Source organism: Bacillus velezensis (genome assembly GCF_001461825.1).
Lineage (GTDB): Bacteria > Bacillota > Bacilli > Bacillales > Bacillaceae > Bacillus > Bacillus velezensis.
Map to the genome: position 1 here is coordinate 286,802 of NZ_LLZC01000020.1, position 230,686 is coordinate 517,487.

Annotated in this window: 220 protein-coding genes, 7 pseudogenes, 4 riboswitches and 1 other annotated feature (2 of these 232 cut by a window edge); of the genes and pseudogenes, 80 read left to right on the plus strand and 147 right to left on the minus strand. The window is 46.2% G+C overall.

The window, feature by feature from the left end; genetic code table 11:
* The 4 genes in view from AR442_RS16515 to AR442_RS16530 are tightly spaced (at most 22 nt apart) and all read right to left on the minus strand, a layout consistent with a single transcriptional unit that may run on beyond the window.
* A protein-coding gene (locus AR442_RS16515) for a GNAT family N-acetyltransferase (protein WP_053285332.1) crosses the window boundary here: on the minus strand, positions 1-61 show its start. Its footprint begins 803 nt before the window's first position; only the first 61 of its 864 coding nucleotides appear in the window; the start codon lies at positions 59-61; its stop codon lies off the left edge, out of view.
* Positions 62-1,231 (minus strand): DegT/DnrJ/EryC1/StrS family aminotransferase, encoded by a 1,170-nt coding sequence (locus AR442_RS16520; protein ID WP_053285331.1) that lies wholly within the window; start codon positions 1,229-1,231, stop codon positions 62-64.
* Between the two features lie 22 nt (positions 1,232-1,253).
* Positions 1,254-2,678, minus strand: a complete 1,425-nt coding sequence (locus tag AR442_RS16525; protein WP_053285330.1) for a capsular polysaccharide export protein, LipB/KpsS family — start codon at positions 2,676-2,678, stop codon at positions 1,254-1,256.
* 4 nt (positions 2,679-2,682) lie between these two features.
* Positions 2,683-3,453, minus strand: coding sequence for a glycosyltransferase family 2 protein (locus AR442_RS16530; protein WP_003150972.1), 771 nt, complete (start codon positions 3,451-3,453; stop codon positions 2,683-2,685).
* 280 nt (positions 3,454-3,733) lie between these two features.
* Here AR442_RS16530 and gerQ point away from each other — a divergent pair, with 280 nt between their 5' ends.
* Complete coding sequence (gerQ, locus tag AR442_RS16535; protein WP_014419171.1) at positions 3,734-4,330, plus strand: spore coat protein GerQ; 597 nt, start codon at positions 3,734-3,736, stop codon at positions 4,328-4,330.
* 46 nt (positions 4,331-4,376) lie between these two features.
* Here gerQ and AR442_RS16540 read toward each other — a convergent pair whose 3' ends face one another.
* The 8 genes from AR442_RS16540 to AR442_RS16575 form a co-directional block, all read right to left on the minus strand.
* Positions 4,377-4,748, minus strand: coding sequence for a DUF423 domain-containing protein (locus AR442_RS16540; protein ID WP_053285329.1), 372 nt, complete (start codon positions 4,746-4,748; stop codon positions 4,377-4,379).
* A gap of 63 nt (positions 4,749-4,811) precedes the next feature.
* Complete coding sequence (locus AR442_RS16545) at positions 4,812-6,131, minus strand: purine/pyrimidine permease (RefSeq protein WP_053285328.1); 1,320 nt, start codon at positions 6,129-6,131, stop codon at positions 4,812-4,814.
* A gap of 18 nt (positions 6,132-6,149) precedes the next feature.
* Positions 6,150-6,476 (minus strand): YwdI family protein, encoded by a 327-nt coding sequence (locus tag AR442_RS16550; protein WP_228285649.1) that lies wholly within the window; start codon positions 6,474-6,476, stop codon positions 6,150-6,152.
* A 156-nt stretch (positions 6,477-6,632) separates the two neighbouring features.
* Positions 6,633-7,316 (minus strand): uracil-DNA glycosylase, encoded by a 684-nt coding sequence (locus AR442_RS16555; protein WP_012118732.1) that lies wholly within the window; start codon positions 7,314-7,316, stop codon positions 6,633-6,635.
* 14 nt (positions 7,317-7,330) lie between these two features.
* On the minus strand, positions 7,331-8,137 hold the full coding sequence (locus AR442_RS16560; protein ID WP_007407698.1) for a glycosyltransferase family 2 protein: 807 nt from the start codon (positions 8,135-8,137) through the stop codon (positions 7,331-7,333).
* Positions 8,138-8,222: 85 nt separating this feature from the next.
* Positions 8,223-8,750, minus strand: a complete 528-nt coding sequence (locus tag AR442_RS16565) for a hypothetical protein (protein ID WP_017418661.1) — start codon at positions 8,748-8,750, stop codon at positions 8,223-8,225.
* A gap of 44 nt (positions 8,751-8,794) precedes the next feature.
* Positions 8,795-9,430, minus strand: a complete 636-nt coding sequence (locus AR442_RS16570) for a permease prefix domain 1-containing protein (protein WP_021494753.1) — start codon at positions 9,428-9,430, stop codon at positions 8,795-8,797.
* On the minus strand, positions 9,423-9,761 hold the full coding sequence (locus AR442_RS16575; protein ID WP_003150960.1) for a PadR family transcriptional regulator: 339 nt from the start codon (positions 9,759-9,761) through the stop codon (positions 9,423-9,425). Before AR442_RS16575 ends, AR442_RS16570 begins: the two co-directional genes overlap by 8 nt.
* 149 nt (positions 9,762-9,910) lie before the next feature.
* Between AR442_RS16575 and AR442_RS16580 the strand changes: the two genes are divergently transcribed.
* On the plus strand, positions 9,911-10,723 hold the full coding sequence (locus AR442_RS16580; protein ID WP_044802428.1) for a bifunctional hydroxymethylpyrimidine kinase/phosphomethylpyrimidine kinase: 813 nt from the start codon (positions 9,911-9,913) through the stop codon (positions 10,721-10,723).
* 30 nt (positions 10,724-10,753) lie between these two features.
* On the opposite strand, the gene AR442_RS16585 is transcribed toward AR442_RS16580, so the two are convergent.
* The 5 genes from AR442_RS16585 to AR442_RS16605 form a co-directional block, all read right to left on the minus strand.
* Positions 10,754-11,029, minus strand: a complete 276-nt coding sequence (locus tag AR442_RS16585) for a hypothetical protein (protein ID WP_042635591.1) — start codon at positions 11,027-11,029, stop codon at positions 10,754-10,756.
* A gap of 63 nt (positions 11,030-11,092) precedes the next feature.
* On the minus strand, positions 11,093-12,532 hold the full coding sequence (locus AR442_RS16590) for a sucrose-6-phosphate hydrolase (RefSeq protein WP_053285327.1): 1,440 nt from the start codon (positions 12,530-12,532) through the stop codon (positions 11,093-11,095).
* Entirely contained in the window at positions 12,529-13,911 is a 1,383-nt protein-coding gene (locus AR442_RS16595) for a sucrose-specific PTS transporter subunit IIBC (protein WP_014419178.1), read from the minus strand. The genes AR442_RS16590 and AR442_RS16595 overlap by 4 nt, the downstream gene beginning before the upstream one ends.
* Before the next feature lie 219 nt (positions 13,912-14,130).
* The gene (locus AR442_RS16600) at positions 14,131-14,961 is read right to left on the minus strand and encodes a PRD domain-containing protein (protein WP_003150954.1); all 831 of its coding nucleotides are present in this window, start codon (positions 14,959-14,961) and stop codon (positions 14,131-14,133) included.
* 23 nt (positions 14,962-14,984) lie between these two features.
* Complete coding sequence (locus tag AR442_RS16605) at positions 14,985-15,299, minus strand: hypothetical protein (protein WP_003150952.1); 315 nt, start codon at positions 15,297-15,299, stop codon at positions 14,985-14,987.
* Between the two features lie 525 nt (positions 15,300-15,824).
* Between AR442_RS16605 and AR442_RS16610 the strand changes: the two genes are divergently transcribed.
* Complete coding sequence (locus AR442_RS16610; RefSeq protein ID WP_053285326.1) at positions 15,825-18,236, plus strand: S8 family peptidase; 2,412 nt, start codon at positions 15,825-15,827, stop codon at positions 18,234-18,236.
* A 41-nt stretch (positions 18,237-18,277) separates the two neighbouring features.
* On the opposite strand, the gene AR442_RS16615 is transcribed toward AR442_RS16610, so the two are convergent.
* The 4 genes from AR442_RS16615 to AR442_RS16630 all read right to left on the minus strand — a co-directional run bounded on the left by AR442_RS16615 (position 18,278) and on the right by AR442_RS16630 (position 22,142).
* A complete protein-coding gene (locus AR442_RS16615) occupies positions 18,278-19,279 on the minus strand; it encodes an LLM class flavin-dependent oxidoreductase (protein ID WP_014419181.1) in 1,002 nt (333 codons plus the stop codon).
* A gap of 163 nt (positions 19,280-19,442) precedes the next feature.
* Entirely contained in the window at positions 19,443-20,192 is a 750-nt protein-coding gene (nfsA, locus tag AR442_RS16620) for an oxygen-insensitive NADPH nitroreductase (protein ID WP_007407708.1), read from the minus strand.
* Positions 20,193-20,294: 102 nt separating this feature from the next.
* Positions 20,295-21,482 (minus strand): FtsW/RodA/SpoVE family cell cycle protein, encoded by a 1,188-nt coding sequence (locus tag AR442_RS16625; RefSeq protein ID WP_014419183.1) that lies wholly within the window; start codon positions 21,480-21,482, stop codon positions 20,295-20,297.
* Positions 21,483-21,683: 201 nt separating this feature from the next.
* On the minus strand, positions 21,684-22,142 hold the full coding sequence (locus AR442_RS16630) for a GNAT family N-acetyltransferase (RefSeq protein WP_029972914.1): 459 nt from the start codon (positions 22,140-22,142) through the stop codon (positions 21,684-21,686).
* A gap of 291 nt (positions 22,143-22,433) precedes the next feature.
* Between AR442_RS16630 and ywcE the strand changes: the two genes are divergently transcribed.
* Positions 22,434-22,694: a spore morphogenesis/germination protein YwcE gene (gene ywcE, locus AR442_RS16635; protein WP_007614574.1), complete on the plus strand. Its 261-nt coding sequence runs from the start codon at positions 22,434-22,436 to the stop codon at positions 22,692-22,694.
* Positions 22,695-22,737: 43 nt separating this feature from the next.
* On the opposite strand, the gene qoxD is transcribed toward ywcE, so the two are convergent.
* From qoxD to qoxA, 4 genes are read right to left on the minus strand one after another with little or no spacing between them, the layout of a single operon-like run.
* The gene (qoxD, locus tag AR442_RS16640; protein WP_014419185.1) at positions 22,738-23,106 is read right to left on the minus strand and encodes a cytochrome aa3 quinol oxidase subunit IV; all 369 of its coding nucleotides are present in this window, start codon (positions 23,104-23,106) and stop codon (positions 22,738-22,740) included.
* 1 nt (position 23,107) lies between these two features.
* Entirely contained in the window at positions 23,108-23,722 is a 615-nt protein-coding gene (gene qoxC, locus AR442_RS16645) for a cytochrome aa3 quinol oxidase subunit III (protein ID WP_003150930.1), read from the minus strand.
* A 14-nt stretch (positions 23,723-23,736) separates the two neighbouring features.
* Positions 23,737-25,686, minus strand: coding sequence for a cytochrome aa3 quinol oxidase subunit I (gene qoxB / locus AR442_RS16650; protein WP_014419186.1), 1,950 nt, complete (start codon positions 25,684-25,686; stop codon positions 23,737-23,739).
* A gap of 27 nt (positions 25,687-25,713) precedes the next feature.
* Positions 25,714-26,679, minus strand: coding sequence for a cytochrome aa3 quinol oxidase subunit II (gene qoxA / locus AR442_RS16655; RefSeq protein WP_012118744.1), 966 nt, complete (start codon positions 26,677-26,679; stop codon positions 25,714-25,716).
* 503 nt (positions 26,680-27,182) lie between these two features.
* Between qoxA and AR442_RS16660 the strand changes: the two genes are divergently transcribed.
* Complete coding sequence (locus AR442_RS16660) at positions 27,183-27,428, plus strand: GlsB/YeaQ/YmgE family stress response membrane protein (protein ID WP_014419187.1); 246 nt, start codon at positions 27,183-27,185, stop codon at positions 27,426-27,428.
* 16 nt (positions 27,429-27,444) lie between these two features.
* Here AR442_RS16660 and galT read toward each other — a convergent pair whose 3' ends face one another.
* From galT to AR442_RS16680, 4 genes are all read right to left on the minus strand, one after another.
* The gene (gene galT / locus AR442_RS16665; protein WP_053285325.1) at positions 27,445-28,986 is read right to left on the minus strand and encodes a UDP-glucose--hexose-1-phosphate uridylyltransferase; all 1,542 of its coding nucleotides are present in this window, start codon (positions 28,984-28,986) and stop codon (positions 27,445-27,447) included.
* Entirely contained in the window at positions 28,976-30,160 is a 1,185-nt protein-coding gene (locus tag AR442_RS16670; protein WP_053285324.1) for a galactokinase, read from the minus strand. Before AR442_RS16670 ends, galT begins: the two co-directional genes overlap by 11 nt.
* 51 nt (positions 30,161-30,211) lie before the next feature.
* Complete coding sequence (locus AR442_RS16675; protein ID WP_032863872.1) at positions 30,212-30,598, minus strand: GtrA family protein; 387 nt, start codon at positions 30,596-30,598, stop codon at positions 30,212-30,214.
* Positions 30,599-30,677: 79 nt separating this feature from the next.
* Complete coding sequence (locus AR442_RS16680) at positions 30,678-31,301, minus strand: TetR/AcrR family transcriptional regulator (protein WP_007614590.1); 624 nt, start codon at positions 31,299-31,301, stop codon at positions 30,678-30,680.
* A 335-nt stretch (positions 31,302-31,636) separates the two neighbouring features.
* Here AR442_RS16680 and AR442_RS16685 point away from each other — a divergent pair, with 335 nt between their 5' ends.
* The 3 genes from AR442_RS16685 to AR442_RS16695 all read left to right on the plus strand — a co-directional run bounded on the left by AR442_RS16685 (position 31,637) and on the right by AR442_RS16695 (position 33,370).
* Positions 31,637-31,798 carry an anti-repressor SinI family protein gene (locus AR442_RS16685; protein WP_003150917.1) on the plus strand — a complete coding sequence of 54 codons (162 nt, stop codon included), beginning with the start codon at positions 31,637-31,639 and terminating at the stop codon, positions 31,796-31,798.
* 217 nt (positions 31,799-32,015) lie between these two features.
* On the plus strand, positions 32,016-32,696 hold the full coding sequence (locus AR442_RS16690; protein WP_053285323.1) for a class I SAM-dependent methyltransferase: 681 nt from the start codon (positions 32,016-32,018) through the stop codon (positions 32,694-32,696).
* Complete coding sequence (locus AR442_RS16695; protein WP_053285322.1) at positions 32,696-33,370, plus strand: glycosyltransferase family protein; 675 nt, start codon at positions 32,696-32,698, stop codon at positions 33,368-33,370. Before AR442_RS16690 ends, AR442_RS16695 begins: the two co-directional genes overlap by 1 nt.
* Before the next feature lie 20 nt (positions 33,371-33,390).
* Here AR442_RS16695 and AR442_RS16700 read toward each other — a convergent pair whose 3' ends face one another.
* The 6 genes and pseudogenes from AR442_RS16700 to cidR all read right to left on the minus strand — a co-directional run bounded on the left by AR442_RS16700 (position 33,391) and on the right by cidR (position 38,148).
* Entirely contained in the window at positions 33,391-33,993 is a 603-nt protein-coding gene (locus AR442_RS16700) for a DsbA family oxidoreductase (RefSeq protein WP_053285321.1), read from the minus strand.
* A gap of 84 nt (positions 33,994-34,077) precedes the next feature.
* Entirely contained in the window at positions 34,078-35,334 is a 1,257-nt protein-coding gene (gene efeB / locus AR442_RS16705; RefSeq protein ID WP_014419195.1) for an iron uptake transporter deferrochelatase/peroxidase subunit, read from the minus strand.
* 18 nt (positions 35,335-35,352) lie between these two features.
* Positions 35,353-35,672, minus strand: a pseudogene (locus AR442_RS21040) (Efem/EfeO family lipoprotein); the annotation flags it as partial.
* A gap of 75 nt (positions 35,673-35,747) precedes the next feature.
* On the minus strand, positions 35,748-36,422 hold the full coding sequence (gene thiE, locus AR442_RS16715) for a thiamine phosphate synthase (protein WP_014419197.1): 675 nt from the start codon (positions 36,420-36,422) through the stop codon (positions 35,748-35,750).
* Positions 36,419-37,237, minus strand: coding sequence for a hydroxyethylthiazole kinase (gene thiM, locus AR442_RS16720; RefSeq protein WP_014419198.1), 819 nt, complete (start codon positions 37,235-37,237; stop codon positions 36,419-36,421). Before thiM ends, thiE begins: the two co-directional genes overlap by 4 nt.
* A 2-nt stretch (positions 37,238-37,239) precedes the next feature.
* Entirely contained in the window at positions 37,240-38,148 is a 909-nt protein-coding gene (cidR, locus tag AR442_RS16725; protein ID WP_003150908.1) for a cidABC operon transcriptional activator CidR, read from the minus strand.
* A gap of 106 nt (positions 38,149-38,254) precedes the next feature.
* Between cidR and AR442_RS16730 the strand changes: the two genes are divergently transcribed.
* The 5 genes and pseudogenes from AR442_RS16730 (at position 38,255) to AR442_RS16750 (ending at position 41,432) form a co-directional block, all read left to right on the plus strand.
* The gene (locus AR442_RS16730; RefSeq protein ID WP_007407725.1) at positions 38,255-38,641 is read left to right on the plus strand and encodes a CidA/LrgA family holin-like protein; all 387 of its coding nucleotides are present in this window, start codon (positions 38,255-38,257) and stop codon (positions 38,639-38,641) included.
* The gene (locus AR442_RS16735; RefSeq protein WP_012118753.1) at positions 38,623-39,303 is read left to right on the plus strand and encodes a CidB/LrgB family autolysis modulator; all 681 of its coding nucleotides are present in this window, start codon (positions 38,623-38,625) and stop codon (positions 39,301-39,303) included. Before AR442_RS16730 ends, AR442_RS16735 begins: the two co-directional genes overlap by 19 nt.
* A gap of 129 nt (positions 39,304-39,432) precedes the next feature.
* Entirely contained in the window at positions 39,433-39,627 is a 195-nt protein-coding gene (locus tag AR442_RS16740) for a YwbE family protein (protein WP_003150901.1), read from the plus strand.
* 155 nt (positions 39,628-39,782) lie between these two features.
* Positions 39,783-40,544, plus strand: coding sequence for a MerR family transcriptional regulator (locus AR442_RS16745; protein WP_053285370.1), 762 nt, complete (start codon positions 39,783-39,785; stop codon positions 40,542-40,544).
* A pseudogene (locus AR442_RS16750) lies at positions 40,540-41,432 on the plus strand (DUF2268 domain-containing putative Zn-dependent protease). Before AR442_RS16745 ends, AR442_RS16750 begins: the two are co-directional and overlap by 5 nt.
* An 81-nt stretch (positions 41,433-41,513) precedes the next feature.
* On the opposite strand, the gene AR442_RS16755 reads toward AR442_RS16750, so the two are convergent.
* Positions 41,514-42,701 (minus strand): class I SAM-dependent rRNA methyltransferase, encoded by a 1,188-nt coding sequence (locus AR442_RS16755; RefSeq protein ID WP_032863850.1) that lies wholly within the window; start codon positions 42,699-42,701, stop codon positions 41,514-41,516.
* Positions 42,702-42,795: 94 nt separating this feature from the next.
* On the opposite strand from AR442_RS16755, the gene AR442_RS16760 reads away from it, so the two are divergent.
* On the plus strand, positions 42,796-43,179 hold the full coding sequence (locus AR442_RS16760) for a glyoxalase GlxA (RefSeq protein ID WP_014419203.1): 384 nt from the start codon (positions 42,796-42,798) through the stop codon (positions 43,177-43,179).
* 27 nt (positions 43,180-43,206) lie between these two features.
* On the opposite strand, the gene celB (AR442_RS16765) is transcribed toward AR442_RS16760, so the two are convergent.
* Positions 43,207-44,541: a PTS cellobiose transporter subunit IIC gene (gene celB, locus AR442_RS16765; protein WP_014419204.1), complete on the minus strand. Its 1,335-nt coding sequence runs from the start codon at positions 44,539-44,541 to the stop codon at positions 43,207-43,209.
* Between the two features lie 162 nt (positions 44,542-44,703).
* Here celB (AR442_RS16765) and AR442_RS16770 point away from each other — a divergent pair, with 162 nt between their 5' ends.
* On the plus strand, positions 44,704-46,449 hold the full coding sequence (locus AR442_RS16770; RefSeq protein ID WP_014419205.1) for a S8 family peptidase: 1,746 nt from the start codon (positions 44,704-44,706) through the stop codon (positions 46,447-46,449).
* A gap of 57 nt (positions 46,450-46,506) precedes the next feature.
* Here AR442_RS16770 and AR442_RS16775 read toward each other — a convergent pair whose 3' ends face one another.
* Positions 46,507-47,367 carry a glycosyltransferase family 8 protein gene (locus tag AR442_RS16775; RefSeq protein ID WP_007407730.1) on the minus strand — a complete coding sequence of 287 codons (861 nt, stop codon included), beginning with the start codon at positions 47,365-47,367 and terminating at the stop codon, positions 46,507-46,509.
* A gap of 178 nt (positions 47,368-47,545) precedes the next feature.
* Between AR442_RS16775 and AR442_RS16780 the strand changes: the two genes are divergently transcribed.
* Positions 47,546-48,043: a MarR family winged helix-turn-helix transcriptional regulator gene (locus AR442_RS16780; protein ID WP_014419207.1), complete on the plus strand. Its 498-nt coding sequence runs from the start codon at positions 47,546-47,548 to the stop codon at positions 48,041-48,043.
* Positions 48,040-48,251: a binding site (T-box leader), on the plus strand. It overlaps the preceding gene by 4 nt.
* A gap of 45 nt (positions 48,252-48,296) precedes the next feature.
* On the plus strand, positions 48,297-49,541 hold the full coding sequence (tyrS, locus tag AR442_RS16785; protein ID WP_014419208.1) for a tyrosine--tRNA ligase: 1,245 nt from the start codon (positions 48,297-48,299) through the stop codon (positions 49,539-49,541).
* Between the two features lie 56 nt (positions 49,542-49,597).
* Here the strand turns inward: tyrS and ywaC are convergent, their stop codons facing one another.
* Both ywaC and AR442_RS16795 read right to left on the minus strand, forming a co-directional pair.
* Positions 49,598-50,230 carry a GTP pyrophosphokinase YwaC gene (gene ywaC / locus AR442_RS16790; protein ID WP_007407732.1) on the minus strand — a complete coding sequence of 211 codons (633 nt, stop codon included), beginning with the start codon at positions 50,228-50,230 and terminating at the stop codon, positions 49,598-49,600.
* A gap of 131 nt (positions 50,231-50,361) precedes the next feature.
* Positions 50,362-51,297, minus strand: coding sequence for a 1,4-dihydroxy-2-naphthoate polyprenyltransferase (locus AR442_RS16795; protein ID WP_014419209.1), 936 nt, complete (start codon positions 51,295-51,297; stop codon positions 50,362-50,364).
* Positions 51,298-51,740: 443 nt separating this feature from the next.
* Here AR442_RS16795 and AR442_RS16800 point away from each other — a divergent pair, with 443 nt between their 5' ends.
* The 6 genes from AR442_RS16800 (at position 51,741) to AR442_RS16825 (ending at position 57,301) form a co-directional block, all read left to right on the plus strand.
* A complete protein-coding gene (locus tag AR442_RS16800; protein WP_003150882.1) occupies positions 51,741-51,890 on the plus strand; it encodes a teichoic acid D-Ala incorporation-associated protein DltX in 150 nt (49 codons plus the stop codon).
* A 15-nt stretch (positions 51,891-51,905) separates the two neighbouring features.
* Positions 51,906-53,417: a D-alanine--poly(phosphoribitol) ligase subunit DltA gene (dltA, locus tag AR442_RS16805; protein ID WP_053285320.1), complete on the plus strand. Its 1,512-nt coding sequence runs from the start codon at positions 51,906-51,908 to the stop codon at positions 53,415-53,417.
* Positions 53,414-54,595, plus strand: coding sequence for a D-alanyl-lipoteichoic acid biosynthesis protein DltB (gene dltB / locus AR442_RS16810; RefSeq protein WP_012118762.1), 1,182 nt, complete (start codon positions 53,414-53,416; stop codon positions 54,593-54,595). Before dltA ends, dltB begins: the two co-directional genes overlap by 4 nt.
* A 15-nt stretch (positions 54,596-54,610) precedes the next feature.
* The gene (dltC, locus tag AR442_RS16815) at positions 54,611-54,847 is read left to right on the plus strand and encodes a D-alanine--poly(phosphoribitol) ligase subunit 2 (RefSeq protein ID WP_003150875.1); all 237 of its coding nucleotides are present in this window, start codon (positions 54,611-54,613) and stop codon (positions 54,845-54,847) included.
* A complete protein-coding gene (gene dltD / locus AR442_RS16820; RefSeq protein ID WP_007407736.1) occupies positions 54,848-56,026 on the plus strand; it encodes a D-alanyl-lipoteichoic acid biosynthesis protein DltD in 1,179 nt (392 codons plus the stop codon).
* Positions 56,027-56,209: 183 nt separating this feature from the next.
* The gene (locus AR442_RS16825) at positions 56,210-57,301 is read left to right on the plus strand and encodes a branched-chain amino acid aminotransferase (protein ID WP_025650062.1); all 1,092 of its coding nucleotides are present in this window, start codon (positions 56,210-56,212) and stop codon (positions 57,299-57,301) included.
* A 41-nt stretch (positions 57,302-57,342) separates the two neighbouring features.
* On the opposite strand, the gene licH is transcribed toward AR442_RS16825, so the two are convergent.
* The 7 genes from licH to AR442_RS16855 all read right to left on the minus strand — a co-directional run bounded on the left by licH (position 57,343) and on the right by AR442_RS16855 (position 63,678).
* Positions 57,343-58,671, minus strand: coding sequence for a 6-phospho-beta-glucosidase LicH (licH, locus tag AR442_RS16830; RefSeq protein ID WP_014419213.1), 1,329 nt, complete (start codon positions 58,669-58,671; stop codon positions 57,343-57,345).
* A complete protein-coding gene (gene licA, locus AR442_RS16835; RefSeq protein ID WP_003150867.1) occupies positions 58,668-59,000 on the minus strand; it encodes a PTS lichenan transporter subunit IIA in 333 nt (110 codons plus the stop codon). The genes licH and licA overlap by 4 nt, the downstream gene beginning before the upstream one ends.
* An 18-nt stretch (positions 59,001-59,018) precedes the next feature.
* Entirely contained in the window at positions 59,019-60,377 is a 1,359-nt protein-coding gene (gene celB / locus AR442_RS16840; RefSeq protein ID WP_007407740.1) for a PTS cellobiose transporter subunit IIC, read from the minus strand.
* A gap of 15 nt (positions 60,378-60,392) precedes the next feature.
* Complete coding sequence (gene licB / locus AR442_RS16845; RefSeq protein ID WP_003150863.1) at positions 60,393-60,701, minus strand: PTS lichenan transporter subunit IIB; 309 nt, start codon at positions 60,699-60,701, stop codon at positions 60,393-60,395.
* A gap of 98 nt (positions 60,702-60,799) precedes the next feature.
* Positions 60,800-62,755 (minus strand): transcriptional regulator LicR, encoded by a 1,956-nt coding sequence (gene licR, locus AR442_RS16850; protein ID WP_053285319.1) that lies wholly within the window; start codon positions 62,753-62,755, stop codon positions 60,800-60,802.
* Positions 62,756-62,901: 146 nt separating this feature from the next.
* On the minus strand, positions 62,902-63,036 hold the full coding sequence (locus tag AR442_RS20895; protein ID WP_369719122.1) for a hypothetical protein: 135 nt from the start codon (positions 63,034-63,036) through the stop codon (positions 62,902-62,904).
* A gap of 51 nt (positions 63,037-63,087) precedes the next feature.
* Positions 63,088-63,678: a DNA-3-methyladenine glycosylase gene (locus AR442_RS16855; RefSeq protein WP_014419216.1), complete on the minus strand. Its 591-nt coding sequence runs from the start codon at positions 63,676-63,678 to the stop codon at positions 63,088-63,090.
* A gap of 242 nt (positions 63,679-63,920) precedes the next feature.
* Here AR442_RS16855 and AR442_RS16860 point away from each other — a divergent pair, with 242 nt between their 5' ends.
* From AR442_RS16860 to katX, 13 genes are all read left to right on the plus strand, one after another.
* Positions 63,921-64,919, plus strand: coding sequence for a FecCD family ABC transporter permease (locus AR442_RS16860; protein WP_042635747.1), 999 nt, complete (start codon positions 63,921-63,923; stop codon positions 64,917-64,919).
* A complete protein-coding gene (locus AR442_RS16865; RefSeq protein WP_021494727.1) occupies positions 64,920-65,933 on the plus strand; it encodes a FecCD family ABC transporter permease in 1,014 nt (337 codons plus the stop codon).
* A 16-nt stretch (positions 65,934-65,949) separates the two neighbouring features.
* Positions 65,950-66,846, plus strand: a complete 897-nt coding sequence (locus AR442_RS16870) for an ABC transporter substrate-binding protein (protein ID WP_014419218.1) — start codon at positions 65,950-65,952, stop codon at positions 66,844-66,846.
* Between the two features lie 102 nt (positions 66,847-66,948).
* On the plus strand, positions 66,949-67,299 hold the full coding sequence (locus AR442_RS16875) for an ArsR/SmtB family transcription factor (protein ID WP_014419219.1): 351 nt from the start codon (positions 66,949-66,951) through the stop codon (positions 67,297-67,299).
* 13 nt (positions 67,300-67,312) lie between these two features.
* Positions 67,313-68,611, plus strand: a complete 1,299-nt coding sequence (locus AR442_RS16880; protein WP_053285318.1) for an arsenical efflux pump membrane protein ArsB — start codon at positions 67,313-67,315, stop codon at positions 68,609-68,611.
* A gap of 152 nt (positions 68,612-68,763) precedes the next feature.
* Positions 68,764-69,075, plus strand: a complete 312-nt coding sequence (locus AR442_RS16885; protein WP_007614670.1) for a PTS sugar transporter subunit IIB — start codon at positions 68,764-68,766, stop codon at positions 69,073-69,075.
* A 14-nt stretch (positions 69,076-69,089) separates the two neighbouring features.
* Entirely contained in the window at positions 69,090-69,407 is a 318-nt protein-coding gene (locus AR442_RS16890) for a PTS lactose/cellobiose transporter subunit IIA (RefSeq protein WP_003150849.1), read from the plus strand.
* A gap of 18 nt (positions 69,408-69,425) precedes the next feature.
* Positions 69,426-70,745 (plus strand): PTS cellobiose transporter subunit IIC, encoded by a 1,320-nt coding sequence (gene celB / locus AR442_RS16895; RefSeq protein ID WP_046560145.1) that lies wholly within the window; start codon positions 69,426-69,428, stop codon positions 70,743-70,745.
* Positions 70,746-70,774: 29 nt separating this feature from the next.
* Entirely contained in the window at positions 70,775-72,175 is a 1,401-nt protein-coding gene (locus tag AR442_RS16900) for a glycoside hydrolase family 1 protein (RefSeq protein ID WP_053285317.1), read from the plus strand.
* A 19-nt stretch (positions 72,176-72,194) separates the two neighbouring features.
* The gene (locus AR442_RS16905; protein ID WP_053285316.1) at positions 72,195-73,076 is read left to right on the plus strand and encodes an ROK family protein; all 882 of its coding nucleotides are present in this window, start codon (positions 72,195-72,197) and stop codon (positions 73,074-73,076) included.
* Entirely contained in the window at positions 73,073-74,017 is a 945-nt protein-coding gene (gene manA, locus AR442_RS16910; RefSeq protein WP_053285315.1) for a mannose-6-phosphate isomerase, class I, read from the plus strand. Before AR442_RS16905 ends, manA begins: the two co-directional genes overlap by 4 nt.
* Positions 74,018-74,036: 19 nt before the next feature.
* Positions 74,037-75,119 (plus strand): glycosyl hydrolase, encoded by a 1,083-nt coding sequence (locus AR442_RS16915; RefSeq protein WP_053285314.1) that lies wholly within the window; start codon positions 74,037-74,039, stop codon positions 75,117-75,119.
* A 77-nt stretch (positions 75,120-75,196) separates the two neighbouring features.
* Positions 75,197-76,810: a catalase KatX gene (gene katX / locus AR442_RS16920; RefSeq protein ID WP_014419227.1), complete on the plus strand. Its 1,614-nt coding sequence runs from the start codon at positions 75,197-75,199 to the stop codon at positions 76,808-76,810.
* Positions 76,811-76,850: 40 nt separating this feature from the next.
* On the opposite strand, the gene AR442_RS16925 is transcribed toward katX, so the two are convergent.
* On the minus strand, positions 76,851-77,837 hold the full coding sequence (locus AR442_RS16925; RefSeq protein WP_014419228.1) for a choloylglycine hydrolase family protein: 987 nt from the start codon (positions 77,835-77,837) through the stop codon (positions 76,851-76,853).
* 316 nt (positions 77,838-78,153) lie between these two features.
* On the opposite strand from AR442_RS16925, the gene AR442_RS16930 reads away from it, so the two are divergent.
* A complete protein-coding gene (locus AR442_RS16930; protein ID WP_014419229.1) occupies positions 78,154-79,512 on the plus strand; it encodes a purine-cytosine permease family protein in 1,359 nt (452 codons plus the stop codon).
* Between the two features lie 13 nt (positions 79,513-79,525).
* Here the strand turns inward: AR442_RS16930 and AR442_RS16935 are convergent, their stop codons facing one another.
* The 5 genes from AR442_RS16935 to AR442_RS16955 form a co-directional block, all read right to left on the minus strand.
* Positions 79,526-80,356, minus strand: coding sequence for an NAD(P)H-hydrate dehydratase (locus tag AR442_RS16935; RefSeq protein WP_053285313.1), 831 nt, complete (start codon positions 80,354-80,356; stop codon positions 79,526-79,528).
* A gap of 91 nt (positions 80,357-80,447) precedes the next feature.
* Entirely contained in the window at positions 80,448-82,178 is a 1,731-nt protein-coding gene (gene cydC, locus AR442_RS16940) for a thiol reductant ABC exporter subunit CydC (protein ID WP_053285312.1), read from the minus strand.
* Positions 82,175-83,878, minus strand: a complete 1,704-nt coding sequence (cydD, locus tag AR442_RS16945) for a thiol reductant ABC exporter subunit CydD (protein ID WP_053285311.1) — start codon at positions 83,876-83,878, stop codon at positions 82,175-82,177. The genes cydC and cydD overlap by 4 nt, the downstream gene beginning before the upstream one ends.
* Positions 83,878-84,894 carry a cytochrome d ubiquinol oxidase subunit II gene (gene cydB / locus AR442_RS16950; protein WP_014722010.1) on the minus strand — a complete coding sequence of 339 codons (1,017 nt, stop codon included), beginning with the start codon at positions 84,892-84,894 and terminating at the stop codon, positions 83,878-83,880. The genes cydD and cydB overlap by 1 nt, the downstream gene beginning before the upstream one ends.
* Positions 84,878-86,284, minus strand: coding sequence for a cytochrome ubiquinol oxidase subunit I (locus AR442_RS16955; protein WP_007614697.1), 1,407 nt, complete (start codon positions 86,282-86,284; stop codon positions 84,878-84,880). The genes cydB and AR442_RS16955 overlap by 17 nt, the downstream gene beginning before the upstream one ends.
* Positions 86,285-86,786: 502 nt before the next feature.
* Between AR442_RS16955 and cimH the strand changes: the two genes are divergently transcribed.
* On the plus strand, positions 86,787-88,130 hold the full coding sequence (gene cimH / locus AR442_RS16960) for a citrate/malate transporter CimH (protein ID WP_053285310.1): 1,344 nt from the start codon (positions 86,787-86,789) through the stop codon (positions 88,128-88,130).
* A 35-nt stretch (positions 88,131-88,165) separates the two neighbouring features.
* Here cimH and AR442_RS16965 read toward each other — a convergent pair whose 3' ends face one another.
* The 4 genes from AR442_RS16965 to AR442_RS16980 all read right to left on the minus strand — a co-directional run bounded on the left by AR442_RS16965 (position 88,166) and on the right by AR442_RS16980 (position 92,221).
* The gene (locus tag AR442_RS16965) at positions 88,166-89,008 is read right to left on the minus strand and encodes a polysaccharide deacetylase family protein (protein WP_053285309.1); all 843 of its coding nucleotides are present in this window, start codon (positions 89,006-89,008) and stop codon (positions 88,166-88,168) included.
* A gap of 99 nt (positions 89,009-89,107) precedes the next feature.
* Positions 89,108-90,208: an ABC transporter ATP-binding protein gene (locus AR442_RS16970; RefSeq protein WP_014419235.1), complete on the minus strand. Its 1,101-nt coding sequence runs from the start codon at positions 90,206-90,208 to the stop codon at positions 89,108-89,110.
* A 117-nt stretch (positions 90,209-90,325) separates the two neighbouring features.
* A complete protein-coding gene (locus AR442_RS16975) occupies positions 90,326-91,219 on the minus strand; it encodes a PucR family transcriptional regulator (RefSeq protein ID WP_014419236.1) in 894 nt (297 codons plus the stop codon).
* 165 nt (positions 91,220-91,384) lie between these two features.
* A complete protein-coding gene (locus AR442_RS16980) occupies positions 91,385-92,221 on the minus strand; it encodes a YitT family protein (protein WP_003150818.1) in 837 nt (278 codons plus the stop codon).
* Between the two features lie 65 nt (positions 92,222-92,286).
* A riboswitch (guanidine-I (ykkC/yxkD leader) is annotated at positions 92,287-92,388 on the minus strand.
* A 345-nt stretch (positions 92,389-92,733) separates the two neighbouring features.
* Between AR442_RS16980 and AR442_RS16985 the strand changes: the two genes are divergently transcribed.
* Entirely contained in the window at positions 92,734-93,273 is a 540-nt protein-coding gene (locus tag AR442_RS16985) for a DUF4352 domain-containing protein (protein ID WP_119834765.1), read from the plus strand.
* Positions 93,274-93,319: 46 nt separating this feature from the next.
* On the opposite strand, the gene galE is transcribed toward AR442_RS16985, so the two are convergent.
* Positions 93,320-94,336, minus strand: a complete 1,017-nt coding sequence (galE, locus tag AR442_RS16990; RefSeq protein WP_014419237.1) for a UDP-glucose 4-epimerase GalE — start codon at positions 94,334-94,336, stop codon at positions 93,320-93,322.
* Between the two features lie 210 nt (positions 94,337-94,546).
* On the opposite strand from galE, the gene pepT reads away from it, so the two are divergent.
* The 4 genes from pepT (at position 94,547) to AR442_RS17005 (ending at position 98,487) form a co-directional block, all read left to right on the plus strand.
* A complete protein-coding gene (gene pepT, locus AR442_RS16995) occupies positions 94,547-95,779 on the plus strand; it encodes a peptidase T (protein WP_053285308.1) in 1,233 nt (410 codons plus the stop codon).
* A 576-nt stretch (positions 95,780-96,355) separates the two neighbouring features.
* Positions 96,356-96,523: a hypothetical protein gene (locus tag AR442_RS20680; RefSeq protein WP_003150808.1), complete on the plus strand. Its 168-nt coding sequence runs from the start codon at positions 96,356-96,358 to the stop codon at positions 96,521-96,523.
* 103 nt (positions 96,524-96,626) lie between these two features.
* Positions 96,627-97,103, plus strand: a complete 477-nt coding sequence (locus AR442_RS17000; protein ID WP_014419239.1) for an LURP-one-related/scramblase family protein — start codon at positions 96,627-96,629, stop codon at positions 97,101-97,103.
* Positions 97,104-97,186: 83 nt separating this feature from the next.
* Positions 97,187-97,273: riboswitch (SAM riboswitch) on the plus strand.
* 77 nt (positions 97,274-97,350) lie between these two features.
* On the plus strand, positions 97,351-98,487 hold the full coding sequence (locus AR442_RS17005; RefSeq protein ID WP_014419240.1) for a 5-methyltetrahydropteroyltriglutamate--homocysteine S-methyltransferase: 1,137 nt from the start codon (positions 97,351-97,353) through the stop codon (positions 98,485-98,487).
* Between the two features lie 33 nt (positions 98,488-98,520).
* Here AR442_RS17005 and AR442_RS17010 read toward each other — a convergent pair whose 3' ends face one another.
* Positions 98,521-99,402, minus strand: coding sequence for a methyltransferase domain-containing protein (locus tag AR442_RS17010; protein ID WP_014419241.1), 882 nt, complete (start codon positions 99,400-99,402; stop codon positions 98,521-98,523).
* A 363-nt stretch (positions 99,403-99,765) separates the two neighbouring features.
* Positions 99,766-99,866: riboswitch (purine riboswitch) on the plus strand.
* Positions 99,867-100,001: 135 nt separating this feature from the next.
* On the opposite strand from AR442_RS17010, the gene AR442_RS17015 reads away from it, so the two are divergent.
* Positions 100,002-101,195, plus strand: coding sequence for a NupC/NupG family nucleoside CNT transporter (locus AR442_RS17015; RefSeq protein WP_014419242.1), 1,194 nt, complete (start codon positions 100,002-100,004; stop codon positions 101,193-101,195).
* Between the two features lie 46 nt (positions 101,196-101,241).
* On the opposite strand, the gene AR442_RS17020 is transcribed toward AR442_RS17015, so the two are convergent.
* The 4 genes from AR442_RS17020 to AR442_RS17035 form a co-directional block, all read right to left on the minus strand.
* Positions 101,242-101,916, minus strand: a complete 675-nt coding sequence (locus AR442_RS17020) for a DUF3298 and DUF4163 domain-containing protein (RefSeq protein ID WP_014419243.1) — start codon at positions 101,914-101,916, stop codon at positions 101,242-101,244.
* 140 nt (positions 101,917-102,056) lie between these two features.
* Positions 102,057-102,305, minus strand: a complete 249-nt coding sequence (locus AR442_RS17025) for a hypothetical protein (RefSeq protein ID WP_046341506.1) — start codon at positions 102,303-102,305, stop codon at positions 102,057-102,059.
* A 74-nt stretch (positions 102,306-102,379) separates the two neighbouring features.
* Positions 102,380-103,063, minus strand: coding sequence for a hypothetical protein (locus AR442_RS17030; RefSeq protein WP_014419244.1), 684 nt, complete (start codon positions 103,061-103,063; stop codon positions 102,380-102,382).
* A gap of 185 nt (positions 103,064-103,248) precedes the next feature.
* Positions 103,249-105,300, minus strand: coding sequence for a catalase (locus AR442_RS17035; protein ID WP_014419245.1), 2,052 nt, complete (start codon positions 105,298-105,300; stop codon positions 103,249-103,251).
* 200 nt (positions 105,301-105,500) lie between these two features.
* Here AR442_RS17035 and citH point away from each other — a divergent pair, with 200 nt between their 5' ends.
* Entirely contained in the window at positions 105,501-106,781 is a 1,281-nt protein-coding gene (gene citH / locus AR442_RS17040) for a citrate transporter CitH (protein WP_014419246.1), read from the plus strand.
* Between the two features lie 41 nt (positions 106,782-106,822).
* Here citH and bglS read toward each other — a convergent pair whose 3' ends face one another.
* The gene (gene bglS, locus AR442_RS17045; protein WP_014419247.1) at positions 106,823-107,554 is read right to left on the minus strand and encodes a beta-glucanase; all 732 of its coding nucleotides are present in this window, start codon (positions 107,552-107,554) and stop codon (positions 106,823-106,825) included.
* Positions 107,555-107,785: 231 nt separating this feature from the next.
* Entirely contained in the window at positions 107,786-108,613 is an 828-nt protein-coding gene (gene licT / locus AR442_RS17050) for a BglG family transcription antiterminator LicT (protein ID WP_014419248.1), read from the minus strand.
* Positions 108,614-108,784: 171 nt separating this feature from the next.
* Here licT and AR442_RS17055 point away from each other — a divergent pair, with 171 nt between their 5' ends.
* Positions 108,785-110,035: an MFS transporter gene (locus AR442_RS17055; RefSeq protein ID WP_101287936.1), complete on the plus strand. Its 1,251-nt coding sequence runs from the start codon at positions 108,785-108,787 to the stop codon at positions 110,033-110,035.
* Between the two features lie 30 nt (positions 110,036-110,065).
* Here AR442_RS17055 and AR442_RS17060 read toward each other — a convergent pair whose 3' ends face one another.
* The 17 genes and pseudogenes from AR442_RS17060 to AR442_RS17130 all read right to left on the minus strand — a co-directional run bounded on the left by AR442_RS17060 (position 110,066) and on the right by AR442_RS17130 (position 126,263).
* The gene (locus tag AR442_RS17060) at positions 110,066-111,505 is read right to left on the minus strand and encodes a DEAD/DEAH box helicase (RefSeq protein ID WP_014419250.1); all 1,440 of its coding nucleotides are present in this window, start codon (positions 111,503-111,505) and stop codon (positions 110,066-110,068) included.
* A 54-nt stretch (positions 111,506-111,559) separates the two neighbouring features.
* On the minus strand, positions 111,560-111,934 hold the full coding sequence (locus tag AR442_RS17065; protein WP_014419251.1) for a hypothetical protein: 375 nt from the start codon (positions 111,932-111,934) through the stop codon (positions 111,560-111,562).
* A 101-nt stretch (positions 111,935-112,035) separates the two neighbouring features.
* Positions 112,036-112,251: a hypothetical protein gene (locus AR442_RS17070; RefSeq protein ID WP_014722030.1), complete on the minus strand. Its 216-nt coding sequence runs from the start codon at positions 112,249-112,251 to the stop codon at positions 112,036-112,038.
* A 16-nt stretch (positions 112,252-112,267) separates the two neighbouring features.
* On the minus strand, positions 112,268-112,633 hold the full coding sequence (locus AR442_RS17075) for a YxiJ family protein (protein ID WP_014722031.1): 366 nt from the start codon (positions 112,631-112,633) through the stop codon (positions 112,268-112,270).
* A 1-nt stretch (position 112,634) separates the two neighbouring features.
* Entirely contained in the window at positions 112,635-113,480 is an 846-nt protein-coding gene (locus AR442_RS17080; RefSeq protein ID WP_014419254.1) for a hypothetical protein, read from the minus strand.
* Between the two features lies 1 nt (position 113,481).
* A pseudogene (locus tag AR442_RS17085) lies at positions 113,482-114,087 on the minus strand (hypothetical protein).
* Entirely contained in the window at positions 114,069-114,326 is a 258-nt protein-coding gene (locus AR442_RS21125; protein WP_014722035.1) for a YxiF family protein, read from the minus strand. The pseudogene AR442_RS17085 and the gene AR442_RS21125 overlap by 19 nt, the downstream one beginning before the upstream one ends.
* Before the next feature lie 83 nt (positions 114,327-114,409).
* Positions 114,410-114,701 (minus strand): annotated as a pseudogene (locus tag AR442_RS17095) (YxiG family protein).
* The gene (locus AR442_RS17100) at positions 114,685-115,113 is read right to left on the minus strand and encodes a WapI family immunity protein (RefSeq protein ID WP_014419257.1); all 429 of its coding nucleotides are present in this window, start codon (positions 115,111-115,113) and stop codon (positions 114,685-114,687) included. Before AR442_RS17100 ends, AR442_RS17095 begins: the two are co-directional and overlap by 17 nt.
* A gap of 185 nt (positions 115,114-115,298) precedes the next feature.
* Entirely contained in the window at positions 115,299-115,745 is a 447-nt protein-coding gene (locus AR442_RS17105) for a hypothetical protein (RefSeq protein WP_014419258.1), read from the minus strand.
* A 14-nt stretch (positions 115,746-115,759) separates the two neighbouring features.
* Entirely contained in the window at positions 115,760-122,719 is a 6,960-nt protein-coding gene (locus AR442_RS17110) for a DNRLRE domain-containing protein (protein ID WP_053285307.1), read from the minus strand.
* A 161-nt stretch (positions 122,720-122,880) separates the two neighbouring features.
* Positions 122,881-123,945, minus strand: coding sequence for a polysaccharide lyase family 1 protein (locus AR442_RS17115; RefSeq protein ID WP_014419260.1), 1,065 nt, complete (start codon positions 123,943-123,945; stop codon positions 122,881-122,883).
* 141 nt (positions 123,946-124,086) lie between these two features.
* A complete protein-coding gene (locus AR442_RS17120) occupies positions 124,087-124,998 on the minus strand; it encodes a DMT family transporter (RefSeq protein WP_021494691.1) in 912 nt (303 codons plus the stop codon).
* A gap of 147 nt (positions 124,999-125,145) precedes the next feature.
* Positions 125,146-125,592 (minus strand): universal stress protein, encoded by a 447-nt coding sequence (locus AR442_RS17125; protein ID WP_017418568.1) that lies wholly within the window; start codon positions 125,590-125,592, stop codon positions 125,146-125,148.
* Between the two features lie 81 nt (positions 125,593-125,673).
* Positions 125,674-125,802: pseudogene (locus AR442_RS20490) on the minus strand (family 1 glycosylhydrolase); the annotation flags it as partial.
* Positions 125,803-125,895: 93 nt separating this feature from the next.
* Positions 125,896-126,042, minus strand: a complete 147-nt coding sequence (locus AR442_RS20685) for a hypothetical protein (RefSeq protein ID WP_162838275.1) — start codon at positions 126,040-126,042, stop codon at positions 125,896-125,898.
* A gap of 41 nt (positions 126,043-126,083) precedes the next feature.
* Positions 126,084-126,263: a hypothetical protein gene (locus AR442_RS17130; protein ID WP_042635622.1), complete on the minus strand. Its 180-nt coding sequence runs from the start codon at positions 126,261-126,263 to the stop codon at positions 126,084-126,086.
* A 293-nt stretch (positions 126,264-126,556) separates the two neighbouring features.
* Here AR442_RS17130 and AR442_RS17135 point away from each other — a divergent pair, with 293 nt between their 5' ends.
* A complete protein-coding gene (locus AR442_RS17135; protein WP_053285306.1) occupies positions 126,557-127,012 on the plus strand; it encodes a MerR family transcriptional regulator in 456 nt (151 codons plus the stop codon).
* Between the two features lie 199 nt (positions 127,013-127,211).
* On the opposite strand, the gene AR442_RS20495 is transcribed toward AR442_RS17135, so the two are convergent.
* Positions 127,212-127,388 (minus strand): hypothetical protein, encoded by a 177-nt coding sequence (locus AR442_RS20495; protein ID WP_024085988.1) that lies wholly within the window; start codon positions 127,386-127,388, stop codon positions 127,212-127,214.
* A 133-nt stretch (positions 127,389-127,521) separates the two neighbouring features.
* Here AR442_RS20495 and AR442_RS17140 point away from each other — a divergent pair, with 133 nt between their 5' ends.
* Positions 127,522-128,145 carry a hypothetical protein gene (locus tag AR442_RS17140; protein WP_032875613.1) on the plus strand — a complete coding sequence of 208 codons (624 nt, stop codon included), beginning with the start codon at positions 127,522-127,524 and terminating at the stop codon, positions 128,143-128,145.
* Between the two features lie 44 nt (positions 128,146-128,189).
* Here AR442_RS17140 and AR442_RS17145 read toward each other — a convergent pair.
* The 3 genes and pseudogenes from AR442_RS17145 to AR442_RS17155 form a co-directional block, all read right to left on the minus strand.
* A pseudogene (locus AR442_RS17145) lies at positions 128,190-128,920 on the minus strand (protein rep); the annotation flags it as partial.
* Between the two features lie 81 nt (positions 128,921-129,001).
* Positions 129,002-129,250 (minus strand): annotated as a pseudogene (locus AR442_RS21175) (YwqH-like family protein); the annotation flags it as partial.
* Positions 129,251-129,479: 229 nt separating this feature from the next.
* Positions 129,480-129,890 carry a very short patch repair endonuclease gene (locus AR442_RS17155; protein WP_032875610.1) on the minus strand — a complete coding sequence of 137 codons (411 nt, stop codon included), beginning with the start codon at positions 129,888-129,890 and terminating at the stop codon, positions 129,480-129,482.
* Between the two features lie 169 nt (positions 129,891-130,059).
* Between AR442_RS17155 and AR442_RS17160 the strand changes: the two genes are divergently transcribed.
* Positions 130,060-131,166, plus strand: coding sequence for a DNA cytosine methyltransferase (locus AR442_RS17160; RefSeq protein ID WP_053285305.1), 1,107 nt, complete (start codon positions 130,060-130,062; stop codon positions 131,164-131,166).
* Positions 131,167-131,297: 131 nt separating this feature from the next.
* On the opposite strand, the gene AR442_RS17165 is transcribed toward AR442_RS17160, so the two are convergent.
* The 3 genes from AR442_RS17165 to abnB all read right to left on the minus strand — a co-directional run bounded on the left by AR442_RS17165 (position 131,298) and on the right by abnB (position 135,803).
* Entirely contained in the window at positions 131,298-133,304 is a 2,007-nt protein-coding gene (locus AR442_RS17165; RefSeq protein ID WP_053285304.1) for a Z1 domain-containing protein, read from the minus strand.
* Between the two features lie 12 nt (positions 133,305-133,316).
* A complete protein-coding gene (locus tag AR442_RS17170) occupies positions 133,317-134,240 on the minus strand; it encodes a restriction endonuclease PLD domain-containing protein (protein WP_053285303.1) in 924 nt (307 codons plus the stop codon).
* A gap of 156 nt (positions 134,241-134,396) precedes the next feature.
* Entirely contained in the window at positions 134,397-135,803 is a 1,407-nt protein-coding gene (gene abnB, locus AR442_RS17175) for an arabinan endo-1,5-alpha-L-arabinosidase AbnB (protein ID WP_053285302.1), read from the minus strand.
* A gap of 241 nt (positions 135,804-136,044) precedes the next feature.
* On the opposite strand from abnB, the gene hutP reads away from it, so the two are divergent.
* From hutP to AR442_RS17205, 6 genes are all read left to right on the plus strand, one after another.
* Positions 136,045-136,491, plus strand: a complete 447-nt coding sequence (gene hutP, locus AR442_RS17180; RefSeq protein ID WP_004393292.1) for a histidine utilization transcription antiterminator HutP — start codon at positions 136,045-136,047, stop codon at positions 136,489-136,491.
* Positions 136,492-136,603: 112 nt separating this feature from the next.
* Positions 136,604-138,142 carry a histidine ammonia-lyase gene (hutH, locus tag AR442_RS17185; protein WP_025285521.1) on the plus strand — a complete coding sequence of 513 codons (1,539 nt, stop codon included), beginning with the start codon at positions 136,604-136,606 and terminating at the stop codon, positions 138,140-138,142.
* The gene (gene hutU, locus AR442_RS17190; protein ID WP_053285301.1) at positions 138,139-139,803 is read left to right on the plus strand and encodes a urocanate hydratase; all 1,665 of its coding nucleotides are present in this window, start codon (positions 138,139-138,141) and stop codon (positions 139,801-139,803) included. Before hutH ends, hutU begins: the two co-directional genes overlap by 4 nt.
* A 1-nt stretch (position 139,804) precedes the next feature.
* Complete coding sequence (gene hutI / locus AR442_RS17195) at positions 139,805-141,070, plus strand: imidazolonepropionase (protein ID WP_053285300.1); 1,266 nt, start codon at positions 139,805-139,807, stop codon at positions 141,068-141,070.
* Positions 141,063-142,013, plus strand: coding sequence for a formimidoylglutamase (gene hutG, locus AR442_RS17200; RefSeq protein ID WP_053285299.1), 951 nt, complete (start codon positions 141,063-141,065; stop codon positions 142,011-142,013). Before hutI ends, hutG begins: the two co-directional genes overlap by 8 nt.
* A 70-nt stretch (positions 142,014-142,083) precedes the next feature.
* Positions 142,084-143,502 carry an amino acid permease gene (locus AR442_RS17205; protein WP_021494683.1) on the plus strand — a complete coding sequence of 473 codons (1,419 nt, stop codon included), beginning with the start codon at positions 142,084-142,086 and terminating at the stop codon, positions 143,500-143,502.
* Between the two features lie 39 nt (positions 143,503-143,541).
* On the opposite strand, the gene AR442_RS17210 is transcribed toward AR442_RS17205, so the two are convergent.
* The 7 genes from AR442_RS17210 to AR442_RS17240 all read right to left on the minus strand — a co-directional run bounded on the left by AR442_RS17210 (position 143,542) and on the right by AR442_RS17240 (position 149,730).
* On the minus strand, positions 143,542-144,843 hold the full coding sequence (locus tag AR442_RS17210) for a pyrimidine-nucleoside phosphorylase (protein ID WP_007407816.1): 1,302 nt from the start codon (positions 144,841-144,843) through the stop codon (positions 143,542-143,544).
* A 27-nt stretch (positions 144,844-144,870) separates the two neighbouring features.
* Complete coding sequence (locus tag AR442_RS17215) at positions 144,871-146,052, minus strand: NupC/NupG family nucleoside CNT transporter (RefSeq protein ID WP_004393280.1); 1,182 nt, start codon at positions 146,050-146,052, stop codon at positions 144,871-144,873.
* A 92-nt stretch (positions 146,053-146,144) separates the two neighbouring features.
* Positions 146,145-146,813 carry a deoxyribose-phosphate aldolase gene (gene deoC, locus AR442_RS17220; protein ID WP_004393277.1) on the minus strand — a complete coding sequence of 223 codons (669 nt, stop codon included), beginning with the start codon at positions 146,811-146,813 and terminating at the stop codon, positions 146,145-146,147.
* 90 nt (positions 146,814-146,903) lie between these two features.
* On the minus strand, positions 146,904-147,845 hold the full coding sequence (locus AR442_RS17225; protein WP_014419273.1) for a DNA-binding transcriptional repressor DeoR: 942 nt from the start codon (positions 147,843-147,845) through the stop codon (positions 146,904-146,906).
* 70 nt (positions 147,846-147,915) lie between these two features.
* Positions 147,916-148,728: a sugar-phosphatase gene (gene yidA, locus AR442_RS17230; protein WP_014419274.1), complete on the minus strand. Its 813-nt coding sequence runs from the start codon at positions 148,726-148,728 to the stop codon at positions 147,916-147,918.
* Between the two features lie 68 nt (positions 148,729-148,796).
* The gene (locus AR442_RS17235) at positions 148,797-149,321 is read right to left on the minus strand and encodes a hypothetical protein (RefSeq protein ID WP_015240896.1); all 525 of its coding nucleotides are present in this window, start codon (positions 149,319-149,321) and stop codon (positions 148,797-148,799) included.
* The gene (locus AR442_RS17240; protein WP_007407821.1) at positions 149,311-149,730 is read right to left on the minus strand and encodes a lipocalin family protein; all 420 of its coding nucleotides are present in this window, start codon (positions 149,728-149,730) and stop codon (positions 149,311-149,313) included. Before AR442_RS17240 ends, AR442_RS17235 begins: the two co-directional genes overlap by 11 nt.
* A gap of 110 nt (positions 149,731-149,840) precedes the next feature.
* Between AR442_RS17240 and AR442_RS17245 the strand changes: the two genes are divergently transcribed.
* Positions 149,841-150,227, plus strand: coding sequence for a hypothetical protein (locus tag AR442_RS17245; RefSeq protein ID WP_014419276.1), 387 nt, complete (start codon positions 149,841-149,843; stop codon positions 150,225-150,227).
* 160 nt (positions 150,228-150,387) lie between these two features.
* The gene (locus tag AR442_RS17250) at positions 150,388-150,750 is read left to right on the plus strand and encodes a hypothetical protein (RefSeq protein WP_007407823.1); all 363 of its coding nucleotides are present in this window, start codon (positions 150,388-150,390) and stop codon (positions 150,748-150,750) included.
* Between the two features lie 50 nt (positions 150,751-150,800).
* Here the strand turns inward: AR442_RS17250 and AR442_RS17255 are convergent, their stop codons facing one another.
* Entirely contained in the window at positions 150,801-151,193 is a 393-nt protein-coding gene (locus AR442_RS17255; protein WP_007407824.1) for a hypothetical protein, read from the minus strand.
* A gap of 129 nt (positions 151,194-151,322) precedes the next feature.
* Between AR442_RS17255 and AR442_RS17260 the strand changes: the two genes are divergently transcribed.
* Positions 151,323-152,285 (plus strand): iron-hydroxamate ABC transporter substrate-binding protein, encoded by a 963-nt coding sequence (locus AR442_RS17260; protein ID WP_014419277.1) that lies wholly within the window; start codon positions 151,323-151,325, stop codon positions 152,283-152,285.
* Between the two features lie 40 nt (positions 152,286-152,325).
* On the opposite strand, the gene AR442_RS17265 is transcribed toward AR442_RS17260, so the two are convergent.
* From AR442_RS17265 to AR442_RS17295, 7 genes are all read right to left on the minus strand, one after another.
* Positions 152,326-152,673, minus strand: a complete 348-nt coding sequence (locus AR442_RS17265; RefSeq protein ID WP_004393256.1) for a YxeA family protein — start codon at positions 152,671-152,673, stop codon at positions 152,326-152,328.
* Between the two features lie 13 nt (positions 152,674-152,686).
* The gene (gene yxdM / locus AR442_RS17270; protein ID WP_014419278.1) at positions 152,687-154,555 is read right to left on the minus strand and encodes an ABC transporter permease YxdM; all 1,869 of its coding nucleotides are present in this window, start codon (positions 154,553-154,555) and stop codon (positions 152,687-152,689) included.
* Positions 154,530-155,303, minus strand: a complete 774-nt coding sequence (gene yxdL, locus AR442_RS17275) for an ABC transporter ATP-binding protein YxdL (RefSeq protein WP_053285298.1) — start codon at positions 155,301-155,303, stop codon at positions 154,530-154,532. Before yxdL ends, yxdM begins: the two co-directional genes overlap by 26 nt.
* Positions 155,304-155,446: 143 nt before the next feature.
* A complete protein-coding gene (gene yxdK, locus AR442_RS17280) occupies positions 155,447-156,424 on the minus strand; it encodes a two-component system sensor histidine kinase YxdK (RefSeq protein WP_021494678.1) in 978 nt (325 codons plus the stop codon).
* A complete protein-coding gene (gene yxdJ / locus AR442_RS17285; RefSeq protein WP_053285297.1) occupies positions 156,421-157,110 on the minus strand; it encodes a two-component system response regulator YxdJ in 690 nt (229 codons plus the stop codon). Before yxdJ ends, yxdK begins: the two co-directional genes overlap by 4 nt.
* Positions 157,111-157,259: 149 nt before the next feature.
* Positions 157,260-158,699 (minus strand): sensor histidine kinase, encoded by a 1,440-nt coding sequence (locus AR442_RS17290; protein ID WP_014419281.1) that lies wholly within the window; start codon positions 158,697-158,699, stop codon positions 157,260-157,262.
* Positions 158,696-159,418, minus strand: a complete 723-nt coding sequence (locus AR442_RS17295) for a response regulator transcription factor (protein WP_014419282.1) — start codon at positions 159,416-159,418, stop codon at positions 158,696-158,698. Before AR442_RS17295 ends, AR442_RS17290 begins: the two co-directional genes overlap by 4 nt.
* A gap of 242 nt (positions 159,419-159,660) precedes the next feature.
* Here AR442_RS17295 and AR442_RS17300 point away from each other — a divergent pair, with 242 nt between their 5' ends.
* The 5 genes from AR442_RS17300 to AR442_RS17320 all read left to right on the plus strand — a co-directional run bounded on the left by AR442_RS17300 (position 159,661) and on the right by AR442_RS17320 (position 163,306).
* On the plus strand, positions 159,661-160,572 hold the full coding sequence (locus AR442_RS17300) for an ABC transporter ATP-binding protein (RefSeq protein WP_014419283.1): 912 nt from the start codon (positions 159,661-159,663) through the stop codon (positions 160,570-160,572).
* A complete protein-coding gene (locus AR442_RS17305) occupies positions 160,569-161,327 on the plus strand; it encodes an ABC transporter permease (RefSeq protein WP_007614844.1) in 759 nt (252 codons plus the stop codon). Before AR442_RS17300 ends, AR442_RS17305 begins: the two co-directional genes overlap by 4 nt.
* Before the next feature lie 16 nt (positions 161,328-161,343).
* On the plus strand, positions 161,344-162,078 hold the full coding sequence (locus AR442_RS17310) for an ABC transporter permease (RefSeq protein ID WP_014419284.1): 735 nt from the start codon (positions 161,344-161,346) through the stop codon (positions 162,076-162,078).
* Positions 162,079-162,362: 284 nt separating this feature from the next.
* A complete protein-coding gene (locus AR442_RS17315; protein WP_029325769.1) occupies positions 162,363-162,569 on the plus strand; it encodes a plantaricin C family lantibiotic in 207 nt (68 codons plus the stop codon).
* Between the two features lie 95 nt (positions 162,570-162,664).
* Positions 162,665-163,306 carry a response regulator transcription factor gene (locus AR442_RS17320; RefSeq protein ID WP_007614849.1) on the plus strand — a complete coding sequence of 214 codons (642 nt, stop codon included), beginning with the start codon at positions 162,665-162,667 and terminating at the stop codon, positions 163,304-163,306.
* 48 nt (positions 163,307-163,354) lie between these two features.
* Here the strand turns inward: AR442_RS17320 and AR442_RS17325 are convergent, their stop codons facing one another.
* Positions 163,355-163,939 (minus strand): flavoprotein, encoded by a 585-nt coding sequence (locus tag AR442_RS17325; RefSeq protein ID WP_032863857.1) that lies wholly within the window; start codon positions 163,937-163,939, stop codon positions 163,355-163,357.
* Between the two features lie 211 nt (positions 163,940-164,150).
* Here AR442_RS17325 and AR442_RS17330 point away from each other — a divergent pair, with 211 nt between their 5' ends.
* Together AR442_RS17330 and AR442_RS17335 are read left to right on the plus strand one after the other, a co-directional pair.
* Positions 164,151-167,339 (plus strand): type 2 lanthipeptide synthetase LanM family protein, encoded by a 3,189-nt coding sequence (locus tag AR442_RS17330; RefSeq protein WP_014419285.1) that lies wholly within the window; start codon positions 164,151-164,153, stop codon positions 167,337-167,339.
* Positions 167,340-167,390: 51 nt separating this feature from the next.
* The gene (locus tag AR442_RS17335; RefSeq protein ID WP_053285296.1) at positions 167,391-169,583 is read left to right on the plus strand and encodes a peptidase domain-containing ABC transporter; all 2,193 of its coding nucleotides are present in this window, start codon (positions 167,391-167,393) and stop codon (positions 169,581-169,583) included.
* A gap of 291 nt (positions 169,584-169,874) precedes the next feature.
* Here the strand turns inward: AR442_RS17335 and iolJ are convergent, their stop codons facing one another.
* The 10 genes from iolJ to iolA form a co-directional block, all read right to left on the minus strand.
* Positions 169,875-170,747, minus strand: a complete 873-nt coding sequence (iolJ, locus tag AR442_RS17340) for a 6-phospho-5-dehydro-2-deoxy-D-gluconate aldolase (RefSeq protein WP_053285295.1) — start codon at positions 170,745-170,747, stop codon at positions 169,875-169,877.
* A gap of 2 nt (positions 170,748-170,749) precedes the next feature.
* A complete protein-coding gene (gene iolI / locus AR442_RS17345) occupies positions 170,750-171,592 on the minus strand; it encodes a 2-keto-myo-inositol isomerase (protein WP_007407832.1) in 843 nt (280 codons plus the stop codon).
* Positions 171,593-171,679: 87 nt separating this feature from the next.
* A complete protein-coding gene (locus AR442_RS17350) occupies positions 171,680-172,549 on the minus strand; it encodes a sugar phosphate isomerase/epimerase family protein (protein ID WP_007407833.1) in 870 nt (289 codons plus the stop codon).
* Between the two features lie 19 nt (positions 172,550-172,568).
* Positions 172,569-173,603 carry a bifunctional inositol 2-dehydrogenase/D-chiro-inositol 1-dehydrogenase gene (gene iolG / locus AR442_RS17355; protein ID WP_014419289.1) on the minus strand — a complete coding sequence of 345 codons (1,035 nt, stop codon included), beginning with the start codon at positions 173,601-173,603 and terminating at the stop codon, positions 172,569-172,571.
* 22 nt (positions 173,604-173,625) lie between these two features.
* Entirely contained in the window at positions 173,626-174,921 is a 1,296-nt protein-coding gene (locus AR442_RS17360; RefSeq protein WP_053285294.1) for an MFS transporter, read from the minus strand.
* A 12-nt stretch (positions 174,922-174,933) separates the two neighbouring features.
* Positions 174,934-175,830, minus strand: coding sequence for a myo-inosose-2 dehydratase (gene iolE, locus AR442_RS17365; protein WP_032875530.1), 897 nt, complete (start codon positions 175,828-175,830; stop codon positions 174,934-174,936).
* Between the two features lie 15 nt (positions 175,831-175,845).
* The gene (gene iolD / locus AR442_RS17370) at positions 175,846-177,759 is read right to left on the minus strand and encodes a 3D-(3,5/4)-trihydroxycyclohexane-1,2-dione acylhydrolase (decyclizing) (protein WP_014419292.1); all 1,914 of its coding nucleotides are present in this window, start codon (positions 177,757-177,759) and stop codon (positions 175,846-175,848) included.
* Positions 177,760-177,783: 24 nt separating this feature from the next.
* Positions 177,784-178,776, minus strand: coding sequence for a 5-dehydro-2-deoxygluconokinase (iolC, locus tag AR442_RS17375; protein ID WP_014419293.1), 993 nt, complete (start codon positions 178,774-178,776; stop codon positions 177,784-177,786).
* A gap of 23 nt (positions 178,777-178,799) precedes the next feature.
* Positions 178,800-179,615: a 5-deoxy-glucuronate isomerase gene (gene iolB / locus AR442_RS17380; RefSeq protein WP_014419294.1), complete on the minus strand. Its 816-nt coding sequence runs from the start codon at positions 179,613-179,615 to the stop codon at positions 178,800-178,802.
* Positions 179,616-179,688: 73 nt separating this feature from the next.
* Complete coding sequence (gene iolA, locus AR442_RS17385; protein ID WP_014419295.1) at positions 179,689-181,152, minus strand: methylmalonate-semialdehyde dehydrogenase; 1,464 nt, start codon at positions 181,150-181,152, stop codon at positions 179,689-179,691.
* Between the two features lie 444 nt (positions 181,153-181,596).
* Here iolA and AR442_RS17390 point away from each other — a divergent pair, with 444 nt between their 5' ends.
* From AR442_RS17390 to AR442_RS17400, 3 genes are all read left to right on the plus strand, one after another.
* A complete protein-coding gene (locus AR442_RS17390; RefSeq protein WP_014419296.1) occupies positions 181,597-182,352 on the plus strand; it encodes a DeoR/GlpR family DNA-binding transcription regulator in 756 nt (251 codons plus the stop codon).
* A gap of 77 nt (positions 182,353-182,429) precedes the next feature.
* Positions 182,430-183,362 carry an aldo/keto reductase gene (locus tag AR442_RS17395; protein ID WP_014419297.1) on the plus strand — a complete coding sequence of 311 codons (933 nt, stop codon included), beginning with the start codon at positions 182,430-182,432 and terminating at the stop codon, positions 183,360-183,362.
* 121 nt (positions 183,363-183,483) lie between these two features.
* A complete protein-coding gene (locus AR442_RS17400; RefSeq protein ID WP_014419298.1) occupies positions 183,484-184,872 on the plus strand; it encodes a sugar porter family MFS transporter in 1,389 nt (462 codons plus the stop codon).
* Positions 184,873-184,914: 42 nt separating this feature from the next.
* Here the strand turns inward: AR442_RS17400 and htpG are convergent, their stop codons facing one another.
* Both htpG and AR442_RS20905 read right to left on the minus strand, forming a co-directional pair.
* A complete protein-coding gene (htpG, locus tag AR442_RS17405; protein ID WP_014419299.1) occupies positions 184,915-186,795 on the minus strand; it encodes a molecular chaperone HtpG in 1,881 nt (626 codons plus the stop codon).
* Between the two features lie 171 nt (positions 186,796-186,966).
* A complete protein-coding gene (locus tag AR442_RS20905) occupies positions 186,967-187,215 on the minus strand; it encodes a hypothetical protein (protein WP_014306134.1) in 249 nt (82 codons plus the stop codon).
* Positions 187,216-187,342: 127 nt separating this feature from the next.
* On the opposite strand from AR442_RS20905, the gene AR442_RS17415 reads away from it, so the two are divergent.
* The gene (locus AR442_RS17415) at positions 187,343-188,164 is read left to right on the plus strand and encodes an SDR family oxidoreductase (protein WP_014419300.1); all 822 of its coding nucleotides are present in this window, start codon (positions 187,343-187,345) and stop codon (positions 188,162-188,164) included.
* A gap of 56 nt (positions 188,165-188,220) precedes the next feature.
* On the opposite strand, the gene AR442_RS17420 is transcribed toward AR442_RS17415, so the two are convergent.
* The 4 genes from AR442_RS17420 to AR442_RS17435 form a co-directional block, all read right to left on the minus strand.
* Positions 188,221-188,820 (minus strand): response regulator transcription factor, encoded by a 600-nt coding sequence (locus AR442_RS17420; protein WP_014419301.1) that lies wholly within the window; start codon positions 188,818-188,820, stop codon positions 188,221-188,223.
* On the minus strand, positions 188,817-189,953 hold the full coding sequence (locus AR442_RS17425; RefSeq protein WP_014419302.1) for a sensor histidine kinase: 1,137 nt from the start codon (positions 189,951-189,953) through the stop codon (positions 188,817-188,819). Before AR442_RS17425 ends, AR442_RS17420 begins: the two co-directional genes overlap by 4 nt.
* Before the next feature lie 118 nt (positions 189,954-190,071).
* Positions 190,072-191,121, minus strand: coding sequence for a Delta(5) desaturase DesA (gene desA / locus AR442_RS17430; protein ID WP_014419303.1), 1,050 nt, complete (start codon positions 191,119-191,121; stop codon positions 190,072-190,074).
* Between the two features lie 244 nt (positions 191,122-191,365).
* Positions 191,366-192,523 carry a TetR/AcrR family transcriptional regulator gene (locus AR442_RS17435; protein ID WP_014419304.1) on the minus strand — a complete coding sequence of 386 codons (1,158 nt, stop codon included), beginning with the start codon at positions 192,521-192,523 and terminating at the stop codon, positions 191,366-191,368.
* A gap of 141 nt (positions 192,524-192,664) precedes the next feature.
* On the opposite strand from AR442_RS17435, the gene AR442_RS17440 reads away from it, so the two are divergent.
* Positions 192,665-194,002 (plus strand): aldehyde dehydrogenase family protein, encoded by a 1,338-nt coding sequence (locus tag AR442_RS17440; protein ID WP_014419305.1) that lies wholly within the window; start codon positions 192,665-192,667, stop codon positions 194,000-194,002.
* Between the two features lie 37 nt (positions 194,003-194,039).
* Here AR442_RS17440 and AR442_RS17445 read toward each other — a convergent pair whose 3' ends face one another.
* Both AR442_RS17445 and AR442_RS17450 read right to left on the minus strand, forming a co-directional pair.
* Positions 194,040-195,260 carry an outer membrane protein assembly factor BamB family protein gene (locus AR442_RS17445; protein ID WP_089072494.1) on the minus strand — a complete coding sequence of 407 codons (1,221 nt, stop codon included), beginning with the start codon at positions 195,258-195,260 and terminating at the stop codon, positions 194,040-194,042.
* Positions 195,261-195,390: 130 nt separating this feature from the next.
* Positions 195,391-195,810 carry a DUF5391 family protein gene (locus tag AR442_RS17450; RefSeq protein WP_053285293.1) on the minus strand — a complete coding sequence of 140 codons (420 nt, stop codon included), beginning with the start codon at positions 195,808-195,810 and terminating at the stop codon, positions 195,391-195,393.
* Positions 195,811-195,952: 142 nt separating this feature from the next.
* On the opposite strand from AR442_RS17450, the gene AR442_RS17455 reads away from it, so the two are divergent.
* The 3 genes from AR442_RS17455 to AR442_RS17465 all read left to right on the plus strand — a co-directional run bounded on the left by AR442_RS17455 (position 195,953) and on the right by AR442_RS17465 (position 198,033).
* A complete protein-coding gene (locus AR442_RS17455) occupies positions 195,953-196,264 on the plus strand; it encodes an ArsR/SmtB family transcription factor (RefSeq protein ID WP_007407855.1) in 312 nt (103 codons plus the stop codon).
* A gap of 77 nt (positions 196,265-196,341) precedes the next feature.
* Entirely contained in the window at positions 196,342-197,508 is a 1,167-nt protein-coding gene (locus AR442_RS17460; RefSeq protein WP_029972996.1) for an MFS transporter, read from the plus strand.
* A gap of 69 nt (positions 197,509-197,577) precedes the next feature.
* Entirely contained in the window at positions 197,578-198,033 is a 456-nt protein-coding gene (locus AR442_RS17465; protein WP_014419310.1) for an RDD family protein, read from the plus strand.
* A gap of 36 nt (positions 198,034-198,069) precedes the next feature.
* Here the strand turns inward: AR442_RS17465 and AR442_RS17470 are convergent, their stop codons facing one another.
* Positions 198,070-198,756 (minus strand): VOC family protein, encoded by a 687-nt coding sequence (locus AR442_RS17470; RefSeq protein WP_014419311.1) that lies wholly within the window; start codon positions 198,754-198,756, stop codon positions 198,070-198,072.
* 298 nt (positions 198,757-199,054) lie between these two features.
* On the opposite strand from AR442_RS17470, the gene ahpC reads away from it, so the two are divergent.
* Together ahpC and ahpF are read left to right on the plus strand one after the other, a co-directional pair.
* Positions 199,055-199,618 (plus strand): alkyl hydroperoxide reductase subunit C, encoded by a 564-nt coding sequence (gene ahpC / locus AR442_RS17475; protein WP_004393188.1) that lies wholly within the window; start codon positions 199,055-199,057, stop codon positions 199,616-199,618.
* A 13-nt stretch (positions 199,619-199,631) separates the two neighbouring features.
* The gene (gene ahpF, locus AR442_RS17480) at positions 199,632-201,161 is read left to right on the plus strand and encodes an alkyl hydroperoxide reductase subunit F (protein ID WP_007614902.1); all 1,530 of its coding nucleotides are present in this window, start codon (positions 199,632-199,634) and stop codon (positions 201,159-201,161) included.
* A 42-nt stretch (positions 201,162-201,203) separates the two neighbouring features.
* On the opposite strand, the gene AR442_RS17485 is transcribed toward ahpF, so the two are convergent.
* Both AR442_RS17485 and AR442_RS17490 read right to left on the minus strand, forming a co-directional pair.
* Positions 201,204-202,436, minus strand: a complete 1,233-nt coding sequence (locus AR442_RS17485) for a Fic family protein (protein WP_053285291.1) — start codon at positions 202,434-202,436, stop codon at positions 201,204-201,206.
* 140 nt (positions 202,437-202,576) lie between these two features.
* Positions 202,577-203,923: an amino acid permease gene (locus AR442_RS17490; RefSeq protein WP_053285290.1), complete on the minus strand. Its 1,347-nt coding sequence runs from the start codon at positions 203,921-203,923 to the stop codon at positions 202,577-202,579.
* Positions 203,924-204,068: 145 nt separating this feature from the next.
* Positions 204,069-204,149, minus strand: a riboswitch (glycine riboswitch).
* 298 nt (positions 204,150-204,447) lie between these two features.
* On the opposite strand from AR442_RS17490, the gene fbp reads away from it, so the two are divergent.
* Positions 204,448-206,373 (plus strand): fructose-1,6-bisphosphatase, encoded by a 1,926-nt coding sequence (gene fbp, locus AR442_RS17495; protein ID WP_014419314.1) that lies wholly within the window; start codon positions 204,448-204,450, stop codon positions 206,371-206,373.
* Positions 206,374-206,426: 53 nt separating this feature from the next.
* Here fbp and AR442_RS17500 read toward each other — a convergent pair whose 3' ends face one another.
* The 6 genes from AR442_RS17500 to AR442_RS17525 form a co-directional block, all read right to left on the minus strand.
* A complete protein-coding gene (locus tag AR442_RS17500; protein WP_015240928.1) occupies positions 206,427-206,891 on the minus strand; it encodes a (2Fe-2S)-binding protein in 465 nt (154 codons plus the stop codon).
* Entirely contained in the window at positions 206,884-207,726 is an 843-nt protein-coding gene (locus AR442_RS17505; RefSeq protein ID WP_053285289.1) for an FAD binding domain-containing protein, read from the minus strand. The genes AR442_RS17500 and AR442_RS17505 overlap by 8 nt, the downstream gene beginning before the upstream one ends.
* Positions 207,713-210,043 carry a xanthine dehydrogenase family protein molybdopterin-binding subunit gene (locus tag AR442_RS17510; protein WP_053285288.1) on the minus strand — a complete coding sequence of 777 codons (2,331 nt, stop codon included), beginning with the start codon at positions 210,041-210,043 and terminating at the stop codon, positions 207,713-207,715. The genes AR442_RS17505 and AR442_RS17510 overlap by 14 nt, the downstream gene beginning before the upstream one ends.
* Before the next feature lie 5 nt (positions 210,044-210,048).
* The gene (locus AR442_RS17515) at positions 210,049-210,669 is read right to left on the minus strand and encodes an NTP transferase domain-containing protein (RefSeq protein WP_053285287.1); all 621 of its coding nucleotides are present in this window, start codon (positions 210,667-210,669) and stop codon (positions 210,049-210,051) included.
* Positions 210,666-211,682 (minus strand): XdhC family protein, encoded by a 1,017-nt coding sequence (locus tag AR442_RS17520; RefSeq protein ID WP_029973002.1) that lies wholly within the window; start codon positions 211,680-211,682, stop codon positions 210,666-210,668. Before AR442_RS17520 ends, AR442_RS17515 begins: the two co-directional genes overlap by 4 nt.
* Before the next feature lie 69 nt (positions 211,683-211,751).
* Complete coding sequence (locus AR442_RS17525) at positions 211,752-212,768, minus strand: FUSC family protein (protein ID WP_014419320.1); 1,017 nt, start codon at positions 212,766-212,768, stop codon at positions 211,752-211,754.
* A 317-nt stretch (positions 212,769-213,085) separates the two neighbouring features.
* Between AR442_RS17525 and AR442_RS17535 the strand changes: the two genes are divergently transcribed.
* Positions 213,086-213,640, plus strand: a complete 555-nt coding sequence (locus AR442_RS17535; RefSeq protein WP_014419321.1) for a hypothetical protein — start codon at positions 213,086-213,088, stop codon at positions 213,638-213,640.
* Positions 213,641-213,698: 58 nt separating this feature from the next.
* Complete coding sequence (locus tag AR442_RS20385) at positions 213,699-213,860, plus strand: hypothetical protein (RefSeq protein ID WP_004393168.1); 162 nt, start codon at positions 213,699-213,701, stop codon at positions 213,858-213,860.
* 419 nt (positions 213,861-214,279) lie between these two features.
* Here AR442_RS20385 and AR442_RS20910 read toward each other — a convergent pair whose 3' ends face one another.
* The 6 genes from AR442_RS20910 to AR442_RS17565 form a co-directional block, all read right to left on the minus strand.
* On the minus strand, positions 214,280-217,372 hold the full coding sequence (locus AR442_RS20910) for an AAA domain-containing protein (protein WP_021494649.1): 3,093 nt from the start codon (positions 217,370-217,372) through the stop codon (positions 214,280-214,282).
* Between the two features lie 310 nt (positions 217,373-217,682).
* Complete coding sequence (gene rlmH / locus AR442_RS17550) at positions 217,683-218,162, minus strand: 23S rRNA (pseudouridine(1915)-N(3))-methyltransferase RlmH (protein WP_007407874.1); 480 nt, start codon at positions 218,160-218,162, stop codon at positions 217,683-217,685.
* An 80-nt stretch (positions 218,163-218,242) separates the two neighbouring features.
* Positions 218,243-218,413, minus strand: coding sequence for a CxxH/CxxC protein (locus tag AR442_RS20155; protein ID WP_004393147.1), 171 nt, complete (start codon positions 218,411-218,413; stop codon positions 218,243-218,245).
* Positions 218,414-218,566: 153 nt separating this feature from the next.
* Positions 218,567-218,737: a hypothetical protein gene (locus AR442_RS20690; RefSeq protein WP_162838274.1), complete on the minus strand. Its 171-nt coding sequence runs from the start codon at positions 218,735-218,737 to the stop codon at positions 218,567-218,569.
* A 289-nt stretch (positions 218,738-219,026) separates the two neighbouring features.
* Entirely contained in the window at positions 219,027-220,190 is a 1,164-nt protein-coding gene (locus AR442_RS17560) for a hypothetical protein (RefSeq protein ID WP_053285286.1), read from the minus strand.
* A gap of 10 nt (positions 220,191-220,200) precedes the next feature.
* Positions 220,201-220,950 (minus strand): YiiX/YebB-like N1pC/P60 family cysteine hydrolase, encoded by a 750-nt coding sequence (locus tag AR442_RS17565; protein ID WP_053285369.1) that lies wholly within the window; start codon positions 220,948-220,950, stop codon positions 220,201-220,203.
* A gap of 183 nt (positions 220,951-221,133) precedes the next feature.
* Between AR442_RS17565 and AR442_RS17570 the strand changes: the two genes are divergently transcribed.
* On the plus strand, positions 221,134-222,114 hold the full coding sequence (locus AR442_RS17570; protein WP_053285285.1) for an aldo/keto reductase: 981 nt from the start codon (positions 221,134-221,136) through the stop codon (positions 222,112-222,114).
* Positions 222,115-222,143: 29 nt separating this feature from the next.
* Here the strand turns inward: AR442_RS17570 and AR442_RS17575 are convergent, their stop codons facing one another.
* The 8 genes from AR442_RS17575 to AR442_RS17605 form a co-directional block, all read right to left on the minus strand.
* Complete coding sequence (locus AR442_RS17575; RefSeq protein ID WP_053285284.1) at positions 222,144-222,617, minus strand: GNAT family N-acetyltransferase; 474 nt, start codon at positions 222,615-222,617, stop codon at positions 222,144-222,146.
* 47 nt (positions 222,618-222,664) lie between these two features.
* Entirely contained in the window at positions 222,665-222,799 is a 135-nt protein-coding gene (locus AR442_RS21010) for a hypothetical protein (protein WP_004393139.1), read from the minus strand.
* The gene (locus AR442_RS17580; protein WP_053285283.1) at positions 222,786-223,901 is read right to left on the minus strand and encodes a response regulator aspartate phosphatase; all 1,116 of its coding nucleotides are present in this window, start codon (positions 223,899-223,901) and stop codon (positions 222,786-222,788) included. Before AR442_RS17580 ends, AR442_RS21010 begins: the two co-directional genes overlap by 14 nt.
* A gap of 130 nt (positions 223,902-224,031) precedes the next feature.
* A complete protein-coding gene (gene rocF / locus AR442_RS17585) occupies positions 224,032-224,922 on the minus strand; it encodes an arginase (protein ID WP_007407883.1) in 891 nt (296 codons plus the stop codon).
* A gap of 73 nt (positions 224,923-224,995) precedes the next feature.
* Complete coding sequence (locus AR442_RS17590; protein ID WP_021494640.1) at positions 224,996-226,396, minus strand: amino acid permease; 1,401 nt, start codon at positions 226,394-226,396, stop codon at positions 224,996-224,998.
* A gap of 223 nt (positions 226,397-226,619) precedes the next feature.
* Entirely contained in the window at positions 226,620-227,825 is a 1,206-nt protein-coding gene (locus AR442_RS17595; RefSeq protein WP_004393130.1) for an ornithine--oxo-acid transaminase, read from the minus strand.
* Positions 227,826-228,054: 229 nt separating this feature from the next.
* Entirely contained in the window at positions 228,055-228,690 is a 636-nt protein-coding gene (locus AR442_RS17600) for an SdpI family protein (RefSeq protein WP_053285282.1), read from the minus strand.
* Complete coding sequence (locus AR442_RS17605; protein WP_015240946.1) at positions 228,687-228,974, minus strand: autorepressor SdpR family transcription factor; 288 nt, start codon at positions 228,972-228,974, stop codon at positions 228,687-228,689. The genes AR442_RS17600 and AR442_RS17605 overlap by 4 nt, the downstream gene beginning before the upstream one ends.
* 174 nt (positions 228,975-229,148) lie before the next feature.
* Between AR442_RS17605 and AR442_RS17610 the strand changes: the two genes are divergently transcribed.
* Positions 229,149-230,564 carry a sigma-54 interaction domain-containing protein gene (locus AR442_RS17610; RefSeq protein ID WP_053285281.1) on the plus strand — a complete coding sequence of 472 codons (1,416 nt, stop codon included), beginning with the start codon at positions 229,149-229,151 and terminating at the stop codon, positions 230,562-230,564.
* 45 nt (positions 230,565-230,609) lie between these two features.
* Here AR442_RS17610 and AR442_RS17615 read toward each other — a convergent pair whose 3' ends face one another.
* A protein-coding gene (locus AR442_RS17615) for a cupin-like domain-containing protein (RefSeq protein ID WP_007407887.1) crosses the window boundary here: on the minus strand, positions 230,610-230,686 show its end. 643 nt of this gene lie beyond the right edge of the window; the window shows 77 of its 720 coding nt (coding positions 644-720); its start codon lies beyond the right edge, outside the window; the stop codon is at positions 230,610-230,612.

Consider the following 230,686-nt stretch of genomic DNA (forward strand, 5'->3'; position numbering starts at 1 on the left):
CCTTCTGATGCAGGAAGGCATGAATCATGTCCTGAGCAAGATTTTCCCTCAGTCTGTACACCTAATCAGCCCCTTTGACGATATCCGTAACGGCTGCAATGACGTATTCAACGTCGTCATCTGTCATTGACGGATAAAGAGGGAGTGACACGGTGCGGTGATAATACGCTGCCGCGGCCGGAAAGTCAGTTTCCTTATATCCGTACGTTTTTTGATAATACGGATGGAACGGAACCGGAATAAAATGAACACTTGTGCCGATATGATATTGGTCTTTTAAAGCGGAAATCAGATCGTTCCGGCTGACCCCGGCCTCCTGCTCCTCTATTTGAAGAACATACAGATGCCATGCATGCCGTCCGTCATCACTGACATGCGGGATGGTCAGCCCTTTCATGTGTCTGAAGGCGTCTTGGTAGCGGCTCGCAATGTCGGCTCTTCTTTGCTGCATGCTGTCAATCCGTTTCAGCTGATGAAGCCCAAGCGCTGCCTGAAGATCAAACATATTCATTTTATAGCCGGGCGTTTCGACCTCGTAGTACCAGCTTCCGTTTGAAGAATAGCGGTTCCACGCGCCTTTGCTCATGCCGTGAAGGCTGAGCACCCTGATCTGATCGGCAAGCCCGTCATCGTCCGTCGTCAGCATGCCGCCTTCACCGGTTGCCAGGTTTTTTGTCGCGTAGAAGCTGAATGCCGTCGCATCACCGATTGATCCGATCATTTTCTGTTTATAAGTGGTATACACGGCATGTGCGGCATCCTCTAAGACAAATAACTGATGCTTTTCGGCAATGGCCAGAATCTCATCCATATCACACGACTGGCCGGCGAAATGAACGGGTACAATCGCCTTTGTCCGCGGGGTGACGGCCGCCTCAATTTTTTTAGGGTCCGCATTCAGCGTAAGCGGATCGATGTCAACAAACACCGGAACGGCGCCTGTGTGCACGATTGTATTGGCTGTAGAACTGAACGTCACGGCAGACGTGATGACCTCGTCGCCGGGACCGATCCCTTTCGCTTTCAGGGTCAAAAACAAAGCGGCGGTACATGAGTTCAGCGCGATCGCGTGCTTTGCCCCCGTCCATGCGGCAAAGGCTTTTTCAAACGCCTCTACTTTCGGTCCCTTTGAAAGCCAGCCCGATTCAAGCGTATCAATAACCTCCTGAATTTCGTCCTTCCCGATCATGGGCAATGAATAAGGAAGAAAAGCTGATCTTTTTTGCACCATTTTCTTTGCGCTCCTATCTTTTTTATGAAGGGTCAACCCGTCTGAAGCTGACTCCGGTTTTTTCCTGAAGCACTTGGCATAAAGCGGCAAGCGAATCCTGAACCGGGTAGTTCGCGGCGACAAAAGCACGGCGCGCCTGTTCCGCTTTTTGATATTCCGCGGGGCTTTCGCATATCCGGATTAATTCCTGAGCGAGTGCCTGCGGGTCCTCAAAAACAAATTCTCCAAGTGAATGATAATAAGGGTATCGGCGGGTTCCCGCTGATTTTCCGATCAGCACGGGCTTTTGAAACAGCATCGCTTCAAGACCGACCGTTGATGTCTGTGTCACCGCAGTGTCAACATACGGGAGAATATCATACAGCTCCATCTCTTTTTTGATGATTTTTCCTGCTTTATATTTCCGCAGCACCTGATTGTAAGCATCCAGCTTGTTTTTGCCGATTTCCCACGGATGCGGTTTAATAATGAGCTGCATGTTCTTTTGGCCGGCAAGCTTTTCAAGCACGCCCGTATAAAATTCATCAGAAAACGGCTGCGTGGCGATCAGCACCGTCCGCTGTGACGGGAGAAAAGAAAGTTTGCGGTAAAACGTGTCTTGATCTATCGGCTCTCTTGAGAAAATCTCGTCGAAACGGGGATGCCCCGTGATGATGATTTGTTCATCCCTGCAGCCTTTTGCTTTATACCACTCCGCTTCATAAGCCCCGAATACAGCCTGATAGTCCGTAAATACGGGCAGAAACGCTTCATCTCCCATGAGCGCTCCGTGCTGCAGACAGATGCTGACGGCGTTTTTTTTCGCTGACATCAGCGCCAGCACACGGCTGTAAATATCCTCCGCCGTGCCGACTACAACGGCGGAAATCTTCTCGGCCGTAAACAAAATATCAACGGCGTCAATCGCTTCAATAAATAATGGAATGTCTTTATACAAACGTTCCTGAAATTCTCTGTTTCCGAAAGCGGGATGGCTGTGAAGCTCTTTCAAAATGGAATGGGCTTTTTCAATATAAGGGACGGGGTTCCCTTTTTGCCCCATTCCCGTCAGCTCCAATTTGCAGATAACGGGCAGCCCGTAATGGTCAGGCAGACTCCATCTGGCCAGTACCGCTGTTTTTGCCGGATCAAACTGCCGGTAGTTTCCCTCGGTGAACCGAAGATGATCGAAATGCAGAATGACTTTTCCGTTTACCGGTTTCTCATCTGTTTTCTTAATGTTTTGCCTTTTTTGATCATAATATGGCTGTATACCGGCTTCAGGAATATGCTGATCAGCCGGACCGAAAAGCTCTGGGTTCTGCTCCATGCTCTCCCGAAGCGCCGGACTGATATATTGATAAAAATTACTGATCAATGCGAGCGGGATGTCTTTGTAGCGAAGTGACTGAAAAAGGTCAATATACTGCCGGTACAGCACCCAATAATTCGCTAAGTATGCCGACAAGCCCTCACCCCTTTCCAAGCTTTTTTAATGATTCTCTCAGCTCCCGGCACGTGGTCTGCTGCGGAAGGCTGTTCACAAACTCGTTTTTCTCCGCCGCGAAAAGCTGATAATGGATGGATTGATCGGTAATATAATTGATATCAAGCTCCTCAGAAATCGGGTAAAACGGATAAAAATGATTCACTCTCCAGAAGAAACGGGCGTCACCGATCCGGTAAAACGCGGGGCTTTCATCCCAATAGGAACCGAATGCCGATTTGACCTGTTCCAGCACGGAAAACCGGTGCATGACCGAACAATGGTCAATGGCGCACGGCGCGTTCCACACGATCCGTTCGGCGGGCCTGGCCGTCTCCTTCACCGTCTCTTTCCGCTGATTCAGATGATAGGTTTTGGAACTTGAATACACGACGGCTTTTTCCGGGTCTTCATCAAGCTCTTTCACCATTTTCTCAAGCCGTTCCGGCACATACGTGTTGTCGTCGGTCGCATACGTCACGTACTCGCCCTCCGCCATTTCTATTGCCTGATTAATCAAGGCGGCGTAGCGTGTTTTTTCCGTTCTTTCTTTGACGCCCGATACATCGCTTTGATAAAACCGGACGCGGTCATCCGTGAGAAAAGGACGTATTTCCGCCAATGTCGCTTCATTTGAGTTGTCATCCATAATGAACAGCTCAAAGTCCGTAAACGTCTGAGACAGAATACTTTTAATAGAGCGGGCCACATAGTCACTTTTGTTATAGCTCGTCATGATCACTGACACTTTAGGCAACTCGTCACCCCCTTTTCGCACCTGAAACTACCGCTATCATATGTTCATTATGCGGAAGATGCGATAGGAATACAGACTATTATGTGAAAAGTCAGCATTGCGCGCACAAAAAAAGCCGGCTCTGATGTCCGGACTCATTGGAGCGTATTTTCTTTTTTCGCATAAATCTTTCTGCGGGCTCATATGGTGGAATAGATAAAAACAGCAGCTTCTCTGTCGGCTGTCTGATACTTGTCAGGAGGTTTCAGCATGAAGAGGTTTTCATCAAAGGAGGAACAATATGAAACCGAAAAAGAATCAATATCAGCAAATGCAAGGGATGGGGATGGGAATGGATATGCAAGGATACCAGCCGCAGCTCGGGCCTAATCCTTATCCGCAGCCTCAGGGCGGCCAAGGATCGCAAATGATGCCGATGCAGCAGCAAATGACAATGCCGATGCAGCAAGGCCAGCAGGGCTTCGGCGGGGGGTTTCCCGGCCAGCCGCAGCAGCAGGGCCAGCAGGGCTTCGGCGGGGGGTTCCCCGGCCAGCCGCAGCAGCAGGGCGGCGGCAGCTTTCAGATTCCGTCAGGTCCATCATCGTCACAAAACGTTCCCGGCATGCTGCCGATTGAAGAGTCATACATTGAAAATATTCTGCGGTTGAACCGGGGCAAAACGGCGACGATTTATATGACATTTGAAAACAGCAAAGAATGGAATTCAAAGATTTTCCGCGGTGTGATTCAGGCGGCGGGACGTGACCATATCATCATCAGCGATCCGAAAACGGGCACCCGCTATCTGCTTCTGACCATTTACCTTGATTACATCACGTTTGATGAGGAAATCGCTTATACTTATCCGTACTCCATGTCTTCTTATTCTCCGAGATAAATCAAAAAGCCAATCGCTCACTTGACAGAGGATTGGCTTTTTTTCTTTATAAATATTTGACGGCCGCGACGATAATCATAATCCAAGAGATGATAAACGCCACGCCGCCGAGCGGTGTAATCGCGCCGAGAATGGAAATCTGCGTCACGCTCAATACGTACAAGCTTCCTGAAAACAGAACGATGCCCGCAAACATCAGCCAGCCCGCAACAGAAACGCTTGCTGCGCCAGAGAGCTTTTCGGCCAAAAACGCGACAGCCAGAAGACCGAGCGCGTGATACATATGATATTGCACGCCTGTGTGCCACACCTGCAAATATTTATCGGGGATTTTCCCTTCAAGCCCATGCGCGCCGAAAGCGCCCAGCGCCACGGCCAATAAAGCGTTAATCGCACCAAGAATAATAAACACTTTCATCTATTTTTCTCCCGCCTTTTCGTTAAAGTTTCCAATTCAATCATAACCCAACATCGGCAAAATTCAACGTCCGTCATCCGATGACACGAGATTGTCGGATTTTTTCTTTTTGATAAGCTGGATTCGGTCAATCGCTATCGCCAGCAGCGTCCCGAGCACAAGGCCGTTGCTTAAGAGCGAAATCAGGATCGGGTGCATCCCTGATAACGCGCTCTCCGGCACAAACATTACGCCGACCCCCGTCAGGAGCGCCAGACCGATAATGGAGCGGATTCGTTTTTGCTCCGCTTTCTCATAAGAGTCAAACTCCGTAAAGGCAAGACCCGCCATCGTGGAGAAAACGACGAAGTTTACCGCAAAGCCGACCGGTGAGGGCAGACTCGCAAACGCATTCATAAATAGCGGGATCATACTGATGATCATGACAAATACACTTCCCAAAAGAAACGGCTTTTTCGAAGGAAGCTTCGTCGTCTCAATAAAACCGGCCGCCCCTGAAATCGGTACAGGCGCAATGCCCCCTGACAGTCCGCTCAAGAGGTGGCTGATCGAAGCCGCAAACCCAGCCGGACGCTCACGCCGCTTCCCAACGGTGCCGCCGAATTTTTTCACCGCCGCTTCTACAACCCGGATGCTCGCGAGCATGTTGACAATCAAAAGCACGGTAATGAAGAGTGACGTAATGATCAGGCCGCTGTCAAACACGGGTTTTCCAAACGGAAAAAGAGCCGGCAGCTGAATCACGCGGTCCGGTATTTGAATCGGTTTGGCAGCGCCGAAGACGGCGAATAAGATCCATCCGCCGGCAAGCGAAAGGAGAATCGCATACTGTCTTAAGAACGTAACATTCGATCGGGACATGATGAACATCGCCGCCGTCACAACCATGGCGAGCCCGAATACAAGGCCGTCGACGCTGTTTTTTAAATAGCCGATGCCTAAAAGGCCTTTCACAATCGGCTGACTCAGCTGCATGACCAACAGCAGCAGATACACACCGGTCACAACCGGCGTAAACAGCACGGCCAGCCGTTCAATCACTTTAAAAAGGCTGAACAAAAAGAAAAAGACAGCGCTTAATAACAGCGCCCCCTGCAGCGCCCGCAGCGTCTCGCCGAATGTCGCAAACACCGTGCCCGTCAGTCCGCCGTAAATCGTATATACGCCCCACCATAAGCCTGCCGGGCTTTCATTAATCGGCAGACGATGTCCCTGGAGACATTGGATGACCGCGGCGACGCCAAGCACAAAAAATGTGCTCTGAATCAATGCGGCAGAATCGGCATGGTTCAAGTGAAATGATTGTGCGATGGCGACAGGAACTACAATCGCAGCCGCAATCATAAATGCCGTCCATTGCAAACCCCCGAGTATCAGTTTCAAGTCAATCAACCTCTCCTGTTAAAAATCGAAAATGGAATCCCCGTTTCCGTCTTCCTCATGTTCGTCTTTCGCTTTTTTCTGATATTGGTTCAGCCCGGCGCTGCCCATCATTTTTTCAAGCAGCAGCGGGTCTGTCGAAGGAGACGCGGAAGGTTTCGGCGCCGCTTTCGGAATCGGATTCTGCACAGGCTCCGGAGCGGTGTGCGTCTGAGTGCCGAGCACGACATCACACAGAGAGCGGATGGCGGCCGCGTGCATTTTGACTTCCTCGGTGCGGGTCGCTGTTTTCGCCTGCCTCAGTTCTTCTTCCATCTTCTGAATCAAAGCAGAGATATGTATGTTCATGAGTAAATCCTCCAGCAGTAATTTGTCTTCTTCCTGCATTTTATCAAATTTCTGAGTGAATCGCAGAATTGAGTTTGTTATTTTTTCTGACGGCATACCGCCCGGAACGTCCAAAAAGACGCTTCCGCCGGGCGGAAGCGCCTCAAAAAAAAACGTTTATTGCGGCAGGTCGGGGATGCACCAATCGATCGGCTGCTCCCCCATTTTTTCAAGGGCGGCGTTTGTACGGGAAAACGGTCTGCTCCCGAAAAAACCGTTCCTTGCCGAAAACGGGCTCGGATGAGTCGATTCAATAATAATGTGTTTCGATGTGTCTATGCGCTCTTTTTTCATCTGCGCGTGACGCCCCCACAGGATAAAGACAATCGGCTTCTCTCTTTCATTCACCACATCAATGATGCGGTCGGTGAGCCGCTCCCACCCCTTGCCTTTGTGGGAATTGGCCTGACCGCGGCGAACCGTAAGCACTGTGTTTAACAAAAGCACTCCCTGCTTCGCCCAGCTGACGAGTGATCCGTGGTTCGGTACGGAGCAGCCGATATCGTCCTGAAGCTCTATGAAAATATTTTTCAAAGACGGCGGCTGTCTGACCCCGGGCTGAACGGAAAAACTAAGCCCGTGCGCCTGTCCTGGCCCGTGATACGGGTCCTGTCCGAGAATGACCGCTTTTACATCCTCATAGGGCGTATAATGCAAGGCGTTAAAAATATCATGGCTGTCAGGATAAATCGTTTGGCTGCTGTATTCTTGTTTCAGCATTTCTCTCAGCTCTTGATAATACGGTTTGTCAAATTCATCTTTCAGCTGATTCCACCAGCTGTCCTTTAAAAGCTGTTTCAAACTGTCCGTCCCCCTTATGAACTGTGCAGTCTTGAATGGACGGGCTTTCCGTCCCACACAATGTCAGTCGGCGCCTCCCGCCTCTTCATGTCCGGCTCTTCAAGAAGAACCGCGAAGTTTTTCGTCGGGAGCTCCCCAAGCCCGTGCTTTTCACTTAACCGGTCTAAGTACCGCTTCCGTTTGCCGCCGAGATCCGCGGACTGATTGCCGCCTCCCTCAAAAAACGCATATATGACGCTCGCGCAAGGAACACGCTTCACACGGTGCTGTTTCGCGGCGCGCAAATAAAAGTCCCAGTCCCAATAATTATGGACATCCGGATCAAAATACCCTAACGTGTCATGCAGAGAACGCCTGTACATGCTGCCTGACGGAACGTACGTGGAAAACACCCGCATATCCGCATAATCCGCCGTATAGGCGAACGGCTTTCGTGACACCGGGTATCTCGTGCCGCCCCGTTCTTCAAATGACACAATTTCCGCGTCAGAATGGACAAAATCCGCATCAGCAAGTGCAGCCGCCATTCTTTCCAAATGGCCCGGCGTAATGAAATCATCATCATCGCACAGCATGATACAATCACCCGACGCTTTTTTCACACCTGCGTTCCGCGCTTCCACATGTCCGGCATTCTGTTCTAAATCAATAATCTGAATCGGCAGATCGCTGTACAGCTGCTTCGCTTGTTCGACCGATTCCCCGGCATCATTTACGATGATCACTTCATAAGGCTTTATGGTCTGCATGGAAATCGACTCCAGCAGCTCACACAAAGCCGGAATCCGGTTATACGTGACTATGACAATTGATATATTCATGACCCGCTCCTTCTGCTTTTTTCTCATGTTCTATTAAAACATAAAGCGGCGGAGAGATCAGGGGGGATTTTTGATTTCGGCCCATTCAGAAACAAATCCAGGTCATGCCCGCCAGCAAAACGAGAATGATCAGAAGGTCTCCCCAAACAGTGCATACCGCCTTGGCATTAAGTCTGCCCGCCTCCATGGCGTTCCAAAGTTTTGATTGATAAACAGGCACCAACACCATCGCATAGCATGTGCACAAGCAGACAAAAGCCGGCGGGACAAGCGCACATCCATCCTCATGCCAATCATGAATCAGTTCCGGTATACTCACCCCGCTGTCAATGTACAAGTATAATATACCCGCCAGCGGAATGAGCGAACTGATCTGCAGCTCGAAAAGTTTCACCTTCCACTCACGCGCAAACGAAACGGCCCAAATCCATCCCAGCGCATAAAACAATAGAAGAAGCAAAATACTGAAAACAACAAAAATAGCGTCTTGCATCCCATTCAAAACCATAATAAAAAGACTCACAACGGGCAATGCAAGAACCAAGCCGCAGACGGTAAATACGGTAACGGTTATTTGGGCGCACGCGCCGTACATCCACGAACCTAATCTCATTTTAACACCCCTATATAGATTCCCTATGTATATAGTGAAAAAGATCAGGCAAGTCTCTGCCTGCCTGCGTAAAAACCTATTTTGCCGCAAAACGGAAAACATACCGTCACAACGGCGCATACTGCCGCAAAACTCGGTGTGACCGCCGAAGGAAACAGCCCAGCCGGAACCAGATTGAACAAAAAGACAAACATAAAACATAGATTCGGCACCATTGAAGCCCATACCGTCCGCTCAGCAAGCTTTTTGCCGCCAGCCCCGAACTCCTTGCCAGCTTGATAGCCGATTTGGAACCAATACAGCACATAACCGATCATAATCAGCCATACTGACACGGAAATTCCTTTCCACAGCGCGTCAACAGCGGGATGAATCCTCCACGCGTGCATCATCGTAATCATCGCCCCCATCACAAAAAGACCGCAGTTGCAGAACAGATAAAAGAACATAAAAGTCCGCGCGGGCACCGCCGAAGCTTTTTGAAAAGCAGAGATAATCTCAGACGGAGTCCCCACTTCCCGCAGAATAAGCGCCATCGCTTCGCTTTCGGTTTTGCCTTTTTCCAGATGATCACATATGGCATGATGAATATGGCTTTCGATTTCTTTTAATAATTCACGGCTTCCGGCCTTGCCTTCCAGCCCTTTTCTGATTTCCTGCACATAAAGGTCTTTATCCATTCTGCCCGCCCCGCTTCAGCATCCGGTCCATCAGAGCAGAGAACAGATTCCATTCCTTCGTCCGTTCGGCTAGAATGTTTTTTCCTTCATCGGTGATCCGGTAATATTTTCGGTCCGGCCCTTTGGTCTGCTTTTCCCAGTAAGAAGAAATATAGCTTTGGCGTTCAAGCTTATGAAGCGATGGGTACAGCGTGCCTTCCTTCATTTGCAGTTCATTCCCGCTTCTTTTCTCCATTTCTTTCACTAGTTCATACCCGTACATGGGCCGTTCATTCAGCAGCGTCAGCACCAGAATGACCGTGCTTCCCTTTACAAGCTCCCTGTTGAGCATTTATTTTCTCACCCTTACCTAGTATTCTTATGTAGGTATTGTACGCACATCCCCTGCGGCTGTCAAATCATTCCTCCAAGCCTTCCGTATTGTGATCGGGAGAAAATCTAACTATAATGAGATATAAAACACTGATGGAGGCCATTGATATGTCAATGCACAAAGCACTTACTATTGCCGGTTCTGATTCCAGCGGCGGCGCGGGAATTCAGGCCGATTTAAAAACATTTCAAGAAAAAAACGTATACGGAATGACGGCTTTGACCGTGATCGTAGCGATGGACCCGGAGAACAGCTGGGATCATCAAGTATTTCCGATCGATGCCGATACGATTCGCGCACAGCTGGCGACGATTGTTGACGGAATCGGCGTAGACGCCATGAAAACGGGAATGCTCCCTACCGTGGAGATCATAGAGCTTGCGGCGAAAACGATTAAAGAAAAACAGCTGAAGAATGTCGTTATCGATCCTGTCATGGTCTGCAAAGGAGCGAACGAAGTGCTGTATCCGGAGCATGCCGAAGCGCTTCGCACCCAATTGGCGCCGCTGGCAACCGTCATCACGCCAAACCTGTTTGAAGCAAGCCAGCTGAGCGGTATGGATGAATTAAAAACAGTGGAAGACATGAAAGAAGCGGCCAAGAAAATTCACGAACTCGGCGCGAAATATGTATTGATTACAGGCGGAGGCAAATTGAAACATGAAAAAGCGATCGACGTGCTGTATGACGGAGAAACCGCGGAAGTATTAGAAAGCGAAATGATTGATACACCTTACACACACGGAGCCGGATGCACATTCTCCGCCGCCGTGACGGCAGAACTGGCCAAAGGCGCTGAAGTGAAGGAAGCCATCTATTCGGCAAAAGAATTTATCACCGCGGCAATCAAAGAATCCTTCCCGCTGAACCAATACATCGGACCGACTAAACATTCGGCGATGCGTCTTAGCGGAAAATAAAATAAATATCCCCCTCATGATCGAGGGGGATTATTTCATTTTTTTCGCGGATGACCGTAAAAACATCTCAATCGATTGCACAAACAGCGCATATTCCTTCATCTGTTCATATGTATGCATCAGCCGATCACTCCATTCATTGTGCGGCTCAGCCCTCTTGAGCATGCGATTCAGCTGAAGCAATACTTCTTTATATTCTTCCCGCTTATCTTCCACTTGCTCTGCGGCTTTGACAAGTAAACATTTCGGCGTCATCTTCTGATTTTTCAAAACTGAGAAAACAACTCCTTTTATTCCTGGAATCATAGTCTTTCGTTTGAAGAATAGCACAGATGGCATAGGTTTCACATAAGAAAAAAGAACGATTTTCTACAAAAGTGTCCAAATTGAGCCATTTATTTCCGTTTTTCCTACCGAAGTGACGGTTACGTCATCATTTCCCGGGAAAGGAAAATATCTGGCGCTGAAAACCTCTTCTCCATCATTCAAAAACAATTCGATCGAGGATGCATCCAGAAAGAGCTGCACGGAATCCACCTCGCTGATGGCGCAGCTTCTCTTTTCTTTTTCTTCTCCGCTGAAAGCGGTGCGCTCCAGCACAGCCAGCCCCTCTTCCTGATGAAATATAAACCGGGCCGCGCCCCGAATTGAGATTTCAAAACCGGATTCGCAAGTGATGTCTTCCAGCAGCACTTCAGCCCGGGACGCATCTTTCACCGGCAGGCTTACAGACGAGCACTCCAATTGAAGACGGCGCTTTTGCTCATCCGTGCGGCGTAATTTCATTTCCGGAAGCGGACGCTGTATGATTCTGCCGTTGGACAGTGACAGCTGTCTCGGCATCGTTAAGCAGTGAATCCAGTGATACGCATGTGTCGGATGTTTGTCCTCCTGCTGATCCGGAACGCCCATCCACGCGAACAGAATTCTCCGTCCCTTATCATCTTCCAGCGTCTGCGCCGCGTAAAAATCAAATCCTCTGTCAAGCTCCGTAAATTCACCGTGCTTAAATTCTGGCGGCTCTGTATGCAGCCTGCCGAGGAAATAGCCCGCCTGGTGACTGTTATGATATTTTATCCCGTCGGCTTCAAGCCCCTGCGGACATACGAGCAGCACGTCGGTTCCGTCAAGGGAAAACAGGTCGGGACATTCCCACATATAGCCGAATGACCCGAGACCGCCGGAGTCCGCCCCCGCAATCGCACCGAGAAACGTCCAATCCGTCAAATTCTCCGATATGAACAATACAGCGCTTCCGGTGAGCTTTTCCGTCTGCGCGCCGAGCACCATGTAATACGCTCCGTCTTTCTTCCATACCTTCGGATCACGGAAATGAGCGGTATAGCCTTCCGGGAGACGCGCGACGACTCCTTTTTTTTCAAATACGATCCCGTCTTCGGATACGGCGAGGCATTGGTACGTTTCCCGATTGCCTTCTCCGTCACGGACATTGCCTGTGTACATTAGGCAGAGGCGCCCGTCTTTTTCGATGGCGCTTCCGGAATAACAGCCGTTTTTGTCATACCACTCACCCGGCGCAAGCGCGATTTCTTCCTCTTTCCAATTAACGAAATCCTTCGTCGTCACATGCGCCCAAAATTTCGCGCCGTGCCCCGTATGAAATGGCTGCCATTGAAAAAACAAGTGATATACGCCGTTCCATTGGATCACGCCGTTCGGATCATTTAAAAGCCCGACCGGCGGCATAATATGATAGTTCTGGCGGTATGGATCTGACGCGGCTGTTTCTTGCCGCTTCTTTTTCGCTTCCTCAGCCTGCAGGCGCAGCTCTTGATCCGGTGTCCTCATTTGACGGCCTCCTTTTCTTTAGCTCCCATAATGTAAGCGGCAATAAACGCCGAGACAGAGGCGATGCCCATTCCGATCAGATAGTTTATTAGATTTCCTAAACCGAGCGGAGCCGTGATGGCAATCATCGGAATTCCGGTCAGACCGTAGGCATTGGCGGCGACACCGGTCACCACGACATAGGCTCCGCCCAGCGCTCCGCCGATCATTCCCGCGATAAACGGCTTGCGGTATCTTAGGTTCACACCGAAAATGACTGGTTCGGTTACGCCGAGAAAAGCGGAAAATGCGGCAGGCAAAGCGATTTCTTTCATTTTCGCTTTTTTCGTCAGGAAAAATACAGCCAGTCCCGCCGCGCCCTGAGCGACATTCGCCATCGACCAGATAGGAAGGATATAGTTTCTGCCCAAATCAGCGATGAGGCCGGCCTCAATCGCATGAAAGCTGTGATGCACACCGGTAAGCACAATAAGCGGATAAAGACCTCCGAAAAGCAGTCCGGCAACAATGCCCGCATGATCATACACATACGTCAGCGAGACGGTAATGCCTGATCCGATCGCCCTGCCAAGCGGACCGATTGCGATAAAGGTGATAAATCCCGTGACAATCACCGTGACAAACGGCGTGACCAATAAATCGAATGCGTGAGGCACAATTTTTCGCGTGCCCTTTTCCACTTTGCTCATAATGTAAACGGCTAACAGTACGGGGATGACCGTCCCTTGGTAGCCGAGCAGCGCAATGTCGAAGCCGAAAAGCTGCATAAAATCAGGCGGTACATCCGCAAGCCCCCACGGATTCAAAAGCGCCGGATGGATCATAATTCCCCCGAGCACGGCACCGAGAAAGGCATTACCGCCAAATTCCTTCGCCGCGCTGAACCCGATGAATACGGGCAGGAAGATAAACGCCGCGCTTGAAAACATGTCTAGAAGCTTAAACAGCGATGATTGTTCAGACACCCAGTGAAAAGCCTTCATCATGCCGAGCAGCCCCATTAAAAGTCCGCTTGCCACGATAGCCGGAATGATGGGAACGAATATGTTAGACAGTGTTTTCGCAAATCTTGCGGCCGGATTCAGCTTTTTTTTCGCTGCGTCCTGATGTGTCTCACGATCCTCCCGCTCCAAATCGGCTTCTTTTGAAAAAGCGTCATACACTTTATTCACGAGGCCGGTGCCGAATATAATCTGATATTGCCCCGAGCTGCTGAAAGCCCCTTTTACTCCTTCTGTCTCTTCAATGCCGGCCTGGCTGATCTTCTGTTCATCTTGAATGACGAGCCTGAGCCGTGTGGCGCAATGTGTCGCGCTGATGATATTTGATTTCCCTCCGATGTGTTTGATAAGCTGTTTTGCCGTTTCTTGATAATTCATTATGTATCCCCCTTTCTAAAATCAAAAAAGACCTAAAATTCGCCAACGAAAAAGGTCAGCATGATCCCTTTTTCATGTACGCAAATTTTAGGTCTTGCCTGCATTACCAGTCACAATCCCGCCGGATTCAGTTTTTTTAATGCGCTTTCATTCTATTCCATGATAGCGCTTTCGTCAATATGTTTTCAAAAAAAAAGTCTGTTTCTCGAAACAGACGCGTTATTCCGGGTTTTTTTGCAGACGCTGGACATGCAGCGTGATATAGCCGGCCTCGGATTCCGGCAGTTCCAAATCATATTCATTTTTTAAAAACGCCGCCAGTTCAAGCGCACACCGATAAGCAAACGGATACTTTTTTTGGATGAAATAAAGCATCTCCTCGTCCATGGAATGGAGTGCTTCATTTGAGTCCAACCGGCTGACCGCATACCGCAAGTGCGTGACGAGGCGCTGATAGGAAATACTGTCTTCATCCACCTTCTGTTCGAAAAAGGATTCGATCTTTTCGATCATTTCTTTGATCATGGTTGTATGCTTCATCGCCGAATACATGCTTTTGGCATCCGCCTTGGCAGTGTGGATATGAAGCGCGATATACCCCGCCTCATCATCAGGCAATGATATACCGAGGGTTTGTTTCACGTGCTCAACCGCCCAGCGGCCGATCTCATATTCTTTTTTATAAAGCGCCTTAATTTCATGAAGCAATCGGTTATGCACCTGAAGGCCGTTTTGAATCCTTTCGATCGCAAAGGATAAATGGTCCGCCAGCGCAATGTGGATGTGATCGTTCAAAGGTGCCGCAAGCTCTCCCTCCGCATGGCTGATGATATCTTCAGCCGCCTCTATATGCTCTTCGGGAAGCGTTTCTAACACTTGTTTGAACTTTTCATTTTCGTCGTGCACGACAAATATTTTTTCAATTTTATGCTTTTGAATCACATCATTTTTTCTCTTTTGAAAAGCGATTCCGGGACCCATTACGATCTTTTCCCGTCCGTCTTCTTTTATTAACGCCGCATTGTTGTTTAATACTTTGTCTATTCTCAAGAGGTTCGCTCCCGTTCATATGTTTAGTGGGATTGTACCCTCTTTTTCATATGATGTAAAGGTGCCGGACCCGCGCGCTCCCGTTTCGGCAATTCTTTGCGGACAGGCATCCATCGGTTTTTATCCAGCCTGCCGCGGGCCGATTTCGTTTCATCGGTCAAATCCGCCGATCGGACACGGCTCACAAACGAAAAAGCCCCAGCCGTCCGCTTCGCTTTCTTATGATAAGCCGCTTGGTTTCCGTACACGGCGGCTAATGGATATCTTCCGTTACCCGGCGCCATCCAGTTCATCAGAAAGACCATCCACACCCGTAAAGATACTAGCAAACGTTTCATTGCAAATCATCCCTCCGCTTCTTTTTGACAGACAGCTTGTTCGCAGGCCTGTTTTTCTCTCCGCTTTAACGGAAAAGGCGGCCGATCCTTCTCCGCTAAAAACTAGCGGGTCTAGCAACCCTATGACTCTATGATAGACGCGGCCGGGCGAATTGTTTGTCACAATATGAGTGAAAAAACAAACTAGTTTTCAGAAGTTTTGTTGAAAGCTGATGGAAATGACCTGAAAAATGGAAAAGCCGATAAAAAAAGTTATACACACTTTATCCCTTGGTTAAGCACAGCTTAAACACAGTGTATATCCACATATCCACAAACTCGGTCTATATTTTGTATAGGAACATTCGTTCCCAACAATATATATACACAAATTTATTCAGTTATACACAGGATTCTGTGTATAACTCCCTCCTTATTCACAGACCAATTTCCATAAATGAGTCATATGTCACAAGGATTATTTTGAATTTTCAAGAAATATATACTAGATTTCTAATTTAGATAAAGAAAAAGGGGGAAACACGATTGAAAAAAGGAATCATCCGTTATCTGCTTCCGGCTTTTGTCTTATCCTTTACCTTATCCACAAGTTCACAGGCTGCGCCGGCTTCAAAACCGCAAACTCCTGATCTTGAGAAGGCTGAGGTGTTCGGTGACATTGATATGACCACCGGCAAACAAACGACAGTCATCGTGGAGCTGAAGGAAAAGTCACTGGCGGAAGCAAAGGAACTCGGCAAAGCACAGACAAAAAGCAAGCTGAAAAGCGAACGCTCAAAAGTGAAAAAGAAAGCGCTCAAAACCATTAAACACGGAAAAATCAACAGGGAATATGAGCAAGTGTTTTCCGGCTTCTCCATGAAACTCCCGGCAAATGAAATCCCCAAACTGCTGAGTGATCAGGATGTCAAAGCGGTTTATCCGAATGTCACCTATCATACCGATCAGCTCAAAGATAAAGACATCACCCTATCTAAGGATGCCGTGTCTCCGCAGATGGATGACAGCGCGCCTTATATAGGGGCAAATGACGCGTGGAAGCTCGGCTATACGGGGAAAGGCGTCAAGGTTGCCATTATTGACACCGGTGTCGAATATAAACACCCTGACTTAAAGAAAAATTTCGGACAATATAAAGGATACGATTTTGTGGATAACGATTACGATCCTGAAGAAACGCCGTCCGGTGATCCGAGAGGCGCGTCGACTGACCACGGAACCCATGTCGCGGGCACGGTAGCGGCAAACGGAACGATTAAAGGCGTCGCGCCGGATGCTACACTCCTTGCCTACCGTGTGCTCGGTCCGGGCGGAAGCGGAACAACAGAGAACGTCATCGCCGGCATCGAACGCGCCGTACAGGACGGAGCGGATGTCATGAATCTTTCTCTCGGCAATTCTGTGAATAACCCAGACTGGGCGACAAGCACGGCGCTTGACTGGGCGATGTCAGAAGGCGTCACGGCCGTTACATCAAACGGAAACAGCGGGCCGAACAATTGGACCGTCGGCTCTCCGGGAACGTCCAGAGAAGCCATCTCCGTCGGAGCGACCCAGCTGCCGCTGAACGAGTACGCCGTCTCCTTCGGTTCCTATTCCTCAGCTAAAGTAATGGGCTACAACAAAGAAGATGACATAAAAGCACTGAATAAAAAAGAAATAGAGCTCATAGAGGCGGGTATTGGCGAGCAAAAGGATTTTGAAGGCAAAGATCTGAAAGGAAAAGTCGCTGTCGTCAAACGGGGCAGCATCGCCTTTGTGGATAAAGCCGACAACGCCAAAAAAGCGGGCGCGATCGGTATGGTTGTGTATAACAATGCCCCGGGAGAAATTGAAGCCAACGTACCGGGCATGTCAGTGCCGACGATTAAGCTTTCATCAGAAGACGGCGAAAAACTCGTCAGCCAATTAAAAGCGGGCGGCACAAAAGCGACATTCAATTTATCCGTGGCTAAATCGCTCACTGAACAAATGGCAGACTTTTCGTCACGCGGTCCGGTTATGGACACGTGGATGATTAAACCTGACGTCTCCGCTCCCGGCGTAAACATCGTCAGCACCATTCCGACCCATGATCCGGCCGACCCGTACGGCTACGGATCGAAGCAGGGAACGAGCATGGCTTCCCCGCATGTAGCCGGCGCAGCTGCCGTCATCAAGCAGGCCAAACCGAAATGGAGCCCGGAACAAATAAAAGCCGCTCTCATGAACACGGCGGAAACCTTAACGGACGCGGACGGTGACGTATACCCGCATAATGCGCAAGGCGCCGGAAGCATCAGAATCATGAAGGCGATCAAAGCAGACTCCCTTGTCGCCCCGGGAAGTTATTCTTACGGAACGTTTATGAAAGACAAAGGCAATGAAACGAAAAAAGAAACCTTTACGATTGAAAACCAATCGTCCATCAGAAAATCATATCAGCTCGAGTACTCTTTCGACGGCACGGGCATTACCGTTTCGGGCACAGACCGGGTCGTGATCCCCGCTCATCAAACCGGAAAGGTCAAGGCGAAAGTAAAGGTCAATGCCAAAAAAGTAAAGGCAGGCACCTATGAGGGAACCGTCACAGTGCGTGAAGGCGGAAAAACAGTCGCAAAAGTGCCGACACTGCTGATTGTAAAAGAGCCGGATTATCCGCGCGTGACGTCAATCGACGTGCAGGACGGCACAACGCAGGGAACCTACCAAATTGAAACCTATCTTCCGGCGGGAGCCGAAGAGCTTGCCTTCCTTGTATATGACAGCAATCTTGACTTTGTCGGCCAAGCCGGCATCTACAAAAAGCAGGATAAAGGCTATCAATATTTCGACTGGAACGGCAAAGTCAATGGTGACACCGCACTGCCGGCAGGAGAATATTATATGCTGGCCTATGCCGCGAACAAAGGGAAATCAAGCCAGGTGCTGACTGAAAAACCTTTTATCATCGAATAACCGAACAACCCTGCTGGAGCATCAGCAGGGTTTCTTTCTGATCATTCGGCAAAAGCTTCTCGAAGCAGGCGGTATGACTGAAGTTTATCTTCAAAATGATGAGTAATGGTTACAGCCATCACTTCTTCTGTTCCGTATGCTTTACTGAGAGCCAGAATCTGTTCTTTCACTTGCAGCTTCGTTCCGATGATCATTCGATTCCGATTATCGGCAATTCGTCTTTGTTCATACGGTGTATACGTATTGCCGCGGACGATTTCGTAAGACGGTACGCCGTGAAGCGGAATCCCCTGTTCACCCGCAAGCAGCGTATAATCCATGACAGCCGCGAGTTCCTCCGCTTTCTCCTCCGTGTCGGCGCACAGCACAAACACAGCCACGGCCGTTTTTGGTTCTTTTCCTAATGCGGAAGGTTTAAATCTGCGCTTATATTGTGCTGTCGTGCTTTCTCCGCCTTCTCCATTAATAAAGTGAGCAAACATATAGCCTGCTCCCGTTTCTGCGCTCAGAAGCGCGCTTTCCCCCGATGAACCGAGAAGCCAGACTTCCGGCGCCGTCTTAATAAGGGGTGATGCGGTCAGATTCGGAAAACGGTGATTGTCATCAGCTGCATCATGCAAATACATCGCCAGCTCACGAATCTGCTGCGGATATTGATCAGCATTCCGCTTCCCGCCGTCATTCAGCGCCCATGATGCGATCGGCATTCCGCCCGGCGCTCTCCCTAATCCGAGATCGATTCTGCCCGGCGTCAAACCTTCAAGCACGCGGAAATTCTCCGCCACCTTATATGCGCTGTAATGCGGAAGCATGACACCGCCTGATCCTACACGAATCTCATTCGTTTTCGCCGCAATATGGCTGATCAGCACTTCAGGGCTTGAACCCGCCAACCGCTCTGAAAAATGATGCTCTGACACCCAAAACCTCTTATATCCGAGCTTTTCCGCCTCCTGCGCCAGTCTTACTGTATTCCGCAGCGCGCTTTCCGCGGAACTCCCTTCTGATACAGGAGATTGATCTAATATGCTTAATGAAATCATCACTGTCACCTCCTCAACATCGTACCACTGCTAAGCCGTTTTTTCTTTCTGTATGCTTATAAGCATCCCTGATGATAAACATTTATATACCTTGTTCCATTTTGTCGAAATATGTTACACGTGAAACATAAAAAAACCTCTCCCGGTCGGGAGAGGTTTTTTCTTAATTCTTTTGAAAACCTTTATCTTTTACATATTGATTTAAATAGGTTCTCGGTTTTTGTTTCATGAACTGCAGGATTTGATCAGACCACGTTTCAACCCGCTTGCCGTTTGTCCGTTTATCATAATAAGCGGAAATGGTTTCATCATATTCCTTCATATAACTGCGGAAGTGTTCTTCATTCGTATCGTACGTGTTTTCATGATATACGGCTTGTTTCGGCAGGCGCGGCTTTTGACCGGACGGATGAGCGGGATGACCGACTACCAAGCCGAACAGCGGCAGCACATGGTCAGGTGTTCCAAGCACTTCTGTCACCTGATCAAGTTCATTTCGAATGCCTCCGATATAACAAATGCCAAGTCCCATTGATTCCGCGGCAACACTTACGTTTTGTGCGGCAAGTGCGGCATCAATGACGCTGACCATAAACATTTCCGTATTCTCAAGAAGCTCGGTAATGTTTTCACCTTTTTCCTCAGCAAGTTTTTTATGACGGTACAAATCAGCGCAAAACACAAACAAGTGCCCGTTATTTTCGACGTAAGGCTGGTTTCCGGCCAGTGCCGCCAGCTTCCGCTTTTTCTCTTTATCGGTTACACCGATGATGGAGTAAGCCTGCACGTAACTGGACGTTGACGCCGCCTGGGCGCTTTTCACTAATGTATCTATCTCTTCTGCTGTCAGAAGCTCGTCAGTAAATGATCGGATCGACCGATGATTAAGTATGGTTTCGATGGTATTGTTCATATAAAAGCCTCCTTCTTTATATATCATATCCGAAAGGGAATCATGTCAAAAGCGAAATGCTCTAAACAAAAAAAGACAGCCCGAAAAACGAGCCGTCTCACATTAAGAATTGAACAAGTAGCTTTTATATTTCGTCAGCTGCACACTTGCGTTATATACGATCCCGAAGCTGATTAATGTAGAAAGCACCGAGCTCCCCCCATAACTGACAAACAGCAGCGGAATACCGGTAACCGGCATAATGCCGATATTCATCCCGATATTCTGGAAGGTGTGAATCACGATAAGTGCAGTAAATCCTACGCAAAAAAACGCTCCAAATCGGTTAAACGCATGCAAGCGGTCAATCAGCACCACAAGTCTGTAAATTAAAAAGAAAAACATGACAACCGCAATGGCGCAGCCTAAAAATCCAAAACTTTCACCCAAAATCGCAAAGATAAAGTCGGTCTGTCCCTCAGGTACGTACACCTTCAGATTATGAACGCCGTTTCCGGTAATGCCGCCCGATCCGATCGCCATAACGGCCTGATCCACCTGCCAGCTTTTATCGCTCTCTGCCTGAGTCGTTGCCGCACTGGAGTCAGACATCCACGATGTAATCCGGTTAATTTGATAATCCGCGATGCCGATTGAATTCGCCACATGGGGAAATTCAATCACGAGAACTAAGAAAAGGCCAAGCACAAGCGCGGCCGAACCGCCGATGATGGTGATCAGCTTCCAGTTTACACCCGACATAAACACCATCACCATAACGATAAACAGACAGATCGCACCCGTTCCGGCATCCTGCAAAACGATCAGCCCGAGCGGAATGACCGTCCATGCCGCAATTTTCAAGAGCAGATTCACATCTTCCCGAAGTGATCTTTGATCCTTCGGGCCCGCCTTCGATATAATGGACGCGACCATCATCATAATTCCTATTTTCGTAAACTCAGAGGGCTGGAGGGTAAAGTTTCCGATTTGAAACCAGCTCTTCGCTCCGTTTTTAATCGGCGCGATGGATTCCGGCGCCACACGCAAAAGGAGCAGTGACAGCACGCCGGCAATCAATACGTACAGACTCAGTTTCTCAAGCTGCTCTAAATCAAAGTACAGCAATAATCCGATGAATCCCGCACCTATAACATAGAAGACAATCTGTTTCATCCAGGCACTGCCTCCGTACTGCCCGAACTGTCCGGCCGCATAAATCGCCGCAACACTAATTATTAAAAACACACCAAATATAAAAATCAAATCCCCCTGATAATAGGGATTTTGCTGTTTCTTATATCGACTCATTCTATCCCGCCTTACATTTTCATCGGAAGTCACTATTGTTTATTATACATGAACACAGTTCAAGAAAACATGATGAGGTTGCTTCCTTTTTATTTTTTACGGTTTGGGGACTACACGACATATGACGTGTCAGAAAAGGAAATGTTTCGGTCATGATGAAACTTTTCCGATAAAAAACCCCTTCTCATCAGAAAAGGGGTTTCAGCTTATGTTTAACGTCATAAACAAGCTGTTCGGGTTCTCTTTATAATGTGCAAACGGATCACAATATTGAAACCCGGCTTTTTCATACAGGCGTCTGGCGGGGAGAAAAGCCTCCATAGAACCGGTTTCTAAGCTGATCCGCTGATAGCCCCGCCGCCTTGCTTCTTCAAGCATATGGCGGAGGATCCGGTTGGCTGCGCCTTTTCTGACATGATGCGGAGAGGTTTTCATTGATTTGATCTCACCGTGCCGGCTGTTTAGCTCCTTTAAGGCACCGCAGCCGAGCAGGATGCCGTTTTCCCTCGCACTCCAAAACGTAACGTCAGGCTGACGCAGCCGGTCCGCATTGAGCGCATGTATACTTTCCGGAGGAGAATGCATGGTCATGCTCTTCAGATGATCCTGCAAAAGCGCAATGACATCCGGTGCTGTGACATCTTCTTTCCTTACGTCCACTTCAAACCACCCTTGCTGTGCATGTTTCTTTGACCATAGCAAAGGTTCACAGCCTGCGCCATTCCATTGTCCGGAAATGTGACAGGGTATTTGGCCTTTCCGGTTTCTTGTACCTATCCAAAAATGAGGCAATAGTTGCAATACATTTCTCGAAAAAGCGGTATCAAAAATTGGAAAACATGGTATAATAATTGTAACAAAATGTTCAAAAAACGACCACAAAACAGACACATTTTATTCTCTGTATTTCATTTTGGAAACGCTCCCATAAAATGAAAGGAGACATGTAAGATGGACATGTTTTTTGCTTATTTACTGGTCGCAAGCGCAACACCCCTCTTTATCTGGCTGGATAACAAAAAAGTCGCTCTTTCGGCCATACCGCCAATTATTCTCATGTGGGTTTTCTTCTACTTTTACGCAACCAGCAGCCTATCCCCTCTCGGCCACACACTCATGATCATCCTGTTTGCCGCCAACGTCATCGTTGCCCATATCGCCGCCTTTATCATTTACGGCCTTCCGCGCCTGCGCCGGAGAAGAAGCCAATAAAGGCACAAAAAACCCTCTTCGCATAGACGAAGAGGGTTTCTTTTTATTCCTGATGTTCGGAATGTTGCTTCGCACCGCCAGGAGGGTTTCCATCCATATGGTCACCGTGATGGTAGTGCGCCGCAAAGATCCAGATGGAACCAAGGATGATAACAATCGCTCCGAAAAATCCGAAGAGCGTGTTTCCGACTTGAATTCCGCCGTTTTCGCTTTCTGTCATGTGCATGAACATGAGAAGCTGAAGACCGGCTTGGATAAATGCGAATCCGAAAATGATCCAGAGTTTTGCTGATGGGCTTAATTCCGTATATACCGCAACCCAAAGGGCCAGCAGGGTCAGAATAATAGACAACGCAAAACCTACGATATGCTTCCACGGAAAGTGGCTGTGTTCAGCAGATTTGTTTGCCATATTATAGTCCCCCCAATCCGATGAGATAGACGCCTGTAAAGATGAAGATCCAAACAACGTCTAAGAAGTGCCAGTATAAACTTGAGATAAAGATTTTTGAAGACGTCTGCGGCGTTAATCCGCGTTTCTTCAATTGCAGTAAGATGCCGGCAATCCAGAAGATACCGATCGTTACGTGCGTTCCGTGCGTTCCCAGAAGGACGAAGAATCCAGACCAGAAAGCACTTGTACCGAGAGATGCTCCTTCATGTACATAGTGGATGAACTCGTTAAGCTCACATCCGACAAAGCCCGCGCCGAGAAGAAGCGTAATGATCGTCCAAATGACGACGCCTTTTAAACTTCCGCGACGCATTTCATGAACAGCGATCCCGCAGGTGAAACTGCTGATCAGAAGCAGGAATGTCATGATCATGACAAGCTTCACTTCAAATAATTCAGCCGGTAAGACTCCTCCTGCTGTTCTTCTTTGAAGAACGAAGAAGGTTGCAAATAGTGTTGAGAACAACACAATCTCTGCCCCTAAAAAGATCCAAAACCCGAGAATATTGAGTCTGCCGGTTTCAGATTGATATTCCATAGGCGCGTTAGAATTGCCGTGTTCTGCATGTTCCATAAATCACGCCTCCTTTATTCGGAAATCTTTCTTTCCGTCTCTTTTATTTCTTCAACAGGTATATAGTAGCCATTGTCATATTCAAATGAACGAAGCACCATGCAAAGCAGAATGCCGATCAAGCCGACAATGCCCATCCAGAACCATTCAAATACAAGTCCGAAGCCTGCAATACCGAACGCCACTGACATAATAAGCGGTCTTCCGGAGTTGTGCGGCATATGGATTTTCTTGAACTTGCTTTCCGGATGAATATCCGTTTTGTCTTCTTTCAATTGCAGGTACGCATCTTGAGATTTCACTTCAGGAAGCACCGCAAAGTTGTAATGCGGCGGAATCGCAGATGAAGTCGCCCACTCAAGCGTACGTCCCACGCCCCATGAATCTCCGCTGATCTCGCGAGTAGAGTAGCGGAAGCTGTAGTAGATGTTGTAGCAAAGGATTAAGAATCCGACACCCATCATGAAGGCTCCGACAGTTGAAATAAAGTTCAATGCAGTCCATCCGTCATTCGGTCCGTAAGTGTAAATACGGCGAGGCATACCTTGCAGCCCCAAGAAGTATTGAGGGAAGAAACATACATTAAATCCGATCATAAAGATCCAGAAGAACCATTTTCCGATTCTTTCGTTCAGCTTGTGGCCGAACATTTTCGGATACCAGAAAATAAAACCTGCGAAACATGCAAATACCGTACCCGCGATCAGCACATAGTGGAAGTGAGATACGAGGAAGTACGTATTATGGTATTGATAATCCGCTGCAGCCATCGCAAGCATAACCCCTGTTACCCCGCCGATAACGAAGTTCGGGATGAACGCAAGCGCCCACAGCATCGGTGTTGTAAAACTGATTCGGCCTTTATACATCGTAAAGAGCCAGTTAAAGATTTTAACCCCGGTCGGAACCGAAATCGCCATCGTTGTAATCGAGAAGAAAGAGTTAACAGACGCACTGTTCCCCATTGTGAAGAAGTGGTGAGTCCATACAAGGAAACTCAGGACGGAAATGGCGATAATTGAGCCGACCATCGCTTTGTAACCGAATAACTGCTTTCTTGCAAACGCTGAAATAATTTCAGAGAAAATACCGAATGCCGGTAAGATAACGATATATACTTCAGGGTGTCCCCAAATCCAGAACAAGTTAGCCCAAAGCATCGGCATACCGCCGGCTTCCAGCGTGAAAAAGTGAGCGCCGAACAAACGGTCAAATGATAACAGCGCCAATGCCACTGTCAAAACAGGGAAGGCGAATACGATAATAACCATTGTAATCAGCGTCGTCCATGTGAACATCGGCATACGCATCAGCGTCATGCCTTTCGTACGCATTTTCAGGATCGTCACCATAAAGTTGATACCCGTCATCAGCGTACCGATACCGGCAATCTGAAGACCGAGCAGGTAGAAGTTCTCACCAGGCCCGGGACTCATGTCGTTGCTTGCCAGCGGCATGTAACTCGTCCAGCCTGCGTTCGGAGAACCTCCGATAACGAAAGAAATATTGAAAAGCATCGCACCTACGAAGAACGTCCAGAAACTCAGGTTGTTCAAGTAAGGGAATGCTACGTCGCGCGCACCGATCTGCAAAGGTACGACAACGTTGATCAGACCGATTAAAAACGGCATCGCCATGAAGATAATCATGATCGTACCGTGAGTCGTAAAGATCTCATTATAGTGGTTTGAGTCTAAAAAACTGTTATTAGGAAGCGCTAACTGGGCGCGCATCATCAAGCCGTCGACCCCGCCGCGGAACAGCATGATAACAGCAGAGATAATGTACATGATTCCAAGTTTCTTATGGTCTACAGACGTAAGCCATTCAGACCAGAGCCATTTCCACTTTTTGAAGTATGTGAGTACAACGATGATAGCAATAGTGGAAAGCGCAATGGAAACTTGTGCGCCCAGAATTAATGGGTCACCTGTTACAAAAAATTCATCCCATCTCAATTTCATTCGGGCTTCCTCCTTTCTTGTTCAATTTCAATCTTGTTTATCGTCGGATACTTTAAATTCGTTTTTCTTTACATTTTCCCACGGATCTGTTTTAGAGTGCGGTGATACGGCTTTGTAGCCAAGGCGTTTGCGCGCCTCCATCGCATATTCGGCATCTTGGCCGTGGTCAACGTATTTTAAGTGTGTAGAAGAGAACGTTAATTTTCCGACATTCTCCGGAAGCATCAGTTCGTCATACTTCTCTTTCGTCAGCTTTGGAGAATCGCTTTGGGCTTTTTTCACCCAGCTGTTAAAGTCTTTTTGCGTAACAGCTTTTACGTTGAATTTCTGGTCGGCAAAGTGTTCGCCGGTGAAGTTCGCGTTGCGGCCTTCATATGTTCCCACTTTGTCAGCCTGTAAGTATTGATCCATCAGCATTCCCGCCATCGCGTATTTTTGTCCCCCAAGCTGAGGAATCCATAGCGATGCCATTGAATCGGCTGAAGAAATTTTAAATAAAACCGGACGGTCTACAGGAATGTTCAGGTAGTTAACCGTCTCAATATCCTGCTCTGGGTAGCTGAATACCCATTTCCAGTCTACCGAAGTAGCATAAACAACAAGAGGCTCTTTATCCTTTGTCGCTTCAGGCGCTTTTTCTAACGAATATATCGTCTGTACGGTAGGCACAGAAAGTGCAATAACAATTAAAATTGGGATCACTGTCCAGACTACTTCTAAGAACGTGTTGCCGTGCATCTCGGGCTTGTAATTTCCGCTGTCTTTGCCTTTGCGGTCGCGGTATTTCACTAAAATGATTGTAAATAGTACGAATACGACGCCGACAATGAACAGCATAAATCCGATTGACAAGAGAATCAGATCTTTCTGCTGGTCTGCTACAGGTCCTTTCGGATCTAAAACGGAAATGTCGCTGCATCCGCCCAGTACGAAAACAACAGCCAACATCGCTAATAAAAGTAACGGTTTAAATGCTCTGAACAAGAAGATCACCATCCTTCCTATTGATGTAGTGAATCTGAAATGTACTTTCTCAAAATCTTTTCTCTATCTACCTTGTTATGCTATCAAAATCTGCCCTTATTAGCTTTATTTTTTTCTAAAGTTCATCTTTTTTTCGACCTAATGTCACAAAATCGTCAAAAAATGCATGAACTTTTTCCACTTGCGCAAATCAAACATAAAAAGTTTTAGATCATTTAGCATATATAGAGAAAAAAGATAGTGAGAACGAATAATACCAAATAAAGGTTTACCATAATAAAAATCGCTGGTCAACAAAAAGTTTCATTTTGTTAAACATTCTACAAAAGAAATATTTTTTCCTTTGCTCACACCTTTTCACACGGTTTCCATTTTAACGCAACGCATTGTGAAAAAAAAGACCGGAACGCGCCTTGAGTATGTTCATTATAAAAAACGCATTCATATGTTTAATATGGACAAAACGAAGGAAACATATAGGCATAAATAATAAAAAATAGGAAGTGATATTTATGAGTTTTATCGTATCTCTGATTGTCGCTATTATTATCGGCTGGATCGGAAGTTTATTTGTAAAAGGCAGTATGCCCGGGGGAATCATCGGGTCAATGATCGCCGGTCTGATCGGCGCATGGATCGGGCACGGACTGCTCGGCACATGGGGTCCTCACCTTGCCGGCTTTGCCATCATTCCGGCAATCATCGGAGCTGCGATCGTGGTATTCTTATTCAGCCTGATCGCCAGAAGCAGAGGATAAAAAAAAGCCTCGTCCCTTATGGGATGAGGCTTTTTTCCGGTAGAGCGCCCAAATGGCGGATAAACCGCCGGAAAGCCGCTCTGCCTTCTTCTGTCTGTTTAAAGACACCGGCATGCTCCAGTATCCGCGCAAAGGCATGGCCGATTTCCTCTTTCAGAATCTGTTCCGCGTTTTCTTTCGTTACCTTCCGCTTATGCAGCACACTGAGCGCCCAATCTTTATGCTTTGCCGCAGAAGGGTCTGCCGTTAAGACCGCTTCCGGGTCCGGTGAGCACAGCGCTTCAGCCGTGTATTTCATTTCTTGTTCAAGGCGGCCCGGCAGAATCGCAAGCCCCATTACCTCAATCAGTCCGATATTTTCTTTTTTCAGGTGATGAACTTCCTGATGGGGATGAAAAATTCCCAGGGGATGCTCATCAGAGGTGCGGTTATTTCTGAGGACGAGATCTAATTCGAATAAACCGTTTCTCCGCCGGGCAATCGGCGTAATTGTATTGTGCGGTGTTTCTCCTGAAAAGGCGAGGAGATCAGCCGCCTCATCGGAATAACCGCGCCACGCCCGCAGGATGGCATCCGCCGCGCCGGAAAGCTCAGACGCGCTCCCGCTTTGCAGGCGGATGACCGACATCGGCCACTTCACAATTCCCAACACCGTTTTCGGATAGTCAGGCAGCCTGTACCGGCTTTCTGTCTCCGCCCGCGCCATCGGGAATTCATAATTGCCCCCCTGAAAATGGTCGTGGCTTAAAATACTGCCGCCGACAATCGGCAGGTCAGCATTGGAACCGAGAAAATAATGAGGATACTGGCTGACGAATGACAGCAGCCGGTCAAACGTTTTTTTGCTGATCTTCATCGGTTCGTGCCGGTCTTTCAAAACGATGCAATGCTCCCGGTAATACACATACGGAGAAAATTGCAGAAACCACTGCTCATCGCCGAGAATTACCGGAATGACACGAAGGTTTTGACGCGCCGGGTGATCCGGTCTCCCCTCGTACCCGACATTTTCTTTACAAAGAACACATCTCGGATAATCGGATTGAGGCTGCTCTTTGGCAGCGGCAATTGCTTTCGGATCTTTTTCCGGTTTTGAAAGGTTGATCGTGATGTCCAGCTTTCCGTAAGCCGTCTCAGCCGTCCACCCGACATTCCGCTGTATTCTGTCCGAACGGATATAATACATATCCTCTGAAAATCGGTAAAACGCCTTTGTCGCCTGCTCCGGCCCGTGCACCGCCTTTGTTTCTTCAAAACGACGGACAATCTCGGACGGCTGCGGGGCAAAGCAGCCCATGATCTTCGCGCTCAGCAGGTCGCGATAGGTGTCTGTACCGGCTGCAATCCGGCCCGTTTCTGCCGCCCATTCATAAATCGGGGCCAATATGTCCGGCAATGATGCCGCCGATTCATTTTCTTTCTGTTCTGAAACCTCCGGATGGGTGATATGCAAAGCTTCATATAAACGGTTTCTTGTATATTCAATATCAAGATAGGAAATCAGCTCTTTTTGCAATCCGTACCGGATTAAACGTTCCACGTGCCGCTCAATTGCCATCGTCATCCCCCTTTAGTTCTCTCGCTCCGGCTCCGACATCCGCCGTGTAAAAGTCAGCTTTTCTCCCTGTCTTCTCCTCATAGCGGGCCCCTGCCGTTTCAATAAAATCCGAAACCGCATCGTCCTTGACGATACTGACTGTACAGCCGCCGAAACCGGCTCCCGTCATCCTTGATCCGATCACCCCGCCGTGGCGCCAGGCCGCTTCAGCCAGTGTATCCAGCTCATGACTCGTCACCTCGTAATCATCGCGTAAAGAGAGATGCGAATCCCTCATTAATTCACCGATATGATGAAGCTGATTGTTACTGAACATGTCGGCGGCCTCTATTGTGCGGTGATTTTCATAGACGGCGTGTTTCGCCCGGCGTCTGTTCACTTCATTCTGAATCAGCTCCGCATGGGCGTCAAAAGCGGAAGGGGTCAGCTCTCCCAGTGATTGAACGGAAAGATGCTTCTGAAGATCACAAAGCGCTTCCCCGCACTCCTTGAGCCTCGTATTATAGCCTGAGTCTGCAAGCGTTCGTTTTTTATTGGTATTTGCAATAACGATCGACAGCCCCGACAGCCCGAGTTTTGTATATTCAAAGCTGAGCGTCCCGCAATTCAGCAGAATCGCATGATGTTTCTTTCCCATTCCGATGGCGAATTGATCCATCATTCCGCAGCTGACGCCGATAAAGGAATTTTCCGCCGTCTGAGCGAGCTTCACCAAGTCGAGCATATCCGCCTCAAGCTCATGGCATTCCTTGAGAATGACCGCCGTAACAAGTTCAATGGAAGCCGAAGATGACAGCCCCGCGCCGTTCGGGATGTTTCCCCAGAACACAATATCGAAGCCGTGCGGAAGGGAAAAACCGCTGCTGAGACATTCCGCCATGACCCCTTTCGGATAGTTGGCCCACCCGTCCTCTTTTTGATAGCGGATATCATCGAGACTGCATTCCTTTATGCCCGCTTCTTTAAAATTATGAGAGTACATTCTGACGAGCCTGTCCCCTCTCTCCCGGACAGCTGCATATGTACCGATCGTCAGCGCGCACGGAAAGACGTGGCCCCCGTTATAATCCGTATGCTCTCCGATGAGATTCACTCTGCCGGGCGCAAAGAAAATGCGCAGGTCCTCCGATTCCCCGAATACATCAGCAAACGCTTTCTTTATTTTGTGCTTCATACGCATCCCCTTTCACCATTACACTTTCCCCCGGGGCGCGGAAAGAAACCGTTATGACACGCCCTCTTCTTTTGCTTTTCTGAAGACAATCCACTTGCTGGCCGCATAGTTGACGACTACGATAATGACGTTATCGGCGATTTTCGCCAACGTTTCGTTCATATAAAATTGACTGACCAGAAGAATCATCATGGCGAGATCGATGGCGAGAGACAATACCCGCACGCTGAAAAAGGCCGTCAATTCTTTCATCAGACTCCGCATCCCCGCGGTCTTTTGCTGAAATACATACAGTTTATTCGTGACATATGCAAATAGAACGGACAGAACCCAAGCAGCGACAGTCGCCGCCTTGTAATCCATCTCAAATGCCGACGTCAGAATGTAAAAACTGACGATATTCACGATGGTCGTGAATATCCCCATAATGATATACATCATAATTTCTCTGTAGCGCATGGCAGTTCCTCGCTTTCTGAAAGACTTTTCTAAACCTTTTGTCAAATCAAGAAGAACGTTACCCTGATTTTCTGCCGCTGACAAAAACATAAAGCGCGTCAAACATGCTGCGGAAAGTAACCGGCCTTCCCAGCACATTGGATTGCTTAATCATCCCGTCGATGAGCGCGCACATCATGTTAGCGGTATGCTCGGTATCTATATGGTCTTCTATTAAATTTCTCGATTTGAGCCAATTTATGTACATAGTGCTTTCTTCTATCCATAACTTATAAAGACGGATATAAGCTTCATATTCACTGACGACTTTGTAAGTAGGCATATGAACGGCAAAAGACACAACATTCCAGGCAGGCTTGCTGTTTACAAACCGCATCAACAGGCTGGCCGCGCTTGCCGCAGCTTCACAAAGCGTCAACGGCCGCGCGGTTTGCTTTTCTAATTCGTCGAGATAGCCGGTGATGATCCTTTTTTTAATCTGACGCCTGTCTAATAAATGCTTCAGAAAATCTTCCTTGCTTTCAAAATGAACGTAAAACGCGCCTTTGCTGAAACCCGCCGCTTTACTGATGTCATCGATTGAGACTGAATCGTAAGCTCTTTCAATCAGGAGATGAAGGCCTGCGTCAATAAAACTTTCAAATGTTTCTTCTCTCTTAATTTGAAATTTGTTTTTTTTCATTTTTTACCCCAGCTGTTTGATCATTCACTTTATCTTACACCGAATCATTCTTTTGCGGTATTTTTTATGCAAAAAGAATATGCTAGTCGACGCTTTGAGGGTAAATGTTAATAGGTCATATGATTTATTTTTATTTGCATACTATCCAGTCAGTATTTATTTGTTTATTATTATATGTAAGAATTCTTGAAGGATTTTGGTTATTTCAGTCATTTTCTTAGGGAATAGGTAGGTGAATTCATCTTCAATTTGGGATTACCGGCCAACTATGTGTGATATTTGTTATACATTGGCTGCTGTAGCTGGGCAAATCAATTTTTCAATTGGAGGTTCTTATGAAAACTCATGTAATGAAAGATATAGATCAAGATTGGCAATTGTTAATTCAAGAGGCTAGAATCATGGGTTTGCACATTGACGATGTGAGGCGCTTCTTAAATACTGAAAAAGCGGTGAAGAAAAAAACACCAATGAAAAACACCATCCGCCAGCGGTAAGATTTACAGGCGGATCCTTTTACTATATGACCTGCCACAGTCCGCCCGCACCCGAGTTTTCAAAGGAACACCCGCAATAAGAGGGGAATCAGAGAACAAACCGTATACCGGACAATCATTCCCGTCCGTATTCCGCAATTGAACAGCCAAACATGGTGATATGAGATCCCCCCGCTGCATATCTTGTGTATATGCCCATTTATGAGGTGATACACAGATGGATACGAATCCCTATTATGATGAAAAACAACAGAACTACTATGAAGGCCTGAATCCTTATTTATTGAACAAAATAGACAAAAACTGGCGGACAGTGCTTGATGTCGGCTGCGGCACAGGCAATTTAGGAGCGGCGATCGAAGACCGCGGAATAACGGTTTACGGCATTGAAACGTATCCCGAAGCCGCAAAAAAGGCCGAAAGCAAATTGAGCCACGTGCTTTGCGGCGACATTGAATCCGCCATTCTTCCGTACGATTCAGAGCAATTCGACTGCATGCTGTTCGGAGACGTTCTTGAGCATCTTATCGACCCGTGGTCCGTGCTGAAAAAGCTTCGTCCTTATGTAAAAAAAGACGGCACGGTGCTTGCATGCATACCGAATGTCGGCCACATCTCAGTGGTGCTGGAGCTTTTAGCCGGCAAATGGACTTACAGTGACGCCGGATTAATGGATCAGACCCACCTGCGTTTTTTTACCCGTGAAGAGATGCTTTCATTATTTAAAGCCGCCGGCTATGAGGTGAAACGCATTGAGGCGATCCGCGTTGATCACCCCTCTTACCACAAAGCCATCGCATCATTGCACGAAGTATGCGTACAGCTTGGCATAAGGCATGACTTTATGACAGAAGCATCGGCCTATCAATATGTGATTGAGGCCGAGAGGAGCATGTAATGGATTTACATTCATTTCTGTTTGTCGTCTGTGTGAATGACGAGTCGCTGTACTCCCGGTGCAAAAGCCATATCATGCAGCTTGCCGTCCCCCCTTCATACTCCGTTGATATCATGCCGATATACGATTCAGCAAGCATGGCCTCGTCCTACAACAAAGCGCTGAAACACCCCTCCAAATATAAAATTTATCTGCATCAGGATACCTTTATCATTCATCAGCATTTCCTTCATGACATGCTTCATATCTTTCAATCTCATCAGGAGCTCGGCCTTCTCGGTGTCGCCGGCTGCAAAACCCTGCCGCCGAACGGCATTTGGTGGGAAAGCGGAGAGCGGGTGGGAAAAGTGATTGAATACCGGGGGAATGCTTATCACCCCTTGGACTTTGAGCACGGTGATGAAGACGGCCTGTTTACGCCCGCTGACGCCATTGACGGCTTGTTAATGGCGGCTCAATATGACGTGGAGTGGCGGGAGGATTTGTTTCGCGGCTTTCATTTTTATGACACATCACAGTCGCTTGAATTTCAAAAACACGGCTATCAAGTCGGCGTCGCCTGCCAGAAAGACCCTTGGTGCCTTCATTTTTGCGGCGACTCATTTGACGCCGCGGCATATGAAGCGGACAGACAAACATTTGTCAAGCACTATATGGCAAAGCCCTCTCGCTGATCGAGAGGGCTTTTTACGGGTTAACGTTTATTCAGTTCCCGCTCAATGATTTGTTCAAAGGTTTCCTTTCCCGCCGCGCCAGGGATTCTCTCATCGCCGATGATAAACGTCGGCACTGCCGTAATGCCGGCTTCCTCATAAGCATGGCGGAGCGCTTCCCGCTGTACGTGTCTGTACGCTCTTGTCTCAATCGCCTCTTTGAAGGCAGCGCCGTCAAGTCCGGCTTCTTCCGCAAGCTTTGTCAGCACGCCAACGTCACCGATATTTTGTTCTTCCTGAAAGAACGCCTGAAAAACGCGTGTATGGTATTCGCTTCCTTTCCCATGTTCCTTTGCGAAATGCAAGCCTTCAAATGCCAAATCCGTGTAAGGATGCGGTGACACGCGGGGGAACGTGATGTCAACGCCTAACGACTGCGCCATCGGCTCAATGGAGTTTTTCCACATCTGCCGCTTGGCGGGATCATTCACCGGATCAAGTTTCGGCGAGGGGCTCGGACGCAATTCAAACGGCATCCATTCCACCTGTACGTCCTTGTCCTTGATTGCTTCTTCAAACGCCGCTTTGCCGACAAAGCAAAACGGACATACATAATCAGAATATACTTTAATCTGCAGTGTCATTGTAAATCTCCTTTCCTTTTCATTTTAAGCTGTAACACATATAGTTACAAGTGTTTTTTTAAAACACCCTCCATATGGAAGGTGTCACGATTCCAGCAGCCTTTGGGCGATATATTCTCCTTTTTTACAGCCGCCGGGACAGGCGAATAAGGAAGAGCCGATCGTTTGTGTGTATTCATTCAGCGCATCCTTTGCCGCCAAAGCCTTCAGCATCGGGACAAATTGGCGGTCCGGGTCTTTTTGAAAGCAGATAAACAGCAGGCCTGCGTCAACATAGCCCGTCTTCGGATCAATTCCGTCCGTATAGGAAAATGCCCGGCGCAGAATCTGTCTGCCGGTTGATTTTGCCACGCTGACATGCGAGTCGGCGGGAATTTGATTCAGCTTCACGGGATCGGTTTCCTTTTTTTGTCCGAAAGGCGCGCCCGAGCTTTTCACCCGCCCGAACGTGTCCTCTTGTTCCTTCAAGGATGAACGGTCCCATATATCTAAAAACATCTTAATTTTCCTAAACGCCATGTACGTGCCGCCCGTCATCCAGTCCGGCTCCCCTGATTGAACCCAAACGATCGAATTCATCAGGTTTTCATCCTTCGTGCTTTGGTTGCCGGTGCCGTCTTTGAATCCGAAGAGGTTGCGCGGTGTTTCTCCGTTTTTCCCGCCGCTTAAGAAACCTTTATTGAGAAAGCGGACTTCGCACACCCCCGATGCCTGTTTCATCAGGTTGCGCACCGCGTGAAACGCCGTTTGTTCATTATCCGCGCAGACCTGTATGACGATATCACCGCCGCCTTGTTTCTTATCGAGCTTGTCGTTAGGCATCGGCGGAATATCGGCGAGGTGCTTCGGTTTTTTATCCTTCAGTCCGAAGCGGTCTTTCCCGTCTTTCTCGAAAAACCCGGGGCCGAAGCCGAAGGTAACGGTCAAATTCGCCGGTGCCAGATCCTGCGACTCCCCGGTATCCTGCGGAGGCATATCTTTATTTTTCTGTTCGCCTGACGGGACGGCGCCTGAAGTCAGCAGCTGCGTCAGGCTTGTCCAATGTTTGAAAAGGGAGATGACATCGGCTTTGTCGCTTGACATGACATCAAGCGCCGCAAAATACACATACGTCTGATGCGCCGTTGTGATTCCTGCTTGGTGCTTTCCGTAAAAAGGAACGATTTGATCACGATCCCTTTTTTCATCATTCTTCTTTGAAGTGGTGGCCGCCGGTTTGAAGAGCGGCGCGAGTCCTCCGAGGCCGCTCGCTCCGACAGCAACGGCGGCGCCCGCGACGGCGCCCCACTTCAGGACATCCCGTCTGTGGATCTGTTTTTCCTTGTTATGTTCATCGCTCATGCTGTGTCTTAACTCCTTTTAAAGCACATCGGCAATCTTCGACATGGTTTCAGAAAGGGCCGTCAGCTTTGTGCTTATCTCTCTGATTTGATCTGTACTTAATGTATCACAGGACGTATACGATTGATCGCACGTTTTGTATTTCGACATCAAAACTTCAAATTCGCTGAATTCCGCATTAAGTTTTTCCGTGACCTCGAAACGATCTCTCACTGCGCGCTTTTCACTGTTTTATAGAGGGCTTTCGAGCCTTCGGCGCCGGTGGTGATTGGTTCAGGCGTCACTTTAAGAGAAGCGATAGAGCCGTCAAACGCTTCGGTCGATATTGCAAGCTGATTGCCCTGTTCTTGACATACGGCTTATATTCTCCAAGTCCGTCACTGCCTTTTTGCGCACACAGAAAAAGGGCCGCCCTATCGGGACAGCCCTGCTTTGGAGTGCCGAATTTCCTCTGAAAACTTGCGCGCCGCCGCTTTTGGATCTTCGGCTTGGCTGATGGCGCTGATCATGCTGACGCCGTCTGCACCCGCTTCAATGACGGGCGCCGCGTTGTCAGCCGTAATGCCGCCGATTCCTACAATCGGAATGGTGATGCCCTGACGCCGCACCTCTTCAATCAATGTAACGCCCTGCACAGCTTCAGCATCTTTTTTTGTTTCGGTCGGATAGACCGGGCCCATTCCGACGTAATCGGCTCCGGCTTCTTCCGCCCGCTTCACCTCGGAGACGTTATGTGCTGACACACCGAGAATCATATCGCCGATTGCCTCTCTCGTTTCTTCGGCGTCTGCGTCATCCTGTCCGATATGCACTCCGTCCGCCTCAAGGCGCAAGGCCAATTCGACATCATCATTAATGATGAAAGGAATCCCGGCCTGCCTGCAGACATCCTGCACCTGCTTCGCGAACAGGACACGTTCATCCCCTGTTAAAGAACCGCTCCCCTTTTCCCGAAATTGAAAAAGCGTAGCGCCGCCCTCAATGGCTTTTTTCACCACGGAAACGGGGTCTGCGCTTGTATTGTTTGATCCCATAATAAAATAAACCGATAACATATCCTTCATCATTTCCCGAGAAATACGCGTCATTTTTCTGTCACCCTTTCAATTGCAGCAAGCTCGGCCGCTTCTTGTTCTGAGATGCTTGCCAGCTTGTTTAAAAGCTCAATCTGGAAGCTGCCCGGCCCCTTATGGGAGGTGTCCAGAGCGGCAAGCTGAGCGGCGCTTCCGTATACAGAAACGGCTGAAACGGCCGCTTGCAGAACGTCCTTCTCCGCTGCGCAGAAGGCTCCGATTACAGACGTCAGCAGGCATCCCGCCCCCGTCACCTTCGTCAGCAGTTTATCACCGTTATGTACGGCGTATGTGTCGGTGCCGTCCGAGATGACGTCGGTTTTTCCGGTAATCGCAATGACCGTCTTCATCCTGCTTGCAGCCGTCTTAGCGAGCTGAACCACATCTCCTCCGGCTTCCCCCGCATCCACGCCTTTTATCTTCCAATCAGGGGCGCCGGCAATATTGGCGATTTCCGCGGCATTTCCGCGAATGACGGACAAGCGGACCTCCTGTATGATCTTGCTGGCTGATGCCGTCCGAAACGGCGTGGCGCCGGCGCCTACCGGATCAAAAATGACCGGAACACCGTTTTCATTGGCCGATTTTCCGGCTGCGATCATAGCTTCAACCGACGCCGAACTGAGGGTGCCTATATTCAGGACGAGCGCTCCTGCGATTTTCGCCATGTCGGCGGCCTCCTCAATTGCATAAGCCATAACGGGCGATGCGCCGAGCGCGAGCAGTCCGTTAGCGGTGAAGTTCGTGACGACATTATTGGTGATACTGTGAACGAGCGGGTTTTGATCCCGCACTTTACTCAAGTGTTGAGCTGCGGTTTGTGCGTCCATGCTTAATCATCCTTTTTTCTCTTTTTCGGATTCCATAAATACGATTTCGTATGCTCCAGCCAGGCTCTGGCGGCAAAGGACATATAGCGGTCTTTCCGCCAAATGATGGCTAAATGCCACGGAATGACCGGATGAACGAGCGGAATGGTTCTGACTTTGTCAGGATCAAGACCGCGGCAGATTCTTTCCGGCAAGAGGCCGATACCGAGATTGGCCGATACCATTTCGCTGATAAAGTCCCACTGTGACGTTTCATAAATGACGTGCGGCCTGAATCCGGCTTTCACGCATTCCGTCATAATTCGATTATGAAGGACAAAATCCTCCCTGAAAAATATGAACGGCTCTTCTTTCAATTCGTGAAGACTGCATTCTTTCTCGTCAGCGAGCCGATGTGACGGATGGACGACGAGCATAAGGGTTTCCTTGACGATTGTGAACGTATGAAAAATTTCTTCATTCGCGGGAAGCACGACGACCCCGATATCAAGCGAGCCGTCCTCCACCCCTTGCTGCACTTTAATAGAGCCGTCCTCAACAAGCTGAAACGTCACATCGGGATATGTGACGCGGAAGTCACCGAGCACTCTCGGGAAAAAGCCGGACCCGATCATCGGCGGAAGACCGATGCGGACGTGCCCTTTCTTCACTTCCATAATATCGTTCAGCTCTGACGTCAGGTTTTGGAATGACTTTGTGATTTCCTGCGCCTGCACATACATGCTCTGCCCGGCGTCAGTCAGTTCAACTTGCCGGCCATTGCGGTAAAACAGCTTAATGCCGAGCTCCGTCTCCAGGTTTTTAATCATTTTTGAGATTGTCGGCTGTGAAACATACAGCGACTGTGAAGCCTTCGTAAAGCTTTTCAAACGGGCCACTTCCAAGAAATACGTTAAGTGCCGGATATCCATTACATTTCATCCTTTCTATAGACAAAAGGAATACACATTATTCTTTATATGTATTTTACCTATAGGAAAACCTTCTGTACAATATAAATATAAGGGAGGCATCATTATGAAAAAATTGCTGCTTACCGTTATTCAAATCGCTCTGCTGTTTATATTTGCGCGTCTGATCAATTGGGTCACGGCGGCTCTTCATATAAATATTCCCGGCAGTATAATCGGGATTGTGATTCTTTTCACATTATTGCATTTCAAGATTATCAAACTTGAATGGATTGAGCTTGGCGCAGCATGGCTCCTCGGTGAGCTGCTGCTGTTTTTCATCCCGTCTGCCGTCGGAGTGATTGAATACGGAGATATTATGTCTAAATTCGGCGTAAGCATTTTACTTGTCGTCGTCATCAGCACATTTGTCGTGATGGTTTCAACAGGTACGCTTACACAGCTGATAGCAAAAAGAAAGGAGAAAAAACAAACGTGTTCATCGGAATCATAAGTTTATTCTTAACTGTCTTAGTATATTTGGGCGCGAAAAAACTCTACATTCGTTTTCCGCGGGTGTATACGTCGCCGCTTCTGATTACGCCCGCTGTTTTGGTCGTTCTGCTGCTTCTTGTCAATGTCCCGTATCAGACATACAATCTCGGCGGCGGACTGCTGACCGATATGCTTCAGCCGGCAACAGTGGCGTTCGCCATCCCGCTTTATAAATATTTCCCGATTTTAAAGAAATACGCCGTGGAAATTATTTTGAACGTAGCGGTCGGTTCATGTATCGCCATTCTGTCAACGGCCTTTATCGCCAAATGGTTCCATCTCGGCAGCAGCTTAGTCGACAGTCTCGTGCCGCGATCCGTGACGACGCCGATTGCCATGAACGTTTCAGAAATGATCGGCGGGATGCCGGCCGTTACAGCGGTTTTCGTCATTTTAACGGCTTTATTGGGAACGATCATCGGGCCGATGGTCATCCGCTATTTCCGCATTGATAACGAAATTGCCCGGGGCGTGCTGCTCGGAACCAGCGCGCACGGAGCGGGAACATCTAAAGCATTTGAGCTCAGCTCCGTATCAGGAACGATCTCAAGCGTGTCCATGATTCTCGCCGCGATTATGACACTGTGCGCGGCCCCGATTTTGCTTTCGTTTATGTCATAAAAGACTGCTCCTTACAGAGCGGTCTTTTTTTATTTGCTATGAAGGATTGATTTGTCTGTCCTTCATAAAAAGACGAAAACACGATATGATAAGATATGAAGTGAAAAGACTGAAGAACGGATGTGTCATATGAACGGCCAGCAGCGAAGCAGCATAAGAAAAGGACTTGAAGTCGATATCGTCCTGAAAGCCGATCAGCGTTCAGGAAAGCTGACAAGAGGAATCGTGAAGGATATTTTGACGAACTCAAGCTTCCACCCGCGCGGCATTAAGGTCCGCCTTGAAGACGGGCGAATCGGCCGGGTCCAGCACATTATTGAATAGAAAAAAGCCGGAGCTTCACGCCCGGCTTTTTTTCTTTAATTTCAGCAATGAAATCCTCATATGTTCTCCCTTTATATACAAAAAATCTTTATCCAACTATTGACTCTTACCCTGCGTAATACTTTAGAGTAGCTATTAAGGAGGCGGCAAACGTGATGGGTATGAAAGTAAAAGAAGTAGCTGAACTGATTGGAGTAAGCATACGTACTCTCCATCATTACGATCAAATTGGATTATTGACTCCTCAGGAAACGACCGATTCCGGTTATCGGCTTTATTCTGAAGAGAATCTTGAACAGCTGCAGCAGATACTATTTTTCAAGGAGCTCGATTTCTCCTTAAAAGAGATTAAAGAAATCATTAATAGTCCTTCATTTAACCGGAGGGAGGCATTAATTTTACAAAAGAAAATGTTGATTGAGAAACGGAATAGAGTCGATAAGATGATTGAAACCATCGATAAATCAATCAAACATATGATGGGAGAGATTTGCATGACGAACAAAGAGCGGTTTGAGGGAATGAACTTCAATCATAATCTTTATGAACAAGAAGCTCGCAAACGGTGGGGTGATCAACCTGTCGATAAGGTAAATATTAGATTGAAAAACATGACTGATGGTGAGCAAAAAGATTTATCTGATAAGTGGACTGCAATGTTCAATAAATTTGCACTCCTTATTAACCAATCTCCCAAGTCCCCAGACGTACAAACAGCTATCAAAGAGTGGTTTGATTTTCTCAATGAAAATTTTGGTGAATATTCTTTTGATGCCTTTTACAGATTAGGTCAACTCTATATTGAAGATAAACGCTTCACTAAGAACATCGACCGGTATGGTGAAGGGTTGGCGAAGCTCATGAGTGATGCCATTACAATTTATATAGATAACCAAAAAAAGGGTGGTACCCATTAAAATCATTATCGAGGATACAATTGGGCAATACGAAACGTTATTTTCAATGATTGAAAATAGAGAAGATTATTATCGGTATTCAATGATGAAACCTTTTGAAGATATGTGGAAAAAGATGAATGTTCCCTTAAAGGCAAAGCAGCCTAACGGATATGATGTAATCATGGCTGCAAATATGCTGGGCTATCTGAGCATATTTGATACGGAAACCGGAAGAAAAGCATTAGAGAATCTAAAAGAAATTCAAGCTCTTCAAATTGCATATGGCACTTTAACTCATTGTGTAGAATTTATCAAACAAAACCGCTTAAAAATAAATGCTGATGAAATAAGGTTTGGGATGTATCTGGCTAATCAAAAAAAGCTTGAGTTACATAGAGGGTATTGTGGATTCGGAGGAATTCCGGGATTTATTCAAGTTTCAATATTCCCCAATTCATATAACATACCGAGACTGCCTGCTGTAATCGCACATGAATTTCATCATAATATTCGTTTTTCGTATTTCAATTGGGATTATGGAACGTAACGGTTGGGGATTACTTAATTATAGAGGGGCTGGCAGAATCGTTTGCCAAAGAACTTTACGGAGAAGCTCTATTAGGTCCCTGGGTTACTTCTTTTGAAAAAGAGGAATTAGAATACTCAAAAGAAATCATCAAAGACTCATTAAATGTGAAAGGGTTTGCTGAGGTCAGCAGTTACATGTTTGGTGACACCTTTGCAGCCGAACAAGGTTATCAGCCTGTCGGCTTATCACCGTTTGCCGGTTATGCGGTTGGCTACCAAGCGGTGCAATCCTTCATGAAAGCCAACAATGTGGGCATTAGTGAGGCCACTTTACTTGGCACAGATGAGATACTAAGAAATAGCGGGTTGTTTCTTTAAGAATGAAGATTATTTTATCCCGTATTAAAGCGATGGAAGAGGGTTTTCTTTTCCCCTCTTTCCACGCTATAAATGATCATCCTATTTTTTCCGCAAGAAAACAACCTTCAAATAATTCCCTTCTTTAAATGCGGGAATCGTTTTGAAATCTTCCGGAAGCGTATATTCTTCCAAAATGTCGTAACGCTCATTTGTTTCTTTAAAGGCGGTCTCTATAAAGCCTTTAAATTTCTTCATATTGAAGGCGCTGCTGTTTGTCGAAGCGATGATGATGCCGTTTTTTGCAGTGATGGCGATCGTTTCCTTCAGCAGGTTTTTATAATCTTTCGCCGCGCTGAACGTCCGTTTTTTTGTGCGGGCGAAAGAAGGCGGATCAAGGATGATGAGGTCAAACTCCAGCCCTTTTTTTGCCGCATAGCCGAAGTATTTGAAAACATCCATGACCTTAATGTCATGCGCCTCATAATCAATTCCGTTGGCGCTGAACTGTTCAATCGTTTTTGCGAGACTGCGGTTGGCGACATCGACGCTGGTCGTTTTCTCAGCTCTGCCAAGCGCCGCCGCAACGGAAAATGCCCCCGTATAAGAGAACGTATTCAGCACCCGTCTGCCGTTTGCATACTTATCCCGAATCGCTTTGCGCACATGACGCTGGTCTAAGAAAATGCCCGTCATCGCCCCATCGTTTAAATCCACCGCGTACCGTATGCCGTTTTCTTGAACAATGACCGGAAAATCTCCTCTTTCGCCTTTGACAAAATCGTCGTCTTCCACGTATTGCCCGGCCGTATCGAATCGTTTCTTTTCATAGATCGCTTTATAAGAAAGCTCCAGTCCGTCAATCGCCTCAATCATGCTGTCCTTATAAGCGTAAATGCCTTTACTGTACCATTGAATCAGCAGATAACCGTCATAAAAGTCAATCGTGACGCCGCCGATGCCGTCGCCCTCACCGTTGAAAAGCCGGAACGCCGTCGTATCGGGCGCCTTAAACAGATGGGCTCTTGCTTCAGCCGCTTTTTTCAGCTTGTCCAGAAAGAAACGTCCGTCGATCCGTTCATCTCTCGCGCGGGACAGCACCCAGCCGACTCCTTTATTCTGCAAACCGTAATAGCCTTTTCCGATAAACTCACCCTTCTCGGATGTCACATCAAAAAGATCGCCCTCTGTTAAATGAGCCGAGCTTCCGGACAGAGCGTCTTTTTCAATCAGGGGGAATCCTTTTTTCAGCTTTCCGGCAAATGTATCTTTCACTGTAAGTAGCTTCATTGTGCATTCCTCTTTCGTTTTGCTTTCTCTTATCGTACCATAAAACATGATCAACACCGCATTGTCCCGAAAAATTCAAAACAGGGGGAAAACCATGACAGCCAAAAGAATCGACCATACAGGCATTATGGTCAAAGATATTGAAACATCCATCGCCTTTTACCAAGACGTTCTCGGTATGACGTTAAAGGATCGTATCACTCATACGAACGGCATTATTGAACTTGCCTTTCTCGGCTTTCAAGAAGGGCCGGAGACGGAAATTGAGCTGATCCAGGGCTACAGCAGCGAGCTTCCCGCAGAAGGAAAAGTTCACCATGTCGCTTTATTAACTGAAGATATTGCGGCGGAGTTCACACATGCAAAGCGTCAGGGCGCCGTATTCATTGATGAAGAAATCACGACGCTTCCGAACGGATATCGCTACTTTTACATTGAAGGACCTGACGGCGAATGGATCGAATTTTTCCAGCGTTAAAAAAAACGGGCGAAAGCGCCCGTTTTTTTATGTTTCTTCTGCGACGTTTTGTTCCGCCGCCCGTTCCTCTCTCCATTTTTGAAGATCCCAAATTCGGAAAAACGGATAATAGATGATAAATGTAATCAGGAGATTGATCAGCTGCATGACTGAACCGGAGATTTTCCCGCCCGTCGCCAAATAACCGGAAATCAGCGGCGGCATCGTCCACGGCACGGCGATTCCCGCCGGTTTTGCCACCATCCCCGTGCTCATCCCGATGTACGTCGCCGTAATGGTCAAGAGCGGCGCAACGATAAAAGGCACAATTAACAGCGGATTCATGACGAGCGGCATCCCGAAAATAATCGGTTCGTTAATGTTAAAAATCGCGGGCCCGATGCCGAGACGGCCGAGCTGTTTCATCTGTTTGCTTCTGGAGCGCACAAGCATGGTCAGCACAAGGGCAAGCGTCGCTCCGCTTCCGCCGACATTAATCCATATTTGAAAGAACTGTGTCGTAAAAATGCTCGGCAGCGCTTCTCCCGCCTGAAAAGCCAAACGGTTGGCGTCCATCGCCCCGTACCAGATCGGCGACATGACGCCGCCGATAATGGACGCGCCGTGTATGCCGCACGACCAAAGCAGCATTTGCACGAATTCGGCGATAAGACTTCCGCCGAGACTCCCGCCCAAAATAGACAGCGGGGTGCCCAGCAGATCGCCTACGACATTGTGGAGGCTTTTAAAAGGAGTTATTTCAATAAACAGACGGGCCAGCCATACAAGCGTAATAATAATGAAACCGGGGATGAGCGCAACGAACGATTTGCTGACCGCAGGCGGCACTCCGTCAGGCATCTTAATAACGATATTTCTTTGTATGATAAACCGGTACACTTCCGTAGACAGCATTGCAATGATCATCGCGACAAACAGACCTTTGCTTCCGAGCAGCGAAATCGGAATACCGCCTCCCACCATAATCTCTGTTGCCGAGCCGTCAGGAATAAACGGAATCTGATACGGCGTCGCCAATAAAAAGGCGGCAAGGGCAATGGCTCCCGACGACAGGGCATCCACCTCATAGCTTTCCGCAAGCCGGTAAGCAATCCCAAAGGCGGCGACAAGCGCCATAATGTCAAAGGACGCATTCACGGGATACCCGAGCTTTTCAACCCAATTTTCACCGAAAAGACCAGCCATAAAGTCGGCATAACCGGGAATCGGAAGACTCGTCAGAATCAGAAAAACCGATCCGATGATGATAAGCGGCATTGTCAAAATAATGCCGTCCCGTAAAGCTCTTAAGTGCCTTTGACCGGCGACTTTTCCGGCGACAGGCATGATTTTTTCTTCCATGACCCGATTGAACGTACTCATTTATTCAAAAACCCCCTTTTTGAGTTCATTGCGCAGATGTCTTAAAGCATTTTCTCCATCATATTTTGGAAACGCTTACATTTGCATACAGAAATTTTCCTTATCCCTTAGGAAAAAAAGAATTCCGCACTGCCGATATATAAAGAAAAAGGGGGAATTGCAATGTATCACACCCTGAAACCGATAATGGCCGCGGCCTTGTGTGTCGGCCTGTTCTCCGCCGCGGCGCCCGCGCACGCCGAGACGCACGACCGGGACGTTATCGTGGTGTACAAAAATCAAAACGGCAAGGAATCCGCCATAGACAGCGGAGCGGATGTGGAACAGACTTATCAGCATCTCCCGGCAGTCGCCGTGTCAGCCGATTCACAAACGGTGAAAGACCTGAAACAGGACCCTGACATCTTATATGTAGAAGACAATGTATCCTTTCAGGCAGCAGGCGGTTCTGATATCCGCCCGTTATCAGCGTCCCAAAGCAGCAGTTACGCGCTGCCGCAATGGGATATAGAACCGACTCAGGTCAAGCAGGCGTGGAAAGAAGGCTTGACGGGAAAAAAAGTGAAAGTGGCTGTCATTGACAGCGGCATTTACCCTCATGATGACCTTTCCATTGCCGGAGGCTATTCCGCAGTCAGCTATACTTCCTCATACAAGGATGACAACGGACACGGGACGCATGTCGCCGGAATCATTGCGGCCAAACATGACGGATACGGCATTGACGGCATCGCGCCGGATGTCCGGTTATATGCGGTTAAAGCATTAGACAGAAAGGGTGCAGGGGATCTTAAAAGCCTTCTTAAAGCGATCGACTGGTCGATCGCCAACAAAATGGACATCATCAATATGAGCCTCGGAACTAACGCAGACAGCAAAATTCTTCACGACGCCGTAGACAAAGCATACAAAAAAGGAATCGTGATCGTAGCCGCCGCAGGAAACAACGGCAACAAAAAACCCGTCAATTATCCGGGCGCCTACAGCAGCGTAACGGCAGTCTCAGCGTCAACTGAAAAAAACGGGCTCGCGGCTTTTTCCACGACCGGAAAACAAATTGAATTTGCCGCACCCGGCACCAATATTACGAGCACGTATCTGAATCAAATGTACGCCGCGGCTGACGGCACATCTCAAGCCGCGCCGCACGTCACCGGCATGTTCGCGCTGCTCAGGCAGAAATATCCCGAGGAAACAAATACACAGCTCCGGCAGCAGATGCAGCAAAACATCAAAGATCTGGGCGCTCCCGGACGTGACAGCCGATTCGGGTACGGCCTGGTGCAATATCACGTAAAGCAAAAGAGTTTCGCCGAACGGGCCGTAATAAAAGCGGAAAAGACGAAAAAACAGGCAGATATCAATCAAGCAAAAACGGCAGTCAGCAAGCTGTCCAAGTCAAAGGGAAAAACCGCTCTCGAGGCGCGGATCAATAAAGTTCAGACGGCAAGAAATGTGACGGACGCAAGAGACAAAGTCCGGACTGCCGAAAAACAAAAGAAAAAAACCGCCGTCAATGCCGCACAAAGCGCCATCCGCAAATTACCGGCCGGTTCAGAGAAAAAAGGGCTGCAAAAGCGGCTTAACGCTGTCAACTCAAGCCTTTTGAAAACAGCTGAGGCCAGCGTCAAGCAGGCGGAAAAAAAGACCTCTGAGGCCAGCACCGCAAAAGCCCAAAAAGCAGTCAGCGAAATCCAGCCGGGAAAAGAAAAAACCGCTCTGGAAAAACGGCTTGACCGGATAAAAGATAAACTCAACCGGCAGCAGGCTAGAGACAAAGTAAAAGCGGCTGAAAAAACCAAGACGAAAAAAGCAAAATCAGCGGCGCAAACGGCAGTCAGCCGGTTGAAGCCGTCTGCCGAAAAGACCAGTCTGCAAAAACGCGTGCGTGCGATTCGGGTGAAATAATAAAAAAAACGCTTGAGAGCCGGATAGCGGCTTCACAAGCGTTTTCATCACACCTGCCTATTGGTTCATGGCCGGGCGGTCAATCGTGTTCCATTTCGTAAAGGACATATATCGGAAATAATGATCACGATACGGGTGCGAGGTGCCTGTATTCCAAGGCTTGTCGCTGCCGCAGAAATGGACGATGGCCGGTTCGGCACGTGTTTCTCTGTAACGGATACGGTCGATCAGTTCAGGAGGCGTTTTCTCATTCATGATAATATGCGTCTGCGCGTTCCAGCGCGGATGCAGTTCATGCCATTGATCATATAAGATCGCGTTAAGCGCGTCCTGATCATGAAACACGAGAAAATCCTCCGAGCTGTTTTCGTTGATAAAATCAATCACCTTTTCGGAAATATTTTGTTTTCTCCAAGGTTCGAAATCTATAATCATAATGCCGGAATTAAAATACTTGGCAGTGTCGCTGATATTCATTTTTTTCAGTCTTTCATGCTGTCCGGCGTCTTCTACCGCCGCAACTATTGCCGGGGAAATATCCAAGTCCCATAAAACCGAAATATCTTCCATCACAATTGCATCGCAATCAATGTAAATCATCCGCTTTACGGACTCATCCTTAATTAAATCAGGGATGGAAATGCGGTAATAAGCCGCTTTTGTAATGTGGCTGCTTTCGACTGCATGCTTGTATTGATCAGCGTCTACTTCTAAAAATTCAAGCGGCGTCCCGAATGACATCGCGGTCTGTTCAAGCTTGTCCTTGTTTTCGGCAGTAATTCCGCCGTCGATCACATATAATTTCGCATCCCTTGTTTTATCCATATTCATCAATAAAGAAGCGAACATCCCACCCAAATGACGAGCATAATGATCATCGGCACATGATACGATATGCATTGTTTCATTCTTTCCCACTGATATTCATCTCCCTTTTTGTTGTACAAATGTCTTTCCCTTTTTTTAAAAAGTAAACCTCGATCTTACACATTTTTTCTGCGGGAATGTGCTGTTTGCGATTTGATATCTTTTGCATTCTCTGTTAAAATTCATTTCATAGCTAATGATTCTGACAATAATAAGGAGCATGACGCCATTGACGAATCGCAACGATGCCGGATCAGACAATAAGAAGCCGAACAGGCCTTTTTCCGATCTATCCGGCCGAAACAAAGAGGCGGCCTATATTGCCGCTGCACTCTATCGGTCCGCCCAGCAGCTCCGTGTAAAAATGGAGAAAGAGGTGCTGTCGGCACACAAATTATCATGGACGGCGTTTTCCATCCTGTATGACCTTTGTGAATGGGAAACGCTTGATACAAGAAGGATAGCCGCTCTATCCGGAATTACCGCGGCGACGGCGAGCAATGTCCTGAACACTTTGGAGAAGAAAGGCTTATGCAGCAGACAAACGAACAAAAGAGACCGCAGGCTTGTATTCGTCAGTATTACCGATGAGGGCAGAAAGGTTATTGAAGACCTTTACCCCGACTTTCATCAGGGGGAAATTGAACTGACGGCCTGTCTGGATAAACAGGAACAAAAAACGCTGTCCGCCCTGCTGCAAAAAATCGCTGACAATTTCATAACATAGCAGCTATGACGGGAATCAGTAACGGATTGTCTCCCTGTTTCAGAGAGCCGGCGGATGGTGCAAGCCGGCACAAAGACAAACGTGAATTACCTCCCTGAGCTTTCTTTGTGAACTTCAGTAGCAAAGAACGGGAAACCGTTATTCGAATGAGCGGAAGACGTCGTCTTCAATCAGGGTGGTACCGCGTGCATACAGCCACGTCCCTTTTGGGATGCGGCTTTTTTGTTTGGCTAAAAAAAGGAGGATGTAAAAGATGGAATCAATCACTTTAACGAATGATCAGGAGAAAGAAGTGCAAAGGCAGCTGGATTTGTACATGACCGGCGCCGCGGACGTCATACCGCCTGAAGAATTGAGAAATAAAATCGCCAAATCAGTGACATCCGGCAAGCCGCTGAACATTAAACTCGGCCTTGATCCGTCCGCACCCGACGTCCACTTGGGCCATACCGTCGTGTTAAACAAATTGCGCCAATTTCAAGAAAACGGCCATATCATACAGCTTGTTATCGGGGACTTTACCGGAAAAATCGGTGATCCGACGGGGAAGTCGCAAGCCAGAAAACAGCTGACTGATGAAGAAGTCCAGCACAATGCCAAAACCTACTTTGAACAGTTTGGCAAGGTGCTGGATCAAGACAAAGTTGAACTTCACTGCAACTCAAAATGGCTGAAGACATTGAATCTGGAAGATGTGATTGAATTAGCGGGGAAAATTACTGTCGCCCGTCTGATGGAGCGCGACGACTTTGAGGAGCGCATCGCCATGCAAAAACCGATCTCACTTCACGAATTCTTTTACCCGCTGATGCAGGGCTACGATTCTGTCGTTCTCGAAAGCGATATCGAACTCGGCGGTACGGACCAGCATTTTAACGTGCTGATGGGCCGCCATTTCCAAGAACGCTACAAAAAAGAAAAGCAGGTCGTCATCCTCATGCCGCTTTTGGAGGGTCTTGACGGCGTTGAAAAAATGTCTAAATCAAAAAACAACTACATCGGTATTGACGAGCATCCGAACGACATGTACGGCAAAACGATGTCATTGCCGGACAGCCTGATGAAAACATATATTCATTTAGCGACAGACTTAGAGCCTGCGGAGAAAAAACAGATGGAGAAGGATTTGGAATCAGGAAAGCTTCATCCGAGAGATGCCAAAATGATCTTAGCGGGTACAATCGTCAGAATGTACCACGGCAGGAAAGCGGCGGATGCGGCAGAACAGCATTTCAAACGTGTCTTCCAGCAAAACAGCCTGCCTGAAGATATGAAAACCGTCATATGGGACGGAGAAAAGCCCGTGCCCCTTATTGAGCTGCTCGTCACGATTGGACTCTTTTCTTCAAAAAGCGAAGCACGCCGTATGATTCAAAACGGCGGAGTCAAAGTGAACGGGGAGAAAACGGATGCCCTTCATACCGTCATTACCGCAGAAGACGGCATGACGATTCAGGTGGGCAAGCGAAAATTTGTACAGCTGCGCGTAAACGGATAAATAAACAGCCGGACTGCACATAAAAGCGGTCCGGCTGTTTGTGATGCGTCAATCGTTTAATCGACTTCTTTCTTAATCCCAAGCATCTTTTCGTCTAAATAATGGGCGATGTCCGCTGCTTCCTTCAGCTCGTCGGTCAGATGCTTTGGGACTTCGTTATTTAATTTGTAATAAATTTTATGTTCAAGACTCGCCCAAAAATCCATGGCGATGGTGCGGATTTGAATTTCCGCCTTCACATATTCCACACGATTCGTCAAATAAACGGGAATTTCAATAATCAAATGCAGGCTGCGGTAGCCGTTCGGCTTCGGATGTTTGATATAATCCTTCACCTTTACGATCTTCAGGTCCTTATGCTGCTTCAAAACCTCAGCGACATTATAAATATCGGAAATAAAGGAACAGATAATCCTGACACCCGCAATATCATGAATATGCTCTTTCATTTCCTGCGTCGTCACATCGCAGCCTTTGCGCATCAGTTTATTGACGATACTCTCGAAACTTTTTACGCGTGATTTTGTATGCTCGATCGGGTTATGCCCGTGAATCAAATTATATTCCTGGCTGATGATCGAAAACTTCGTATCCAGCTCATCTAAAGCGAATTTATAAACTAATAATTCATTTTTCCAATCTTCCATGACCGTTTTCAAATCATCCATATGGGCTGTTGACAAGTCCATTTTTTTCATCTCCTTGCTTTGCTGTCCGTATATAAGACGGGTCAGTCCTCAGTCAGGTTCTTTACAAAATCATGAAGATTATTTCATAAAAAAAAGCAAATGCCGGTTATGGCATTTGCCTTTTCATTTGATCAGCGGAAATAACTGATCAGGAGTCCGATTGAAAGCAGGAATCCGAAGAATGTATTGGTTTGCGCCGTTGATTTCATCGCAATAATCATGTTCATCGGCATTTCGTTTTTCACAAAGCCTTTCACGGCCTGAACGGGTTTCGGCACGCTCAGGAAGACCAGGAACAGCCACGGGCTTGTGTAACCCATGATGACAAGACCGACGATCCAGATGTAAGCGATGGCAAAAGATGCGGCCAGTATCATGACGGCTCCTCTATGCCCCATCAAAATGGCCAGCGTTTTACGTCCGCCCTTTTTATCTTCCTCAATATCACGGATATTGTTGGACAGGTTAATCGCTCCGACCAAGATGGCAATCGGGATGGAAATCAAAATGCTCTGTTCATTAATTCTGCCTGTCTGAATGAAGAAAGAAATAAGGACAAATACAGAGCCCATGCAAATGCCGGAGAACAGTTCCCCGAACGGTGTATACGCAATCGGCAGCGGGCCGCCCGTATACAGATAGCCGATCAGCATGCCGGCAAGGCCGATAACCGCAAGCCACCAGCTGCTGCTTATGCAGATATAAACACCGAGCACGAGGGCAATCGCATAAGAGCCGAGCGCCAGCTGCAGAATTGTTTTCGGCTTCATGCCGTGGCGGACGATCGCTCCGCCGATACCGACGGAATCCTCCGTATCTAAACCGCGTTTAAAATCGTAATATTCATTGAATAAGTTCGTGGCGATCTGAATCCAAAGGCAGGAAAACAGCATGGCCAAAAACAGCAGGAAATCAACCTTTACGTAAAACATCGCCAATACGGTGCCGAGAAGTACGGGCACAAACGATGCCGTCAATGTATGAGGGCGGGTTAGCTGCCACAAAATGCGGCCCATGCTTTCTTTCTCGGGCGTCTTTTGGCTGCCCCCCATATTGTTTTGATTCATTTTCCTCTTCCTTTCTATTAAAAGGCTTTCACAGTCAGCCGATAACAGTAGTGTTGAATTGGGGTTTTCACGTTTTCTGCTACCTTATCTATCATAATAATTTCTTCCTCATTTCACAAGATGCGGCGCTTTATCGGCTATCCTGCCGGAAACGGCTTTTCGCCCTTCTCCATTGGGGTTCGGCACAAGCCTGCGTAAGAAAAAGCCGCCAAAATTTTTTTACCTCGTTTATATTTACGATAAGTTAAAAATCCCGCCTGAACAGCGCCTTTTTAGTATGATCATTTGCCAATTTATACATGCGTGTTTTCCATCCTTTTGTTTCTCATTCATTTTTAAGGAAATTTTAAGCTTAGGATATTAGACATATTTTGAAACTTTTTGTTAATCTAATCGTCATATACTGGTGTAATTATTGAATACGCGGGGAAGGAATTTTGAATATGATGCAAAAATTAAAACGTGCTTATGAAAATACATTGATCAAATGGACGTTTCATACGGGCTTTTATTTTCTGATATTAGTATTGCTCTTTTGGATGTATGGATTTCATACAGCGAATACCGGCACTTATATTTACAACGATTTCTAATCGGGGAGGATAACTATGAAACTACTTGATGCTATAAAAACATACGCAGACGCCAAGCCGCAGGCCGAAGCGTTTCGTTCCTTAGATCATTCCCTCACTTACGGGGAATTATGGGATTTGTCGGAGCGGGTTGCGTCCGGCATTCAAAAACATACAGCTGACGGTTCGAAAGCGCCTGTCCTGGTTTACGGACATATGGAGCCGAATATGATCGTTTCTTTCTTAGGAAGCGTCAAAGCGGGCCGCCCTTACATCCCTGTCGATGTTTCCATTCCGGCGGAGCGGATCGTCAAAATCATTGAAAGCTCAGGCGCAGAGCTGCTTATCAGCGTATCGGGCGATGCAGTCGATACGGGAAGCAATCTGATTAAAACCGTTACGCCCGAAGAGCTTGCAGCTGACGGAGATGCAGACCTCAGCCGTGAGAACTGGGTAAAAGAGCTGGACACATTTTACATTATTTACACGTCCGGCAGCACGGGAAATCCGAAGGGCGTGCAGATATCGGCTGATAACCTGCAAAGCTTCACTGACTGGATCTGCAGGGATTTTCCTGTGGGCGAGGGTAAGACATTCTTAAACCAAGCTCCGTTTTCTTTTGATTTATCTGTCATGGACATTTTCCCGTCGCTTCAAACGGGAGGTACGCTGCACTGCGTAACGAAAGACAAAATCAATAAACCGAAAGTACTATTTGAAGAGCTGGAGAAATCCAAACTGAACGTCTGGACATCGACGCCGTCTTTCGTCCAAATGTGTCTGATGGACCCCGGCTTTACGCAGGAGCTCCTGCCTCAGGCAGAAGTATTTATGTTTTGCGGAGAAGCGCTTCCGGCTGCCGTGGCACAGGAACTGTTAAACCGTTTTCCGAAGGCCCGCGTATTCAATACATACGGCCCGACTGAAACAACGGTTGCCGTCACCTCCGTTGAAATCACGCAGCAGATCATCGATGAACATGAATCTCTGCCCGTCGGTTTTGCAAAACCCGATATGAACATCTTCATCATGGATGAAAACGGGAATAAGCTTCCGGACGGAGAAAAAGGGGAAATCATCATCGCCGGCCCGAGCGTGAGCAAAGGCTACCTCGGAGAGCCTTCTCTGACGGAAAAAGCGTTTTTCCCGATCGACGGCCAGTGGGCATATCACACGGGTGATGCCGGTTATGTTCAGGATGGTCAGATTTTCTGCCAAGGACGCCTTGATTTCCAGATTAAGCTTCACGGCTACCGCATGGAGCTGGAGGAAATCGAAGTACATGTAAGGCAGTCTCAATATGTGCGCACGGCGGTTGTCATCCCGTATCAGCCTAACGGACCTGTCGAATATTTAATTGCCGCCATCGTGCCTGAAAAACATGATTTTGAAAAAGAATTCCAGCTGACAAGCGCCATTAAGAAAGAACTGGCCGCTTCGCTTCCGGCCTACATGATTCCGAGAAAATTCATTTATCAGGATCACATCCAAATGACTGCGAACGGAAAAATCGACCGTAAACGCATTGGCGAAGAGGTTCTTGTATGACGCCTTACAGCTCGTTTTTCTTCTTTATCTTACTTGGAATCCTTCTTTTGCCGACGATTATTTTAGGGCTGAACGGCAAGAGATTCCAAGGATACAACATGTTTATATCCATCATCGTATTGGCTTTGATTTTCGCGCATGATCTGCACGGCGTGATCGCACTATGTATCTTTACGCTGTGGCAGGTGCTTTTAATCAGGGGTTATCTCGCTTACAGACTGAAAGCCAACAGCGGCTTTGTCTTCAGTATGGCCGTGATCGCGTCCATTTTACCCCTGTTTTTATCTAAATTATGGCCGTTTTTCTTCCCGCCGGCGCCTCATCACCCGGTTCATAACCTGATCAGTTTCTTAGGAATTTCTTATTTGACATTTAAAGGCGTCCAGCTGATCATGGAAACGAGAGACGGGCTGATTAAAGAAAAAATGCCGCTTCACCGCCTTTTGTACTTTATTATGTTTTTCCCGACCATTTCTTCCGGTCCGATCGACAGATACCGCAGATTTGCCAAGGACGAACAGAAAGTATGGACAAAGGGAGAATACGCTGATTTACTGTATACCGGCATTCATAAAATTTTTATCGGTTTCTTATACAAATTCATTATCGGATATGCGATTAACACGTATTTCATTATGAATCTGTCCCATATCACCCACAGCAAACTGTGGGGTAATGTGCTGTACATGTACGGATACAGCTTGTACCTGTTTTTTGATTTTGCGGGTTACACGATGTTTGCCGTCGGTGTAAGCTATATCATGGGTATCAAATCTCCGGAAAACTTTAATAAGCCGTTTATCAGCAAAAACATTAAAGACTTCTGGAACCGCTGGCACATGTCCTTATCCTTCTGGTTCAGAGACTACGTATTTATGCGCTTTGTTTTCTGGATGACAAAGAAAAAATGGATAAAGAACCGGATGGCCGTCTCGAACATCGGGTATTTCCTGCTGTTCATGCTGATGGGCGTCTGGCACGGACTCGCCCTGCAATATATTGTATACGGCCTGTACCACGCCGTATTAATGACCGGGTATAACTTTTTTGAGAAATGGAATAAGAAATACAAGTGGCTGCCCGCCAATCGTTTTACGGCCTTTTTAGCCATCGTCATCACATTCCATTTCGTATGTTTCGGATTTTATATTTTCTCAGGAAAACCATTTCATCACTAAAGGAGATTAAAACACATGGAATTTAAACAGGAAGTATTAGACGTATTAGCTGAAGTTTGTCAGGAGGACGCTGTGAAAGAAAATCCTGATATTGAAATCTTTGAAGAAGGACTGCTTGATTCTTTCGGAACTGTAGAGCTGCTTGTCGCCATCGAAAACCGCTTCGGCATTACAGTGCCGATCACTGAATTTGACCGTGACGAGTGGAATACGCCAAACAACATTGTAAACAAACTGACTGAGTTGAAGTAAATGAAAAAGCGTTTCTTTGGACCAATTATTTTAGCGTTCGTCCTGTTTGTCGGAGCTATCGCAGTTCCGGCTTCATGGCTTACGCGCTTCATTCCTGAAAAACGTGTCGAAGAGTCGGCGGCAGCCTTAAATCCGAATATGTTCCAGGGGCTCTATCTGCAAAATAAAATGTTCGAAGACTCGAAGTATCTGCCGATTTTCGGTTCTTCCGAGCTTTCAAGACTGGATGAGTTTCATCCGTCCAACTATTTCCAAGTGAACAACCAAGGCTTTACGCCTTATCTTGTCGGAAAAGGCGGGGACCAATCCTTGATACACGCCGTGAACTTTGCGGCTCATTATCAGCAGCTGAAGGGCAAAAAGCTGGTATTCATTGTTTCTCCGCAATGGTTTATCAAAAAAGGTTCTGATGAACAGCACTTTGCGCCGAATTTTTCATCACTTCAGGCATTGGATTTAGCATTTAATAACCAGATTGATCCCGCGGTCAAAAAGAACATGATGAAGCGCATGCTCCGTTTTAAAGTCGTTCAGCATGATGCCGTCCTTTCTGAATTGTACAAGGGAATGGTCAACGGACAATCATGGAAAGTGAAAGCGGTCATGCCGGCTGCCAAAGCTTATTATTCTCTGCTTGAGAAAAAAGATCTTTATTATTCAATGGGAGAAACCAAGGGCCCTGAACGGACGATCTCTGAAAACCTGAAAGGGAAATCGTGGTCAGAGTTAAAAACAGCCGCCGCTCAATTAGGAGAACGGAGCTCCAAGTCCAATCCTTTCTATATCGATGACGCTTCTTATAAAAAGATTAAGAAGAAAGTAAAGAGAGTGAAAGGAATCAACAAAGGAAGAACATACGCCAAATCAGTCGAATATCACGACTTTGAGGATATGCTGGACATTCTGAAAGATGCCGGCGCTGAACCGATGTTCGTGGTTATTCCGGTCAACGGAAAATGGTATGACTACACCGGCTTCCCGAAAAAAGGCCGGACTGATTACTACAAAAAAGTCACTAAGCAAATTAAAGCGAAGGGCTTTCAGGTTGCCGACTTATCCGGGCACGAATATGATCCGTACTTTATGAAAGACACCATCCATATCGCCTGGAAGGGCTGGGTGTACGTCGATAAAGCAATGGAGCAGTTTTACAAAACCGGCAAGGTGACGGTTCACTGAGCACGGTGATGACAGAATACGTAAAAACGAACACGCAGGGGGCATTCTCTCCCCTGCTTTTTATGTGATTTGATTTTTTCACAAATTTGAGGAAAACTATTGCGAATATTTGTTGAAGGTATACAATAGAATATAAATTATTTTCAAATAAGTTTGACAATAACACCAATAGGGAGACAGAACATTATGAAACAAGACATTCGTGTTGAATTGACTTCAGCCAAAAAACCGAAACCGGACCCCCATGACCTTGCGTTCGGCAGAATTTTCACCGACCATATGTTTGTTATGGATTACGATGCCGATCAAGGCTGGTACGATCCGAGAATTATCCCTTATCAGTCCATCTCAATGGATCCTGCGGCCATGGTTTATCATTACGGCCAAACCGTTTTTGAAGGGCTTAAAGCGTATGTAACGAAGGATCAGGAAGTGCTTCTGTTCAGACCGGAGAAAAATATGGAGCGCCTGAACCAGTCAAATGACCGCCTTTGCATCCCGCTCATTGATGAAGAGCTTGTTCTTGAAGGTCTGAAACAGCTCGTAGCCATCGACAAAGACTGGATTCCGAAAGCGGAAGGCACTTCCCTTTATATCCGTCCGTTTATCATTGCGACTGAGCCTTTCCTCGGTGTAGCGGCATCCCATACGTACAAGCTGTTTATCATTCTTTCCCCGGTCGGCTCTTATTACAAAGAAGGCATTAAACCGGTAAAAATCGCCGTGGAAAACGAATTCGTGCGCGCCGTCAAAGGCGGCACCGGAAACGCGAAAACCGCCGGCAACTACGCATCAAGCCTGAAAGCGCAGCAGGTTGCGGAAGAGAAGGGATTTTCCCAGGTTTTATGGCTTGACGGCATTGAGAAAAAATACATCGAAGAAGTCGGCAGCATGAACATCTTTTTCAAAATCAGCGGCGAAATCGTGACGCCGGAGCTGAACGGAAGCATTCTTGAAGGAATTACGAGAAATTCCGTCATCACCCTTCTCAAACATTGGGGACTGACTGTGTCTGAGCGGAAGATTTCGATCGATGAAATCATCCAGGCGCATCGTGACGGCCGATTGGAAGAAACATTCGGAACCGGTACGGCGGCGGTCATTTCTCCGGTCGGCGAACTGATCTGGAATGATGAAAGTCTTGTCATCGGCAGCGGTGAAACCGGAGAGATCTCGAAGAAATTGTATGATACCATTACAGGCATTCAAAAAGGCGCGGAAGCCGACGTGTTCGGCTGGACGACGGAAGTCGCCTCACTAAGCGAATCAAAATAAGCAAAAAACCCGGAAGCGAATCCGGGTTTTTTTTACTGCTCTTATGCTTCAATCGACTTAAAGAAATGAGGCAGATGTTCTTTGTGGGCCTCAAGCATTTCATCCAGAATGGCCTTTGCCACGGAGTCTGACGGGACGAGAGGGTTGATCGTCATCGCAAGTAGCGCCGTTTGATAATCTCCCGTGACGGCTGCTTCAGCGGCGACGCGCTCAAATGATTTGATTTGCTGGACGAGTCCGCGGACAGACACCGGCAGATCACCGACGGCGATCGGTTTCGGACCGTCTTTCGTCATGACACAGTTCACTTCGACCGCTGAGTCATTCGGAATGCTGGCGATCGCGCCGTTGTTTATCGTATTGACGGGCTGGATATCATGTTTGTCGTTATAGATGGAGCTGATCAGGTTGCAGGCCGCGTCACTGTAGTACGCTCCGCCCCGTTTTTCAAGCTGCGGCGGTTTGATGGCGAGATTCGGATCTTTGTACAGTTCGAACAGTTCTTTCTCAACCTTCTGCACGACCTCGGCGCGTGTGCCCTCCGTCTGTGACGCTTCTATTTCATGCTCGAGCATTTCTTTCGTTTTGAAATAATAGCGGTGGTAGCCGCAAGGAATCAGATCGAGCGCCTTCAGGAATTCAGGCTCCCATTCCGCTCCTGAAATATTTTTCATCGTCATGGCGTTTTTCGGGTCTCCCATGGCTTCAATGACTTGATCTTTCACGCTGACGCCGTCTAAGAAAACATCTAATCCGAAGACCATGTGATTCAGCCCGGCAAATTGCACTTCGATCCGGCTGACATCCACATCCAATGCTTTTGCGACGCCCATTTTAATGCCGATCGGCACATTGCAGAGGCCGACGACTTTTGTGAGATTCGAGTAGCGGAGCAAGGCCTCGGTAACCATGCCGGCAGGGTTTGTGAAATTCACGAGCCATGCATTCGGACAAAGCTCTTCGATGTCTTTCGCGATTTCCAGAATAACCGGGATGGTGCGCAGCCCTTTGAATAAACCGCCCGGACCGTTTGTCTCCTGGCCGATTACGCCGTATTTTAACGGAATCCGTTCGTCTTTGGCGCGGGCCTCAAGAAGGCCGACGCGGAATTGAGTCGTTACGAAATCCGCATCCTTCAAGGCTTCTCTCCGGTCAAGCGTCAGGTGAATCTCTATCGGAACACCCGCTTTTTCGACCATGCGTTTTGCAAGCGTGCCGACGATATTGAGTTTTTTCTCGCCTTCAGGAATGTCGACGAGCCATAATTCTCTGACAGGCAGTTCCTCATAGCGCTTAATGATGCCTTCCACAAGCTCCGGTGTATAGCTTGAACCTCCGCCGATCGTTACAATTTTAATTCCTTTTGTCATATTTTTGCTCCCCCTTGCAGACTCACTTTTTCGTAAATCTCGACTAACTCAGCGGCCAAGTCTTTCACGGTCATGGCATTCATTAAATGATCTTGCGCATGCACCATCAAAAGCGTCATGTCTGTTTTTTCTCCGCCGGCTTCATTTTGGATCAATTCTGTCTGGTAATGATGAGCTTCGGTCAGTTCCCTTGCGGCTTCCTGAAGCTTTTCCTCCGCCATGGCTCTGTCCCCCCGCTTTGCGGCGGCAATGGCTTCCATTGATGCACTTCTGCCGTTGCCGCCATGCAGGATGATCTGAAAAATGGTCTGTTCCATTTTTTCATTCATGTGTTTCACTCCCTTTCTCTACAGCACGGCTTTTTCGTCTCCCTGTACGGCTGGCGCCTGCGATTGTTCAAGTTCGTTTTCTTCTTTCAGCTTTTGCGAATCCCACATTCTGAAGAACGGATAGTACACGATAAAGGCTGTGATGATGTTAATCGCCTGCATGACAGCCCCTGATATTTTTCCGCCCGTGGCAAGATAGCCGGAGAAAATCGGCGGCATCGTCCATGGGACGGCAATGCCGGCAGGTTTGGCGACGAGGCCGGTGCTCATGCCGATATAGGTAAGGACCAGTGTGACAAGCGGTGTGATAATGAACGGAATGAGAAGCATCGGGTTCATGACGATCGGCATTCCGAAAATAATCGGCTCATTAATATTAAAGACGGCCGGCCCGATGGCGAGTTTCCCAAGCTGCTTCATCTGCTTGCTTCGCGAACGGAGAAACATGGTGACCACGAGCGCCAGTGTCGCGCCGCTTCCGCCGATGTTGATCCAGATTTCAAAAAACTGCTGGGTGAAAATATTCGGAAGCGCATCGCCCGCCTGAAACGCAATCCGGTTGGCATCCATCGCTCCGAACCAGATCGGCGCCATGACGCCGCCGACTATGTTCGCCCCGTGTAATCCGCACGCCCACAAGAGCATTTGAACCGCTTCGGCTATCAGGCTTCCGCCGAGACTTCCCCCAAGAATCGAGAGCGGCGTCCCCAGTACAACGCTTACAATGTTATGAAGGCTTTCAAACGGCGTCGCTTCGACAATTAAACGCGCACCCCAGATCAGAAAGATGACGGCAAAGCCGGGAATTAAGGCGACAAACGATTTGCTGACCGCCGGAGGCACGCCGTCCGGCATTTTGAAGACGAAATTCCGCTGGATGATCAAGCGGTAAATTTCCGTCGACAGCATGGCGATGATCATCGCGACAAACAGCCCTTTGCTTCCCATGAGAGACAGCGGGATGCCGCCGCCCACCATGATTTCCTCTTTGGCGCCGGAAGGCAGAAACGGAACTTTGTACGGCGTTGCCAAGAGAAACGCCGCCAAAGATATCGCACCGGCCGATAAAGCGTCCACCCCGTATTTTTCGGCCAGACGGTAGGCGATTCCGAAAGCGGCGACAAGACCCATGATTTCAAAGGTCGCATCAACCGGATATTGCAGTTTTTGAGACCAGGCGCTTCCGAACGTCTTTGCCATGAAATCCGCATATCCCGGAATCGGCAGGTTGCCGATGATCAGAAAAAACGAACCGATGATGATAAGCGGCATGGTGAGGATGATCCCGTCACGCAATGCTTGCAGATGCCGCTGGGAGGCAATTTTTCCGGCAATGGGCATGACTTTCTCTTCTAAAAACTGGTTCACCTTATTCACACGGCCCGCCCCTTTCTACGATGCGTTTCCGAGCTGTTCCGCTGATTTCAGAACCTCCGCTCCGTTGCAAGTGCCGTAATGGACGGTATTGATGACTTCAACCGGCACTCCTTTTGATTCACCCAATTTTTTCAGCTGCGGAAGCAAATAACGGACTTGAGGCCCAAGCAGCAATACGTCCGCTTTATCAATATGCTGGTTGACTGAATCGCCTGACACCGCCCAGATTTTATATTCTTTTCCTTGTTCCTGCGCGCTTTTTTCCATCTTGGTGACGAGTAAGCTTGTAGACATCCCTGCTGCACAAACGAGTAATATATTCATGTAAAAGACCTCCTGAAAGTTTGATATTTTGTATGTCTCGATGTTAGTACCATCATATTATGAAATCGCTTTCATAACTACTCAGGCTTTTTCCGCTGCTAACGGAAAAAAGGTATATCCCGGTCTTTCTCTGATCGTTTGTCTCTGAATACTCGTAAAACCTCCTGATAGGTTGTGCATTTTAAGAGACGGCTTACCGCGGCCGGATCATCTAACATGCCGCCGAGCCATTTGTACATATGCTGGAGGTCGGCTTTGCTTTCTTTCTCGACGCAGAGCAGGCAGACAAATTGGACACGCTTATCCGCCCAGTCAATCGGTTTCTTCAGCGTGCATACCGCCCAAAACGTCGTGTCTGTCTGCGGAACGAGCGGGTGCGGAATCGCCGTAAGATTGCCGAAACTCGTAGGAGAAATCGCTTCCCTTTCAAAAATAGAATCGGTCAGAGAATCAGAAGCGAGGCCGGCTTCTGCAACCTGCTGTCCGAGAAAACGGATGACGTCCTCCTTCGTCTCCAGATCCTGCTGCAAAAATACCAGCTCCGGTTTCAGAAAGTTCAATTGTTCCCGCTTTTCTTCCAGCATGGCGTCGATTTTTGTAAAATCCCCGCCGCCCAACAGCGTATGAACCTTCAATACGGGAACGGGCAGGTCTTTTTTGATCGGCACTGTGCTGACCACAAAATCAATCGACTCAAAGGAAAGCTGGTCAAGGCTGCAGTAATCAGCCGTTCCGACGATTTCAAGACGCTTTGCGAACCGGGAACGGAGCTTTTCTCTTAAAAGCTGCGCGCTGCCGGCGCCGGACGCACAAACAATCAAGCAGCGTTTAGGCGGCCGTTCCGTCTTTCTCCTTTCAATGGCGGCTCCGAAATGAAGCGCCAAATATCCGATCTCATTTTCATGAATATCAATGCCGGTTTGCTCCTTGATCACGATTCCCGCAATCACTCCCGCTTCAAATGCGAGCGGATAATTTTCCTTTATGGCGGAGAGCATCGGGTTTCTCAGGTTCATTCCGTACCGGTTTCGGTTAATCGCCGGCTTGATGTGGAGCGCAAGACCCGCTTTCAGCTCATTGTCGTCCGTGATTCCGAGCTTCAGCTCCCGCTCAATGGCTTCAATCATGGCCTCCGTCAAACGGCTGGTTTCCCCGTCTATCAGCCTTGTAAGCTCTTTTCCTTCCAGTTGTGACTGGGTCATGCGCTTTGTCCCGAGCAGGTGAATGGCAATATAGGCGGTTTCCTGTTCGGGAAAGGTGACCGAAAGCGCAGATTCAAGCTCTTTTACGATGGCTTCCGCTGACTGATATTCTGTTTCAAGCTTAATATCATGAAGATCTTCCGGGATGAGAGATACATAGTTTTCTGTCCGGATTCGTTTGCAGGCAATGGCGATATGGATGATGAGATTGTTCAGGCCGAAGAAAGAAAGCGGGATCTTATGGTTTCGAACCTGCTTCATAATGGCTGTGCGGATCACGTGAATGTCGTCTTTCGGCAGAATACCGGCCTTTTCACTCAGGAGATCAGGCTCTGGCTCGCGGTCGTCCACTAAGTATTCCGCCATACAATAACGGAGGCGGAGCTCTTCGCCGCGCAGCTTAAAGCCGTAGTTCGGCCTTGTTTCCAAAATGATGTCATAGGGGCGGAGCCGTTTTTTGACTTCTTTTAAATCAGATTGAAGTGTGGATTTACTGATGAACAGTTCTTCCGCCAAGTCATCCAGCTTGAGGTAGCCGTCGGTCAGAAGCATTCTTTTCATAAGGTAATCTAACCGTTCACCGGGAAAAATCGGCACGGTGCTGTTCTGCTGGAAATTGTCCTGAAGCCAGTTTTTAAACGGCTGCTCATTCCGGATCAGCAGCTTATAGCCGCTCCCTCTGACAGATTGAATGGATGCGCCGTGTTTTTCTACAATGGTTTGCAGTTCCTTTATGTCATTGCGGACCGTCCGCGTCGTTACCTTTACATTTGCAGCGATGACTGAGCTTGTAACCGGTGTTTCAGCAGCTAAAAGCAAGCGCAGAAGTTCACGAAGCCGCCCATGAAGCATGAGAAAAACCTCCTTTCAGATCAGATGCAGACGTGAAAAATGGGCAAAAAGAATGAGGAAGGGGTAAATGTATGTAAATTCTATAATGGGGAGGATTTCAAGTCAATGCGGCAATCCGATGCCAGGCCCGTAAAAAAACAGCCGGATCAGCCGGCTGTTCGGGATGCGGACATGCGGTTCCGCTTAGATGCCTTCCGTTCTTTTATGATTTTTCTGATGATCGGATAGATGACGGGCGCCCATTTGATAATCGTTTTGAAAAATTTTTTCAATGTCTGAATCCCCTTTCTTTTACCTTGTCTTTCCCCTCTTATCAGCGTTTATAAACATGGTCAGCGTGAGACATACCGGTTCCCCGTCACCCAATAGCGCCACGGATAATCCCGGGCTTCTCCGCTGTTGTCAATCCCGATTCTCGGGCCTGTTGATATATGCTCAGGCGTAAAGCCCTCCGTAATATACAGCGGCGGTTCCGTGATCATGCCGCCGTAGTCGTTCATTGAAATGCCCATCGCCTTCGTCAGTTTTCCCGGGCCGTTTGTCCGCTCTCTCGGGGGTCTGCCCGGTCTCCTGCTCTCCATCAGGAACTGTCCTTCATGAGGCTCCGCCGCCCTGATTAACACGGCCTGCGGAATGCCGATGTCCGCGGCGACGACGTTCATTAATGTATGAGTGTGCATGACGTATGTATAAATGCGGCCCGCCTCATGGAACATAATTTCCGTCCGTTTCGTGCGCCGGTTGCCGAAGCTGTGCGCCGCCCGGTCATCCGCTCCCATATAAGCTTCCGTTTCCACGATAAAACCTGAAGCCGTTCCCTCGTCCGTCTCCTTCACCAAGAGACAGCCGAGCAATAAAGGGGCAAGCTCCACTGACGGTCTCTGGTAAAATTCAATCGGCAAAGGCTTTCGTTCTCCCGCCATTTGCCTCCCTCCTTTCTGAATATAGCGATTTCCTCTTTCACGTTTTTCACTTCTTTTTTACAATATAAACATGAGAGAAAAAAAGGACATCATTGTTAAACGCTCTATTGCGTTTTGAAAATCAGCTCGGTATAATATGATGGTTCAAATGAAAATGATTCTCATATTCAATAAATACCGGACAATGATCATAAAAGTAGGTGAATTGATTTTTGAGCGATTCTGTCACGTCCGCAAACCGTCTGATCAGCATCTTAAAAAACGGGGTTTTCTTCCTGATCGCGGTGATCGGGCTGCTTGTATCTATTTTTTTCGCTGTCTCATTCGGCGCGAAAGACATTACTTTACATACGGTTTGGTCGGCTGTTGCTGATTATAATCCGAACATAACGGGCCAGCAGATCATTCATGAATTGCGTCTTCCGAGGGTGCTCGGGGCGGCCGTTACAGGAGCCGCTTTTGCTGCAGCCGGCGCCCTCATGCAGGGTGTCACGAGAAACCCGCTTGCCGATTCGGGTGTCTTAGGCGTAAACGCGGGCGCCATGTTTGTTGTTGCGCTCAGCTTTGCTTTTTTCCCTCATTTGTCATACGCCCTGCTGATGGTGATGTCATTTTTGGGAGCACTGGCAAGCACCGGCTTGATTTTCTTTATCAGTGCGGCGGGAAAAGGCAGCATGACACCTTTAAAGGTGACGCTTGCCGGGGCGGTCGTGGCCGCTCTTTTACATTCACTCAGTACCGGTGTGGCGATTTATTACGATTTAAGCCAGGATTTGGCCTTCTGGTACGCCGGCGGGGTGTCAGGGATCAAGTGGGCTCATTTACAAGTCCTTGTTCCCGTGATTGCGGTCTTCATCATTCTCGCGACATTCATGGGCCGGTCCGTCACCCTTCTCTCAATGGGAAATGACGTGGCGGCGAATTTAGGGGTGAACACGGCTCTGACGCGTGCCGCCGGATTAATGATCGCCGTCGTTCTTGCCGGTGTGTCTGTTTCCGCTGCGGGCGCGATCGGCTTCGTCGGGCTGGTCATTCCCCATATCGCGCGAAAGATCGTCGGCGTTACGTACAGGCTGATTATTCCGATGTCCGCGTTACTCGGCGCGATTCTATTGATTTTGGCCGACCTGGCCTCGCGCACGGTCAGTCCCCCGAGGGAATTGGCGATAGGCATTATGGTCGCACTTGTCGGTGTCCCTTTCTTTCTTTATATTGCCCGCAAGGAAGGGAGAGACTTATAAATGAAAGTACAGAAAGAAACAAAAAAAGCGGCGGCGGCAGGACTCATTCTGCTGGTCATCGCCGTTTGCATGATTCTGATCGGGCTGCATACGGGCTCATTCCGGCTTTCTCCTCTCACCGTGGGAAAAACGCTGTTCGGATACGGCACGTTTCAAAGCACAACCGTTTTATTCGATTACCGGCTTCCCCGGATTCTGGTGACGATGCTGGCCGGCATCGGTTTAGGAGTGTCGGGCGCTATTTTGCAGGGTGTATCCCGAAATCCGCTTGCCGATCCGGGCATTCTCGGACTGCATGCCGGCGCGTCCTTCGGTTTGATGATGTATATCACATTCTTTCATTCCCTGGAGGCGCAGGCGTCGATGTTCATCCCGCTGTTTACGTTTGCGGGCGGAACACTCGCCGCCCTGCTGATTGTAGTGCTTACGTACGACAGGCTGAACGGTTTTTTAACGATCCGTATGCTGTTAGTCGGGATCGCCGTTTCCGCGGGCTTCAGCGCCGTTACATTGTTTATGTCGCTGCGCCTGAATGAAGAAACTTATACATTCGCTTCCCGCTGGCTGGTGGGAAACGTCTGGGGCAGGGATTGGATTCACGTGTGGTCGCTATTGCCCTGGATCGGCATTCTCGCACCGCTTGCATGGCTGAACGCCCGCTCTTTGAATATTTTAATGCTCGGTGACCAGGCAGCCGCGGGGCTTGGCGCACACGTGCAGAGAAAAAGGATCATGCTGATCGCCATAGCGGTCGGCTTGTCCTGCGCGAGTGTGGCGATGGCCGGCGGAATCGGCTTTATCGGCTTTGCCGCCCCTCACTTGGCAAGACGGCTCGTCGGCACCATGCATCAGCATATTATTCCGATTGCGGGATTAATCGGACTTGTCATTCTTGTCGCGGCAGACACCATCGGCCGGTCTTTGTTTCAGCCGAACGCCATTCCGGCCGGCGTGGTTGCGGCAGCCATCGGCGCGCCGTATTTTCTCTATCTCGTCATGAAAATCAAATCATAAAACAAGGAGTATTCCCATGAAAAAAATAATTGCGCTCGTCAGTTTCATGTGTATTTTCTTACTGGCTGCCTGCCAATCCGATTCAACACAGCCGGAGTCAAAAAAGAAATCCGGCGATCATAAAATCGCTTCGATGTCCATTCACCTGACAAATGATCTGCTGGCTCTCGGCGTTACACCTGCCGGTTCCGTCGTGGGCGGAGAATTAAAAGATTTTCTCCCTCATGTGAAAAATCAGCTGAAAGACACGAAAAAACTCGGCCCTGCCTCAGATCCGGATATGGAAGCTTTACTTGAGCTGAACCCTGACAACATTTATCTTGATAAAGAATTTGCGGGAAAAGATGTGTCAAAATACAAGAAAATCGGAAACACACACGTTTTCGACCTTGATAAAGGCACATGGCGCGATCATTTAAAAGACATCGGAAAAATCGTCAAGCGTGAAAAAGAAGCGAAAACGTTTATTCAAGATTACGAAGATGAAACAAAACAAGTCAAATCCATGATAAATAAGGAATTAGGGAAAAACGCCAAAGTCATGGCGATCCGCGTGAATGCAAAAGAGCTTCGCGTCTTCAGCACACGCCGCCCGATGGGACCGATTCTGTTTGACGATCTGAAGCTGAAACCGGCTGACGGCATTAAAGAAATGAACACCTCCCGCCCTTATGAAGTCATTTCTCAAGAAGTGCTGCCTGATTACAACGCAGATGCGATTTTCGTCGTCGTTAACAGAGACGACAAGTCACAGCAAGCCTATAAAGAATTGCAAAAAAGCGCTGTATGGAAAGGGCTGAAGGCCGTGAAAGCAAACCACGTCTATAAAATTGCCGATCAGCCTTGGCTTGATTATTCAGCACTGGGAAATAAATTAGCAATGGATGAAGCGAAAAAAATGTTCCAAAAATAAACATGAGCCGGTTTTGCAAAAAGTGCAAGGCCGGCTTTTTTATATTGTCGTTTACTTATATAAACAACCGCTTATATAATAGTGTGAAAAAGGAGTGAGCGCATGGAACGGCGGCATCATGCTTTAAGTTCCGGAGGGATCAGCCAGTGCCTCAAGCTTCTAAGCGACCCGACGAGGCTTTTGATGCTGAAGCTTCTGGAGGATAAGGAATATTGTGTCTGCGAGCTGACGGCTATTTTTGATATAAGTCAGCCCGGCATCAGCCAGCACTTGCGGAAATTAAAGAACGCCGGCCTTGTGCGGGAAAGACGCGAGGGCCAGTGGCGGTACTATGCCATTCATCCGTCCGGTCCGGAATACGCGCTGGTTTGCTCGATTTTGCAGCAGATAGATGAAAAGGACGAAGTTTTACAGACATTGCGGCAAAAAGAAGTCACTGTTACATGCCGGTAAGGGGGATATATTCTTGGGAGTTGCGGTTTTATCAGCGCTGATTTTTGTGCTGACACTTGTGTTTGTCATATGGCAGCCGAAACATGTATCAATCGGCTGGTCTGCCTGCGGCGGAGCGGTCCTCGCTTTGATCGCCGGAGCAGTCAGCCTGCACGATATCGCGGAAGTGACGGGAATCGTCTGGAATGCGACACTTGCCTTTATCGCCATTATTATCATTTCATTGATTCTTGACAGCATCGGTTTTTTTGAGTGGGCCGCGCTGCATATGGCCATGGCGGCCAAAGGCAGCGGGCTGCGGATGTTTCTCTATGTGTCGGTCTTAGGGGCTGTTGTCTCCGCCCTGTTTGCCAATGACGGAGCGGCGCTCATTTTGACGCCGATCGTACTGGCGATGGTGCGGGCTTTGAATTTACCTGAAAAGCTGGTTTTTCCGTTTATTATCGCCGGAGGATTCATCGCCGACACCACCTCTCTTCCGCTCGTTGTAAGCAATTTGGTCAATATTGTATCCGCGGATTACTTTCATATCGGGTACATTGAATATGCATCACGCATGCTGGTGCCCAACCTTTTTTCTCTGGCAGCAAGCATTTTGGTGCTGTATCTCTATTTCAGAAAAAACATTCCGAAACGGTATGACACCGGTCTTGTGAAACATCCGGCATCCGCGATTAAGGATGAACGCCTTTTCCGGTTATCGTGGGCTGTGCTGGCCGTTTTATTGATCGGATATTTCGTCAGCGAACTGCTGTCGATACCCGTTTCCTTCGTTGCCGGCTCCATCGCGGTCATTTTTCTCATTCTGGCGCAGCGAAGCCCCGCCGTCCCTGCGAAACAAGTCATCAAGGACGCCCCGTGGGCCATCGTGTTTTTTTCTGTCGGCATGTATGTTGTCGTGTACGGCTTGCGAAATGCCGGACTGACGGATCTTCTTTCTCAGCTTATTCAGAGAGCGGCGGATCACGGATTGTTTGCGGGCACACTCGGGATGGGGTTTATCGCTGCGATCCTGTCCTCCGTTATGAATAACCTGCCGACGGTGATGATTGACGCCATAGCCATCAGCGGAACGGACACTCACGGGCTGATGAGAGAAGCATTGATTTACGCGAATGTTATCGGTTCGGACCTTGGGCCGAAAATCACGCCGATCGGATCGCTGGCGACATTGTTATGGCTCCACGTGCTGAGCCGGAAAAACGTGAAAATTTCCTGGGGAATGTATTTCAAGACAGGTCTGATATTAACCATTCCGACGTTATTCATCACCCTGATCGGACTTTATTTATGGCTGTTATGGCTCGCTTGAGATGAAAAACCTTTTAAGTTGAATCTTAAAAGGTTTTTTTGTGTCAAAAATCCGAAAAGTAAAACTTTTATATTTTAAAAGTATAGACATTTAAATTCAAAAGATTATAATATTCATGAAAACGTTTTAACTTTATGAAAGAAGGGATTCTCATGAAAAGAATTTTATTAGCCTGCAGCTCAGGCATGTCCACCAGCCTTCTTGTTACGAAAATGCAGAATTACGCCCGCTCCATCGGTGAGGAAGCCGAGATTTGGGCAGTCGGACAGGATAAAGCAAAAGAAGCGATGAAAGATGCAGACGTCGTACTGATCGGCCCGCAGATGAGTTTTTTAAAAGGTGAGCTTCAGAAAGAGGCGGACCCGCTTCACATCACCGTTGATGTGATTGACATGATGGCTTACGGCATGGGAGACGGCAAAAAAGCATACGAACAGGCCGTTGCCTTGATTGAGAACAAATAAAGGAGGCGATAAGCATGGAAACGTACACGGATGAACAGATCAGTTTTCAGCTGATTCTTCACAGCGGTAATGCCCGCAGCTGTATTATTCAATCGATACGCGCTTATAAAGACGGCCGGCCAGATGAGTCAGACACCTTTCTGACAAAGGCTGAAGAAGAACTGGGGAAAGCGCACGACATCCATTTTCAGATGATTCAAAAAGAAGCCGGCGGCGCCAAGACGGATGTCTCCCTGCTTTTTATGCATGCTGAAGACCACTTAATGTCAGCGCTCTCAATGAAAGAGCTGGTTAAAGAAATGCTCGACTTATTTCAATCAAAGAATTTATAAAAAGCCGGGGGTGAAGACGTGTTTGAGAAAATCAGCCAATTCCTTGTTCCGATCGCGGGCAAATTAAACAATAACCGCTACTTGCAAGTCTTACGGGATGCTTTTATGCTGGCGTTTCCGCTGACCATTTTCGGTTCGGTGTTCGTCGTGCTGACGAACCTGCCGTTTTTAAACAAAATCATGAGCAGCTCCGCACTGTCTGTCTTTCAATCCGGATTTGGCGGCGCTTCGACGGCGACGATGGGGATTATGTCCATTTTTGTCGTCTTCGGGATCGGCTATTACCTTTCCAAAAGCTACGAAGTGGAGGCCGTATTCGGCGGAGCGATCGCATTGGTTTCTTTTCTGCTGCTCACCCCGTTCGTCTTAGAGCCGGAAACGGGCAAAGCGGTCGCAGGCGTCATTCCGGTTGACCGGCTTGGAGCAAAAGGAATGTTTCTCGGCATGATAACCGCGTTTTTGTCAGGTGAAATCTACAGAAGAATCGTCCAGAGAAACTTAACGATTAAGATGCCTGCCGGTGTTCCTCCGGCTGTTGCTAAATCGTTCGCCGCATTGATTCCGGCTTTTATCACGCTTACCGTCTTCCTCTTGATCAATGCGGCTGTCACCCAGATCTTTCACACCAATCTGCATGATGTCATTTATCATACGGTTCAAGCCCCGCTTGTCGGACTTGGAAGCGGCATCATTCCTACATTAATCGCTGTTTTCTTTATTCAGATTTTATGGTTTTTCGGACTTCACGGACAAATCATTATCAATTCCGTGATGGACCCGATTTGGAATACATTACAGGTCGAAAATTTGGCTGCGTATACAGCGGGAAAAGAGATTCCCCATATTATTTCTAAGCCGTTTATGGAGATTTACACCGTCGGAATGGGCGGAACCGGAATGACATTGGCCATAGTGATCGCCATCTTGCTTTTTATGAAAAGCAAACAGATGAAACAGATATCCAAACTCGGTCTCGCGCCGGGCATTTTCAACGTCAATGAGCCGGTTATTTTCGGTTTGCCGATTGTGATGAACCCGATCATTATCATTCCGTGGGTCATCGCACCGATGGTTGTCACACTTGTCACCTACCTGGCCATGTCGGCGGGGATCGTGCCCCCTCCTACCGGCGTGACCGTGCCTTGGACCGTCCCCCTATTCATTAACGGGATTATGGCGACCAATTCCGTCATGGGCGGCATTATGCAGCTGGTCAACCTCTGTATTGTGTTTGTCATCTGGTTCCCGTTTCTTAAAGCGCTGGACAAATTAAACATGGCAAAGGAAAAAGAAGCTGAGACCGAGCAGCATGCCCGGGATGACAGCATGAGTATGTAATCAAAATCGCAGTAAGGGAGAGAAATCAATTGACTGAATCAAATATTCAATATCGTTTTCCGGAAGGATTCTGGTGGGGGTCTTCCGCCTCCGCCACCCAAACAGAAGGCGCCGCTGACAGAGACGGAAAAAGCCAAAACATATGGGATTACTGGTATGAAAAAGAGCCGAGCCGTTTTTTTAACGGCGTCGGCCCCGGCGACACGTCACGTTTTTACGATCAATATAAGGAGGATATCCGGCTGATGAAAGAAATCGGCCACAACTCCTTCCGGCTGTCTATTTCCTGGTCAAGATTGATTCCGGACGGAACTGGCGAGGTCAATCAGAAAGCGGTCGCGTTTTATCAGGACGTCATCGATGAAATGCTTGCCCATCACATTGAGCCGTTTGTCAATTTGTTTCACTTTGACATGCCGCTCGCCCTTCAGCGTAAGGGGGGCTGGGTCAGCCGGAACACCGTTGACGCGTTTGAACATTACACCAAAACATGCTTTTCGCTATTCGGTGACAAGGTGAAAAAATGGTTCACTCACAACGAGCCGATTGTGCCGATTGAAGGCGGCTACTTATACGACTTTCACTACCCGAATCACGTTAATTTTCAAGAAGCGGTGCAGGCCGGCTTCCATACCCTGCTGTCGAATGCAAGGGCTGTCAAAGCCTACAGAGAATTGAAACAGGACGGACAAATCGGAATCATTCTGAATCTGACGCCTTCTTATCCGAGAAGCTCACATCCTGAAGATCTGAAAGCGTCCCGGATTGCCGACGCCTTTTTCAACCGCTCATTTTTAGATCCCGCCGTAAAGGGCGAATTTCCTGAGGAGCTTGTCGAGATTCTCAAGGCGGAAGGCTTTCTGCCGCATTATGAGAAAGAAGATCTCCGCCTCATTCAGGAGCATACGGTTGACCTCTTAGGCGTGAACTACTACCAGCCGAGGCGCGTCAAGGCAAAAGAACATGTTCCGAATCCGCATGCCCCTTTCCTGCCCGAGCGTTTCTTCGATCCGTATGTCATGCCCGGCCGGAAAATGAACCCTCACCGCGGGTGGGAAATTTACGAAAAAGGAATCTACGACATTCTCACAAATCTCAGAGAACATTACGGAAATATCGAGTGTTTTATTTCTGAGAACGGCATGGGAGTAGAAGGCGAGGAACGCTTCCGCGATGAAAACGGCATCATTCAGGATGATTACAGGATTGAATTTATCCAGGAACATCTGAAATGGGTGCATCGGGCCATCGGAGAAGGTTCAAATGTAAAAGGCTATCACCTGTGGACTTTCATGGACAACTGGTCTTGGACAAACGCTTATAAAAACCGCTACGGCTTTGTATCTGTCAATCTGGAAAACGGGGGCGAACGGACTGTCAAAAAAAGCGGCCGCTGGTTCAAATCCGTTTCCGATCAAAACGGATTTTAACAGATGAGGAGGGACGGCCATGCTTGGAGGTATTGAAGCCGGCGGCACGAAATTTGTCTGTGCCGCCGGACAAAGAGACGGCACCATTCTGGACAGAGCAGAGTTTCCGACGGGAGAACCGGATGACACACTCAGACAGGTGATCCGTTACTTTAAAGATTTCCCGATAGAAGCCATCGGCATCGGGTCGTTCGGACCGATTGATATCCGTCCCGACAGTCAAACATACGGGTGCATCACCGCGACGCCGAAGACAGCCTGGCGGAAATGCCCTATTCTTCAAACGATCAAAAGCGCTCTTGATATTCCCGCAGGCTTCACCACCAACGTTAATGCGGCGGCGCTCGGAGAAGCTTCTTTCGGCGCGGCCAAAAACGCGGACAGCTGCCTCTATTTGACAGTCGGCACAGGCATCGGCGCGGGCGCCATTATGAACGGAAGATTTGTTCAAGGGCTGTCTCATCCTGAAATGGGTCACATTTACGTCAGAAGACATCCGGACGACGGCTACAAAGGCAATTGCCCTTACCATACAGATTGCCTGGAAGGCCTCGCGGCAGGCCCCGCCATTGAGAAACGCTGGGGGAAAAAAGCAGTTCTGCTCACGGATCAGCAGGAAGTGTGGGAGCTTGAGGGCTATTATATTGCCGAAGCGCTTGTGCAGTATATTCTCATACTTTCGCCGGAAAAGATCATCCTCGGCGGGGGCGTCATGAAGCAGCATCAGCTGTTCTCTTCTATCCGTCAGCACGTGAAAAAACGGCTGAATCAATATATTGATCTGCCCGACATTGAAAACCGCATCGTCCCCCCTCAATTAGGCATTCACTCCGGCGCGGCCGGTTCGCTCGTATTGGCGGAGCGCGCATTAAAGGCGGCAAACCGGGAGGCGGAAAAATGACGAAACTCTTATTTTTGGAACCGGTTTTTAAAGAAAGATTATGGGGCGGGACGAAGCTGCGCGATACATTCGGGTATGAGTTTCCTTCTGAGCGGACGGGAGAGTGCTGGGCGATTTCAGCTCATCCGCACGGCACATCCATCGTGCGGAACGGGCCTTTTTCCGGAACATCATTACACCGTCTCTGGAATGAACACCCTGACCTGTTCGGACATCCGAAAGAAGAAGCCTTTCCCCTGCTCACAAAAATTCTCGACGCAAATATGGACTTATCCGTACAGGTTCATCCGGATGACGCATATGCACATCGGCATGAAAACGGAGAACTCGGAAAAACGGAATGCTGGTACGTGTTGGACTGCAAAAAAGAGGCGGAGCTCATTTTAGGGCACCGCGCCCAAACGAGAGAAGACTTCGTTCGGCTCATTGAACGAAACGAGTGGGATCACCTGCTCCGCCGCATCCCCATTAAGCCCGGCGACTTTTTCTATGTCCCGAGCGGCACACTGCACGCTTTATGTGAAGGTACGCTCGTTCTTGAAATCCAGCAAAGCTCTGATGCCACCTACCGGCTTTACGACTATGACCGGACGGATGGGAACGGGAATAAACGCGAGCTTCATCTTCAGAAAGCAATTGACGTAACAAGTATTCCGCATACCGATGAAAATGTAAAAAGCACAAAGCATCGGATCGGAAATGCTCTTATTACGATACTCGCCGAAACACCTTTCTTTTCAGTTTATCAATGGGATGTGAGCGGGAAAGCATCATTCCCCGCACCCGGCCGGTATTTACTCGCAAGCGTAATTAAAGGACGCGGAGAACTGGATGGATGCCCCATTCACAAAGGCGATCACTTTATCGTGCCGGCGGATTCCGGAGATTTTGTTATAGAAGGAGATTGTGAGGTTATCGTTTCACATCCTTCATCATCCTAAAAATCAGGAGGTCTTTTATATGCTCAAAAAGTTAGCAGTCTGCCTGTCTATCGTTTTATTACTCTTAGGAGCCGCCAGTCCGATATCGGCTCACACCGTTTATCCCGTCAACCCAAATGCCCAGCAGACGACAAAAGATATCATGAACTGGCTGGCGCACCTGCCCAACCGTTCAGAAAACAGGGTCATGTCCGGTGCGTTCGGCGGGTACAGCGATGTCACTTTTTCAATGACAGAGGAAAACCGCTTGAAAAACGCGACGGGACAGTCTCCCGCCATCTACGGCTGTGACTATGGGAGAGGATGGCTGGAAACAGCGGATATCACCGATACTATCGATTACAGCTGCAACAGCAGCTTGATCTCATACTGGAAAAGCGGCGGCCTCCCTCAGGTCAGCCTGCATCTCGCAAATCCGGCTTTTCCATCCGGAAACTATAAAACGGCCATCTCAAACAGCCAGTACAAAAACATCCTGGACCCTTCAACTGTTGAAGGAAAACGGCTTGAGGCGCTGCTCAGCAAAATCGCCGACGGCCTTACTCAGCTGAAAAATCAAGGCGTCACCGTTCTGTTCAGGCCGCTTCACGAAATGAACGGCGAGTGGTTCTGGTGGGGGCTGACAGGCTACAACCAAAAAGACACGGAAAGAATCTCGCTGTACAAAGAGCTTTACAAGAAGATATACCGCTATATGACAGAGACAAGAGGATTGGATAACCTTTTGTGGGTGTATTCGCCGGATGCCAACAGAGACTTTAAAACAGACTTCTACCCAGGCTCATCTTATGTGGATATTACCGGTCTGGACGCTTACTTCACTGATCCGTATGCGATATCAGGCTATGATGAAATGCTGTCTCTGCAAAAACCGTTTGCCTTTGCCGAAACCGGTCCGTCCGGCAATATCGGAAGCTTTGATTATGCTGCATTTATCAATGCGATCAGGCAAAAATACCCCGAGACCACGTACTTTTTGACATGGGATGAACAATTAAGTCCGGCGGCCAATCAAGGCGCGCAAAGCCTTTATCAAAACAGCTGGACACTGAACAAGGGCGAAATATGGAACGGCGGATCTTTGACGCCGATCGCGGAATAACCGCTTCTTTTGAAAATCAGTTTTAAAAAACGGCTCTGCTGGGCATATTGTTACCGTTCAAAAAGGAGGGTTCAACAATGGAAAATAACAAAAACAGCGAAGAAACGCTTTCCAGTAAGACGACCGGTAAAGGCGAGTCAGAAGACACGCTGACAAACCGGCAGGGCCATCCGGTCACTGACAACCAGAATGTCAGGACAGTCGGCAATAGAGGACCGACGACATTGGAGAATTATGATTTTTTGGAGAAAATCAGCCACTTTGACCGCGAACGGATTCCCGAGCGCGTCGTTCACGCGCGCGGCGCCGGCGCACACGGATACTTTGAGGCGTACGGAAGTTTTGGAGACGAGGAGATTTCTAAATACACAAGAGCGAAAGTGTTTCAAAAGAAAGGAACGAAAACTCCGGCGTTTGTGCGGTTTTCTACCGTCAACCACGGAAAGCATTCCCCGGAAACATTGCGTGATCCCCGGGGTTTTGCCGTTAAGCTTTATACCGAAGACGGCAACTGGGATCTGGTCGGCAACAACTTGAAAATCTTTTTTATCCGTGATCCGCTGAAGTTCCCGGATCTTGTGCACGCATTTCAGCCTGATCCCGTTACGAACATTCAGGACGGCGAGCGTATTTTCGACTTCATTTCCCAATCACCCGAAGCGACTCATATGATCACTTTCTTGTTTTCGCCGTGGGGCATCCCGGCCAACTACCGGCAAATGCAGGGCTCAGGCGTACATGCCTACAAATGGGTCAATGAAGAAGGAAAAGCCGTGCTCGTCAAATATCACTTTGAACCGAAACAGGGCATCCGCAACCTGACACAGAAGGAAGCGGAAGAGATTCAGGGGAAAAACTTTAACCATGCGACACAGGATTTGTATGAAGCGATTGAAAAAGGCGATTACCCTGAATGGGAAGTGTATGCGCAAATCATGACTGATGACGAACACCCCGAGCTGGATTTTGATCCGCTTGATCCGACCAAGCTGTGGTATAAAGACGATTTTCCTTGGAAGCCGATCGGTAAATTGGTTCTGAACAAAAACCCGGAAAACTACCATGCCGAGGTGGAACAGGCCTCATTCGGAACGGGCGTGCTTGTGGACGGCCTTGATTTTTCAGATGACAAATTACTTCAGGGGCGGACATTCGCCTATTCAGATACCCAGCGGTACCGGGTCGGTGCAAATTACCTGCAGCTTCCGATCAACTCGCCGAAAAAGCATGTCGCCACCAACCAGGAAGGCGGGCAAATGCAGTATCGGGTCGATCGGGCAGAAGGACAAAACCCGCACGTCAACTATGAGCCGTCCATTATGGGAGGACTCAACGAAGCAAAGCAGGATGGGAAAGACCATACACCTCATGTCGAAGGCGATGTGAAGCGGGAAGCGATCGACCGGTCGAATCATTTCGGCCAAGCCGGAGAAACATACCGCAGATTTTCGGAATTTGAACGGAACGAATTGATCACAAACTTGGTCAATACGCTTTCTTCCTGCCGGAAAGACATTCAGGATCAAATGATTGAGAATTTCACAAAAGCTGATCCGGACTACGGAAAACGTGTTGCGGAAGGGCTGAAAAAGGTTTCCGAAAACAACAGCAACGGGCCGATCGGCACTACTGATACGGAACAGGCTGCAAAGCAGGCTGAACAGGAAAGCCATCCGTCTGATCCGTATTAAGTAAAAAAACAGGACAATCGCGTCCTGTTTTTTTTTTGGGCTAATTCAGCTCCTGTATATTCTGCTCCGCCGCGGCCGCAAATACTTTCGGCTCCGGACGTTCAAGATCTTCATGGAATAAACTTACTTTGTGAATCTGCCGGTTGTCGTACAGATGAAAGTAGTAGTTACCGCTGTCACAGCACATGACCGACGTATACTGCGTATAATCAATTTCATTCTCCTCTGTGATCACCGCGCCTTTTGGAATATTCACATTGGACAGCACGTGAAAAGCGGCTGTAACGCCATCCGTTTCATGAGCGGCAGGCTCTAAATGCTCTTTCAGATAAGCAGCTCTGATGAATCGGGATGGCGGCGTGTAATCACCGGGAAGCCCGATCGTTCCAGATCCTTGGCCGAAAGCGGTTAATGTCATTCCGCCCAATGTTTTGCTTTCTGACTGCTGCGGCCTGATTCCGATATAATGGCGCAGATTGGTCACATGCCAAGGAAATTCCGGACTGTTGGTCATCACTCCGGGTTTGTTGTCATATACTTTCATTCCCTCCGGTGTCGGCTCGATGACAATGCAGCCGCCCGTGCGGTCTGATAAAATCCAATGAAGAGGCAGCACCGTATCCAATAACATTAACTTCTTCTCTACAATCGTCAGCATTGAGAGCTTTTCCTTTATGTCTTCAAGAGATTCACAGTTTGATAAGGCCCAGGTGACAAACTCATGAGGAGCGATGTGACAGGTGCCCTCCCGTTCCGCTTTCTCGTATCCCGCAAAGCCCGGAAAATACAGCGTCGCACACGACAGCCCTTTTTCATTTACGCCGTCGGCAAACAGAACATTGCCGAGATTTCTCCCCATGCCGATAAATGCGTATTTCGTCTTATGCATCCTGCCGTCAGCTTCGCTTTTCCAGCTGTACTGACGAGGGTAAAGCACGACGTCCGTACCGAGCTGAAATGCAAAATCCATCGTTCGCGCCAATAGGTGATTACCGTCTGTCGTTTTCAATGTAAGACTTGTACACATATCATCCATCCCCTTTTCATTAATGAAATTTACACAAAGTAAACTATTCTTTCAGCTTAACGAATAATGGCTCCATTCGTCAAAAGATTGACACATTTCTCCTTAATACATATTAGTCCGTAAGCATATCCATGCCTTTTAAACCCTGGCAAATCGCTTTGGCGGCAGTGTTTGTTCCGTTTTCCAAAAAAACTTTTGAACGGCTGTCAGCGAGGCTTTACAATGTTTTTCCTGCATGCTGGAATTTGTAAACGGCAGGTCAATCTGTTAAGCTATGTTTTTATGTTAAAGAAGAACATACGGAGGAGATTATCTATTGAAAGTAGAAAGGCGAACGATTGAACATATTCCGCATGACGAAAGACACGGAAAGGCTAAAGATTTATTCCCCGTCTGGTTCGGGGCTAATATGCATATTACGACGTTAGTCACAGGCACACTGCCCGTTACAATGGGACTCGATCTCTTTTGGAGTATCGCCGCCATTATTATCGGGACCTTTATCGGCGCAATCTTTATGGCGTCTCATTCCGCACAAGGACCTCAGCTCGGAATTCCGCAAATGATTCAAAGCCGCGCGCAGTTCGGCGTGATCGGAGCGATTCTGCCCCTCTTTTTGGTCATGTTTATCTACCTGGGCTTCTTTGCGAGCAGTACGATTCTCGCAGCCGGTACATTGAGCAGCTTTGTACCGATTCCGGCTTCATGGTGTATTATCGGCTTAAGCGCCATCTGTTTTTTACTCACGATCTACGGTCATGATCTGATTCACAAAATGCAGAAAATCCTCTCTTGGACCTCCTTTGCCGTTTTTTTTGCTGCAACGATTCTTATTTTTCAACTGCCGATTCCTTCAGGAAGCTGGGTGCCCGGCTCATTAGATCTGCCTGTTTTTCTAGTGGCGGTCAGCGCGGTGGCCACATGGCAGCTGGCATATGCGCCATATGTCGCAGATTATTCCCGTTATCTGCCGGTCAAAACACCGGCATCGCATACCTTTTGGTACAGCTACGCAGGTACGTCAGTCAGTTCCATCTGGATGATGCTTCTCGGCGCCATTTTGACGACGGCGCTCCCGGAATTTACCGCTAATGCGGGAAATGAGATTGTCCGATTGTTCGGTCCGTTTTCCTTTATTATGCTGATCATCGTCCTGTTCGGACAAATGGCGATCAACGTCTTTAATTTATACGGAGCCTTTATGTCAACCACGACTACTTTGGAGCCGTTTTTAAAACTGAAGGTGACGCCGAAAACGCGAGTGGTAATGATCCTTTGTGTGACGGCAGCGGGTACTGTATTAAGTCTCTTGGGCCAAAGCAATTTCATGGAACTGTTTTTAAATTTCATCTTTTTCATCAGTTATTTCTTAATTCCATGGACGGCGATCAACCTCGTGGATTACTATTTTATCCGACGCGGAAAATACCACGTCAAATCGATGTTTGACGTCAACGGGCAATACGGCAGGGTCAATTGGATTACAGCGGCCGCCTTCGTTTTGTCGATTATATTAGAAATCCCGTTCATCAATACATCCTTTTACATCGGGCCGCTCGCTGAAATATTCGGCGGAGGCGACATTGCCTGGGTCATCGGCCTGGCCGTTCCGTCGCTGCTGTATTATGTCCTGATGAAATCAAGGGTAAAACAAAAAGAGGCGCCTTCCCTATGAAGACGCCTTTTCTTTATTCATATTCCTTCCATACACGCGGCAGCAGTTCAGAAAGTTCGTGCGCCAATAAGGTATGGGCGGAGCGCTCTTTCGTCCATAATTCCGCACATTCGCCGTGAAGGCGGACGGCGTTCAATACGGCATGTTTCGGGTCTTGATGACAGCACAGCATGCCGAGAATCATTCCCGTCAGCGTGTCGCCGGTCCCGCCTTTTGCAAGCGCGCCGTTTCCGGTTGTATTCCTGCGGCATTCCCCGTCGGGAAAAGCGATAATGGTTTCGTTTCCTTTCAGGACAATCGTGGCATGAAGCCGCTCCGCCCATTCCGCGGCATATCCCGCTCTGTTCTGCTGAATCTCTTGAATCGAAAGGCCTGTCATTCTGGAAAATTCGCCGGGATGAGGCGTCAAGATCACGGGGGCTTTCCTCTTTGGATAGGTTCTTTTCGTAATGGCGCCCGCGTCCAGTATGACGGGATAATCGGCAGAAAGCAGCTGATCAGCCGCCTGCTGCACTTCGTCTGTTTGAGGAAGGCCCGGCCCGATGGCAGCGGCCCGGATGGTTTCCCCGGGCTGGCCCGCCGCGGCTTTTTTCCAGCCGTCCCGCCAGTACGTCGCTTCCGGCAGCACCGGGACGATAAGCGGAATGACGCCTGCCGATGTACCGATGACAAGCTTGCCGACACCGCTTCTCATCGCGCCCAATCCGGCCAGAAGGGCGGCTCCCGGCATGTCATCGCTCCCGGCCAGCAGTAACGCCGTCCCGAACGTTCCTTTATGGCTGTCTGCCTCCCGTTGCGGCAGCGTATCTTTCACATCCTGTTCCGTCCAATCCATTATATTCATCTCTGTACCTCCTCTTCTGTCTCCTATTTATATTCCAAACAAGAAGAGATTTTAAACCGCACAAAAAAAACAGCCGCTCGTTTGCGGCTGTTTATGTTCTGATCGGAACATCAAGACGGTAAAGCTTCCGGTACCGTTCGTTTTCTGCAAGCAGCTCTTGATGGGTTCCTTCCATTTCTGCTTTTCCATTTTCTAAAAAGACGATTTTATCAGCTGTTTCCACACCCGCTAAATGGTGTGTAATCCAGAGGATCGTTTTCTCTTTAAAGACATCAAAAATCGTATCAAGCAATTCGCGTTCAGTGACCGCATCAAGGCCGACCGTCGGTTCATCAAGGATAATGACCGGCGTGTCTTGGAGCAGAATACGGGCAAGCGCGATCCGCTGCCGTTCCCCGCCTGAGAAACGAATCCCCGTCTCCTGCACGGACGTTTCATATCCGTCAGGCAGTGATTCAATATAATCATGCAGCTTCACTTGCCGCGCCGCACGCTTAACATCTTCATCACTCGCCTTGCCGTTTCCGAGCCGGATATTGTTCATAATGCTCGTGTTAAAGAGATGAGGTTTCTGATTCAAAACGGCCACCGCTGAGGAAATCTGCTCCTGCACGGCCGCAGTTTCCAGCCCGTTCAGCATCACTTTGCCCGAATCGGGAACTAAGGCGCCTTCAATTAAAGCGAGAGAGGTCGACTTACCGGAACCGCTCCTGCCGAGCAGCGCCATTTTTTCACCTTGGCGGAGAGTGAAGGAAAAACGGTCAAGCACATGACTGTGCTGATCATAAGAAAACGTCACGTTATCAAATGTAAGTGTCACATCAGATACATCCAGTTTCTCATCTGTCTGCTTCACCTCACGACTTCGCAGCTCCGGAGCCGCCTTACTCATTCTTTTGATGGAATCCTGATAAGAAGGCACTTCCGTCAGCGCATCCGAAAGGGGCAGAAACGCCTCCGTCAATGGAAATACGACAAGCACAAAGGCCGCGATCATCGTGTTGGCGATGCTGCCGTCCGCATACTGACCCGCCGTCCAGAACAGCATGATCAATATGAAGCCGCCGACAAGACATTGCGCGGCGAGATCACGCCATCTTGTAAACCGCTGACGTTTGCTTTCAAGGTCAAACCATGCCTTCTCTTTCTCTTCATAAGAGGAAATAAAGGCCGCCTGGCGTCCCGAAAACATCCAGTCGCTCACGCCGAGCACGGCATCTGTCAGCCGGCTGTAGAGCATATTCCGGCCGCTTTTCAGCCTCATGTTTTTCGCTCTCGTCACAAGAAGCGACACAACCGGAAACAATACAACCAATATAAACAGGTAAATCGCCGCAAAAGCGGCAAACGGCCAGGAAAAAAAGCCGAGTCCGATAACGGAGGCCGCATACAGCAGCAAAGCGGAAACCGCCGGGAAAATCGTTTTTAAAAACGCATCCTGCAAATGCTCAATATCCTCAGCCAAAATGCCGAGCATGTCGCCCGTCCGAAAACGGGATGAAAGCATGAGCGAGGCCGGCTCCAGCATATTGTAAAGCCGCACCCTCATGTCGGACACGATTTTCAAAATGATATGGTGCCCCGTCAGACGCTCGGCGTACCGTGAGACTGAACGGGCAATCCCGAAGGTGCGCACGGCCACAATCGGAACGTACACCAGCAGGATATTCTCAGGCCTTGTCGCCGACTTAGAGATTAAAAAACCGGAAGTGAACATGAGAAAGGCCGCCGAAAAAATCGTCACCGCGCCTAAAAAAATCACAAGAACAAACAAACGGGCATTTTGCTTTATATACGGCAGAATCCATTCTTCTTTTCTCATGTTCTTTCCCCCAGTTGCGCCTTTACAAGTTTGGCGTATACGCCTTGTTTCGCCATCAATTCGTCGTGGGTGCCGATTTCCGCCACCGCGCCGTCATCAAGCACGATAATTTCGTCCATCTCAAGCATCCAGTGAAGACGGTGAGTGGCCAGAAAAACAAGTTTGTTTTCAAACAGGTCTTTCATCGTTTCTTTTATTTCATATTCTGTTTCAATATCAAGGTGAGCGGTCGGCTCATCCAAAAGGAGAATCGGCCGGTTTCCTAAAAAGGCTCTGGCCAGCGCGACACGCTGAGCCTGCCCTCCGCTGAGCGCCCGTCCGCCCTCGCCGATCCGGCCGTCAAGGCCGCCGGGCAGATCACGGATCAGTCCGGAAAGACCCGCTGAATCAGCGGCGCGCGCCGTTTCCTCACGGGAAGCATCAGGATGATAAAACCGGATATTATTCAAAAGCGTGTCATCAAAAATGTACGGATGCTGCGGAATATAGAGCAGCTGCTTCTGCCAGCCGTCCGACTGCAGATGCGAGCGGGATTCACCGTTTACCTTGATCTCACCGGACGCAGGCTCTAAAAAGCCGCCCAGCACATCAATGAGTGTCGATTTTCCCGAACCGCTTTCCCCGATAATTCCGATTTTCTTCTTCCCTTTAAAGGACAGATGAAATTCAGACATCGATTCTCGGACGGACAAACGCGTAAGCTGTAATTCATCCCCGTCAGTCCACGTATCAAGTTCGAGCGGCTTTTCTTCTTTAAAACCGGGCTGCGCCAAAATCGCTTGAATGGTTTTCCCCGCCTCCTGCCCGTTTAACGTCGCGTGGTAATCATTTCCCACTTCGCGGACCGGGAGAAAATATTCAGGCGCGAGAATGAGCGCGGTCAATGCCGGCCCGAGCAGAATTTGTCCGTCTATCAGCCGCAAGCCGAGAAACACCGCCACTGTCGCCACCGACAGCATCGTAAAGAAATCCAGGGCGAATGATGATAAAAACGCGACCCGGAGCGTGCTCATCGTCGCCTTACGGTATCTCTCACTGACATGAAAGATGTTTTTACTGTGTGATTTGCTTAATCCTAAAAACCGCAATGTCTCCAGTCCGCGGAGCGAATCCACGAAATGATTGGAAAGCGTCTGATAGGACTTCCATTGGCGATCGGCTTTTTTCTGTGCGACAAGTCCGAGCAGAATCATAAATACAATCAAAATCGGAAGCGCAAGAATCAGAATCAATGCCGATGTTTTATCCTGAAAAAACACGTAAATAACAACGGCCGCCGGCACAATCGCCATGCTGACCATTTTCGGCAGAAACAGCTCTAAATAACGGCGGAACTGGCTGATGCCTTCCATCGCCAGCGTCACCATCCGGCCCGTCCCCTCTTTTTTCGCAAAGCGGGGGCCGAGACGGAACAATTGCTCAAGAAATCTTTTTCTTAAGTCTGCGCCGGTTTGTGCGGCATATTGGTACACGATTTTCTGCCGGACCGTTGTCACCGCATGCCGGACCAAAAACGCAAGCAGGAAAAAGCCGATAACCGGATAAAGAGAAGCAATCCGCTTCCCGTTAAATAATCCGGTTACCGCCTGGCTCAGCCATTCCGCCTGCAAGATGATGGCGGCCGTTTGTATAATCGTTAATCCCGTAATGATCGCAAGAATCCGCTTCATTCCTTTATAAAGAAACAGGTCTTTTCCCATTAATAAGTCATAGGCTCCTTATGGCTGACGCGTTTCCGGAAGACATAATAGCTCCAGATCTGACTGCCGATAACAAACGGCAGCAGAGTCAGTGCGACAATTGTCATGACCTTAAGTGAATAATCACCGGAAGACGCGTTAGCTACTGTTAAGTCATACGCGCTTTTCAGCGAGCTGACCATGACGCGCGGGAACAGAGAGATAAAAATCATCGCAACTGTCAAAGCAAGACCCGCGCCGGTCATACCGAATGCCCAGCCGTCTTTTTTCTTGCTCATGAACACAACGGCAAGAACGTTGCAGATGACAATCAGCACGAATACCGGAATCGTGATGTTTGCCCGGCGTGTAAACATATCCGTATCGTATGCAGACATCGCAAAGAAAGCAAGTACAACAAGAAAGATAACACCGATTACGCGTTTCGCCATTTTTCTCGCACGCTCTTGTAAATCACCGATCGTGCGCAGGGTGATAAACATTAAACCGTGCAGGAATGAAAGAAGGGTGACGGCTGCTCCGCCGAGAACGGAATACACGTTCACAATATCTGAAAAACCTGCGTGAATGTTCATATGTCCGTCAATCGGCACACCGCGGAACAAGCTTGTGAAAATAAGTCCGAATACAAATGGCGGGATAAGGCTGCCGAAGAAAATCACCCAGTCCCATGTTTTGACCCATTTCAGATTATTCACTTGGCCGCGGAATTCAAATGCCACGCCGCGCCCCATCAAGGCAAGAAGAATGATGATAAACGGAATGTAATATCCGCTCAGCATCGTCGCATACCAGTTCGGGAATGCCGCGAAGATCGCTCCCGTACCTGTGATAAGCCACACCTCATTCGCATCCCAGAACGGGCCGATGGTGTTAACCAGCACTCTGCGTTCTAATTCATTATGGCCAAGAAATCGGGTCGAAATGCCGACACCGAAATCAAAACCCTCTAAAAAGAAAAATCCGACAAACAAAACTGAAACGAGTATAAACCAAAGATCATGAAGTGACCCCATGGTAGACCTCCTGACTGAACGGATCCGTTGATACAGGAACATCCTTATGATCATCATGGTCCGCACCTTTTTTAATTTCACGAACGAATAGGAAAACAAGCAGAGCGCCTAAAATCAAGTACATGACGCCGAAGCTGATAATTGAAAACAGCAGAGATCCCGTCGTTACGTTAGGAGAAACGGATTGTGCGGTCGTCAATTGTCCCATGACCGTCCACGGCTGGCGGCCGATTTCAGTCATAATCCAACCGGCAGAGTTCGCAATGAATGGGAATGCGATCAGTGCGATCATGCCCCGTAAATACCACTTGCTCGTATGAAGCTTTTTGCGGCGGTTCAGAATAAAGCCGGCAATCGCGGCAAAAATCATAAGCGCGCCCGCGCCCGCCATAATGCGGAAACTCCAGAACGTCGTTTTAACAGGCGGGATATAGTCGCCTTTTCCGTACGTTTTTTCGTATTCTTTTTGAAGTGTTTTCATCCCTTTCACACTGCCGCTGAACTTCTGGTAAGCCAAGTAGCTGAGTGCGTAAGGAATTGAAATTTCTGATGTGTTTTTTTCTTTATTCGTATCAATATTCGCAAAAGCCGTCCACGCGGCAGGATCACCGCTGTCATCCCAAAGCGCTTCACTGGCAGCCATTTTCATCGGCTGCGATTCCATTAAATGCTCAGCCTGCATATGTCCGCTGAACGCAACGCCGATACCGGCGATCAGACCGACAATCATCGAAAGCTTGAAAGATTTATGGAAGAAAGGCACTTCTTTTTTCTTCAATAATTTAAATGCGCTGACACCGGCGATAAAGAAAGCACCCGTCGCAAGCGCCCCGAAAATGACGTGAGGGAATTCAACCCAAAGCTGAGGGTTTGTCAAAAGCGCCCCGAAATCATTCATTTCCGCGCGGCCGTTTTTAATCGCAAAGCCGACCGGCTCCTGCATGAATGAGTTCGCCGTCAAAATCCAGAAAGATGACATAATCGTTCCGAAGGACACAAGCCAAATGCAAAGCAAATGCACTTTTTTAGATAAACGGTCCCAGCCGAAAATCCATAATCCGATAAAAATAGACTCCATAAAAAACGCCAAAAGCGCTTCAACCGCAAGCGGAGCTCCAAATACGTCTCCGACAAAACGGGAATAATCAGACCAGTTCAGACCGAACTGGAATTCCTGAAGAATCCCTGTGACGACGCCGACAGCAAAGTTAATTAAAAAGAGATGCCCCCAAAATTTAGCCATTTTGAGATAGGTCTCTTGTTTTTTGACAACATAAAGCGTCTCCATCAAAGCAACCATAAACACAAGCCCGATAGACAAAGGCACAAACAAGAAGTGAAACAATGTTGTAGATGCAAATTGAATGCGGGCTAATACCAACTCACTCATGATGTTTTTCCTCCAATCTGGTAAATTGCTCAACATTTCACAAACATAACGAGATCATTGCTCGGTATTTCACAAAAAATGATATATTTGCTCAATGTTTCACAAATTCGTCAAAACTATTGAAATATCAGCCTGTACACCCTGGGGGACAGCGGCTGTCATAGAAATGATTCAATATCATTACTTTACAACGATTCAGCCTAAAAAAAAAGATCAATATACCTAAAATAAGGCTGAAATTGTGACCGATTATTGTCGGATTTGTAGAGATTTTATGTCAGCGCCTAGGATATTTGTCCCTTTGATATCGTACCTCTTTTTTATTCGTGTGGCGAACAAAATGCTTTTCTCGGCGAAAAAGCCCGCCAAATCGCCATTTTGAGAAAGAAAATGTGAAGAAAGCATGTCCTCTAGTAAATTCATAATATATGAACAATTTAAATTTTTTAGTATACTTTAAATGGGGATATTTTTTCACTACATAACGACTGGGGGAACAAGCATGGGAGAACTTCAACCAAAATTGCAAACGGATTCAATCCAAAAACAGGAACGGACTGATAACTGGTTTGCCAGAGCAATGAATATAAGAATCGGCATTATTCCTCTTCCTATCTATATCCTGCTTTTCTTGCTTATTACGGTGTTTGTCATGAGCCGTGATGTAAAAAGCGACATTCTGACATCAATTGCCGTCATGAGTTTTTTCGGATTTACCTTCGGCCAGATCGGAAAATCCATTCCGATCGTGCGGTCCATCGGCGGCCCTGCGATTCTCGCAACCTTTATTCCATCCGCTGTCGTCTACTACCACCTGCTTCCGAAAGACATTATTACTTCAACAACAGAATTCACGGAAAGCTCCAACTTTCTCTATCTATTTATTGCCGGTATCGTCGTCGGCAGTATTCTCGGAATGAAAAGAGAGACGCTCGTCAAAGCTTTCGTCAAGATTTTTATTCCGCTGATCGCCGGCTCGATCGCGGCCGCCATCGTCGGCTTATGCGTCGGGACGCTGCTCGGGCTCGGCTTTCAGCACACGCTGCTTTATATTGTCGTTCCGATTATGGCGGGGGGTGTCGGTGAAGGCGCGATTCCTTTATCCATCGGCTACTCCGATATTATGCCGATGTCCCAGGGAGACGCCTTTGCGCTTGTGCTGCCGTCCATCATGCTCGGCAGCCTGTGCGCCATTATGTTATCGGGTTTGCTGAATGTCATCGGGAAACGCAAACCGAAATGGACGGGCAACGGGAAGGTTGATAAGTCTGATCATTCCGCTCCCGCATTGGAACAGCCGGCCAATGATAAAACATTTGATTTGTCCTTTTTCGCTTCGGGCGGTATTTTAGCGGTTTCCCTCTATTTGGTCGGCATGCTGGCGCATGATTTCTTTCAGCTTCCGGCTCCTGTCGTGATGCTCGTCCTTGCCGTTCTCATTAAGCTGTTCAGGCTGGCGCCGGCTTCGATTGAAAACGGAGCCTTCGGCGTCTCGCGCTTTTTCTCGACAGCCGTGACCTATCCGCTCTTATTTGCGATCGGCGTTTCAATGACACCGTGGGACAAGCTGATTGCGGCGTTTACGATCAGCAACATCATTACCATTTTATCAATCGTCGTCACGATGATGGCCGTCGGTTTTCTGACCGGAAAATGGCTGAATCTGTACCCGATTGAGACGGCGATTATTAATGCCTGCCATTCCGGCCAGGGCGGCACCGGAGACGTCGCGATCTTGAGCGCCGCTGAACGGCTTGAGCTTATGCCGTTCGCCCAAGTGTCGACCAGAATCGGCGGAGCGATTACCGTGAGTGTCACCCTTCTGCTGCTTCATCAATTCTATTAAACTGAAAAAAGCCTCCGCATGATGCGGAGGCTCTGTTATTTCATCACATTTTGAATATAAGAGCCGAATGCCGCGCCGGACATGCCCGGCGACACACGGACGCGGTGAAGCCCGTAAAGCCCCTGATCTCTTGACGCCGCTCCCGGCTCCGTCGTGACCGCCATACGGTAGCCTGTCGCGGCGGCGGCTTTTAATGTTTCCTTGTTATATCGTCCGACAGGGTAGCTGATCATAGACGTCCGCTGTCCGAACATTTGATCAAATAAACGCTTAGAGTCCTTCATTTCACGTCGCTGCTGCTGCGGTGTGAGCCCGTTCAATTCGAGATGGTTCATCGTATGGCTCTGAATGGAAATGCCGTGGGCGGCCATCTCCTTCATCTGCTTCTCAGTCAGATGATTCTTATGCCCGATAAAGTTTCCGATCATAAAGATTGTCGCTTTCATCTTGTATTTCTTTAAAATGGGATAGGCCGCTTTCACATTGTCGGTATAGCCGTCATCAAATGTGATCAGAACACATTTTTCACGCGGCTCCTTATCCTCCGTCAGCATCAGATAGGCCTCTTCAGGAGTCATCGTATAATAGCCGTGATCATGAAGCCACTTCATATGCTGCCGGAATTCTTCCTTCGGCACACGCAGGCTGTTTCCCTCAGAAATGCTGTGGTACATCAGAATCGGCAGTCTTGCCGTTCCTTTCGTTTGAACCCAGGCGGACGTATCCGGCTCTTTTTTGATTTGGCGCTTTACAGACTTTTTATCGTGGTGCGCTTCTGCCTTCGGAATGCTTTGTTCGGCGCTTGCCTCATGGCCCGAGCAGGCGGCAAGCGTAAACACGGCAGCCAAAAGGCACATGCACATGATCATGCGTTTCATCGTTTTCCTGCTTTCTGTCTTCTATTTACTTTTTATATCGGTTATGCGTCATAAATTGTTACATCAAAAAAGCCGGACATCCAGCTGTCCGGCTTTGCGTTATGAGCGGATTCTGATTTCTGTTTCACTGTCAAAAAAATGAGCCTTATTCATGTCGAAAGCGACGGTCAATTCCTCACCGGCATGAATGTCATGGCGGGCGTCAATCCGGGCGATAAAATCCTGATCCCCGATCCGGGAATAGACCATAATTTCCGACCCGAGCAATTCCGCGACATTGATTTTAGCTGTGATGGATGAATTCTTATAGGATTCCACCACAATCAGCTCGTCATGTATGTCTTCCGGGCGGATGCCGAAGATAACATCTTTGCCGGCATACCCTTTTTCCCGGAGCATTTTCATTTTCCCTTCCGGCACGCCGAGAGCGGCCGAACCGATCTGAATGGCGCCGTCCGTCAGCTTTCCTTTGAAAAAGTTCATCGCTGGGGAGCCGATAAACCCGCCGACAAATACGTTTTCGGGATGTTCATACACGTCTTTCGGGGTGCCGATCTGCTGAATTTTTCCGTCCTTCATGACTACGATGCGTGTCGCCATCGTCAGTGCTTCTGTTTGGTCGTGCGTCACATAGATTGTGGTTGTTTGCAGCCTTTGATGCAGCTTAATAATTTCTGCCCGCATCTGCACCCGAAGCTTTGCGTCCAGATTTGACAGCGGCTCATCCATTAAAAACACTTTGGCGTCCCTGACAATCGCCCGTCCTAATGCAACCCGCTGCCGCTGACCGCCGGAGAGCGCTTTCGGTTTGCGGTGCAGATACTCTGTGAGCCCCAGCATTTTTGCCGCTTCTTCGACCCGTTTTTTAATCTCCGGTTTCGGCATCTTCCTCAGCTTCAGACCGAAAGCGATATTATCATAGACCGTCATGTGCGGATATAACGCATAGTTTTGAAACACCATGGCAATATCCCTGTCTTTAGGAGCGATGTCATTCACTCTCGTGTCACCGATATAGAAATCGCCCTTCGTAATGTCTTCCAGCCCGGCAACCATCCTCAATGTTGTCGACTTGCCGCACCCCGACGGACCGACAAACACGATAAATTCTTTATCTTTAATATGAAGGTTAAAATCATCGACAGCCGCCTCTTTTTGATCGTAATACTTATAAATATGCTCCAGCCGAAGTTCCGCCATGTCATCTCCCCCTTTTTTGTAAACGCTTTCTTAAATAGGATTGTAACAGTGTCAGACGGCGGCGGATATAGGCAATGTTCATAAAAAAAGTCCGCTGCCTTCGTGCACATTTCCCATTTAATGTGATTTTTCATACTGCAGACAAATGAAATAAGCCAGCAGGGCGCCCTGATATGTCTTAATATCAATACCCGAGCGTTCCGCAAATTTATCAATCCGATATTGAAGACTGTTGCGGTGCAAATGCAGTTTTTTCGATGTGAGCGACATGTTCGAGTTATGTTCAATAAAAGTCTGAATCGTATGCTTCAGCTCCGGTTCTTTCTGAAACAGCAGCGCCGCTTCTTCGTGAAGCAAGGCTGAGAGCTTTTCTCTGCTTTCTTCCATGAGCAAGGCCGGAAATACCGTTTCCGCGGTCAGCGTGCTCAGCTGCGGGAGATAACGCCGGCCAATCTGACAATATTGCTGTTCTCTCCGATAATGAAGGCGCAGACGTTCTCCCGCGCCATAATACCTTCCGATGAAAAAACGGACACTGAAATAAAAATCGGCTTCGAGAATCTTCACAAAAGATGCGATGTCATCCGAATCTGGCGCTTCCAGCTTTTCTTCCTCCACAATCACGCCTTGATCCCTTCCCGTCCGGACAACTGTATATGAAACCGGCCAGAAATGGCGCAGCGCTTCCGTAAATGCCCCCCAGTCGCGTTCTCCCAATAAGTCATAATGGATAAAACGGACACGAGGCTCCTTGACATCAGGCACCGGACCTTCTTCCAGCAGAAACCGCCGCCACCTCTTTGCTGCCGCCGTCTCCGGAAAAAAAACGCCTTTTTCTTCAGCGGGCGCCAAAAATGATTCCAGAAGCAGTTTCTCCTTCGGGGTAATATCCTCCTTCGGAATGGCGACATAGACCCGCCTTTTCTCATCATAAAAGCAAAAGACATCCTCCGCCGTACAGCACGTATCAGACAACACAGCCCTCGGGTAAATTGCCAATAACGGGTTCATATGCGCTCCTTTCTATCGCTCTATCATATTTTCAGTATAAAACGTCCGGCCGATTGTATCCACTTCGTTTTAAGAAACAGCTTTCAGGCTATTTCCCGGGAAACGGATATAACCGCTTCTGCCGGCATAAGAAAAAAACCCTCCGCGCCGGCAGAGGGATTCTTTTTATTTAGAGATATCGACGAAGCCTTCGCCAAAGACGTCACGCACATCATGAACAATGACAAACGCTTTTGTATCACAGCTTTTAATAATTTTTTTGAGCATGGAAAGCTCTTGTTTCTGGATGACGATATATAAAATTTCCTTCGACTGCCCCGTGTAATTTCCTTTACCCGACAGCAGCGTAACCCCTCTGTCCATAAGCGTGTTGACCTGTTCAGCGATTTCGTGCTTATGCTCAGATATAATCGTCACCGCTTTTTTCGTATTCAGGCCTTCAATGATAAAGTCCATTACCTTCGTTCCGATGTACAGCATGACAATGGTAAACATCATTTTTTCCGCACCGATGATGAAATAAGAACTGAAGACGACAATCAGATCAAAGAACAAAAGCGCATAGCTGATGTTCCAATCGAGATATTTGTTCGCAATCCTCGCCAAAATGGCAGAACCCGCAGTCGTGCCTCCGACTCGAATAATGATCCCGATTCCGACACCGGCAAACACACCCGCAAAAATAGTATTAATAATGAGTTCATGTGAAGGCGAGTGCCAATCATGCGTCAGATGCAGAAACAGTGAGTTGGCAACAACGGTAATGATCGTATAAAGCGTTGTTTTTCCGTCTAAAAATTTATATCCGATAATCAATAAGATCCCGTTCAAAATGATATTCGTCACCCCGGGCGACCATTCAAACACATAGTACAAGATCAGGGTGATTCCCGTTACCCCGCCCTCTCCAAGATCATTCGGAATGGCGAATAAGTTAACGGCCAAAGCAAAGATAAAAGCTCCAATAATCAGCATCAGCACATCCAGCAATCTCTTTTTCATCCCAGACACTCCTTTTTTATAAAATCAAAAAAGCCCGGGAGAGCACTCTTCATCAAAAGAGCAGAAACTCCCGGGCTTTTATCCCAACGTGTCACAGCAGGAACCTGCTGTGTGTTTTCTCTCGGTCCAGACCAATTCAGCATTGCGGAACCCTAGAAAACCACTGTTTTTTATGTTCAGTTTTTGTATATCTTTCAAGATTATACGGGAAATCACGAACATGTTCAACCACTCTTTTTTCAATAAATCTATAAAAAATCCGAACGATCTGCCGATACTAAAAAAGACCCTTAAAATACATGACTAAAAAATCATTAAAATACTTTTTTCTCAAAATATTATTGACTATAGGTTATTTTACAGGCATTATAGTATGTAGTTTTTAAGAAATAGTTTACATAGGAGGAAATATTATGGCAGGCAACCTGGTGTCTTGTAAGGCATGCGGCAAAGAAATCGCTAAAGGCGTTAAAAAATGCCCAAACTGCGGTAAAGATCAGAGAAACTTTTTTATGAGACATAAAATTATCACATTGCTTCTGGCAGTAGTGGTTATTATCATTCTCGTAAACATCGGCGGCGGAGGCGGATCTTCATCATCTAAAACCGCGTCTTCAAAAGCTGCGGAATCCAAGGAAAAACTGTATAACATCGGTGACACTGTTAAGACTGAGAAAACTGAAGTTACTGTTACCAAAGTGGAAAAAAGAGATTCAGTAGGCTCTCAATTTGTCGAGAAAAAAGCGTCTGACGGCGGCGTTATCGTAGCTGTTCAATACACAGTTAAAAATGTTTCAAACAAGCCGTTAAGCTCTTTCTCCATTCCAAGAGCGAAATTAGTAGATTCTAAAGGAACATCCTATGATTCAGATATTGATGCTTCTTCAAGCTATGCAACAGAAACAAAAGTAGACAACAGTAAAATTTTAAGTGACTTGAACCCGAACATTAAAGTTACTGACGTAAAAGCTTTTGAAGTTGATAAAAACGCATACTCTAAAGGCACTTGGAAATTAAAGTTCAGCAACGATGTTGAAGTGAAAATTAAATAATGACCGTAATAAAAGAGACCTTCACCATTTGAAGGTCTCTTTCTTTTTACACCTTTTGGTACCCGTTCACATTGGAGGACTGCCACTTCCAAGAGTCGGCGCACATTTCTTCAAGCCCGCGCTTTGCTTCCCAGCCTAATTCAGCCTTCGCTTTTGCCGGGTCTGCGAAGCATGCGGCGATGTCTCCCGGGCGCCGGGCGGCAAAACGGTACGGCACTTCTTTTCCTGATACTTTTTCAAACGCCTTGACCATCTCAAGGACGCTGTAGCCTCTTCCCGTGCCGAGATTATAGGCATCCGCGCCTGTTGTGTTCAGCACCTTCTCAAGCGCTCTGACGTGGCCCTCGGCAAGGTCAACGACATGGATGTAATCCCGCACGCCGGTGCCGTCCTTTGTCGGATAATCATTGCCGAACACCTGCAATTGCTCAAGCTTGCCGACAGCGACTTGGGCGACGTACGGCATTAAATTATTCGGGATGCCGTTCGGGTCTTCTCCGATCCGGCCGCTCGGGTGCGCGCCGAACGGATTAAAGTAGCGGAGCAGCGCAATGCTCCATTCAGAGTCCGCTTTATGCAGATCGCGTAAAATCTGTTCCAGCATCAGCTTTGTCTGCCCGTAAGGATTGGTCGCGCTTAATGGAAAATCCTCAGTGATCGGCGTTGTTTCCGGAACGCCGTAAACCGTCGCTGAAGAACTGAAGACGATTTTTTTCACACCGTGTGCCTGCATGGCTTCACATAAAATAAACGTCCCCGTCAGATTATTATGATAATAACGGAGCGGAACAGCCACAGACTCACCGACCGCTTTTAATCCCGCAAAATGAATGACGGCTTCAATCTCATTTTCAGCAAACACCCGGTGAACGGCATCACGGTCAAGGAGATCCGCTTCATAAAACACAAGCCCTTTTCCGGTAATGTCTTTCACACGCTCCAATGCTTCCGGTGAACTATTTGACAGATTATCCAGAACCACGATGTCATAGCCGCCGTTTAACAGCTCGACACATGTGTGGCTTCCGATATAACCCGCTCCGCCTGTCACTAAAATCGCCATGAAGAAAGCCTCCTCTATTGAATGAATTGACCATATTATATCGGTTTTTTCTTTCTCAAACATCCATTTCCAAAAAGTTTAATCGTTTAGTCATCGTTTCTTCATAATTTGTTTTCATTCGCGTAAAACACAGAGCCCTCGAATCAAACCGGTTGTGAAATAGAAATCCCTCCCCCGCGCATGGTAAGATAAGACAAAGGAGATGACGGTATGAAAAATGAAATCATTGAACGCTTTACCTCTTACGTAAAAGTCGATACACAGTCTGACGAAAACAATGAAAACTGCCCTTCAACCCCCGGCCAGCTGACATTGGCCAACATGCTGGCAGATGAATTAAAGTCGATCGGCATGACAGACATCACAGTCGATGACAATGGGTACGTCATGGCGACTCTGCCGGCGAATACGGATAAAGACGTGCCGACTGTCGGTTTTCTGGCTCACGTGGACACCGCGACCGATTTTACCGGAAAAAATGTGAATCCTCAGATTATTGAGAGCTACGACGGACATGATATCGTTTTGAATGACAAACTCAATGTCGTCCTGTCGCCTGAGCAATTCCCGGAGCTCTCCCGCTATAAAGGCCAGACGCTGATCACAACAGACGGCACGACGCTGCTCGGAGCCGACAACAAAGCGGGCATTGCCGAAATTATGACGGCAATGGCATACTTGATCAAACATCCGGACATCAAACACGGAACGATCCGGGTCGCGTTCACGCCCGATGAAGAAATCGGCAGAGGCCCTCACAAATTCGATGTCGGCCGCTTCAACGCCGCATTCGCCTACACGATAGACGGAGGCCCCCTCGGCGAACTGCAATATGAAAGCTTTAACGCAGCCGCCGCAAAGCTGACTTGTTACGGAAAAAGCGTCCACCCGGGAACGGCGAAAAACAAAATGGTCAACGCTTCAAAAATCGCGATGGAATTTCATCACGCGCTGCCGAAAGAAGAAGCGCCGGAATATACGGAAGGGTATGAAGGCTTCTATCATTTACTTTCCATGAACGGAGACGTTTCTGAAGCCGCCCTGTCGTACATCATCAGAGACTTTGACAGAGACCGCTTTGCAGAACGAAAAGAATATATGCAGAAAACCGCCGATGCGCTGGCGGCCAAATACGGCAAGGAAAGCATCAAGCTTGAACTGCGTGATCAATATTACAACATGAGAGAAAAAATCGAACCGGTCAAAGAGATAGTCGATGTCGCCTATCAAGCCATGAAAAACCTCGACATCGAACCGATTATCGAACCGATCCGGGGCGGAACCGACGGATCACAGCTCTCTTACATGGGGCTGCCGACACCGAACATTTTTACGGGCGGCCAAAACTTCCACGGAAAATATGAATACATTTCCGTCGATCATATGGAAAAGGCGGTAAACGTCATTGTTGAAATCGCCAGGCTCTTTGAAGAGCGCGCTTAAAACCAAAGCCCCCTGCTTTGGTTTTTTTCTTTCACATGAAACCTTTCCTCCTTTCTTTCCGTATATAAGGTATGAAATGGAAAGAAGGAGTGAAGACTATGGCAAGAGGGACTGTAGCGAAAGAATTAAAAAAAACCTTAAAAGACCCGCGTGTTCTGGAGACGAAATCAAACCCTTTTAAAAAGCTGCGGAAAATGTTCAAACGATTTTTTTAAGATAACATCTCGTTTTCTTTAAAAAAATAAAGAAAGCGCTGTCATTCCGCAGTCATCTGTTAGAAGCAGTTATTTTGCATATTATAAGGTTTTTTAGGGTACTGAATAACACAAGGCAAACGAAAACAACGAAGTGGTTAATTAGACTCTTACAAAAAATAGTGAAAAAGTTATATAAACGATCATCATTCATCAGCCGATACAATCTATAGAACCACAACAAGAGCAAAATTTCTTCAACCCATAGTCATTTTTACGGAAAATGACGTTATTTTTTAAAAAAGTGACAATTGTTTGAATACTTTTCGTTTGTTTTTTCGTACAATAATAATACCAAAACTTTTTTTGGGAGGTATGTAAAATGATGCTACTTATTTTTGCTGCTTTGACAGGGTATCTTGTTTTCTCTTTCAGTAAGGACAACCGCCGGAAAACGCCAAAGACAAGCCCGCTGGTGACAGCTGCCGACACGAATAACATCATTGATTTAAATGCGATCCGTCAAAAACGCCGGATGCCGCTATCATAAAAACGACAGCTGCCGCAAAATCGGCAGCCTTTTTTTTATGCACCCGGCCGATATGAAACCATCCGCCTCCTTTTTTCGTACAACATAAAAAAGGAGTTTTTTTATGTACCATTTTTATATCAAAGAGCGGATGTTGACGTTTAAGAATCGTTTTCAAGTGTTTCTTGAAAGCGGGAAAGAAGTCTACAATGTTGAAGGAAAGCTGTTTTCATTCGGTGATGAACTGAAGCTGACTGATTTGGACGGCCGCACGCTCGCCAGCGTCAATCAGAAACTGATGTCGCTCGTTCCCCGTTACGAGATTTCCGTCAGCGGCAAACCCGTCTGCCAAGTCATCAAGAAAGTCACGTTATTCAAACCGAAATTTGAAATTTCCGGACTCGGCTGGGATCTTACCGGCGATGTGTGGGGCCGGAATTTTCAAGTGACAGACGGAAAATCAAACCGGATGACCGTCAGTAAATCATGGATGAGCTGGGGCGATTCCTATCATTTGCAGATTGAAAAGGAAGAGGATATCGTTCTTTGTCTCGCGATCGCCATTGTGATAGATATGATTCTATTTGAGGGTGATAAATAAAATATTTATCGAAATATATTGACAATATGAGAAAACATACTAAGATTAAGAGTATTACAGTTTATTCTGAAAAATAGCATATTTCCTTATCAAGAGAGGTGGAGGGACTGGCCCTATGATACCCGGCAACCGCTGTTCAGCAGAATGGTGCTAAATCCTGAAGATAAGGTTGAGATTTGCGGACGCAAGCTCTTCCCTATCCGAGGGAAGAGCTTTTTATATTTCATCAGGAAAGAAGGAATCGTTCATGTCACAGCAAAACACAGAACAACCATTGCATACGCTTCTAAGAAAAAACCCGCCGTTTCGCGCGGATCAGGTCGGAAGCCTGCTGCGGCCGGCGGCTGTGAAGCAAGCCCGCCTGCAAAGAGCGACGGGTGAGATTTCGGCAGAACAGCTGCGCGAAATCGAAAACAGAGAAATCATCCGCAGTGTGGAAAAGCAGAAAGAAACCGGCCTCAATGTCGTGACTGACGGCGAATTCCGCCGTGCCTGGTGGCATTTTGATTTTCTCGAAAACTTAGACGGCGTCGAAGCATTTACGCCTGAAAGCGGCATTCAGTTTCACAACGTACAGACGAAAGCGCGCGGCATTAAAGTAACGGGAGATATTGATTTTTCTCAGCATCCGATGCTCGAAGATTATAAATTCCTGCACAGCATTGCCGGCGATGCTGTTCCGAAAATGACCATCCCAAGTCCGAATATGCTGTTTTTCCGCGGAAAATTGGAAAAAGCGTCCTACCAGAATGATTACAAACAATTTCAGCACGATGTGTCAAAGGCGTATAAAAAAGCGATTCAAGCTTTCTATGACGCCGGGTGCCGCTACCTTCAGCTCGATGACACCGCATGGGCCGTTTTCTTATCGGAAGCGGGGCTTCGTCAGATTGAAGCTTTCGGCACAACGCCGGATGAGCTGCGCAAGCTGTTTGCCGCTTCCATTAATGACGCCATCAAGGACCGCCCTGACGATCTGAAGGTTACGATGCATATCTGCCGCGGCAACTTCCAATCCACATGGACGGCTGAAGGCGGCTATGATGCAGCGGCTGAAACGATTTTTGACGGGCTTGACCTTGACGGATTGTTCCTGGAATATGATGATTCCCGCTCCGGCGGCTTTGAACCGCTCCGCTATGTCAAACGCTCTGATCTTCAGCTTGTGCTTGGATTGATTACGTCGAAACATGGCGAACTTGAAGACAAGGACGCGATTAAACGCCGGATTGAAGAAGCTTCACAATATGTCAGCCTGGATCAGCTTTGCCTCAGCCCGCAATGCGGATTCGCCTCCACTGAGGAAGGAAACCTGATCACAGAAGAACAGCAATGGGCGAAACTGCGCCATGTCGTCAACATTGCCGGTGAAGTCTGGAAATAAAAAAAGACACGCGTTTAGCGTGTCTTTTCTGTTTTACAGCGGACCGGTTCCGATTAAAATATCGATATCTATCGTGACAGCAGCCTCTTTCCGGCTGATAAACCGCCGGATGCTGTCATCATTACATTTCCATGTTAAGGGCGTCATTTTCACAAGCCGCTCGAGGTCAGGCTGCGATAAGGTCTTCGTGTAACACAGCGGTTTGCGCTCAAAGGTTTGAAAGCCCGCTTGGAATCGTCCGGCCGCAGAATCGGCGGTGTCATTCCGCCGAGGACTGTCTCCGAAGAAGAATTCCCTTACTTCCTTCAAATAATCACGCCGCGGCACCGCTTTAATGACTGTGCCGCCCTTTTTTAAAAGCCTGCTGCATTCCTTGTAATTCCAAGGTGATAAAACGGACATTACGACATCAAAACAGCTGTCGGCAAACGGCGCATCCGCCACATCAGCGACGGCAAACACCATATGATTCCCGAAGGCCTTTGCGGCGTGCAGCACACCTTCTTTCGAGAGATCAATGCCGATTCCCGTCACGGAAAAAGCGGGCTGAAGCAATTTGCATACGGCGGCTAAATGAGAGCCTTCTCCGCACCCCGCATCCAATATCGCCGCCGGTTTATGCGGAGATTGCTTACGGCTGATGACGGCGGCGATCTCCTTTTGAACCGGCCCAAAAAATTCCCGGCTGTCAAAAAGCTCGCGTCTCGCTTCGAACAGCTGCCTGTCATAGCGGGTTTTGACCGATTTATTGAGGAAATTCACATATCCTTGTTTTGATATATCAAATGTATGCCCCTGTCCGCAAATCAAGCTTTTGTATTGTGAGACCGCCATGGCCGACCGGCATAGCGGACACCTGAACACGGACTGGCATGATTGCAGTAATTCCGCGCGTTTTCTTTTTATAGACGTCAAAAAAAACACCTCATTCATTCGTTATTCCGATGAAATGAAAAAGGCATAGACAAATAAACCTCGCCAAATTGGAAGGTTTAACCTATTTATCTATACCTCTCATTATCTGTAACGAATGAACTGAATGATCACGAAAATGACCCCTTTTCTGCCGTCTTTTGAAGGCTGTGCCCTCAGATCCATTTTATCAGCTGCATCCCGTCTTTACAATGAACCGGAACGGTTTTTGGGGGTATTTTAAACCTTTATTATCCAATTACTTATGAACATCCTTTATTTTCTTTATTTATAATATAAATTTATTATTTTGAAAATATCTAAAAAGGTTGATTTTCAAAAATTGAAACGATAAAATACTGCTATCTCATGTAATATCGTTATTCTTGTATATGATCAGTAATATGGTCTGATTGTTTCTACCTAGTGCCGTAAAAGACTAGACTACAAGAAAGTTTGCATAAATTTGAACGAGTGAAAAGCATATGACGCTGTCTATTCTTTTCTTTTGGCTCTTATTTATCACACTTTCTGGCTTTCAGGAATTTGTGACGAATAAGAGTTTTTTTTATTTCCATAATACCCTTATAGGAGTTGCTCACATGTACTTTTTATTGAACATTGTCGGTCTCATTGTTGTCATGGCTGTTGTTTTCTTATGCTCTCCCAACAAGAAGAAGATTAAATGGCGTCCGATTGTCATGCTCCTCGTCTTTGAGTTTCTGATTACTTGGTTTATGTTAGGGACAAAAGTCGGCGGCTTTGTCATCGGGAAGATCGGCGCGTTCTTTACATGGCTGATTTCCTGCGCCAGTCAAGGGATTGCGTTCGCTTTTCCGTCTGTTATGGCCAATCCGACGGTTGATTTTTTCTTCAGCGCATTGCTGCCGATTATCTTCGTCGTGACCTTCTTTGATATGCTGTCGTATTTCGGTATTCTGCCGTGGCTCATTGATAAAATCGGCTGGCTGATTTCTAAAATATCCCGTCTGCCGAAGCTGGAGAGCTTTTTCTCCATCCAGATGATGTTTTTAGGAAATACGGAAGCTTTAGCCGTCATCCGCCAGCAGCTTGCCGCCGTCAGCAACAATCGGCTTCTGACATTCGGGCTGATGAGCATGAGCAGCATCAGCGGCTCGATCATCGGATCGTACTTGACGATGGTTCCGTCCACTTATGTGTTTACAGCCATCCCGCTGAATTGCTTAAACGCGCTTTTAATCGCCAATATGCTGAATCCCGTGGACGTTTCTAAAGAGGACGATATTATATACGTTCCTTCAAAAGCGGAGAAAAAAGACTTCTTCTCCACGATTTCTAACAGTATGCTTGTCGGCATGAACATGGTCATTGTCATTTTAGCGATGGTGATCGGCTATGTGGCGTTAACGGCCGCGTTAAACGGCGTACTCGGACTGTTCATGCACGGTTTGACCATTCAAAAGATTTTCTCATACATCTTCAGTCCGTTTGCCTTCCTTCTCGGATTAGGCGGACATGACGCGATGTATGTCGCACAGCTGATGGGCATCAAGCTCGCGACAAATGAATTTGTGGCAATGGCCGATCTGAAAGGGCAGCTGAATTCACTTCCGCCGCACACGATTGCCGTGGCTACGACATTCCTGACATCATTCGCAAACTTCAGCACCATCGGTATGATCTACGGATCTTATCAATCTCTGCTTGATGGTGAAAAATCAGCCATCATCGGAAAAAACGTCTGGAAGCTGCTTGTCAGCGGAATTGCCGTTTCCTTATTGAGCGCGGCGATTGTCGGATTGTTTGTCTGGTAAAAGAAAAAAAGCGATACCGCTCCGTTTTGGAGTGATATCGCTTTTTTTATTGATAGACGGATGCAGGTACGAAAACGTCCCGGATTCCTGCCGCGTACGGTCCGAGATCATATTGTCCGAACACAACGGCAATGCCGTTTTTCGTAAAGAAGAAAGGTCTTTCGTTATTCAGGATGATCTCCTGTTTTTTAACGTCCTGGTCAAACAGATCGTCATGTTTCTTGATGTAGCCGTAAAGATAGTCTCTCGTTTTGTTAGCTTTCGTTTTTGTATTCAGCACATTATCGAGTGTGACCCGTTTTTTTGCGGCCAGGTCGTAATTAAAGGTCTGAACGGATGTCAGCCCGTGTGCGCCGCCTGTGTAACTGTAGTCTTCCGTCTGAATGCTGAGCTTGCCGTCTTGATTATACTTCACCTTGAAATCTGCCTGGTATTCCGCTTTGTAGCCTTGTTTCTCACCGTCTTTTTTGTTTTTCACATATTCTTTGTACGATTGTTCAATATAACGTTTAAAGTCCTGATTGATTTTCTTTTCAAAAGATGAGTTTCCCGTATTTGTGACCTCGGGGTATGTCAGCTGCTTTACATGCTTATACGTATGGCTTTTGACAACGGGCTTTGCGGTTTGCGCGGCCTCGGCTGAAGGCGCGAAACCTCCGAACGGCGCGGCTGTCAGCACGGTTAAGAGCACAGCCGCCATCATTTTGAATGCCTTTTTCATCACAACTCCTCCTTTTCATTACCGTTCCCTTTTTGAAAACGGATTACACTCTATAGACAGCGCAGATCAGCAAATTGTTTCTGGGCCTTCTTTCACATTTTCTCCATGAAAAAAAGAGACATGGAAAATCCACGCCTCTTTTACCGTGAAGGTCTTTGCGCAATGGCTTCATAAACGGCTTCCGCCAAATCGGAGTTGCCGAACATCTCCAAAACGCCGATGACGGTTTGATCAGGAATCGGTTCTGATTCCTCCTTCGGCACGACAAGTTCTTCAGCCGTTTTTCGCAGCTCTTCGTTTAAAGGCTGTCCGGGATAAGCCTTGCTGTAAATGGCCATCGGATCAAGGTCATGATTGACGCACCATTGGGCAAACACCAAAATCATCATGTTTTCGTCACGCCGGTAATATTCTTCGAGTTGTTTTTCGGTAAACGGCTTCACTATGTATCCCTCTGCTTTTATTATTCTTCTACTTGAAGTTCCAAAGTTTCAATCTGTTTTCGAATAATTTGAATGTCTCTCTTAATTAATGTCCCCGGTACTATAATTTTTGCAGATTTGCCATTAGTAAGGGAAAAATCGAACCTTTGCATTTCAATAGTTCCTTGTTCTAACGCTTCTCTTGGAGTGCTGTTTTTTTTATCCATAAATGTTTCCTCTCTATTTGATTTTATTATTCTTTTATTTTTATGTATTATATTAGCGAATAAAGCTGACTCAATGAAAATCCTAGAGGCATATTCACTACTGTTATCTGAAATTTCATGATATGCATTTAAAATCTCAGGTAAATTATCTGGAATTGCTCCTTCACTTGAATACTTATTAAAAAGTTCAGCAAATAGTTCTGGTTGAAGAAATGCTGTTCTCAAAGCACTTTGAAAATCCTTCTCACTCATTGAATCAATTATCCTTTTGGAAAGCTGAGTCAGCTTATAATTACCAGAGGATCTTTCTAATAATCCAAAGTGTTTTAAGGATGCTATTTTGTTGCCTACAGCCCCGCTGTATTTTTTATATCCCAGAGCTTTTGTTATTAAGTCTTTTTCAATATCGCTATCTCCTGAATAACTTCTTATTAACTTAGCAAACTTTAAAGTATTTTCTAAATTAAATCGCGGAAATCCACGGCTTCTCTTTTTCATAAAACTCTCCTAACTTTTATCGCGAGATAATTACTAACTTTAAACTTATGTTAACTAAAAATCAACTTCAGTTCAAGTAATATAGAGATTAAATTTTTAGTTTGTTCTATTATTAACTCAACTCTCGTTATTCTACTCTAATAACTTAAAAAGTGCCTCATTTTCAGAGGCACTCAAATATATTCTTATATGTTTCTGTCCCAATGCCGATGCTCAGCCACGGCCTTCAGAAATTGTTCATGGTTTCCGTCCGGAACAAGGCCGGGGCCGTTTTCGGTTCCGGCGGCGAGGGCGAGAAGTTCTTTTCCTTCACCGGAGGCGCCGATCGCTTTGTAATGGCTGAAGGCTTCGTTAACGAAGTCTCTGGCCGATTTTTGGGCTTTGAGGCTGTCTGTGCTTTGTTTTCCGCCCGGAATGAAAACAGCGTCGTACAGGACGGAATCCGCTGTCAGGAAAGTGGCTGACGCTTCGAGCTCCGTGCCGTTTTCTCCCTTCACGGTCCCAAGCGCGGGGCTGATGATATCGGCTCTGACTCCCGCCTGTTTGCATGCATCAAGCACTTGTTTGACTTTCTCATCAGAAAACCCGTGGTCGGTTAAAACCGCAACCTGCCTTGTCGCTGCCGTCTTCACCGTGTTTTCCTGGCTTAAGGCCGGGGAAGTGAACGTTTCATCAGATTCACGATCCTTCGGCGGCGGGTTCACGCCGATTCCTTTCGCAACACGCTCGGCTAGCCCGGCGTCGACGTGACTGAAGACATCAACCACCTGCTGCTGCACATCCTTGCTGTTCACTTTTCCGACTTCAAAACAGAACGCGGAGATGATATGTTCTTTCTCAGCAGGAGACATACTGTTCCAGAACATCTTGGCCTGAGAAAAATAGTCATTGAAGCTCTCACTGCGCTGGCGGATTTTTCTGCCTTCTACTTTTTCCTGGTAATGAACGTATCCGCCTTCTTCTTCTGAGGCCGGCGACGGATCATTGTTCTGCAGGGAATTTTTATGATAGGCGACAGGGCCCTTATTAATCGTCATCCGGTGGTAGCCGTCGTATTGGTTGTTATGGAACGGGCAGACCGGCCGGTTGATCGGAATCTCGTGAAAATTCGGCCCGCCAAGACGGATGAGCTGTGTATCTGTATAAGAGAAAAGCCGGCCTTGAAGAAGCGGATCATTGGTGAAATCAATGCCCGGCACGACATTTCCCGGGTGAAATGCAACCTGTTCCGTTTCCGCAAAGACATTGTCCTGATTGCGGTCAAGGGTCATTTTTCCGATCAGCTTGACGGGAACCAACTCCTCCGGCCACAGCTTCGTCGGATCAAGGATATCGAAATCGAATTTGAACTCGTCTTCTTCGTCAATCATCTGAACACCGAGCTCATACTCGACTTTGCCGCCGTTTTCAATCGTTTCCCACAGGTCACGGCGGTTGAAATCGGGATCTTTCCCGGCAATTTTCTGCGCTTCATCCCATACGAGGGAATGAACGCCGAGCACGGGTTTCCAGTGGAATTTGACAAAGCGCGCTTTTCCTTTCTCGTTGACGAAACGGAACGTATGCACGCCGAAGCCCTCCATCATCCGATAGCTTCGCGGGATGCCGCGGTCAGACATCGTCCACATGACCATGTGCGCGGATTCAGGATTGTTTGCGACAAAATCCCAGAACGTATCATGAGCCGTCGCAGCCTGCGGCATTTCATTGTGCGGTTCCGGTTTTATGGCGTGAACGAGATCCGGGAATTTGATCGCGTCCTGAATGAAGAACACCGGAATATTGTTTCCGACGAGGTCATAGTTCCCTTCTTCAGTATAAAACTTCGTCGCAAATCCCCTGGCGTCACGGACGGTGTCGGCTGACCCCTTGGAACCCGCCACTGTTGAGAAACGGACGAAAACAGGTGTTTTGACGGACGGGTCCTGCAAAAATTTCGCCCGTGTATATTCCGTCATCGGTTCGTACACCTGAAAATGCCCATGAACGCCGTACCCGCGCGCATGAACGACCCGTTCCGGAATCCGCTCGTGGTCAAAGTGCGTCATTTTTTCACGAAAATGAAAATCCTCCATCAGCGTGGGGCCGCGGACGCCCGCTTTTAAAGAATGCTCATCCTCAGACACGCGAAGCCCCTGATTGGTCGTCATTTTTTTGCCGCTGTTATCAGACCGGTACTGCTCCAGCTGTTCGTCCTTTGAGTGTTCATTTACTCGTTTGTTTTGATCATCACTCATGTCAGTTCCCCCTTTTAAAACGAAACATTCTACAGCACATTTACCCGCGGCGTTCTTCATATAAACTGCTGATCCGATCATTAGGATTTTAGGTCTGTATTTACATATGCGGTCATACACATTTTGAAATAAGCCATTTTCACAGAAATAAATCGTGAAAGCGCTTACCAATACAGCTGTTGAACAGGGGAGGTCATATCGTGCTTGCCATACTCGGTTTTGTGATGATGATTGTCTTTATGTATCTTATTATGTCTAACCGGCTTTCCGCTCTTATTGCTTTGATTGTCGTTCCTGTTGTGTTTGCCCTGATCAGCGGATTTGGCAAAGATCTCGGCGAGATGATGATTCAAGGCGTTACAGACCTCGCTCCTACCGGGATTATGCTGTTATTCGCCATCCTGTATTTCGGCATTATGATTGACTCAGGTCTGTTTGATCCCCTCATTGCCAAAATCCTATCGCTTGTCAAAGGGGACCCGTTAAAAATCGCCATCGGCACAGCGGTTCTGACGATGACCATTTCGCTGGACGGAGATGGGACAACAACGTATATGATTACGATTGCGGCTATGCTGCCCCTTTACAAACGGCTCGGCATGAACCGTTTGGTGCTGGCGGGTATTGCGATGCTCGGTTCGGGAGTCATGAATATTATTCCGTGGGGCGGGCCGACGGCGAGGGTTTTAGCTTCCTTGAAATTGGACACGTCGGAAGTCTTTACGCCGCTGATTCCCGCTATGATCGCCGGCGTTCTCTGGGTGATCGCCGTTGCTTATCTCCTCGGAAAAAAAGAACGGAAGCGGCTCGGCATCATTTCGATTGAACACGCACCGTCTTCTGATCCGGAGGCAGCGCCGCTGAAGCGTCCGGCTCTCCAATGGTTCAACCTGCTGCTGACTGTCGCCCTGATGGCCGCGCTGATCACCAGCCTGCTGCCAATCCCTGTTCTTTTTATGATCGCGTTCGCCATCGCCTTGATGGTCAACTATCCAAATGTCAAAGAGCAGCAAAAACGGATCTCAGCGCATGCGGGTAATGCATTAAACGTTGTCTCAATGGTGTTTGCTGCGGGCATATTCACAGGCATTCTCTCCGGCACAAAAATGGTGGATGCGATGGCGCATTCTCTCGTTTCCCTCATCCCTGATGCCATGGGCCCGCATTTGCCGTTGATCACTGCGATTGCCAGCATGCCCTTCACCTTTTTCATGTCGAATGACGCCTTTTACTTCGGTGTCCTTCCCATCATTGCCGAAGCCGCTTCCGCTTACGGAATAGACGCCGCTGAAATCGGAAGGGCCTCCTTGCTGGGGCAGCCTGTGCATCTGCTCAGCCCGCTTGTGCCATCCACCTATCTATTGGTCGGAATGGCGGGTGTCAGCTTTGGCGATCATCAAAAATTCACTATTAAATGGGCCGTGGGGACAACGATTGTGATGACGATTGCGGCGCTTTTGATTGGGATTATTTCGTTTTAATTAAAAAAGGATTTCCGTTGGCGGAAATCCTTTTCTGTACATTATTTTTTTGTATAGCGCACCCAGTCATAATGAGCGTATAGCGGATTTACACCATTGTAGGAACCGAGCCAGTCATCGACACCTATCCCATTCCACAAGTTCATCATAATCTTTCCAGGTGTTGTCGGAATTTGGTTTGTTGCAGTATGTTTTAATTGCCCGTCGACATACCATTTAATAGAGTTTGCCTGCCAATCGAATGCATACGTATGATAGGCATTGGCTGCATCAAACCCGAGATCAACAATCTTCTCATGGTTTCCTGCACCATTTGTATAATAGTTAAATTGAACCTTCGTTGTGTCTTTTCCTAAAAATTCGATATCAATCTCATCCCAAGGAGTGCCATCCGTTGGACCTGTATAAGTGAAGAACGATGAAACGATCCCTGTGTTTTTAGCCGGTTTCATTCTGACTTCATAAAGTCCATAACCATAGGTTTGAACAGAGCGGTTTTCCCCGCAGTCAAACTTGTTATAAGACGGGCTTGTCAGCGCCAAACGCATTTCACCTGATGACGTCATGGATACATTATTTGCACGCCACGTGCAGTTGAACATATCTCCATTGGAGTAACCATTTGCTTTTTTCCATAATCCGGAGTTATAGCTGTTAAAAGGTTCAAAAAACGATCCGCCTGTTTGAGCTGATGCAGTAGAAGTGATCGCACACAAACTCAAAAACAATCCAGTGACAAGAAGCAGCAGCACTCGTTTCATACGATAAAACATGTCGGCATTCCCCTTTCTTTGAAAGCGATTTCTTTATCGATCATACATGATTCTGTTAAAAGGGGACATCGGTCAGAATAATGATAATAATGAATCTTAAAAAACCTAAATTACCATCAGCACAAACAGAAATCAGCGCTCATTGTAATTTAGGTTTTGCCTGCTGATCAGTAACAATCCTAACAAGATCATATGTGAATGAAGAAAAAAATGCCAACGCTTTCATTATGCTTATTTGACTACCCTTTCTATGTGAATCGTTAAATACAGCAGCTCGTCACTGGTGAGCTTGTGTTCATACGCCCTCTCAATGCATGTTTGGATTTTCTTCGTGCATTCATACGCCCGATGGTATTTTTCTTTCACTGTCTCCAGCAAAAAATCGTCCTGGCTTTCGATATGTGTGCCGTTAAAAAGACGCTGCGCGAAAAACTTTAAGTGGGTGACAAACCGATAATAGTGAAGTGATTCCTCGTTGAAGTCAATCTTAAAATGGTATTTTACGATACTCAAAATCTCTTGCATGACTTTTGTAATGTTGATGATATTGGGCATCTCTTCATTCAGCTCGGCATTGACAATATGCAGCGCAATAAAGCCTGCTTCATCCTCCGGCAGAGACACGCCAGTCTTGTTTTTTACCATGGCCAACGCTTGTTTGCCGATTGCAAATTCGTCTTTGTACAGCCGTTTCGTTTCCCACAGTAAGGCATTTTTGATATCCAGCCCTTTTCGGTTGCGCTGGATGGCAAAGTTAATATGGTCGGTCAGCGACACATAGATGCTGTCATTGAGCTTTTTGCCGAGCTGTAATTTCGCATAGCTGATAATCTCTTCGGATACTTCCATACATTCGATCGGGATATCATACAAAAGGGTTTTGAACTTTTCGGATACATCTTTGTTATCGAGCGTGAACACTTTCTCAATGCGGGCTTCATCTACCGGGTCTCCCGTTTTCTTTTGAAAAGCAATGCCCCGGCCCATGATGACCAATTCCTGATTGCCTTCTTTGAGCACACTGACGACATTATTATTAATGACTTTCGCAATCTTCAATTCTGTCTCCCTCCCGCCTGACCATTTACCTGCTACACCTTGATTGTACATTCTTTTTGAACTAGGTCAATATCTCCATGTCAATCAGAAAACGCCGTTCAGAAATCTTTGTCCAACGATGAGGCAGCGGCGCATATAATGCAGAGAACCGGTTTTTGGGAAGGAGCGTGTGTGATGAAACGGTTTTCGAAAGAAGAAAGCAGCTGGATGCTGTATGATTGGGCCAATTCAGCTTATTCGGTCATTATTATGACGGCGGTGTTCCCCTTGTTTTTTAAAGCCGCGGCAGCGGAAAACGGTGTCAGCGCGGCTGATTCTACCGCTTATTTTGGCTATACGATTGCCGCCGCGACTTTTATTTTGGCGATGCTCGGCCCCGTCTTAGGAACGATTGCCGACTACAAAGGATGCAAGAAACGGTTTTTTGCCTTCTTTCTTCTGGTCGGTGTGGCGGGCACAGCCGCGCTGGCTTTGATTCCCGGCGAATCTTGGATGCTGTTATTAATTTGTTATACGATTTCCACGATCGGCTTTGCCGGGTCTAATGTGTTTTATGATGCGTTTCTCGTTGATGTGGCCGCAAAGGAGCGGATGAATATGGTGTCCGCCAGGGGATTTGGACTGGGCTATATCGGCAGCACGATCCCTTTTCTCCTCAGCATTGCCGTCATTCTTTCAGCACAAGCGGAGGTGATTCCGCTGTCCGCCCAGGCTGCCGGCCGCATTGCCTTTTTGATTACGGCGGCATGGTGGGGGCTGTTTTCGATCCCGCTCCTTCTCCGCGTCCGCCAGCGCTATTATATCGAGAGGGAGCCGCGGCTTGTACTCAGCAGTTTTATACGGCTGGCCGGCACGCTGAAGCAGATCAGGAAGCACCGGGCGCTGTTTTTGTTTCTGCTCGCCTATTTCTTCTACATCGACGGGGTCGGCACCATCATTACGATGTCCACGTCATACGGGGCTGACCTCGGCATCAGTGCGGCAAAGCTGCTGATTGTTTTATTTGTCACACAGGTCGTCGCCGCGCCTTTTTCGATTTTGTACGGACGGCTGGCCGAACGGTTTAAAGGAAAAACGATGCTTTATGCCGGAATCGGCGTGTATATGATTGTCTGCACGTATGCTTATTTTATGAATTCCGCTTTTGATTTCTGGGTCTTGGCTATGCTTGTCGCCACTTCCCAAGGAGGTATTCAGGCGCTGAGCCGCTCTTACTTTGCCAAGCTTGTCCCCAAACAGAACGCCAATGAGTTTTTCGGCTTTTATAATATCTTCGGCAAGTTCGCTTCGATTATCGGCCCGCTTTTGATTGCCGTGACCGCCCAGCTGACCGGAAATTCGTCAGCCGCCGTGTTCAGCCTGATCATTTTGTTTGTAATCGGGATTGGCATCCTTGCGTTCGTCCCCGAGGAGACGGCGTAAAAAAAGCCTGCGCGCGGCAGGCTTTTTTTTTTATTTCTTGGCTTTATGGACTTTCAGTTTTTTGCCTTTGACCGTCGTATTTTTCATGATGTCAAGAACGTGCGGGCCTTTGCCGTTCAGAATTTCGACGTACGATGCGTTGTCCAAAATCGTGATAATCCCGATATCATCGGCTGAAACGCCGTCGATTTTCGCAATCGTTCCGACAAAATCGACCGCTCTGAGTTTTTTCTTTTTCCCGCCGTTAAAGTACAGCTTCATGATGTCTTTGTTTAACTGTTCGCTTTTGTCTGTTTTGACATCGGGGCGGGCGTTCAGTTTTTCCGCAAAAGCCGCTTTCCGTTCCGCTGTTTCTTTCTCAGACGGCGCCTCCCGCTTCTGGATGCGGAAACCGATATATGTCTCAATGTCATTCAGAAACCGCGATTCAGACGGTGTCACAAACGTGACGGCCCGTCCGCGGTGTCCGGCGCGGCCCGTTCTGCCGGTGCGGTGCACATAGCTTTCTTTTTCAAGCGGAATATCATAATTGATGACGAGGCTGATGTTTTCAATATCAATTCCTCTGGCGGCAACGTCGGTCGCAATGAGATAGCGGAACTCGCCGCGCTTGAATTCATTCATGACGTCAAAGCGGTCTTCCTGCACCATTCCGCCGTGAATTTTATCGCAAGGGTAGCCCAGCCTGTCCAGCTCATCGGTTAACTGGATGACTCTTTCTTTTGTCCGGCAGAATATGATGCAGCTGTCCGGGTTTTCGGTGATCAGGACATCACGCAGCAATGATGATTTATCCTCTTCTTCTGTTCTGGTGACAAAATGCTCAATGTCTTTTGTCGTCAGGCCTTCCGCTTTTACTTCAATCAATTCAGGGTCTTTCATATATGTGCGGCTCAGCTTCTCGACGTCATCCGGCAGTGTCGCTGAAAACAGCATGGTGACTCTGTTTTTCGGCAGATGCTGAATGATGGCTTCCACCTGTTCAATAAATCCCATATTCAGCATTTCATCCGCTTCGTCAATCACCACATACGCCAGCCGTTCAAGCGGCAGCGTCCCTTTCTCTATATGATCAAGCACACGCCCCGGCGTTCCGGCAATGACGTGGCTTTTTTGCTTCAGTTCGGTTTTCTGTTTGTCAAAAGAAGCTTTTCCGAAAACCGCCGTGGCTTTTATCCGTTTGAAACGGCCGATATTCGTGATATCTTCTTTAATCTGCGCCGCAAGCTCGCGGGTCGGCGTTAAAATCAGGGCCTGCGGTTTGTTTTCCTCCCATTCCGCCAGCTCACAGATCGGAATGCCGAAAGCCGCGGTTTTGCCGCTGCCCGTCTGCGATTTGACGACGAGATCTTTTTTTTGCAGCGCGGCGGGGATGACGCGCCGCTGCACTTCAGTCGGCTCGGTGTATTGCAAGCCATTCAGCGCCCGTCGGATCTCGGGGCTGATCGCATATTCATTAAACTCATTCATGACTAAACTCCTTCTCTGTCCGGTTCCCCTCATTATACGCGAAATGCCGCCGCTTTACCCTGACGTTTTGCCGGGCCATTCGGGGGACTGCTTTTTCTTCATGTCAAGCACGACCCATTTGGCGCAATAAAAGCTCATGCTTCCTTCCACGTCATCGACATAATAGCGTATCGATTCCCAGCCGCCGTCGACCGGGCTGATATCCAGACGGATGTCGGTGATGCTTTCAAGATCATCCAGACGGGCAGAGCACACACCTTCAAACCGCAGCACAGCATCATACTGTCCATCAGTCAGCTTCAGCTCAAATACCGGGATTTTATCATAATACTCGTTATACCCGGTAGAGAACGTAAACTCCGTCAATTCAAAACAACCCGGCGAATCCGGCCTCAGCAGAACTGCTTTCTCATGTTTGTGCCACTCCATTTTGTGCCTCCTTTTTTTCAGCTGAATCGGCATGTCTGACTCAAATGAATTTTCTTTACAAACCCCCCATAAATTTCTTTATATGTCTGCATCCAATCTTTTCATTCTTCTAACGTATACAGATACGCATCAGGCGAATCTTTCAGATCAAACCCGCTCAAATATACGAGCATCTCCCAAACGGTTTCGTCCTCAACCGCCGGATCATCTGCAGCCACATACTCAGACGCCCAATCTGACACTTCTTCCCTCGCCGCTTGACCGTTCAGGATCAGACCAGCCTTCTTCAGACATTCTGCTCTTGTGGGTTCTTTCACGTTAGAAGCCTGCCTTTCATTTCTTGTTTAAAATGCTGACTAACAGCCTCCTGGCCCGTTCGTGCCGCCCGATTTCCCGGCTGAGCTCCGGATAATCTGTTAAAGCGTTTTTCAGCTGCACATATTGCGGATAAAGCTCAAAAAAGGATTTATATAACGCTTTACGCTGCCGCGCAGGCATTTGTTTATTCGCCAAAACAAAATCTAAGCTGCCGCAGATAAGCGCAAAATACTCATAAAAATCCCCAGCGCAGGCGGCACCCTCAAAGTCTTCTTCAAATCTTCCTGCATCTGAAGGCAGCGGACCCTCTAATTCTTTTTTGTGTAATTTCAAGCTTCTGATGACGTCATTATTTAAAGAATATCTGTTGGATCTTAACATCTCATTTAGCCGCTTTCCCATTACTGATATCCCGCTTATAAATCCCTGAATTCGAGACCGCGTAAATGGCATTGCTAGTCAGCTTCAGCTGATGCCCGGAAAGCTCATCGCCATCCGCATCACAGCACGTTATCTCTTGCACCGGCAGACTGACATCAGCCGGAATGAGAGACAGTGAATGATCATCTTTGCATATCCAAAACCCGTCATCTGAAATCGCTAGCTGGTCGTAAACCCCGGAATATGTTTTATCAGAAATAATCCAAACTCGTTTCACGTCGGTTTCATCAAACGCAGCAATGACTGTATAAGCGTAATACAGCATGTAGATCAGTCCGTCTTTTTCTGCAAGTGCATAGCAGTCATCTGCCGCGGGTGCATATATTTCTGAAAGCTGCTGATCAATGTGAATTTTCTTTAGCTGCCCGTCTAAAGTGAAGCACAGCACACTGTGCCCTTCATGATTTTCATCACTATAAATACCTTCATCACTTAAACCGATCCACAGGTTTTGTTTTTCGTCCAAAAGACTGCATGAAACCCCTGAAGGCAGAGAAAATGCACTTTGTTCTGTTCCTTCTGCTGAAAATACTTTCACTTTATACTCATGCGATTCAAAGAAAATCAACACATACCTGGCAGCCGAACTCTGTTGAAACAGCATAATATCCTCACACGGAATTTGTTCATCGATATGAACCTCTCGGGTATCGCCGGATTCCTCCGTGATCGTAAACGAAAGACTGCCATTCTGATGCTGACCAAGATACTGACGTCCGCAGTTGTCAAAGTGACAAAAACATCCTTTTACTGATTCATCGTGTATCTTGTTCATTTTTATTTTCATGTCATTGCCCCTTGTATTTATAATGCGCGGCGAGCTTTTTTTGAAATTCATCCGGAACGATCTGATTCGGGAATACAACTGATATCCAGTCTAAAACATGATCATCTAACAGCCTCCATGATTCTAACGTTTTTCCCGCAATCTCCTGATCAATGCCTAGAATACAGATCTCAAAATCTCTCTCTCCGTAAATCGCCCACTTTAAAGACGGTGAAGCCCATACGACGCGGGATGCAATGTTCAATATACAGTCATTTTTACTGTGCTTTGGATAATCAGTTAAGATTGAAAGATATTCATCTGCAGTTATATGCAAAGGGATCTTTAACCAGTTAAAATATCCGAATGTCTCGTAAAACCGATTCATATCATCCGAGTGTTCCAGAACAGCCATTAAGATAAAATCATCGTGATGATGATGCGCCAAACTTTTGAGCATCTCCCAGCCTTCTTCAGACAAGACCTAGTGGAATTCCTCGAATAGATAATAATGTTTTTGTTGTTTAAATACTTGTTCGGGCAACGTTTTGTTTTCATGAAGTAAGGAATATATTTGGGATTGAAAAACCGCCAATTCCTTTGTGTTCTTTATAAAAAAGGGATGCATTTTGTACCTCTTTTCGGCGGTTTACACACAAGCTCACAGCCGTATTCTGTGTGAAATAAACAGACAGCAAATGAGAAGGACGGCTCAACTACAATAAAGCTGTTAGAAAGCAGCCGGCCTTCAATATCTTTACTCCCTAGATCACATGAATAAATCGAATTGTATTTAAGCGGATTAATCACATCCAGATTCCCTATAGCCCCCAATGATTCTTTTTGTAAATGTAAAGGAGTGCTCATATTACCTCCGCAAACGGTTTCCCGCGTAAAAGCGGTTTTGTTTGTAAGAAAAGAGAGGCAGGGAACCTCTCTTATTTGTTTATTTATGATTTCGAATGATACGCATAAAATGATTGATCATCAAAGCGAACTGTTTCAGCTTCTACAGCAATCAGCATTCTGTTCATGTCAATGAGAAAATTAGCATTTGATTGATACTCAGGAATTACAGCATTTGATAGATTACCGATTCCTTCCGGGTGGTAACTCATCTCAAATACTTGCCAATTGTATTCTTCAGGGTGAAAGCTCTTTTCTAAACACATGAAAGTCAAAATGAAGGACAGCGCACCCTCCATCTATGTAATCTATCCATTCATTAATTGTTTTGTGCATCGTATCTCCCCAATGACGTTTTGGAGTCTTTGAGATCTGATTTTAAAGTCTTCACGAAAAGTTCTAGCTTCTCTTCATTACAGTTCACTTTATAGAAAGTCGTATTTAAGTGATTTTCCACAAATCTAATGATAAATCTGTAATATTCGTTTTCTTTATCAATACTCAAAATAAAAAATGGTTCAATTGTTTCTAAACGTATCCTGTCTTGATTCCCCGCTAATAATGCTTCAATCCCTGATGTCAGCATTTTATATTCACTTTCTAATAAAACGGCAGAGTAATCGCGGGCGATTACTTTATTAGGTTCCAACAGTTCAAACATTGTTGAGATAAAAGGATCATCCTCCGCCTCGTAATACCTTCTCGGTGTTATTTCAAGTTCCAGACAGCCGTCTCCAATTCTGGCCATGCTGTCTCCTCGTTCTCTACTTAATAGCTTTAATTTAGTAGTAAATGATTTGAATGACGCTCTGAAAGTCAAGCTAAGTTTCAATCGATTGTTCACCTTTTACTGTCTCGATTCTAATCACCAACCCGCTTATATTTTTTTTAAAAAAAGAATCCGCAGGCTCACCTATTTTTTATTTAATGCCATTATTTAATAATGTTTATAATATTTTCTCTATAACTAGATCCTATTCTGATTGTCTCGGAATCTGTTATTTCTATATGATAAAGAACATAATCCAGTAAATCTTTAATAATTGTTTTCTCTGCTAAAGGAGCTCCATTTAATATATCTTTTAACTCAACATCTTTTTCCAATAAGATTATATTTTCATGCGCAACTATTGTATTTTTGTACTCTTCTGCTGAGGTTTTCATAAAAGAGATTTTTTTATTAAACAAAGTATTTGTTTTTAAGCTCGCTGAGAATATACAAGTATCACTATCTTTATTTGAAAGAGAGTAAGAATACATTGCATATTGTTTATTTTCCATATTTTTTAATATAACAAATATTAAATCCTCTATTGTTTTATACTCTTTTTCAACCCAATCATAGTCATTGAGAGTTGATATTTCATAAAAATAGTACATTTAATTCTCTCCTTCTATCTTTTATACACTGTAAACCGCCATTGTGCACTGCCCCTTTTCCATTTCCCTTTATATATAGAAAACTTATTACTTTGTAAATGATAACCATGATTATTATGTGGTGTATGCCACTCTAGAGATCTATATATAGACCTCCCAGTCTTTTTCTTTCTCGAATAGATTATTCCCCAATAACCTCTTCCTTTTTCTCTATCCCCTTTTATACGGCCTACTTTATGAATTCTATATGGAATCCTTTTCGCGATTTTTTTTGCGCCTTTTTTAATAACTGATTTAGTCCATTTCTTTGATGCATTATATGCCTTACCAACATTCCTCTTTGCCCACTTTCCTGGAGCACCATTCCATGACCTTTTTATTACTTCCCATAGAATTCTGGCCCAATGCCCATCTGGGTCGACCTTCATCACCGGATTGTTATTGGCATAAGTATACCCATTCTGATCTAAAGAATCCCCATCACTGCCCGGGTCTGGGTCTAGTGATAAGAATACGCCGTTTCTTGGCTCGTAGTAGCGGGCCATGAGATAGTACAGGCCGGTTTCTTCGTCGTATTGGTAGCCTGCGTAGCGGTAGCGGTTGTCTTTTACTTCGTCGCTTGCTTCGGTTTTTGTCGGATTTCCCCATGCATCGTACTGATATTTGGCAACGGTTTTTCCGGTGCTGTCTGAGATCGCGGTGACGTCACCGTGTGCGTTGTAGTGATAGAAATATTTCTTGCCGTTCTCTGTATAGGATAACAGCTGGCCGCTGTCACCGTACGTGTATGATTTTGTGACGTTATTGTCGGCGTCTGTTTCATACAGGACGTTCAAGCTGTCTCCGTCGTAGAAGTAGTTTGTGACGTTTCCGTTGACGGTTTTTTGGATTCTGTTTCCTTTTTCATCGTATTTGTATGTTGCGAACGGCTTGTCTTCGCCTTTTTTCGTGACGGCGGTCAGGTTGTCTTCCGCGTCCCACGTATATGTGTATTTGCCGTCAGATGTGCGGTTGCCGTTTTTATCATAGGACAGGTCTTCGTCATTCACCTTCGTCAGCTGGTTCATGATGTTGAAGGATGCGTTGACTGATTTGCTTGCGCCGTCCTTTGTGGTGGTGACGTTTGTCCGGTTGCCGAAGCCGTCGTACGTATATTGAATGACGGTGCCGTCTTCATGAGTTTCTTTGACGAGCTGGTTGAGCTTGCCGTATTCGTACTGCACCTTTCCGCCCGCTGAGCTGTCGATGACCGTGCGGTTGCCGTTAGCGTCATATTCATAGCTTTCCCGGAAGATGCTGCCGCCGTTTTTCGCTCCGATATGAAGAGAGCTGACGAGATTCCGCTCATCATATGAAAAACTCGTGCCGACTTCATTGCCGCTGATGAATGTCTGGACATTGCCGTTTTCATCATAATCAAATGTATAGGCTGAAGTGCCGTCTTTCATTTCAATCATTTGATCAAGTTTGTTGTACGTAAAGCTGTTTGTTCCTTTTTGGCCGCCGTGGCTCCATGAGAAAGTTTTCAGCTTATCCGAATCAGCCGGATACGTCCAGCTTTGGCTGCCGCCGCGGTCGGTTAATTCGGTCAGGCGGTTTTTGTTGTCATAGGTGCGTTTTTTCGTTGTATTTTGTTCTTTGTTTGTGACCGACGTTTCATTACCGTTTTTGTCATAGGTAAAGTTGTATTTTTCAGTGCCGTTATACGCTTTTGTCTTAACCCGGTCGGTGCCGTCATAGGTCAGCGACACTTCATTTCCGTTGGCGGAAACGGTTTTCGTCAGGTTACTGTTGGCGTCATATTCACTCTTCAGTACATTGCCGAGCGGGTCGGTTGTTTTGACGAGCTTGCCCATGACGTCATATTCATATTGATAGGTCTGATCTGCGTCGGCCCGAATCGTTTTTGTCAGCTCATTTCCTTCCTTGTCATAGCTGTGAAGGATGGATGTGCCGTTTGACAGGGTCAGCTTTGTCAGCTGGTCGCCCTGATCGTATTCGTAGGCGGTTGTTTCGCCTTTCGCGTCGGTTTCAGATGTTTTCTTGCCAGTCTCGTCATATGAAGCAGTGCTTGCATAACCTAGTTCGTCTTCTTCTTTTGTGACGTAGTTTCCTTTTTCGTCATAGGTGTTTTTCGTCAGGATGCTTCCTTCGATTAAACGGATATCATCAAACCACGCCGTTCCTGTGGCGCTTTTTTGGAACAGAATGCTGATTTCGATTTTATTGATCGGCTTTGTTTTCGGAATGACTGCCGCTGCCCGGTTCCATTCTTGGGTCCCCTGCGGGAATTTGGCGGTGTAGACGCCCGTCGTTCCGTCCGCATAAGTCACGCCGGCCTGAAGAGCGTAATCATTGTCGTTCGTTAATTTTACACCGTCAGCCTTGGACATTCCTGTCAGCGTGATATATACCGGCTTATCGTCCGCGCTTTGGCCTAATGTGACGGTTTGTTTTGCGGCCGCATTGGCTTGTGATGCATTTGTGCGGGACGCTTTTAATGAGCTGTCATCATCGAAGCCTTCATCAAGGTCAGCGGCGGCTCCGCTTGTGCTCCAGCCGTCTGCTTTAGCCGTGAAACTGCTGTTTTGCACCGGGTTATAGCTTGAAGAGACTTCGCCTTTTTCCAGCTGAACCTGATCAAACCACGCTTTTCCTTTGCCGTCCTTGTCGTTATGGTCCACTTCCATATAGACGATGGCTTTTCCTGCATTGGCCGGTGTTGTAAAGGTGATCTGCCGTTTCGTCCAGTCATTCTTTCCGGCTAATGCGCCTGATTCATTGTGAATCCATTGAATGCGTTTTTGGTCTTTGTCACGCAGATCAATGTTGAAATACGCTCTTGCCTTTGTCAGATCCGTTTTGATCTGGCCGTTGAGTGTATACGTCGTATTCGGCTCAAGCTGCACTTCCTGCGTTGCGGACGCATGGCCGTGCTCTGTTCCGGCTGAAGCGGATTGTGAGGAGATCTCCAGTGCTTTTTGTCCGGACAGCGTGCCGCTTCTTGCTTTTACAGATGCAATACTTCCGCTGTCTCTCGTAGCGGTGAGATTCCAGCCCAGCTTTGTTCCTTCAAAGCTGCCGTCTTTCAGCAGGCTTGCCGAAGCTGCCAGCTCTTTGCTTGATTGAATGAGATTTCCATACTTGTCATACACGGCGGCGGATGAGGATTTTCCGCTTTGATCCGTTTCAGAAACGGCATCAAGTCCGTCGTACGCAATATCAGTGACGTTCCCCTCGGTGTCCTTCATTTTCGTTACGTCATTGTTTTTGTTGTACTGATACGTTTCGGTGCCGTAGTTGTCTTTTACGGCTGTGACGTTGCCGTCTTTATCATATTGATAGCTTTCTGTCGCTTTGCCCGCATCCGCGTCGTTCGGATCGGTGTCCTGAATGACGTTGTTGCCTTCGTATACAGTGTTGGTCGTGATTTTCAGCCCTTCGGCATCATCGATCATTTGAATCGGGTTGCCTGCCTCATTATAGCCGTACTGCACTTTGCGGCCGTTCGGCTGCGTCATGAGCAGCGTTTTTTTGTCCGCGTCATAGCTGTAGTCGTACGTTTCTTTTTTCGCATTGACGGCTTTGGCCAGGCGGTGGCCGCTGTATTGGTATTCAGTGAACAGCGGTTTGTCATCCGTGCTGTTTGCGGAATACTGCTTGACGAGGCGCCCTTCGGCATCATAGTCATAGCTTGTGACGCTGCCGTCAGTATCCGTCACCTTTTTAAGAAGGTCTTTGTCATATGAATACGAAATCTTTTTGTTTTTCGGCCCTGTTAAAGATGTGACATGCCCGTTTTCATCATAGGTAAATGTCAGCTTGCGCCCTGATGCATCTGTTATGGCGGTCAGCTGATTGCTGTCGTTATACTCGTATACGGTTGTGTTGTTGTGTCCGTCAACGATTTTTTGGAGCTTTCCGCCTTTTTTGCTGAAATAAGCGTTCGTCTGATCTTTTGTTTTTAATACAAATTGATCGCTTGTTTCCGTCAGTTCGAGATAAACGCCTGTCGGCGGCTGATACGTGCCGTCAGATTTTTTCGTGAAGACATGTGTTGTCGCGTCCTCATCAATATAAACGGCTCTGCCGTCTTCAGAAAGAATCGACGTTTCCGCATCGGCATACCAGCCTTGGCCGAACATATGGTCAGAGCTGTCAAGGCTGTTGAAGGTCCGGGAGAGTCCGAGCCCCGGCCCGCGTCCGTCGATTGACATATCTTCCTCATTGACGATGACATTTCCCGTCGCGCCGTTCAGCTGTCCGTCCGGAATGTCGATAATAGACCAGAATTCTTCCGTTCCGAGGAATTCCGCACCTTCATGGAAAACAGGGTTAAAAGGTGCCGTCGGTATGCTGTCACCGTTTGCGTCATAGGCGGTCAGCGTAAAGGAATAGTTCTTCTTCCCTTTGTAATTGCCGTTTGCGTTTTCGTAAACAGGTGAAGGGTCAAGCGCCAGTTCGCCGCCCTTTCCGTCCGTGTGAAGCTGGAATCTTCCCGCTTTCACTTCATCGGCTGACGGCCAGATGTGTTTGTTTTGGGTCGTCCAATGATCGGTATCACCGATATCGTATGATTGATAGTCTTTTCCGTTGTAGATGTTGATTTTGTAGCCTTTGGCGTTTTTGACTTTATCCCATATGAGATTGACATAACCCGTTTGGCTCGATTTCGTGTTCGTATAGACGTAGCCTGTCAGATTTTTCGGCTTTGCGATATCAGGCAGCGCCGGACTCGCTTCCGGTGAGGCGATCGCTTCTCCGTCTTTGTTATAGGCAATGACTTTAAATCCGTAGGTTTTCCGGTTCGCATCTCCGCCGGCGTTTTTATAAACAGAGCCCGGGTTGATCGGCAATTCCGCGCCTTTTTTGTCTTTCAGGTGAAGCGCATATTTTCCGGCGCTGATTTCCGCCTTTGTCGGCCAGATATTTTGATCTTTTGTGGACCAGGATGTTTTATTTCCGAGGTCAAGCGTTTCAAAGCTTTTGCCGTTAAAGACTTGCATTTTATACCCGGCTGCGCCTGATACGGCTTTCCAGGAAAGATCAAACCAGCCTGTGGCGTTGTTGTTATTAAAGCCTTTCGTACTTGGTTTCTGAACTCTGCCAATATTCGGAATGACGGGCTTGGCGGCCGCAGACATGGCGCCTTCTCCCTGGTCAAACACCGCGCTGACCGCGACCCAGTAATTTTTACTTGCCGGATAGCTGCCGCCGGAGTTTTTATAGACCGGCGAAGGATTAAGCGCTAATTCACTTCCGCCTTTTCCGTCTGTATGCAGCTTATATTTGCCGGAGTCGATTTCCGCTTTTGTCGGCCAGATCTTTTTCCCTCTTGTGCTCCAAGAGGTTGCATTGCCGACCGGAATGGCTTGATATTCTTTCCCGTTATAAAGCCACACTTTATAGCTTTTGGCGCCTTCAGCTTTTTTCCAGCTGATATTGAAAAATCCTGTCGAATCTCCGTTATGATACGCTTTGACAGACGGCGTGTCCGCCTTCGGAATCGTGTATGTCACTTCAATGTATGGTTTTTTAGCAGAGTTTGCTGATGACATCAGCTTCTTCCAATATTCTTTTCCGTTGCCGTTTGCGTGAAGCTTAAAGCCGTAATTGGCGCCGCCGCTGTTCCACGACTTGACTGCGGAGGTGACATCGAAGCTTGCCCATTGGCCTTTATAGACCTCTGCTTTGCCGATGTTTTTGGAGCCCGGCTTGTTCTTCCACGTAATCTTGGCATTGTCGTAATTGCTGTTAACGGTGTCGAGCCAAAGCCCCGTCGCCTTTGATCCGTAATAGGAGTGGGCTGTGTATGCTTTTAGCGTCGCTTTCGTCACCGTCATGTTTTTGATCGGCTTTAGATTATCAAACTTCATAAAAGCGTAGTTCGTTCCGGTTGTGCCGTCATAATATCCAGTTTTCAGCACGTACGCTTTCAATCCGGCATCCCATTTCTGCGATGCGGCAGAGTAGTTTGTCGTCGGGTACGCGCTCATGACAAAGGTATCGGATGACACAGATACTGATGTTGAAGGGTCAATAGATACCGGATAAACCCGCTTGGGATCTTTCAGCCATTTTTCATCGGCCGTTACATGGAGCAAGTAGCCTTCGCTGTTTTTTTCAAGTTTGAAGCTGACATCTTCTGACCTGTTGACTTCACCTGACTTTTCGTCGAGATCTGAGTCGGTCATAAAGGGCTTCGGCACGGTGTAGACGACATTGTCTTTATCATCAGAAAACGCGATCGAGCCGTCTTCCTGTTCTTTAGCCTGCAGGTCGGTTTTGATTTGAAAGGTGAAGGAATTGTAGCCTTCATATTTGTGAAGCACAAGGTCTTCTTTTATGTTTTCGTTAAATGTGTAGGTTTGTAAATCAATTGCAGGAAACACTTGCTGATACGTAAGCTCGTTGCTGTCTTCCCTTACTTTTGCTGAGGCATCTGTCGGAGTAATTGCAGCCTGATCGGGGCCTTTTGCGCCGGTTAATGAGTATGTGAGCTTATGATCATCGTGTTCAAATGTAGCGTATAATCCGTTTTTCATTTGCTTCAGAAAATCGGAGTTCAGCACTGTATTTTCCGTTCCGACTTCCTTTGAGCCGGTTTTCAATTCAGGAGAAATGTCTTCCCAGTCCGCATTGGCGGTTTCTTTCGTATGAATGGGGTCTGTGTAGATTTCCTGTTTGTACATACCCTCGCCTTCATAGTAAAGCTTTGAATTCTCAGTTCTTTCAGACGTGATCTCACCGTCTTGATTGATATCTTTTTGATCAAAAGGCATCTGCTCAGATGCTTTTTCCGCCGGAAGATCTTTTTCCGGGTCTGCTGCCGGAATGTCGGCGGTTTTCGCTTGATCTTGTTTTTCACGCGTTTCTGCCGCAAATACATCGGCAGGCGCAATGGAAATCATAAGCGTTGCCGCAAGAGTGCCGGCCAGCCATTTTTTCCACTTGTTCTTTTTTCCTATTTTCATAGGTTCTCCTCCTTCTTTTGTAATATAGGCTTAACAATAGTAATATTATTGAAATTGTTTATCAATATTTTCCTAGGTATTTAAGGTTATTTTAAGGATTATAGGTATTTTGAACCTTTTATTCATATAAAAAAACCGCCGGCTGCCGGCGGTTTTTCGTATTATGGATAGCGGAGATTTGTATTTTGCGCTCCCGCGTAGGATTGGGCGAAGTTTTTGGCGTCCTGGGCTGAAAGGGTGCCATAGCTGTAATTTGATCTCGGATTCCAGCCGGTGCGCGGTGATTTCGGGGCTTTGAGCGACGGGAATGAACCGGTGTCAGTGAATTGGGCGGTCCCGTAGTCGTCTATCATTCCGCCTTTTTCATTTCCGTTACCGAAATAGTTGGCTTCTGAGAAGACAGTCGCGTTTGTATGAATGGTGAATCCTAAATTGAAATTGGTCACATAGTTGTTTTTCGCATGAAAATAGCCGTATCTCATCAGGCCCGGTGAACGCACATAGACGTTATTAAAATAGTTGTTGGTGATCGTCATATGTGGATAGCCGATATAATTGCGCCCTTCGTTATCATCATTCGGATAACCGAGAATCAGGCCGTACAGATGGTCTGTGAATTTAGAGTTAGACAGCGTCACAAAATCCGCTTTGGCGCCGACATACAGAAGCTTTCCCAAATCGCTGTGGCTGTTCGGATTGTAGCTGTGTCCTTCAAACCACACGTGGTCAATCCAGTAATTCTGTCCGTTCGCTATGTACATCGGAATGTCGTTGTTGCCCGTAATGGCGGCACTATGGCTGATAATGAGATTTTTGAAAATCACATTGTTTGAGCCGGAGCCGGTGGTCAGATAGATGTTGGTCAGCCTGTGGCTGGTATAAGAGCCGACGATGGTTTTATTGGCGCCGACTGTCACAACGGCTTTACCCGGGGAAGAAATATCACTTGTGATGACGATGGTTTTGCGATCCGTTCCGCCCGCATTGTTTTTCAAATCATTGAGATTGCTGACGTAGACGACGGGGCCGCCCTGGCCTCCCGATACGGCGGATTTTGCTTTTCCGTTATGATCCTTCGCATTTCCCGCGAACCCGGTAAGTCCCTGCATCACATCCGGATAAGCCGCTGCCGCTTCTGCCTGCTTTGATACGGAACATACGATGGCCAGACAAAGCGCAAAGCCGAGCGCAGCCAAGAAAGCGAGATGACGCGTCTTGTTTATCATGCCCTTCACTCCTTTAATCTCTTAAATTGTAAACACAAGAAGTATTATACAATTACTATCCTCTTTTTCCATGATCTGTTTGTCTGCTTTTTCGTTATGGCTGAATAGCCCCAAAATAAAAAAAGCAGTCGGTACGGCCGCCTATATACGGGTGCTGTCTGCCTGAGTTTCCGCCGGCACGGCTTTTTGCTTTCGAATCAGGGACAGCGCCATTCCCGCAAAAATCAATACAATCCCCAAAGATTGATAAAGGTCGGGGCGAAATCCCGTAAATACGGTGTCAAGCACAATCGCCACCGCCGGATCAAGAAATACGATGATTGAAATAAACCGGGTGGATAAAAACCGCAAGCTGTCAAAAAAGAGCAAATACACAATTCCCGTATGAATGATGCCGGTCGACACAATCATGATCCAGTTCACATGCGACAAATCAGAAAAAGCGCCGAAACGGACGAACGGAAGAAGAATGATGACGCCCAATCCGGTCTGCAAACAGGTGACGGCGTATGGGCTGAGGCTGTTGATGCCTTTCCCGGCCAGTGTCGTAAAAGCATAAAAAAGGGCGGCCAGCACGGCCCAAATAATACCCGATCCCATCAGCTGAGAAAATGATGTACTTCCGTTGATGCCGGAAATCAGGGCGGTGCCCAGAAAACAAATCACGATGGAAGTGACGGACACAATATGCAGTTTCTCCCGGTATATAAGGCTCCCTAGAAGAAGGACGAGAACCGGAGCCAGATGATAAACGGAAATCGCTATCGTCACTGATGTCTCCTCAAATGATTTAAATAAAAACACCCAGTTCAGCACGAGAAAAAATCCGCAGGCCAGTGTCTGCAGCACCTCACGCCGGTTCCATTGTTCGGTGCGGTACCGTCCGGAACCAAACCAGCAAACGCCCAGAAACAATGAGGCGCACAGACATCTCACAAAGACCAGTTCAATTGAAGGCACATTCGTATGTTCCGAGAAAAAGCCGATTGATCCGAAAATGACCATGGAAATGACCATTTTGATGACGGCATTTGATGTTTGTTCAGCTTGCATTGATTTGCTTCCCCCATATCATTGACTGTTTATTCAGACAAATACTAACAGCCATTTTACTTGATTCAGAGGAAGATTTCATCCTATTTTTCGAAAGACGGCGGTCTTTTCTCATTAAAAAAACCCCGCATCAGCAGGGTCTTCCGTTTAATGAACGATCAGTACAGGACAAGGAGACAATTGTGAGACCTTATGGCTCACGCTTCCGAGCATCATTTCTTTAAATCCGCTGATTCCGCGGCTTCCGACGACAATCAGATTGAAATGCTGTTCTTTCGCTATGTTTAAAATTTGATGCGCAGGTTCGCCTTGGACGTACAGGCTTTCCGCATTTACTCCGCTTTCTGCCGCTTTCTGCTTGGCATCTTCCAGAATGGCCGCTCCTTTTTGCTCGACTTCATGTTTGATGTCTTCAATGAAGTTTTCCGGAACATAGACAATCCCTGTTAAGGCTGATGTGGAGACAACGGCTTCACGTCCCGCATAGAGAATGGTGAGTTCAGCCTGCTGTTCTTTCGCCAGATGGATCGCTGCGTCCAAAGCTTTGCTGCTCATGTCTGAACCGTCTACTGCTGCAAGAATTTTTTTAAACATATGAATCCCGCCTTTCTGCTTTTATTGTCCTCCTCTCTTTGCTGAATGTCAATTTTGCCGGCTTGCTCCGGAACATTGCGCTTACAGACTTTCTCCGTTTGTGGCGATGACGTCTTTATACCAAACCAAACTTTTCTTCTTCTTTCTTTCAAACGTGCCTTTTCCGTCATTGCCGCGGTCGACATAGATATAGCCGTAGCGTTTTTTCATTCTAAAAGGGTTCGGGTGGCGCTGAGTGAGTCAACTCCTTAATCCTCCCTACGGTCCGGTTACCGTTGACTCACGCCCTATTCGCTTGCTTCCCTAAAATCCTTTAATAACGCAATTCAAAAAAATAATTAACACAACAATCGCAGTAACAACCACTGCTTCTACAGTGTAGGTCACTTTTTTCTTTCGCATTTGCTCTTTATATTTTCTTTGGATTTCCCTCTTCTTATCAACATTCATTTTTTCGGCTCCTTCCCAACCCCTCGAAAACTTCACATCCCTTATTTTGAACTACCGGAATAAGACAGCTCTAGCGCTTTTCGTATGTATTCTTCTTCTGTGATTTCTCCATGAAACCGCCTTTCTAAGAGCTTTTCCTCTTCTTCCGTCAGCACTAAGCCCTCAAAGCCAAGGGTTGCTCTTACATATTTCATCCCTGTTTCAAAATCAATCTCTTGCATTACTACCCCCTCCTCTTTATCAAAAGGCCCTGCGGGTCATTTTCGCCAGTACGCCCCAATTTATTTGGTGCGTATAACTGGGCACTCCGTGACCGCTCCTAAATTCCAAAACAAACTCAAACACAAAAGAACCCAGTCAGTCCCCTGTCATAACTGGATTTTTCCTCTCGTTTAGGTATGCAGCGCCTTTTAAAATGCACCCTTTTCAAAACAACTCAAATCATAATAAAGGGTGCAACACTTAAAGGTGTCTGACCTCGCCATAGCGAACCTATTTTACGAGGTGATTCGTGATGGATATGGGAGTCAAATTATCGTCCAAGGACGTCGCAAAACACCTCGGTATAGAGCCGGTGACTGTCCGCAAGTATGCCAGTATGCTTGAAGAACAAGGCTACTCGTTCAATAAAGATTCGAAAGGATGGCGACTCTATACCGAAGATGACGTAAAGACTTTAGAGTATCTATGTACAATGACTAAGATCAATGGACACTCACTCGACGAAACGGTAAAGCATATAGCAAGCCTGTATCGTTCAAAACTGACCATATCGGATACCGCTACATCGCTAAAGGACAATCCTTTGGTGGAATTCATGAAGCGACAGGAAGAATTCAACCAAAGAATGGCGGAACGGATGGAACAATTCGAAAAAAGACAGCATGAAAGACACGAGACACTCACTGCGGCATTACGGAAGTCGCTAGAGACACAAAGAATGATCGCAGCCACTAAACAAAAAAAGTAGTGGCAATTTTGGAAATAGAACACACGGAAAATGGCGCACTTATACACACAACCCTGTGTACATGCTAAATCTCTCGATTTCCGTCAGGCGTGTTACAAAAAAGGAGACTTTCACCGAGTCCACTTTTTTATTTTTTCACTCATGCATAACAATTTTCTCTCTTTTGCACCGCAATAAAAAAACAGGCCTGAAGGCCTGCTTAATCTATTTTAGCTTTTTTCCATGTACTCCTAACAATTCCCATGATCACTATGTATACAATCGCAATACCAACAGTTACACCCTCAATTTTTGTAAAAAAGCTATTCAAAATTATTAATAAAAACGCTAGTACTGACGCAAACCAGTGTATAGATTCATATTTTTTGTCACTCATTGCTGATCCCCTCACTCTTTCTGTTAAACACTTTATATACCTAAATCCATCATGACACAATTTCCGCTATGGAATCAAGCGGTAAAATGGTTTATAATTTACAAGGTATTTTCAAGTAAAAAAGGGGGATAATATGAAATTTGTTCTAAAGTACAGAAGTAAAATTATTTTGGCAGTTGTTTCAGTGTTTTTATTTTCAATCCTTGGAACGACAGCCGCTGAAGCCGCTGAATCACCGAATAATCAATCATTAGTTCGAGACACTAATCTCGAAAAAGAATTTTCAAGTTTGCTTTCTAGTCAAAAAGCATTATACGCAATTGAAAACATACCTGACTCAGTGGTCAACCAAGGTTCTGATGCAATTTTAGATTGGTTCAGAAATAACATCGATGATCAATCGCTAATCAATGATATGAACGCCGCTGCAACTGAGCTTCATCAATCGGACAAACCATTCAAGACTCAAGGTGTCCTAGGTTGTATAAGTGCTGTTGGTACCGCACTTGCCAGCCTAGCTTTCGCTCCTGCAAAATTGTTAAAGATCAAAAAGGCAATAAAAGCCTTGGGTGGAGTAAAGACATTCGTCACTAAAACATATCAGTACTACAATTATTACAAGAAAAAATACCGCAGTAAAAAAACCGCTTGGAACAAAGCAGTCTCCAAAGCAGCTTCAAAAGCCAGCCCTGAAATAAAAGAGGCGATAATGGACTTCTTTGGCATTACGGCCATCGTTTCTGCTTGTATTGAATAACGGTTCCACAAAGTAAGAGAGCAAGCCACATGGCCTGCTCCCTTTCACTTGATTATGTAATTTTTGATGCCGGGATGCCAATAAGCCATGACCTCAAAAGCGCTGTTTGCCACCTCATCGTCTTCCTCATCAATCTTAACCAGATCGCCGTCTTCCGCATCTTCAAGGTTCAGATCTCAGATCTTTATGTATCTCCTATCTCCTTCAAAATGCCGCCGTACCCGATCAGCCTTCGCGCAGAAAGCGCATCATCCAAGTAAAACACAGTATTTAAGTTATCATCCGTCACCTTGCTGCCACGCACCACATCCGTGTCCTTAACAGGATATTTAGAAATTTCGAGAACTGCTTTTTGCTCCATCATGACTTCCCGCACATCGCTCTCAATTTGCTCAGCATCAATTTTAGCTCTTCCCTTGACTCTTCGAATGTCAACAATCGGCGTATAGTCCAGTTTCATCGCCCTTTTCCAAAGACTTGTCCATTCTGCCTGCTTGATATAATTTTTGCCAAAATAACTTCTCTTCACAGGCAATAACACATGAAAAAGCGGATGATATGTATCTTCTTCATGATTTTTAGTAATCTCTAAAGCTCTAAAATAGCCAAGTACCGCTGTATCGACCCTTTTGTATTTCATGAGACGATTAAACCCTTTCATCATGTCAGAAATCTTAGACTTCGGCTCTTCTCCTGCTACATTTCTGACAGTCAGCGTGAGAAAAATCCACCCGCAACTGTACTGCCGGTTAGCTTCTTCTACAATTAAGTTATTAAATGGGCTTGATACAGCTTCAGTTTGTCCCCTGCTTTATCATATGGAAATCCATCTTGATCTCCTGTCCCATATCGCACCTCATCTCTTCTCTTTTTGTTTTCGGATCTCATTCTCAATTGATCGTATTCTGTGCTGAAGTGTATGCACGTCACCCTCTAATATAGAAATCTTTTCATTAATGCGTTCAATTATCCCGTTCACCTGGTCCTTTTTGATATCAGCCCAGGCATGTGCCATATCTTCGCGACACTCTTCAAAGGCCTTTGCATGGCTCCCTTTCCACGTATGCAGGGATAAATGAGGCTGACTGATCAAATGGTTGATATCTGCAAATTTGTTATTTCATGTCTGACTTGTTTCAAGGCATGAATGTGCTCTTGTTTTATATCAAAGTCGGCTCTTGCCGAATGTAATGCGTTCATCTCTGCTAGTATAAGTAAACACCTCGCTTGTAAATTTCGGGCATTATAGACTATTTTCATGTTACACTATGGGTTTATTTGGATGAATAAGAAAAAGGAATTATTTATCACCGGAAAAATTTATAATCAGTTATTTACATATTCGTTTTTATAAAAGTTTCTATCTCATCTATTGTTCTTTCAAAATTCTCTTTAAAAGCATGTTCCCAAACCCTTAATATATGCCAGCCATGTTTTATATAGTAGGAAGTAACCTTTTGATCTCTTTCCTTATTCCGCTTCAGTTTTTTCTCCCAATACACTTTGTTGCTTTTTGGCTGATTTCCGTGAGAGCTGCATCCGTGCCAAAAGCAAGAATCAACAAAGATAACAATTTTGTATTTTTTAATAGCTATATCTGGCTTACCAAAAAGAGATGAAACATTTCTTCTGAATCGCAGCCCCCTGTTCCATAAGGCTGCGGATACTTTATCTTCTAATTTTGATTTTGCTTTAATCGCCTGCATATTCTTTCTTCTTTGTTCTTTTGTATGAGTGTCAGCCATACGATTCCCCTCCCGATTTGTAAAAGTTTTCCCTCAATGAAAACATTTAAATCTTCTATTAAAACAAAAGTTTTCTCCTTTTAAATTCGCGAAACAAACGTTCTCTTTTTAGCGTTAAGATGTGTTATAGTTTATAATGTGTATGAGATCAACAAATGGAGGTTTTTATATGATCTTCCGAAAAGGAGAATTGTTCAGCGGACCAGGAGGACTGTCTTTAGGAATTACAAGTGCCCGTGTCGTTGACAGTTCCGGTAATGAATACAGCATAAAACATGAGTGGTCTAATGATTATGACGAATCTGCATGTAAAACATACAGAAAAAATATCTGCAAAAATATTGATGATCCGTCAGTAATTGAGGGTCCTGTACAAGAATTGGATATAGAAAGCCTCCCTCCTATAGATGCATTAGCCTTTGGATTCCCTTGCAATGATTACAGTATAGTTGGAGAACATAAAGGAATGAGCGGCGATTACGGCCCTCTTTACTCATATGGTGTAAAGGTGCTCAATTATCATAACCCGAAATTTTTCATTGCTGAAAATGTGGGCGGTCTGCAAAGTGCAAATGAAGGTAAAGCTTTTATTCAGATATTGAGGGAACTGGGAGAAGCGGGGATGGGTTATACAATCACTCCTCACTTATATAAATTTGAGGAATACGGCGTACCGCAAAAAAGACACCGTATTATTATAGTAGGTATCAGAAAAGACCAGAATTTAGAATTTAAAATTCCTGCTCCTACTACTCCAAATCAGTATGTTACTGCATACGATGCACTCAATAATCCGCCTATTCTTGATTTTACTGAAAATCATGAGCCTACGAAACATAATCAAAAAACTATTGAGATGCTGAACTATATTCCTCCCGGAAAGAACGCCTGGTATGAGGGCATCCCGGAAGAATTACGACTTAAAGTGAAAGGTGCCCGAATGAGTCAGATTTATAAACGTCTTCATCCGGATGAACCATCTTATACGGTGACTGGAAGTGGCGGCGGCGGCACTCACGTGTACCATTGGGAAGAGCCCCGCGCCTTAACAAATAGAGAACGGGCACGCTTGCAAACCTTTCCTGATCATTTTGTATTTGAAGGAAAGAAAGAAAAGGTAAGACAGCAAATCGGTATGGCTGTCCCTCCAAAAGCTGCTCAAATTATTGCAGAAGCGATACTAAAAACGTTTGCTGGAATTGAATATGACTCCATTGAGCCAAAATGGACTTTTAAAGAGTTAGTTAAAGAGGAAAAAGTTCCATTTCTCATCTAAAATACAATCGTTACTTGCAAATGACAACATTTGCAAGTTTTTCATTTGTTTAAAAATAAAAAAATGGGACTGACCCCCTTTTTTAATCAATGTTCGATCGTTAAGATCAGTCCCGTCCTTTTATAGCATTTTTAATCGTTCGGTATGTCATTAGTTGAAAACATAAAATAGGTATTTCCATCTGGGAACCTTAAATTAGGCACCCATAAAGGTTTGTCATCAGACCACCCTTTATTCGCAGATCCAGTGTACTTATACATAATTAAAGTCGGACCATGCGGATTGAATAATAAATTATCATCAGATGACAGCATTGTTCTGGCATTCTTTTTTATGTCTCTGTTTCTGCGTACGGCAATATAGCCACGGTTATTATACATCTCTTTCATATTTTTCAAACAAGCTAAAATTGCTTCATCATCCCAGCTGCCGCCCTCAATATTCTTAGACTTAGTTAGATTGACGATTTCTATCAATCTTTGAATCGTTATCATTTCCAGCCCTTGCTCATCTTTATAATCTTCTAATAACTGATCTAGCAAACCCACATTACTTACCAATGGATTTCTAGGAAAATAGCGTTTTCCTGACATATAAAATAATACAGAATCCAGATAGATAACATTTGATCTTGTCGGCCTGAGCAAAGAGTGTTTTGTCCTTGATAGAACTAATGCTTGAAGGTCACTAGAATCAGCCTTATTAATTACTGTTCTTAATCTTTTTTCAGAAAGATAGGCTTCTGTAAAAATCTCAGCTATTGAGTACGATGTGAAAAATCTTAGCACACCTAAATCTCGTTCTCTATAACCATACATTCTGGCATGTTGAAGAATTGTATCAACTTTTGGCGCTTGACTGGAACGTCCATAATAAGTAACTAATAGCCTTTTAACTGTTACTCCCCTGCCTAATTTATTTCCTCCTATTAGAATATTAAATGGGGAACTGTATCTGGGTTTTTTAAAATGACTCCCCGAAATAATTAATTGTGACTGCGTGCTGGTTATATTATCAGCTAGCTCCGCTATAACTAATTCAAATGAAGGCGTCCTGCTGTTAGTTTGCACCAAATCTTGATAAGCTTCATTTAAATAAGTATATACAATATTTTTTTCTGTTTCATGGTTCTCTTCGTGCAAAGCCTTAGATAGACTTGTAATAAAACCATTAACCATCGTCTCTAACCTTCGATGGTCGTCCTGTTTATGACTGACGTGACAAAGAAATGTATAATTTGCCCCTTCTCCATTGCAAATTTTAATTGAAGCTCCAATAAAAAAAGTGCATAGAGCTTGTCTTAAACCGGTAGGGATAGCAAGCCCCTTTGTATGGGGAGCAATATCTGATTCTTCGTTCATTATGTCATCAATCTCTGAGTCTGCAAATGTCTTGAGAGCACCAGCACCTTCTTCAAAGAACGCTTCTCCCCCTATATAACCTGCGCCGGGACTGAATTTCACAATAAAATCCGGTCGGAATTCTTTGTTTGCGCCTTGTAATAACAGTGCTTGAGGCGTAGCGGTTACTTGAACATAGACATGATTGTTAAAAAAATCTCTAAGGTTAACAATAGCAGCACTTACTTCACTTAATTTATCCTGCACTTCAGTATTGGCAAACGTATTTAAGCTCGCTTGATCTGCTTCATCATCAAATATAACTGATCTTGTATTCGGGGGTATGTGCTCTTTAATAAACTCCTGCATTTTAGGTAATATTTTTTTATTCTTAGTGGTAACTAAAACAACTCCTCCGTTATGGTTTAACGCTGTTTGAATTCTAGAGGTCATTGATTCAATTCCCCATGAATCCTTTCCAAGAGTAAGTAACCCGGGGAGCGCTTCTTGAACACGCTCTAAGGTCTGGTCATACAACCACAGGTTGTCAGATGTCAGTATGATAAATAAACGATGGCCATTATCCGAGGCTTGAGCAATTGTCATCAACATATTATTTGTTTTACCGCTTTGTACTTGTCCAAACAGTAAACCTTGACGGGTTTCATTATTAGGAAACCCTATCTTTTCATTCATATCTTCAGCTGTTTTTTTTATCTTATTGATTTCCTCTTCTGCTAATTCTCTCTTTAGGACTCTGCTGAACTTCTCAACCTTACTTATTCCAGATCGAATCATTATATTTCTCCCTTAGCTAAAATCCATAAAATAAGTTTCATTATTTATTTTATATATGGTGACATGATGTCTCCCATACCTATCTAAATCTTCAACCCTAACAAAACTGCCTAATGGTACGTTGAGTCTTTTTCTGAAGTATTTTCCCAGTATGCTATTATCCTCTGGTGTCTCAAGAGCTTTATTGTTTTCTTGCGCTACTACACATGTAAAACTCTCTCCATCATCTGTTATCAAATTGAATTGCATTTTCTTATCTGGAAAAAAGTCAGTTGTATAAACTTCTTTAGGAATAGGGATATAGGCTTGGTTCGACTCTCTATCCGGACGCTGTCCCCAATTCAACCCTGATTTTTGATGAATCTTCCTTCTATCACTTTTAATAGTTAACGGAAAATCAAAATGTTTATATTCTTTTTCTTTTACTATTTTCCCTAACCCAGACCCTTCTTTTTCTGAGCTTTTTAAATCAGACTGATATGTAAATGTAATATACTCTTCAATATTAGGATGCTTAAAATCTATATACTCTCCAATATCTTCAAAAATATTGCCTATTTCTATGGGATCAGCCTCTGTCATTATTTCGCTATAATTAACATAGCCATTTCTAGTAAAGTTTGCAGATCCAACAAAAGCTAGTTCTGATGCAAATAATCCCTCCTGCTCCCAATAAATAATTTTAGAGTGGACAGGTCTCTCTCCATAAAAATAATTTACACTTAATCTATTAGTTTCACTCGCCATTTTTAAGTATTCTTTGTGATCCCATACTGTTATTGGCTGATATTTAGTCATACCGATGTACATTTCAATTTCAATTTCATTAAGTGCATATAGTACATGATGTAAAAAAGCAGGGGAAGCATAAGCAGTAATCACTTTTAGCTTTCTTCTTCCTTTGTTATATGGATTTAGTATAATATTATTAAACAAACGATCTTTGTATACAAGAATAGAACTTCCCTCCTATTTTAAAAACATTATTCAAGGACTAAAGTTTAAGAATTAGATTTGCGTTAATTGCATATACATACTTATTATATCTCTTTTGGATAAAACTAGTCTAGTACTTACAAATGCATTGCAAAGTCACTTCACTCCCCAAACAGCCTCCCCATCACCGCTCAGCACACTAAACGTCACAACTTCTTTCTCTCTCGCTGAGTCCCATTCTTTCAGGAAGACGCCGTCATAATTTGTGCCGTTCAGGTTGATTCGGGCTTTGCTGCTGTCCGTTATTGTCCAGGTTCCGGTCATTTCCCCGGAAATGGTGCCGTCGTTGTTAAGCCGGATGTTTTTTGGGGTTTTGATCGTAGCTGTAATGTCTTTTCCGTGCTGGATGAGTTTGTAAGTTCCGGATGCGGCGGCCGCCGGAATGTGTGTATCCGGTTCTCCCGCATAGCGGTATGGCGCTGCAACGGGCCATCCGTCTTTGTTCATGTACAGCCGATGCACTCTGACTTCATGCTCTTCTCCTCTGTTCGGGAAACGGGTGTGGAAAATGAGGTATGATCGTTTCGTTTTCCCGTCGTAAAACACGGAGTTGTGTCCCGGCGATACGTAGCCCGTGCCTTTTTCAGATTGTGAGGCGAAGCTATAGCCGCCCATGAGTTTAACCCCGTACGGTTCAATTGCTTTGTCGTCGAAGAAACTGCCGTCTTTTCCTTTAGCATCAAGCATGTTATGACCTGCGGCGTCATAGTACGGACCGTCCGGATTTTTAGAGCGCGCCACACGCATATTGTAACCGCCGGCTGTGTCAAGTCCGCCGAATGACAGATACAGATAGTAATATTTCGTTTCCGGATTGTAGCTGATGTACGGGCCTTCGATTCTGCTGTGATTTCCGCCGAGCAGTTTTTTTCCGTAGCCTTGGTTAGGGAGCGGGAAACCGGTTTTCGGATTCATTTCCAGTATGAAAATTCCGCCGGAGTAAGAGCCGTACACCATCCAGAGCTTGCCTTTATGGTCAAAAAACGTTTGCGGATCTACGACGTTCGGGTGAACGTTTGCATGATACGTCGTGCCGTCTTCGCTTTTTCCTTCCATGCCTGATTTCAAAAAGATGCCTTTGTTTTTGTAGGGTCCTTCGATTTTGTCACTCACGGCGACACCGAGAGCGGATCGCGGCGAGTCTCCTTTACAGGCGTTATAGTACATGTAATATTTCCCGTCAGCCAGCTGGGCGACGTCCGGCGCCCACAGCGTATCAGACTGGGCCCAGTCGAATGTCTCTTTTAATTCGGTGTAGACATTCGGGATCAGGGGATTATTGGGATTGACGCTTGAAGATATCTGCTGCCACTGCATCAGGTTTTTCGACTTGGCGGAAGCCAAATGCGAGCCGAATACATAATATGTATCTCCTGTTTTGATGACGGACGGATCATGCACGCTGACCTCTGAAAAAACCGGATGCTGGGCTTTTGCCTGCGGCAGAGTGAACCCGATGACCGCTGCTGAGACCAGGCACACACGAAAGAAACTGGTTTTCATTTTCTGAAATCTCCTCGCTCTCTTCTTTTCTTAAAACGCTTTCAAGACAACGCTCCATTTTATGATGCGGATGGCGGAAATATGTGATCAACAGCGCCGGCTTCACGATGTACCGCTTTACTTCGATAGCAATCTGATTTGTGAAAGACTGGAAAAAAAGTTTTGACTTCTGATTCGCAAACACTTAATATAAAAAACAGTTACTAGTTATCAGAATATTTAAGAATTGAGTGAAGCATATATGACCTTACACAAAGACCGCCGCATCGGGCGACTGTCCGTCCTTCTTCTGCTTCATGAGACTGAAGAAAACCAGCAGATCAGCCGGCTGGAACGGGACGGCTGGAAAGTCTGTCTCGGCAGGGTGGGTTCAATGGATGCGCATAAGGTGGTAGCTGCAATTGAAACCGCTTCCAAAAAGAGCGGCGTCATTCAATCTGAGGGTTATCGCGAATCACATGCGCTGTATCATGCCACAATGGAAGCTTTGCACGGAGTGACGCGGGGCGAAATGCTGCTTGGCTCGCTGCTTCGTACCGTGGGCCTGAAGTTTGCCGTCTTGCGGGGAAATCCGTATGAAAGCGAGGCGGAAGGCGATTGGATCGCCGTTTCACTTTACGGCACGATCGGAGCTCCGATTAAGGGGCTTGAGCACGAAACATTCGGAGTCGGTATTAATCACATATGAATCAGCCCATAGATTTCAGATGATAGGGGGCTATGCGTGAAACATCATTTTCATGGCATAGCTCCTTTTTGTATGGGCGCTTTACCAAAGTAAAGGAAAAGGGGTTGAAATGATGGTAACGTTAGACGGTTCCTCACTGACAACCGCAGATGCCCAGCGTGTGCTGTTTGATTTTGAAGAGGTTCAGGCATCTGCCGAAAGCATGGAACGTGTGAAAAAAAGCAGGGCGGCGGTTGAACGGATCGTTCAGGAGGAGAAGACCATTTACGGGATTACAACGGGGTTCGGCAAGTTCAGCGATGTGCTGATTCAAAAAGAAGACGCCGCGGATCTGCAGCTGAATCTGATTCTTTCTCACGCGTGCGGCGTCGGTGATCCGTTTCCGGAATCTGTATCGCGGGCCATGCTGCTTTTGCGAGCCAATGCCTTGCTGAAAGGCTTTTCCGGCGTGCGGACTGAGCTGATTGATCAACTGCTCGCGTATCTCAATCATCGCATTCACCCGGTCATCCCGCAGCAAGGGTCACTAGGGGCGAGCGGAGATTTGGCGCCGCTTTCTCATCTTGCACTGGCGCTTATCGGGCAAGGCGAAGTCTTTTACGAAGGGGCCCGGATGCCGACAGCTCATGCTTTAGAAAAGACAAACCTTCAGCCGGCCGTCCTGACCTCTAAGGAAGGGCTCGCGCTGATCAACGGAACGCAGGCCATGACCGCAATGGGGCTGATCGCTTACCTCGAAGCCGAAAAACTGGCCTATCAATCGGAACGGATCGCGAGCTTAACGATCGAAGGCCTTCAGGGCATTATCGATGCGTTCGACGAGGACATTCATGCCGCCCGCGGTTATCAGGAACAGATGGATGTCGCAGAGCGAATCCGCTATTACTTGTCAGACAGCAAGCTGACGACCGTCCAAGGGGAGCTGCGTGTCCAGGACGCCTATTCGATCCGCTGTATTCCTCAAGTCCACGGCGCATCATGGCAGACATTAGCGTATGTAAAAGAAAAATTAGAAATTGAGATGAATGCCGCGACAGATAACCCGCTCATTTTCGAAGACGGCGCCAAAATCATCTCAGGCGGAAACTTTCACGGACAGCCGATCGCCTTTGCCATGGATTTTCTCAAAGTAGCGGCGGCCGAACTTGCGAATATTTCTGAACGCCGTATCGAACGGCTTGTGAATCCGCAGCTGAATGACCTGCCGCCCTTTCTGAGCCCTCAGCCCGGCTTACAATCCGGAGCGATGATCATGCAATATGCGGCGGCCTCCCTCGTGTCAGAAAATAAAACCCTGGCCCATCCCGCCAGTGTCGATTCCATTCCTTCATCGGCAAACCAGGAGGATCACGTCAGCATGGGAACCATCGCCTCAAGGCACGCCTACCAGATCATTGCGAATACGAGACGGGTGCTTGCCGTTGAAGCCATTTGCGCGCTGCAGGCCGTGGAATACCGGGGTGCGGAACATTGCGCCTCGTACACAAAACAGCTCTATCACGAAATGAGAAACATCGTGCCGTCCATACAAGAAGACCGCGTGTTTTCTTATGACATCGAGCATCTGAGTGACTGGCTGAAGAAGGAGTCTTTTCTGCCGAATGAGCATCACCAAAAACTGATGACCAATGAAGGAGGACTGACAAGATGACTGATGTAAAGAAATCAATCCGCGCCGGCCGCGGCACCGAACTTGAATGCTTAGGATGGGAGCAGGAAGCCGTGCTCCGCATGCTCCGAAACAACCTTGACCCGGAGGTTGCCGAAAAGCCGGAGGATCTGATCGTATACGGCGGCATAGGCAAGGCCGCGCGAAACTGGGATGCTTTTCACGCGATTGAGCGTTCCCTCAAAACGTTAAAAGATGATGAAACACTGCTGATCCAATCCGGGAAACCGGTCGGACTGTTCCGCACGCACAGCCGCGCCCCCCGCGTCCTGCTGGCTAATTCGGTTCTCGTGCCGAAATGGGCGGATTGGGAACATTTCCATGACCTTGAGAAAAAAGGGCTGATGATGTACGGGCAGATGACGGCCGGCAGCTGGATTTATATCGGCTCACAAGGCATTTTGCAAGGCACCTATGAAACCTTTGCGGAGCTTGCGAGACAGCATTTCGGCGGCAGTCTGAAAGGAACCCTTACGCTGACGGCCGGTCTTGGCGGAATGGGAGGCGCCCAGCCGCTGTCCGTCACGATGAATGATGGCGTCGTCATCGCCGTTGAAGCGGATGAAACACGGATTGATAAACGGATGGAAACAAACTATTGCGACCGTAAAACCGCATCAATTGACGAAGCGCTGCGCTGGGCCGAAGCAGCCAGACAAGCCGGAGAACCTTTATCGATCGGCCTTCTCGGCAATGCGGCTGAGGTGCATCATGAGCTTTTGAACCGCGGCGTCCATATTGACATCGTGACCGATCAGACATCCGCTCACGACCCGCTGATCGGCTATATTCCGGCAGGATACTCACTTGAAGAGGCCGGGCGTCTGCGCCGGGATCAGCCCGATTTATACGTAAGGCTATCCAAGCAAAGTATGAAAAAGCATGTGGAAGCCATGCTTGCCTTCAAGAAAAAAGGGGCTATCGTCTTCGATTACGGCAACAATATCCGTCAAGTTGCCAATGATGAGGGTCTCGCCGATGCTTTTGATTTTCCGGGATTCGTTCCCGCCTACATCCGGCCTTTATTTTGTGAAGGAAAAGGGCCGTTCCGCTGGGCTGCGCTGTCGGGAGACCCTGAAGATATATACCGCACGGACGCTTTATTAAAAGAGCTGTTTCCAGAAAATCAAGCCCTTCACCGCTGGATTGACATGGCACAGAAAAAAGTCACATTCCAAGGCCTGCCGTCCCGTATTTGCTGGCTCGGCTACGGTGAACGGGAAAAGATGGGGCTCGCCATCAATGAATTGGTCAGAAACGGCGAGCTGAAAGCCCCGATCGTCATCGGAAGAGACCATTTAGACTGCGGATCTGTCGCCTCTCCGAATCGGGAAACAGAAGCGATGAAGGACGGAAGCGACGCGGTCGGCGATTGGGCGGTGCTGAACGCGCTGATCAACACGGCCTCAGGCGCAAGCTGGGTTTCTTTTCACCACGGCGGGGGCGTCGGCATGGGGTATTCCCTTCACGCGGGAATGGTCGCGGTCGCCGACGGCAGCATCCTTGCGGAACAACGGCTTTCCCGCGTTCTGACAAGCGATCCGGGAATGGGCATCATCCGCCATGCGGACGCAGGTTATGAAAAAGCGGCTCAAGTCGCCGAGGAACAAGACATTATGATACCGATGAAAAAGGAGCGGTAACATGCCGAAACAAATAGATACCATACTCACCAACATCGGCCAGCTGCTGACGATGGAATCCGGCGGCCCCCGATCAGGCGGAAGCATGCAGGATCTTCATGTCACGGAAGATGCCGTCATCGGCATTCACGACGGGCGCATTGTTTTTGCCGGACATCAAGGAGCGGAGGAAGGATACGAGGCAAGAGACATCATCGACTGCGGGGGACGGCTCGTCACCCCCGGCCTCGTCGATCCCCATACCCATCTTGTATTCGGAGGGTCCCGGGAAAAAGAACTGAATTTAAAAATTCAGGGCATGTCCTATTTGGATATTCTGGCGCAAGGCGGCGGTATTTTGTCAACGGTCAAAGACACGAAAGCCGCCTCCGAAGAAGAACTGATTGAAAAAGGGCTTTTCCACCTCGGACGCATGCTGTCATACGGCATCACGACCGCGGAAGTAAAAAGCGGGTACGGACTCGACAAAGACACGGAGCTGAAACAGCTGACCGCGGCGAAAAAACTGGGCGGGCGCCAGCCGGTCGACCTTGTCACGACCTTTATGGGGGCACACGCCATTCCGCCTGAGTACCGGAACAGCCCTGACGAATTTCTGAATCGCATGCTGCAGCTTTTGCCTGAAATAAAAGAAAAAGGCCTCGCGCAATTTGCCGATATTTTCACAGAAACAGGCGTCTTTACCGTCAGCCAGTCGCGGGACTACCTGAAAAAGGCGTCTGAAGCTGGTTTCGGCCTGAAAATCCATGCTGATGAGATTGACCCGCTCGGCGGCGCGGAATTGGCGGCAGAACTGCATGCTGTTTCTGCCGATCATTTGGTGGGGGCGTCTGACGAAGGCATCGAAAAGCTAGCGGAGTCCGGAACGATCGCCGTCCTGCTGCCGGGCACAACTTTCTATCTCGGCAAACACACTTACGCGAGAGCCCGGAAGATGATTGATGCGGGCGTACGGGTCAGTTTGGCGACTGACTTCAACCCGGGCAGCTCACCGACGGAAAATCTCCAGCTCATCATGTCGATTGCCGCGCTTCATTTAAAAATGACCGCAGAAGAAATCTGGCATGCTGTCACCGTTAATGCCGCGTATGCGATCGGAAAAGGCGAAGAGGCCGGACAAATTAAAGCCGGACGGGCGGCTGATATTGTCATTTGGGAAGCGCCGAATTACATGTATATCCCGTATCATTACGGCGTCAATCATGTCCGCCGTGTCATCAAGAACGGAAAGACGGTCGTTTCAAGGGAGGGAGCCGCTCTTGGATAAGTATCCGTTTCTGCAAAAAGCCGGCTCTCTCTTCAACGACCGCCATGTGACAAGGATCGGCGATGTGACGGAAGCGTGGGCGGGACAAACGATCAAAGGGCCGGCTTTGATCGGCGTTCCGCTTTCTAAGTCGTCAATCAGCCATTCCGGCGCCTGCTTTGCACCCGGTGCGATCCGCCGGGCGCTCGGCGGCATTTCCGCATATTCCGCAGAGCTGCGGGAGCATGTCATTGACCATCTGTACGATATCGGCGATATTCAGATTCACGTCACGGATGTCGTCAAATCTCACGAACACATTTATCGGACCATTCATGACATTCTGACGGACCAGCCTGACTGGGTGCCCGTCATTCTCGGCGGCGACAACTCCATCAGTTATTCCACCATTAAAGCCATTGCGGAAACGAAAGGAACAACAGCCGTCTTTCAATTCGACGCCCACCACGATGTCCGCAACACAGAAGACGGAGGGCCGACAAACGGCACGCCATTCCGCCGGCTGTTAGATGAAAATATCATAAGCGGACAAAACCTGATTCAGCTTGGAATCAGGGAGTTCAGCAATAGCTTGGCATATGAACAATATGTAAAAGAGCGGCAGGCAGACGTGCATACAATGGAGATGATCCGGGAGAAAGGGCTCCTCCGAACGATACAAGAGGTCTTGCCGGCCGTTCAAAAAAGAGCCGACGCCATTTTTATTTCGGTTGATATGGATGTGCTGGATCAAGCTCATGCGCCCGGCTGTCCTGCGATCGGCCCCGGAGGTCTGTATACCGAAGAACTGCTTCAGGCGGTCAGGTTTTTAGCCCAGGAGGCTGACATCTCGGGTATTGAGATCGTTGAGGTTGATCCGACACTTGATTTTCGCGATATGACAAGCCGGGCAGCCGCACATGTCATTTTACATGCATTAAAGGGATTTAAATTGTCACGTTAAAGTCAAATCCGGCACGCGTGCTCTCGGCTGCCGGAAGATTCTCACGCCACGCAAAAAGGGGGAGATCACGATGGATGTTGATCAAGGCGGCAATCAACTAAAGCGCACGATGAAAAGCAGGCACTTATTTATGATTTCATTGGGAGGGGTCATCGGCACGGGGCTGTTTTTGAGCACAGGGTATACATTGAGCCAGGCCGGGCCGGGCGGGACGATCGCCGCCTACTTAATCGGCGGCTTGATGATGTATCTTGTCATGCAGTGTCTCGGAGAATTGTCAGTAGCCATGCCTGTGACCGGTTCATTTCAAACGTATGCGACAACGTTTATCGGGCCGTCCACGGGTTTTATGGTCGGTATCATGTATTGGGTGAATTGGGTGGTGACGGTGGGATCGGAGTTTACAGCTTCCGGTATCCTCATGCAGCGCTGGTTTCCCCACAGCAGCGTCTGGATGTGGAGCGCGATTTTCGCGGCTCTCCTTTTTGCCGCCAATGCATTCTCCGTTAAATTGTTTGCAGAAACAGAGTTTTGGTTTTCCAGCGTCAAAATCGTTACCATCCTTTTATTTATCATCTTAGGCGGCGCCGCGATGTTCGGTTTGATTTCATTGCACGGTTCGGGTGAAGCTCCGATGCTGTCGAATTTCACCTCACACGGCGGGCTGTTTCCGAACGGCTTTCTTGCGGTTTTCATCGCAATGATTTCCGTAAGTTTCGCCTTTTCAGGGACGGAGCTGATCGGAATTACCGCGGGTGAAACCGCCAATCCGGCAAAAGATATTCCGCGTTCGATCCGAAATGTCGCCTGGAGAACGGTCATCTTTTTTATCGGCGCCATTTTTGTGCTGTCCGGACTGATCTCCTGGAGGGAAGCCGGTGTGATTGAAAGTCCGTTTGTCGCGGTCTTTTCCCAAATCGGTATCCCATACGCCGCAGATATCATGAACTTCGTGATTTTAACGGCTTTGCTTTCGGTCGCCAACTCCGGACTGTATGCTTCCACCCGGATGCTGTGGTCTCTTGCAAATGAAAACATGATCAGCGCCCGGTTCAAAAAAGTCACGCCGAAAGGCATTCCGCTGAATGCCCTGCTCGCCAGCATGGCCGTTTCCTGCATATCCTTGATCTCAAGCATCGCCGCCCCGGGCACGGTCTACGTGGTGCTCGTGGCAATAGCCGGATTTGCCGGCGTCGTGGTATGGATGAGCATCGCCCTGTCTCAGCTGTTATTTCGAAAACATTATGTGAAAAACGGCGGACGCGTCTCGGATCTGACCTTCCGCACACCGTTATACCCTCTCGTTCCGATCGCCGCCATGATCTTATGTTTCGCTTCATGCGTAGGCCTTGCATTTGATCCCAATCAAAGAATCGCCCTCTTCTGCGGAATTCCTTGTATGATCCTGTGCTATCTCATTCGTTTTTTGAGAAAGAAACAGCCGAAACAATCCGTCCGTGACATTCATTTGGATAAAACCATGCCATAAAAAAAGGCACATACTGATGAGGTATGTGCCTTTCTTGTCTTATTCCGTAATCAGCGTATGAATCAGTTTCGGCGCTTCCGCTTTTTCTGAGATGCGGATGTTGTCATAGACTTTGGCGGTCACGTCTTCAACGTTTTCGCGGTTGGCGTAAAGGGTGACGAGCGGCTCGCCTTTTTCGACATTGTCACCGACTTTTTTGCGGAGCATAATGCCGACGGCAAGATCGATTTCGTCCTCTTTTGTCGCACGTCCCGCCCCCAACAGCATCGCTGCGACGCCGATTTCGTCGGCGACGATTTCTGAAACGACACCCGCTTCTTTCGCCGGAACGTCAATTTTGTACGCCGCCTGCGGAAGTTTGGACGGATCGTCAACGACAGAAGCGTCTCCTCCCTGATTGCTCAGGAACTCTTTGAACTTTTCAAGCGCTTTGCCGTTTTTCATGACTTCCTGAAGCTTCGTTCTCGCTTCTTCCAATGTCTCAGCTTTTTTCGCCAATACGACCATTTGGCTGCCGAGCGTGAGGACGAGTTCGTTTAAGTCTTCAGGCCCTTCCCCTCTTAACGTATCAATGGCTTCTTGTACTTCCAGGGCATTCCCGATCGCAAAACCGAGCGGCTGCGACATGTCAGAAATCACGGCCATCGTCTGGCGGCCGACGTTGTTTCCGATGCGGACCATTGCTTTGGCGAGGTTCACGGCGTCTTCATCCGTTTTCATAAACGCGCCGGCTCCCGTTTTGACGTCAAGCACGATGGCATCTGCTCCGGCGGCGATTTTTTTACTCATAATTGAGCTTGCGATCAGCGGGATGGAGTTCACCGTACCCGTTACATCACGCAGCGCATACAGCTTTTTATCGGCAGGCGTCAAATTGCCGCTTTGTCCGATGACCGCTACCTTGTCGCGGTTCACAAGCTTGATGAATTCATCTTTTGACAATTCCACATGGAAGCCTTCGATCGCTTCCAGCTTATCAATGGTACCCCCCGTATGGCCAAGACCGCGGCCGGACATTTTAGCGACGGGAACGCCGAGCGCCGCGACGAGCGGTGCGAGTACGAGAGTTGTCGTGTCGCCGACCCCGCCCGTAGAGTGCTTGTCGACCTTAATGCCTTCAATGGCGGAGAGATCAATCGTTTCCCCTGAATTCACCATCGCCATTGTCAGATCGGCGCGCTCCTGATCTGTCATATCCTGAAAGTAAATCGCCATAGCCAGTGCGCTTGCCTGATAATCAGGGATGCTTCCGTCCGTGTATCCTTTTACGAAAAATTGAATTTCTTCTGTTGTCAGTTCTTTTCCATTTTGTTTTTTTACAATAAGATCTACCATTCTCATGATCTATCACCTGTCCTTCATTTATGTTCAGTGAATCAATCCGACGATCGCCGCTGTCAAGAAGCTGACGAGTGTTGCGCCGTACAGCAGCTTCAGCCCGAACCGCGCGACGACGTTTCCTTGTTTTTCATGCAGCCCTTTCACCGCACCGGTAATGATTCCGATAGAGGAGAAATTCGCGAATGAGACAAGGAATACAGATACCACTGCCTGTGTATGCGCACTGAAATGGAAATCGCCGGATGAGAGTGTCTGCATCGCCACAAATTCATTCGATACCATTTTCGTCGCCATAATGCTTCCGGCGCTCACCGCTTCATTCCACGGAATACCGGTTAAAAACGCAAACGGCGCGAATACATATCCGAGCAGCGCCTGGAATGTAATGCCGAAGACCGCGTTAAAAACGCCGTTGACCAGGGCAATGAGTGCGACAAATCCGATCAGCATCGCCGCTACGACGACGGCGACTCTGAATCCATCCATTATATACTCACCGAGCACTTCAAAAAAGGATTGCTTTTCTTCTTCAGGAACGACGATCAAATCCTCTTCTTTGCTGACGGTGTACGGGTTAATGATAGAAGCGATGATAAATCCGCCGAATAAGTTCAGCACAAGCGCCGTCACGACGTATTCAGGCTTCAGCATCATCATGTAAGAACCGACGATCGACATTGAGACCGTCGACATTGCGGACGCGCAAAGCGTATATAAGCGCTGTTCAGTAAGATAACCGAGCTGTTTTTTCAAACTGATAAAGACTTCTGATTGCCCTAAAATCGCGGATGCAACAGCGTTGTAAGATTCGATTTTCCCCATTCCGTTCACCTTGCTTAACGCAAGACCGATATACTTCGTGATGAAGGGAAGGACCTTCCAATGCTGCAGAATTCCGATTAAAGCGGATATAAAGACGATCGGCAGAAGCACGCTCATGAAGAACGTCGTCTGTTTCGCATTCACAAGCCCGCCGAATACAAAGTTAATCCCTTCTGATGCATATTCCAGCAAGTAGTTAAATCCTTTTGCAAAACCGCCGACAAGAAAATTCCCGATACCGGTGTTGAGGAGAATATAACCGAGAATCAGCTGCAGCACGAGCATGACGGCGATCGGCCGGATTCTGATTCTTTTTTTGCCGTTGCTGGCAAGCCAGGCAAGACCTAAAAACACAATGATTCCGATAATTCCGATGAGATACTTCATATGTGTTCTCCTTTTATTTGTATTCGCTTACAATTTTTTATGCATCAACAAAGAAAGAGGATGGCGGAAGCTTTCAGCTTCCGCACTGCTGATTAATAGTCGCTGCTGCCGCTGTCTCCGCCGCTCACAATAGAGACGCCCGCACTTGCGCCGATCCGGCTCGCGCCCGCAGCGATCATGCTGTCAACATCAGCTTTTGTTCTGATGCCGCCTGATGCTTTGACCCCGATGTCCGGTCCGACTGTTTTTCTCATAAGAGCGATATCTTCAGCCGTTGCCCCGCCTGTAGAAAAACCGGTAGACGTTTTGACGAAATCGGCGCCTGCTGATACCGCTAAGCGGCACGCGCGCTCTTTTTCTTCATCTGTCAAAAGGCATGTTTCGATGATCACTTTGACGAGCGCTTTTTTATCAGCTGCTTCAACTACTGCGCGGATATCAGCTTCAACCGCTTCATCATCGCCGTCTTTTAATGCGCCGATATTGATGACCATGTCAACCTCAGTGGCTCCTTTTGAGATGGCATCCTTCGTTTCAAATGCTTTTGTTTCCGATGTCGTTGCGCCGAGAGGAAATCCGATAACGGTGCAAACGTCAACTCCCGTGCCCTTCAGTTCCTCCGCTGCGAGTTTGACCCAAGTCGGGTTTACACAAACGGAAGCGAATTTATATTCTTTTGCTTCTTTTATCAGTTGTAAAATATCTGCTTTTTGTGTATGCGGTTTCAAAGCAGTATGGTCTATTTGACTTGCAATTGACATTGTATGCACTTCCTTTTTCCTAGGATACGTTTAGAATAACCGAATTTTGAACATATGTAAATTGGTAATTGAAATTATGTTCATGAATTGTCACAATTCTTGAATGAGTTTTTTGGCCGTATGCTGATCGGTAATCAAAACGTTGGCGTACTTTCCTTTGAGGGCACCGTGAATGGCCTTGCATTTTCTGCTGCCGCCCGCCACCAGAATCGAACGCTCTTTCATTTTCAAGTCGCTGAGCTCGACTCCGATCGTCCGGCCGTTAATGCTGCTGCTGCAAATCCTGCCTTCCGCGTCAAAAAAGCGCGAACAAATATCCCCGACCCCGTGCGCTTTCAGCAATTGTTTCTCTTCTTCCCGGAAATAGCCGAGTCTGAAAAGCAGCGCCTCATCCCGGACGGTTCCGACCGTAAACAGGGCGATATTGGCTTGTCTGCCCATTTCAATGATCCGCTTAATATGTCTGTCCCGCTCGACCATCTGTTTCACATCGGCGCTGTCAAATATAACCGGCAGCGGCAAATACCTCGGCATCGTCTGAAATGCTTCGGCGAACAGCTGAATCGTTTCTGACGAATACGTATTGACATTGGAATGACTGATGCCGCCTTTCAGCTGCACAACTTCAACGCTCTTTACCTGCTTCGGCTCCATGCGGCTTGCGATCTGGTACATCGTCGTCCCCCAGCTTACGCCGAGTATATCGCCGTCCTTTACGGTTTTATGCATATAGTCTGCGCCATAGCGGCTTAAGTAATGTGTAATGGCCTGGTAATCGTCGCTTGGAGAAAAGACGACGTGCGCCTCAAGCAGCCCGTATTTTTCTTCCAGCTTCGCGCCTAGTTCGTCCAGATCCTCAAATGGGTCCATGACGCGAATTTGCACATACCCTTTTTCCTTTGCGTACTGAAGCAGCCTTGAAACGGTGGGGCGTGACAGATTAAGCCGTTCGGCGATCTGCTGCTGGCTGTAATCTGATTGATAATATAGTTTTGCCGCTTCTATGCTGAGCTGCTGTTTTTCACGATCCATGTCGCGCCTCCCCTCTCCGCTTATCATATCACCAAAATACGCGGTAAAAAAGCACCCTCTGATGGGGTGCCTATTTTTTCAGCACAAGCTCCTGAATCGCATGCGCCACGCCGTGTTCGTTATTTGATTTCGTTTCAAAATCGGCAATCTCCCTTACTTCCGGGATGGCATTGGCCATTGCCACACCGCAGCCGGCCCACTGAATCATGGACATGTCGTTGCCGTTATCGCCGATTGCCATGACGTCTTTCTGTTCAATGCCGAGTTTTTCGGCCAGCAGCTTAACCGCGTTTCCTTTACTGACTTTCGGGTGAAGAATCTCATGGAAGAATGGCGCACTTTTGACCATTGTGTATGTTTCTTTGAATGATTCCGGAATGGAAGCGATCGCTTTCTCCAGCTTGTCCGGATCGTCAATGAACATGACTTTCGGAATCAGAATATCCTTCGGCACTTCATCGATCGTGCGGAAATGAAGCGGCACTTTCGTAATGTATGATTCGTATACCGTGTATTCACTGATATCCCGGTTCGGCGTGTACAGATTGGCTGTGTCAAAGTAATGCATCGGAGTATCCAGCTGTAAGCTCAGCTCGTAAAGCGACTTCAAATCCTCAAAGCCTAATGACTGCTCGGCCACGACACCGTTTGTATACGTATTTTGGACGAGTGCGCCGTTATAGGCAATCACAAAGTCGCCTTCTTCCTGTAAGTTCAGCTCTTCCAAATACCGACGCACGCCGCCGATCGGCCGGCCCGTGCACAGGACGATATTGACCCCTTCCGCTTTGGCGGCATCAAGCGCCCCGCGGACTTCAGCCGTCACTTCATGATGATCGTTTAATAGTGTTCCGTCCATATCTATTGCGATTAACTTGTACATCCTGCATCTCCTTTGTGTCCTTTTCTTCTTATGCTTTCATCATATCGTTTTTTCGTTTCAATGAAAAATCAAACGGACGAGTTTCTCCGCCTTCTCTTCGTATAACGGGCCTGCCTCCGGATGCGGGGCCGTCTTTTCCCCTTGTCAGCTTGTTCGCCGCCGTCGTCTGTTTTCTGCTTCAAGAGCATCAGCCCCGCCGCAAAGAAAGGGACGGCCGCTATGTCCAGAAGGGCAAGCTTTATTCCCATCGCTGCGGGAAAGTATGCCCATAATGAACGGCTGTTCCGCCTGATCATGATATAAGAAACGATTTCCAGCAGGATAAACAGAGCGTTCACCCACAAGTAAATGAGCATTGCCGCAAACAGAAACAGCAGAAGCGTATTCCGCAGCGTGCCGGAAAACAGAAGAGCGCGCATCATATCAAAGAATGAAAAAGACTGCATGCTGCCGTTGACGACATTGGGATTGTAAATGGTAAAACGCCCGAACTGATCAAAAAGCATAAAAAATAACCATAACAGTGAAAACCATTGAATGATATGTACGATGACACCCGTCAAAACGAGTCTGTCGGCAGCCTTATTTCTCATGTGCATCCTCCCCGCCGGTTTTTATTCTTGTCATTGTTTTTGTTTCTCCGTATATCTTCCAAATGAGCGTACCGTTTTTTCCTCTTTTCAACGTGCTTTTGACGGGGTGCGGATGTCCGAGGTATTCAATCTCGATCGTCCCGTCCGTGTTTTGTGAGATCACCTTGTACACATCTGAGGGCATGGCAACCTCGCCGCGGCCTTGAATGACCTGCTTTGTCAGCACGCTGTCTTTCGTAAACGTGACGGTTTCAGATCTGACCCCGTCCATCGGGCCCGGTTTCAGCCCTGCATCCCATGTCCCGTAATAAAAAGGGGTATCGTCTGCTTTCTTTTGCGAGCAGCCTGTTATCATGACGCATCCGAAAACAAGAACCGTCATGATGAAAATCCGTATGTTCCGCAACATGATCACCTTCCTTTGAAGCTTTTTTACGCCTGTAACTTAGGCAGATGCCGTGGCACTGTGCAATTGACTACATAGTGTATAAAGACTTCACTAGATAAGGAGAATGATGAATGAACCCATATCAGTACTACACCCCGCCTGCCTATTTCCCTCAGCAGCAGGAATACGAAGTGAACCGCGTTGAGTATGAGCCGTATCAGCAGCAGGAAAGCTATTATTATGCGCCCCCTCAGTCTGAAGAGCGGCAGCCGACGGCTTTAGAACGGAGAGTCGCCCAGCTTGAAAGACAAAACGCCCAGCAAACGAGAGAGCTCACCCGCCTCTCACAAGAAGACCAGCGCCAAAACCGGGAAATCACGCGTATGAATGAGCAGATCAGACGGCTGAGCCAGTCCATTGAAATCCATACCCGCCGCTTAAACCGTTTGAATCAGCGCCTGCGCGCAGTCGAAAACAGACTCAATATTCCTTTTCACGCTACAGAAGGCGGCTTCTGAGAAAAAGGGCCGGAATACAAAGCTCGACAGGCCATGCCGAGCCTTGTATTCCGCTCTGTACATAACAGGTAAATATTTGAATCCTTTTCTTGCATGAATGCCTCTCCTATTCTTTCACATGATAAATGTGTAAAATCAATCACTCCAGGAGGTCTTCATGATGTATCAAAACCAATACAGCGGAAATCAGCTGCAGCAATGCCGCCAAACAGCACAGCAGCTTATTCAGCAGACACAGCAAAGCAGTCAGCAGTACAAGCAAATGCTCCAGCAGGAACAGCAAAACATTCAAATGCTTCAGCAGATGCTTAACCATGAACAGCATGCCGTTCATACCATTCAGCAAGCGCTGCAGGGGCATGAAGCGGCCATTCAGAAATGCCAGCAAATCGTGAATGTGTGCAATCAGCTTCAGCAGGAAGTAAGCGGACACATGCCTGCACCGATGGCAAACGCTAATGTTTCTTCATTCCCGCAAACACAGCATCACACACCGTTTCAGCAGCACTCATACCAGCAATAGGCCGGTCATGCAAATGACAAAGCGCGAGATACCGGCTTTGTCATTTGTTTTTATCTCTGTTTTGTCAGATCAATGCGATGAGCGGGTTTTCCGCCGAATTTTGCTTCCGCCTCATGCCTTACCGCTTCAAACGCTCTTGCTTCGACGTTTTGTTTAAACACATCAAGCTGTATCAAATAAGCCGCCCGCACTTTCAGCCCGTGGATGATGGAGATGACCCATAAAGGCAGCACGATATACACGCCCGGCGTGCTCGGCAGCACAAAAGCAATTGCTAAAATAATAAAATAGATAAGTCCGTATTTCAGCCATTTTTTGTTCTTGGCCCGGTAGCCGATATAGAAAAAGGCCAAGAAAGCGGTCAGCGCAAACGGCGCGAAAGTCAGAAGCAGCCACCAGCTGTGCAGCACTTCCCACCAAGTCCCTCTTTTCGTAATCAACATTCATTCCTCCTCCTTTACTACTATAACATGGATAATCAAGGAAGGTTTTCTATAAAAAACATAGACGGAATGACGTCTTCCTGCTATATTAATAATGATAATCATTATCACCGAAATAGGGGGATCATTATGAAGAAACAATCATGGCTGATCGGCCTGGCACTTCTGCTTGTTTTCGCATTAAGCGCTTGCAGCGGCGCGAAGGAAAACAACGGATCGGCATCAGGCAAAGGAAAGACAGACATGCGTACATATGAATCAACAAAAGGAAATATTGACATACCCGCACATCCGAAACGGATCGTCACTGACTTTTATGCAGGTGAGCTGCTGTCCGTTGACGCAAATGTCGTCGGGGCGGGCTCATGGGCTTTCAAAAATCCGTTTATCAAAAAACAGCTGAAAAACATCACGGACATCGGCAATCCCGTCAATGTGGAGAAAGTGATGCAGCTGAAGCCTGATTTAATCGTGCTGATGAAGGATGACCAATACGAAAAACTATCGAAAATCGCACCGACGATTGTCATTCCTTTTAACACCGCAAAGAATACGAAAGATACGGTCAGCCTATTCGGCGACATTGCCGGGGCGAAGGATAAAGCCAAAAGCTTTATGGCAGACTTCAACAAAAAAGCCGAAGCGAATCAAAAGCGCCTCAAAAACGTGATCGGCAAAGACGAGACAGTCGGCCTTTATGAAACGACGGATAAAGGCGAAATCTGGATTTTCAATGACAATTCCGGCCGCGGCGGCCAAGCCGTTTATAATGCGCTCGGATTGAATGCGCCGGCCAAAATTGAAAAAGACATCATGAAAACGGGCGCCATGAAACAGGTTTCCCAAGAGGTCATCCCTCAATATGCGGCTGATTATATGTTCATTACCGATTACAATCCGAATGGAGAAAGCAAAACATTTGAGCGGCTGAAAGATTCATCCGTTTGGAAAAATCTCGATGCCGTAAAACACAATCGTGTCTTTATCAACGATTTCAACACCTTCTATCCGTATGACCCGATTGCCGTCAGCAAACAGATGGATATCATCACCGACATGCTGATCAAACGGGCTGAAGAAAATAAAAAATAAAAAAAGCGGCACAGTCATGACACTGTGCCGCTTTTCATGTTCACTTTAATTTTGACTGTACGGAGCCCGGCATATCTTCAAATCTGACTTCTTCCCAGGTCTCGACATACTTTCCTTTCGCCTTCACCTTCAAATACGCGTTCTTCCGAAGGTCTTTCCCGGCGAAAAAGGTCACTTCTTCTTTTTTCCCGGATGCGTTATATCCGTCTAATGTATACTCAGTACCGCCCGGGCTAAGATGTTTGCCATCTCGATCAATCTGTACATAAACATCTTGCTGGTGAATAAACGGATTAAATCTGTCTGTAACATCATTATGAAAAAAGAGAAGTCCGTATATGACGGCAGCGGCCGCCAAGACGGCCAGGATTGCCAATGCTTTTTTCATCTTTGCACTCCCCTTACTTGTTCATTTTTTTCAAATAGCTTGTCCGCACCGCGAGGAAGAACAGAAGCTGAAAGATGAAAAACCCTCCGATGGTCAGACTGAGCGGCCCCGCTACATCGGAATAGCCTTCCACGGCCAATGTTCTCAAGGCAAACAGTGTATGCATGACGGCAATGACAAATGGAAAGAAGAAAAGAATGGCCAATTGTATTGTCACGCTTTGTGCCATTTCACGCTCACTCAGGCCGATTTTGGCCAGTGAACGGTAGCGCTCCCGGTCCTCATCTAAATCGGTGAACAGCCTGAAATATAAGAAACTTGCTGCCGCGACAAAGAATACAATGGCGATAAACAGGCCGATGAATAAACTCAGGCTCGGCAGCTGCACCGTATCATAGTAGGTGCCGGCTTTTGACATAAAATCAGAATGCACGTCGATATAGTTGCCGTAGATTTCATCTTTCAGAGATTGGCTGAACCCAAGACTGTCTTTCCAATGATCGTAGCTGTAGCCGTATAATGACGCTTTATCACCGAGTGATTTGAGCTGATCAAAGGTTTGATCGTTCACCGCGATGATGGCATTCAATGAGATCAGCGGTTTTTTGACTTCTTTTACCGTCAGTTTTTGGTCAGACGGCTTGCCTTTTTGGTTCAGCAGCTTCAGCTGATCCGGCGCTTCGTTTTTGAAATTGCGGTCATACGTGCCCGGGAAATAGACAGCCTCATCATGTTTCAGGCCGCTCAGCTTGACATGGAAGTATTTTGATACATCCGATTTGCTGATCATGTAAACAGGCGGAACAGTATCTCCTTCCTGATAGCGGACATAGGAAACATTTATTTTGTCTTTCTTATACGTAAAGCCGTGTGTTTTCAGTTCATGGTCAATATCTTTCAAATGAGTCTTTTCTTTTGAATTATTGCTGAAAGATACATACTCCATCTCATAGGCGGACTCTTCCGCCCCGACGGTCGATTTGTACATTGCGAGCACGCCTGTCGCAGTAAACGCAACCGCGGAAATAATGCTGACGATAAAGAACAGGCGGGCGTTGTCTTTTAAACGATAAACAAGGTCAGAAACCCAAATGACATTTTTCCCGCGCAGATAAAAGGTTTTCCACTTCTTCAGCGCGCGCAGAATCCAGATGCTGCTTTGGCTGAAAAAGAAATACGTGCCAATGACGGTAAGCAGTAAAATGATGAACGGTTGAGTCCCGTGGACATTGCCTTTCAGAACCATGCCGTACCCGCCGCAAAGACAGGCGATGCCGAATAAGGACAGAAGCACGGACGGCTTCGGCTCCGGCTTGATCTTGTCAGTGCCCTTTATTAATTTGATCACCGTATTTGATCTGACAAAAAGGATCGTGAACTGCGATAAAAGGAAAAATAAGAGCAGAAATCCGCCGGCCGTAATGCCGAGCGCTTTCCAAGGCATGTACAGAGGCAGCGCGTCCATTTCTAAAATATAAGCGCCGACCGTAAAGAACGTTTTCGAAAAAATGAATCCTCCGATAATCCCGGCTGCGATCGACATGACGCCGATGATCATGTTTTCCGCCGTAATGAGCTTTCTCAGCTGCCCCGGCGTGATGCCCTGCATCAGCAGAATACCGAATTCTTTATTTCTCGATTTCAAAAATGCGTTAACCGAATACAGAACAAATAAGAAAGAAAAAACAAAGATCATCCATTCCGCGGCGGTTAAGCCTTTTCTGGCGATGTTATTCAGGTAGCCTTCCTTTAGTGCCGGATGAAACAGGAACATCGCAAAGGTAAAGAAAATCAAAACGGAAAAAGCGCTGCTTAAAAAGAAAGCAAGATAGGCCCTTTTGTTTCTCGTGACGTTTTTATAAGCGAACTGAAGAAAGGTCATTTGCGTTTCCCCCCAGCATAGACAGCACATCAAGAATCTGTTCATAAAAGACTTGGCGGTTTTCCCCGCGGTAAATCTCATTAAACAGTTCGCCGTCTTTTATAAAGATGACGCGGCGGCAGTAGCTTGCCGCAACCGGATCATGGGTCATCATCAAAGCCGTGATATGATCATCCTGATTCAGGCTCTGCATCGTTTCCATGACGTCTTTTGACGCTTTGGAATCAAGGTTTCCCGTCGGTTCATCGGCCAGAATGAGTGACGGCTTATGAATGACCGCTCTTGCGATGGCGGCCCGCTGGCGCTGTCCGCCGGATACTTCAAACGTCCGTTTGTTGAGCAGGTCTTCGATTCCGAGCTTTGCCGCGATGCCGTGCAGTTTTTCTTCCATGACAGACGGCGCTTCTTTTTCAAGCGTTAACGGAAGCATGATATTTTCACCGATTGTCAGTGTGTCCAGAAGGTTGAAATCCTGAAACACAAATCCGAGCTGCTTGCGGCGGAAATGAGCGAGCTTTGTCCGCTTCAGGCGGTGCGGGTTTTCTCCGTGAATCAGGATATCGCCTGAATCCGGCCGGTCGATCGTTGAAATGATATTCAAAAGCGTTGTTTTTCCGGAGCCGGACGGTCCCATCACCGCCGTGAACCCGCCTTCTTCTATTGAAAACGAAATTTGTTTTAAAGCTTGATAGGACACTTGTCCTTTATAGGTTTTATTTATATGTTTGACTTCAAGCATATTCGCCATGAAAATCCTCCTTATGGTTTTATTCTTGTTGGTCTGGGCTGCTTTCATGTAGTGCCGGGGCATTTAACATAAAAATCCCCTTGACGTAAATCCATGTTATCAAGGGGAAACAAAACGAGCTATGTTGTTTTCTTAACGCAGCCTTACATTTTTGTAAGAAATGAAAATCGGACCGATGTCCCTTCACCGGGGGACGAGCTGATGTCCACCGTATGATTGAGCTTGCCCGTAATTTCTTTGACGAGATGGAGGCCGATCCCCGTAGATTCTTGGAAACGCCGCCCGTTTTCGCCGGTGTAATAAGGGTCAAACACCCGCTTGATATCTTGCGAGGGAATGCCAACACCGTAATCTTTGACTTCAAGCACCGTCCTGTCTTCATCGCGGAAGACATTCAGCTCAAGTCTGTCACTCTTGCCTGCCGAATATTTGACCGCATTTGTGACCACTTGGCCGATCGCAAATTTGAGCCATTTCGCATCGGTGTAAATCTGATGATCATCGCGAATGTCCATTTTCGGATAAACGCGGTATTGAATAAAAAATCGTTTATAACTTTGAATAACCGATTGGAGAAGCTCTGATAAGGAAACCGCTTCGACTTTAAAATCCCGCTCAAACAGGTCGAGCCTTGATGAATAAAGAAGCGTCTCCAGCCCGAATTCAATCTGCCGAACCTCTTTTTTGATTTGTTCAAAGACGGGCTCATCTTCTTCCTGAATGATTAAATTAATGACCGACAGCGGCGTCTTTACTTGGTGCACCCATTGGTTCATATACGTCACCCGCGCGTCAAGCTTGGCTTCGGTCTCATGGAGCTTCTGGTGCTGCAGCCGGATCAGCTCCATCTGCTTTTCATACAGCTCTGAACAGAACACCGAAGAACCGAGATACGGGATGTCCGTCCCTTCCTGCTCCGAGCTGAGCCAATGGTACACGCCGCGGTCTTTGTACCAGCGATAGGCAAGATAACCCGCCAAAATAAGAAGCTGCACGCCCAATATGTAAAACAGGTGGGAAAAAGAATGAAGACCCGCAAACCAGTAATAAAAGAAGACAAACAGCCCTTGAAGGAGAAAAAGCAGAATCAGCACGGCATGAGACCGGAGAAACAGCTTCATGGCAGCGCCCTCAGCTGGTAGCCTTCGCCCCGCACCGATTCAATGGAAACAGGCGCATTCAGCTCCCGCAGTTTTTTTCTGAGCCGCGTGATATACACGTTAAGTGTATTATCATCGACGAAAATGTCGGTGTCCCACGTTTTTTCCATGAGCCGGTCTCTTCCCGTCACCTTTTCTCCCCGCTCCAGCAGCACTTCCAAAAGCTTGCTTTCTTTCTTAGAAAGCTCGCTTTTTTCGTCCTGAAAGCGCAGTTCAAACCGTTCCACAAATAGCTGCACACCGGCATATTCAACCACTTTCTCTCCCTGCTTGGCGGCGTACTCTCCGTATGCCCTGCGGATCTGGCTTTTGATTTTCGCCAGCACAATATCATAAGAAAACGGTTTTTCGATATAATCATCTCCGCCGTTTTCAATCGCCATCACCTGATCCATTTCCCCGCTTCTGGCTGAGATAAAAATGATCGGGCTTGTAGAATGCTGGCGGATCTGGCGGCACCAATAATAGCCGTCATAAGACGGCAGGTTGATATCAAGCAGCACCACATCAGGCTTTTCCCGCAAAAAAACATCAAGAACAGCCGTGAAATCCGCGGCGGCCACGGTTTGATATCCGTATTTTTCAAGGTAATTCTGCAATAGTCCGCGAATGTCTTCACTATCTTCCACAATCATGATTTTATTCATGCAACCATCCTCCAAAAGGATACGGCTTTTCGGAGCCCTCATTATTTGATGCCCCCATCATAATGCTTTCATCGGTTCTCTGCAACATGAGAAAGCGGGCCTTTATAAAAGACCCGCTTCTCCCTTTCTCAATGTAAGATCGATTATTTCTAATTGACATTGTGATACTTAGATGGCGGACTCGGAAAGGTAATTTTAAATCTTGTGCCAACTCCCGGCTGACTATATATATCAATATTTCCCCCATGTGCCTTAATAATTTGTTGAGCAATAGCCATTCCTAATCCAGTCCCTGAGTTATTTGACGAAGCGCTTATCCCTCTGAAATACCGATCAAATAAACATTCAACCGTCTCTTCGTCCATTCCTATCCCATCGTCTTCCATTATAATTTGTATTTCATTGTCATGTAACACGTCCTGATATAATATGACCTTTATTTTAGTGCCCGGAGGATTATGTTTAATACAATTAGCAATCAAGTTTTCAACTGCGCGCTTTAGGTACCTTTCATCCATATTAAAAAGTATCTTATTGTGACTGGATTCTAAAGCGAATCTCTTATTTTCTGACTCCGGTAGCAGCTTCATTTTTTCTAAAGTGTCATGAATTACTTTCACTACGTTTTTTTCTTCAAGATGGATTGGAAGCGACTCATTTTTCAATTGAAAAGTTAAGTTGAAATCTTCAATCAGCTTTTCCATATATTCGACACGTTCTTCCATTATTAAGGAAAAATCACGCACTTGCTGATTTTCCCACTCATATTCATTTGAAGATAAAAGAACCGTATATCCCTTAATAACCGAAAGAGGGGTTTTTAAATCATGTGAGACACCGGCCATCCACTCTTCTCGTGTCTTTTCCAATAATTCTCGCTCAGCCTTATTCCTTTGAAGCGTTGAGGTAAGTTCAGACAGAGCCTGCATTAATTCTTGATAGGTCTTATATCCAGATTTATTATGTCTATATTTGCTTGAATGAAACTTCCCATCATAAGGTTCTTCATATTTTTCTTTAGACAAATTCTCAATCCAAGATACAATAAACAGCAGGGGAGCACCTAGTTTTTTTCCGTAAAATATTGCAATGACAATCCCTGCCATAATAATAGAAACTATCCACAAGTTATTCACCCAATAGAAAAAAGGGTTATTTTTTTCCATCGGCTTTCCCAATACCCATGTTAAATCCTGATTGTTTTTCGTTTCGTACCACGTAGATAATTGATAACCTTTTTTGGCAGGATACATGTAATCTGATATTAACTCTCCAAGAATATAATGCTTAGGTATATTTTGAGGTTTATTAAAAGAAAAAACCTCATCTCCTTGTTCATCTAAAATTTGAATCCACATCCGGTTCTCTAATAAATCTTCTTTTGCTTTCGTATTTATTGAAAATTGTTTATCTGCAACAACTGTTTGGTCAACAATTTTTTTTAAGGATAAGTGCGGCGTTTCCATTTTATTCTGACCTAAGACGAGGCTGAAAAATATGATACTGCCCACAATGAGCACACCCCAAATAAACATGAGTAAAAAAAGTCTCGATACGAAGTAAAATGCTATCCTATTTCTCAGCTTCAAAATAAATCCTCATCTATAGGCTCTGCTTCAAATATATAGCCCTGTCCTCGAACCGTTTTAATCCATCTAGGTCTGCTCGGGTCTTCCTCTAATTTTTCACGTAATCGTCTTACATGTACCATTACAGTACTATCTCCGCCATAAAACTCCCCCCACACATCTTTATAAATTTGGTGTTTACTTAAAATTTGATTGGGATGTTCACAGAAATAAATCAGAAGTTTCATTTCCTGAGCAGGGCAATCTATTCTTGTCCCGTTAACAACAAGTCTTCCGGTATTGGGATCTATTTTAAAATATTCATAATCGTATACCTGTTTTAGAGGGTAAGAAGAAGAGAGTTGAGTCGTTCTCTTTAATTGGGCTTTTACACGAGCTACAATTTCTAGTGGATTAAATGGTTTAGTAATATAGTCATCTCCCCCAAAACTAAACCCTTGCAATTTATCTAAATCTGTTGTTTTTGCCGTTAAGAAGAGTATCGGCACATTTGTATGCGAGCGTATTTTGCTGCATAAGGTGAAGCCATCAGTGTCCGGAAGCATGACATCTAATAAAATAATATTTGGAAGTTCCTGATCGATTTTCAGAAGGGTTTCGCTCCCTGTCATAGCTGTGGAAATATTGCTGAAACCTTCCTTTTCAAAGCAAGTTATTAATAAGTTTAAGATATGTTCGTCATCATCCACCATGAGGATTTTGTTCTCTTCTAACGTCATAAGTTACCCTCCTTTTTATTTCTTATTTTATATGAGATCAATGACATAAAGGTCAGAAAAGGAAAGAATTTAACTTTCGTTAAGGGTTCAGAATATTCTTTCGAATTTTTAACCTTGATATTCAGGTATCAATATAACTACATACAGAAAATAAACCAGGGATGTCGTTAAGTGAATGTTTAGGAAGAGTTTCGTTTGTGTTTAAAGAACATCGCTTATGATAAAAGTGAGGTGAGAGACAAATGAATGATCAAATAGTGGTAACACACGATCTGACTAAAAAGTATAAAAAGCATACTTCTGTTGATGGATTAAACTTAAGGATTAGGCGTGGCGAAATTTATGGTTTTCTTGGACCGAATGGTGCTGGTAAAACAACAACCATCCGAATGTTATTAGGTTTAATTAAACCAACAAAAGGAAACATCGAAATCTTTGGCCAAAACCTAAACAAGAATCGTTTGCAGATATTGCAAAGAATCGGGTCACTGGTAGAATCTCCAACTTATTATGGTAATTTAACAGGTTACGAAAACTTAGAAGCTGTTAGGAGGTTACGAGGACTTCCGGAACAACAGGTCAATGAAGTATTGGAAACTGTAAGGTTATCTAAAGTAGCAAATCGACTGACTAAGGAGTATTCCCTTGGAATGAAACAACGTTTGGGAATTGCAGTTGCCCTGTTAAGCAGTCCTGATTTATTAATTCTGGATGAACCGACAAATGGTTTAGATCCATCCGGTATCCAAGAAATAAGAGAGCTAATTAAAGAATTGCCTAAATCGGGAATGAGTGTTATTGTATCCAGCCACTTATTGAGTGAAATAGATCAAATGGCTACTCAAGTGGGAATTATCAACAATGGAAAAATGATTTTTCAGGACTCGATTGCAAGTTTACATCAAAAAAGAAAACCACTATTAAAAGTCGGTGTTAGTGACGTAATCGAAGCAAAAACAATATTAAACAGGAAAGGATTAAAGGTTGATTTACAAAAAAATTATTTGTGGCTGTCTCAAACAGAACCGGAATTCGTTTCAGAAATCAATTCCATACTTCTTCATTCAGGGCTGTCTGTATTTCGACTTGAAGAAAAGACACGATCACTTGAGGATATTTTTTTAGAATTAACCGGTACAGAGGGAAGTCTATGAAAAAGTTATTATGGGCAGATCAATTAAAACTGAAACGTTCGTCGTTATTGATTGTAGTCTTATTGGTTCCCTTACTCATTATAGCATATGAGTTGGTAAATCTTACTTATCGATCTGAATACGTGGAAAAACAAGCTGAAATGTTCCATGCTGGATCAATGTGGATGTATTTACTGTATGATAACAGTTTGTTATTTGGTCTGGGTTTTCCATTAGCCGCCACACTTTCTGCGTCAATAATAGCAAATATAGAGCATCAAGCAAACGGATGGAAGCAAACCCTTTCTTTTCCTGTATCTAGAATGCGAATTTATGTAAGTAAATTTATTTGCTTAGTAGTCAGTTTATTTATTTCGTCAACAATCTTCTTGCTCGGCATGGTACTGCTGGGCAAACTGGTAGGATTCGAAGGTAGTGTACCTTGGGGACTTTTGTTTGGAGATAGTTACAGCATGTTAGTTACAGTACTGCCTATAATGGCATTCCAGATATGGTTATCTATGGTGTTTAGCAACCAAGCATTCTCAATTCTTGTAGGATCAGTATCATCTATAATGGGTTTGTTTTTGGCAGCTGCTCAATCAACGAGATGGTTTCCGCTGGCTTATCCTAGTCAATCTTCGACAGTCATTCTGCAGTATGAAGGTATAGGATATAACCCAGATCTTTCATCTTACCTTTGCATTAGCCTTTTCTTAGGGATAATTATATTATTTCTAGGCTCTATTCATTTTGCTAAACGGGATGCTTTGTAAAAAGGAGGCGAAATACTTGAAAAACATTTTATTTGTAGAACGTTTAAAGCTTAAGCGATCAAAGTTATGGATCATCTACTTATTAGGGCCTTTGTTAGGTGTATCCCTGGCATACACTAACTTTATTAAAAACTATAACCTTTTTATGAATCCCGGAGACAATCCCTGGGTAGAGGCTTGGACACAAGTTGCCTTATTTATGGGCCCTTTTGTATTGCCTATCGTAGTGGGAATTTTCGCCGCCCTTGTTTGCAGGGGGGAACATGTAGGAGGCGGTTGGAAACAGCTTCTAGCCTTACCAGTCAAACACTCAGATATCTTTCTGGGAAAGTTTCTAACAGTGGTCCGCATGATATTCATTAGTATGTCCATTTTAATCCTCTTATTTATTGGATTCGGTTATATGTTAGGCATAAGCGGGAGTCTTCCTTTACTTACAATTCTAGGTTATGGAATTAGAGGGATCTTAGCTTGTTTACCATTAATTTTATTGCAGCTTATTGTTTCAATCAGGTCTAAAACATTTGGCATACCACTCGCTGTTAGCATTGTTTTTACATTACCGGCCATTATTATTGCCAGTACACCATTAGGTCAAGTATATCCATGGACACAGCCTATGTTAGCAATGTCACCCGAAGATGAATCACCGATTCAATCAAATTTCCTGTTTTACTCAATTATGGTAATAACGTGTCTCGGTCTCCTGGTTTACGGAATAAGAAGTTTTACTAAACGAGACCTTACGTAGGGTATATGCGGTATAAACTTATGAGAATTCGAGACAAGGTAAACTAATTTGACTAGCGCTATGTAAAACAGAAATTTATATGAAGGTAAGACTAAATCTTTTTGGTTGTATTCTTTGAAACTAAACGACTAATGGAAAAGGTGATGTTTCAAAGCATAAGACATAAGAAATATAAAGATATCTTAAGACTCTTTATTTAAACATTTTTTACATTTAATAATATCTCTTCCATTTTTTTGATTATGAGTTAATATAATACTATACTTAATAAGGGGGTGAATACAATGAGTCAAGAAGCTATCATTCGTTCATGGAAAGATCCTTTTTCCCGTGAAAATTCTACACAAAATCCAGCTGGTAACCCATTCAGTGAGCTGAAAGAAGCACAAATGGATAAGTTAGTAGGTGCGGGAGACATGGAAGCAGCATGTACTTTTACATTGCCTGGTGGCGGCGGTGTTTGTACTCTAACTTCTGAATGTATTTGTTAATTTGATTTATATAGGCTGTTTCCCTTCAGAAGGAACAGCCTATATTTTATTATATAAACTATTAGAAAATTCTTAAAAAACAGGAGGGTAAATCATTGGGGAAAACTCTCGTTTGTTCAGAAAATAGCTATTTCCAAGCATATATGAATCATTTATTAACGCCAGATAGTAATGAAATAATAAATGTTAACACATTGGATGAACTAAAACAAATAATATCCAAAGAAAATTTTTCCTCTGTAATCATCGATACTTGCCACCCTAATGACTTAGTGTTGCAACTGATAAAATCGATATCTTGCCCAGTCATAATACTTAACTCCTTAGAAACTAACGTTTCAGATTATAACCCTGGTCCAATATTAAATCAAATAAATAATGTTTCAACCCTAAAACATAATGTTTTTCAATTGTCTTTCACAACTTTTTTCGACGTTGGAAAGCATTGTATTTGGAAAAAGAATGAATATATCCCTCTAGCAATACAAGAATTTAAAATTTTATATTTGCTTTATTTAAATTCAAATAAAATAGTCTGTTCTGAAGAACTTATTGAATATGCTGACCTTACTGGTAGGTCAAGTCTTTATGTACACATTAGTTCTCTTAGAGAAAAAGTAGAGGATAACCCTGGAGATCCAAAGATTCTTCAAACAAAGTTTGGAAAAGGGTACCTCTTATCTGACAGTACATATATTTGTCTTGAAAAAAAAGCAGACTCAAAAAATGTCGTGTAAAAAGGATGACCCAAAAATCATTTTAAAATGACTTTTGAGTCATCCCATTTATGTTAGTGAGGGGTGTTTTGTTCTTTCTTTAAAACCTTTTTCTATTGCTAATAAAGCTTTGTCGGGTGTAATTAGACCACGATTAGGTTTTCTTGTACCCGTCGCAATCTCAAACGCCATAATTTCAACTGGTTCAATAACAATATGCCCATCTTTTCTTAATTGTTCAATATTCCTGGAAACAACTGTTTTATTCCACATTAAATCGTTCATATTAGGAAAGAAAATAGTGTTATGTGGATGAGCTAATACAGTAGTTGCAACTAAATTCATTGCTACACCATTAGCAGTTTGTCCTAAGATGTTCGCTGTAGCTGGAATAATGCAATATATGTCCGCCCAGCGGCCAATTTCTACGTGGCTATGTCTTTTTCCGTTTTCCCCATGTTCTGAGTATACATGGTCACAAAAATAAGAAACAGTATGAGCTGGAATAAGGTCTTCCGCTGTTTTTGTCATAACAACCCTTATTTCCTTAAAGAAGCTTTTAAAATATAAGAGATACGAGGAGATGCCGACAGATGAGATTGATCCGCAAATCCCGATCAATAACTTTTTATCTTTTAATATTGAAATACTCATTTTTTTCTCCCCCTGTAAATTTTAAACAATCATACTACACAATTATTCTTTTTGTGGTGTTTATTCCAAATATTAAATATTCTTAATAAACACATATAAAATAAACCTAAACTTCTTTTAAAATTCTTTTAACTTTTAAATGGCTCTGCTATATTTATGGATAATTAAGGAATATTAATTGTTCAAATTTATTAAAAATGAGGTGTTCAATATGCATACAAAATTCAAACGGAATTCGGTATGGAATAGGTCTTCTTCGATAAGTGAAAGAAAAGTAAGGCGTTCACTTAATACTAATTGGGATGAACTAACAAACAGACGCTTCGAAAGATGGAAAAGCCTTGTTGAAAGTGATGAGGGGATTCGAATTGAGGATGTATTAGCCACCCAAAATATTGACGAAGAAACCCTAAAGCATACTATCAATGCAAAAGAAGTGGAATTTATTAATGAAGGTGATCATCAAGGATGGCTTGAAATTATTCAGCTAGTTGATGAACAATCCTATAAAAATGTAAATATAGAAGTTAGAAAAGATATTCTCTTCTTTAGTTTTATAAAACCATTTTTGAAAATAGCAAGAGGCAAATTAGAGGAAGTATTATATTCTCACTCTACTAAATCTCTGATAAAGGAAGAACTTAGTCCGTCGGTAATTGATGATTTACTTAATAATCTTGGTGAAACTTTATCAGCTATAAGTAGTCGGATATTAATATTGGAGTTAAATGTAGCAAGGGTATCAGGAAAGCTGCGGGGTGAAACTTCTGAAGAACGAGCCTCTTATTTCAATCAAGCCCTTTTAAATGACCCGGCATATGTTCGATCAATTCGAGAAGAATACATAGTTTTAACAAGGCTGTTAGCAACAAAAACAATGTATTGGATTCAAAATACTTCTGATCTCCTTGTAAGATTTCATCAGGATAAAGGGATATTAGAATCTGAGTTTAGTAATGGTCAAAAATTAGGGAAAATTATTTCCATCGATACAGGAAGTGGCGTCTCAGATACTCATAACAAAGGAAAAACAGTCGCCATTTTAAACTTTGAAACTGGAATTAAAATTGTGTATAAGCCTCGTTCATTAGAAATAGACGTAAAATTTAATAAATTTGTAAATTATCTAAATGGTAAAAATTTAAGTTTTGACTTAAAAACTGTACACACACTTAACAAAAAATCTTATGGATGGACGCAGTTTATCTCTTATAAAGAATGTCAGGAAGAACTGCAAATTGGAAAGTTTTATTGGCGTATTGGAAGTTATTTGGCTATCTTATATGCAATGAATGCGGTAGATTTTCATATGCAAAATTTAATTGCTGATGGAGAATATCCTATTTTAGTTGATTTAGAATCTTTATTTCATAATAATTCTACGTATACAGATACCAGTGCTTTTAGTCGCGCACAAGAACATATTGAACGGTCAGTTTTACGAATTGGGTTATTACCGAGAAAAATAAATAGTAAAGCTGGATTTGAAGGAATTGACCTTAGTGCATTAGGTGCACAAGAAGGACAAGTATCTCCGCATAAAACCAGTACAATAGTTGATCGAGATAAAGATACAGTCAGGATAGAAGAAAAAAACTTTCCAATTCCAGTTAGTCAGCATAGACCTATGCTGCATGGACAAATCATTAATACTGTTGCTTACGAAGGAAATATTATAAAAGGATTTGAAGAAACCTACTTCCTTTTCATGAAATATAAACAAGACATGCTCGAACAAATAGATTCTTTTAAAGGGGTTACTGTAAGACAAATATTGCGTGGTACATCTCGCTATGCAAACCTTCTGAAAATAAGTTTACATCCAGATTTCATGAGAGACGGCTTAGATCGTGAAATGATTTTAGATAAATTGTGGCTAGATACAAAATTGAATCCACGATTGAACCAAGTTGTAAATAGTGAAAAGGAAGGCTTATTCCTTGGGGATATCCCATATTTCACAAGCAAGCCTGAATCTACAAATATGTGGGATTCCAGCGGTCGAAAAATCAACAATTTTTTTAAAACAAGTGCCTTAAATGAGACAAAGGAAAAAATAAATGAAATGAATGAAAGTGACTGTCATGAACAAGTAAGCTTTATAAAAACAGCTATTTTAGTAATTAAGGATTCTTATCGTAAACATAAAGTATTTGATATAAATCCTCGATTACACGTTTTTAACCCAAAAGATTTTTTTCAAGAAGCTATTAAAATCGGAGACTTTCTTGCTAGTAGGGCGATTGAAGGTGAACAGTTAGATGGACAAGAGGATGTATCTTGGATCGGATCGTTTGTTGACAATCAACGAGAGGATCAATTCAAGATTTCAGCTGCAAATAGTTCATTATACGAGGGTGTAGGTGGTATTTCTCTCTTCCTTGCTTATTTAGGTCGCCTCTCTAACAATGAAAAATACACCAAACTATCTAAAAAAGCTTTAGTGGCAGTACACAAAAATATGTCTGCATCTAGTGATTTAGGTGCCTTTGGGGGAATTGCTTCTTACCTTTATTTGTTGGATCATTTATCAAAATTATGGAATGATGAACAACTATTGAAAAACGAACTTTATTCTGCCCTCAACAAATTAGATTCTTTGATCGAAAGGGATGAAAACAACGATATTTTAACAGGGGTGGCTGGGACAGCAGTTATTTTAATAAATTTGTTTAAACGGTATAAAGAAGAACAAATCTTAAACTTGATTACAAAATGCGGAAATCGTCTTATTCAAAATATAAACGTTATGGAAAAGGGAGTTGGATGGAAAGTCCCGGCAAACCCAACGCCAGCCTCCGGATTTGCTCATGGTGCCTCAGGAATTATATGGGCTCTTTATGAGATTTACGCAATTACTGAGCAAACTGTATTTAAAGAGGTAGCTGAAAAAGCGTTAGAATTTGAAAGAACTTTGTTTATTCCGGAAAAAAACAATTGGGCAGATATTAAACTTGAAAACGGACAGTTTCGAAATGATAATTTTGTTGCTTGGTGTAATGGCGCAGCAGGCATAGGATTAAGTAGGATATTGATCCTGCCACACAATCAAAATGAATTGATAAAAGATGAAGCACATGTCGCAATTAATACAACCCTAAAATATGGTTTTGAACATGATCATTCTTTATGCCATGGTGATTTAGGTAATCTGGACATCCTTATGTACGCAGCGGAAAACTTTAATAAAAAGTTAAGCGTAAATGTAACAGAACTAAGCCATAAAATTTTAAATGATATAAAGCTCAGAGGATGGTTAACTGGATTTGAAAAAAATAACGAATCCCCATCCTTAATGATGGGGTATGCAGGTATAGGACTTGGATTGCTTAAGATTTTTGCACCGACTGAAGTGCCATCAGTTTTGAGACTCCAATCACCTTTAGAACTAAAATTGTAAAATTAAAATGAGCCTTACTTTGTTAAGGCTCTATTTCTTAGGAGTGATCCAATGAGAAGAAGAGTTCCTCTAGTAAGGCAAATGGGACAATATGAGTGTGGGCCCGCCTGTCTCACCATGATTTTAAGTTATTATGGGAGTACTATATCTCTAAATAAAATAAGTGAACAATGTGATGCCCAAAGAAATGGCGTATCTGTATCCATTTTAAAATCAGTATCAGAATATTATGGGCTTAACTGCAAAGTATACCAAGTTTCGTTTAAAGATTTGAAAAAATATATCAATTCATATCTTCCCTGCATCATATTTTGGGATGAACGGCACTTTGTGGTTTTAGAACAGATTAAAAAAGGTCTTTTTCATATAATTGACCCCAACAGAGGAAAATTGAAATTATCCGAAGAAGAATTTAAAAGACATTATAGCAAGGTAATCTTGACTTTTAAGAAGTCAGATAAATTTAAAGAGATGATGCCATCACCCGCAGCAAAGTATTATTTACGTTATATAGTTAAAAGCCGTACTATTGTTTCACTTATCATTTTCTTTTCACTGATCACACAAGTAGTCTTCTTAGCCGTTCCTTTTTTAATTAAATATTTAGTGGATCATTCTTTAATAAGTAAATCAACAAATTCTTTTCTATTTTTAGGAATTGTAGTCATCATAGCAGTTTTTATATTGGGACTTGTTATGTTTATCCGCAATTATTTCACAATTAAACTTCAAGCTATTATAAGTAAAAGCATCTCAAACGATTTTGTGGAACATTTATTAAAATTACCTCTCAATTTTTATGAAAATCGAACAACCGGTGATATTGCAATGAGAGTAAGTAACATTTCCATGATAAGGGAGATTATAGCTAAGAATGGAGCAACAATAGTACTAGATATTATTACTTTGATTTCATTTTTTATTGCTATGTTAACTCAATCATTTAAACTTGCATTTTTTGCTATTGGATTGGCAATTATTCAATTCTTACTAATGATGATTTTGATTCCAAGAATAAAAAATTTAATCCATAATGACTTATCAATTCAAACAACCACACAAAGTTTTTTAGTGGAAGCTCTAAGAGCTATCACTTTTATTAAATCAAATGGTTTAGATCATTCTATCCTAACAAAGTGGTCAAATTACTATGATAAACAAATCGAAGCATTTTCACAGCGATACCACTTAGACGCTATAATGGATAGCATAAGTGTAAGCATCCGATATTGTGCACCCCTTCTCTTATTATGGTTTGGATCAAAAGAAGTTATCACCGGAAATTTAACACTCGGAGGCTTATTAGGGTTTAGCAGCTTAGGAACATCTTTCTTGTTGCCGATTGCTTCTTTAATAACAGGCATGCAACAATTTCAATTGGTCGGTGACACTTTTGAACGAATGCAAGATGTTATGGAAACTGAGCCCGAACAAATCAACCAAACTTCAATAATTGAAACTGAACTATCAAAACAAGATATAAAACTTGAAAATGTCACATTTACACATCATAGCTTACATATTCTTAAAGAAGTTTCATTAAACATTAAGTCAGGTACTAAATTAGCTCTCGTAGGCCGTACAGGTAGTGGAAAGACAACTTTATCAAGAATTATACTGGGGTTATACAAACCCACTAAGGGAAAAGTATTTTATGGTGAACAGGACTTGAAGAATTTAAACCTTTACGAGCTCCGAAAACAAATGGGGGTCGTATTACAAGAAAGCTTTCTTTTCAATGATACTATTGCAAACAATATAGCTGGATTTAAAAGCTTATCTCAGGATAAAATTGAACAAGCAGCAAAGAGAGTGCAGTTACATGAAGATATAATAAGAATGCCAATGGGATATAACACAATTATCGGGGAAAATGGCAGTATGTTATCAGGAGGGCAGCGTCAGCGCATAGCAATAGCAAGAGCTATCGTCGATAACCCTTCTGTAGTCATTTTAGATGAAATAACAAGTAACTTGGATACATTAACAGAGCATGAAATTGACGAATACTTTGCAAAATCAAATATTACCCGTATTGTAATAACTCATCGTCTTTTAAGCAGCCAAGACTCTGATTTAATAGTGGTATTAGATCAAGGAAAAATAGTCGAAAAAGGAAAACATCAAGAGTTATTAGAGAAAAAGGGATATTATTATGACTTATGGATAAAACAAGTAGGGGATAGACAGAAAGCTACGCTGGAAAAGCCCTTTTTCCTCAATGAGCCAACTGGAAAAACTTGAGGCTGCTGACTTTATTTTATTTCAATAACACTTGCTATACCCTTTATCTCCATGTCCGCAGACTACAATTTGAAAGACTGAAACAAAACAAGCCAGAGCAATCCCCCATTTAGAAAAAATCTTGCCGCTGTCGAACATAACCATGTGTTTATCAATGACTTTGACACCATCTACCTTTACCAATCCGCTCTCAGTCAGCAACAGGTTGATTTGATTGTGATACTTTGGTGAAACGCGAGAAGGAAATAAACGGAAAGACGAAAGCACTCACGATGTTGTGAGTGCTTTTCATCAGCCGACCTGCTGTTTTACGGCTTTACCGGCTGATCCGAACTCTCTCATTTTGCTTCGCACTGTCTCTTCCACGGCTTCAATGCCGGGTGACATGTAGCCGCGCGGTTCGTACAGATCGCCGTTTTCCTGAAACATGCGGCGTGTTTCGTCTGTCCAGGCTACCATACATTCCGTGTTGATATTGATTTTCGCGTGGCCGAGCGTGATGGCTTTTTTGACCTGATCCTGCGGAATCCCGGATGCTCCGTGGAGAACGAGGGGAATATCAGTCATGCGGGAGATAGCCTCCATTTCTTTAAATCCGAGATTCGGTTCACCTTGATATTTGCCGTGGACGGAGCCGAGGGCGGCGGCCAGCGCGTCGATATTGGTTTCTTTGACGATCCGCTCACATTCGGCGATATCGGCATAGCGGACCCCGCCGACCAGCCCGTCTTCCATGCCGCCGACCGTGCCGACTTCTGCTTCTACTGAGACGCCTTGCTTTGCCGCATAATCGGCGACTTCTTTTGTCATCGCGATGTTCTCATCAATCGGATGATGGGAGCCGTCAATCATCACTGAGCTGAATCCGGCGTCAATGGCCTGTCTGCAGCGTTCCGCACTGCTTCCGTGATCAAGATGGAGCACAACGGGAACGGTAATCGCCATTTCTTCTATTAACGCGCCGACCATGGCGGAAATCGTTTTAAATCCGCCTAAATAGTCGACCAGACGATCGGAAGCCGCGGCGATGACCGGCGATTGCTCCTTTTGCGCCGCTTGCAGAATCGCCTTCGTCCATTGGAGGCCGTTGATATTAAATTGGCCGACTGCATAATGCTCCCGTTTCGCTTCTGCAAGAAGATGTTTCATGGTGACAAAAGCCATGTTCACGCCTCCTTCATGAAGTATTTTGATACGACGGCTTCCGTTGTTTCCTTTGCCGTTTTGATCGTTTCCTCCGCAGTCAGCTTATAATATTCAGGTCTGAACAGCTCTACGGAGACAACATCATTGAATCCGATTTCTTTTAACGCTGACAGATGGGCGTCTAAGTCAATCGCACCCTGTCCAGGCCAGACGCGGTCTTCATCCGTTAAAAAGCCGATCGGGAAGTCTTCTGTATCGTCGATATGATAGATGAAAATTTTCTTTCCGTCCGCCTGCTTCAAACTCTCAATATTGGAGCCCATCGCGTGGAAATGGAAGCTGTCAAACACCAGTCCGACATTATCGCGGCCGACAGCGTTCACGATGTCATACGCCTGTTCAAATGTATTGACCGTACATTGCGGGTGCCCGACAAATTCAAGGGCAATGTTTACGCCGTACGGCTCCGCGATGTCCGAAAGCTCAGTCAGCACCTCTATGCTGCTCTTTTTGATCTCTTCTTTCAAGATTTTCCGCTCTGTCACAAGCGGCACGGCCACCACATATTTCACGCCGAGCGTTCTGCAGGTTTCCATCATGCTTTTGAATTCCGAAATGATCTCCCTATAGCCCTTCTCATCACGGTTGTTGAAGAAAACCAGTGCGTTCAGGGCAAGCGGTTTAATGTGATGGGTTCGAAAATATTCCGCCAGATCGGCCAGTGAATGGTCTTTTAAGTATTCCGGCAGCTTATCCATTGTGCGGATTTCAATATAATCATAGCCGTGCTTTTCGCACAGTTCTAAATCCTGTTTCAGGTTTGAATTCTCCAGCGTAGTCGCTTCATTAAAGCAAAGTTTCATGTCAGCCTCTCCCATCCGCGTTTTCGATATGAAGGGAGTCCGGCTGGAGGGCTTTTTTGCCCCGCTCCGCCGAACTCCGTACTCAGCTTATGCCATACCCAGTTCTTCCTTTAATTTCTTAAGCGTGGTCCGGCTTGATTCATCCGCTCTTTCGCCGACCCAAGCAAAAACGGCATTCGTCGCAATTCCGTCGAATTTCATCTCTCTCATCTTTCTGAAAATCGTCTCAAAATCGACCTCGCCTTGCCCGATGTCCAAATGTTGGTGAACCGTTACTTTCGCATCAGGCGGGTTGACGATGTAGCGCAGGCCGTGCGCCGCTTTATGATTAAAAGTATCTGCAAATAAAACATGTGTAAGGCGGTCGCCGGCTTCATCAAACATGGTCGCAATATCGCCTTTTCCGTCATCATAGAAGAACGTATGCGCAGTCGAGTAGACAAGATTGATCCAATCCTTATCAAGCGCGCGGATCATATCCATCGCACCTTTGTGCGTTTCGATAAAATCATACGGGTGAGCCTGAAGATTGAGTTTAACGCCTTCTTTTTCAAAAACGGGCAGCAGTTCATCCATGGATTTGATGAATTTTTCTTCACTTGTCAAAGGATCATATTTTGAACCGCTGAATTCACTGTTCATCAAATCCACTTCAAGTTCAACCGCAATTTCGATCGCCCGTTTCCAGTTGCGCACGGCGGCCTGTCGGCGGTCTTCATCAGGACCCGCCCAGTGGTAAAGCGGAAGAAGAGAGGACAGCTTCACACCTGTATCCTTTAAAAGGCGCTTCAATTGTTTGATTTTTGCTGAATCGACTTTCGGATATTTGTAGAAAGGACAAAAATCCTCGCGCGGGGACAGTTCGATATATTCGTATCCGAGTTCCGCCGTTTTATAGACCATTTCTTCTAACGTTAAATCATCGCGGTACATGGATGGATCTAAGGCCAGTTTCATTTCTTTCACTCCCGATCTATTATTTGTTCACAGTCGTAAATGATTGGTAGAATGCCGGTTTCTCTTGCAGCGCCACAGGCTCTTTCTGCCCGGATTCCTGAGCTTTTACGCACGCGTCAGTTGTCACTGCGGCAATATAACCGTCCCATGCCGTCGGACCGCTGACTTCGCCTTTTTTCCGGATCGAATCAATGAAGTCTTGAATTTCCACATCATACGCAGCCACAAATCGGCGCTGCCAGTCCATCAGGATATCGGTGCTGAATGTCCCTTCTTTTCTCAAACTGATGCTTGACGGTTCCGGAAGCTTGATGACGCCGTCTTCCCCGACGATCTCACATTGAATGTCATAGCCGTATTTACAGTTCACGTAGATTTCGGCATTGATGACGATGCCGCCTTTTGTTTCGATGATGACCATCTGCGGATCTTTCAGATGCGGCAGCGCATTTTTTGATTTCTTCGGATAGATGACCTGTACGGATTCATAGTCGTCATTGACGAGCCAGTGGAGGACATCAATTTCATGAACGAGCGTATCGACGACGGCCATGTCCGTTGAATAATTCGATGCGACTGTCGGGTTGCGGTGCGCACAGTGAATCATCAGCGGCTCGCCGACCACGCGGTTGTCGATCGCTTCTTTCAGCTGAACGTAACCGCTGTCATATCTGCGCATAAAACCTACCTGCACCAATCGTTTTCCCGTCTTCATTTCTTCCTCGACAATGCGCATACAGCCTTCTGCCGTTGTCGCAAGCGGCTTTTCACAAAACACGTGCTTGCCGTGCTGAATCGCTTTCAAAACGCTGGACTCGTGAGCCGGGCCCCAGCTTGTCACTAAGACGGCATCCACATTTTCAGCAGCGAGGAGGCTGTCGTCATCAGGATAAACGGAGGCGTTCAAATTGAAATCCTGAACGGTCTGCTGCGCGGCCTCCTGATTCACATCTGTGACAGCGGTAATTTCCGCACCGGACAGCTTATTTGTGATGCGGTTGATGTGCTCTTTTCCGATAGCACCGGTTCCGATAACACCTATACGTAAATTCATTGATCGCCACTCCTTCTGATAATCAAATAATGGTTCTCGTCTTTCTTTTCTCGCTGCCGTCCTGAGGAGCGCCGTACAGTTCCTCCTGTATCTGTTCAAGCGACTTGCCGGACGTATTCGGCGCGAAGACAAGCCCGATGATCATACTGGCCGTCACACATATGAGCAGAATACCGGCCATAAAACCGATGCCGAATTGTGACATGATGACCGGCACAAATAAACTCCAAATGCCGATTGAAATACGGACCAGAAAGAACATGAGCCCTTGTGCTGACGCTCTGTATTCTGTCGGGAACAACTCGCTTGCCCACAGCTGGTAGTTCGCCTGCTGGCCGGCTCCGTTATTGATGCCGATCGCTAAAACAAACAAAAGCAGCATCGGGAGTCCCTGAAAGGGCAGTAAAAACAGCGACCAGCCGACAACGGCCATACATGCGCAGATTCCGAACACCGTTTTCCGATATTTATCTGCAAAAGGCATGAAGATACAGACGACGCCGAGCCCGGTGAAGATAAACAGGGCCATCTGCAGAATGTTGGCCGTATTTGCGGATACGCCGCCGACCTGCTGGTAGATGTACGGCATGAAGAATCCCATGACGCCCGCTGCGAGATTCCATACGAGAAACACACCCATTAAAAACAAAATGTTCTTGAAAAATTTCGGCTGAAGCAGGTCAAAATAAGATGTTTTTTTCACGGCGGCAGGCCGCTCTTCACTGTTTTTCCAGGCATCCGACTCAGGTAAACGCTTTCTTATCACATATGTGATCAGGGCGATCACCAATAGATGCGCAAAGACAATTTTATTTCCTAAAAGCCCGAGGTCACCGACCAAAACGGATAACAGCAGAACCACAACGGCTCCGGCGGCCCACGCCACCTGCGCCACTCCGCAATGCCTCGCCCGGTTTTTCTCGGGGGCGTTTTCCGCGATAATGGTCCATGAAGCCGTAATATCCGCGCCTACAGAAATCCCAATAATCATGTATCCGCATAACAGCATGGGAAAGTTGAATCCAAACAAAACCAAACAAATTCCTAAGGCGTAGACGAGCATACTGTTTGTGTATACAGCTTTTCGGCCGACCTTATCAGCCAAATACCCGCCGAGCAGCGCTCCGACGGCCGCTGATATCGCATTTGCGCTGAAGGCGCTGAGCAATCCGATCTGACTGTCGGACAGCTTCAAGTAGCTGACCCACATAGATAAACCCGCTGATCCTGCCACGATGGAACCTGCATCAATGTAATTTGCTAATGCTGCGGCGATGGTCCTTTTGCTGAAAGCTGATTCCGCCTTGGCACTATTCATATAAGTCCCCCTCTAATTTGCAGGATCAAGCAGTTCACTGTCGATGTACTTTCTCGCAATCAGCGCGTACTCAAGCGGATTGGCGACTGCCGGGTCTTGTTCGGCTTCGATGACGATCCAGCCTGAATAATCATGACGGACGAGCGCTCGGTACACTTCGGTAAAATCGATGCATCCGTCTCCGGGAACCGTAAAAATGCCTTGTAAAAACGACTGCCTGAATGACTTGCCTTCCTGTCTGCACCGCTCCATAATGTCAAACCGCGCATCCTTGAAATGAACGTGTCTGATCCGATCCATATGCTTGTTGAGAATCGTCATATAGTCTCCGTCCGAGATATAGGCATGGCCGGTATCATATAGTAAATGAACATACCGCGGGTCCGTTCCATCCATCAGCCGATCAACTTCTTCCGCCGTCTGGACGCCTGTGCCGAGATGATGATGAAACGTGAGATCCAGCCCGTATTCGTCAGCGATTTTCCCGAGACGGTTCAAGCCTTGGCACAGCGTATCCCATTCTTCATCTGAGAAGTGCGGTTTTTTCTTAAATACATCAATGTCCAAGCCTTGAACACTGTACGTCTGTTCAGAAACGGTGGCGACATCCGCTCCGACTTTCTGCAAATAATCACAGTGTTCTGTAAATTGTTCAGCCGTTTTTTCAATACCGTCTTGTATGATAAAGCTGCTGAACCATTTCCCCGCAATCCGCAAGTTCCGGAGAGCCAGCTCCTTATTGAGGACGGAGGGTTCAGGGAAAAACCCTCCCACTTCCGTACCTTGAAAGCCGGCGACAACAATATCGCTTAACAAATGCTGCAGCGTATTCCCGGCTCCGATTTCCGGCATATCGTCATTGCGCCACCCAATGGGAGCGATGCCCCACAGAATATCTTGTTTGCCCATCGTGATGCCTCCCCTCTAGTACTGCTTCGCAGACTTCAGCTTCATCTCTTTCGCTTCGTATGCCCGCTGAACGCTTTCCTGCTCAGACACTTCCGCCACGCCGACATGCCACCAGCTGTCATAGCCGTCCGTCATCGTTTTCGGCAGAACCTTCATTTCAATTAAAGTGGATACGTCTTGCGTTTTCGCATCTTCAAGCGCCGCTTTCAGTTCTTCAACCGTATTGGCTCTGTATGTTTTAGCGCCGTAGCCCTCTGCCACCTTCGCGTAATCAACGTTTAAAATCTGATTGTCCTCGGTGCGGAACTCGCAGAAATAACTGCCGCTCCCGTGATCCATCTGCAGGTTGTTGATACAGCCGAATCCCGAGTTGTCAAAGAGCAGGACATTGATTTTTTTGTTATATTGAAGCGCGGTAATCAGCTCTGAGTGCAGCATCAGAAAGCTTCCGTCGCCGACGAGTGAATAGACTTCTTTGTCGGGATGGGCCAGCTTGAGGCCGAGCGTGCCCGATACCTCATACCCCATGCAGGAATAGCCGTACTCGAGGTGGTACGTATTCGGGACGTTGGAATGCCACAGCCGCTGCAAATCTCCCGGAAGAGATCCCGCCGAACTGATGACGACGCTGTCTTCAGGAATCGTGTCATTGATGGTCAACAGCGCCGTTGTTTGCGGCAGCTCAGTCTCGAGCGCGTCGGCATACTCGTTTAACACATCCTGTGAGAAATGGTTCTTAATTTCCGGTTCGAACGCGTCACGTGTAAAAGTGACCTTGCCGAGCCGGTCCCGTTCAGCCAGCCATTCATCTTTCCAATCTTTAATCGCCGTGCCGAATGCACTTTTATATCCGTCTAATAAGCCGTGCAGCCTGCCGAGCGTCACTTTCGCATCGGCTACGACCTGAAACGCGTCAAGCTTGTAAGCCTGCATGCGGCTGACATTGATATTCAAAAATTTTGCTTTGTCAAAATCAAACGCTGTTTTCGAGGATGTCGCAAAGTCCGTGTAACGTGTGCCGACACCGATGATCAGATCAGCCTGGCGGGCGGCTTTGTTTGCGGCGAGTGTGCCCGTGATGCCCATGCCGCCCAGATTGTTGGCGAAATCGGCTTCAACCGTTGACTTGCCGGCCTGCGTTTCGACAAGCGGAATGCCGTATGTTTCAGAAAGCGCGATTAATTCCTCACGCGCGCCGGAGTACTTCGCGCCGCCGCCCACTAAAATGACGGGACGGCTGCTCTCCTTAATTCTCTCCGCGGCGCCTTTCAGCTCACGCTCGCTTGGCTGCATCCGGTCAATGTAATGAACGCGTTTTTCAAAGAAGCTTTCATCAAAATCAAATGCTTCTCCCTCTACATCCTGAGATATGCAGATTGTCGCCGGACCCGCTTTTGCCGGATCTGTCATCACTTCAAATGCCCGGATTAAGCTGCTCATCAGCTGCTCGGGGCGGGTGATGCGGTCCCAATAGCGGGACACGGGCTTTAACGCATCGTTTGTCGTGACGGCGGCACTGTATTCCTGCTCCACCTGCTGAAGCACCGGGTCAGGCTGCCTCGTCGCAAAGGTATCGGCCGGAAGCAGCAGCACCGGGATATTATTGGCCAGCGCCGTACCCGCGGCAGCCGTCAAGTTAGCGGCACCCGGACCGACTGATGTCGATACCGCGTAAATTTTTCTTCTCAGCATCTGCTTGCTGTATGCCATCGCGGCATGCGCCATGCCTTGTTCGTTTTTGCCTTGATAGACTTTCAGGTGCCCGGCGTCCTGCTCAAGCGCCTGCCCGATCCCCAACACATTTCCGTGGCCGAAAATCGTGAAGATGCCCTCAACGAACGGCTCTTCTTTTCCGTCAACATGAATGTACTGCCGGTTCAAGAATTTAATCAGCGCTTGTGCTGTCGTTAAGCGAATTGTCTTACCCACAAACGATCCCACCTTTTATACGTTCTATTTACCGTTAAGACTGTGCTGCGCTTCAATCAGTTCGATGATTTCACCGGCAGCCGGCATTGCTTCTGAGGAGCTGTGTTTGCTGACGACGATGGAAGCGGAAGCGCTCCCGTATTTTAAAGCCGTTTCAATATCCCGGCCGCTGACAAGTCCGTAGATGAAAGCTGACGCATAGGAATCACCCGCTCCGAAGGTCTTCAGCACCTTTGTTTTATAGGCATGCGCCCGGAAAACTTCTCCCGATCTGCTGTATGCGTATGATCCGTCAACGCCGTGCTTAATGACGACAAGGTCAGCAGAGTGCGCAAACAAATGGCGGACGGTTTCATCGTTATCTCCGCCGCTGTGGTTTTCCATTACGTCAAATTCGTCACGCGTACCGATGACGATATCGGATTGTTCCGCCGCCAGCGTGTAGTACACGGCTGTTTCTTCTGCCGATTGCCATGTATACGGACGGTAGTCGAGCTCAAACACGACTTTTACGTCATGTTTTTTTGCGATATGCACCGCTTTTAAGACGGCTTCGCGCGACGGGCTTTTTGCAAGCGCCGTGCCTGACACGAGCAGCATTTTCGCGTTTGCGATGTAGCCTTCATTGACTTCGGACGGCTCAAGATACAAATCCGCCACGTCATCCCGGTACATCAGAATGCTGCACTCTTCGGGACTGAGAATTTCCGTAAAAGCGAGCCCGGCTTTGCGCCCTTCTCTGTCAACGGTCATTTGTGACGTATCAACGCCCTTTCCCTGCATATAAGAAACGATGAATCTGCCGTGCTGATCATCCGGGATTTTGCCGATAAAACCGGCTTTTAATCCGAGCTTGGCGCTGCCGATCGCAATATTTGCCGGGGAGCCGCCGACATATTTAGAAAACGTCATCGTTTCTTCCATCGGCCGGTTGTATTCCGCAGCGTTCAAATCAATACACGCGCGCCCGATCGCGACAATATCAAACTCTTTTTCTTCATTAAATGTATATTTCATCGTTATCTGCCACTCCTCACTTGTTAGCGTTCCAGGATCCATTCATGGGCCGGATCATTATGAAACTTCCATTTTCGTGTCGGTCCCGCCATTACATTCAGGTAGTAAGAGGTATACCCGTCCGGAACACCAACCGGGTGATAGCCCGCCGGCACGATGACAACGTTTTCATTTTCTGCGGTCATCGTCTCGTCAATCGAGCGGTCGTCCGTGTACACACGCTGGAAGACAAACCCCTGCGGCGGGTCCGTTTCATGGTAATAGGTTTCTTCTAAAAAGGATTCAGCCGGCAGATTGTCTTGGTCATGTTTATGAGGCGGGTAGCTCGACCAGTTGCCGCTGTCCGTGTAAACTTCAACAACGAGAAGGCTGTTTGCCGATGGATCTGAATCGGGGAGAATATTATGAACGGTTCGTTTGTTTGCCAGCTTGCCGCGATGTTCCACACCGTTGTCTTCCGCTTTAATCAGCTTTGTCGGAAGCTGGTGTTCGGACGGAGAATAGCACAGCGCGACCCTCGCCCCGCTGACGGCTGTGATTCCAAAAGAGCGGTCATTGGACACATAAACGCTGTCCGTCGGTTTTCTTTCAAATACGCTTTCACGGGTGCCGATGCTTTCAAATGTCTGATCATAATCAGTGACGGTGATTTTTCCCGTTACCGCAACGATGCAGCACTCCGTCTTTTTCAAATCTTCTGTATATGCGGAACCGGGAGTGAGGTCAACGACTTTAAATCCGACGTATTTGAGGTCTGAATTGGCTGAAGTGACGTCATGTATGATGTTCACGCCTTGAGAAATCTCATCGGCCTGCGGTTTGCGCAGCAAATGACTCATGTTTATTCCTCCTTAATTGATGGTAAAAGAAAACCCGGACGGAATCACAAAGCCGTCCGGGCCGGCTGTCAGATCAATTGAAGTCAGGAGACGGGTATCGTGCCGTCACGACTTTTTTACGTGTATAGAAGTCGACGCTGTCTTTTCCGTTTGCGTGCAATGTGCCGAAGAAAGAAGACTTCCAGCCTGAGAACGGGAAGAATGCCATCGGCGCCGGCACGCCAAGGTTGATGCCGAGCATCCCCGCGTCAATATTTTCACGGAAGTAGCGGATCGCGTTCGCATTTGAAGTGAACAGACACGCGCCGTTCGCAAATTCAGACTGGTTGGCGATGTCCACCGCTTCTTTTAAGTTTTTCACGCGGATGACCGACAGAACGGGCGCAAAGATTTCATCTTTCCAGATCGTCATATCCGTCGTCACGTTGTCAAAAATCGTCGGTCCGACGAAATAGCCGTCTTCCGTTGCGTTTTCACGTCCGTCACAAAGAAGTCTCGCTCCTTCTTCGATGCCTTTTTCAATATAGCTGTGCGTGCGTTTTTTGTTGTCCTCGCGGATGACCGGGCCTAAGAACACGCCGTCATCCAGTCCGTTTCCGATCTTGATGTCCGCTGCTTTTTCCTGTAGTTTCGCCATAAACTCATCGGCGATTCCCTCTTCAACCGTCACAACCGCGCATGCCATGCACCGCTCTCCTGCCGAACCGAATGCCGCACCGATAATGTTTGTCACCGTATCTTCAAGGTGGGCGTCATTTAACACGATCGTATGGTTTTTCGCGCCCGTTAACGCCTGCACGCGTTTCAAATGTTCGCTGCCTTTTTTGAAAACATACTCGCCGACAGGTTTTGAACCGACGAATGAGATGGCTTTAATATCCGGATGTTCAAGAACGCCGTTTACGACGTCATGCGCGCCGTGCACGACATTGAAGACGCCCTTCGGCAGACCGGCCTGTTCAAACAGCTCTGCCAGTTTTTCCGTTAACAGCGGCGTGCGCTCAGACGGCTTCAGAATGAACGTGTTTCCTAATGAAATCGCCATCGGGAACATCCAGCACGGAACCATCATCGGGAAGTTGAACGGTGCGATACCGCCGACCACCCCGATCGGATAGCGGTAATTCGCCGCCTCTACATCCGTCGCAATAGAGGCAAGTGAATCGCCCATCATGAGTGACGGCGCGCCCGCTGCGAATTCGACGTTTTCAATTCCGCGTCCCACTTCACCGAGTGCTTCTGTCGTGTTTTTACCGTTTTCCAAAGTGATCAGACGGGCAAGCTCTTCTTTGTTCTGCTGGAGAAGCTGCTGATAGTTAAATAGAATTCTCGCACGGCGCGGCACTGCCGTCTTTGACCATGTTTGAAAAGCCTCTGACGCTGAGCGGACGGCGTATTCCACATCCTCCCGCGTAGAAATCGGAACCTGGCACATCACTTCTTTTGTAGCCGGATTGACAACGTCTTCATATTGATCTGTCTTACTTTCAACCCATTCACCATTGATGTAGTTTTTCAGTTTTCTGATCTCTGCCATTCTCATTGCCTCCTTAAATAGTAAACATCCTGTTCAGCTGGGTAATAACGGATGAATATATTCATCTTTTACATATAAAAGACATGAATTAAACGCTTACAAATGCTAAAATGATGGTGACTCCCAATCTTCCCATGTAAAAGTTGGTCATGTACCGGAAAAAGCAAACGGTTACATCTTTCACTTTTGATTTTACAGGTTATATTTTGGTCATTTCTTGGTTACATTGTAAGCCCAACACATCTTCAAGTCAATCTAAAAAATCAAAATTTTTTCATTATTTTTATCATACTTTTTTTGATCGGGAAAACAGGAACTTGGAGAACCGTGTCGAATCGTACGGTGTGAACCCTCTTTTTTATCATTTGTTAAGTAACTATTGATTAACTTCTGGTGTTTATTATATATTTTAATTACTTTAAGAATTCTAGAAGGAGTTTTTTTATGAAACTGATGCGGATTCAGGAGATGGAAGAATACATTCTCAAACACGGAGCCACTTCGCTGGATGAGCTGTGCGAGGTATTCAATGTCTCTAAAAACACGGTCAGACGCGATATTAATAAGCTTGCGGAAAAAGGGGTTATCAAAAAGGTGTACGGCGGCGTGACATCAGCCGAAAAATCTGTGCTCGTCCCTTTTGAGAACCGCACCATTCAACATCAGGATGAAAAAATCAAAATCGCCCGCTATGCGTCACGGTTTATCGAGGATCACGATCTTGTGTTTATTGATTCCGGCACGACGACCAAATCGATGCTGGAGACGCTTGATCCCGATAAGAATGTAACGGTTTTGACGAACAGCCTTGATATTATTAACGCGGCTTCATCCATGAAAAATATCGACCTGATCATCATCGGCAATAACTACAAACGGAAGACAAGGTCGTTTGTCGGCATTGATGATCCGAGCACACTCAATAAATACAACATTAACAAGGCGTTCATGTCCGCTACCGGGACAACGATCACCCACGGCCTGACGAATTCCGACTTACTGGAATACGAGGTGAAAAAGAGAATTTCCGAAAAGGCGAACGAAGTGTATCTGCTCGCGGATCATTCCAAATTCGGCAAATCCACGCTTTTGACATACGCGCCTTTCGACCGGCTTCACAGCATTGTCACTTCTCAACATCTCGATGAGGAATATACGAAGTATTGCCAAGAGCATCAAATCGACATTCACTTGGCATAGCGTTATAGTTAATAGAGAACGCTGCCGTATTTTTCCGGCAGTCGCTATGATATCCAATTTTTTCAGGGGGCGAAAACATGAGCAAAGTAACAATCGGCAAAACTGACCTAAAGGTATTTCCGATCGGTTTGGGAACAAATGCGGTCGGCGGACACAATCTCTATCCGAATCTGAATGAAGAAACGGGAAAAGAATTGGTCCGGGAAGCGATTAAAAGCGGCGTTACCATGTTAGATACCGCCTATATTTACGGTGTGGGCCGTTCTGAAGAATTAATCGGCGAGGTGCTGAAAGAATGCAACCGCAAGGATGTCTTCATCGCCACAAAAGCCGCTCACAGAAAAGAAGGCGATGACTTTGTTTTCGACAACTCACCGGCCTTTTTGAAACAATCGGTCGAAGACAGCTTGAAACGCCTGCAGACTGATTACATCGATTTATTCTACATCCATTTCCCGGATGAGCACACGCCGAAGGACGAAGCCGTTCAAGCGTTGAATGAGCTGAAAAAAGAAGGAAAAATCCGTTCCATCGGCGTATCCAATTTCTCTTTGGAGCAGCTGAAAGAAGCCAATAAAGACGGCTTAGTCGACGTGATTCAAGGAGAATACAACCTGCTGAACCGTGAGGCGGAAAAGACTTTCTTCCCTTATACGACGGAACACGGCATCTCATTCATTCCGTACTTCCCGCTCGTATCCGGACTGCTTGCCGGCAAATACGACGAGAACACAACCTTCCCTGAAGGCGACCTGCGCAATGATCAGGCGCATTTCCAAGGGGAACAGTTTAAAGAAAACATCAAAAAAGTCAACCAGCTCAAACCGATTGCCGAAAAGCACAATGCCGATACGGCGCATATCGTGCTTGCCTGGTACTTGGCGAGACCTGAAATCGATATCCTGATTCCGGGCGCCAAACGCGCGGATCAATTAAAAGACAACATGAAAGCAGCCTCCATTACGCTATCTGCTGAAGAAATCGCGTTTATCGACAAGCTGTTTTCCTAAGAAAAAAAACACGCCTTTTAAAAGGGGCGTGTTTTTTTTATGTTTATATTTTTCTCTTCGGGGAATGAAATAGTTATCTAAATAAACTATTATGCGTTCCAAAAGATGAGGAGGATCATCTGTGAAGAAAAGTACCAAAAAATACCTGATTTACTTTTTCGGAGCATTAGGCGGGCTGCTTTACGGCTATGACACCGGTGTGATTTCAGGGGCTTTGTTATTTATTAACAATGATATTCCTTTAAACACGCTGACCGAGGGATTGGTCGTCAGCATGCTGCTGCTCGGTGCGATTTTCGGGTCCGCATTAAGCGGGACATGCTCTGACCGATGGGGCCGGAGAAAAGTGGTTTTCGTCCTTTCACTCATTTTTATTATCGGCGCGCTTGCGTGTGCGGCTTCGCAAACCGTCACTATGCTGATTATCTCCCGTGTCATACTCGGGTTAGCCGTCGGCGGCTCAACGGCGCTGGTTCCCGTTTATCTATCTGAGATGGCGCCGACAAAAATACGCGGAACGCTCGGCACATTGAATAACTTAATGATTGTAACCGGAATTTTACTCGCATATATCGTGAATTACATATTCACCCCGTTTGAAGCTTGGCGCTGGATGGTCGGTCTCGCGGCAGTACCGGCGGCGCTTTTATTAATCGGAATCGCGTTTATGCCGGAATCTCCGAGATGGCTCGTCAAACGCGGCCGTGAGCAGGAAGCCAGACAAGTCATGGAAATGACCCACGACAAAGAGGATATCGCTGTTGAATTGGCGGAAATGAAACAAGGAGAAGCCGAGAAAAAAGAATCTACACTCGGCTTGCTGAAAGCCAAATGGATCCGCCCTATGCTGCTGATCGGGATCGGCCTCGCCATCTTCCAGCAGGCGGTCGGTATCAACACGGTGATTTACTATGCGCCGACCATCTTTACAAAGGCCGGACTCGGCACTTCGGCGTCCGTTCTCGGCACGATGGGCATCGGTGTCTTAAACGTCATCATGTGTATCACCGCCATGATCTTAATTGACCGGATCGGCCGGAAAAAACTGCTGATGTGGGGAAGTGTCGGCATTACCTTGAGCCTGGCGTCACTATCAGCCATTCTCCTTCTGGCCGGCCTGTCAGCTTCAACGGCATGGCTGACCGTGCTGTTTCTCGGCATCTATATCGTTTTCTACCAGGCGACATGGGGTCCCGTCGTGTGGGTTCTGATGCCGGAGCTGTTCCCGTCAAACGCACGCGGAGCCGCAACCGGATTTACGACATTGATTCTGTCGGCAACCAACCTGATCGTTTCACTGGTATTCCCGCTTATGCTGAGCGCCATGGGCATCGGCTGGGTATTCGGAATATTCTCAGTCATTTGCCTCTCATCCTTCTTCTTTGCCGCTTACATCGTTCCCGAAACGAAGGGCAGAAGTTTAGAAGAAATCGAAACGCACTTGAAAAAACGGTTCTCCTTAAAGAAGCGCAGCAAACAAAATCAAATTCTTAAACAGCGCACACTGTAATAAAAAAAGGAATCGCCCCCGCCGGGCGATTCCTTTTTAGCGTCATACCATGACTTTGCAGATGTCATTCGTAAACTCGACCGGATCATGGATCGGCAGCCCTTCAATCAGAAGCGCCTGATTGTACAGCAGGTTTGTGTATAATGCCAGCTTTTCCCGATCTTGTCCGTGCGCGTTCTTTAACGTCTCAAACACTTCGTGGTTCGGGTTGATTTCCAGTACTTTTTCCGCTTTGACCTGCTGGCTGTCAGGCATGGCATTCAACACTTTTTCCATTTCGATCGTCACTTCGCCGTCTGTCGCAAAGCAGACCGGATGAGATTTTAAACGTTTCGATGCTCTGACGTTCTTTACTTTATCCGCAAGAATCTCTTTCATGCTTTCGAACAGGTCTTTATATTCGTTCTCTTCGGCTTCAGTCTGCTTTTCATCTTCGTCACTGTCGATGCCTAAGTCGGCGCTGGATACGGATTTGAACTCTTTTTCCTCATAGCTTGTCAGCATTTTGATCGCGAATTCATCAATATCTTCCGTGAAATATAAAATCTCGTAGCCTTTGTCCGCCACCATTTCGGTTTGCGGCAGCTTTTCAATCCGCTCATATGAATCGCCGGACGCGTAATAGATATATTTTTGATCCTCAGGCATTCTGGACACATATTCGTCCAGAGTGACGAGCTTTTTCTCCTTAGATGAATAGAAGAGAAGCAGATCTTTTAATACGTCTTTATTCGCGCCGAAATCATTATAGACGCCGAATTTCAGCTGTCTGCCGAAAGATTCATAGAAAGATTCGTATTTTTCCCTTTTGTTCTTCAGCAGGCTCTTCAGCTCGGCTTTGATTTTTTTATTGATGTTTTTCGCAATCAGCTTCAGCTGGCGGTCGTGCTGCAGCATCTCTCTGGAAATGTTCAGCGACAGATCCTCAGAATCCACCATGCCTTTTACAAAGCTGAAATGATCCGGAAGCAGGTCGGCGCATTTGTTCATGATCAGCACGCCGTTGGAATACAGCTCCAATCCTTTTTCGAATTCCTTCGTATAATAGTCAAACGGCATGTTTTCCGGAATAAACAAAATCGAATTGTAACGCACCGCTCCATCGACGCTGATATGCACATGGGTCAGCGGTTTATCAAAACCGTAATGCTTCTCGGCGTAAAAAGCCTCGTAATCCTCATCCGTCAGCTCGCTTTTGTTTTTTCTCCAGATCGGCACCATGCTGTTGACCGTCTGTTCTTCCTGAACTTCTTCAAATTCGTTCTCGCTGCCCTCTTTCGGCTTGTTGACCGTCTCTTCCATTTTGATCGGGTAGCGGATAAAATCAGAGTACTTTTTCACGATCGCTTTGATGCGGTAGTTTTCTAAAAACTCATCATAGCTTTCATTTTCTGTGTTTTCTTTTATTTTCAAGGTGATTTCCGTACCGACGGTTTCCTTGTCACACGGCGCGATCGTGTAGCCGGCAGCCCCTTCCGACTCCCACACATACGCCTCGTCACTGCCGAGCGCTTTACTTTTCACCGTGACTTTATCAGCCACCATAAACGCCGCATAAAATCCGACGCCGAACTGGCCGATAATGTCATGGCCGTCTTTCGAGTCATTTTCTTGCTTGAAAGCGAGTGAACCGCTTTTCGCAATCGTGCCGAGATGCTGTTCAAGCTCGTCTTTTGTCATCCCGATACCGGTGTCTGTGACGGTGAGCGTTCTTGCTTCTTTGTCCGCCGTCACTTTTATGTAGTAATTGTCTTGATCAAACGTTAATGAATCATCGGTTAACGCCTTGTAATAGATTTTGTCAATCGCATCGCTCGCGTTGGAAATTAACTCGCGGAGAAAAATTTCCTTCTGCGTGTAAATGGAGTTAATCATCATGTCCAGCAATCGCTTGGATTCTGCTTTAAACTTTTTTTTCCGCACTTCAGATCTCTCCTTTAATTATGCTTTGATGTTATGTAAAATCTTTTCAGCATCTATTTATCATATACAGTGACAATTGTCAACTAGCATTAGCAGATGCATATATTGTAAATTTAACATGTTAATGGATTCATTTCACCCATTTTATCAATAAAAAAGAGAGAATGTTGATCATCCTCTCCTCTCTGCTTCTTTCCGGCGGCCGAATTCCTTCTTCATCCATATGTATGACGGGTAGAAAAACAAACTAAATAAGATAAGAGATCCCAAGTTTCGCAAAGACTCATGCAGAACATTTCTTACAGTGAGAGGAAATGTGATGTCCTGAAATAGAATAGAGATAACGGTGTAAATCACAAATCCCATAGGAACAATGGCATAACAATAAAACGCTATCTCCTTCTTATGCTGTATCTTCAAAATATGCAAACCTCCAATGATGTGTATACATAATATTAACATATTTAATAGGTATTTAGAAACAGACCTCCGTATGTTTATCCCCCTATTCAGCGGGAACAGATATAAAAAAAGGAGGAATCGTAATATGGGAAGATTAACAGACAAAACCGCAATCATCACAGGGGCCGCGACAGGTATCGGACAAGCGACGGCACGGGTTTTCGCCGATGAAGGCGCCCGCGTGATCTGCGGTGACATCAATGAAAGCGAACTGAATGAAACCGTCAGTGCCATCAGAAAAAACGGCGGGGAAGCAGAAGCCTTTCACCTTGATGTATCAGACGAAGAAAACGTAAAGTCTTTTGCGGACGGCATTCAGCGAAAGTACGGAACAATTGATATTCTGTTTAACAATGCCGGTGTTGACCAAGAGGGCGGAAAAGTCCATGAATACCCGGTCGACCTGTTTGACCGGATCATCGCCGTCGATCTGCGCGGCACATTTCTGTGCAGCAAATACCTGATTCCGCTCATGCTCGAAAAAGGAGGCTCCATCATCAACACCTCCTCCATGTCCGGCCGGGCCGCAGACCTTGACCGCTCAGGCTATAACGCCGCAAAAGGCGGAATCACGAACCTGACGAGAGCGATGGCCATTGATTACGCCAGAAGCGGAATCCGCGTCAATTCCTTATCGCCGGGGACGATTGAAACGCCGCTCATTGATAAATTGGCAGGCACGACAGAAGACGAAATGGGCGAAGCGTTCCGTGAAGCCAACAAATGGATCACGCCGCTCGGCCGGCTCGGAAAACCGGAAGAAATGGCAGCCGTCGCGCTCTTCCTCGCTTCAGACGACAGCTCTTACGTCACGGGAGAAGACATCACCGCAGACGGCGGCATCATGGCATACACTTGGCCGGGAAAAATGCTGATTGATAAGAAGTGGAAGGAAGAGACGGAGTGACGGTGAAAAAGAAACAAGCCAGTGCAAAAACACTGGCTGAACAAGCTGAGGGCGGGTTACTTAAACCAGCCCTTTTCCTTTGATCGGGTAATGGCTTCAATTCGATTTTTCACTTCTAATTTATCAAGGATCATCGAAACGTAATTGCGGACTGTGCCGCTTTTAATGCTGAGGGCGCTTGCGATTTCTTTCGTGTTTTTTCCGTCTGCGACAAGCTCGAGCACCTCTTTTTCCCGTTCGGTCAGCGGGTTTTCTTCACTATAGATGTCCTCCATTAATTCAGGTGCGTAGACGCGTCTTCCTTTCATGACGCTGCGGATGGCGCTGACGAGCTCATCGCTCGGGCTGTCCTTGAGCATGTACCCGCTGACGCCTGCTTTTAGCGCCCGCTGAAAATAGCCGGAGCGGGCAAAGGTCGTCAAAATGATGATTTTCACACCGCTGTCCTTGAGTTCTTCTGCCGCTTCAAGGCCTGATTTCCCGGGCATTTCGATATCCATCAGACAGATGTCGGGCGCATGTTTTTCCACGAAATCGATGGCATCCTGGCCGCTTGTGCCTTTGCCGACAACCGTCATATCCTCTTCTAAATTCAACAGCGAACCGAGTGCACCGAGCAGCATTTGCTGATCCTCGGCAATGAAGATGTTGATCATCTGCTACCATCCTTTTCTTTTGATTTTGAATCATTCGGGATTCTCATGGTCAGCTTTGTTCCGGCGGCTGTATCGATGGCTAAACTGCCGTTTGCGAATTCAAGACGTTCCCTCATTCCAAGCAGGCCGTGCCCCTTTGAAAAAAAGCGGTCTTCTTTGCATTGAAAGCTGCCGTCATCTTCTACCGTAATGACAACCTCTTTCCAAAGCTGCTGAATGGTGATGCGGCATACTTTGGCGCCGCTGTGTTTCACGACATTGGTGACGGCTTCTTTAATGCACATGCTGACGATGTTTTCGTTCAGCAAAGAGATATGTTTGGGCGCTTCTTTTTCTTCATACACAAATTCAATTCCTGCCGCTTCAAGAATTTGCCGAACATTGCCGAGCTCATCCTTCAATCGGATGCCTTTCATCGACGAGACAATTTGTCTGACCTCATTTAAGGAGGTGCGGGCCGTCTGCTGAACGCTTTTCAGCTCAGTGCGGGCCTGTTCAGGGTCCTTGTATATCAGCTTTCGGGCGAGGTCGCTTTTCAGTCCGATTAAGGAGAGCTTTTGTCCAAGTGTATCGTGAAGGTCCCGGGCGATGCGCTGCCTTTCTTCCAGCTTCACAAGATCGGCGATTCGCTCATTTGCATATTCTAATTTCTCCTCAAGGCGCTCTCTTGCCTTTCTGCTTCGAATGGTGAGCGGGAGCAGGATGGCACTGATCAGTGTAATGACGATAAACGGAATTTGTGTCAAAAACCACCCTTTTTTCAGAACAAGGCTGAAGTTGACGGCAACCGCCGCACTGATGATATGAATGTAATATAAGATGTAAAAAGGAACTTTGTCTCGGATATGGCCGATGAAGTAGGCGATAAAGAAGGCGAAATAAATATAGCTGAACAGCATAACTGAGCCGGTCGAAATGCCGATCAGAAGAAGCGCCCATAAGTAAAGCGGCCAGCCTTTTGCAACAAATGCAAAGCGGTATGCGCCAAAGAAAACAAGTGTGAAAATGATGCCGGCCACGATGACAAAGGTAGAAGAGCTTTTAAAAATAAAATAAAAAGGCAAGATGAAAAAAATCGTCCATATATAAGGAGAAATCCCATTCAGTTTTTGAAATTTAAAATACTTCTTCATCTTTGTTCCACCTTCTGCTGCTTGTGTCTACCATCACTTTATCAAAACACCGCCTTCATTGCATCCTCACGCATGAAGAGAAGGCCCTTTCTGATAAGAGAAAGAGCCGCGCGCCATATCAGGCATTTTTCTTTAAAGGTTCTTTCGGTACCGGTTGGGGCAGCGGTGTTTTCCGCGCCTCCCGAAAGGTGACAAATTGCTTTTCGTCCTCATCCCACAGACGGAATTTCATGGATTCAAGACTTGTTTTAAGCGTAATGGTCGGTACGTTTTTCAAAGGCTCGTGCCCCTCATGAGCGGCTTCCAGCTTGTAGTTCGGTACTTTCGGGCTTAAGTGGTGGACATGATGGTAACCGATATTGCCCGTCAGCCATTGCAAAAGCTTCGGAAGCTTGTAAAAGGAGCTTCCTTCTACCGCGGCCTGCACATAATCCCAATGCTCATCGGCTTCAAAATAAGAATCCTCAAACGTGTGCTGAACATAAAAGAGCCAGACGCCGATTGACCCCGAAATAAGGAAAATCGGACCCTGAACAAGCAAAAAGTTTTCCCAGCCGACAAGCAGGCACGTCGCAGCAGCCAATAAGACAATCGCCGCGTTCGTGAAATAGGTGTTCCAGCGCTCCTTGCGGCGGGCGCCTTTTACATTGAAACGGTTTTTAATCAGAAATACGTAAATCGGGCCGAGAATAAACATAATAAACGGATTGCGATAAAGTCTGTAGCGTACTTTTGTCCAAGCTGACGCTTCGTTATATTCCTTGACGGTCATCATCCAAATATCGCCGGTGCCCCGTTTATCTAAGTTGCTGCTCGTCGCATGATGAATGGAGTGGCTGCGCTGCCATTGAAGGAACGGAAACAGTGTCAGCACACCTGAAATAAACCCGAACAGCCGGTTCAGCTTCTTTTGTTTGAAAAAGGATTGATGGCAGCAGTCGTGGAAAATAATAAAGATTCTTGTCAAAAATCCCGCTGCTATAACAGTAAAGGCGAGGGTCAGAAGATAGGAGACATTGAGGCTGAAGTAAGCAAGAAACCAAAGGGCAAAAAACGGCACAAACGTGTTGAAAAGCTGAATGACACTATGCTTTGTATCGGCGCCGGAAAATGCGGCAACCTGCTTTTTTAAAGACGCTTGTTTTTGAGTTGCGGCGTGATTGATCATGAATGTCATGTCCCTTCTTTTTCATTATGATCCCAAGTATAACGGGGCGCCAGACGCTTTTGTAGTAGCAGCCATCATGCCTCGAATATGACATTTGTCATGTTTGGCGGCAGAATGCTGATCAGGCATCATATGGAAGGTATCTTTTTTATAAGAGATAAAGCCGGACACTTCATATCGGCACTTCTCAAAGAAAACAGCAAAAAAGAACCCCGCCTGTTTTCGGAGTTCTTTTTCATCATCCTCACAGCAAAATCACCCGATACTTCTTCACATCCAAAAACTGCAGAAACTCCCGGGCCAGCATGTCCGGCGCGTGGTCTTTTCCTTCATGAAGACGATATTGAATCAAGCCGACGAGCATGGACGCGACATAGTATGCATAGAGCTTTTTCCCCGCCTGAATGTGCAGAGGCTGATGAAGATAAAACGATTGCAGCGCTCTGAACATTTCTGGAATGACGTCAGGCACTCCCGAACCCTCTCTCAGAAAATGAACGAGCGGCAGGCCGTCCGACAGTGCCGAAAAGAGACGGACGAGCGCGGCTTCCGCTTCTTCCATGGAGCAATCGGCAGGCTCTCCTTTTACCGTCAATAATCCGATCAGATCCCGGCATGATTGATGGATGATCGTTTTCAGCAATGCTTCTTTGTTGGCGTAATGGTCATAAAAAGTGGCACGGCGGAGGTTGCTTTGACGGGCAATATCGGAAATCGTAATCGCCGCGTACTCTTTTTTTTCCGCCATTAAGCCGATCATGGCTTCTTGCAAGGCCTGCCTCGTCCGGGTCACCCGGCGGTCGGCGGGCTTTTTTTCTTCTTGTTCCGGCACCCGGCGGCCAAACAGCCAGTAAAATCGTTTTTGAGAAATTAAATCCCACACCTGTCCGCTGATCGCTTCCGGGGATGCCCCGGGCTCCTCATTCAGCCAGTACAACACAATGGCATACGTGTATAAAGCGCGGTAATGAATGTACATATCCTGTTCAGTCGGTGAGAAATCCGCATTGACCGGTGACAGCAGCACATCATGCCGGAACACATCTTTTAAAAAAGCATGAAAGTGAAAATACGGCATTTTATGACGGTCCATCATCGTTTGAAAAAACTCCCGGTGCCGGTCAACAAAAGACAGGGTCGGATGCACTTTTTGCCATCCGCCATGTAAATGAAGCACATCTTTATTCTTCAGCGAATCATACAGCGCTTCGCTCAGCCCGTCTTTCATTTCTTCCTCTATATCCTCTAAAATCGCATATTTATCCTCGTAATAAAGGTACAGTGTCCCCCGGCTCACATGCGACCGTTCGGCAATGTCCTTCATGGTCACACGGCGGATATCCCGCTCTCCAAGCATGGCCAAAAGCGCTTGTTTGATGTCAGTTGTCACAGAATCCGGCATAAGAGACACTCCTTTCATTAGACAGATCACCGCAATATGTACGGTAACGTATAGATGTGTTTACGCTGTCTTTGCCCCAAAAACACATCACATTATAATAGGCCCTGAAGAAACAAAAAAGCAACCAGAGGAGGAAGACCGATGGATCAGCATATAAAAGCAGACATCAAACGCGTCTTTGAGCTTCAGAAAAAAAATCAAAAAACGCTGCGTGCTTCAACAGCCGGGCAGCGCAGAGAAAAGCTTCAGCGCTTTTTAGATGCCGTCACCGCACATGAAGAAGAAATCATCGAGGCGATCAGACGGGACGTCCGCAAGCCTTATCATGAGGTGAAAAGAGCGGAAACGCAGGGAACGATCAAGGCGATTAAAGATAATATGAACAATCTCGACACCTGGATGGCGCCGAAACGCGTCGGCTCATCCGTCAGCCCCGACGCTGACGGCGTATTAATGTACGAGCCAAAAGGCGTCACCTTAATTCTCGGCCCATGGAATTATCCGTTTATGCTGACGATGGCTCCGCTTGCGGCTGCCATTGCGGCCGGCAACAGCGCGATTGTGAAGCTGTCCGATTTTACGATGGAGACGAGCCATATCGCCGCGACAGTTATTCGCGAGGCATTTCAAGAAGAAGAAGTCGCCATTTTTGAAGGTGAGGTCGATGTCGCCACAGAACTGCTCGACCAGCCGTTTGACCACATTTTCTTCACCGGAAGCACGAATGTCGGTAAAATCGTCATGACGGCAGCGGCGAAGCACTTGTCGTCCGTCACGCTTGAGCTTGGCGGAAAGAGTCCGACGATCATCGACAGCGGCTATGATTTGATGGACGCGGCGAAAAAAATCGCCGTCGGCAAATTTGTCAATGCGGGGCAAACATGTATCGCACCTGACTATCTCCTTATGAAGAAAGAAGTGCAGAGCACCTTTACAGATCTCCTGCAAACCATTGTCAATGCAGGTTTTATGGAGGATGATCATACGGTTGACCGCAACAAATTCACGCAGATTGTCAACGACCGCAACTTTAACCGTGTCAAAGCCCTGTATGATGATGCCATTGAAAAAGGGGCGAAAACGGCGTTCGGCGGCGTATTCGATGCGCATGACCGCACGATTTCTCCGACCGTGCTGACAAACGTCACGCCTGATATGAAGATCATGCAGGAAGAAATCTTCGCACCGATTCTGCCGATTATGAATTACGAAGATATCAGTGAAGCCGTTGATTACATCACTGAACGGGACAAGCCCCTTGCCTTGTATGTATTCAGCCATAATCAGGAGCTGATCGATTATGTTCTGCAGCATACGACGTCCGGCAATGCTTCTGTCAATGATGTCGTCGTTCATTTCACTGACGTCAACCTTCCGTTCGGCGGTGTCAATACGAGCGGGATCGGTTCATATCACGGTGTGTACGGCTTTAAAGAATTTTCTCATGAAAAAGGCGTATTTATTCAAGCCTCTAAATAAAAAAAGAATCCGCGCAGACGACGCGGATTCTTTTTTATTATTTTTTTGCTCCGAATGCGAGCAGTTTCGTATAAGTGCCGACATAGAGCGTGCCGTCTTCAGCCAGAACCGGGGAGGAAATGACATTGCTGTCTGTTTGATAGCGCCATTTTTCATTACCGTCAGCGTCAACCGCATAGACGTTTTTATCGTCAGAACCGAAGTACACATTGCCGTCCGCATCAATCAGCGGCGCCGTTCTCACAGGCCCGTCCGTATAGAAAGACCAGTTCATATTGCCGGTTTTGCTGATGGAAAACAGCTCGCCGCTTCCGGAACCGATATACACATTGCCGTTATGGTCGATCGCTAATGAAGAGCTGGAGAAACCGTTTAACGGGAACGTCCACTTTACAGCACCTGTTGATGTATAGGCGTATAAGTTGCCGTCCTGGTTTCCGGCGTAAACGGTGCCGTCTCTATCAATAACCGGATAGCCTTTAAACCCGTTGGACGTCGTTTTTGACCATTTCACTTGGCCCGTTCCGGAATTGATCGCGTAAAAGATATTATTGTACGTTGCCGTATACAGCGTGCCGTTTGACGCTAACACGGGAGCGGAGCCGACCACGCCGTTTGTTTTAAACTTCCACTTTTGCGTCCATGTCGAAGGCGACGTCGGTTTAATCGCATAGATATAGTTATCCAGCGTCGACACATACAGCGTGCCGTCAGAGCCGATAGCCGCATCGGAACTAGGCGCTCCGCTCAGCGGAACCGATGTTAAAATGTTTCCGGTTTCTTTGTCGATGAAATATAGTTTTTTATCGTGAGAAGGAAGATAAATGACACCGTTTGTTCCGAGCACCGGAGTCAGCGTATAGGTCGTCCCGAGGTTTTCCGTCACCCATTTCACAGTACCGTCCGGATGATACGCCGTCAGCTTCCCGTCTTTTGATTGAATAAATACGGTGCCGTCCCCGTCAACCGCGGCTCCCGCACCGTTTTGAGGATTGGCCGGAACATTCTTTTCCCATTTTAATGCGCCATCGGCAGTGCTTGTAAACCGGCTTTCTCTTGACCAGTTGAACATCGTCGGAGACATCGCCTGCGCGTCATACCGTCCCGCCAAGAAACCGGATGCCGCATGATTTTGTTTAAATACCGTTTCCGCAGCTTGAGCAGCCGCCGGATGCAGCCATTTTGCCCCCGGCAGATCAGAAACCGCTCCCACAGATAAAGCCGCAGCAACCGCAGCGCCGGCCGCCAATGTTTTCATTCGCAATGAAGCTGTCTTTTTTTTCAATGTCAGTTCCTCCCGTTTCTATTAAAAGCTGCTATATCACTTTGATCATACCATAATTAACCTATGAAATATTTGTATTTTCGGCAGATTTATAGAACAAATGTCACATAGCCTGCTGATGCTTCGGGGATGATCGAAACGCGGCAATATACCACACCACATTGACGATAAAAGCCGCGCCTGACCAAATGAAAAGACCGTAATAAAGAGACAGCTCCTGCCCTAAGGAAATTGCGGTCAATAACGTCACCAACAAGACAGCCGCGCAAATGATAAACCCGATTCCGCAAAAAACGGCCATGATAATTTTCATGACACGAATACCGAGAATATACATAATGAGCGGGACCGCATATATAACAAGGATCTGGCCGACGGCGGCCCACATGCCCGCGGAATTAAAACGATTCGCGTTCGGCCCCGTTTCCGCAAGCGGAGAAAGCGAGACGAGGACCGGCAATAAACAAAACAGCAGAGCGGAAAGCAAGGTCACCGCAACCGTACCTTTTTTCTTTTGATTCATGTGAATATCCTCCTGACAATAACCCGGCTTTTTTACCGGTAATCTGATAATATGTTATATTTTAGCACGATTTTTACTTAATTTGAGAATGTTTTGTCAAAAACGAATTTACAAATCCAGAAAAATAGATATAATAAACGTTATGGAACCGATATTGATTCATAAAGCGTTATCTAACAAAACACGAAGTGATATTATGACGTGGCTTAAACACCCGGAGGACCATTTTGATGAAAGACCTTATCTTGATCAGGGACTCAGCTTCCGCACCGGAATTTGCGTCGGTGATATTCAGGCAAAGTCGGGGCTTGCGCAGTCCGTCATCTCCAGCTATCTGCTGACCATGCAAAAAGCCGGCCTGCTGGAATCCGAACGAATCGGAAAATGGACCTATTACAGAAGGAATGAAAAACAAATTAAAGCCTTTGCTGACTATGTTCAGCACCAGCTATAACCATGAAAGGAGGTTTTTTTTGTTCTAACATATCTATTTTTCTGTATATGTAGTTATAAAAGGAGGCATACATAACAATGAAAAAAAGCAGCTCCATCTTCATTCTGTTTTTGGCATTAGGGGTTTTCGGAATTATCACGACTGAAATGGGCATTATCGGCGTTCTTCCGCAAGTGGCGGACAGATTTCATATTTCTGCTTCAAAAGCGGGGTGGCTTGTCAGTATTTTCGCGTTCATCGTCGCTGTGTCGGGACCGTTTTTAACCTTGCTTGCTTCAGGTATAAACCGGAAATACATTCTGCTTTTGGCGGTGCTGATGTTTGCCGTTTCAAATGCGGTCTACGCGTATACGGCGCATTTCAGTGTCATGCTGGCGTTTCGGATCATTCCGGCTTTATGCCACCCGGTGTTCTTTTCTGTAGCGCTTGCGGCCGCGGCCCGGCTTGTCCCCGCCGGCCAATCCGGAAAAGCCGTAACGAAAGTCTTTTCAGGCATCACCGCCGGCTTTGCGTTCGGCGTGCCTTTCACGTCTTATCTGGCGGATCGTCTCTCCCTTGAATCAGCATTCCTATTCGGCGCTATCATCAGTCTCATCGCATTCACGGGCATTCTTCTCTTTTTGCCATCCATGCCGGTCACAGAAAACATGTCTTTCAGAAGCCAGCTCGGCATCCTTCGCAAGCCGGTCTTGTGGCTTAATATCGCTGCCGTCACCTGTCTCTTTGCGGCCATGTTTTCTGTCTACAGCTATTTTGCGGAGTACCTCGGACGGGTGTCCCATATGAACGGCACATGGGTCAGCTTCATGCTGATGAGCTTCGGAGTGATTATGATAGCCGGGAATTTCGTCTTCGGCGCTTTGTTATATAAAAATATGAAAAAGACCGTCATCCTGTTTCCGCTTCTTTATACAGCCGCCTACTTGCTCATATACGGGTTTGGGACGTCTTTCGCGCCGATGGCCGTCCTCGTCTTCGTATGGGGCGCCGTTCATTCCGGCGGGCTCATTGTCAGCCAGACATGGCTTACTGCGGAAGCAAAGGAGGCCCCCGAATTCGGCAACAGCCTGTTTGTCTCTTTTTCCAACCTCGGCATCACCATCGGAACGGCGGCGGGCGGCTGGTTTATTTCCCATTTGGGAATCCATCAGCTGATGTGGTGCGGCATCATGTTTGCCCTTCTGGCTTTCGGACTGATCATGGGACGCTTGGCATGGGGAAAGAGGCTGCTCGCAGAAGCTTAAGCTCCGTTGCAAAATCCGGAATGATTACGTATAATATTCCAGATTAAAGCAAGGGAGAGAAAAAGATACATGGAAAGACCGGCAGGATTTTGGATTCGGTTTCTGGCTTACGTCATTGATCAAATCATCATAGGAATTCCGATTTTTATCATTCAATTTATGGTCTCTTTTTTATTTGCGGCAGGCGTTGCGGCGGCTGACCCCTTCATGACCGAAAATCAGTTTAACATCTCTTTTCTGGTGTTCGGCGTCATCCCGATTCTTGCGAGCTCTTTTGTGATCAGTATCTTATATTTCAGCCTGCTCACGGCCTCAAAGATGCAGGGGACACTGGGAAAAGCATTGCTAGGCCTTAAGGTCGTCAATGAAGATGGCGGACGCATTTCCATCGGCCAGGCCTTCGGACGCGCTTTCGCATATATCATATCTAAGCTCATTCTTTATATCGGATTCATCATGGGCGCCTTCGGAGAGAAAAAAACGCTGCACGACATCATGTGCAGCACCCGTGTTGTCTATAAATAATGACCTCAAGTCCGGGCCTTTTGAGCCCGGGCTTTTTTATGACGGCTGTGCCCGCCTGATGTCAATGCCGCCCTTTCCGTCAGCCTCAATGCGGATCGTCCCGTTCACAATAACAGACAGCGGATGGAACTCCGCATGCTGATCAGAAAAAATCCAGCGGCGGCCGCTCGGCCCTAAAAGCAAAAACGCCCCGTCATTGTAATCACCCATAAAATGAAACCCGTTTTCACTAAGAGGCGCATGCTTTCTCACCGGAATGCCGAAACGCTGCAGCTCCCTCCCGGTTGATACGACCTCGGCAGCCGTCAGATTCACCTCACCGATATTCAGAATGGACTCAATCGAAAAACGTTCCGCGCTTGGCGGCGATGTGTCTCTCGCGATGAATTCCGCCAGATTGTTGGACGGATCTTTGAAATAAAAGGAACGCGCCTGAATATGAGAGAAATACACCTCATCCTCCCCATCTTCCGTTTGAAAAACGACTTTATCCTTTATCCACGCCTTCGCCTCATCAAAACGATTATTCGGAATGTTAAACGCAAAATGATACGTCGGTTGAGAGTGAGAATCGGCGCGCCTGAATTCCAACTCACTTTCTCCCGCCTTGATGGTAAACGAATCACCGGACTCATCAATTAAAGGAAAACCTAACACCCGTTCATAGAAGTGTTTCGTCTCCTCCAACGCACAACTGTACAAAGTAATGTTATTTATTTGCATGATCATACCCCCTTTGGTTTATACTGCCATATAGAAGGGTTGATTCCTACTGTTTCGATTCACCAATTGAGAATCCCCCTTTCGCCCGGCGCTAAACATGACAAACAGCGCCAAACCGCTTATACCAGGCGTTTTTTAACGTCTGAAGCAAAAAAAGCAGAAAATAATACCCCATATAGCTTGACAAAAAATAAATGTTATTTAATAATCTATATATAATTAGAATTATTATTGAAAGATAAAGTGAATGCTTTGTCTTTTTAATATATTTCAAATCACATTTCAGGAGGAAGATATTATGTCTTTAATCGGAAAAGAAGTACTGCCATTCGAAGCAAAAGCTTTCAAAAACGGTGAATTCATCGATGTAACAAACGAAGATTTGAAAGGTCAATGGAGCGTTTTCTGCTTCTACCCAGCGGATTTCTCTTTCGTTTGCCCGACTGAACTTGAAGATCTTCAAGGACAATACGCTGCACTGAAAGAATTAGGTGTTGAAGTATACTCTGTTTCTACAGATACTCACTTCGTACACAAAGGCTGGCATGACAGCTCTGAAAAAATCGGCAAAATCACTTACGCAATGATCGGTGACCCATCTCAAACGATCTCCCGCAACTTCGACGTTCTTGACGAAGAAACTGGTCTTGCTGACCGCGGAACATTCATCATCGATCCTGATGGCGTCATCCAAACAGTTGAAATCAATGCAGGCGGTATCGGCCGTGACGCAAGCAACCTTGTAAACAAAGTAAAAGCAGCTCAATACGTTCGTCAAAACCCAGGTGAAGTCTGCCCGGCTAAATGGGAAGAAGGCGGCGAAACACTTACACCTAGCCTTGATTTGGTAGGTAAAATCTAAGGAGTGCATTCCATTGGTACTTGACGCAAATATCAAAGCACAATTAAATCAATACATGCAGCTAATTGAGAACGACATTGTTCTCAAAGTAAGCGCCGGTGACGATGACACTTCTAAGGACATGCTGGCTCTCGTTGACGAGCTGGCTTCCATGTCATCTAAAATTTCAGTTGAAAAAACTGAATTAAACAGAACACCGAGTTTCAGCGTTAATCGTACCGGAGAAGACACAGGCGTTACATTCGCCGGTGTTCCTCTCGGCCACGAATTTACATCATTAGTGCTGGCATTGCTTCAAGTCAGCGGCAGAGCGCCTAAGGCTGATCAAAAGGTCATTGACCAGATTAAGAACATCAGCGGAGAATACCGCTTTGAGTCTTATATCAGCCTGACGTGCCACAACTGCCCTGATGTCGTCCAAGCATTAAACATGATGAGCGTGCTCAACCCGAATATCACACATACAATGATTGACGGCGCGGCATTCAAAGAAGAAGTAGAAAGCAAAAACATTATGGCTGTTCCGACTGTTTTCTTAAACGGTGAATCTTTCGGAAGCGGCCGTATGACCATCGAAGAGATTCTCGCGAAAATGGGCAGCGGCGCAGATGCGTCTGAGTTTGCCGACAAAGAGCCATTTGACGTTCTTGTTGTCGGCGGCGGACCTGCCGGCGCAAGCGCGGCGATCTACACGGCGCGTAAAGGCATCCGCACCGGTGTCGTCGCTGAACGCTTCGGCGGCCAGGTACTCGACACCATGAGCATCGAGAACTTCATCAGCGTCAAAGCGACTGAAGGACCGAAGCTCGCCGCAAGCCTTGAAGAGCACGTGAAAGATTATGATATTGACGTCATGAACCTTCAGCGTGCGAAACGCCTTGAGAAAAAAGACCTCTTCGAACTTGAACTTGAAAACGGCGCTGTACTGAAAAGTAAAACAGTGATCCTTTCAACAGGTGCCCGCTGGCGCAATGTCAACGTACCTGGTGAGCAAGAGTTCAAAAACAAAGGTGTTGCATACTGCCCGCACTGTGACGGACCATTGTTTGAAGGCAAAGACGTAGCGGTTATCGGCGGCGGAAACTCCGGAATCGAAGCGGCGATTGACCTTGCAGGTATCGTCAATCACGTGACTGTGCTGGAATTCGCGCCTGAACTGAAAGCAGACGAAGTCCTGCAAAAACGTCTTTACAGCCTGCCAAACGTCACTGTGCACAAAAATGCACAAACGAAAGAAATCACTGGCGATCAAAACGTAAACGGCATTACGTTCGTTGACCGTGAAACAGGCGAAGAAAAACACGTTGAACTTCAAGGTGTATTCGTCCAAATCGGTCTCGTGCCTAATACAGAATGGTTAGACGAAACTGTCGAACGCAACCGCATCGGCGAAATCATCGTCGATAAGAGCGGCGCGACAAGCGTTCCCGGCCTATTTGCCGCAGGGGACTGCACAGACGGCCCGTACAACCAAATCATTATCTCCATGGGATCAGGTGCAACTGCCGCTTTAGGCGCATTTGATTATTTGATCCGGAATTAATGTGAAAGCCGCCATTCATATGGCGGCTTTTTTAAATATGAATTAAGAAGGCAGTATCTCCTCTAAACAATCCTCCCTGATTTTATAAGATTTTGGCCTTCTGCTTACCAGCTCAACAAATCCTTGCTGTTCTAAATAATCCATTACTCTGTTAATTTTATGTCTCGATTTATTTGAGAGCTCCATTAAATCTTGCACCGACAGCGTAACCTGATCATTTACAAATACATTAATCGTGATAATGATATTAAAAATATCACGTTCATCTTTATAATCAGCCCATTGATCGCTATCAATATAGTTCCTAATTCGTTTCAGTTTCATTAAATTAAATTCAAGATCCTCAATAATCCCTTTTTGTCCTGACAGAAGCAATTCCAGCATATCCATTAAATAAAAAGTCAGCTCTCCCCGGTTTAAAGGTGCGGGAATTTCCTCTAATGCCTTATAATACTTATCTTTGTTCTTATTAACTGCGTAAGAAAAAGTGATGGCTGAATATTTTTCTAAGTATCGGGACAAATAACTCCCAACGATAAGGCGTCCTGTTCTTCCATTGCCGTCATAAAAAGGATGAATGTATTCATAGTAGTAATGAGCTGTCATGTAACGATACAGCTGGGGATGTGTTTCATCATGAAGATAAGCAATTAAAGCCTCAAGCGCTTCTGTTATCTTCTGTTCAGAATTAACGCCGATATGGGTGGTCATGTTCCCATCGTTCACTTCAACATAGCCTTTTCTGAATAGCTCACCATCCGGCGCATCTTCTGCTCCGATTTCATCTGCGACCAGCTCGTCATATAATTCCCTAAAGTCATGAATGCTTGTAAACGACGGAATTCGGTCTATAAATTGATATGTTTTCATCAATCCGACAAACCGCTTATGTGAGGGCTCGGATTGTTCTAACGCTTTAAGAGCCTCTTTCAATTCTTTTTTTGTACTGCGGATTCCTTCAATTTCATTATTACTCTGTGCTTCATTAATAATTAATTTATCAAAATAAGGTTTGACGGCAAATTCGGGGAGCTGACTGATAAGGGATGAAATTTTGGAACTGTTTAACAACACTTCATTATTCAGCTTCATGAGTTTATGTGTATTCACATAGAATAACTCAAATGAATCGCCCGTGGGTCGGCCTTTTCGGAACCCCCGTATGTTTAATGATGTTGAATAACTGCCATAGCTGCTTGTTCTCTTTTTACATTCTTTCTCATATGAATCAGCACCCATTTTATAAAAAAGCTTAGATAACTTCTCATACTTCATATTATCACCTCGCTTAATTTAAAATTATACACTTTTTTAAAATTATACAATCATTATAGCCTGATTTCTAACAAATATTCCCGCTTTCCAATCAAAACAAAAAACGGCATACTGCATGGCAGTACACCGTCTGAAGCAATTCAATCTGTCTTTCTCCTTCTCGCCCGATAGATAAGAAATAATCCAATAAACCACAGCGGCGTCAGCAGCAAAGCCGGGCGCGTTGCATCCGCAAACAGCATAATCACCAGAATGACGGCAAACAGCGCCAGCACGGCGTAATTGATAAACGGCGCAAACGGCGCCTTGAAAGACGAGCTTGCGTGTAAGTCCGGACGGGTTTTCCTGTATCTGATATGACAGACAAGAATCACGCCCCACACCCAAATGAAACAAATCGCGCTGATGGTTGTCACGATGCCAAAGGCCGCTTCCGGTATCAATTTGCTTAAAAGAGCGCCCGCTGACAGCACAATAACCGATATCCATAATGCGCGGCTCGGCACATGATTTTTATTCAGCTTCGCAAAACTTGCAGGCGCTTGTTTCGTTTTGCTTAAGTTATACAAAATCCGGCTTGTTGAAAACATCCCGCTGTTACAAGCAGAAGCAGCAGACGTTAATACGACAAAATTAATGATTCCCGCGGCTAACGGGATGCCGACCAGACTGAAGGTCTTCACAAAAGGACTTTCCGCCGCATTCAGCTGCATCCACGGGTTAATACATAAAAGAATGAGCAATGCCCCGACGTAGAAAAATAAAATCCGCAATGGAATTTTATTGATAGCGGACGGAATATTTTTTTTCGGATTTGACGTTTCCGCCGCCGACACACCCACTAATTCCACACCGACATAGGCGAAGATCACCATCTGGAACGAAAGCAAAAAGCCTGAAAATCCGTTCGGAAACAAGCCGCCGTGCTCCCACAGATTCGCCGCTGAAACCGTTCCGGTATGCGTTTTGAACCCAATCACCAGCAGAACCACACCGATGACAATTAACGCGAGAATCGTGACTACCTTAATTAAGGCGAACCAAAACTCCAATTCTCCAAAAATCTTAACCGTTAACAGATTAAGCCCTAATAAAATGAGCAAACAGATAAGTGCCGGAATCCACTGCGGAATATCAAACCAATATTTCACATACACACCGACGGCGATCACATCCGCCATAGCCGTCATAATCCAGCAAAACCAGTAGGTCCAGCCGGTGACAAACGCTGCACGCGGCCCTAAATACGCCTCGGCAATATCCGTTAATGATTGGTAGCCCGCTTTAGATAACAGCAGTTCTCCCAGCGCCCGCATGACGAAAAAAAGCGCAATTCCTACAATAAAATACGCAAAGATGATAGAAGGACCCGCCAGCTGAATCGCCTTACCGGACCCTAAAAACAATCCGGTGCCGATCGTGCCGCCAATGGCGATCAGCTGCACGTGCCGATTCGATAAGTCCCTCTTTAGCTCTCGCTGCTCCACATCTGACTCCTCCTTACCTCTCTAGTGAACGACGAGCAAAAAAAGCCAATAAAAAAAGAGATTGGATGCCCTCCAATCTCATGGTCATAAGAATATCAAATTATATTTGCGCCGCTGACAATCAACAGCATGACAAATACATATTCGGTACTCTTCTGTCCTTTTGCCTGAGATTGTGAACCCTTCGGCGCCGCGGAAAACCCGCGGTCTCTCCAGAAGCCGCTCCTGCTGTAGTGCGACCCACAGCAATCATAGCCTGCTACGTATTGAGTTTCTGATAGGAATACCTATCAGCTAACTTTTTATTTTAATGGAAGTTGAATTCATTGTCAATAGGGGGATGAGCTCACGGCGTTATCCCGGTCCAATTTTCGATGCCTGAAGCGCCGTATTTTCCGTTTTCATTGTCTCAAAAAGGTGTTATGCGGTACTATCATATAAGGTCTAATAATGTAAACATTATGTCATACTTTAAATTCACCTTATCATACAATTGCTCGTAAATAAAAAGGGGATGGACGAGATTGGAAACGAAATATTTAGATCTGCTCGCACAAAAATACGATTGTGAAGAAAAAGTGGTCACGGAAATCATTAATCTGAAAGCGATACTGAACCTGCCGAAAGGAACCGAGCATTTCGTCAGTGATCTGCACGGGGAGTATCAGGCATTCCAGCACGTGCTGCGGAACGGTTCAGGAAGGGTAAAAGAGAAGATCCGCGATATTTTCAGCGGTGTCATTTACGATAGAGAAATTGATGAGCTGGCGGCTTTGGTCTATTATCCTGAGGACAAACTGAAACTGATCAAACATGACTTTGATACGAAAGAGGCATTAAACGAGTGGTATAAAGAAACGATTCATCGGATGATTAAGCTCGTTTCTTATTGTTCTTCCAAGTACACCCGCTCCAAATTGCGCAAAGCGCTGCCCGCCCAATTTGCTTATATTTCCGAAGAGCTTCTGTACAAAACAGAACAAGCCGCCAACAAGGAACAATACTATTCCGAAATCATAGAACAGATCATTGCGCTCGGCCAGGCCGATAAGCTGATCACCGGCCTTGCCTACAGCACGCAGCGATTGGTGGTCGACCATCTGCATGTTGTCGGCGATATTTACGACCGCGGACCGCAGCCGGATAAAATCATGGAAGAGCTGATCAACTATCATTCAGTGGATATTCAATGGGGGAATCACGATGTTCTCTGGATAGGCGCTTATTCCGGCTCAAAAGTATGCCTGGCAAACATTATCCGCATCTGTGCCCGCTATGACAATCTGGATATTATTGAAGACGTTTACGGCATCAATCTGAGACCGCTATTGAACCTTGCCGAAAAATATTACGATGATAACCCGTCTTTCCGCCCGAAAGCGGACGAAAACAGACCGGAAGATGAGATTAAACAAATCACAAAAATTCATCAGGCGATCGCGATGATCCAATTCAAGCTTGAGAGCCCGATTATTAAGAGACGGCCGAACTTTAATATGGAGGAACGGCTGTTACTGGAAAAGATCGATTATGACCGCAATGAAATCACGCTGAACGGAAAAACATATCAACTGGAAAACACCTGCTTTGCGACGGTGAATCCTAAACAGCCTGACGAGCTGTTAGAAGAAGAAGCGGAAGTCATGGACAAGCTGCTGTTCTCTGTTCAGAACTCCGAAAAGCTGGGCCGCCATATGAATTTTATGATGAAAAAAGGCAGCCTTTATTTAAAATATAACGGCAACCTGCTGATTCACGGCTGTATTCCCGTCGATGAAAACGGCAGCATGGAAACGATGATGATAGAGGATAAAGCTTATGCGGGCCGTGAGCTGCTCGATGTATTTGAACGGTTCTTACGAGAAGCCTTCGCCCATCCGGAAGAAACCGATGATCTGGCGACAGATATGACGTGGTACTTATGGACAGGCGAATACTCTTCCCTCTTCGGAAAACGCGCCATGACAACCTTTGAGCGATACTTCATTAAAGAGAAGGAAACGCATAAAGAAAAGAAAAATCCGTATTACTATTTGCGTGAAGACGAAGCAGCCTGCCGAAACATCCTGAAGGAATTCGGCCTCAACCCGGATCACGGCCATATCATCAACGGCCATACACCGGTAAAAGAAATCGAAGGCGAAGATCCGATCAAGGCAAACGGAAAAATGATCGTCATCGACGGCGGCTTCTCCAAAGCCTACCAATCCACAACAGGCATCGCCGGCTACACACTCTTATACAACTCTTACGGCATGCAGCTCGTCGCCCATAAACACTTTAACTCCAAGGCCGAAGTGCTGAGCACCGGAACCGACGTCTTAACAGTGAAACGATTAGTCGACAAAGAGCTGGAGCGGAAGAAAGTAAAAGAAACAAACGTCGGTGAAGAATTGATGAAAGAAGTGGCGATTTTGGAGAAGCTGCGGGAGTATCGGTATATGAAGTGAAGAATATGGAGTTCAGAGATGATTCTCTGGGCTCTTTTTTTTACGGTTACGGACTAATGAGTCCCTTTCCCTGTATGTAAAACGGATTTAACCGCTTCTTCAATCTCCCTATAACCGGTACATCTGCAAATATTGGACTCCAGCCAATTTTTAATCGTGTCATCACTTGCATTCGGCTCAGTATTCACTAAAGCATGACAATTCATGAGAAAACCCGGTGTGCAATAACCGCATTGAAACGCGAATTTTTCAATAAAGGCCTTTTGAATCGGCGTATTGATCAGTCCTTCAATTGTCGTAATATCCTTTCCTTCCCCTTCTGCCGCAAGCATTAAGCAAGATTTCATCGGCACCCCGTCCGTTAATACCGTACAGGCGCCGCAATCCCCATTTAAGCAGCCCGGCTTTGCACCAGTTAATCCGAGACGAAGACGAAGAGCAAATAACAAAGTATCAGCCGGTCTGACCGTAATCTGTCTTTCCTCGCCATTTACTTTCAACGTAATAGGATCAGACATTTGGACCTCCTTCTAATTCCCGTAAGGCATCTAAAATTGTATGTTGCAAGACAAATATTCGGTATTCACTTGAGCCTTCTGCATCATCAAGAACAGGTTTGGGTACATATTGTAAAGACCTGCGTACTCTTTCTTCGGCTGATCGGCTTTTATCGTTAAGCACAGCCTCCATTTCAGCAGAACGAAACGGAAATGGACATACGCCGCTGAAGGCCATTCTGATCTCATCATCTTTTTTCAGCGCACAGACTGTCACCAATGGATACCCGACATTCCACTGCTGTCTTCTTTTGATACTGACAAATGGCAGGTCAACGTACGCTCGATCGACAACGACATGAAATAAAAAATCTCCTTTTTGCAATTGTATTTCCTTGTTAAATACTTTATTTATGGGACGGTAATGAATCCCCGCTCTCCCTGCAATCCCTATCAAACTATCGGAAATTAACAACGGCAGCACGGCCTCACGGTAATAGATGCCCCCGCAAATGTTTCCGCCCAGGCTGATCTTATTTCGAGTCGTCCGATCGGCTATTTCACTGACTGTTTTACTTAATAGCGGAAATGGATTTTCTTCCTCCAGTTTCGTTAATGACACGCCCGCTCCGATCACCAGATCATGTTCATAAAAGCGGATGGTTTGAAATCCCGGAAGCGCGTTCATATCTATCACCGCATCCGTATAGATGATATTCACCCTTCCTAACGTGATAATTTCCGTGCCGCCGGAATAATACATTGGTGTTTTCTTTTCGGCCGCAAGCGAGTGAAACAGGCGGGTTGTTTCTTGAATGGTCTTCGGTTTAAAATAGTCAAAATCAAACGGTATCATCTTTCCACCCCTCTTGCGTCCTCCATAATTGTTCGGGAATGAGAGGAAGTTGATTCAATTGGACACCTAAAGCGGCGGACAGGCAATTTCCCAATGCTGCCGGCATCCCCAACAGTCCGTGTTCCCCGCCGCCGCGCGCCCCATAAGGCGCAATCACATGCGGGGTTTCAACAAATTCAATGATATATTCAGGCTGCTCTCCATAGTGAAGGGGGCGGTATGTTCTAAGCTGAGGATTTAATACTCTTCCATATGAATCAAAGACAAAGGTCTCTCTTCCTCCAAATGCAATTCCCATACTCATCGCCCCCATCACTTGGCCCCTTGCCGCTTTTTCATTCAGTACAGTTCCCATATCCACAACAGAATAGGCTTTAGTAATTCTGTACGTATAATCCCGTTTATCCAACTCAACTTCAATTCCCTGAGCACCGACAGCCCACTCGGGTCCCGGCTTTCCTCTTCCCGTTTCCCGGTCTAAATTCGTCATCCGGGTTAATGTGTAATTGCCGCTCGCAATGATTTGGCCGCCAATGGTATTTCCATTTGGAAACGTATATCCGTAAGCAATGTCTTTTATTTCAACATGTACAGAAGGATGATCTATAAAATAAACCTTTCCGTCGGCCACTTCCAATTCCTCGACAGGAACCCGCAACACACATGATGCCACGTCCTTAAGCTTTCGAATGGCTTCCTCCGCTGCATTCAGTACGGCATTTCCGGCCATTAACGTCCCTCTGCTCCCCACGGTTTTCCAATGCTCGGGTGTTGTTTGTGTATCTATAAGCATTTTTACATGAATTTTGCTTATATCCATTTTCATTCGTTCCGCCAGGATTTGGGCTAGCACTGTTTTTGTCCCTGTTCCAATTTCTACTACCCCTGACATCAAATTAATGCTTCCATCGGGATTAAAGGTTAAAAGAACCCCGGACGTTGCATTTGTATCAAATGTTGAAGTTTTCCAAATGCAGCTGATTCCCTTCGCCCGTATCTTCCGGCCGTCGATTTCAATTCGCTGTCCCTCGTCCCAATTCATTAATTCCTTCAATCTTTCAATGCATTTCGGCACATTTCCGACCGTGCTTGAATTGAGAAGAACTTGAGTAGGTGTAGTGTCACCGGGACGAATGGCATTTTTATAGCGGAGTTCTAACGGGTCCATGTTCAGCTTTTCCGCCAATACATCCATCGTCCGCTCAAAGGCAAATAACACTTCAGCATGGCTGTAGCCCCTGAATGCACTTGGATATGGATGATTCGTATACATACAATATGAATCACACCGTATATGATCGATAGCGTACGGACCCGTACAATCAACCACCGCAGCCCGGCTGATGTCCACTCCTTTATCAGAATACGCTCCGCCATCAAATAAAAACTGAATGTCTGCCGCCTTTAAGATTCCATCCTTTGCAGCCCCTAATTTGACAATGGCATCCAATCCTATATGAACGGGAGATGTGATCATATCCTCTTCTCTCGTATTAAATAATTTGACGGGCCGGCCTCCAACCGCTTTTGATGCCAAATAGGCAATCACCTCTAACTGAACGGCCGCTTTTCCCCCGTACGCTCCTCCTACTAAAGGCGTTTTGACGATAACCTTTCCGGGTTCGATTCCAAAATACCACTGCATTAATTTTTTAATGGCAAAAGGAGCTTGAGAAGATGTGGTAATGATAATCTCCTCATCCGCGCGAATTTCAGCAATCGAGCATCTTGTCTCCATCGCAGCGTGATCAGAAGGGTTAAAGGAAATCTGGAATTCTGCTGTCACATCACTTTCCCTAAACCCGTCTTCAATATTTCCTTTTCTAACCTTATCCAGGTTTGCGATATTTGTCTTCGGAACCGGGAATACACCTTTTGTCTTCTCATAGCGGTCCGCATTTTCATGGACGAGTGGCGCATCCTTTTGAAAGGCCTCACGGGGGGAATTGACGACGGGAAGAGGTTTATAAGATACTTTGATGGCATCCGCTGCCTTTTTAGCTGTAATTGGATTTTCCGCAACAACAACAGCAACCGGCTCACCATGGTATCTGACCCTTTTATAAGCAATCGGCGATCTGTCTTTAATTTCCTCACCTGCAAGCGGAAAAGGTTCATCCCCCAATATCGCTCTCACGCCGGGAATCTTCCAAGCTTCTGAAAAGTCCATAGACACAATATCGGCATGCGCATATGGACTGGTCAGCATTTTTGCGTGTAATGTGCCTGTTTCTTGAAAATCATCCGTATATTTCGCTTTACCCGTCACTTTTTCAAAGGCCTCTTTCCGAATGACACTCTTCCCGATATACTCCAACTCATTCACTCCCCGAATTTATTCAGCAGCAGCGTATAATCTTCAGCTGTATCGACGTCATAAAAAAGCAAAGGGTCTTGAAAGCTGATCATTTTTCCCGTCTTGATCATACTTTCACGGATCACATGCCGGGCGCCCTGATCTCCCTTTAACTGATGCAATACCGGAAAACATTGATTGGAGAATAAAATGGGGGGCATAGGAAGATGTTGATTTTCAGCGGCGATAAATGAATAACGGCGCTCCTTTTGATAGGAATCAATTAACGTATTGATAATATCTGCGGTGACAAACGGCTGATCTGCAAGGAGAATGATAACGGCGTCAGCCTCATACTCTGCCGCTTTTTTTACACCGCATTTTATAGAATGGCTTTGGCCCTTACCCGCTTGCTCACATTCTGCCTGGCTCCACTTGCTTGATATGGGGTCTAAAAAGAAAAAATCCGAAAGCCAATGCAGTGAATCTCCCTTTCTCGTAATAACAAAAATATGATCTACTTCAGATAACAAGGCATTTTTAAGAGCCATACTTCCGAGGGAGACGCCATTGAGAAATAAACTTCGCTTATCCGTCCCCATGCGTCTGCTTGTACCGGCTGCCAGGTAAATGGCTGCTGTTTTCATAAAGCAGACCTTTGCTTTCGCATTTTTTTAATCATCTCGCCGACAATACTTACAGCAATCTCTTCAGGCCCTTGTGCCCCGATGGGAAGCCCGATAGGGGAATGTATATCTTCCGGAATCTCAGCCCCGCCTAAAAGCCGCTCCGTGCGCCTTCTGGGGCCTAAAACGCCTTTATAAAACACATTCTTGTTTTTTAATGTATGTAAAATGATCTGATCTTTTTGAAAGCTGTGCGTCATAATGACAACAAAATCCCTTTTTGTCATGCTCAGCCCTTCCATGACTTCTTCCGGTGCTCCCGTTATCAAATGGCCGGCTTCAGGAAAATGCCCGTGATGACATAAAGCGGGGCGCCAGTCAATCACCGTCACATGAAAACCCGTACCGGCTGCCAAAGAAACTAACGGCTTCGCATCTTCCCCTGCTCCGAAGACATATAGACAAGGCTTTGGCACCATCTGATGGATAAAAAATAAATCAGATGTATGTTCATCCCTTTTGATTCCCTTTTCTATCTGTCTCAGTTTTTGAATACGGCCTTGTTCCATAACATCCCCGGTTCCAAACACGCTGCCGTCTTCAGCTATATACAGATCTTCCTTCGGCTCTAACGTTTTAGTGAATCGTTTCATTCGGGTCACAGACTTTTTTTCATCTAAGCATGTCTTGACTGTCATCAGATTTCGTTCCAATTCCCCTTTTACAGGCTCAAGTAAAACCGTCAAAACACCATTACAGCCAATGCCCTGTCCCCAGGACAAATCGTCCTCCGCGCTCATATCAAAGCGGACAATCAACGGCTCTCCTGCAGCCCAGACCTGTTCTGACCGTTCAACGAGATCTTCTTCCAGACAACCGGCGGATAACATTCCGACTCTTGTTTTATCCCCTAAAATCAGCATGGAAGCCCCTTCTTTCTTATAAGCGGACCCCTCTGTTTTAATGATGGTAGCCAGTACCTTAGCTTTCTTAGTATTGGCGATGACATCCAAAATCCGGTGTATATCATCCATCCCATGTCCCCCGCTTTTACCTGATCATATCTGCATCTTTATATCCGTATTCTTTATTTCCGGAAAACATTACAAACGCTTCAGCAATTTCTTCGTTTCTAAAAAAAAAGAGTCTTTATAGACCTTATGACCGGGCGGCGGGTGCGACAGCATGTCGGAACGGAGAGATTCCAATAACATGACCTGTTCCTTCTGTTTCCAATTGTCTGTTTCACCATGCTGTATGCCTTTAAAACCCGCAAAGTATTCACTTAACACTTGTAAATCATTCCCCAGCTCCCTTTTGTCACTTGAAGATAAAGCTCCTTCTTTTTCCCATTCTTTTAACGTTTTCACTATATTTGATAGATACTCAAATCCGGCGTTCAACTTTTGCATCTCTATTTGATAGCTTGAAATGATGATTTTATGTTTTTTTCTGACGGGGTTGAATTTTAAGCTGTCAGAGGCTGTTTGCAGCATCTCTTTTGCCGTATGCAGCTCCCGCAGAAGATGGTTCATTTTATATTCCATAAGGTTCCCTTTTCCTTGTCCCCACTCTGATTGCACCCATTTGGAGAGGTCTGAAAGTGTGCCGGAAAGCTGACGAGCCAATGTTTGAAAAGAGTCCGCTGCCTTTTTTGTGTAGTCCGGCGGAAAAAGGAACATGTGAACCAGAATGGCGATGATGACGCCGATCACCGTATCGATGATTCGGTCGAATGCATAATCTTTAGAGTTCCGTTCAAACGTAAAGACCAACAAAATGGTGAGCGCTGCCTGATGTAAAACCGTTACATCTATTCGTAACCACTTCGCAATGTAAGTACCGCCTAATAGGAACAGCCCCAGCATCCAGCCATTCATTGGCAAGTGACTGACAAGATAGGACGTTAGCATGATCCCAATCGCAGTTCCCGCAATACGATGAAAAGAAAAGCGAATCGACTGATCTATCGTTGGCTGCAAACATAAGATAACAGATAGAGGCGCTAAATAGGGATGATCAGAGCCCGCCAGTTTTGCCGCTTCCCAAGAAACAGCAGATGCAATCGCCATCTTCCAAACCAAAGATGTTTTGTTTTGAATTTTTTCACTTTTCACCATACACCCCCTCCTTTCAGAAACCTTTTCCACTAGGTTTCCGTGACGCAAAGGGATTTATACTGTCGTATGGAAAAAGCGGAAGATGGGAGAACGTTAGCAAATGATACATTATTTACTACTCTTTGCAGGTGCTTCACCTTTCTTGATAGCTTCGCCCCAGATATGAAGCCTGTCCCCCTATGCCTTTCGAAGGGAAACATACAAACCGTGTTGGTTAATGTGATGAAATTGGGTGAATTTTTTATCATTTTATATGTTAAGGGTTTAAGAAGCAGAATGCCTTTGTTAGTATGGCAACCAAAGGAGGAGGATCAATTATGCAAAGCAAAATGAAGCTAACCGCAGTGAAACTGGCAGCCTTGGTATTCCTAGTAGGTGCCTTTGCCCTCCCGGTTTTACCCCATGCTGCGGCTGCCGCAGCATCCCAAGCTACATACAAAGTTGAGAACCTCAACGACAGTGAGCTGAAGATGACGTTCAATCATGCAGATGTTCATATTGACGCTAAAGGCAATGCAACCCTAAAAGACAACATAACGGGCGAGGAGCAGGCTCTTCCGAAAAGCTCTACTGACAAAAATGGTGACCCCGTTACACTGAAATATGAAAAAATCAAAAATGGCGTTTTAGTCAAAGTCGTAAACAAAGACGCTGGAAAAACGAGCGGGTCAATCAGCACCCAATCAGTTGGGAAATGTATTCTAGGTACTGGCGGCGGTGCGGTAACTGGCGGCGGCACACTGGGTCTTGCAGGAGCTGCTGTAGGAACAGTCACAATACCCGGCATCGGAACAGTAGGAGCGGGTGCCGTCGGAGCCATTACCGGTGCTGTTGGCGGTGCAATGACAGGAGCTGCTGCATCTTGCTTTTAACCATAAAGAAAAAGGGGCCCGCGCCCCTTTCTTTTACTAACTATGGAAGGTGGTCGACATGTACAAAATCATCATTCCTTCAATACTAGCCATCTTCATTCTCTGGATACTCTTACAGATTTCACTGGAGATAAGCATCGTTAAGAATCCATTGAATTATTTTATTGTATTCATTGTCTTCTTTCTCTTTATTAAGATGGTGAAAGAGAAGCAACAGTAGGTTGCTTCTTTTACCATGTGTAGAAAATAAATCCATATCTTAATGAATTGTATAAGCAGAAAACAGGCTATTATTCTCTATTGTACCTTGAGAGCAGGTAAAGGAAGCTTAGGTTTTGAACATTATGTTTGAGCGGAAGTTTAGTTTAACCGAGAAAATAATCTTAAAATGAATCTTAAACAGCAATACAGTAATAATCGGATTCACGATTATTAAAAGTGTATGTTTACCTTTATGATTTAAAGCGGTTCAACAATAGAGTTTATTATATTCTTGGTTAGTATTAGAAATGATATTTCCATTTCATTTTAATTTGGCAGATGACTAGAATACTTTTCTCCGAACTTTTCTATATCACTATAAAAAGGGTATTTTAAGGACTTTAGGCCAGTTACATTCCACGGGAATACTAACGCTGATTACCTGTTATAGTCTTCAATAATCGAAATCGTTTTATTTGCCACTTCACTCCCAAGTGAGGCATACAATTTCTTATCGCCAATAACATAAAATTCTTCTTTAGCTCGTGTAGCTGCAACATTCATCATATTTGGATCAGAAACAGCCCATCTTGCTGCCCCACTGCTATTAGTGTCCGCTCCAAGAACAAAATAGACAATTTTTGCTTCTTTTCCTTGAAAAGTATGGACAGTTCCGATGTTTGTTTTTTTCCCATTTTCGCGTTTCGTAAAGTTAATTTCATCTAAAACTTGTGCAAGTTTATAAGCCACATTTCTAAATGGAGATATAACATAGATTTCTTCCGCTAAGTCTGGATTTTCCTGCAAACGCTTATCAATCAGACTTTTCAGTAAGTCAGCTTGTTCTTTAACAAATTTGTCATTTGCTTTTCCGGTTGAATCATACCATTGTGATTTTCCTTGTGACTCATCTTCTGATTTACCTTGTACCATCAACCCATCATACGAGATTTCATTTGAAATCGTAAACATCGGATAGTTTGAACGTCTGTGCACCCAAAGTGGTATGCCAATCCATTCATCCTCATTTTTTTGGAAACCATACTGACTTGCAGCATCCACAATCGTTTGAGTAGAAGCATCAGCAGAGACAAACTTTTCATCAACTTTATAATACCTTCCAATCAATGTCAGGACATTTGAATCTAACGTCAACACTGGTTTTATTTGTGATGGATCCCCAACCACCATAACCTTTTTACTTCTAAAAATTGCGCCAACACTTGCCTGCGGTAGTGCTTGGCCTGCCTCATCTATGAATAGGTTACCTATTGAATTTTCATTAAGGTTTTTAAACATTCTACCAAAACTAGCAAAAGTAGTACTGACAACAGGGATAGCAAAATTCAACCATTGCCATGATTCTGAAATTAACTGATGTCCATTCTCTTTTCCAATGTATTCGGACTGTTTATTCCAAATAATTCTTGCCGCTCTCAAATTCTTTCTGTTTTCATACAGGAATTGCTTTCTAACCTTTAAGGCTGAAATGAATAATTCTGATTGTAAAATACGAAAGCGCTTGGTAAACCATGGATTAGACTTTTGAAGTTCATCATATGATAGTGAGAAATCTAGTTCTTCTATTCCACTTTGAAATTTGAGTTTTTCTAATAACGCAATTTCTTGTTCCAATTTCTGCAAATCATTTTGTTGAGTAGTCATCCATTGTTCGAAATCAGCTTTTGTGTCCTGAATTTGTTGCCGAGTATATTCAATTTTAACGGAATTTACCTTTAGTTCATTTTCGAATTTCATGCGCTCATTCAACAATATAGTCTTTTGTTGAGAAAGATGATTTAAATGAGCATTCGTATTATTGAGATTTTTGAAATACTGCTCAACTTTTGATTTATTAAATATTTTCTGGAACCATAAAAAACTTGGCTTTTGTGAAGTAACTACATCATAATTCCGTTCAGCTTGAGCTTGTAAATCATTCAAATTTTTGATTTCAATGGAACAATCCGATAACTTTTTTTGGAGATTTACGCTTTCTTGTCTCAGCCTTTCAAGTTCACGCTGCGCTTCTTCCTCCTGTGAAATCAAATTTGCTCGTTTCTCTGTTACTTCTTGTTCAAAAGCAATGGTTTGCTCCTTATGCTTGGTTTTAAATTTTTGAAGAGAATACATTTTCTTGCTATATTCCTGAATTTTTTCTCTTTCAGTTTTTAATTCATCATAGAGACACGCGAATTCTTGATATACACTTACATCTGTATTCGCTTGATAATTTTCTTCTAAATCTTTTTCAATTACTTCAATGGTTAAAAGTAACTTGTTAATGTTTGTTGACGCTCCGCCTTCCAACGAAAATGTACCCCAATTATCCTCATTTAAAAGCTCACTTTTTATCTTGCGATTCTTTCCGAAACCTTCACCAGTTAATTTAGAATTAGAAACATCTTTAAAATAATTTGCTTCCTCTAGTTGCTTTTGAAAATCGTCAGCAATCTTTTCTTTCTTTGGTAACTCCTTAACAATATTTTGGACTGCCCCATTGTTTGAACTTGCTACAATAATATTCTTATCTGAAATGGAATCCGGTAAAACACCAAGTTTGGCACTCTGCCAATAAACTAGACTACCTTGAATATTTTTATCAGACAGCTGTAAAATTTCCGCTGCCTGTTGCACTACTAAATCAGCGAAAATATCTTTTAACAGTGTTGTTTTCCCTGTTCCTGGCGGTCCATTGACACTACGAATATCATTTTCATCATTTAAAGCAAGATTTACCGCAACCTGTTGCATGAATGAAAGCGCAAACTTAGGATTACTGGGGAAACGTCCCAACGGATAAAATTTAGGTTGCAAAATCATCTCGAAAACATGTGAATTAAAATGAGTTGATTCTTTTTTACCATCTAAATTTTTTCTGTATCCAGAAAAGCCATTAAAATATCTATCCAAATTTTTATTAGTGATTGTCTTTGCCTTGTTCAGATCTCCAATAAAAAACGAATGTAGATTCACATCTCCATTATCCAAGTTTTTCATAAATGCATAGCGGAAATTTTCTGTAGTAACATTATAATTTTGTAAGAGTTCAGAAAATGCGGTATTAAAATCCTCATCAAATTTTCTGTTCAAGTCTTCTCTAAATGAGTTTTCAACTTTTAAAATATCTTTCGGTAAATCGCCATGTCGGCGGATATAACCGCTCATCGTATAGAACAATTTGTCTGCTATGAAATTTAATTGGTTATCAAAATATAAAGAGAAGGTAAATTTGTCAGAGTTACTAACTTCTTCGCAGGTCTTGGCGATCTTATATTTCTCCCTCAATATGTCAACAATCTCTTGAAAATTGAATATATCAAAATATAATACTAAGCCCGACTTCTTAAAGAACTTATCTGATACATTTTGCTGTTCTTTTTGTTTAGTTAAAAAGTCTAAAAAAAACTTATTCCAGTCCTTCTCCACTGTATATAAAGGCTTTAGAGCTTTATCTTTTTTATTAATAGAACCTTCTGATAGTTGTTCTATCGTAATCCAAGCATTTAAAATGTCTTTCCTTCCGTTCATACTATCCCCCATCATCATCCATATATAGAAAACTTGAATTATAAGTTGCATTTGTGTATTTAAATAATCGAGAGTTTCTCATAGACAAAATTAGATTTACTAGAAGCTTTTTAACAAATGATAATGTTTGGATTTAATGAGGCTGAACTAGTTCATCAACTTTATATCAATATTTTACATTTTTAATATTTTCACAACATTCTTTATCCAAGAAAAAATTTACTATGATAAAGAAAATGTTTCTTAGCTTAATTTGTATCAAAAGGCTCGACTTAAATTTGTTTTTCTTTTATCAATTGTAAAACCTCACTCACTTATGATAAGGCTCACCACGATTAATCCGAAACGCCCGATAAATCTGCTCTACTAAAATCAACCTCATCAGCTGATGAGGAAACGTCATTTTCGAGAAAGACAACTTTTCATCCGCTCGCTTCATCACTGCGTCACTCAATCCGAGTGAGCCGCCGATGACGAAGGTGATTTTACTTTTTCCATATGTCGCCAGCTTATCTATTGTATCGGCCAGTTCTTCGGATGTTTTCATTTTTCCTTCGATGGCGAGGGCGATGACGTGGGTGTCCGGGCTGATTTTGGCCAGGATGCGTTCGCCTTCTTTGTCTTTGACAATTTTCATGTCTTGGTCGCTCAGGTTTTCCGGTGCTTTTTCGTCCGGGAGTTCGATGATGTCGATTTTTGCGTAGGCTGAGAGTCGTTTTTTGTATTCTTCAATGCCTTGCTTGAGGTATTTTTCTTTTAGTTTTCCAATTGTCACGATATTGATATTCACAGGTCATCCCCACTTTAGAAACAAGTTATTCATATATATTGTCCACAATTGTGGATATCTTTTCTGTATTTTGTGTAGGATCATTCGTTCCCTACTAGATATGTTGCAGTGTCCCCACATAATTCACAGGCTGTGGATAAACTGTTAGTATGTTCGATTTTTCTGATTTCGGGCGGAAGCTCATGATCATCTATGTACATGTCCAGCACGGTTTCGATATGTTCTTCACAAGAATAATAAGCGGTTTTCATTGTTACATCCTCCGATTTTCTTTTGCACACGGCAATTGTTCTCTTTTCAATATAACCTATTTATACACATGTTAGTAGTGCTTCGGGCTGAGTTTTATCCACAATTCGGCAAATCACGCGCAAAAAGAGCCGGCGTTTTTAGCATCCGGCTCTTTACGTGTTTTCTCTTTTTTCTAAGCGAAGGACGAACAGAATTCCTAATAGACACGCCAGCAGTGTAGAGCATACATCTATCCAGTCCAGCTTTCCGCCGTTTAAAAAAGAGTTGGTTATCACGGAAACCAGGAGAATGGTTACGGTCACCGCGGCAAGCTTTTTCTTCATCGGCTCCCTCCTAAATTCCTCTATCTCTATGTTCGGTCGGCTTTTTTCTTGTTATATAGCCTGATCATGAGGGTCACAACGATATATACAATCATAATCAATGCCCCGTTACTCACATCAGGGTATCCAATCAACATATTCATTATGACAAAAACAATGGTTATACAAATGACGGACAACAATAAGAAGATACTGAATGATTTCAAATGAACACCTTCTTTCTTGCAGTAACGTTTCATTATAAAAAGCTTACCAAAAGCGGCAAGCTCTTCCGAAATGTTTATACTCTTCAAAACCCACCCATCACCTGCACATCATACAGCTTGAGATGGCTTTTCGGCGTGACGATGTTTTTTAAGTTTGGGATGGTCAGGTCGTTCAGCTTTTTGCCCGTTTTCAGGTCGAAAGATTCGATTTTGGCGGGCTTTTTGTAGCTGTACGTAAACAGATACAGCTTTCCGTTTTGATGAGTCAGCTCCTTGAAGTCGGCCTTCATTCGGGATGCGGGGAGCTTGAAGGCTTTTTTGCTTTTTCCGGTCTCAGGGTTGATGCGGTAGACGGTTCCGAAGCCGTCAACGAAATAGAAGCTGCGCCGCTCCATGAAAAAGCTTTTTTTGAAGCTGAACGGCATGGAGTCATAGATCGTCTGTTCGTCATTTTTATAAGCGGCGATGTCATATGTTTTGATGGCGCCGCTGTTTTTCATGACTTTCACCATTTGATAGATGTGATCTGCTTTTTCCCCTCTGGTGACAAAGCAGACGGCGCTGTCGTCCGCGGCGAGCTGGGATTCGACAGACGTGCCTTCTTTATACGTCCACGTCGCGATTGATGTTGTATGGAGCTTTTCTTTATCGGCCTGAATGTCTTGGACGTGATAGCCTTTTTCGTCATCTGTCGGCGTAAGTGCGAAAAGATGATCTTTAAAAAAGCCTGAAGCGCGGATATAGTGCGGGATGACGTCTTGCTTCCACTTGCCGTCAATCTGGCGGTACAGCTCTGAGCGATAGCTGCCGCCGCTCTTGTCGTAGCCCGAATTATACAGCGTGTAAAAGCCTTTCGCCCGTTCGATATATCCCGCACTGTCTCCCGTATGCTGGTACGCTCTTTTATACGTGTGAAGGCCGCCCTGAACGGTGTAGATTCCTTTTTTGTCCTCCAGCAGCACGCTGCTGTCATGCACTTTGGCCGATCCGAGCTCAAGCCCCTTCATGTGATAAGAAGAAAGCCGTCCTTTTTCATCGGCGAAGAGGGCGTAGCTTTTTCCGCCGCCGAACGTGTCTTGGTCAGCCGCAGTGGAGAAATACAGCAGCGCCTCTTTATCTTTCAGAAAATCAGGGTCATTTAATGTGTCTCTCGCAACCTCCGCAGGATCTTCCGTGCGGAAATAGAAGAAGCATAAGACCGCTGCGGCGGCGATGATCACTAAGGGAATCCAGATGATTTTTTTCACATTGTTCTCCTTAGTGAATGGTCAGAATCGTGGTTGTGTAGGACGAGCTTGTGATGTCGCGCGGATATACGCCTAAGCCGCCGTTAGAGTCGATATCAATCCCCGCTTTTAAAAGGAATGCCGACCACAGCAGTTTTGAGCAGTTTTTGGCGCCTTCATGGCCCGTATTTCTGTTATTGACGAAGTTGAAGGAGTACTCATCACCGACTCTTGATACAGCCCAGTCAGCGGCGGCTTGTTTTTGGGCGTCGGTGACTTTTACGGTCTGGACGATTGAATTGTCTTCGACTTCTCTGCCGTTATAAGCAATCTGGCGGACGCCGTCTCCCGGCACGGATTCGACAATTTTATCAGCGGATGAATACATGCCGACATGCCCGTGGTTGTAATAAGCCGTGTATGAGTTCGTGTAATAAATATTGCCTTTTGTGCTTTTCGGAAGTTTTTTGGTTCCTGACGATCCGCCCATCGCAGAGATCTCTTCTTTGGAAGCGATTACATTTCCTTGCACCTTGTCTGCCGTGATTTCTTGATGAAACTGCTTGAGAATTGCTTCTGTTGAAACGTGCTTCTGTTTGGCAAGCTCTTTGGCGGATTGGAGAACGTCTTGAGGAGTCGTGCCCTGCTGAAGCTCTGCGATTTCTTTTGCGTAGCGGGCTGTTTCTGTTTCTTTCGCTTTTACATTCATACCGGAGAACGACAGAACCATGGTGAATGACAGGGCAAACGGGAGGACGGCTTTGAACAGCTTTTTACACATCATGACTTCGCCTCTTTTCTTTGAGTATAATTTTTCCACATTTGTATTATATGACGGAATTGCGATAAAAAAATATACAATTTACAGATTTTTAAAAATTTTATAACAATATGTAAATCTTATGCATAAAACATTTTCAAATATAAGGAAATCCGGTTATCATACAAGAAAGGGGGAGGACATATGAAGGACAGAACGATCGGTTCGATGCGGGTTTCCGCAATGGGGTTAGGGTGCATGGGCATGTCGGAATACTATGGCAGCCAGAGTGAGGAAGAGTCGATTTCCACACTGCATCATGCCGTTCATCTCGGCGTGAATTTGTTTGATACGGCTGATCAGTACGGATTGGGTGCGAATGAAGAACTTGTCGGCAGAGCGCTCGCCCCATTCAGAAAGGAGCTGTGCCTCGCGACGAAATTCGGTTATGTCCGAAGTGAAAAGGGTGAGTTTATCGAAATTAACGGACGGCCCGATTATGTGAAAAAAGCGTGTGACGCCAGTCTGAAACGTCTCGGGACGGATTATATCGACCTTTATTATCTGCACCGGGTTGATCCGCGGGTGCCGATTGAAGAAACTGTCGGCGCCATGAAGGAGCTGATAGACGAAGGAAAGGTGAGGTTTATCGGATTGTCAGAGGCTTCCGCAGAAACGATCAGGCGCGCCGTCCGCATTCACCCGATTGCCGCGCTTCAATCGGAATATTCTTTATGGAGCAGGGAAGCGGAGGAGCATGTGCTGCCCGCCTGCCGTGAGCTCGGCATCTCTTTTGTGCCTTACAGTCCGCTCGGCAGAGGTTTTCTTTCCGGAAAGATGACGTCGACCGATCAGCTGGATGCCGATGATTACAGAAGAAGAACGCCGAGATTCCAGGGAGACAATTTGGCGGTGAATATAGGGCTCGTCCAAAAACTTACCGCCATTGCCCGGGAAATGAATATTACCGCGCCTCAGCTTGCGCTCGCATGGGTTCTCGCAAACGGCGATGATCTCATTCCGATCCCGGGCACAAAAAAGAAACACTACATGGAAGAGAACCTCGCCGCTCTCGACATTGTGCTTCCCGAGGATGTGAAGGCACGATTGGATGAGATGTTTCCGATCGGCACCGCGGCCGGCGAGCGTTATCCGGAACACATGATGACATTGTTAGATGAATAACAAAAGAGGCCCAGCGTGCGGGCCCCTTTTCATGACAGCTTTTTGCTCATGATGACATCCGTCTCCAGAAATCCCGTCTTCTCATACAGCTTCCGCGCCGTTTCGTTATGAGCGAACACATGGAGAGAAATCTTGCGGACACCCAGGTCTTTGGCTTTGTCCTCCAGGCTTGCGAGCGCCTCTTTCGCATAGCCTTTGCCGCGGAAAGGCGGATGAAGGCCGAAATCATAAATAAACGCGTCCTGCTGCGGGTGGTCCGGATCGGCGTGCAACCACAGCCAGCCCGCATTTTCCTTTCCGTCCAATGTCAGCGTCCATAAATAGTGATCGGCCGTCTCCAAGCCGTCAGGAAGCAGGTCTTCAAACGCCAGCTCCGCTAACTCCGGCGCTTCGTCAGGCAGCCATGTTCCCGCTTTTACCTTTTCTTCAGCGTAATGCTTGGTTGAATGGGCGAGATAGGACTGAAATTCTTGTCCTGTCATCGGCTGCAGCGTGATAGCCATTGAATCACTCCTTACAAAACACGGACCGAAAGCGGTATCATGCAGTATTATCCGAAGGCTCCGTTTTCCGCCGGTTTTATGATTTGGTCGGCTTGTGCCGTTGAACCAGTTTGTGCAAATAATCCAATCGAAATGAGACTTGCCAAGGCTGCTGAGAGTACAATGAATTTACATGTTTTCATTACGAATCCCCTCCGTTAATCTCAAAATTTGGTCATTGGCATCAATTGATTCCTGAAAATACTTCGCCGCCAGTTTGTAATTCTCCTGTTTTTTAAAATGCGCCGCGGCTTGATACGACAAATCGGAAACGTCACTCCACAGCTCTTTCCTTCTTAACTCGGCGAAAGCTGATTCAAGCGATTCTTCACTCTGGTCAATAAAGACATGCTGTAAGATGCGCAGCTTTTGGGTGTATACGGGCTCGTTTTTTTCTTCAGCGGCATTCAGCGCTTTATGCAGCCAAAACCGGCCCTCATCCATCTGTTCCTGTTTCAATAACACTCTGGCCAGCATGTACAGACTCCGCACCGAATATGCTGATTGCAAATGCTCCTTTTGATCGAGAGCCGTTTCAAACTCGACCCGCGCCTCCTCAAGCTTTTCCTGTCTTTCATAGCAAATGCCTGCGTTAAAGTGGGCGAGCGCCTCAATATGCGGATCGCCCGCTTTGGCGGCTTGATGAACCGCCGTCTGCAGGAGCTCTTCGGCTTTCTGGTAGTGAAACAAGTCCATTCTGTTACAGCCGATCACCATGAAACACTGTGCTTCTCTGACCGCGTACATTTCATTGGCTTTGTAGATCTCCAACGCTTTTTCCGCGTGGTTCATTGCAAAGTAGTTTTGGCGGATTTCATAGTAGGCAATCGCCACTTGATAATTAAACTCGGCTCTTTCAATCTCATTCGGTATGTGCCGGAGCCTGCTTTCAGCAATCCGGTAAAAATTTATTGCGTTCATAAACCGTTTACGGTAAAACTCGTGCATTCCGGAAAAGAAATAATAATAGTATTGAATCATCTGGTCTGTTTTTTCTTTATCGGCGTTCAGCTGGATCGTTTTTAAAATGCCGTCTGTTTTCTCATACTCTTCCATCAAAAGCTTATAGCGGGAATCAATTAAATTAAAATAAAGGAGCACCGTTTGATTTTGTGTCATATTTTGCAGATCCGTAAGCAGTTGTTCTCTTAACGCCTCAGCCGATTCGGTGTTGTGCTTTTTGATTTCCTCATACCAGTCACTGATTTTTTTCGCAACTGTTTCGTGGGCCATCACCTCAGCCATCTGTCAGGACACCTCCCTTTCCCATTTTGTGTAATAAATATATCATATTTACAGTTCCGAAAAGAGGGTGAAAGCCCTCTAGTTTCCTCATGGCAACAAAAAAACCCCCGCAGGTGCGGAGGCTCATATTTTATAATAGTTTTTTTCCCAACAAAGATTCTACCAGCTCGACCGCTGTTTTGCCGGTTTTGTTTTTGTGATCGAGGATCGGGTTGACTTCGACAAATTCAGCTGAAGTAATGATGTCGGCATCATACAGCATTTCCATTGCCAAGTGGCTTTCACGGTAGCTGATGCCGCCGACGACAGGCGTGCCTACGCCGGGTGCGTCGCTCGGATCAAGGCCGTCGAGGTCAAGGCTGAGGTGAACGCCGTCACAGTCTGACAGGTAGTCAATGGTTTCTTCAATGACCTTTGTCATGCCGAGGCGGTCAATCTCATGCATCGTATAGACCTTCATGCCTGTTTCCTTAATGTATTCACGCTCGCCTTCATCAAGCGATCTCGCGCCGATGATGACGACGTTCTCCGGCTTGATTTTCGGGGCATAGCCGCCCAGGTTCACCAATGTGTCGTGCCCGACGCCAAGGCTGACGGCCAGCGGCATTCCGTGAATATTCCCTGACGGCGATGTTTCCAGGGTGTTTAAGTCGCCGTGTGCGTCGTACCAGATGACGCCGAGCTGTTTATAGTGCTTTGCCGTTCCTGTCAGCGTTCCGATCGCGATGCTGTGATCGCCGCCCAGGACGAGAGGGAACCGCTCATTCTCAATGACGCTGTCCACCTTTTGGGCGAGCTGCTCGTTCCCCGAGAGCACAGAGTTCAGATTTTTCAGCTCTTCATCATTTTTGAGTTTTTCACGATTGACGGGGATGTCGCCTAAGTCTTCCACCGCATACCCCATGTCAGATAACCGTTCAATGAGATGCGCGTAGCGGATGGCGCTCGGGCCCATGTCCACTCCGCGTCGTGCTTGTCCTAAATCCATCGGCATTCCAATAACTGAGATATTCTTGTTCATCCGTTTTTCCACCTCAACATGTTGTATGTTGTCCTGTGCGGGTTTCTCAAAGATGACTTGGACACGAAAAGATTTAAAGCTCTATCTGTTTTTCTGACTGCTTATGCTTTTTTACATACAGATGATAGACGATAACGCACACCGCCATGAACGGGATGCCGCAATAAAGGGCGAGCCGCTGTTCTGAATCAAATGCGAGGCTGATCAGAACGACCGTGTTTAACGTCAGCCCGATAATAGGCAGCACCGGGTACAGCGGTGTTTTAAACTTCAGGTCTTCCACTTTGCCGCCTTCGCGGATGTATTTCCGTCTGAACATCAGCTGTGACAGGGAAATCGTAATCCAGCCGACCTGCGCGCTTAGTCCGGCTAATGATAAGAGAAACATATAAACGGTTTCCGGCGCTGCCACTTTAGACAGCAGTGACAGGCAGGCGACGGCCAGCGTCACGATCAGAGCGTTCATCGGCACCCCGCGTTTATTTGTTTTGCCGAGCGATTTAAAGGCTTGTCCTTCGTTCGCCATGGCATATAAGATACGCGTCGATGCAAACAGGCCTGAGTTGGCCACTGAGAGCAGCGCAATTAAGATAACAAAGTTCATAATATCGGCGGCATATGGAATACCGATTTGTTCAAACACCACGACAAACGGGCTTTCGACCACTCCCGCCTGCTTCCACGGAATCATGCCGGCAATGACGATAATGGAGAGAACGAAAAAGACAAGCGTTCTCCATACCGTCTGCCGGATAGAGCGCGGAATCGTTTTCTCGGGATTTTCACTTTCTCCCGCGGCAACCCCGATCAGCTCCGTTCCCTGGAACGCGAAGTTTACGGTAATCATCGTAATAAGCATAGCCTTAATGCCGTTCGGAAACAATCCATCCTCATAAAAATGAGAGAAGAAAGGAGCCTGCTCGCCGTGTTTCATGTCAATCAGGCCGAACATGGCGGCGCCGCCCAAAATAATAAACAGCAGAATGACTACAATTTTAATGCCGGAAAACCAAAATTCCGACTCAGCGAACGCTTTTGTGGTAATGGCGTTCAAAAGAAACATCAGTCCGACAAACACGAGGCACCACACCCACACGGGAACATGCGGAAACCAGCGGAGCATCAATTGTCCCGCAGATAAAAACTCAATGGCGCATGTCACCGCCCAGCCGAGCCAGTACAGCCAGCCGAATGCGAAACCGAAAGCGGGGCTGATGAATTTGGTTGCGTACGTCTGAAACGACCCTGATACGGGAAGGGCAACCGCAAGCTCGCCTAAGCAGAGCATGGTCAAAAACATAATAAAGCCGCCGACCAGATAAGACAGAACCGCGCCCAGCGGTCCCGCCTGGTTAATTGTAAATCCGGTACTCAGGAAAAACCCGGTGCCGATCACTCCGCCTAATGAAATCATAAACAAATGGCGTGATTTCATTGTGCGCTGAAGCTGATTCTCTTTTTGATTTGTATTCACTATTCTGCACCCCTTCAGCAACTTGTATTGGAACCAAGCCGGTGCTTTGAAACCGATTTGCTGTCCAAAGAGCCTCTATTTGTATATGAATGTTATATTAAATTCATTTTCGTACATAAAGATACATTATACTAAAATACTGTCGCCGCGCAAATAGAGTGTGCTGAATTTTTTATTTGTAAATTCCATACAAGCCGAGGGAAAGCATTGCCGCATCAAGGTTTTACGCGTTTTGAAGCACGTTTGTGATCTTTTGGATCGCCCAGTCCAAGTCTTCCTTGGAAATCATTAACGGCGGTGCAAAACGGATCACGGTATCATGTGTTTCTTTGCATAAAAGCCCTTCGCCTTTCAGCTTTTCACAATAAGGGCGGGCCGCTTCTGTCAGTTCAACGCCGATAAACAGGCCGCGTCCGCGCACGTCTTTTATGATCGGGTTATCAATTTTCTCAAGCTCTTCTTTAAAATAACGGCCAAGCTGAAGGGAACGCTCTGCCAGCCCTTCTTCCTCAAGGACTTCAAGAGATGCGAGCGATACCGCGCAAGCGAGCGGGTTTCCGCCGAATGTCGAGCCGTGGGAACCCGGGTTAAACACGCCGAGAATGTCACGGTTCGCCGCGATGCACGAAATCGGGAAGACGCCCCCGCCGAGTGCTTTGCCTAAGATGAACATATCCGGTACGATATTTTCCCAGTCAACCGCGAATGTTTTCCCTGTGCGGCCGAGTCCCGTCTGAATTTCATCAGCGATCAGAAGTACATTTTCTTCCTTACAAATGGCTGCCGCTTCTTGTAAAAATCCTTCCGGCGGAATGACGATGCCCGCTTCTCCCTGAATCGGTTCGAATAAGAAAGCGGCTGTGTTCGGCGTAATCGCCCGGCGCAGCGCTTCTGCGTCTCCGTATGGAATTAATTTTATACCCGGAAGCATAGGTCCGAAACCGCGTTTATACTCATCTTCTGAAGAAAGGGATACCGCAAGCATCGTTCTGCCGTGGAAGTTGCCGATACACGCAATGATTTCCGCCTGGTTATCCGCTACTCCTTTGACCTCATATGCCCAGCGTCTCGCCGCTTTGACAGCGGATTCAACGGCTTCCGCCCCCGTATTCATCGGCAGAATCATATCTTTTCCGGTCAGCTTGGCTGTTTTCTCATAAAACGGACCGAGCTGATCATTATGGAACGCGCGTGACGTCAGAGTGATTTTATCCGCCTGATCCTTCAGCGCCTGAATGATCTTCGGATGTCTGTGCCCCTGGTTCACCGCAGAATAAGCACTCAGCATATCCATATATTGATTACCTTCAGGGTCTTTTACCCAAACACCCTGCGCCTCGGAAATAACAATCGGCAGAGGATGATAGTTGTTCGCGCCGTAATGTGAAGTTTGGCTGATAATTTCTTGAGATTTTGTGAAAGCTGACATAATCTGATTCCCCCTTGTTTTGTAATCATTCAACATTAGATCTTGCTTTCCCTTTTTATAAAGCAAGTTCCGTGCCAATCCGAAAAAACGGGATGTTTCGCCAGCATTCTTTCTTTTCCCGCAAAATTTTCCGGCAGTTTGCGTGCAAACTTCAGCCAAGCGCAAAATTTTTTTGCGTTTTCCGCTGACAAAATAGGAGCAATCCAATTAGATTGCTCCTACTCAACAGTTATTTATTCAATTGTCTCTGATATACAATGTAAGAATATAGTAAAGATAATATAATACAGCCGATTGCCGCAATGAAAATGACTGACACTCTATACACCGGCGGCAAAAAAGCTGCAAGCATCATGAGTATGCCCGCTAAGACAAAAATTTTCGAACTAACCCTGTGTGTATCCTTCCAAACTCTTTCACTGCTCAGCGTCCAAGGCGTTCTTATCCCTAAAAAGTAATTAGGCTTAACTTTCTGAATAAAGTTTCCAAACACCATGAAAATGACTCCCACTATAAAGTTTCCTAAATAAGATATAGGGAGATCATATCCCAGGCCGGTCAAGATGGTCATCAGATTAATGACAAACAGAACCGCAAACAATGTATTAAATATAGCCATATATGGCCGGATAAATGTTTTGTAGTTATTTTTAGGATCAATCTTAGGGATGATAACCATTAAAATATATTGAATAATCATGATGCCAATAAGCATCACCATTGCATTAAATTTAGAAGTGTAATCATTTGCGCTTCCGTTTAATCCCCAGTGTGTCGCCAAATTGTCCGGTAAAGATGAATATGTGAAAGCCCATGTGAAAACAGTTAAAACTATGATTCCTGCTGAAAAGAAATATTTTTTCATGATTCCCCGCCTTTCTTATTATCATGTTCTGAATCAGTCAGAGAAAAGAACCAGCCTATAAGATCCTGTAATACAGTGGTATTTAATGAATACATAATAAATTGGCCTTTCCTCTCATCGTGAACCAAATCAGTATTTTTCAATATGGTAAGGTGATGAGAAATACTGGGTTTTGACATGTCGAAGTGTTCCGCAATTTCACCAGCTGTCATGTCTTGTTTCTTTAATAAGTCCAAAATTCTTCTCCTTGTAGGATCGGCCAGTGCTTTAAAAGCTTTATTCAAAAACTTTCCCCCTCTCATACGTACATGATTTAGATATTTAAGTATATATCTAAATATCAACCATTTTCCTAAAAAATTCAATGGTTTTATTAACTAAATTTCCATTTATTTTTAAATATCGTTCAAGCGCAAAATTTTTTTGCGTTTCCTGTTCGATTTATTTTAAAATAATGAATGTTAAGACGATTGAGAGGGGGAATTGACCTGCACACAACCAGCGAATTTTACACACTCGTGTTACAAAGCATTCTGGAAGAGATTGATGTCGGGCTGCATGTGGTGGACGAGAAGGGCAGCACCGTCATTTACAATAAGAAAATGATGCAGATTGAAGATATGGATGAACGGGACGTCCTGCATAAAAACCTGACTGATGTATTTATGTTTTCCAATCAGCAGGACAGCACGCTCGTTCAGGCCCTTCAAGAAGGCAAAACGATTAAAAACGTGAAGCAAAGCTATTTTAATAACAAAGGCCAGGAAATCACGACGATCAACCACACCTTCCCGATTGTGCAAAACGGCGAGATCAAGGGCGCCGTGGAGATCGCCAAGGACGTCACCAAGCTCGAACGGCTGATCAGGGAGAACATGCACAGGAAAGAACAGAACAGCTACACGTTTGACAGCATTCTCGGCAACAGCCCGGTCATTCGGGAAGTCATCGAAAACGCGAAACGGGCAACCCGTACGTCATCGTCCGTTCTTTTGGCCGGCGAGACGGGAACGGGCAAGGAACTGTTCGCCCAAAGCATTCACAACGGCAGCCAGCGCTCAGGCGCCCCGTTCATCTCACAAAACTGCGCCGCCCTGCCGGATAGTCTGGTCGAAAGTATTTTATTCGGCACGAAAAAAGGCGCCTTTACCGGAGCCATCGACCAGCCCGGCTTATTTGAGCAGGCGCAGGGAGGCACCCTGCTCCTTGATGAGATCAACTCTCTCAATCTCAGCCTGCAGGCAAAACTGCTCCGCGCCCTGCAGGAAAAGAAAATCCGGCGCATCGGATCAGCTCAGGACAAACCGATTGACGTCCGCATCATCGCCACGATGAATGAAGACCCGATCACCGCCATTTCAGAAGAGCGGCTGCGCAAAGATTTATACTACCGCTTAAGCGTTGTCACGCTGATCATTCCCCCGCTCCGGGAGCGCAAGGAAGACATTCTGCCTCTGGCCGAAGTGTTTATCCAGAAAAACAACCACCTGTTCCAAATGCATGTCGATTCGATCAGTGACGATGTGCAGCGATTCTTCCTGGAATATGACTGGCCGGGCAACATTCGCGAGCTTGAACATATGATTGAAGGCGCCATGAACTTTATGACGGATGAAACGACGATTACGGCGGCCCACCTGCCTTACCAATACCGGATGAAAATCAAACCCGCTGACACGGAAAGCAAAGCCGCCGCAAGCACCCAGCCCGGCACCGATTTAAAAGACAAAATGGAAAACTTCGAAAAATACATGATCGAAAAAACCCTGAGAAAACACGGCAATAACATATCCAAAACGGCAAACGAGCTCGGAATCAGCAGACAGAGCCTGCAATACCGCCTGAAAAAATTCGGTCTGGACCGGATGAAATGAATCCATACAAAAAAAGGCTGAGATGCTCCTCAGCCTTTCGTCAGGTTATATCTGATTGGCAAGCCGCTCTCCGGTAAACCAAAAGTTCTCACTCACTGCCAATGTATGTTCCGTATTCTCGA

Coding starts and splice junctions, on each gene's coding strand:
- abnB (WP_053285302.1), bottom strand. CDS start 135,803: ATGAAAACCAGTTTCTTTCGTGTGTGCCTGGTCTCAGCAGCGGTCATC.
- AR442_RS17525 (WP_014419320.1), bottom strand. CDS start 212,768: ATGGTGAAAAGTGAAAAAATTCAAAACAAAACATCTTTGGTTTGGAAG.
- AR442_RS17570 (WP_053285285.1), top strand. CDS start 221,134: ATGAAGGACAGAACGATCGGTTCGATGCGGGTTTCCGCAATGGGGTTA.
- AR442_RS17000 (WP_014419239.1), top strand. CDS start 96,627: ATGTACCATTTTTATATCAAAGAGCGGATGTTGACGTTTAAGAATCGT.
- cydB (WP_014722010.1), bottom strand. CDS start 84,894: ATGGGGTCACTTCATGATCTTTGGTTTATACTCGTTTCAGTTTTGTTT.
- AR442_RS17065 (WP_014419251.1), bottom strand. CDS start 111,934: ATGGAGTGGCACAAACATGAGAAAGCAGTTCTGCTGAGGCCGGATTCG.
- yxdM (WP_014419278.1), bottom strand. CDS start 154,555: ATGACCTTTCTTCAGTTCGCTTATAAAAACGTCACGAGAAACAAAAGG.
- AR442_RS17215 (WP_004393280.1), bottom strand. CDS start 146,052: ATGAAGTATCTCATCGGAATTATCGGAATCATTGTGTTTTTAGGTCTT.
- AR442_RS17500 (WP_015240928.1), bottom strand. CDS start 206,891: ATGTCTGATCCTATTACGTTGAAAGTAAATGGCGAGGAAAGACAGATT.
- nfsA (WP_007407708.1), bottom strand. CDS start 20,192: ATGAACAATACCATCGAAACCATACTTAATCATCGGTCGATCCGATCA.
- AR442_RS17330 (WP_014419285.1), top strand. CDS start 164,151: ATGCATACAAAATTCAAACGGAATTCGGTATGGAATAGGTCTTCTTCG.
- yxdJ (WP_053285297.1), bottom strand. CDS start 157,110: ATGAATAAAATCATGATTGTGGAAGATAGTGAAGACATTCGCGGACTA.
- AR442_RS16955 (WP_007614697.1), bottom strand. CDS start 86,284: ATGAGTGAGTTGGTATTAGCCCGCATTCAATTTGCATCTACAACATTG.
- AR442_RS17240 (WP_007407821.1), bottom strand. CDS start 149,730: ATGTTGCGGAACATACGGATTTTCATCATGACGGTTCTTGTTTTCGGA.
- AR442_RS17140 (WP_032875613.1), top strand. CDS start 127,522: ATGAAATTTGTTCTAAAGTACAGAAGTAAAATTATTTTGGCAGTTGTT.
- dltB (WP_012118762.1), top strand. CDS start 53,414: ATGACGCCTTACAGCTCGTTTTTCTTCTTTATCTTACTTGGAATCCTT.
- iolA (WP_014419295.1), bottom strand. CDS start 181,152: ATGGCAGAGATCAGAAAACTGAAAAACTACATCAATGGTGAATGGGTT.
- AR442_RS16975 (WP_014419236.1), bottom strand. CDS start 91,219: ATGAACCCGTTATTGGCAATTTACCCGAGGGCTGTGTTGTCTGATACG.
- AR442_RS17350 (WP_007407833.1), bottom strand. CDS start 172,549: ATGAAACTGGCCTTAGATCCATCCATGTACCGCGATGATTTAACGTTA.
- AR442_RS17460 (WP_029972996.1), top strand. CDS start 196,342: ATGAAAAAAAGCAGCTCCATCTTCATTCTGTTTTTGGCATTAGGGGTT.
- AR442_RS17030 (WP_014419244.1), bottom strand. CDS start 103,063: ATGAAAAAGAGAAGCCGTGGATTTCCGCGATTTAATTTAGAAAATACT.
- AR442_RS17060 (WP_014419250.1), bottom strand. CDS start 111,505: ATGAATGAGTTTAATGAATATGCGATCAGCCCCGAGATCCGACGGGCG.
- ywaC (WP_007407732.1), bottom strand. CDS start 50,230: ATGGACTTGTCAACAGCCCATATGGATGATTTGAAAACGGTCATGGAA.
- AR442_RS17255 (WP_007407824.1), bottom strand. CDS start 151,193: ATGTTGATTACGAAAAGAGGGACTTGGTGGGAAGTGCTGCACAGCTGG.
- AR442_RS17470 (WP_014419311.1), bottom strand. CDS start 198,756: ATGCAAATAAATAACATTACTTTGTACAGTTGTGCGTTGGAGGAGACG.
- AR442_RS17225 (WP_014419273.1), bottom strand. CDS start 147,845: ATGGATCGTGAAAAACAGCAGCTCAGCATAGAAGCGGCAAAACTATAT.
- AR442_RS17425 (WP_014419302.1), bottom strand. CDS start 189,953: ATGAAGAAGTATTTTAAATTTCAAAAACTGAATGGGATTTCTCCTTAT.
- AR442_RS17125 (WP_017418568.1), bottom strand. CDS start 125,592: ATGTTTAAAAAAATTCTTGCAGCAGTAGACGGTTCAGACATGAGCAGC.
- galT (WP_053285325.1), bottom strand. CDS start 28,986: ATGGCAATTGAGCGGCACGTGGAACGTTTAATCCGGTACGGATTGCAA.
- AR442_RS20910 (WP_021494649.1), bottom strand. CDS start 217,372: ATGAACGGAAGGAAAGACATTTTAAATGCTTGGATTACGATAGAACAA.
- AR442_RS16800 (WP_003150882.1), top strand. CDS start 51,741: ATGATGCAAAAATTAAAACGTGCTTATGAAAATACATTGATCAAATGG.
- AR442_RS16865 (WP_021494727.1), top strand. CDS start 64,920: ATGAAAGTACAGAAAGAAACAAAAAAAGCGGCGGCGGCAGGACTCATT.
- AR442_RS16915 (WP_053285314.1), top strand. CDS start 74,037: ATGCTCAAAAAGTTAGCAGTCTGCCTGTCTATCGTTTTATTACTCTTA.
- AR442_RS17135 (WP_053285306.1), top strand. CDS start 126,557: ATGGATATGGGAGTCAAATTATCGTCCAAGGACGTCGCAAAACACCTC.
- AR442_RS16740 (WP_003150901.1), top strand. CDS start 39,433: ATGAACGGCCAGCAGCGAAGCAGCATAAGAAAAGGACTTGAAGTCGAT.
- AR442_RS17575 (WP_053285284.1), bottom strand. CDS start 222,617: ATGGCTATCACGCTGCAGCCGATGACAGGACAAGAATTTCAGTCCTAT.
- AR442_RS16745 (WP_053285370.1), top strand. CDS start 39,783: ATGGGTATGAAAGTAAAAGAAGTAGCTGAACTGATTGGAGTAAGCATA.
- manA (WP_053285315.1), top strand. CDS start 73,073: ATGACGAAACTCTTATTTTTGGAACCGGTTTTTAAAGAAAGATTATGG.
- AR442_RS17505 (WP_053285289.1), bottom strand. CDS start 207,726: ATGATACCGTTTGATTTTGACTATTTTAAACCGAAGACCATTCAAGAA.
- tyrS (WP_014419208.1), top strand. CDS start 48,297: ATGGAATCAATCACTTTAACGAATGATCAGGAGAAAGAAGTGCAAAGG.
- AR442_RS17250 (WP_007407823.1), top strand. CDS start 150,388: ATGTATCAAAACCAATACAGCGGAAATCAGCTGCAGCAATGCCGCCAA.
- AR442_RS17265 (WP_004393256.1), bottom strand. CDS start 152,673: ATGAAAAAAGCATTGGCAATCCTGGCCGTCTTGGCGGCCGCTGCCGTC.
- AR442_RS16550 (WP_228285649.1), bottom strand. CDS start 6,476: ATGAACATACATATCTCTGCTTTGATTCAGAAGATGGAAGAAGAACTG.
- AR442_RS17015 (WP_014419242.1), top strand. CDS start 100,002: ATGTACTTTTTATTGAACATTGTCGGTCTCATTGTTGTCATGGCTGTT.
- AR442_RS17110 (WP_053285307.1), bottom strand. CDS start 122,719: ATGAAAATAGGAAAAAAGAACAAGTGGAAAAAATGGCTGGCCGGCACT.
- cydC (WP_053285312.1), bottom strand. CDS start 82,178: ATGAGAAAAGAAGAATGGATTCTGCCGTATATAAAGCAAAATGCCCGT.
- AR442_RS17260 (WP_014419277.1), top strand. CDS start 151,323: ATGAAGAAACAATCATGGCTGATCGGCCTGGCACTTCTGCTTGTTTTC.
- AR442_RS16690 (WP_053285323.1), top strand. CDS start 32,016: ATGGATACGAATCCCTATTATGATGAAAAACAACAGAACTACTATGAA.
- dltD (WP_007407736.1), top strand. CDS start 54,848: ATGAAAAAGCGTTTCTTTGGACCAATTATTTTAGCGTTCGTCCTGTTT.
- dltA (WP_053285320.1), top strand. CDS start 51,906: ATGAAACTACTTGATGCTATAAAAACATACGCAGACGCCAAGCCGCAG.
- iolI (WP_007407832.1), bottom strand. CDS start 171,592: ATGAAACTTTGCTTTAATGAAGCGACTACGCTGGAGAATTCAAACCTG.
- AR442_RS17315 (WP_029325769.1), top strand. CDS start 162,363: ATGAGTCAAGAAGCTATCATTCGTTCATGGAAAGATCCTTTTTCCCGT.
- AR442_RS17025 (WP_046341506.1), bottom strand. CDS start 102,305: ATGATGATTTTGGTGTTTGCCCAATGGTGCGTCAATCATGACCTTGAT.
- AR442_RS16980 (WP_003150818.1), bottom strand. CDS start 92,221: ATGAAAAAGAGATTGCTGGATGTGCTGATGCTGATTATTGGAGCTTTT.
- AR442_RS16985 (WP_119834765.1), top strand. CDS start 92,734: ATGAGACATAAAATTATCACATTGCTTCTGGCAGTAGTGGTTATTATC.
- yxdK (WP_021494678.1), bottom strand. CDS start 156,424: ATGAAGCTGTTTCTCCGGTCTCATGCCGTGCTGATTCTGCTTTTTCTC.
- AR442_RS17390 (WP_014419296.1), top strand. CDS start 181,597: ATGAAACTGATGCGGATTCAGGAGATGGAAGAATACATTCTCAAACAC.
- gerQ (WP_014419171.1), top strand. CDS start 3,734: ATGAAACCGAAAAAGAATCAATATCAGCAAATGCAAGGGATGGGGATG.
- AR442_RS16675 (WP_032863872.1), bottom strand. CDS start 30,598: ATGTATATCATTATGGGGATATTCACGACCATCGTGAATATCGTCAGT.
- qoxD (WP_014419185.1), bottom strand. CDS start 23,106: ATGGCAAACAAATCTGCTGAACACAGCCACTTTCCGTGGAAGCATATC.
- iolG (WP_014419289.1), bottom strand. CDS start 173,603: ATGAATTTACGTATAGGTGTTATCGGAACCGGTGCTATCGGAAAAGAG.
- pepT (WP_053285308.1), top strand. CDS start 94,547: ATGAAAAATGAAATCATTGAACGCTTTACCTCTTACGTAAAAGTCGAT.
- AR442_RS17210 (WP_007407816.1), bottom strand. CDS start 144,843: ATGAGAATGGTAGATCTTATTGTAAAAAAACAAAATGGAAAAGAACTG.
- AR442_RS20385 (WP_004393168.1), top strand. CDS start 213,699: ATGTACAAAATCATCATTCCTTCAATACTAGCCATCTTCATTCTCTGG.
- AR442_RS16925 (WP_014419228.1), bottom strand. CDS start 77,837: ATGTGTACAAGTCTTACATTGAAAACGACAGACGGTAATCACCTATTG.
- AR442_RS16855 (WP_014419216.1), bottom strand. CDS start 63,678: ATGGCGGGAGAACGAAAGCCTTTGCCGATTGAATTTTACCAGAGACCG.
- AR442_RS16580 (WP_044802428.1), top strand. CDS start 9,911: ATGTCAATGCACAAAGCACTTACTATTGCCGGTTCTGATTCCAGCGGC.
- AR442_RS17080 (WP_014419254.1), bottom strand. CDS start 113,480: ATGAAAATAAAAATGAACAAGATACACGATGAATCAGTAAAAGGATGT.
- AR442_RS17600 (WP_053285282.1), bottom strand. CDS start 228,690: ATGAAAAAATATTTCTTTTCAGCAGGAATCATAGTTTTAACTGTTTTC.
- AR442_RS16565 (WP_017418661.1), bottom strand. CDS start 8,750: ATGAGATTAGGTTCGTGGATGTACGGCGCGTGCGCCCAAATAACCGTT.
- AR442_RS17075 (WP_014722031.1), bottom strand. CDS start 112,633: ATGTTAAGATCCAACAGATATTCTTTAAATAATGACGTCATCAGAAGC.
- AR442_RS17440 (WP_014419305.1), top strand. CDS start 192,665: ATGGATCAGCATATAAAAGCAGACATCAAACGCGTCTTTGAGCTTCAG.
- AR442_RS17160 (WP_053285305.1), top strand. CDS start 130,060: ATGATCTTCCGAAAAGGAGAATTGTTCAGCGGACCAGGAGGACTGTCT.
- cidR (WP_003150908.1), bottom strand. CDS start 38,148: ATGGATATCCGGCACTTAACGTATTTCTTGGAAGTGGCCCGTTTGAAA.
- AR442_RS16870 (WP_014419218.1), top strand. CDS start 65,950: ATGAAAAAAATAATTGCGCTCGTCAGTTTCATGTGTATTTTCTTACTG.
- AR442_RS16540 (WP_053285329.1), bottom strand. CDS start 4,748: ATGAAAGTGTTTATTATTCTTGGTGCGATTAACGCTTTATTGGCCGTG.
- AR442_RS16875 (WP_014419219.1), top strand. CDS start 66,949: ATGGAACGGCGGCATCATGCTTTAAGTTCCGGAGGGATCAGCCAGTGC.
- AR442_RS16695 (WP_053285322.1), top strand. CDS start 32,696: ATGGATTTACATTCATTTCTGTTTGTCGTCTGTGTGAATGACGAGTCG.
- AR442_RS16660 (WP_014419187.1), top strand. CDS start 27,183: ATGAGTTTTATCGTATCTCTGATTGTCGCTATTATTATCGGCTGGATC.
- AR442_RS20690 (WP_162838274.1), bottom strand. CDS start 218,737: ATGAAGAAAAAGCTTGCCGCGGTGACCGTAACCATTCTCCTGGTTTCC.
- AR442_RS17595 (WP_004393130.1), bottom strand. CDS start 227,825: ATGTCAGCTTTCACAAAATCTCAAGAAATTATCAGCCAAACTTCACAT.
- AR442_RS16770 (WP_014419205.1), top strand. CDS start 44,704: ATGTATCACACCCTGAAACCGATAATGGCCGCGGCCTTGTGTGTCGGC.
- ywcE (WP_007614574.1), top strand. CDS start 22,434: ATGGACATGTTTTTTGCTTATTTACTGGTCGCAAGCGCAACACCCCTC.
- AR442_RS17115 (WP_014419260.1), bottom strand. CDS start 123,945: ATGATAAACAAGACGCGTCATCTCGCTTTCTTGGCTGCGCTCGGCTTT.
- AR442_RS20685 (WP_162838275.1), bottom strand. CDS start 126,042: ATGAATGTTGATAAGAAGAGGGAAATCCAAAGAAAATATAAAGAGCAA.
- hutU (WP_053285301.1), top strand. CDS start 138,139: ATGACTGATGTAAAGAAATCAATCCGCGCCGGCCGCGGCACCGAACTT.
- AR442_RS17325 (WP_032863857.1), bottom strand. CDS start 163,939: ATGAGTATTTCAATATTAAAAGATAAAAAGTTATTGATCGGGATTTGC.
- AR442_RS16905 (WP_053285316.1), top strand. CDS start 72,195: ATGCTTGGAGGTATTGAAGCCGGCGGCACGAAATTTGTCTGTGCCGCC.
- licB (WP_003150863.1), bottom strand. CDS start 60,701: ATGAATATATTACTCGTTTGTGCAGCAGGGATGTCTACAAGCTTACTC.
- AR442_RS16615 (WP_014419181.1), bottom strand. CDS start 19,279: ATGATTTCATTAAGCATATTAGATCAATCTCCTGTATCAGAAGGGAGT.
- iolJ (WP_053285295.1), bottom strand. CDS start 170,747: ATGGCTTTTGTCACCATGAAACATCTTCTTGCAGAAGCGAAACGGGAG.
- AR442_RS17235 (WP_015240896.1), bottom strand. CDS start 149,321: ATGAGAAATAAGGCTGCCGACAGACTCGTTTTGACGGGTGTCATCGTA.
- AR442_RS16970 (WP_014419235.1), bottom strand. CDS start 90,208: ATGGCGGAACTTCGGCTGGAGCATATTTATAAGTATTACGATCAAAAA.
- AR442_RS16625 (WP_014419183.1), bottom strand. CDS start 21,482: ATGAGTCGATATAAGAAACAGCAAAATCCCTATTATCAGGGGGATTTG.
- katX (WP_014419227.1), top strand. CDS start 75,197: ATGGAAAATAACAAAAACAGCGAAGAAACGCTTTCCAGTAAGACGACC.
- AR442_RS17100 (WP_014419257.1), bottom strand. CDS start 115,113: ATGGCCAGAATTGGAGACGGCTGTCTGGAACTTGAAATAACACCGAGA.
- iolB (WP_014419294.1), bottom strand. CDS start 179,615: ATGAGTCATTTGCTGCGCAAACCGCAGGCCGATGAGATTTCTCAAGGC.
- qoxB (WP_014419186.1), bottom strand. CDS start 25,686: ATGAAATTGAGATGGGATGAATTTTTTGTAACAGGTGACCCATTAATT.
- AR442_RS17420 (WP_014419301.1), bottom strand. CDS start 188,820: ATGATCAACATCTTCATTGCCGAGGATCAGCAAATGCTGCTCGGTGCA.
- AR442_RS16965 (WP_053285309.1), bottom strand. CDS start 89,008: ATGAAACGCATGATCATGTGCATGTGCCTTTTGGCTGCCGTGTTTACG.
- AR442_RS20680 (WP_003150808.1), top strand. CDS start 96,356: ATGATGCTACTTATTTTTGCTGCTTTGACAGGGTATCTTGTTTTCTCT.
- thiM (WP_014419198.1), bottom strand. CDS start 37,237: ATGGACGCACAAACCGCAGCTCAACACTTGAGTAAAGTGCGGGATCAA.
- licA (WP_003150867.1), bottom strand. CDS start 59,000: ATGAATGAAAAAATGGAACAGACCATTTTTCAGATCATCCTGCATGGC.
- galE (WP_014419237.1), bottom strand. CDS start 94,336: ATGGCGATTTTAGTGACAGGCGGAGCGGGTTATATCGGAAGCCACACA.
- AR442_RS16760 (WP_014419203.1), top strand. CDS start 42,796: ATGACAGCCAAAAGAATCGACCATACAGGCATTATGGTCAAAGATATT.
- bglS (WP_014419247.1), bottom strand. CDS start 107,554: ATGTTTTATCGTATGAAACGAGTGCTGCTGCTTCTTGTCACTGGATTG.
- AR442_RS17445 (WP_089072494.1), bottom strand. CDS start 195,260: ATGAAAACATTGGCGGCCGGCGCTGCGGTTGCTGCGGCTTTATCTGTG.
- thiE (WP_014419197.1), bottom strand. CDS start 36,422: ATGACGCGTATTTCTCGGGAAATGATGAAGGATATGTTATCGGTTTAT.
- AR442_RS16585 (WP_042635591.1), bottom strand. CDS start 11,029: ATGATTCCAGGAATAAAAGGAGTTGTTTTCTCAGTTTTGAAAAATCAG.
- AR442_RS17130 (WP_042635622.1), bottom strand. CDS start 126,263: ATGCAAGAGATTGATTTTGAAACAGGGATGAAATATGTAAGAGCAACC.
- AR442_RS17485 (WP_053285291.1), bottom strand. CDS start 202,436: ATGAAGTATGAGAAGTTATCTAAGCTTTTTTATAAAATGGGTGCTGAT.
- hutP (WP_004393292.1), top strand. CDS start 136,045: ATGACCTTACACAAAGACCGCCGCATCGGGCGACTGTCCGTCCTTCTT.
- AR442_RS16595 (WP_014419178.1), bottom strand. CDS start 13,911: ATGAATTATCAAGAAACGGCAAAACAGCTTATCAAACACATCGGAGGG.
- AR442_RS17520 (WP_029973002.1), bottom strand. CDS start 211,682: ATGGATGATATACACCGGATTTTGGATGTCATCGCCAATACTAAGAAA.
- AR442_RS16520 (WP_053285331.1), bottom strand. CDS start 1,231: ATGGTGCAAAAAAGATCAGCTTTTCTTCCTTATTCATTGCCCATGATC.
- licH (WP_014419213.1), bottom strand. CDS start 58,671: ATGACAAAAGGAATTAAAATTGTAACGATCGGCGGAGGTTCAAGCTAT.
- AR442_RS16670 (WP_053285324.1), bottom strand. CDS start 30,160: ATGAAGCACAAAATAAAGAAAGCGTTTGCTGATGTATTCGGGGAATCG.
- AR442_RS16885 (WP_007614670.1), top strand. CDS start 68,764: ATGAAAAGAATTTTATTAGCCTGCAGCTCAGGCATGTCCACCAGCCTT.
- AR442_RS17515 (WP_053285287.1), bottom strand. CDS start 210,669: ATGAAAACAGCAGCCATTTACCTGGCAGCCGGTACAAGCAGACGCATG.
- AR442_RS16890 (WP_003150849.1), top strand. CDS start 69,090: ATGGAAACGTACACGGATGAACAGATCAGTTTTCAGCTGATTCTTCAC.
- deoC (WP_004393277.1), bottom strand. CDS start 146,813: ATGTCAATTGCAAGTCAAATAGACCATACTGCTTTGAAACCGCATACA.
- licR (WP_053285319.1), bottom strand. CDS start 62,755: ATGCTTCATGGGCGGCTTCGTGAACTTCTGCGCTTGCTTTTAGCTGCT.
- AR442_RS16570 (WP_021494753.1), bottom strand. CDS start 9,430: ATGGATAAAGACCTTTATGTGCAGGAAATCAGAAAAGGGCTGGAAGGC.
- AR442_RS17415 (WP_014419300.1), top strand. CDS start 187,343: ATGGGAAGATTAACAGACAAAACCGCAATCATCACAGGGGCCGCGACA.
- AR442_RS16700 (WP_053285321.1), bottom strand. CDS start 33,993: ATGACACTGCAGATTAAAGTATATTCTGATTATGTATGTCCGTTTTGC.
- AR442_RS16605 (WP_003150952.1), bottom strand. CDS start 15,299: ATGAAACGTTTGCTAGTATCTTTACGGGTGTGGATGGTCTTTCTGATG.
- AR442_RS17395 (WP_014419297.1), top strand. CDS start 182,430: ATGAGCAAAGTAACAATCGGCAAAACTGACCTAAAGGTATTTCCGATC.
- AR442_RS21125 (WP_014722035.1), bottom strand. CDS start 114,326: ATGAGCACTCCTTTACATTTACAAAAAGAATCATTGGGGGCTATAGGG.
- AR442_RS16755 (WP_032863850.1), bottom strand. CDS start 42,701: ATGAAGCTACTTACAGTGAAAGATACATTTGCCGGAAAGCTGAAAAAA.
- cydD (WP_053285311.1), bottom strand. CDS start 83,878: ATGGGAAAAGACCTGTTTCTTTATAAAGGAATGAAGCGGATTCTTGCG.
- hutH (WP_025285521.1), top strand. CDS start 136,604: ATGGTAACGTTAGACGGTTCCTCACTGACAACCGCAGATGCCCAGCGT.
- yidA (WP_014419274.1), bottom strand. CDS start 148,728: ATGTACAAGTTAATCGCAATAGATATGGACGGAACACTATTAAACGAT.
- AR442_RS16685 (WP_003150917.1), top strand. CDS start 31,637: ATGAAAACTCATGTAATGAAAGATATAGATCAAGATTGGCAATTGTTA.
- AR442_RS17295 (WP_014419282.1), bottom strand. CDS start 159,418: ATGACGTTAGAAGAGAACAAAATCCTCATGGTGGATGATGACGAACAT.
- desA (WP_014419303.1), bottom strand. CDS start 191,121: ATGATCAATCACGCCGCAACTCAAAAACAAGCGTCTTTAAAAAAGCAG.
- AR442_RS17205 (WP_021494683.1), top strand. CDS start 142,084: ATGGATGTTGATCAAGGCGGCAATCAACTAAAGCGCACGATGAAAAGC.
- AR442_RS17155 (WP_032875610.1), bottom strand. CDS start 129,890: ATGGCTGACACTCATACAAAAGAACAAAGAAGAAAGAATATGCAGGCG.
- AR442_RS17610 (WP_053285281.1), top strand. CDS start 229,149: ATGTTAAGACGATTGAGAGGGGGAATTGACCTGCACACAACCAGCGAA.
- AR442_RS17335 (WP_053285296.1), top strand. CDS start 167,391: ATGAGAAGAAGAGTTCCTCTAGTAAGGCAAATGGGACAATATGAGTGT.
- AR442_RS17435 (WP_014419304.1), bottom strand. CDS start 192,523: ATGCCGGATTCTGTGACAACTGACATCAAACAAGCGCTTTTGGCCATG.
- AR442_RS16730 (WP_007407725.1), top strand. CDS start 38,255: ATGAAAAAATTGCTGCTTACCGTTATTCAAATCGCTCTGCTGTTTATA.
- yxdL (WP_053285298.1), bottom strand. CDS start 155,303: ATGGCGAATATGCTTGAAGTCAAACATATAAATAAAACCTATAAAGGA.
- AR442_RS16795 (WP_014419209.1), bottom strand. CDS start 51,297: ATGAATCAAAACAATATGGGGGGCAGCCAAAAGACGCCCGAGAAAGAA.
- AR442_RS17450 (WP_053285293.1), bottom strand. CDS start 195,810: ATGAATCAAAAGAAAAAAGGTACGGTTGCGGTGACCTTGCTTTCCGCT.
- AR442_RS20495 (WP_024085988.1), bottom strand. CDS start 127,388: ATGAGTGACAAAAAATATGAATCTATACACTGGTTTGCGTCAGTACTA.
- AR442_RS17005 (WP_014419240.1), top strand. CDS start 97,351: ATGTCACAGCAAAACACAGAACAACCATTGCATACGCTTCTAAGAAAA.
- AR442_RS17535 (WP_014419321.1), top strand. CDS start 213,086: ATGCAAAGCAAAATGAAGCTAACCGCAGTGAAACTGGCAGCCTTGGTA.
- AR442_RS17300 (WP_014419283.1), top strand. CDS start 159,661: ATGAATGATCAAATAGTGGTAACACACGATCTGACTAAAAAGTATAAA.
- AR442_RS17565 (WP_053285369.1), bottom strand. CDS start 220,950: ATGTGTAAAAAGCTGTTCAAAGCCGTCCTCCCGTTTGCCCTGTCATTC.
- AR442_RS17465 (WP_014419310.1), top strand. CDS start 197,578: ATGGAAAGACCGGCAGGATTTTGGATTCGGTTTCTGGCTTACGTCATT.
- AR442_RS17020 (WP_014419243.1), bottom strand. CDS start 101,916: ATGAAAAAGGCATTCAAAATGATGGCGGCTGTGCTCTTAACCGTGCTG.
- AR442_RS17105 (WP_014419258.1), bottom strand. CDS start 115,745: ATGTACTATTTTTATGAAATATCAACTCTCAATGACTATGATTGGGTT.
- AR442_RS17120 (WP_021494691.1), bottom strand. CDS start 124,998: ATGCAAGCTGAACAAACATCAAATGCCGTCATCAAAATGGTCATTTCC.
- AR442_RS17360 (WP_053285294.1), bottom strand. CDS start 174,921: ATGAATAGTGCCAAGGCGGAATCAGCTTTCAGCAAAAGGACCATCGCC.
- AR442_RS16680 (WP_007614590.1), bottom strand. CDS start 31,301: ATGAAAAAAAACAAATTTCAAATTAAGAGAGAAGAAACATTTGAAAGT.
- efeB (WP_014419195.1), bottom strand. CDS start 35,334: ATGAGCGATGAACATAACAAGGAAAAACAGATCCACAGACGGGATGTC.
- rocF (WP_007407883.1), bottom strand. CDS start 224,922: ATGAACAAGAATATCTCAGTTATTGGAATGCCGATGGATTTAGGACAA.
- AR442_RS17245 (WP_014419276.1), top strand. CDS start 149,841: ATGAACCCATATCAGTACTACACCCCGCCTGCCTATTTCCCTCAGCAG.
- AR442_RS17165 (WP_053285304.1), bottom strand. CDS start 133,304: ATGATTCGATCTGGAATAAGTAAGGTTGAGAAGTTCAGCAGAGTCCTA.
- iolC (WP_014419293.1), bottom strand. CDS start 178,776: ATGAAATATACATTTAATGAAGAAAAAGAGTTTGATATTGTCGCGATC.
- iolE (WP_032875530.1), bottom strand. CDS start 175,830: ATGGGCAAACAAGATATTCTGTGGGGCATCGCTCCCATTGGGTGGCGC.
- AR442_RS16575 (WP_003150960.1), bottom strand. CDS start 9,761: ATGCTCAACAGGGAGCTTGTAAAGGGAAGCACGGTCATTCTGGTGCTG.
- AR442_RS17305 (WP_007614844.1), top strand. CDS start 160,569: ATGAAAAAGTTATTATGGGCAGATCAATTAAAACTGAAACGTTCGTCG.
- qoxC (WP_003150930.1), bottom strand. CDS start 23,722: ATGGAACATGCAGAACACGGCAATTCTAACGCGCCTATGGAATATCAA.
- dltC (WP_003150875.1), top strand. CDS start 54,611: ATGGAATTTAAACAGGAAGTATTAGACGTATTAGCTGAAGTTTGTCAG.
- cimH (WP_053285310.1), top strand. CDS start 86,787: ATGGGAGAACTTCAACCAAAATTGCAAACGGATTCAATCCAAAAACAG.
- hutI (WP_053285300.1), top strand. CDS start 139,805: ATGCCGAAACAAATAGATACCATACTCACCAACATCGGCCAGCTGCTG.
- AR442_RS17455 (WP_007407855.1), top strand. CDS start 195,953: ATGGAACCGATATTGATTCATAAAGCGTTATCTAACAAAACACGAAGT.
- AR442_RS17035 (WP_014419245.1), bottom strand. CDS start 105,300: ATGAGTGATGATCAAAACAAACGAGTAAATGAACACTCAAAGGACGAA.
- AR442_RS16590 (WP_053285327.1), bottom strand. CDS start 12,532: ATGAGGACACCGGATCAAGAGCTGCGCCTGCAGGCTGAGGAAGCGAAA.
- AR442_RS16560 (WP_007407698.1), bottom strand. CDS start 8,137: ATGAATATATCAATTGTCATAGTCACGTATAACCGGATTCCGGCTTTG.
- ahpC (WP_004393188.1), top strand. CDS start 199,055: ATGTCTTTAATCGGAAAAGAAGTACTGCCATTCGAAGCAAAAGCTTTC.
- AR442_RS21010 (WP_004393139.1), bottom strand. CDS start 222,799: ATGAAAACATGTAAATTCATTGTACTCTCAGCAGCCTTGGCAAGTCTC.
- AR442_RS17580 (WP_053285283.1), bottom strand. CDS start 223,901: ATGGCTGAGGTGATGGCCCACGAAACAGTTGCGAAAAAAATCAGTGAC.
- AR442_RS16935 (WP_053285313.1), bottom strand. CDS start 80,356: ATGAATATAATGGATTGGACGGAACAGGATGTGAAAGATACGCTGCCG.
- celB (WP_014419204.1), bottom strand. CDS start 44,541: ATGAGTACGTTCAATCGGGTCATGGAAGAAAAAATCATGCCTGTCGCC.
- AR442_RS20155 (WP_004393147.1), bottom strand. CDS start 218,413: ATGAAAACCGCTTATTATTCTTGTGAAGAACATATCGAAACCGTGCTG.